Below are 230,686 nucleotides of genomic sequence, written 5' to 3'. Positions count from 1 at the left end.
CATGCTTCATATTATTAAAGGCACAAAACTGGGCGCAGAATATCAAAAAAATCCGTTTCCACTTTTAACACGTGATGAGTATGTGGATGTTGTTGTGAAGCAAATTGAACGTCTCCCCGAAGATATCGTGATCGCACGACTGACTGGAGATGGTATGGCGGATGATTTGCTTGCCCCAGTTTGGACGATACGTAAAATTGTAGTCACGAATGAAATCGATAAACTTATGGCAAAAAGGAATACCTGGCAAGGTAAATATCAAAAGGAGCGCTAAGCTCCTTTTTTTGGTAATCATTTTCGTTAAATACACAATCTTAACGCTAATTTTCGACCCTTTAAGAAACTCATTTTCGCGAATATGAAATTTTGTAAATTGTTTTGGACATGCCTGAAAAAGATGCTATAATGTCGATGAATGAAGCGCTTACATTTGAATCATCCATACATTACTTATATGAGAGGGGTATTTAAATTGAAGAAAATAAGTAACATTTTCGTCGTGCTTCTTACACTTGTATTGGGTATCAGTCTTTACCCAAGTTCTATCTTTGCTATGAATGATCTAAATCTTCACGATGTACACTTAAAGGGAGAAGGTGCTGATATTTCAGACCATTTATCACACATCAAAGAATTTAATCAAGGTTCCCTAACCTTACGTTTTCGCTCTGAGTCACTTTCCAGTGATCTTACTTCCCTGTTTTCAATATCAAACGCAAATTTGGAAAACAACTATTTCGCGCTTTACTATCAAAACAGTACTGGTAAGCTCGGCATTGAATTCAGAGATGAAACCGGTAAACATATTATCAACACTTCAGGCACAAGTACACAGCTTGCGAATGCAAACTGGCACACCGTTACCGTTTTAAATCATGGTAATCGTGTTGAAATATATGCAGATGGAATCTTACTTGCATCCCAAGATAATATCGATTTCACGAAAATCCAATCTTTACCTTGGAACCGTATGAAATTGGGAGGGGTTGCTCGTTTAAAAGGTGAAAACCTATGGCCATTTAGTGGCAAAATCGCATCCTTAAACTTAAGTCATGACATCCTCGATGTAGATACCATAAAAGCACTTCATGCAGATACAGCGTCTACGGTTGATACAACGACTTCAGAAGCGATCGAACTTTATGCGCCAGGACAAGATGGCAGTAAAAATTATCGTATTCCAAGTCTTCTCACAACCCAAGATGGCACAGTAATCGCTGCAATCGATAAGCGTATTACCCATCAATCGGACTGGGGAAATATCGATATCGCCTTGCGAAGAAGTCGAGACAGTGGTAAGACATGGTCTGACACTCAAGTTATTATTGATTTAAAATCAGATCCGAATGTTTCTCAAGAGAATGTGAATACTAACTATCAAAGTTCCGCATTCCTGATTGATGCGGCAATGGCACAAGATAAACGGAATGGACGTATTTATCTTTTAGTAGATATGTTCCCAGAATCACGTGGATTCTTTAGTGTTCAAAATGAAGATCAAGACTTTGGTCAACCTTATGTAACCAAAGAAGACAGTACTCATATTGTTTTGAAAGGTACTGATGGCAAAAAGTATTACGCAAAAGCTGATGGAACCGTATTTGATCTAAATACTGATATCATCACGAATTACCGTGTTGTCTTAGAATCTGAGAAAGGCATGCCTTTCAATGATCTTGGTGATCTTTATGAAGGCGATACGTATATAGGAAATATCTATCTTAAGAAAAGTCCATTACGCATTCGTCAAACCGCTTATTTATGGTTAACCCATTCGGATGATGACGGTCAAACATGGTCATCACCCCATGATATTACACCACAAGTTAAAGCAGATTGGATGCAATTCATCGGAACCGGTCCCGGTGTTGGGATTCAACTTGAAAACGGTGACCTTGCCTTCCCGATTTACCATACAAACCGTCATGGTGGTAATTCTCAATCTACATCCATGATTAAAAGTTCCGATGGTGTTACATGGCATAAAACGGAATCTCTTAATGATAACCGCAACTTTAATGGTCAAGTTTTAAATTCTGAAACATTAAATAACGGTGGTGCATTGGTAACTGAATCTCAGGTAGTGCAACTTAATAACGGTACACTGAAACAATTTGCGCGAAATGTATCCGGAAAAGTTCTGGTAGGTACTTCCTACGATAATGGAGAAACCTGGGAGAACGATCTTGAAACACTTCCAATCACCGATGTTTACTCACAAATGTCCGCCCTCCATTATAACCATGAGGGTAAAGAGTATATCTTACTTGCAAATCCAAATGGTCCTAAACGAACCAATGGGGCTGTGAAACTTCTTCAAGTTTTAGAAGGTGAACGTCTCGTACTTCTTTCCAATACACATATGCAAAGTGGAAATTATGAGTACAATGTGGTTCAACCACTTCCCGATGGTCACTTCGGTTTAATGTACGAACATAAAAAACCTGAAAACGGGGATAATATGTCGATGATGTTTAAACGCTTCTCTTTTGAAGATTTAGGTGTCAAAGATACCTCCAGTTTAAATCTTGATATTCAGGATAGCTATCTTGAAATTACATCTGATAAAGCCTTAATTCCAAGTTTAAACTTAACCTTAACGTATAATACAAATCAAAAAACAACACCGAAACGTGTTGATGCGAACACAATACGTTTTGACTTAGTAGAACCCATTACAATTCTAAATGGATTTACTGAAGGCTATCTTGAAACACTTGATGGAAAAGCGCTGAATATTGCGAATAAACAAGGTCTTGATGCCGCACTCGAAACACTTAAAGCACTTGATTTTGAAAACTTAGCACCAAGTGTGAAAGATGCAGCGGATCAATTGATTACCAAGGCAGAGCTTTTAAATGATAATCCCTTTACCTTCGGTGATTTCATCCAACAAATCCATGCTATGATTGACGCCATTGATCCAACCTACATTCCAAACTCAATGTTTGATGTAACGGCATCAAGTCAAGAAGATGAAAAAGGGAATACACACGTCGAAGGTCCCATCGGTTTAGCCTTTGATGGCGACCCAAGCACCTTCTGGCACTCCAAATGGGGTGATAAGAACCCACCATTTGATGTAACGGTTTCATTCCATCATGAGATGGTTGTGAATGCCTTGACCTACCTACCACGTCAAGATGGTACGCTTAATGGTGTCGTCACCGAATATCAAATCTTAGGAAAATTGGGCGATGAACCCCTTCACGTTCTCACAGAAGGTACCCTTGATACTAACCTTACAAAGAAAACGATCACATTTGAAGATGCTCATGTGGATACGCTGATCTTTAAAGTGGTGAAAGGGCTTGAAAACTATGGGAATGCTGCGGAAATTACTCTGCACGGGAAACCGTATCGTGCACCCCTTGATTTTTCAACCCTAAATCAAGTTCTCGAAACACTTGAAAGCTTGAATCAAAACCTTTACACCGAAGCAAGTTTTAAACCTTTACTTGGATTAAAAGAAAAAGCCTATGAGCTTCTCGATAACTCTGAAACAACACAAGATATGATTGATGCAATGGTTCAAAACCTTGATGAATCAATTCATAATCTCGAGATAACTCATTATACTTTAGATTCATTACGTCTAAAAATTCAAGAAGTTGAGGATTACATGAATACACTTGACCTGTCTCTTTATACTGAGACAAGTGTGCAGGCCGTTTATGACGCGTTAGAGTCTGCGAAAGCATTGCTTCAAACACCTCGCTTCAGTTTTAGAAGTTTCTTCCAAGCTTCTACACCAAACGAAGCTCAGATTAAACAAGCAATTGAATCATTAGACTCAGCGGTTAAAGGTCTCAGTAAGCGTGATGTCGAAATCATCGACCCTTCAAATCCAGATGAAGGCATCACGCCACCAATTGTAGATTCAAAACCGGATACCGATTCACAAAATCCTAATACAAATACAGAAGACGGTACTCAAACAACACCGGCAGAAAATCCACAAACAATACTCCCTAAAACAGGACAAGCAGTTTCTGGATTTATAGGACTCGGAATGCTCGTATCACTCTGTGGTCTTGTTATCTTAAAACGAAAACAATAAAATTCAAGATACGTTAGTTATAACGTATCTTTTTTTACACACAAAAACTGTAGCAAAGACCGATGTTGGCGTGCTACAGTTTTTGTTTATTTTTTTATAAAAGTCGTTCGTATTCCGTTTTATTGGCACGGTTTACTTTACGAGGACGACCTTTGATTGGCATCGTTTTAAGAGCATCAAGAACGAGATTACCTTTACCATTGAGAATTTCCACAAAAGTTGAAACATCCACAATACTAATAACCCCAATATCTTCTGCTGTCATGCCTTCAATTGAACATAACGCCCCAACAACATCAACGGGTCTCATTTTAGTTTTCTTACCAGCATTAATATGAATTTTGGTAATCTCTTGTTTAAAGTCATGTGCTTTATCTTTTTTGACTTTAGGTTTACGATCGCGTTTGGCTTCAAATGCATCACGACGTGCATCCACAAGACTTTGTCCTGGTTTCACAACTTTTTGAAGTTCATGATCGGTATCATTGATAATTAGATTCATAAATTTCATTTCATAAGGACTTGCGAAGGTTACGGCTTTACCGTATTTATCCACACGTGCGGTACGTCCAACACGATGCGTATAGCTTTCCGTGTTTTCAGGAACATCAAAGTTCACCACAAGTGAAACATCATCAATATCCAATCCACGTGCCGCAACATCTGTAGCAACTAGATAACGGAAAAGACCATGTTTGAAATCCGCAAGGACTTTGGTACGGAAACGTTGTTCCATCCCACCATGTAGGGTATCCACTTTACAACCTAAGTCTTCCATAAAATTTGTTACGGCTTCGACTTGTTCTTTTGTATTACAAAAGATGATTGAACTATCTGGATTTTCTGTAATGAGTACTGACTCAAGCAATGTCATTTTATCGGGATAATCCACAATATAATAACGTTCATCAATACGATCTTCAACGCGACTTTCTGTTTCAATATCAATCCATTGCGGATTTTTAATGTAAAGTGTACAAAGGTCTTTAACACGTTCTGGCATGGTTGCGGAAAAGAGCAGTTTTTGGCTCTTCTTCGGGATACGGTTAATGATACTTGTAATTTGATCAATAAACCCCATATTAAACATTTCATCGGCTTCATCAATGACAAGTGTTTCAATATGCGAAAGATCAACGGTTCCTCTCGCCATATGATCCAAGAGGCGACCTGGCGTTGCGACTATGATGTGAGTCATTTCTTTTAAACGCTGTGCTTGTTTCTCAAATGAACTGCGACCAAACAATGCTTCAACCTTTAAGCGTTTGAAACGACCAAGATTAAATAAATCTTCTTGAATCTGGATTGCGAGTTCACGCGTCGGTGCTAACACCAGAACTTGAGGTTTACGTTTTTCCCATTCAACCTGATGACAAATAGGAATTCCAAACGAAGCAGTTTTTCCACTACCCGTTTGCGATTGCACAACAATATTTTTTCCGCTCAATACAGCAGGAATCACTTCTTGTTGAACATCTGTTGGGGCTTCATAGCCCAAATATTGAATTGACTTTAGAATTGACGCATCAATTCCATAATTTTTAAATGTATGTTTCACGATATCATCTCTTTTCTATGCATGGTTATTCTAAACCGAATTCACCATACCGATTGGACATGTGTGAAAGTGCTTTTTCATTATACACTATCTCAGTACAAAGTGGTTAATGAGCAATCCAAAAACACACACATCTTTTAGATTATGTATTTTTTATAACGATTTTGATCCGATTCACGGATCACAGCACGAAATTGTGCTCCTTTTTCTGTATACTCCAAACCAATAATTTCATAATTGGATGCAATCGCATCTAAAATGCCAAGATCGGAAAAAGGGATTTCAAAATTTACTTTTTTGAAACTTGATTCCAATTCAACTTCAATGGCATCCACTAGACGATCAACATCATCCATATCATGAGCACTAATATACATGCGATTTCCAAATTCACTTTGGTAAAAAGCGATGTCTTGATCCATAGCTTGGTCCATTTTATTAAAAACTGTGATAATTTTTCGATCCAAGACATCCAAATCACGAAGCATTTTATACGTTGTATCCATTTGAATGTTTAAGTCAGGATTGGATGCATCCACGACATGAATGATAAGATCTGAATACTTAATTTCCTCAAGAGTCCCCTTAAATGCTTCTACAAGCGTATGCGGTAATTTTGATACAAATCCTACGGTATCTGTAAGAATGACATTCAGTCCATTATTAAGACGCGCTTTACGCATGGAGGGTTCTAAAGTCGCAAAGAGCATATCCTTCACAAACACATGTTTATCGTTTGCTTGAGGATCACCATTGGTTAATATTGCGTTCATTAAGGTCGATTTACCCGCATTGGTATACCCTACAAATGAAATAATTGGAAGATTTGAATTTAAGCGTTTACTGCGCGTGATTTCACGGTTTTCCTCTGATTTTGTTAAGGCATTTTGGACGCGAAGAATTTCGCGTTGAATATGACGACGGTCAAGTTCAAGTTTTTGTTCACCCGGACCACGTGTCCCAATACCACCACCGGTACGCGATAAATAGTCACTATACCCAATTAAGCGCGGTAAACGATACTTTAATTGCGCAAGTTTTACTTGAAGTTTCCCTTCGGCAGTAGTTGCACGCAAAGCAAAAATATCTAGGATTAAATTGGTTCGATCAACAATCTTACAACCAATTAAACTTTCCAGATTTCGAATCTGTGATCCACTGAGTTCATCGTTGAATACGACTGTATCCGCATCATAGGTTGCCACTGCAGACATCACTTCTTCAATTTTCCCAATCCCAATATAAGTTGCACTTTCAGGACGATCTCGGTTTTGCGTAATCTGATAGACAACCGTTCCCTCGGCCGCTTCAACCAAATCGCCTAATTCAATCATGGATGATTCTAAGTCAAAATCTTTTTTCCCAAAATCCACGCCGACTAAAACGACGCGTTCTTTAATTGTTTTTGTATCTAACATGCATTTCCTCAACCTTCTCCTATCAATATAACAAGTTTTATGAAAAAGATACACACTTATCCGTGTGTATCTTTTTTGTCTATTCTGTTTTGGTATCGTTTAAGTGCGCTTTGATGATGCGTTTATAATTTATAAATGCATCCGTCAACAGAAAGTCTTCATTTCGAGGCTTGGGCGTATCAATGATTAATTCATACGTAATTTTCCCCGGCTTTCCACTTAAGACATAAATGCGATCCGAAAGTAAAATCGCTTCATCGATGTCATGCGTTATAAAGAATGTGGATAAATTTAATTGACTCATAATATCCAGATACCATGTTTGCATTTGATGTTTGGTAATTGTATCCAATGCACTAAACGGTTCATCCAACAAGGCAACATCATCTGAGAATAGAAATGTTCTTAGAAAAGCGACACGTTGACGCATTCCGCCCGATAATTGGGCAGGATACAGATTTTGTGTTCCCTCTAAACCAAAGGTCGCGAAATATTTTAAAGCCGCTTCACGACTCTCTACTTTGCTCTTACCTTGAATTCGTAATGGTAACGATGCATTATCAATGACCGTCTTATAAGGCAACAATAAATCTTTCTGAAGCATATACGAAACATGACCGGTCGTCCCTGTAATATCCTGTTTATGTAAAGATACGGAACCCTTATCAGGGTGAAGTAGTCCTGCAATCACATTAAATAACGTTGTCTTACCAACACCACTTTCACCCAAGATGCATACAACTTCCCCTTGATTTAAAGTCACCGAAACATCGTCTAAAACGTGCTTAGATCCATAAGCTATTGAAACGTGTTCGAGCTCTAAAACAGGTTTAGTTGAGATAGTCATTGGTAAAACCTACATTCTCAGCAATGGGCATCTCAATTAATTGATTATCATAAAGCCATGCATAGAAGCGATTCCAACGCGCACCATCAAAGGTACCCCACTTCGTGACTTCAGCTTTATATTCTTTCGCAAGAAAATGTTGGCTTGCCTTAATCAAATCAAGATCGAGTTCTGGTACATGCTTTACAAGAATCTCCGCTGCTTCATCGGGATTTTCAATCGCAAACTCATATCCTTCTTCCAAGGCTTTTAAAACTTTCTTGGCTTCTTCGCCATTTTCTTCCAAATAACTGTTATTCGCAATTAAAACAGGACTGTAGAAATCAAGTTCTTGACCATAATCCGCAAAGTTTAAGAAATGTGTATCCAGACCTGCTTGTTGGATGGCCATACCATCCCATGCTTTAAAAATCCAGACTGCATCAATATCTGTTTGGAGTGCTGATACCACATCCGTAACTGTATTCGGAATCATCTTAATATCATCATAATTTCCACCATCATCCGTTACAATTTTACGAATAATAGCTTGTTCAATCGGTGAATCCCATGTTGCATAAGTATGTCCAGCCATCTTACGGGGTGCATCAATGCCTTTTTCTTTTAATGAAACAATACCTGAGGTATTGTGTTGAATTAAGGACGCTACCGCAGTGATTGGTAGTGGGTGTTCACTTGCTAGTGCCGGTGCCATGGTATCTTGGAAACTAATTCCAAATTCTGCACCACCTGCACCAATTAACGATGTTGTGGATCCTTCAGGCGGTTGCACAATCTCCACTTCAAGACCTTGTGCTTTAAAGAATCCCTTTTCTTGGGCTACATAAAGCCCGGTATGATTTGTATTGGGAGTCCAATCCAAAACGATACGTACAGGCTTGTTTGACTTTGCCCCACATCCCGTTAAAAGCAAACCCAAAACCATCATCCCCATTAATTTCTTTTTCATGAATTATCTGCTCCATCTCTTTGTAAGGTTTCCGCATCAAGCCATGGTTGAGTCCGTTTTTGTAACCACGAAACAAACCCCATTAATACCAAGCTTAAGAAAGATATAAAGAAAATTACGGCAAACATCTTATCAAACGAATACGATTTACGTACACGCGTCATATAAACACCCAATCCACTATAACCACCCAACCATTCCGCAACTACAGCACCGATTAAAGAATACGATACTGAAATTTTTAAACCGGAAAAAAAGTAAGGTAAAGCATGTGGAAATTTTATATGACGAAACGTTTGAAAGGTATTTGCACCCATTGATTTCATTAAATTTAAAGCGTCCTTATCACAGGACTGAAATCCATTCATACATCCCATCGTAATGGGAAAAAACGACGTTAAGATGATTAACGTAATTTTCGGAAGTAATCCATAACCCATCCAAAGCACCAAAAGGGGCGCTAATGCAACAGTAGGAATAGTCTGTGTCAAGATAATAAGTGGGTAAAACATTTTATGAAACCATGAAACATGATCCATAACCACCGCAAATATAAATCCTAACAAAACCCCAAATGTTAATCCTAAAAAGGCTTCTAAGAGCGTTGTTCTCGCATGATACATAAGTAAACTAAAATCATTATTAAATGCTTTAACGACATCACTGGGAGCGGGCAGCATAAACCGCGGAATCACTCCAAGTGATGAAAGACCTTGCCATAATACCAACAATCCAAGAATTGCGGATACTGACAACAATCTATTTTTGATGTTTTGTGATTTTTTCATCAATGGTGAGAATGTGTGCTGTAGGCGCATAAGCAATCTTTACATATGCTGATACTTTATCCGCACCTGCCTTAACAGCAATGAGTTGACAGTTCTTAACAATTTCCATCAATTCATCATAATCCCCTTCTATCGATGTTTCAAAGGGTCCAACTACATAGTTTAGACCAGTTTGCGCGATATACGCAATCACCTCATCCACGATACGAATTGTTTCTTCATTCGAAGTTGTATTCGGTAAAATTTGAATTGCTACACTTGCGTTCATATGAACCTCCTTATAATATAAAAAACCTCTTCTCGTACGAAAAGAGGTATACACGTTTACTCAAAAAAGTATGCGATTAATACATCCCTCCGCCAGTATTAGCTGGATCAGGTACAAAGCTTAAAGCTTAGAGTTTAAAACGTAACCGTTTATTCTCAGCCCGAAATACGAGCACCCCTTGTACGAATTCAATTTTCTTAGTCTCCATCAGAAACTAACCCCATTATACTAAACCCACATTAATATGCAATCGAAAGACAAAAAAAATATAACCTGGCACTGGTTATATTTTCACAAGCAATTACGATTATGTATAAAGCACTCAGATGTGGTTTGCATCACGAGCAAGAAACAGTAACACTGGAGATATGAATGCAAGAACGCTTGTTAACCCGAATAACAGCGAATCATAGGGTGTTAATGTTATCGCTTTATAGACATTGTTGTAATATAAGAAAGCTGTAAACGCATTTAACACAGCATTAAGATAGAGCAATCTCTCATCACTCACCTCATGCTTTAAATTAAATATTTGTGTTGTCGCAAATACTAGAATCACCAAGAATGTTACAGTACCCGTTACAGTTAAAAGTAAATCCGGATGAATCACAGTTCGTGTAAGAACAACGAGCGTAAATGCAATAAACACAGCATAATAGTTTTTCATAAAATCCCCCTAACCATATGCATGTTTAGCTCTCTACACAAATTATACACAAATTACACAAATATAGCAAGCGCTTACATTAAAGGCGGGTCAAAGGCCAATATTAAAAGACCGCCAAACTTGTTGATAGTCTTTATGCGTTCCATATTATTGGGCTTCACACTTAAAATTATTCGCTTGTAATTCATTCAATACTTTCTCTATAGATGCACCATCTTGATATGGTGACATCAGTAACATAGCATCACGATCTAGTTTCCCATCACTCAGTACCATATTGGTATAACCATAATTATCCGCAAAACGAGCAACATCATTTCCACGAATACGATCAAAACTATAAATAAACATCAAACTTCCTTTTGAGTAAGCATGCTTATCAAAGTAATCAACAGCATTCACATTATTTTGTGTATCCGCTGCATAACATGCATACTCTAGTTTGAAATTCGTATAAGTATCGGGATGTTTCGCATAATCTGCTTTGATTTTATTGAATGCAAGATTTTGTAATTCTTTGTATTCCTTAACATCATCCATACTTACATAAACATCACTAAGACCTTCAACCTTAACGGTAGTCTGTTCTTCAGATATTTTAACTTTATGTTGGTTCATAGCTGCCATTGCTTCTTTATTAAAGCTCGCCTTTACGGTAATTTCCTCACCATTCACTAGATTTTTATCTTTCGAGAATGTTAAGGTTGTTCCTTCCACAATTGTTTGAAGATATGACTCATCCACATCCAAATTCATATCATAGGAAACCGTACCATTTCCATCCATCCCTTCAAAATTGAATGAGAATTGTTCAAAGAGATTAAACTGTTCGGAATCATAGAGATCCTTAACTACGATTTCTTTTTCTAAACTTTCAAGACGGTATTTATGTGTTTTTAAGAGCTTATCTATAGACTCAGACTTCTCAGCAATCAGTTTAATACGATTACCATTTGCGAGACCTTCTTGTAGACTCAAGCTATACGTTAAGCTTTCATAGATTTCTTTTTGTTCAGGATTTTTAATTGCGTCCAGGTCCACATCTAATGTAGCCGTTCCTTTTGTATCGACCCCTTCAAAGTCAACCTGTACATATTTAAACGCATCCAAGGCTTGTCCACTAAACTTTAGTTTCCATACCGTAAAGACACCACCACACACTACAATTAAAACAAACAAGGCAATCAATGCATTGCGTTTGTTCTTCGATTTCTTGTGTTTAGACTTACTATGCTTATCAGAACGTTTTGGTTTTGACTTTTTAACGACGGTTTCTTCTACAGATTTTGGTGATTCTTCTACGACATAAACCTTTTCGATCACAGCTTCAGGTTTAGACTCAATCTCATCGAGAATGTCATCAAGATCTTCTTCCTTGTTTTCCAAGTCATCAAGTTCTTGATCTGTTTCTTCCAAGTCCTCTAATCGTTTTGCTTCCACATCATCTTGCGCATCAACTTCATCAAGAATGTCATCCAATTCATCTTTTTCTTCCATTTCTATGCCTCCTACTCTTGTACTTTCACAAGAACTAATTCATCTTGTTTAACTAATACCACAACAAACGCAATTACCGTTAAAAGGCAAACTACGGCTGTGATTTTTCCTAAGACTAATGAAAACATAAGTTTTAAAACTAAATTTAATGAGTTTGCACTCATCATTACAAAAATACCCATCAGTGCATTCATCAATCCAAGTCCACTCATCCATAAGACGAGTTTACGACTTAGATAATATTTCGCATGTGCATTTTCACTACGCTCGATCATACGAATCACCAACATTGATACAAAGAGCAAAATGCTCAATATAATCCAAAGCAGTGGTGTTCCTTGATCAAACATACTAACTAATTTCTCAAAACTACGATTACTCATCATCACAACACCCAAACTCGCTACAGACAATCCTGTAAGCAATGTCGCAAAGAATTGCGTACTAAAGCCAACAGTTGGTGCTACCACCGGTTCAGTTGGTACTACCACCGGTTCGATAGGTTCATCCGAGATTGGTACATTATCAGATTCAAGTATTTCGGGTTGTTCTTCATACACCTCTGCATAATGTGTTGCGACGGATGCAACAACTTTCGCATATTTTTGTGCAGACACCTTCGGCTTGATGTCACGTCGTAAACAATCCAATGCTTCATCCAAAGATTCCACATGTTCTAATTTTAAACGTTCTAATTGTTTTGAACTAAGCATGATAGGTTACCTCTCGTTCCATCACAATACGCGTATTTTGTTTATGAGCATGAATCAGTCCTAAAACAAGACCCAGAACCGCGATCACACCCCATGCAATAATACGATAGACTGATTGTGTCGGTTCAACAATTTCAATAAGATTCGTAAGCTTCGTAATTTTATTTACATTCACTAAGGTTAAGAAAAAAAATACGGTCCCAATCAAGCTATACAAGCGATTAACATCACCACGCTTTTCTTTAAACGCAATCATGTCCCAAATCATCAATAAACCTACAAAAATTGAGACAACCATTAGAATCGAAACCATCACCTTAGTCTTGATCACATTCCCCGCAAACCGTTCAACATGAGTCATGGCATTAAAAATATTTCCAAAAGTCATTTGCGTTAAGACCAGTAAAATAACAGCTCCTACTAAAAGGATTACTGGACCCCATTTATAAATTATATTTCCTAGATTTCCATTTGTTTTAAGTCGATATTCTTCAATCATATTTCGCATACAATACCTCCTTTTCGCTCTCTACACCTCTATCTTAGCACAAAGCACTCAAAGCCTATATTCATGTCTTCTGTTTTCATGGATAATTCATAAGAAAAAGGTGCATTTGGAGTGCACCTTTAAATGTGTTCGTGTCGATTTGAGAAATATTGAATTAAGTATACGATCGCAACCACAATACCGACTGCCCCAATCCCTACTAAGAACCATCGATAGGATTCAACGCTAGGCTCTTTCAATGCGAAATAAAGTAATAAGATACCCAAGACACCATACAAGCCACTATTGAGAAGCATGTTTGATGACGAGACCGTTTTATGTTTCACCTGTGCCAAAGAAACAGGATGACATTTTTTTAGAAAATCAAAACGATAACGAAGTTCCGCAACAACACCAAATCCCCCTGCTAATAACAGACTCAAACCAGTTGGAACGTTAAAACTGATCAGAAAGATTCCCAGCATAATTGCAATCACAATACGATTACGGTAAAAAACAAGCTGTTTTTCTTGGCCTTGATTCACTTTATATACTTTGCGTGTTAGAAAATCAGTAAATGTATTTTTTTGGTTTCCGCTCATAATTGACTCCTTTTCTTTATTGTACTGTATCACATTTCTATTTCACTTGTCTTTTTTAACGAGGTTTTTGTATCTTTAACCAATTTGGTTGAGGTCGTATCAATGCTTACCTATAATGACAGTGAACAATGAAAGATAGGAGACATATACACTATGTTTAACAACAACGAACAAACTTGGAAAGATCTCAAAGCGTTTGATACCGCAAATGAAATCCACCAACAACCGCAAACATGGGATAAAACATACCATATTGTTTTAGAACGTCGTCAAGAAATCCAAAACTTTATTAATCAAGTGATTAATGAAAAAGAATATGATGTAATCTTTACCGGAGCAGGTACTAGTGAATTTGTAGGAAATGCCCTTGCACCTGTACTTGTAAAAGAATTCAATTCAAATTTTAAATCAATTGCTACTATAGATATTGTGGCTACACCTGCTTTATTTATTGATCCTGTAAAACCTACATTACTTGTATCCTTTGGTCGTTCAGGTAACTCACCTGAATCCATTGCAGCCGTAGATGTTGTGAATGAAATCAATAAAAATGCGAAACACTTAGTGATTACATGTAATCACGAAGGAAAGCTTGCACTTCGTGATGATGAAAACATCTACTCAATCAAACTACCTAAAGAAACAAATGACCTCTCATTTGCAATGACAAGTAGTTTCTCAAACATGTTCCTTGCTGCATTCTTGGCTTTCAATACGGAAAACCTTGAAGCACTTTACCCTTCAATTAAAGACATTATCCGTGTGGGTTATGCATTTAATGAAGAAGGCTATAAAGTTGCGATGGAACTTGTAGAAAACTTTAAATTTGATCGTATTGTTTACCTTGGTGATGCAGACCAAAACGGATTTGCTCAAGAATCTGCATTAAAAATGCTTGAACTTACTGCAGGTGAAGTTGTGACAATGCATAACTCACCACTTGGTTTCCGTCACGGTCCTAAATCAATTGTAAATGGTACAACACTGACAGTTGTATATATGAAAGAAGATCCTTATACACGTCAATATCAAGTTGATATTATTAAGGAAATGAGTCCTCAACGTAATGGAAACCAAATCATGGTTGTGGATACTATGAATGATGATGTGATTCGTGAACTCGTTGATGTTTATGTTTCAATTAACTATAATGAAGATACAAATAAAGATTTAGTGGGACTTAATATGGTTATGTATGCACAAGTATTATCTCTTTACAAATCTCTTGATTTAGATAAGTCACCGGATAATCCATGGCCATCAGGACTTGTAAACCGTGTCGTACAAGGTGTTATTATTTATCCATATTCCTACGAGGAGGAAAAATAGATGATTGGTATTGTCGTAACAGGACACGGACGTTTTGCGGAAGGCTTAACGTCTGCTGTAGAATTAATCGCTGGGAAACAACCCTCATATGAATCCGTTCTCTTTTTAGAGGAAAAAGGACCTGAGGCGTTGTCTGAAGACTTAAAAGTTGCAATCAACAACGTTAACACTGGAGATGGTGTTCTTGTCTTTACAGACTTAAAAGGTGGAACACCGTTTAAAGAAGCAGTCATGATTGCGACACAACAAGAAAACGTGGAAGTTCTCACAGGAACCAATTTATCCATGTTACTTGAAGCCAGTCTCATGAGACTTGGTGAACCATTACTCCATGATTTTGCTTTATCACTCAGCGAAACAGGAGCATCGCAAGTCGATCTCTTCGACATCGCAGACTTACAACGCGATGATGAGATTGAAGATGGCGATGGCATCTAACAATTAAATCGAATTTGGTAATCGCTCAAAGCTTATCAAATCAAATAAAAATACCAGCTAATCATCGCTGGTATTTTTATTATATAAAGACTGCGCATACTCGGTAGGAGACAAGCCAAATTGTTTTTTAAACTTACGGGAGAAATAGTGAATGGAACTAAAACCTAAACGCATCGCTACCTCAGTAATGGGTAAGTTTTCTTCTAAAATCATGACTTGCGCTCGCATCATCTTAATATCATTAATATACTGCTTTGGAGGCATGTCCATGTTTTTCTTAAAAAGAACTTGTAAACTTGAACGACTGATCGCAAAATGATCACATAAATCCTCTACCGATATGGGTTCACAGATATTATTTAAGATATACTTATTAATCTCATTTACCAATTCATTTTCAAAATTAGCTTGAATAGGATTCGAGTTCAAATGTTGTGTGTGATTTGGGCTGTCATATTGAATGACTAAGATGATTAGCTCTTGTAAGTACGAAATCATGAGATCACGTGAATACGGTACGTTATACGTCTCCAAAATGGTTGAATGTTTAATAAAACTATTAAACAAATTATACATTTCTTGTGTACAGGTAAAGACTCTATTTTTAATATGATCGATATCATGCACATTAATATTCATGTCAAACATGATTGTTAAGTAAGAACAGGACTTATCCCCTTCAATGCGTTGTTTGTGAAATTGATTTGGGAAATAAAGCATCATGCTTTGACTTTCAAGTTTGAATTCTTTCCCATCAATTTCCGTAACCAACTCCCCTGTATCCACATACGTAATTTCCCAATAGAAATGCGATTCCCCAGAAAAATGATAATTTTTCCCTTTAACACTATAATAATATGAAAAAATATCGGTAACATAAAACTTCGGACGTATCGGAAGGTAACCTACCTCTTGTTCATTCTCATAGTGATGAACGGAGTAAACACCATCCGATTGAATGGATTCTTCAATCACAGCACTTTGTGTAAGGGGGATTACGGTATAAGGGATATCAGGATTTAATCGGGCAATCCGATGGATTACAAACTGTTCTGGATCACCTGATGGATCTAAAATCACAACCAATGCAATCCCTTCTAATACTTCAAGTGTAACGGGCACTGATACTGACTTTAAGTACTGAGGGACTTTTCCTTCCACAAAGAAACGATGAACTTTAAAGTTTGATGGGTGATCTTGTACTTTTCCATACTTCAAGAATTGTGGGCTTGTCGTTTTTAAATACATAGTTTCTCCTTTATTCATTACAAATATTCTAACTTAATCATAAGATATTCTTGTTCTTATTGTGTGATAAGCAAACGAGTAAACACAAAAGTGCAAAACAAGTATAAAATTGTGCAAATATTATTTGTGAATGTTAAGGTACACTTATACTATAAGAGCGCTTACATCTCTTATGGCAGAAGGAGGAGAGTTTAGATGCCTAATATTGTATTAACACGAATTGACAATCGATTAATTCATGGTCAAGTCGCAACTCAATGGTGTTCCGCTATTGGAGCTAATTTAATTCTTGTTGCGAATGACGAAGTAGCATCAAATAAAATGCGTCAAGGATTAATGGATATGGCTGCACCAAGTTATGCAACCACACGCTATTGGACCTTACAAAAGACAATCGAAACAATTCATAAGGCTTCAGACAAACAAAAGATTTTTATTGTTTGTGAGAGCCCTGCTGACGTATTAACACTTGTGGAGGGTGGTGTTCCCATTACGAAAGTAAATATTGGAAACATGCATATGTCAGAAGGAAAACGTCAAGTAGCCCAAGTTGTGGCTGTTGATGATCATGATGTGGAAGCATTTAGACGTTTAAAAGAACTGGGTGTAGAGCTTGAGATTCGAAAAGTTCCTACCGAAAGTGCTGATAACATCGAAAAGTTATTTCAATAATATATAGGAGGAAAGAATTATGAGTAGTTTTTCAATTATTCAATACTTGCTCGTATTTATCGTTACATTTATTGTTGCGATTGACCAATTCAGTTTCCTTGAATCACTCTACCAACCTATCGTTGTTGGTCCTGTAATCGGAGCGATTTTAGGAGATATGAAAACCGGGCTTGTTGTTGGGGGAACATATCAATTAATTCAAATTGGTAGTATGCCTGTTGGGGGAGCACAACCACCAAACGCAGTTATTGGTGGTATCATGGCAACAATCTTTGCAGTTTCCATGCCAAGTGTTGATCCAAGTGCCGCTGTGGGGATGGCGGTTCCATTTGCACTTTTAGGTCAATATGCTGTAACAACAGCCTTTACCTTAATGTCACCACTAATGAAGAAAGCGGATGAAGCTGCGAAAGCTGCAAATCCAAAAGGGATTGAACAAATCAACTATATCGGGATGGGTTTAATCGGACTACTCTTCGCTGTCATTATTATGGTTGGTATGAAACTTGGTGTATCGTTTAGTGGCGCAATCGTTGATTGGTCATCCAATAATAGTTGGTTTATGGCCGGTCTTGCAGCTGGTGGTAAGATGATGCGTTATGTCGGATTTGCAATTCTTATGAAGATTATGCTTTCCGGAGAACTCTGGGGATTCTTCTTCCTTGGATTTGCATTCGCAACCATTATCAGTAAAGTTCCAGGACTTGGTGGTTCCGCATTGCTTATTATCGCAATGATTGGTACTGCAATCGCTATCTACGATTTCCAAACAAATACAAAACTACGTGACTTAACATCAGGTGGAGGTGACGAAGATGGAATCTAATACATATAAAGATCTAAATCCAGCACAACAATTGGATAAGAAAACGTTAAATAAAATGGTTTGGCGTTCACTCTTCTTACAATCATCGTTTAACTACGAACGTATGCAAGCAGGTGGATGGCTCTATGGTATCTTGCCAGGACTTGAGAAAATCCATACAAACAAGGATGATCTCTCTGCATCCATGGAACATAACTTAGAGTTCTTTAATACGCACCCATTCCTTGTTACCTTTGTAATGGGGATTGTACTCTCACTTGAACAACAAAAAGCAGATATTCCTACCATTCGTGCCGTACGTGTTGCGGCAATGGGACCACTTGGTGGTATTGGGGATGCACTCTTCTGGTTAACACTCGTTCCAATTACTGCTGGGCTTACAGCGAATATGGCAATTAACGGAAGTTTAATGGGACCAATCTTATTCCTCTTAATCTTCAATATTGCGCAATTTGCAGTACGTTACTTCTTAATGCATAAGTCTTATGAGCTTGGTACAAATGCTGTATCACTCTTTACAGAAAATGCGAAAGAGTTTACCCGTGCAGCAAGTATTCTCGGTGTATTTATTGTTGGAGCACTTGTGTCAAACTACGGTGCTACTTCCCTTCGTATTTCAATTGATCAAGGTGGTGGAGCCTTCATTAACTTCCAAGAAGTCTTGGATGGTATCTTACCTCAATTGATTCCGTTAATTATTACACTGATGCTCTTTGTACTTGTTAAGAAACACAACTGGACACCTACAAAATGTATCGGGTTATTACTTGTAATGGGTCTTGTGGGTACTGCATTTGGTATCTGGGCTGAAGACTCGGGTGCACTTGATGCAAATGGTAATCCAATCCAAGGTGGTTATACACCTATTGTGGAATGGTATAAATTACCAACACCAAAAGAAACTGAATAATCAAACAATTAGGGATGCAAGCATCCCTTTTTTATTTGTCTGCTTTATGTGGTTTATGTAATTTATGTAGGTTTTGTAACATCAATGGTGTTTTTTATGACACATTACCCATTCTAAACTGACCGAAATTATACAATGGTCCTACCAAAGAATGGAGAACCAGTTATGAAAAAAACCTTACAAAAACTAAGTCTAGGACTTATAACCGCAGTTTTAGTATCGACAACATTTACCGCAATCTCAGCTGATACAACAACTGTTGTTGAGGATGTTGTGATTAACCAACGCTTCGCAAATGCATCGGGTCGTGTCGATTCCGACTTCTTCTATTATGAAGTTGTCCTTACGAATAATGGAAAAAATACTGAACGTTATGATGGCTATGATTTTAGTGCAAACTTCAGTTTGAAAAATGCACCTGAAGGGCGTCGATTAAAATACGTTACCAATGCAATTGATCATGTTTACTATAAAAAAGATTGGTATGGTGGTGATCGAAAGGCCGCAACAGCAATGGTTTGGGATAATGATGAAGGTCAATGGAAAGTTCCCAACCCTTGGGTTGATATTGATGGAAATCCCCTTTCAACCGTAACACCGGGTAACCCTAATGGAATTCGTTTACGTATGTTTGATACAGGAAAAGGTGCTTTGTCTTTACGTCCTAAATCAGAGACACCCCTACCTGAAACTGGTCTTTCTGGACCTTACCAATCTCTTTTAAATGGTGGTTGGAATCTTAATGCAATTTCTCACAACAGTAACGAGAACAATGTCCTTGCATTCGATTTATATGATGGCGAAACCAAAGCCATCAACAACGGTAAAATCTTTGAAATTAGCCAAGAGAAAGATGAATCTTTATGGCCACATGCACATGGTGCGTGGCATGCCTTTAGTTTTGGTAACTATGTTTATTACGAAGTAGAAAATGACGCATCAATCTCTTACGAACCACTTACGATTAATGACCGTTATGCACTTAACGATACAGTAACTCTAAGTACTCGTGCTTCTATCAATGCACCCGTATCTTTCGGTTTAAACTATCAATGGCAAATGAGCGCAGACAACGAGACCTTTACAGATCTCGAAAATGAAACTGAATCAAGTCTTTCTTTTGAAGCAACAAAAGAACAAGATGGCGCATACTATCGTCTTGTAATTGGTGTTGATCGTACAAGTACAGAGGTTATCACAAATGCTGTACAATTGAATGTAAATAAAAACATCTTATCGTATAACACACAATTAGCTGATATTGAAAGTCCTCTTTCAGAATTTAGATATGCTCAAGAAACCATTGGCACATTACCTACTTTATCTCATGATTCCCATGAGTTTATAGGTTGGACTTATGATCAAGAAGGATTACTACCGGTTAATGAAACAGATGTTATCAAACAAGATACCGTTCTTTACGCATCATGGAAACTTACACACCAACTTGAACTTGTTGTCGATCCAAGTATTGATTATAAGATTGGTTCAATCTGTAAGGACACAGACTTCCTTCGTGATATCAATGCCCACATTCGTCGTAGCGGAGCAAACCGCATGCTTGGACAAATCCAACTTGTTTCAAATTTTGAATCTCAAGTTGATCTAAGTCAATTAGGTGAATATGAAGTTACCGTACATGTTGCGGATACACTAACCTATGCTGCTCAAGATCAAATTGTAAAGGTAAGAATTGTTGATGGGGATGTGGAAAAACCAAGTCCTTCTCTACCTGAAACAGAAACTCCTATTACTCCGAGCCCTCAGCCCGAAGTAAAACCTGAAGTAAAACCAACATTGCCAGCGGGACCAACACATACTATCTCTGAAAACACTCAAGAAGAACGTGTTGAAAATGGTAATATCACAACATCTAAGAATACTGTATTTGTAATTAATCAAAATTCCGGTTTAATTGAGAGTAATGAAGCAACAGATCCAAGCACATTACCCAATACAGGAATCAGTATGAGTACAAAACCTTTTATAGGTCTTGGTATTATCGTAGTTGGTATCTTCATGGCCACACGTCGTCGTAAAGACTAAAAAGAAAACCCATTCCAATTGGAATGGGTTTTTATTGAACTAAGCTTCAAGCTCATCAACATGCGTTGCATATTGATAATCATCAAGATAAAGTTTAATGTAATCTTTAATAAGTGCTTCCGCATTATTCTCAACAATTCCCTCTTTAATACGACGGTATTGGTATGGCATGTATTGTGAGATCAATGTCATCGGAATTTCTACGGAATTTAAATTTGAAACAAGTTTTGTAATGGCTGCTTGTACAGTAGGTACTGGTAAATAGTAACGTGCACGGTCACTGTAGCTGTATTTACGTTTGATAAAGAGTTCTGCTTCAGTTCCATGGTAATGTTTTTGCCAGTTTCCAGGTTGGTCAAGCATTGCAGTTTCTAAAACATCTACAAAGTTTGATGGATCCGTACAGATTTGACTTTCGATATGTGCAAGCGCAAAGAGTGCTTCACGGTATGCGAAGGTTAATGCTGGTCCAACCTTCAAGATTGTGATACCATCTTCAACCATTTCACGTAAATGTGTTGGTGTTTGATAGTCTGTTGAATGACCTTCAAATACGAATGAATCAAATTCACGTTTTAAAGTATCTGTAAGTTCTTTCGCATTTTCACGATTGTATTGGAATAAATCAGCATCACCAAACTCAACCCCTGGTTGAACAACAATACCAATTACAGAATCGAATACTTTTTCCACGTCTGCTGCTTTAAATGTTTCTTGGAATACACGGTATGTTTCTTTAAATGCTTCTGGAGATGTTACTGCGAGAGTATCTTCTTCCTCTTGAGCACCACCTGGAATTGGCACTTCACTACCAATAATAAATGCAGGGAATACTGCTTCAGGATCGTCTTTAAGTAAATCATCATAAGCTTCTAAACAAACTTTTGCCATCATTGCTGAACGACGTGCAATGGTTTCATTTGATAACACTTCTTCAGTACTATCATCTGCAACACGCATTGATGTATCTAAGTGAATTTTTGTAAAGCCAGCACGAACATAAGCATAGACTAAGTCACATGCATTTTTCATTGCTTCATCTTCATTTAAATCAGTCCATGTTAAAGGACCTAAATGGTCACCACCAAGAATAATGCGTGATTTGTCATATCCAACTTTATCGGATAATTCGTAAACAAACGCTTTAAAATCAGCAGGTTGCATGCCTGTATAACCACCAAATTGGTTTACTTGGTTTGCAGTCGCTTCAATCACTACTGAAGAATTGTGTTCTTTTGCGAACTCTAATGTTGCTTCAAGTACGGGTCCGCTTGCCGTACATGCAGAATAAACACCCACTGGACGTTTATTGTTTAATAAAAATAATGGATTTTTTTTCATCTATGTCACCTCTCGAATATAGATTATCATGTTCATCGTAGCAGTGATTTAGTTTAATAAACAATTCAGTTGTACTTTTCGATTTTGGTTTGAAAAATGCAAATGAAACATATGGTATAAAAAAAACGGCCGAAGCCGATTGGTTAATAAGTCTCTTTAATTTCTTTGGGTTTATCAATAAAATTCAAGAAAAGGTTTAGGACAATTCCGACAATAGCCGCTAAACTCATACCTGTTAATGAAGTTTGAGATGTAATTTGAACACTTGCACCACCAAGTCCAATCACCAACATCGATGCAACCACAACTAAATTTTTCATATCCGATAAGTCGGTACGGTCTTTAATTAACACTTTAATACCATTTGAAGCGATTAGTCCATAGAGCACGATGGTCATACCACCAATAACTGCCCAAGGAATACTTGTGATAAAGGCTTGAACCCATCCTAAGAATCCAAGTAAGATTGCGAAGATTGCGGCTAATCCGGTCACATATACTGATCCTACACCCGTCATCGCGATAACACCTGTATTTTCACCATATGTTGTGTTTGCAGGGCCACCAATGGCAGCTGAAACAAAAGTAGCCAATCCATCACCTAAAATTGTACGGTTTAGTCCTGGACTTTCAAGATAATCTTCACCCGTAATTTCACCAAGAACAACGTGGTCACCAATGTGTTCCGCAATGGTTACAAGCGCTAACGGTGCGAATGCAGCAACGGCTGTGAAATCAAGACTGTAAGTTCCGATAAACTGGAATTTTGGAATTTGGAAGAAACTATATCCTTGGAATACAGTTCCAAGATCTACAAGTCCTAATGCAACAGAACTAAAGTATCCTACAAAAATTGCCACAAGGAACGGTACTACTTTAATAAAACCTTTTCCTTTAATTGAAACGAGTACAACACTCATAAATGTTACAAATGCTACTAAAGGAACTTTCCACGCAGCGCCTTGAACACCAACATACTTACCTTGCTCTAAAAGAACATCAATACCCATTAAACCTGCTTCTTTAACGGCTGTCGGAGCGAGGGATAAGCCGATGATCACAATCATCGGTCCTACGACTACTGGTGGTAATAACTTTTTGATCCAACCACTACCGGTAAAAGTAATCACGATGGAAACGATTAAATAAATCAGACCTACAACCATTAGACCGGTATAAGCACTTGCTGCGCCTCCCGTTGAAGTGATTGCGGCAGCAACACTTCCAATATATGCAAACGAACTTCCTAAGTAAATTGGGACCTTAGCGCCTGTGCATAGAATATAAATTAAGGTACCAATACCACTTGCGACAAGTGCGACACCAACATCAAGACCTGTTAAAAAAGGTACGAGAATGGTTGCCCCAAACATCGCAAAGACATGCTGCAAGCTTAGGATAACCCACTTGCTTGTTGAACTGGGTTTCTCTTGAACCCCTACTGTAAGATTATGACTCATGTGTAAAACCTCTTCTTTCTCCCGTATGGTCTTTTATACAAAAGGACACCCGAAGGTGTCCTTTAAGTTTAAATAAGGTAAAAAGCAGCTTTATGCATCATAATACAAAAGTTGACTGCGTACCTTGCTGTGCTCTCTGTCACAACTTAAAGGACTCATACTATCGAGATTATAGCATAGGTTCTCAGATAAATACAAGTTCAATTTAAAAGACCCTTGTATAAAATAAATGTGAAATACCATTTATTAGGAAATATCATCATATTTCAAAACAGAAACCTTCGACTATGTACAACTGATGGAAATCATTAGCGAATCACTTTTGAAACTACAAGATAGTTCTTTTAAAAATACCTAATATTTACTGATCCCTCTTTGAAAAGAAAAAAACCAAACTAAGTTTGGTGTTAATGTTTATCTCGATGTACTCATTTCATTATGTGAATATTAATCAAAATGAGTATCTAAAACTAATCCCCCATGAAAATTGAGTTCGTACACTAATTCGTCTTTATTGAAGATAAGTTCTCTGCCGACAAACCAAGAAAAATCACCATTTGCCTCCATTACATAGGTATAATCACCTTCAGAATAAAACGGTTTACCCCTAAATGGATAATCAATTGTTGGCTCCATCAAGGCCTTTTTCAAGAACTTGCTTGAAAATTTTTCTTCATTAATGACCCTTCCACTGTAATTCATTGCCCAAACAGGATTTAATTGATTCCAGATTGCTTCTTCACCAGTGAACAAATGAGTACCTAAATAACTATCAATGTATTTGTACTCTCCTGAATTAAACTCTAAATCATATGAATGCGGTCGACTACTATCTACTTTTCCAAAACCTGATGCATAAGTATTTTTTTTGGCTTCAATTAGGAAAACAATTAACGCTTCATAATTCATAACAATCTCCCTCTTTTAGTTATATTATGGTTTCTACACTTAGTTGACACAGACTTAGAGGATAAATATCATAGTGCTCAATTATGATTCACGAAGATAAATAATTTGTCCTAAAGCAAACGTTACCGTTACTACCATAATGACATTCATCACGACTAAAATAATATCAAAGATACTTGGAAGTGCTAAGGTAAGGATAAATAAAATGATGCACATGAGAATAATATAGCTCATAAATCCAGAGTTCTTATTTAATTGAATATTGTTTCGATTAAACAAAAACACAAGCATAATCGACCCACAAAAGGCAGATGACAATAACATATAAGGGACTTTAAAACTTGTATCGATAACACTTGGTCCAAATACCGAAAAGATATATGCAAAAACTGTCATGGTAAAGCAACCAAGAAATGTATTTGAATGAAACGTATCATCTAAACTTCGAAGCGCCCCTAACATCACGACAAATGCAAGTGTTGGTCGAAAGCAATGAAATACGATACCCATGAGAATGATAAAACCAAAAGTAAAAAGATTGGACATCACGACTTCTAAAGCAAAGCGCATGCGATCACAATCATCTTCATCAATATATCCGTACTTATAAAAATTATGACTTAATTTCAATGATATTTTTTTCATGTAACACCTCTTATTTGTATTATATGAAAAAAAGATACATGATAAATCGAAATGGTTTATATTGTATCTTTTTATGCATATTATGATGATTTTGAAAGAATCAACGTGAGTTTGAAATAATCATCTTCAATTTTGCTGTCCATTCTTCCCAAGTATTTTTCAGTTGTCTCTTTCATAGCAACCATTCCAAATCCGCGTTTATCTCCAAGTCGTTTTGAAGAAAGGTAAACACCATCTTTCATTCGTGGCATTTCATGAAATGTATTTAAAACTTGAATCTTACAAAACTGGCTGTTCTCTTCAAGATATAACTTCACCACACGATTACGTTCGCATTTTCCTGCAGCTTCAATCGCATTGTCTAAAGCGTTTCCCAATAATACCGTTAGATCATACGGTTCAATTTCAAATTCAGAAATACCGACACGGGTTACAAAATGGATGTGTGGATTTTGAGTGATCTTAGAGTTTACGATGGCATTAATAACGGGATTTGGTGTATTCACATACGTTTTCAAGGCCTCATGATGAATCAGTTCATGGATATAATTACGGGCTTCATCATCTTTCCCAGACTCGATCATATACGATAAAGATGCCATATGATTTTTGAGATCATGTTTAAGTTTTAATACTTCCACATCCGATTCTACACGTTCCACTTCACGTTTTTGGTATAGATTAAACGCATCAATCATCGTTTGATAGGTCTCGTTTTTGACCTTCATTTCAAAGTAGTTACTGATAATCATAAACATAATTGAAATTAAGATAGTCTGGATGATAATAAAGTAAAAGATAAGATTTTTAGAAATAATATAATCTTGAGTCAAAACAATATCAAAAAGTACAATGATTACGAGAAGATTCACGACAAGATAACCGAGTGTATAGTTGGATACGAAAATATCTTGGGTAAACTGCTTTGGCCCTAAAAACCGTCGTAATAACTCAATGAGAATGATTGTTATGGTCTTAATGCCAAACATCACAATCATTCGTAATTCGGTTGCACCCATCAAGACATCAACTTGAATATTGGTAATCTTTACAACTGCGGATATTACAAGAATTGTGATAATTCCTAACAGCAGATAATAAACAATTGCGGACATGACCTTCGCAAAAACACTTCCATCAAAAAGAACAAATACATAAACAACCAGCAACACCCCCATAATAATCGAAACAAAGGAGGAAAACGCTGTCGATACGGTTGCGCTAAAAATTAAAAAGGATGTTAGGAAGGTAACACCCCAGAATTTGAATTTATGATTATCTTTAGTTGTAAGAAAGACTTGCGCCGCTCTAAAAAGCAACAATACATCTAAAAGACAAAACAATGCTTCCCCAATAAGCATCATGCCTTCATTTGTCATCTACAATCGCTCACTTTCTACTAAGAAATCTAAGTAATTTTGATATAAATTTTTAAACTGACCGCGTGATACTTCAATCAAATCATCATACCCCTTCAGTTTGATAACCCCTTTTCGCATCTCTTGAATATACATCATATTCACAATATAACGACTATTGGGTTGAATAAACATCGATTCAGGTAAACTCTCATACACTTTTGTGAGACTGGTTGACTTCATGACATAGGATTCATCTTGAGTAAAAATCGTTATATTCCGATTTTCATACAAAGCAAAAACAATTTCCATAAGTTCTAAATTTAAAATCCCTGAATCAAACTTAAAAACAACACTGTCACGTTGTGTAAGACGCGTTGTAAGCTGAATTAACGCCTCTGGCAACTGCAAATCCAATTCTTGCTTCAAGATATAGTCATAGACATTAAGACCAAATGCGTCCTTAATATAGCCCTCATAAGAAGTGATAAACACAACGACGGTACTTGGACTATCCAAAGAAAGGCGTTTCGCTAACTCCACACCATTTCGAGAACCCAACTCGATATCCAATAAAACAATATCAATCTTGGTCTGTTTAACACATGACAATACATCATCGGGATTATCAAAGATTAAGATGCGATAATCAATATCTCTACTAAGCAGTGTTTGATTCACAACTTCCCGAAGACGATCATGCATTATCGTTTCATCATCAACAATTGCTATTTTAATCATAACCATACCATTCCTTTGCCTAAATTATAGCATAACCCCAATCAAAAATTGAAGCCATAAAAAAAACCTTGGTCCGTTACTAACCAAGGTTCTTTATTATTTTTTCTTTGGCAATTCTGGCTTATAGAAAGACCATAGTGATAATGTCGTAGCTTGATCCGAAATTTTCAACAAACCATGTACTACGTGATTAACTATTTTTTTCATTGGCCTCCTCCTTCCGCCCCAAATATCTGTATTGCTTCACATCCCCTTGATCAAAACAAAATTTGGTACGATGTGCTTTGTCTGCATGTATGATAGAATGCAAACAGATCGTTATGCGTAATAACTGAAGTAACAATGCTTGAGTATATGGTCAAGTATAACCAAGCGTACAAATCGATTATGTGCGATATAATGATTTATAGGAAGTCAATGTACTATTTAGAATATCCCACCATACCTAAATAAGAGCTCCGAAGTGTGTTCGTCTTCGTTTAAACATTCCTAACTGTTACTTAACTTCATCGAAAAGCAGTCGTCTCACCAAAGACGGTTGCACACGATTCATCAGACACTGATGAATCATTATTATGGTGTGTGCTGCATACATACAAAGAAGGTTATGATTTTTTTTTGTATTGTTATGCAAACCTATAATAACGGAAGAATGACATATTTTGATATTTTATGTATAATTTGTATGAAATTAAGGATATTTTGTATTTTTACACAAAAAAGAAACATGAGGTGCCACATGGACACGAAATATTTACCCGGTTTACGAATTCTAAAAACAACCCTTGCGGTTGCAATCTGTCTCGTCACTGCTTGGACGTTAAACTATCCTGCTCCTTTCTATGCAGCGATTACCGCCGTTTTAATGATGAAGTCATCCCCAGAACATGCAGTGCGTGCTTCACTTGATCGTATCTTAGGGACTCTATTTGGAGGAATCATTGGAATCTTATTTCTTCTCATTACAATCTATTTTAATATTCCCAGTGAATCCTTAACCTATACAGTACTAATTGTAGTTGTACTTTTAGTCGATCTAACACTCTGTAAAATTTTAAATCTACGCGAGTACGCTACATCCATGTCAGCCATTCTTGTTCTTGCTGTCTTACTCAATCATAATGGTACCCAAGGCGACGCAATACAATATATGATTCGACGCATTCTTGAAACACTCTTTGGTATCTTTATATCCGTGATTATTAATAAATACATCAACCATAAAGAAGAATTATCTTAAAAATTAAAAAGTCTCAACGGGATATGTCGTTGAGACTTTTTTTAATATGATACGATGCCATGAAGCAACATTTGCATTGTATTCTCAACCGCTTCTTCTTGCGTTACATTACCCACATATACTTGAACCCAAGCAATTGAAACATAATTATTAATCGTATTGATAATCCAACCTTCATTAACCTTCTGATTCAACATCTTCTTTTTATACATTTTAATCACAACAGTATAAAGAGGTTTTAAGATTGCATGACATTCTTGTCGTAGTTCATCCGAGTTTAAACCATCCGGATAATAATATAAAAAATACACACGATCACCCAGTTCAATGAGCACATCCACAATATCTTTTAACGATTCAAATAAATCCAGCTTGCGTTCGAGACCCTTAAGTGCGGTATCAATTTCTTCAATACATGCTCGAGCCATTACATCATAAAGCTCGTCACGTCCTGTAAATGTACGGTGAAACGTAGCACGACTGATACCTGCATTTTTTGCGATATCATTCACCGTAGCAGTAGGATTCATAATTATAAAGGGCACAGTTCTTCTAATAATTTCTTGTTGTTTCATCATAACCTCTTTGCGACATAAGTGTGTCATTCCACTAATAATACAACTGCCACATGGACAAGTCAAGGACATTCGCGGTCATTTTTCACACTTATTTCATAATAAAATTGATTGCGTATTAAAACAACAAAAAAAGCGCATTTAACTGCGCTTCTCATACTTCAAATAAACCAATTGACCTTTTGTAAAACTTTCCACCAAATTAAGATGTTCCATGTTTATCGATTCTTCAAATAGCGCTATCCCCTTGCCGAGTAAGACCGGCGCAACCGCAATCCAATACTCATCAATAATGGATGCATCCACAAGTGCTGAAACCAACCTTGCCCCACCTACAATCCAGAGATCTTTACCCTCTTGGTGTTTTATCGAATTGAGAACTGCGACGACATCTTCCGAGATGACAGTCATGTTATCTCGAGGCTTTAGGTCTTGTGATGAAACAACATAGGTATACGAATCCTCATACGGATATACATCTGGCGAAAGTTCTTCAGTCACCTGTTCGTATGTTTTCCGTCCCATGACGACAGTATCAACGGTTTTGTAAAACAAATCATAAGTGTCATCATCTATAGAGTTATAAGGCTCCAACCAATCAATTGCACCCTTTTCATCCGCAATATAGCCATCCAAACTCATGGCAATAAATAATTTAATTTTTCTCATCATAATACTTTCTAAGTTTCATAAACTAATCTTCACGCAGAACTTTACCCGTGATCGCATCAACCTTGATGTCGATCGAATTTTGATGCGCTCCAACGATTTCAACTTCATAAATAAACAAATCTTTTTCTTTTTTAAGTTCAACTTCCACAAAATGTCCGGGTTTAAACTTCATAGCTTGATGCATTGCTTCTGATACAGGTATTATCGTATCAAACTCATCACGCGTAAATCCATCCCGCTCGACTTCAACCAATTCTTCATGATCCAAATATTCATTTGTCTCTGACAGTATTGCATGATTATTATTAAATACAATTTCAATTTCACTGTCTTCGATCGCTGCCTTGACCTCATAGACACCTTCTTCATGAAGGGGACGATAAGCAATCTCTGTAATAATTGATTGTTCATCATGTAAAGAAAAATAGAATTCAAGGGCATCTTCAAATGAGACATCCGGAAGATGATTAGGATTTTCTGTATTCGGTTTAACAGGCGGAAGTTTATGAACCTCTTTATCGATGGGACGAGGTTTCACCGTAGTCGCAGTTTTACCACGATCTGCACACCCGGTAACGATTCCTAGCATCAAACAAATACAAATGATCTTTTTCATGTCGACAGTCCTTCCTCATTCTTTTCTATTTCTATTTTAGCACACACTTGCTTGAACAACTGTGTGTTGTATTGTGATTTTAATTAGAAAAAAGAAGCCGAAGCTTCTTTTAGAATAATAATGGTTTTACTACATAGAAGAATAAGAGTACGATAATTCCTAAAACAATTCGGTAAACACCAAATGCTTTAAAGTCATTCTTCTTAAGATAATTCAATAAGAATCGAATTGCGAATACTGAAACAATGAATGAAACAACCATCCCTACTACGAGCAAACCAAACTCTGAAAACATAAATCCATTTCCTTTAATGAAGAACTTCGCTAACTTCAAAATACTTGCTCCAAACATAACAGGAACAGCTAAGAAGAACGTAAATTCAGTTGCGACAATTCGTGATACACCAAATATTAATGCACCCACGATGGTTGCGCCAGAACGTGATGTTCCTGGAAATACTGCGGCAATCAATTGAAATAAACCGATAATTAATGCAGTTTGGTATGTAATTTCAGAAATTTTTGTGATTCTAGGTTTTGTATCTTTATTACGGTTTTCGACCACTATAAAAATAATACCGAATAAGATTAACATAATTGCAACGACTGTCGGATTATACAAATGTGCATCAATCCAATCATCAAATAGAATTCCAACAATTCCAGCTGGAATACATGCAACGACAATCTTTAACCACATATCGATAATGTTTTTTTCAACGGTAATTTTTCCATCTTTATTTTTCTTAAATGGAAAGAGTTTATGCCAATAAATAACGACAACGGCAAGAATCGCACCCAATTGTATTACAACAAAGAACATTGATTTAAATTCAGGTCGTGCATTCAGTTTAAGGAATTCATCAACAAGAATCATATGTCCTGTACTACTAATCGGTAACCATTCTGTAATTCCTTCAACAATACCGAGGATTATAACTTTTAATAACTCAATCAAACTAGAGTCCTCCTATTTATATTATGCCTTAACAGACTATGATTAGAATAACATATTGAACACTCATTGTGATGAATTTGATGTAAATTTCAGTTAAAAGATCATGGATAAATTATTTCATGCGATTCTTTTTATCATTGATAACACGAATTATAAGTCCCAATCCAAGGAGTGTATAACCATGATATTGCGGTGTTACTCCGGTTTGAGGTAACGATTCACTTGCGACACCAAAACGAATCATTGGCTTTTCTTGTTTAACACTTTCCACCTGTGGTGGCTGGACAACAGGATCTTTTGGCTTAACAATTGGTTTTTTCAGATCGTCAATCGGTTTTAAACCGCCATCAACAGGTTTTACAGGTTTGGTAGGGTCGGTCGGTTTTACCGGATCTACGGGATCAGTTGGTTTTACCGGGTCTACAGGATCAGTTGGCTTCACTGGATCTACGGGATCTGTTGGTTTTACCGGGTCTACAGGATCAGTTGGCTTCACTGGATCTACGGGATCCGTTGGTTTTACCGGGTCTACAGGATCAGTTGGTTTTACTGGATGCACGGGATCTGTTGGTTTTACCGGATCTACGGGATCTGTTGGTTTTACCGGGTCTACAGGATCAGTTGGTTTTACCGGATGCACGGGATCTGTTGGTTTTACCGGGTCTACAGGATCAGTTGGTTTTACTGGATGCACGGGATCAGTTGGCTTCACTGGATCTACAGGATCAGTTGGTACGACTGGATCGATTTCTACAGGTTTAGGTTTAGGTTTTACGGTAACGGCTACAGATTGTTCTTCGCCGTCTTTGGTGCGATAACGCACATCCGTTTGACCTTCTTTAAGACCTTTAAACATCATGTCCTGTTCGTTATTTTGAGGCGTTCCTTCAAGGTACTCTACATCCCAAACCCATTTTCCTTGTGCAGGTTTTGGACTTAATTTAAACGTGTTTCCGACCTCTACCGTCATCGTATTCGGCAGGTTTTTAATCACTTGAACAAGTTGATTGATTGCTTGTTCAAGTTTGTCTACCATAGAATCAATGTGGCTTTGATCGATACCTTTTTGTTTGCGAAGCGTTTTTGCTTCCTGAAGTGTTGTTGTAAGGGATGTGAAGGATGTTTTGGTGTAATCATCTGCATTAAGATTTGATGCCTGACTGATTAGGATATCAAGTTTTTTAGTATCCAATCCCCCTACTTTTACCTTCGCAACAGCACGTGTTCCGTTTTTGAGTTCCGCAATGACAGCTGCTTCACCCGCATGCTCTCCTGTAAATTTGAGCCCTGCAATACTTACGTGTTCTTCATTACTTGTGAGTAATCGCGTTACAACTTGTGGATTACTTGGATCATTGTTTTCAATGATGAATTTTGGTGAAACGACTTCACCCGAGTTAATTTCATATACACTTTTATCAAAACGTAATGTTGGCTTATATTGAGGTTGATCCACTACTTCCACCTCATACTCTAACTTTTCATAGGCATTTTGCACCGTAATTTTTGCTTTACCTTTTTGATGTGCTTCAATTTCTCCGGTATCACGCGCTGATACAATATGAGGTGCATCAGAATCGAAGGTACGTTTTCCTTCTAAATTATATGAAACAAGTTGGCGTTTTTCTCCAACCTTCATCTGAAGTTTCAACGATTCTTCTTCAAACACTTCAATCAACGCTACAAGATCAATACCGTTTTTATCTTTTATTTTAATAAAGGTTGCTCCTGGTTTTAAGCCCGTCACAAGTCCTTTATCATTCACATCCGCAATCTCAGGGTCTTCAGATTCAAATGTAGGTGTTTGCCATTTAAAATTACCCGGTTCAAGCTCTACTTGTACTCCTACCTTAATTTTGAATTCATCAACTTTTAGATGTGGTTTCGGTGTCCCGGGGACGACTGTTTTATAGTTCGTTTCAAGCATTCCTGCATCAACTGCGGAAATAACCACTTCATGCCCTTTTAAGTTTGTCACATCTACATCAAAAGCGTGACGTGAGACGAGATCATAAGGTGTATATTGTTTCTTTAAAGGACGATTTACTTGTACTTTACCATTATAAACGGGGTAGAGTGCTGTCTGTGTTAAGAATGTATTGTCATTACTTTCCACATGCATCATGACTGTGCCACTTTTTTCCGTAAACTTAATTTTATCTTGAGGAATGACAGGTTTGGTGTTATCAACGTGGATTGTATGAACAATCTCTTGGTCAATTCCCTTACGATACCCTAAATCTGCGCTGATTTTCATATCATATCGCCCTTCGGGTAGTGGGTTTTTCTGTTGATCAAGACCTGTGAAGGTTGAGAATGGCCAAAAGAGTAGATTAGGAACTTGTTTTCCATAGGAATTGTTGTAGAATGTTTTGCGAATATTTGGTCGTTCTTCTTTCATAATGACCTTTTTTGTTTGTTTGTTGGTAATTTCCATCGTCATGGATTCGACGTTTCTTAATTGACCTAAATTAATACCACTGAGTTTATCGTATAAGCCATCACCATTCGGTGAGATGACAAAACGACTTGGGTTTGTATAAATCATACGACGATCAAAAATATTACCACCCATCGGCATTTTATCGGATAAGTAACGGTGTGCATAATTGCTTGCACGAACTCCCATTTCATATTCCGCAGCATGATCGAAAATCGGTGCTTTTTCCCAATCTCCATAAAAAGCGAGAAATGGAATACTTATTTGCGGATGACTTGCGTGTGTGAGTTGCACAAACCCCTCTACATACGTACCATTTTCAAATTCTTGGTTAAGACGTGTTTTCTCAGCTTGTGTAAGCTGTACTGTAATCGAAACATCTTTTGTTTCTTTTGCTTTTACAGTTATGGAGGTTACACCTGAACGTGTTACATCCACACTGCGATTATCATCTGTCATAAACGCACGTTCTCGATGATCATCCATGATACTGCGTTTGATTGCGGGTACACTTACTTTTTCTTGAATCTGATACGTTTCGGTTTGCATTCCCATATTGGTAACTTTAAATTTTAACGTATAATTTCCCGTCTTGTTTTGATCATCCCCCAATTCGATTTTAGGACGATTGGATCCATCATGATTTTGTTTTGGATCAACGCTTAAATAGACTGGTGTCTTAATGGCTGCATTGATATCCATCATTCCTGCGCCTTGTTTTCGGACAGGTTGTGGTGCTCCATCTTTTTGGACGATTGGATGCGCGGTACTCATCAGTAAATTATTAGTGAGTTCCATTTTTTGAATGTTCGTTAAATTACCAAATTTATCGTTTAAGTACTGTTTCATTAATGCGGATGCACCTGCAACATGAGGTGTTGCCATGGATGTTCCTGACATCTCATCGTAGTTTTGACCGTTTAAACGAGGCATCGCGGAGCGTATCCATGCTCCTGGCGCTGAAATCTCAGGTTTAATACTGATATTAGGTGTTGTACCGATACTGGAGAAACCTGATAAGGTAACTTGAGTTGGATCGATCGTTTTACTACCAGGACGATATTTTGTATTGTTTACACTTGCAACAGAGATGGGTGATGCATAAGTTGAAGGACTCCCAACAATACCGTGATCGGGATCCGAGGCAAGCGTTAAGTCATTACCATATAAGTTTTTTTCAGAAGATGACATAGCATTTCCTGCCGCCACATCAAGCACAATACCGTTATCACGAATACGATTGTACATATCATTTGTTGGTTTGTAGGAATCATGCATATAACCTGCATCACTTCCTAAACTCATGTTTATAACATCAACGCCTAAATAAACACAATCTTCTAACGCTGATACTAAGCTGATATCACTGGCACCGCCACCTTTATCACTAAATACTTTAAAAATCATCAGTTGTGCTTCCGGTGCAACACCTCTAAAGTCTGCTTGATCTTTTCCTGCTACCGTTCCCGCAACGTGAGTACCATGCGCTAAACGTCCATAATTATGCGCACTTGGATCAACAATTGCATCTTTATCCGCATAATCATAAACAAACGGTACTTTGTCATTAATATAAACATGATCTACCGTAAGACCCGGTGTATTCGCTGTAGCTTTCAGTTTTTTATTATTAAGTACTGACTGAATTTTTTGTTTATTAATTCTGAATTGTGATGGTGCTACAGCAAATGCTGGATGGCCTGTATCGAGACCCGTATCCAATACCGCCACTACAGTATTCTCACCTTTGTAATGGGATTGTGTCCAAACCGTATCGGAACCAATAGTACGATTACTATCAACCATTTGCGGTTCTGGTATCTCGTAAGTTTGACTCACAAATGCACTCTTAACCCCTTCGATATCTTTAATTAAATTAAGATCATCCAATGAAGCCTTAAGCGAAAAACCATTCATAACTCGTGTAAAGTTACTATCTACCGCTACATCTTTTTGTATCACTTCCGCAATCTTATCCACTACAACTTCATGAGATTTGATTAAATTCGCTTCAAGGTCTTGAGCCTGTTTCGTTTCCGAAAACTCACCCAAACTCCCTACTTGTCTTATCTCATTTTCGTAATCTAAAATTGGACGTGCTTCAAGTTCCACAATAATATCGACGGGTACACTTGGATGCACAGAAACTTCTGGGTCTTCCTCTTGAGTATTTGTATCTTCTTCATCCAAGATTGTCTGAACGATAGATAAATCATCCATAGCTGTGAGTTCAGCTAATGTTCCCTCATCGTTTGCACGAATATTTGTACCGGTTGTTATCACTAAAAGGAGTGATAAGACCAATGGCATCATCGTTTTAAATCTTTTTCTCATAAAATCACCGCTATCCTTATATATAGTATTTATTATTTTCTTTTTTTATAATACATGAATTATTTTTACTATGGTTAAGATTTAAGAAAGTTCCAAAACTCATCAAGAATCGCGTGATTTTATATCAAATTTAGAGCATTACAAGGTGTGAAATGTTCTACAAAAACAAAAAAGTGCCCGTGAATTGGCACAAAAAAACTCTCGTTACCGAGAGTTAAATGATAATGTTTTAATTAAGCAACTTTAACGTTGATAGCTTTATCACCACGTGTATCACTTTCAATATCGAAAGTAACAACATCACCGTCATTTAAAGTTTTAAAACCATCGCTGATGATTCCTGAGTAGTGTACGAAAATTTCTTTTCCACTGTCAGTGATGATGAATCCAAAACCTTTATCTGCATTAAAGAATTTTACTTTTCCTGATTCCATAAGTATGCCTCCAGTTCTAGTTAATTAAGAAGGTCATGCTTACTTTGTTCACACAATTGCAATGAGTATCTTTTAACTTCTACAGTATATCACATCATTTTGCTAATTACTACTAAACATTTAAACTTATTCATTTCTCACCAAAATACCACATTCAAAACTTTCATTCATTTATCTTGTTGCTTTCAACAATCTAACGTAAAATTAATTTATAGAAATGAGGAAGCATATGAAGAATCTATTTAAATTATTGATTAAAGTGGTCTTATCATTCCTGCTTATTATTTTAATTGTACTGGGTGGTTTTATTACTTATGCTTTTATTACTGATTATAAACCCGAAGCTCGAATCCAACTTGAAATTGATCAAGGAACTTTGAAGTCTACAATTTCTACTGATAAAGCTTATTCGATTTTAACTTATAATATTGGTTATGGCGCATTAGGAAAAGATCAAGACTTCTTTATGGATGGTGGGAGTAAAGCAGGTGCTAACTCATACGATGAAGTGATTACCAACATGGAGGCCATCAATCAGTTTTTTATAACTCAAAATCCTGATTTTGCTTTCTTTCAAGAAGTGGATTTATCGGGGAATCGTAGTTTTGACGTCAATCAATACGAGCTCCTACGGAAAGATGAATATAATGGGGTTTATGCACCCAATTACAAGGTGAAATACGTTCCTGTTCCATTTACACATCCCATGGGTGGTGCTGAAAGTGGAATTGTAACCCTCTCTAAATCCGTTCCAAACCTTTCCGAACGTTATCGTTTTGAGGGTGAAGAACCGATGATTAAACAATTGTTTGATCTGAAGCGCGCTTTTAGTATTACACGCTATCCAACGGATAACGGTAAAGAACTGGTTCTTATCAACGCGCACTTCTCTGCTTTTGATGAAGGAGGTAAAGTTCGTGTCCAACAACTTGCACAGATGCGTAATGTTCTTGATGCTGAGTATGAACAGGGCAATTACGTTATTTTAGGTGGCGACTTTAATCATGAGTTACCTACAACGGATGCGCAAGACTTCACCTGGACTGATACCTATCCTGATTGGATTATGAAGCTTCCTGAGGACTTTGCGCCTCAAGGCTATCATTGGGGTGTTGACCCCACAAATCCTTCGGTACGAGCCGTAGATAAGGCCTACCGACCTCAAGAAACCTTTACCGCAGTTATAGATGGATTTCTTGTCTCAGATAATATTGAAGTAACACAAACAAAAGGACATGGAACCCTCAACTTTGAACATTCCGACCATAACCCGGTAACAATGACCTTCACATTTAAATAAAAAAATACGTTTTAAAAAAACGTATTTTTTTATTGCTCCTGTGGTAGATGATCGAGTAGTTGGCGAAACACAGCATGACCTAAGGGTCTACAGTTAATCACATCAGTTTTGAACGTACGAATATTTTCGAAATTTAACTTCATATCATGATTTTGTACCTTAATGCGATATTCCTTAAAGTCATAACTCTTTTTCATACCCATTAGTTGGTATGAAATAATGTGCGTATCATCCAAATCGAATCGTATAGCATCCTTAAGAATAATAAAGTAGATGCACAAAATTGAAATAACACCACCAAGTGATACATAGACACCTAAAACATTTGCCCAATCAAGCTGTGTTTGTCGGTCTAAGATAAATGTAAGAACGCTTAGGAAAACAATTAGAATTAGCGCACTTAAGAGATAACTTCTCAGAACACGTGTTAGGGGTCGTTTAAACGTTCTCATCATTACCCTCCTTTTTAAAGATTATACAAAGTTAACGCGAAATTTTAGTTAAGAACTCGTGATATTTCCATACAAAAAAAACACGTTTCAAAGTTTAACCATGAAACGTGTTTTCTGTATATACTATTGAATTGTCAAAAGATTTTCTGTTGAGGGATCAACATTTTCATCTTCTTTATGAAGTGTAATGGTTTGTCCTGATGTAAAGATAAAAGGACTTACTAGGGATTTGCCTTGTGCTTTCACAAAATCGAGGTCAACATGAGTCAATACATCCCCTTGTTTTACCTTATCACCTTGTTTCACCACCGCTTTAAATCCTTCACCTTTTAATTCTACCGTATCAATACCAATATGAATGAGAACTTCAAGCCCTGCATCCGTTTGAATACCGAATGCATGACCTGTAGGAAAGATCATCGTAACTTCCCCACTCACCGGCGCAACAATTTCACCATTTGTAAGTTCGATTGCGTAACCATCACCCATCATTTTTTGAGAAAAGACTTGATCTGGAACCGACGTTAATGACCGTGCGATTCCAGTTCCAAATGCTTTCATCGTTTCTTCTTTTTTCTTAAATCGTTCAAACATGGTGAACCTCCGTATATATTTTTATTAGATTGTGTTCAAACTAATGCTTGTGTTTGTAACGGGAACTACTCATCAATACCTAAGATATCAACAATATTATTTTTGTAGAGAATCGCTTTCGCGCCATAAATCGCTTGAATACCATCCCCAACTACAAGAACATCTGTAGCTCCGAGTGCTTTTAAACCTTCTTTGTTTACGCTATCTTGAGATTTTACCGCTACACGTAAACGTGTAATACATGCATCAACATCTTCAATATTTTCTTGACCTCCAAGATATTCAATAATCTTGATAGAGTTATCTTTTAACGAATCTTTTGTTGTGACTGCAACTTCTGGAGCTACTTCGTCTTCACCGCGACCCGGTGTTGGTACATTAAACTTCAAGATATATGTCTTGAATACAAAGTAATAGATTACAAACCAAAGTGCACCTACTGGTAAGACATAGAGCCAGTGTGTTTTAGCTTGTCCTTGTAAGATTCCAAAGAGTAAGAAATCAATAAATCCACCTGAGAATGTATTCCCAATTGAAATGCGAAGTACATCCGCAATTAAGAACGATACACCGTCTAAGAATGCGTGAATTACATAAAGTACAGGAGATACAAATAAGAACATAAATTCAATCGGTTCTGTGATCCCTGTAATAAATGATGTAAGTGCAACACCTAAGAATAAACCACCATATTGTTTAGCTTTATCTTTCGGTACACAGTGATACATTGCAAGACATGCTCCAGGTAATCCAAACATCATCGTTGCGAAACGACCTGCAAAGAAACGTGTTCCATGTGTATAAAGACCTACATGGTTTGGATCTGCAAGTTGCGCAAAGAATATTTTTTGAGCACCTGCTACAGAAACACCATTCACAACTTCAACACCACCAAGCTCTGTAAACCAGAACATTGGGTAGATCATATGGTGAAGACCTGCAGCACCACATAAACGCATCAAGAATCCATAGAGGAATGTTCCAATTGGACCTAAAGTAGCAATAAAGTCACCACAACTTACAAGAAGTTGTTGGAAGGGAGGCCAAACAATATAGAATGCGGCTCCGACAAAGATTGCTGCAAATGAAGTAATAATCGGTACAAAACGGGATCCACCAAAGAATCCAAGTACTTGTGGTAATTGGATATTGTGGTAACGGTTATGGAAATATACCGCAACACTACCGATTACAATACCACCAATAACTCCAGTATCAATAGCAGCTCCTTCAGGACTAAAAATCCCAAGAAGTGCTGTCATAGTTCCATTCATAACAAGATAACCTACAACACCCGCTAAAACAGCTGTTGCTTTATCTTTTTTCGCAAGACCTGCACAAAGACCAATTGTTAAGAGTAATGCAAGATTTCCAAATACAGTACTTCCGGCTGCAGACATAACTTGGAATACAGCCTGTAAGATTGGTTGATTTAAAAATGGATAAGCTGCTACAGTATTTGGGTTTGATAGTGCTCCACCAATCCCTAAGAGCAATCCAGCAGCTGGAAGGATTGCAATTGGTAACATAAATGACTTACCAATTTTTTGTAGTTGTTTAAACATTATTTCTCCTTAATCGCTTCTATAAAGCGTGTCGCAATTTCTTGAGGACGGGTAATGGCACCACCTACAACAGCACTATGAACTTTTAAATCCATAATACGTTTTAATTGCTCGGGATAATGAATTTTACCTTCCGCAATCACAGGAACCTTTACCGATTGAACCATCTTCTCTACCAGTTCAAAATCCGGTCCATCAACATTTTTAGAATACGATGTGTAACCTGCAAGTGTACATGAAACACAATCGAAACCAATACGTTCTGCCTCGATTACTTCTTCAAGCGTTGAACAGTCAGCCATAGCAAGACGTCCACCATCATGAATTTGTTTGACGAGGTCTTCCGTTTTCACGCCCATCGGACGAACACGGTTTGTTGCATCAAGTGCAATCATTTCACATTCTGTTCCAAGAAGTGCTTCAACTTCTTGATGTGTTGCAGTAATGAACACTTCACTGCCTTCATAGTTTTTCTTAATAATACCAATAACCGGTAAATCTACCGACTTTTTAATTTCATTGATATCATTAACCCCTTGAGCTCGAATCCCTACAGCACCTGCTGCCTTTGCAGCAATTGCCATACGGCCCATAATCATCGAGCTTTGTAACGGTTCCCCATCAAGTGCTTGACAGGAAACGATAAGTCCGCCTTTCACAGCTTCTAACATAATCTAACCTCCTCAACACTAAGAGTGTTGTAAATTGTAAATGTGTAGTGCAATATAACCAATTTCTGATTCAGGAAGTTGAATATTAAACTCTTGATCAAGCATTAATGCAAGATCTTCAGAGATTTCATAGGCTTCACAATACCGTTCACGTAGAATATCAATCAATGGATTTGTGAGGGTTACATTATCTTCTGAACGTTTAAATGCAAATTTGAGGTGTGTAATTAAACGTGCTTTCCCTACACTGTTTTGAGTGAATTCTTCTGGAATACGATTGTTGATAAAGTCGACGGATGCAGTGATCACCTGAGCATAAAAAGCACTGTTTGAAACCTTACCTTGATGCATGGCAGCATGTAAATGGAGAATTACCGAGCCAACTTCAGAGTGAGGGAGTTCTACATCCAATTCGTCATTAATCATTTCAACCATATGTTTGGAAATATCATAAAGCTCGGAATACATAAGATAGTATTCCTCGGTGAAGAAGTTGCTCATCTTAACGCGATTATGATAACGATAAATCGCAAAATTAATATGATCGAGTAATGAAATATGAATTGATTCATCAAATTTATAATTCAGAGTCTTTTCTGCATAAGCAATTGCCGCTTCTGTAACAAGCAGTACTTGATCATCTGTGTTCATAACGATCTTTTCATACTGGCTCATTTTATCTAAATCTTGAATACGGTAAAAACTCGTGACAGACTCTTCATCGATGACCGCTTTGCTCTTAGCGTCAAAGCCGATGCCTTTTCCAATCAAGATATAGTCATACTTATCAAGTTGGGCAAAGACAATATTATGGGTAAATGCTCGAACTACTTTGAACTGATTCTTCATACGTTCATCTCCTTCTTCCTGGATTACACTAGAGCTCATGCAACAAAAAAAACAACTATCCTCGCTGAAACAAGAGCTCACGAAAAAAATTTCGAGTCGCTAATGCCTATATGCGAAATATAGTTGCACGCATATGGATTATAGCCGAAATCCCTTACAAAATCAACGAGTTTGTAAAATATATTTGAAATTTCACATTGTTGAAAATTATTACCGGAATATATCGCATTTCTACCCTTATATTAAATTAATTATCATTTTATATCAAATTTATCACAAACATATCACACCACCCAGAATTGACATTCGGTTTAATTATTTCAAATTAAGCGTATAATAGACCTATAAGTAAAAAAGGAGTATCTATGATTACGATTAAATCAAAACGCGAAATTGACGGTATGTATCAATCCGGGCAATTACTCGCTTCCATCCATGAGTCTCTACGAGACTTTATAAAATCCGGAATATCAACACACGATATTGACCAATTTGTACAAAAAATGATTGAAGACAATGGTGGTGTTGCAGCCCAAATTGGTTATGAAGGCTATAAGTATGCTACGTGCTGTAGTGTGAATGACGAGATGTGTCATGGTTTTCCAACCCACACAAAACTTAAAGACGGTGATCTTGTTAAGGTAGACTTTTGTGTTGACCTCAATGGATTTCTTTCTGACTCTTGTTGGGCATACTGTGTTGGAAATAATCCAAGTCCTGAAGTAAAACAATTAATGGAAGTTACTGAAAAAGCTCTTTATATCGGGATTGAACAAGCCCAAGTTGGCAATCGTGTTGGTGATATTGGTGCCGCTATGGATGAGTACATCAAGCAATTCGGTTATAAAATGTCTCTTGATTTCTCTGGACATGGTCTAGGCCCCACAATTCATGAAGAACCGATGGTTCCATTTGTCGGTGTGTATGGAACTGGCGCGAAGCTAAAAGAAGGTATGGTTATTACGGTTGAACCGATCGTCAACGAAAGTTCACCGTATGCGAAGTTAGATGACAATGGCTGGACTGCTCGTACAAATAACGGATGTCTAAGCTGTCAATATGAACATACTTTCGCTATTACGAAAGATGGTCCCTTCATTACAACCAAACAAAAATAAAACGTTCAGGCATAGCCCGAACGTTTTTTTTACGAATCTGTGTATTTAAGTTTACGTCCACAATACTCACATGGAATGGTTTCATGTTGAATGACTTCATTTGAAGCACCACATCCTGGACATCGAATCATCTTCGACTGTACTTGAGCTTTGTATTTCGATATAAATAAACCTTCAATCATTTTCGAATCTCGATTAACACTCATATCTTGAAGATAACCTTTTCGTACAAGTTGATCTAAATCTTGGATCGTTTCTGGATATGTTTTATCCATTGACCGTGCTAAGGAATCAATTGAAAAAATTCCTCTCTTAAAAATAAGTTGGTTATAGGCATGGTACCGTTCTAGATTTAAGTTTGATTTGGTTGCCGAGTAAACCATCGCCAGACCACCAAACATGAACGCAATACCGATAATCATACCGCTGTAATCATATCGATACGAATCTTGAACTTCAGTCACTAGTCCAAAAAGACCAAAGAAGAACAAAACAACACCCCACACTAACCGACCTGTCTTACGTTGGTAAAGACGTGATTTTGGATTAGTTGATATTTTTTTTAACTGCATAAGTTATTTCATTTCCAAGCGATCCGCTTTGTTCTTAACGATTAAAAGGAACACCATAAGTAATGCATGAATTACAATTTGACCAATCAATAACGTTTGATCGGGTTGATGAATGAGAAACGATACAATCAGTGTATAACTTATTGATAATAACGCATAGAGCGCCATGATGGTCGCGACACTGCTTTTTAAAAATGTTGATTTCATTGTACCCACAAATCCCGTGATTAAAAAGAAAACAACTTCCGTTACGAGGATCCATATAAATGCAATTTCAACAATAACACCACTCAAATAACCAATCAATACCGTCGCAAGTACCGTTATCAGTCCGATAATATTATAATTTTTATTCATGATCATCGACCTTCTTTCCACAACTTCCACAGAATTTCGCATCACTTGTTAACTGTGCGTCACATGATGGACATTTTTTTTGTAACTGGGTTCCGCACTCATGGCAGAATTTTTGCGTAGCATCATTGAGCTCTACATGACATCCCGGACATTTTTTCACTTCGTGTTTAAGCACTTCGGAACATGTTCCACAAAACTTATCCGACTCCATGACTTTCGCACCACAATGAGGACATGACAGATCCGCATCAAGGCTTAAGGTTCCCATGGTTTCACTCATAGTTTTTCCAAAACCTGCTCCAAGACCTAATCCCATACCAGCACCCATAACACTGCCCATACTTCCTTCGTTTTTCGCAGCACCAACAAGAGTATCAAAGGAACGTTCTTGTTTGTAGTCATATCCAACAATATCCATCTCTGCACGTTTTGAAAGTGCTTCTTTAAGACGCATTACCGCACCATCTGTATCTGGGACACTAATATCCACAATATAGAAGTTCAAGAGATTAATACCATACTCCGAAAATGTTGGTTGCATTTGTTCTTTAACAGACTCTGATAGTTCTTTAAGATATGCACTCAGTTCAAGAACTGTTATGCGTTTTTCTACAAGATAGGTTGAAATTGCATCTTTCACATGGGTATTATAAAACCCTCTAAAATAGTTAATAATTTCATCACGACCAAAGCTTTTAAGTGTCCCCACCAACTTAATCAGAAATGCTTTTGGATCATGAACTGTAATTCCAAATTGACCAAAAGCACTGAGAGGTACATATATACCATACTTTGGATCTTGAATTTGGATGGGTGATGTTGTTCCCCACTTAATATCAAGGGTGTGTGCTTTATTTACAAACCATACTTCTGCTTTAAATGGTGATTTCTTTCCAAATGGAAGATTCACAATCTTATTAAGAAGTGGAATATTTGCGGTATCAAGGGTATGTCTTCCTGCTTCAAAGACATCATAAGCAACCCCTTCCTTATATAATACTGCCGCCTGTGATTCATTCACAATGAGTTGTGTAAATGTTGTAAGTTCATCACCAGGGTATTTCCAAGCGAAAACATCTTGATTTCCTTCATATTTTACGATGTCGATAAGTGCCATAATAATCCTCCTATTTTTCTAATGTAAACGTACCGGATAATAAGGTGCGATTACTGTCTGATACAACGGTAAATTCCAATTGATCGCCGAGATTCATTTTCATCACTGAATTGCTGTGTTCTTCTAATTCATAGAGCACTTCTTTCGGTTCATTTGGGTTAATGAAGCTTCGACTTGATGTTGGGTAATTCGAGCGCTTGCGTCCAGTATTGACGGATTCAAGTGATGTTTGTAAATCATTTACTTGAATGGGTCTGGTTCCATGGTTTTCAAAGCGTACGCGATACATCATCGATCGTTGTACTCCTTTTTCCGCATAACGTCTTCCTTCCAAATAAGAAGGTTTGTATTCGCCATTAATGAAGTCAATACGTTCAAGGGTCGCGGATAACATTCCATCATCTGATTTAAACGTAACGTCTGGCTTATATTGTTCCGTTACAATGCCTTGACCGTAAGCCGAGCGAAGCATATTTGTCGGCAAGGCCAACGAGGTGTCATAAATTTTCGCTACTTCTGTCTCCGCAATAGGAATATCCAGTTGACGATAACTTTCAAACAAACGATCATCCGTGAAGTCCCCTTCAAAATTAATTTCAGGTGACTCAAGTTTTAAACCACCATCCATAAATAGGTTTGCATAATGTGTTGGACTTAAAGCGATTAAAAGTTCACCTTCTTGTGATGCTTCGGGTTGAATTGTAATATGACCACCTGTTGCAGAGGCGCTTGCCCAATTTAAATTGGGATAACTTGCATCCGTTTTAATCGCATTAAGATAATCCCGTTCAAAATTAAAATTTTCAAAATTCTTCACAACAATAGCTTCCGACTGATGATTTTCAACTGTTATATGTGCAATCAGATACCGCTTCGTTGATGGGGTTCGTGATGATGACCCAATTTGGATGGCTTGTTCCAGTTCCACAAGTTCATACCCTTGAATTACTACATCAACGCTGTTGGCGTTGTAGGTGAAGGGTTTTTCCAGTTTGAAAAGTGATTTTGTTACAGGTGATCCTGAAGTTTCAAAATAGCTGTATGTATCTTTAAAATCATAAGAACCGTTGATGGTTTCATAGTTTTTTATATTGGTATAACGTGCCGAACGCATTTGTGCCGGGCGCATCTCCCAACCAAGCCAAGTAAGCGTCAAAATCCCCACAACCATCAGTACAAACAAAATCTTATAATCACTCACCCTCTGTTTTAAATGTTTTAACTTCAATGCATCCACCCCTTTTTTATATTAATTTTAGGAGTAATGGCGTGAACTCACGGTGTAATGTTATAAAACACTGTGAATATGTTATAAACGTCAAAAAAAGACAGCTTATGCTGTCTTTTCATGCTTTTCTATAATTTCTAAAATCGATTCAAGATAGTGCTCATCGTAATCTACTTGATAGTCTGCATAGGGTGCAAGCCGTTCATTAAAGTTAATCATAATTCCCGGATTTGCATGATCTAACATCTCTATATCATTGATATCATTTCCCATCGCAATATAATCTTCGATGCCAAGACGTTTTAAGGCATCATATTTCGATGTTTCAAATGCAAGGATATCTAAAGTCCCTGTCGATTCATGACGGTAAAATGAAACCGGTAGATCACTTAGACGATCGCGAACACGATTCATATCTTCAGCCTCTAAAACGATTAATTTCATAACCCCATCTAATGATTCAAACGGTACATTATCGCCAAGATTCCCTCGATTAACATACTGCATTAATTCATGTGAACCATCTCCGTTATAACTAAAGTTCCATTTGCCATCTGCTAAATAGATCACAGATTCATCTTCTAAAACGTCCATAATCGATTTTAAAAGATCCGATTCAAAAAGACATACGTATACAATTTGGTCATTTTGAGAAATGATTGAACCATTTCCGCCAATTAACGTATAGTTACGATATCGGTCTTTTAGAACCGGTAACATATCACGAATGGGTCTTGCGGAAGCAAACATTACGTGATGACCTGCTTCTTCAAGCGTTTCTAAAAGTTGAACCCCTTCTTCACTTAAATTCATATAATCAAAACAAATTGTTCCATCGATATCAAAAACACAATTCATAATCTTCCTCATAGTTTTCTATCTGTTTAAAAGTAATCTGAAAAATATACACGGTCGGACACTACAATACGTTTCAGATTTCGTAATGCACGTTGCGAACCCACTATGCGTCCAAGTCGTGATAAATACGATACGGATTTATATCCCATTAATAATGTAGTAAGGGCTCCAATATCCAATCGAATTTCAGGACCTACTGCTTCATTACTAATCACAATATTCTCTTCATCATCCCAGTTGATACCAAAAATTCGATGATTCCATGGCGCTGCCTGATCTTCGACGATAAAATGAAACGGTTCGCAGATGTCTGCGAAGGGATAGTTACGTAGAAACCCTTCCACATCCACAATCCGAGCCATGTAGTAGGGCTGAATCGTTTCGACAATATCGCTGTCCTCAAGATAAAATGCAATGGGTTCTCCAGAATAGTTTTTTCCACTCACCGATTCAATCATTGAAAAGTGAGCGGCAATAAAGTTCCAAATCCCTTTACGCGCATCTTGATTAATAAAGATCATCTCTTTGATATTGAAGACTTCATCGGAAATCCAATAAAAACAGAGACCAGTAGGTTCCTCATCTGCATTATAATAAACTGCGGCAAAACGATCTTCTTCATTTTCCCATCGCCAGTATTCTTCCCAAGCTAAACGATCACGAATCATCGCACCGTGATTATTACGAGCAAATTGATCATAAACACGATAGACATCCTCATCATCAATTTCTAATCGTTCAACATGTCCTTTTACAGGAACTGTTTTGGGTAATTGGCTGTCTTTAAGAGTAAATGTCATATGATCCGAAATAATCTCCCAGCCCTTATGCCGGTAAAACGGGATACTATAAGGATACAAATAGGAGATATATTGTTTGTTTTCACGCATGGATTCTAATGCTTTTTGAATTAACTCACGCACTAAGCCCATATTGGCATACTCAGGATACGTACCAACACCGGTAATGCCTCCCATTTGATACAAGGTACCGTGAACATTAACTTCACAGGGATAGATTGCGATTTGAGACACCAACTCATCTTGATTGTACCAACCAAAAACATCAGCTTGACTTAGAATTGGACGTTTAGCACGTACAATTTCTTCTTCGTCTTCATACCCTGAACTGATTATTTCTTCCCCAGTAACTTGAAATACATACCGCAACAATTCATTAAACTGATCAATGTCCTCAACGGTTACGGGTTTAAGTTTTAGTTTTCTGTGCGTAGAATGCTTACTCATTCTTTCACCTCTTTGTTTTTATTATAATTAAAAATAAGTCACTTTACAATTGGTTCAAAATTTGAGTATTATTTACAAACTCAAAAATCCGTGAATCTTCACTACACACGAGTTTTGAAACACTTAAGTTTTCAGGACTGCGATTTAACCAAACACCTTCTGCATATAATTTAAAAAGTTGCGCACACACTGCACCGTGACATACGAGCATGACGTTCTCATAACCTTGTTTACGTGCATCTTCTAATGCATCATCAAGACCTGCCACAATACGATTTTCAAACTCAGCGGATGATTCAGCACCACAGTTATCAAATTGATGGATCCAATCGAGTCGATCAATCATATTAACTTCTTTTTGTAAGTGTTCAAAGTTTTCATATCCGCGATGTTTTGCGATTTTATTCCACAACTCCACAACAGGAACACCTTCAAAATGTCCAAAAAAGAATTCGCGGAAACGGCGGTCTGCTTGCATCGGTAAAGCATGTCCATAACCTTCGACGATGCAGTCACGTGTTTGGTATACACGTCCACTATCACTTGAATAGAGTGCATCAAAATCTATTGTTTTTAAGTTTTTTCCTAATTGACGTGCAAGTACTTCACTTTCCTCAAGTAAAGGTGTATCACTCCACCCTTGCATGCGGTCATAATTATTAAAAATTGTTTTTCCATGTCTAATAACATATACATTAATTGGTTTACTCATATTTACCTCCAACAACCATACTGTGATAGTATAGCAGTTTCTAGACATTCCTGCTTTGAGAAACCTCAGTAAAAAAAGTGCCCAAGGCACTTTAAACCGTTACTGATAAGAAAGTTGCAGATCCAGATAAGTGGATGGCATCCGTATTTGCTTCAAGAAAGAGTGTTTCTCCTGCAAGAAGTTTTACGGTTTGATGATTATGGGTGACATCGATCGAACCCTCTAAAACAACCCACGTTTCAAAACTTTCAGGTCCTACTTTATGATCTCGTGAACCTGATAGATTAATTTTTGTAGTCTTGAAATATGGACAGGATACAAGCAATTGTTTTTGATAATCACTGTGTGTTTCAAGGGTTCCTTGTGGTTTAAACTGGGTATCCAAAGGTTTTAAGTTTGAAACATCTAAAGCTTGTTTTAAATGCAGTTGACGCAGATTCCCACAAGCATCTTTACGATTATAGTCATAGACACGATAGGTTGTATTGGAATTTTGTTGGATTTCGCAGATGACAATTCCTGCGCCAATTGCATGGATGGTTCCTGCTTCCACAAAAATAACATCGCCTTTTTTTACCGGAACACGATTTAAAACGTCGAGGACGGTATTCGATTCGATTGCTTGCGCAAAATCATCGCGACTGATTTTATTTTTGGTTCCATAGTAAATAGCGGAATCGGGTTCTGCTTCAACGATATACCACATTTCTGTTTTTCCGTATTCCCCCTCATGCTTGAGGCCATAGTCATCATTTGGATGTACTTGAATCGAAAGATCCTTTTTCGCATCGATAAATTTAACTAGAATCGGGAATAAATCAAAATCTTGAGCATGTGTACCCAAAATTTGGGTACCATAATATTTTATGTATTCAGTCAGTGTTTTGCCCTCATCCACGCCACCTACAACATAACTGGGACCATCAGGATGCGTCGATACTTCCCAACTTTCTGCCACAATTTCTAAATCTGTTTGTTTTTGATACATTTCTTTTAAGCGTGTCCCACCCCAAAGATAATCTTTAAATGCAGGACTTAGTTTAATTACAGCCATATTAACCTCCCTCAAGGTTGGTCACGTGTTGTGCCCAACCACAACACTTATGAAAGTGAATTAAACACGAGTAATGCGCCACCGATGATGCCATTGTCATCACCCAGTTTTGCTTTCTCGATTCGTACGTTTTCTTTTTGAACCTCATAAACTTTTTCTTTAACACGTTGTGACACATCTTCAACATATCCGTCGATTTTCAGTGCCACACCGCCTCCTAAAACAATAATATCTGGGTCAATCATGCCAATCATCCCCGCAAGTGCATTTGCAAGGTATTCTTTGCTTTCATCAAGAATGATTTTTGCTTCACGATTTCCCTTTTTCGCATAAGTCACCACATCGCCTGCATGATTTACATCTAGCCCCTCTGCTTGAGCACGAGCTAGTATTGCTGTGCCACTGCACATTGATTCTAAACTTCCAGGCATCAGTGGTTTTAATTGATGTCCTCCAGGAACAAGAATGATGTTCGCAATTTCTTGCGCAAAACCGTGAGCGCCTTGGAATATGTTCTGATTAATAATCAAACCCCCGCCAACTCCGGTACTTATCGTTAAAAATTGAACAACTTCACAGCCTTGCCCTGCACCTAAACATGCCTCAGCAAGGCCTGCAAGATTGGCATCGTTTTCCACAAACACTGGGCAATTGAAAAGTGATTCAGCATATTCTTTTAAGGGAAAACCGTGCCATCCCGTTAAATTAGGAGGGGTCAATACGATACCTTTTTTTAGATCTAAGGGTCCTGGACACGACATCCCAACTCCAAGGATGGGTGTGTCAAACGCCTTCACAATTTCATGAATTTTCATAAGATTTGCTTTAGGGTCATTTGAATCTGTTGAGAACATATTTCGTTTACTAATCGCTCCAGCTTCATCAACTAAAGCAACACGTGTATTGGTTCCTCCAATATCAACACTAATCGCATATTTCATGATTTTCACCTCCACATTGACTTAAATGCGATGCTACCGCGCCAATTAAGTTCGCATCATTATGGTACGAACAAGGTTTGAGATTGATTTTTAGTTCATCAAGTTGAGCCTCTTGTAATAAGCGATTAATGCGTTGATTTAGTTCGGGAATTAAATCAAGATGTTTTGATACCCCACCACCTAAGACAATACAATCTGGATCCAATGTGAACTGCAGATTGTACAGACCAAGTGCAAGCGCATCATAAAACTTATTAACTTCTTCTAAAGCAATCAGATCGTGCTGCGCACGTTGGAATACGGTTTCTCCCGATAATGCATCCATTTCAAGTCCTTTGCGTAGACAGTATCGTTCAGCCATGTGTACGGCCGTAGCAGCCATACTCCATGTATTTTCACCGTCAAAAATCATGCAGCCAAATTCACCCGCAAATCGCTGTGACCCCCGTTGCAACACGCCATCTACAATGACCGCACCACCAATGCCTGTGCCGATCACGACAAAGAGAAGATTTTTCATGTCTTTTGCGACACCGCGCCAAGACTCCGCAAGCGCTGCACAGTTTGCATCATTCTCGATGCTTACAGGAAGTCCAAACAGTGATTCCATTTCCTCTACAATTTTAAAATTATGGATATAGTCGATTGCACTTAGGCCCCCAATAATACCTTGTTTGATATCAACACTTCCGGGTGATGATATCGCAATACCTTTAACAGTATTTTGGTAAGGTTTAACGCGTTCTAACATCTCGTTTTTCAGCTGTTCCCAAGTGGAAGGGGTTTTAAAAGAACCTGGATCGCTTAAAGCATCGCCATCCCATAATGCATATTTCACAGAGGTTCCACCCCAATCAAATACAAAATATTTCATCGCTTATTCCCCCTTTTGATGGTGTTCAATCACCGCACGCATCCAAAAACTGCTCTGTTTTGGAAAACGTTTTTGAGTATTAAGATCAATACGATAAAAACCATAGCGATTGCGATAACCATTTAGCCACGACCAACAATCCACAAGTGTCCACAAGTGGTAACCAAAGCAATTTGCGCCATCCGCAATGGCTTGTTCTAAAACCTTCAAGTGATCATAAATAAATTCGATACGATAATCATCTTGAATTACGTCGTCTTCATCGACAAAACGCATCTCATCTGCTACACCCATACCATTTTCAGATAAGTACCAGGGTATGTTGTGATACTCATCCTTGATCAGCGTTGCGATATCACTTAATGCTTCTGGATAGATTTCCCATCCCCGATAGGGATTCATTCTTCGTTCGGTCCATATATACGGAATATAGAGATCTTCTGGATCTTGTGCAGGTGTTTTTGATGTCGTGGGTGCTTGAACACGACGCGGTTGATAATAATTCACTCCGATAAAATCCAGTTTAACGTCGGAAATAATTTCTAAATCTTCAGGATTTGTATCTGGCATTAAATCATGTTCAAGGAGTAGCGCCTTCAAGGGCTCGGAAAAGGTTCCAAGTACCATACCATCAAGAAAACTTTTGGTATTGAGTAAGTCAGCTGCTTCCTGCGCTTTCAAATCTTCTTCCTGAACACTTTTACCATAGACTGGCGTTAAATTTAGAATTGTACCGAGTTTGGCGTCGGGTTTCACAGCGCGCATCGCTTGAATCGCTTTCGCATGCGCTAAGATTGTTTGATAGCCCGCATGAATTGCCTTCTTAAAATCATGGATTGCAGGGTAGTGATATCCATAAAGATAACTGCACTCTACATGCACAATAGGCTCATTAAACGTTGTCCAATATGTGACCAAATCTCCAAAAGTCTCAACACAGACTGAAGCATAGTAAGCAAATGCATCGCTTATACCCTTATACTCCCAGCCACCTTTTTCCATGAGCCACCAAGGCATATCAAAATGAAAGAGATTAATCACCGGTTCAATACCCGCTTCTAACATGGCACTGAAATAATCTCTATAAAATGTGACAGCTTTCTGATTTAAGGTTTCACCATCAGGTAAAAGGCGCGTCCACGCAATGGATGTGCGAAATGAATTTAATTTCATCGCTTGCATGCGTTTCACATCTTCGCGGTAATGATGGTAAACATCACTTGTTTGATTTGGTCCTATTTCTTGATCGAATTGATTTGGTTCCAATTTATGCCACATATCCCATGTACTTGGACTTTTTCCATCGACATCCGCTGCACCTTCTGTTTGGGGAGCAGACGTTGCTGCCCCAAACCAGAAATGCTTTGGAAGACTGAAATCATTTGTAGGTTTCATCATTGTCCCTCCTTTTTAAAACGAAGGGTCACAATTTCTGCCGGCTTAATGATGCCATCAAAAACTCCGTTATCTCGTTCTAAAACATCTGATTTCATCACCGTATGATTTGGCAGACAAACCTCTAAAGCATCACTGCATTCCGATTCCATATTGAATAAACGTACAATAGGATCTTTCCCATGCTCTTTACGTTTTAAAGCAGTCATCCACATTCTTTGGCTCTTTAAGCTTAGATAAGTATGGGTTGGGGCAAGAATTCCTTGATGATGCTTGCATTGCTTCACTTGGAATCCAACTTGTTTTGCTTTCACAGTTTGATACATATTCACACGATCCGTATCGTTATGACATCCAAAATAGAGTGTTGTATGATGATCACCCAAACATTGTGCTTCAGGCGTAGGGAAGTATCCCCAGTCTCCCATTTCCCCAACACTTCGAAGTAATGTAACAGCGATTGTGTCGTTATTGACTATTTCATATTCATTCAAACCAATATTCCCAATAACCACGCCTTGTCCGTGTGTATAGAGACCACAGAAAGCTTGTTGGTGTTGGGGATTCGAAGGATTCTCCCAAGATTTGCTTACCGCATTAGGACGAGTAACCACTTCGAAGATACTTTCTGCTTGATGATGTGTTGTTTTAAATCCAACATCAAAACAAGCACGCAAACGATGATCTTTCATTTCATTTGTAAATCGGGTATCAATTTTTAGAATAGGACTGTTTTTTTCTAATGTGAATTCTGTAGTAATTGTGAGCGGTGCTGTTTCTAGACTTCGTTTAGCGTTCCGTTGGCGCATTTCTGTAACTGAAATTTGTTCGTACAATAAAGATTCATCGGCACTTACAGGAATATCAAGATTTTGAGTCATAGCGACACGTTTAACCAGTGGACTTCGTTCAAGTTCTTCAATTGTTGCTTGAACATTACGGCTTGTAAGTGTTTGCTCCCCATAAGGTTGTTTAAAAATGTATTCATTTCCAATATCACCCGCATTATCGTAATAAAAGACATCTAAGTATGACTTATTATTCGCTTTGTCATAAACATCAACCGCTCCATTTTCATGAATGGTCACTTTTAAAAATTGATTTTCGAGCACGTTCTTTTCGATAAGTTCTTCAGCGCAATCAATCGTATTTTCTCCCTCAACCAGTGCAAACGTTTTCCAACTTAAGGCCGGCAGTTCACAAGATAATCTCACCTTCACGCGTTTGGACATATGCGGAACGCGGAAACCATCTTTTGGTAGGTCATAATCAAACTGTACCCACGAATCTAATATTTCTGCTTCAACCCTATGTCCTTGTTCATCTTGAACACATAAGTTTGGAAGAACTTTGGCTTCAAGTTCCTTATATAACTGGTCTGGTTGTTCGCGGTTAAAGTCTAAGCGCTCCAATTCAAGAGTGATTGTTACTGTTTCATAGCGGTTGATTCCAAGTGTATTAAAAATTGTAAATGGACGACTGTTCTCTGGGAACATCGATGTATCCATTTGCTTCTCTAAATGATCCAACGCGAGATCTTTGACATAGACTCCAATTTCTTCAGCATTTTCAAAACGGGTCATCATTTGGCGATGAACTGCATCAACCGAACAACCACAAATACTGTCATGAGGATGATTTTGCATTAATGTTTTCCACGCATAACGAAGCATGTCATGTGGATAGTCATTTTCCATTGCCATTGTAGCGAGAGGTTCCGCAACAAGTTCAAGAAGATTTTGTACTTCTGTATTCTTTTGTTTTAAATAAACACGTGACGACGACGTATTCGCAAGAGTATACCACCCGTCCGTTTCTTGACTTGTAAGCTCACCCTTTACCCTTCCCAAATCATTGGGTAATTCAGCCATCACAGCTTTAAGATAATCATCAAAATTACTGTGAATGAATTCATAGTCTGGATATAGCTCGTTCGCAAGGCGGATGGCCTCCGTAACATTTTTTTGAACAGGTTGATGATCAACACCATTCATCATGAGGAGATGACGTGTAGATGCATACTTCTCAACATCCGCAAGTTTTTGATTCCAAAACTCTTGGGCTGCATCTTTTTCAACGGGTATTTCATTACCATTGCTATACCAGTTCGCAAAAAGAATACTGAAAATTTCAGTTTGATCCGCACCTTCCCAAATAAGTTCGGAGTAATTGGACACATAAGTCTCATCCACAACAACATTATTAAATCCAGTCGTTTTTACTCCACGTCCATACGCAACCGCATGAATATCAGCTTGTTTCATCAATTGTGGCGCTTGTCCCATGTTTCCAAATGTATCCGGGAAATAACCCAACATTACTGGTTCTCCCCATTGTTTACTTTCATCAAGTCCTACCAACATATTTCGTGTATTCGCCTCAGCACTGATTAAAAAATCATCTTGAAGAATATAGAATGGTCCCACTTTTAGTTTCCCAGATTGCGTTGCCTCAAGAACTTCTTGACGTCGATGAGGACGAACCGCTAAATAATCATCAAGTGGAATGGTTTGTCCATCCAGATGAAAACTTTTAAATTCTGGGTCTATTTTAAATAAATCCAAAAGATCATCAATAAGTTCAACTAAACGCATATGGTGTTGCTCGTAAGGTAAATACCACTCTCGATCCCAATGACTGTGGGATATGATATGTACAATTTTTTTCATCTTTATTGTTCCTTTCCAACACGAATTCCGAAGTAGTCCATAACCAGTTCACAGAACATCATGTTTGCCCAAGAAAACCACTCACGTGTATATTGTGTTGGATCTTCTACATTAAAACTTTCATGCATCATTTTCGTACCACCATCCGTTTTAACAAGCGTATCGATAATATTCTTTTTCTCTTCGAGAACAGGTGTAGTCAGTCCTTCAATAGCCAGTGCAATTGGCCAAATATAACCTTTAGGTGTGTGTGAACTTCCACATCCTGATGCAAAAGTACCCGATTCGAAATATCGGTTTGATGGACTTAGAATATGATTGCGCGTACGAAGATACATTGGATCATCCCATGCACAGTACCCAAGATAGGGTGCTGCTAATAGTGAAGGAACATTTGGATCATCAATCAGACTCGAATTGCCAAGACCATCCACTTCATAGGCATAAACCGATCCATAATCTGTATCCACAACGCCAAACGATTCAATTCCTTCTTTAATCTCATTACGAAGTTTTTGTGCCCGCTCTACAATTTCCGAGTCATTTAGAATATCAGAGTATATTTCTTCTATATATTTCAGAACAACCACCGCAAACATATTTGAGGGCACGAGATAGTGATACTCACACGCATCATCACTTGGTCTAAAACCAGACCATGTCATTCCTGTATAAGCAACAGGTGTTCCGCGACCTTCATTAACTAGAGTGTCCTCAGGGCGATCTGTTGGACGCGTAAACGTATATGGAGATGTTTCATGATTTTGTTCTGTTTCCCATACATCTAAAATTGAACGTACTGCTTGCGTATAAGCTTCACTAAATACCCGAGCATCTTGAGTAATTTGGTAATAGTGATAGGACAATTGAATCGGGTAACATAAAGAATCGATCTCATATTTACGTTCCCAAATAAACGGTGTCATGTAAGTGTTATCCGTTTGGTGACCTGCTCCATTTTCCGTCTCATTAAATGCATTCGCATACGGTTCATGGTTAATACAGAAAATTTGACGATTGATCAACCCTAGAATCATTTCTTTAATGGATTCATCTTCATTCGCGAGAACTAAATAAGGGCGAATTTGTGCTGTAGAATCGCGAAGCCACATCGCAGGTATATCACCCGTTAAAACAAACGTATCATCCTCTGCAATCCGTTTAACCGTTGTGAGTAATGTATTGGAAAAGACGTTTTCAAATATCTCTCCCCAAGCTTTATGTTCTTCACCACATTGCGTTTGAATTTCACGAATCAGCTTCTCTACTGATTGCGGTACCGTATTGTAAGTTGTCATAAACCCTCCTAGTTGATATATCATTTTATGATTACTATTTACACAATCATTGTATGATATACCAACATTTAAAATAATGGACAAATTATAGGTTTTTAGGTACGTTTTATTGGATTGATTTAAGCCTCAAACATGCTATAATTTCGATATGATATATCAACTAGATAGAGGTGCGAATCATGACAAAACCCTTATATGAAAAAATAAAAAACGATATCCAACGAGATATCATGAACGGAACCTTATCGGTACACAGTCAATTACCGACAGAACTCGAACTTTCCACCACTTATGGCGTAAGCCGTATTACATCAAAACGAGCCCTAAACGAACTTGAACAAGATGGTTTAATTTATCGCGTTCAAGGAAAGGGGAGTTTTGTAGCAGAATCCAATACAAAAAAAACATCCGAAGATGTCTATGATTTATTATTTATGATGCCTTTCCCCGATGCTTCGAATTTTGGTGATTACACGTCCGGAATGCTTCAAGCTCTGCAGGGAACGCCTTACCGCTTACAGATTCAACGCTACGATTTAGAAAAGCAATACGATGATTACGCTGGCGTTATCTTTTATCCCATCGACAATCACGATGCACTGGAAGCCGTTTTTACTCTCTATGCACGAAACATCCCGGTAGTAATCTTGGATAAGGAAGTTTCCGGTATGCCAATCACAACCGTGGTTTCAAATAACGATCAAGGTGGTTACGAAGCAACTAAACATTTGATAGAACAAGGTGTAGATGAAGTCTTGTTTGTGACTTCGGAAGATATTGAGAATGTGTCCTCGATTCGTACACGTTACTTCGGTTATTTAAGAGCACTGTCAGAATCATCTGATTACACACATCAAAATCCAATTTTATGGTCCCCATCTGATCGAACCTTAGATCCAGACTTCTTAGAAAGACTACAATCCAAGCATTGCGGACTTGTGTGTGGCAATGATATTTTAGCTCTAACTTTAATGGCTGAACTCAAACACCTCGGCTTTCTCATTCCTCAAAACTTAAAGATTGTTGGATTCGATAATACACAAGCAAGCGCATATGTTGATCCCCCTCTTACAACCATCGCTCAAAATTTTGAGGAGATAGGACGTGTCGCAATGAATGAGTTACTTTCACGAATTAAAAATCCAAGTCATCCGGTATCCCGTCAAGTCCTTGACGTAAATCTTATAAAGCGAAATTCTACGAATTAAAGGAGACTCTATGAAATCACTTAATATCGATACACGCATTGGTACCAATAATCAACACAGCTTTTCAAGAGGTAATGCTCTACCCTATACAGGTGTACCCTATGGAATGAATTACTTCGCTCCACAAACTGATGGATCCAAAGGAAGTTGGTGGTTCCACCCTGAAACAGAGACCTTTCAAGGTTTTCGGGTAACGCATCAACCCAGTCCTTGGATGGGGGATTTTTCGTCCATGTTGATCAGTCCCTTCTCTGGAGACCAACGTATCCATTCACTTTATGACATTCAATCCACATATCGCAAACAGGAAGCAATTTTCGAACCACATTATCTAAAACTCTACAGTCCGAGATATCAACTCACAAGTGAATTAACACCTTCAATGTATGGGGCTACTATACGACTACAAGGCTCACAAGCCATTTCTGTAGCATTCAGCGCCATCAATGAGATTGATATTTCTCAAGACGGTCAAAACCTAGTCGGTTGGGTATCCAATCCTTCTGGATGTGAAGACCCAAATCTTAAGATGTATTTTGTATTCACAATGACTCAGCCTGGGACCTTGATTCAAGAAAAGGATTTTTATGTTTTCAAATCTGACTCCAACAACTTACAGATTCACGCTGCTTTTTCCCATCAATCACTCAATCAAGCACACTTGAACCAAACTCGGGAAATTGATAATTTCGACGCCATGTGTGATCACGCCCAAATACTTTGGACACAAAATCTTGATCGAATTACGTTTAATCATCACAACCCTTCGCAAAGTCAAATGTTTCGACACTGTCTCTATCGCGCACACTTATTTCCAATGACTTTTTACGAATACGATGAAAATATGAAACCTTGTCATTATAATACAATGGCAAAACAAACCGAACCGGGGTATATGGTTACCAACAATGGCTTTTGGGACACATATAAAACAGTCTTCCCTCTTATGAGTCTTGTGAATCATGATCAATATGCATTAAGTCTAAAAGGATTTCTAAACCACGCCAACAATACCGGCTATTTACCTAAATGGCTTTCTCCCGATGAACGTGGACTTATGCCAGGAACGCTCATAGATGCAGTAATATGCGATGCCATCTTAAAAGGCATTGGAACTGAAGATGCGGATCAACTCCTTGCATTTATGATTCATGCAACTTCTGAAGAATCATCCAATGCGAATTATGGACGTCGGGCCGTTCGCGACTATCTTAAGTACGGATACGTACCGAATCACTATGACGAAAGTGTCAATCAAACGCTCGATAATGCGTACTCTGACTTTTGTATAGCGCAAGTTGCAACGTATTGCGGAAAACCCGAACAGGCAGAGACCTATCTCAAACGTTCTTACAATTACCAAAACCTTTTTGATCCACAGACCGGGTTCATGCGACCACGCGATACATCCGGAAACCTCGAAGAACCCTTCAACAGCCATCGATGGGGAGGTGCTTATACAGAAGGTTCAGCTTGGCAAAACAGTTTTGGCGTTTACCACGACATCCAAGGACTGATCAACCTTTATGGCGGACCAGTCCCATTTACACAAAAGTTAAATGAACTCGTAAATCAAAAACCAACATTCGATGTAGGAAGTTATGGTTTTGAAATACATGAGATGAGTGAAATGGGCGCAATTGATTTTGGGCAAATGGCAATCTCAAACCAACCATCCTTCCATATCCCTTATCTCTACACCTACGCAAATCAAGCAAGTTCAAGTCAGGTTTTATTAAAACAATTAATGACTCACTGTTTTACAGATCGTTTTCCAGGTGATGAAGATAATGGCAGTATGAGTGCTTGGTATATCTTTAGTGCTCTCGGATTCTATCCCGTATGCCCTGGTAGTTTAGAGTATGTGATTGGAATACCGCTTCTAGATTCTGCACAAATCCACCTAAGTAATGGTAATACCTTCAATATCACTACCCACAACAATCATCCGCAATGTAATTTTATAAGCGAGATTCTGTTCAACGGAATTCCTTATCATGATTGTATCCTGGAGCACAATACAATCATGCGCGGTGGACATCTCGAAATAACACTTGGTATTGTTCCGAATGATGATTGGTTCAATAAGATAAAACCATTCTCAAACACAAAAAAGCACATCTAAATGTGCTTTTTCTTTCGCTTATTTGTAGTTAGATATGGTATAGTAAATCCTAGACAAAGGAGCATTAATGATGACATTCACTTCAATCATTAAAAAAATTGCGCCCCTACCCGACTTAGATGTTTTTTTTCAACGTTCGAATCGATAGGAGGACTATTTTTTGAGAAAAAACATCGTAAATTCAGAACCAACATTTTTATTAATAATTATACTATTGGGATTTCCCCAACTTCATGAGGCATTATTTGCGCCATCCTTACAACATGTCATGCAAACATTTTCTGTAAGTGCAAACAGTGCCCAAAATACCATTAGCATTTATTTTCTAGTATTTGCTTGCGGTGTTCTCTTTTGGGGAACCTATTCTGATTCCCACGGACGAAGACCGGCAATGATGTATGGATTGTCCATATATTTAATCGGTGCTTCTTTAGTATTTATAGCATCTAATTTCACTTTATTTGTTATGGGTCGTGCAATTTTAGCCTTTGGAATTGCTACTACTTCAGTTACAACACAAACAATTTTACGTGAAGCATTTTCACCGAATGTGCGCAATCAATTATTTTCAAAAGTATCTGTTGGCTTAGCTTTTGTTCCAGGTTTAGGACCCATACTCGGTGGATTTATTGTGGAACGCTACACCCTATATTCTTTACTCGCACTATTAGTTGTATTAGGTCTGAGCATACTTGTTCTCGCTTACAACAAATTACCCGAAACACGTATTCAAGAAGACTTACCGAAAAACAGTGTTCTCAAAGTCTTTTTAAGGTTAGTTAGAACCCCAACAGTTTGGATCTACGGATTCTTTATTGCGGTTATGAACGCGGTAATGTCCTGTTACTATGCGGAATCACCTATAATCCTGCAAGCATTTTTCAACCGTTCGCTCACAGAAATTGGAAGTTACAGTGTGTTTTTCGCAATATCTACAATTCTGGGAGCGCTCTTAACTCAAATGCTTTTAAAACACTATAAACCCGAACGCATCATGCTCATTGGTAATATTATTTTCGGACTCGGTAGTTTAACCATGGTTTTTGCTTCACACAATCCATCTCTTGTGTTTTATATTGCAGGAATGATTGTTGTTAGATTTGGTACAGCCATTTCGCTATCCAATGCAATCAGTTTAGCTCTAAATGGCTTCGAAGATGTTTACGGAACCGCAGGTTCCCTATTCAGTCTGGGTTACTACCTATGTATTAGCCTGTTAGTTCGTATTATGGCAAAACTTCATACGGGTAGTATGCTTTTGATGCCACGATACTTTTTAGTACTAGCAAGTACACTAATCGTGCTTTCCATTTATACACTTAAGTCCAAAAAATTATAACGTTACAAAAGTAAGGCCTCAACACATTGATGTTGAGGCTTTTTTATCGTATACGATCTGGTTGTTTCAAATAACGTTCCCGATATTCCTTCGGTGAAATACCGCATTCCTTTTTAAAGTTTTTATAGAAGTATCCGGAACTTGTATAACCCACAAGTTCCGCAATCTCATTAATATTATGATTCGACTTTAAGAGGAGATTTTGGGCCTCTTTAATTCGAAAATGATTTAAGTATTGCGAGAAACTCTTGTTCGTTTCTTTCTTAAACAATTGTCCAAGGTACATCGCATTCATATGCAATGTGTCCGCAATTGAGCTGATCGTAATATCTTTTGCGTAGTCTTTCAAAACGATCTGAAGTACTTTCTGTATATTCGGATTGTGTTGCTTTAAGACCTGATCATTACGGGTTGCTTCAAGTGCATGATGCAGTACTTCCCGAATTTCCGCGATACTATCACATTTATTTAACTCATGAAGCAAGTCATGATACATCTGTGAACCAACACTTTCATGTTGACGATAAATATCTGAGAAAATTACAAAACCAATATAGCGAACATATTCTGGATCCGCTTCGTATTCAAATAACAACTTAAACATCGACCCAATCTCAGATTTAATCAGATGGATATCCCCAATTGATAAAGCATGATGGAATTTTTTAAACGAAATCTCATACATAGAATCGTTTTGTTCCATTTTGTTTTTAAGCATCATCCGTTCTGTAATGGGATGATCGCCATAAAACCGAGACACACTCACCAGTGTTTCTGCTTGTTGATAACTGTTTGGAACTTCTTCAAGTGGAACTAAAAGTTCTCCGACTGCTAGCATCTGATTTTGATGATTGATATGACTTGAAAGATCTTTTCGAAGAGCATCAAACTCTACGCGATCAGCCTCCAAAATCATTACTAGATCTTGATCATCATAAAAGGCATAATATTGATTATGATGAATGAGTCGTTGAATCCATGTTGTCTGTGCTGATTCAGGAATTTGAGTAATAATCATGCACGTATAAAGTGCATGTGCCTGCAAGGGTTTCCCCACCTGTTTTAATATCCGCCGTAAATCAACATTATCGATATCATCATTCACCCAACGTTCAAGTGTATTTTCAAAAAGTAATGTATCCGTATGAGCATGGCGCTTCTCACTATCAAGTTTAGCTACTGTCTTTCGTAAGGTTTCGTTTAACTCGTTCTTATTAATGGGTTTGAGTAAAAAGTTCTCCGCCCCAAGGCGAATTCCTTCTTTCACATACTCAAACTCTTGATATCCCGATAAAACCACAAAGTTAAAGTTGATATCTTCTTCCTGTGCGGCCTGTACAAATTCAATTCCTGACTGTTCAGGCATACTTACATCTGTCACCACAATATCTACTGGGTTATTACGCACAAATTCTAGGGCTTCTTGACCGTTGGATGCAGTCCCTATACATTGAAGTCCTAAATCATCCCAATTAATAATTTTCTGTAATCCACTTAAGATCATATACTCATCATCCACAAGTAAAACATTATACATATTTATCCCCCTCCTCATCAAAACGCATTGTGACCGTAAAACCTTTAAGATTATTGATGCTGATTGTCATACTGTAGTGGGAATCACTGAAGTATGTTTTGAGTCGTTCATGGACATTTAATAGACCCACTGAATTGTGGTCGTTGATGTTAAAGACTGACTCATCGATGAGTTTCTGAATATGGACTAAGCGCGTATGATCCATGCCTTTACCATTATCGGAAACTTCTAAAACAATTTGTCCTTTCTCACGATAGGCTGTAACCTTAATTGCATTATCAACCCGCCCAAAATCAATACCATGAACAAAATAGTTTTCGATTAGTGGTTGCATGGTGAATTTAGGCATAATGATTTGTTCTAAGCCTGGTTCTATATCAAATTTATACGCCACGCGATTTGGATAACGCATTTGATGCAAGTAAACATACTTCTCACAAAACTCGAGTTCCTTAGCCAAGGTCGTAGTTTTTTCTAACGAAATATTATTTCGAAGCAAACTGGCAAAGGTATAAACGACATCCGCCAATTCATCGACACCTTCGCTCACCGCATACATTCGAATAAATTCTAGAGTATTATAGAGGAAATGTGGATTGATTTGCGATTGAAGAGCACGTAGATTAATATCTTGTTGGCGAATCTCAAGTTGGTAAATTTCCTCTACGTATTGACTGATACTATCGAGTGTTTCATTAATACCGATTGAAATATCACGTAATTCATCTTCTTTATCTTCCGTTGGAATACGATAATCAATGGCCCCGTCTTTTACGCGACCCATGGATTGCAAGATATCATCAACTTGATGACTGTATCGACCAAAAGTTCTAAAGAGAAGCCACAATAAAAGCACATCTAAAACAATACTTCCCAAAATAACTGAAGCATATGTTTTAAATGATTTCGCGACAACATCTGCCCGATTCACCGCTACCACAACACGGTTCCCATTTTGAAGGGGTACTTCATGTTTAAGATAATGTTGATCAATCAAGGCACTGTAATCGCGTCCTGTCTCATAACTTTGACGCAGCATCACACCCAAGCCTTCGTCTTCACGATCGGTATAAGCATACTTAATTTTCCCATTATCCGTTAAGATGTAGATTGACCGCGGAACCGAATGATTGATTGAATCAATTTGTGTATTAATGCTTTGTGAATCCGCAATAAGATGAATAATCCCTACGGGATCATACGAATCATAATTCGTCAAAACCCGATGAAACATGAGCTGTTCACCTATATTGGGAACACGTTTTGGTTTATAACCCATTTTTTGTAATGTATGAGAATAATACAAATCATTTGAATTATTTAAAGTAATCATAAACCCTTCAATCCCATCATAACGATCGTAGAGTTTCTGAATATCCTTAGGAAAGAAAATAAAAGGATCTTGTGACAATTGTTGCGTATAATACGTAGGAAGATCCATATAAAAGTAATCTTTCATACTTTGTACATGATCAGCATCCGTAAACAAATCAAAAACAATTTTGCGTAAATCCTGTTCGTAACTCTCAATAATTTCCGTCATTTTTTGACTGATCGCTTTATTCTGAAGGACTGCCTCATCGTAGTCTCGTTTTGATGTGACATACCCTACCGTAATTGCGAAAATTGTAATAATGATGATTAAGATAACCGAATAGGATCGAATCAATTTTTTCATTAAACTTGTGTTTTCTGTATTAGCGCTAAAGGATTTCAATCTTTTCATCAACTTCATGAATCCAACCGTTTAAACTCCAATGCATCAGCGCAATATAGATTCCAATACTACCAAAAAGAATTAATCCCTTATATCGATATGTTAGTGCGAGTACACACATCATTAACATAAGGATACGAAAGATTTTGAAGAAATTAACAAATACAGAAATAACACTCAGTTTAATAAGGTTATAGAATTCAATCTCAAATGCGGCATTTAAAACCAAAGCGTAAATATATGCAATCGATAGGAAAATAAACATTGCAATCAAGACAAAATCTAAAACAAAAAACAATGGATGTTTAACTTGCGTGGCAAGGTACACATTATATCCAATTAAAATTTGTGGAACTAAAACGGTATACAGTAAAGCATTACCTCGTTTGAAGTGAGTTTTAAATAGTGATACAAGATTACGCCATGCATAACCACGATACTCCCAACCATGTTCATGATATAAATCCATCAAAACAAGAAAAGCTGGACCAACACCTAAAACAACACCACCCATTAAAGTTAGTACCCAGAACATTAAACTCATCTTCATAACGGTATAGACCCGCTCAAAGACATTTGTTATTGTTGTTGCAACCATAATAATAGACCCCCTGACATCATAATCATAGCAAAAATCGGGATATCAAACGATACCCCAATTTGTGCTCTTTGTTCAATTTATTTATTATTTATTAGCACGGAATGCATCGTATTGTGATTGCATTTCGTCCAAGACTTTATCCCAACCTGCTGCTTTAAGTTTTTCCACAAATTCTGGAACTTTAACTTCTGGATCAACAGTTCCTGTATTGATAACTGCTGAGTATTCTTCCATAACGTTCATTAAAGCACTGATTTCTGTTTTAACTTCATCTGTCTTAAAGTTAAAGCCTAAGATTGGTGAAACAGGTGCATTCTTTGTATCTTCTGCACGTTTCGCAATCATTTCATCCGTGATCTTAGCTTGTTGGAGTAGAAGGGCACTGTTCCCTGTATTCCATGCAGCCATGTGATTGTCTTCTTTATAACCATCAAGTAATTCTAAGTGGTTATCATCAATTTTTTTCCATGCTTCGCCTTCAATACCATAGATTAATGTATTCATCATTTGTGCATTGGTATTTAATAAGTTTAACCATTTTACTGCTTCAACTTTATGTTTTGAATTGATTGCAACAATAAAGTTACCCATTTGTGCTTGAGCTGTAGATTTTAAAGGTTTATTAAGTGGACGTGAAATAATTTCTTTACCTGCTACTTGTGATAGTAGAGAATCACCGTAGTCTGCAGGTCCTTGAGTTTCTTGTCGCATAAACCATACTGGACTTTCAAGTGCATATCCTGTTGTGGATGTTGCTGCATCTTGTGGAATTAATCCTTTTTGGTAAAGTCCGTGAATTTGTTTTAATGTTTCCATACCTTGTGATGTTTCATAAGCATTCACAATTTTTGTTGTGTCGCCATCAAGGTTGATTGCAAATGGTAACTTATCACCTAAAATATAGTCAAAGTTTCCAAGTGTTGCTTTGTAGCCACTACCGATTGCAAATGGTGCCACTTCAGGTTCATTATCTTTTACGGTTTGAAGTGCTGCTTCCGCATCAGCGTAACTGTTGATGTTTGATACATCAATGTTGTATTTGTTTAGGTAATCGGAGTTAAATGTAAGCATTTGTTGTGCAAACACGTTACCGTTGATTGGGAAACCGTATAGTTTACCATCAATTACGTTACCATCGTAGTAAATTGGATCTACAGAATCAAAGAACTCTTTTGCGTGTTCTTTCACTAAATCTGTTAAGTCTGCATAAGCACCTTTTTGTGCGTTAATAGTATAGTTATTCGCAAATGCTAAGTCAAACTCATCACCTGCTGTAACCATTACAGACATTTTTTGTTCATAGTCTCCCCAACCAATATAGTTAAATTTAACTTTAACCCCAATTTCTTCTTCAGAAATTTTATTGATTGCATCTGTTAATTCATCAAGGTTTTTGGGTGCATCCCCTACTTGATAAAGTTGTAATGTCACAACTTCTCCCTCTGGTTTATCAGTTTTCTTGCCACAACCTGTTAATACAAGTAATGCAGCCATTAAAACTGTAAACGTTTTAAAAACGCCTTTTTTCATGATGTTCCTCCTCTATAAAATATCATAATTAGGCAAAGCTGTTTATATCGCTCTTATTCCTTTACGCCCCCAATGGTTAAACCACTGACAAAGTATTTCTGGAAGAATGGATAGGATACTGCAATGGGCAATGTGGACAGAACAACCATCGCCATACGTGCAGATTCTTTCGGTAAACCGATGCCACTATTAATTCCAGATAACCCTACATTTTGTGAGATATAATCAAGATTTGATTGGATCTTCATCAATAAGTATTGGAGCGGGTATAGGTTTTCAGAGTTGATATACAAGAGTGCATTAAACCAGTCATTCCAGAAAGCAAGTGCCGCAAATAAACTAATGGTTGCGATACCTGGAACCGCAAGTGGTAATACAATTTGAATAAAGATACGGAACTCACTTGCGCCATCAATTCGGGCTGATTCAATGATTGCGTCCGGAACGGTTCGTTTGAAGAATGTTCTCATGACGATGATATTAAACGGACTTAATGCCATTGGCAGAATTAATGCCCAGACTGTATCCTTAAGTCCTAATAATTTTGTCATCACAATATAGTTGGGAATCATCCCAGCACTGAATAACATTGTGAGTAACGCAAATTTGGTAAAGAAACGACGATATTTAAAGTTAGGACGTGAAATTGCATACGCATACGTTGACGTAAATGTTGTATTAATAAGCGTCCCAACAACCGTAATAAATACCGTAACACCAAATGAATTTAAAAGTTGTCCCTTAAAGTCATATAAGAATTTGTATCCATCCAAACTCACTTCCTTTGGAAAGAGAGAGTAACCATTTACCATCAACGCTGTTTCTGTAGTAAATGAGACCACAATTACAAAGATAAATGGAAAGATACACGATAATGCGAACAACCCAATAATAACATTAAATACGCGGTCTGTATTTTTACTGAAGCTTCGTACTTCTACTTTTTCAATTTTTTTCTTCTTCATACATCCTCCTAGAATAATCCTGATTCAGGATCAACACGGCGAATGATGGCATTAGCAGAAACTAACATCACAAACCCTACAACGGATTGGTATAAACCCGCGGCGGATGACATCCCTAAATCCCCTGATGCCGATAAGCCTTTATATACATATGTATCAATAACCATCGTAACTTGGTTCAGTGGTCCTGAGTTACGGGTTACGTTATAGAATAATCCAAAGTCAGATCGAATAATATTTCCAATCGCTAATATCAACATAATACTAATTAGTGGAATGATTTGCGGAATCGTAACGTGACGAATTTGTTGCCATCGGTTGGCACCATCCACAATTGCCGCTTCATAATATGTTGGATCAATCCCCATAATCGAAGCAAAATAAATAATACTGTTATATCCGATATTCTTCCATATTCCGATGATAACGATAAATACCGGCCAATATTTCGGCTCATTATACCAGTTAACAGGTTCTTTACCCATCATGGCTAAGATACTGTTTAACGCACCTTTATCAGGACTTAAAAACGAATAGACAAAGAATCCAATAATAACCCATGATAAGAAGTATGGAAACAACATTGTTGTTTGAAATACTTTTATTTTTTTCTTTGAACGTAACATACTCATAATAACAGCCAAGACAACTGCGAGAAACGTTCCGACTATAATAAAGACTAAGTTATACAATACGGTATTGCGTGTCATGATATAAGCATTGTCGGTAGCAAATAGAAACTTAAAGTTCTGGAAACCTACCCACTTACTGTTATAAAGACTTGCGAAAAATCCATCCGGAGAAAATCTAAACTCCTTAAATGCAACTACGTTTCCAAGGACTGGAATATAGAAAAAGAAGATCATCCAAATTGCCCCAGGCAATGCCATTAAAAGAAACGGTGCATTTTTCTTAATATTGCGTAATACTTTTTTCAATTGATTCACCCCAAACATCTATTAATTCTAACGTCTTGCTGTTGTTTTACATATTAAGTGTACCGCTTTCATTTCAGAGATATAAGAGACAAAATATACTAATAAATCAACAAATTATAGTTATCTTTATCTAAAAAACCTATAAAAAAGACATCCTTTTCGCATTGATCCTATCAATACCACAACCGAGAAGGAAGCAGGTATCTCAATGCGTAAGCATGTCTTTAAAGGTCTTAAACAGGAGACACCGTTACAAGACCTTGTGTACTCGATTATCAAGAATTATAGGCTCTTGATACATAAAGTTTACGAAAATTTTAAGAAGCTCACAAGAAACGGATTATAGGTATTCACATATTAATCTTAGTTTTCATGCCAGCATTTTAAGGCAAATGCATGCAGTGGATCCTGAATTTTGAATGCTACTTCTTCTGCCGTTAATGCTTCTGGTTTATCACACCAAATCGAAAACATTGCACCCAGTGTTTTTGAACGTTGTGCTAAATTACCTTCACAGGTCTCATGACGGTTTGGAAAACGATCGGGTTCAAAGGATGTCATGATGGATGTTTTTGTTGGATATGTATACCCTGCATTTTCTCCTAAAACAAAATACAGTAAACTATCCATATAATTCACCACATTATGGCCTCGATCCACAAAGGTTTGAACCGGTGCCATCTTTGGATTCCAACTGGTCCAATAGGTAATGATGATGTCTTTGTTAAGGATTATTGTAGGTTCTTGATCGATACGATATAAACCGTCATTCCAAGCTCGAACAGTCTTACCCCTACCTTGGATGTGGGACGCAATATCATTGACATAATCTACGAATGTATCAAACCCTTTCGCATTTGGACCGAAGTGTTCCTTCGCATACGCCTCAAGTTTAGGGAACTCATTGTATTTTCCAAAATCAATAAATTCATCTGCTCCCATGTGAAAACTTGTGGATGTGTGGAATAAATCATCCATCTCATCGTAAATTTCTTTAATAAATGAACGTGCTTTTGGATTGGTAATATCAAGGCCCATCGTTGTGTTTTCCATGAGATATTCTGGATAAGCTTCTAATACAACTTGAAGATGACCGGGTGAATCAAATGATGGAATAACATCGATATAATAATCATTAGCATGCTTGATGATTCGTCTTACAGCGTCTTGACTTAGATGTTCTTGAGATACAATTTGTGGAAAACGTTTCGATTCAATACGAAAGCCTAAATGTTCTGAAAAATGCATCTGCAAGGTATTCAGCTTAAGGCGTGCCATCAATTCAATCGTGTCCATAAACCACGCTTCACTGAAAAATTTACGTCCCATATCCACATGTAAGCCACGCTCTTCTACCTTTGCCTTATTAAGTGTTGTGGAAGGATTGCCTGAAAAAACATCCAAGAGACCATAGAAATGGCCACGTTCAGTATTTGATGCAATAATGATTAAATCATCATCATAATGAATTTGATATCCATCAAACCCATAATTTTCAAGTACATGTTGGTTAAGTTGTATCTTCGTTATATCCAAATCTGTATTCGGATAAAGTGCTTGTGCTTTTTTAATTAATCTCTGTGCGTCCATGGTATTTGCTCCTTTTGGTTTAATGTTTTATAAGTCATTTTGCTTTCTTTTCGCCATGCTTTCGCGCCCATCGCACAAAGTGGCATGTGTATTTGTTTTATAATTTCATCCTCTGTTTGAAGTTCTGGCTCATCACACCAAAGCGAGTAGTAGGCACCACACACATTTTCTGAGAATTGATCCGAAGGAAAATGATTGGGTGTCCAAGTTTCAAACCACCCTTGTGGATCAATGCATTTGACCCCTACTTCAGGATGTAAGACGTAATAAAAATTCTCAGCATGGAAGTTAATCAATGTAATATCCCGTTCTTCAAACGCCTCTAAGGGTGCCATATAACGGTTATACTTCGTCCAATAACAAACTTGTATCGACGTCTTTAAGTCGATGACAGGATTTTGATTAAGACGATACAAGCCGTCATTCCATAACCGTACCGTAAATCCTTTCGCCTCCAGTCGTGATGCGATGGTATTGAGGTAATGAATATACGTATCGTAACCTGATTTCCCACCAAGATGCTCTTGGGCGTAAGTCTTAAGTTCTGGGAAAGCATCAAACTGTTCAAAGTCTATAAATTCATCACCACCAATATTAAAGTACCGTGATTTTTGAAATACTTCCGCATAGTAATCGTACAGTTCATAAATCATGTTTAACGCTTCTGGATTGGTAATATCCCATGCTTCACCATCCGATCCTGGTAGTGCAAACTCCGGATAGGATTTTAAAACATGTCTAAGGTGACCTGGGCTATCAAATGAAGGAACAATTTCGATACAGTATTCATCCGCAAGTTCCATAATTTCTTTTAATTCTTTTAAACTTAATGCATCTTGGCTTGTGATTTCAGGATACTGTTTACACTCTAAGCGAAATCCTTTATTTTCACTAAAGTGTAATTGAAGCATGTTTAAGTTATGCCAAGCTAATATATCAAGAAGTTGATGAATCCATTTAGGCGTGAAATATTTACGTCCACAATCTAAATGAAAGCCACGTTCTTCAACACTGGGTTCATCCGTAATAATCCCCTTTTGAAGATCACCATACGTACGTTCGTATTTGAGAAGCGTTTGAATTGCATAAAGTGTCCCCTCTTCATCATTGGTGTTGATCGTAATCTCATCATCAATTGTGATGGTATAACTCCCACGAGGGTTTTCATGTTTTAGAGGTAAGATACGAATGGTCGTCACATCATCTCCACCCACATTGACAAGGGTTCTATGATTTTGTTGAATGCGCTTGTAGATTGCTTTTGAAATAAGACGCTCAGTTTTAATAAAGATTTTAGATTTAAGTTGAACGACACCTTCACTCAGTTGATACTGTTTTACTTCTGGAATGATGGTGCGCTTTGAGTAAGATTCCATAAGCCCCTCCTTATATAACTAAGTAATACCATGCTTTCCACACTGCGTCATCATCAAAACAAGATGTTCAATAATATGTATCGAAATGTCTAAAATAAATACTTAGATAAAAAAACACATCGAGCTGATGTGCTTTATTTTTTATTTAGATATTGATCAATTTTGGTCTTGATATTTGTGACTTTGGGTCCATAGATAACCTGTACGGTATTTCCACTGATTAATGATCCAGCAGCACCCGTTTGACTCAATTGGTTTTTGTTGACACGGCTTGCATCGGTCACTTCAATACGAAGTCGTGTCGCACAGTTATCAACAGTTACAATATTCCCTTGACCTCCTAAGGCTTCCACAATCAATGCAGAGACATCTTCTTTATCTTTTAAATCTTTTTTAGTGTAAAGTTGTACATTCCCATTTTTCTCCCGTCCAGGGGTTTTAAGATCAAACTTTTTAATTGCGAATGTAAAGACAAAATAATAGATTAAGCCATAGATAAGCCCAACTGCGACAATAGGAATCCAATGGGTCATCTGATTTCCGGGTAAGATACCATACAAGATGAGATCAAGAAGACCTCCTGAAAAGGTAAGACCAACTCCAACAGAAAGGATATGCATCAGCATAAATGAAAATGCTGCCAGAACTACATGTACACCAAAGTAGAGGAATGGGGATGCAAACAAGAATGAAAACTCAATAGGCTCTGTAATTCCCGTCACGATTGAAGTGATGGATGCAGATACCAATAAGCCCTTAACCTTAGATTTATTTTCAGGATAAGCCGTTTTATACATTGCAAGGGCTGCAGCTGGAAATCCGAAAATCATGAAAGGGAAAAGTCCAGAGAAAAAACGAGCATAGGAAGGATCGACAGGGATTCCTGCTGCAAGTTGCGCAAACACAATATTTTGAGCACCTTCCACAACCGTCCCCGCAACCACTGTACTGCCACCAAGTGCAGTTTGCCAGAATGGAAGATAGAAAACATGATGCAGTCCTAATGGAATGAGTGCACGATATATAAAACCATAAATAAAGGTTCCAAGGTAGCCCATTTTTGAAATCGCAACACCCAGAGAAGCAATTCCAAAGGCAATGCTTGGCCAAATCCAAACAAAAAGAATACCTAATCCAATTGCGAATAAGGATGAAATAATGGGAATAAAACGAGTCCCACTAAAGAACGAAAAAGCATCACTAAATTCAATTTGATAGAATTTATTATGGAGAACTGATACCATAATCCCCACGATAATCCCACCAAAAACACCTGTATTTAACGTATTCTCAATCCCCAATACATGTGTTATCAAACCCGAAGTTTGCATTAAATGTTCGAGATTACCGAATTGTTCAATTGTTGCGGCCATGGCGACATTCATCATCAAATATGCAATAGCTGCCGCAAGTGAAGCAACCTCTTTTGACTCACGAGCCATTCCAAAAGCAACACCAATCGCAAATAAAAGTGGTAAGTTCGCAAACACAACTTCACCACATGACTTCATAATCACAAGAATTTTATACAGTACGCCTGTTTGTGCCAAAACCCCTTCGAGATGATACATTTCAATTAATGAAGGATTGGTAAAGGTTGCCCCCAACCCCAATAAAAGCCCCGCAAAGGGTAATAAAGCAATCGGTAACATAAAGGTACGACCCAATTGCTGTAGAAAATCAAAAACCTTCTTTTCCATACTTTACCTCCTCAAGTGTTTATACTTTACCGAAAAAAGTAAGGGATTTCAAGATGGTTTTGATAAAAAATGATAAATTAAGATAACACAAATAGGTGTTTGATTAATAGCGAAATATACACTTACAAAAAAAGACTGTTGATTAATCAACAGTCTTTCGGCTTCCTAAAAATTAAACTATTCGTTTTCTTTTGATTCTTTATTCAACTTCACCATCACATAACCGATACATGTAAGTGATAACGCAACCACAATTGCGAAACTTGATGTATATTGACCCGTATTCGGTAGAGTCGTTTCTGTCGATGTAACGTCCTTGTCTTTTTTCTCACCAAGAACTTCCGCGGGCTTGTTCTCTTCTTTAGGTACTTCTGGAATTTCTCGAAGTGATACATGCACAGAATGTTCGTCATTATTGACACCATAGAGAACGGTAAACATTCCAGCTTCCTTCACAACAAGTTCTGGATTCTTCCATGTCCATCCTTGTGGTAAAGTAAGTGTCGATAGCATATTACCTTCTGTTATTTCAAGTTCAAACGATTGAGGAAAGGCTTGCTTTGAAACAACAAGTGTTGTTGCTTGACGTGCAACCGGTGTTTTAATATCCTGTGTTAAATCAACACCCTTTGGCGTTGCACTATAGTGAAGATTATACGTTCCTACTGGAAGATTTGAAATTAGATCCATCTCATCCAAACCCTTTACAAGAAGTTCCACATTTGAATTACCACCACGTGGATTAAACATCGGTGTATCTTCTATTGAGAAATCTAAATCATAACCTTCAATTGTATTAATCCCTTCAAGTGGATTGATTGTTCCACCTTGCATGATTGTTAGAGGTTTAACCCCTACTAATTTTGGTGCATTGTCATAATAAGCCTGAGCAGCTTTCGCTTGCGCAGCAGTTTGTTGATACGATACTGAATCAATCACAAATTCAGTACCTGCAAGATTTTCCCCAACAGGTCCAGGCCATGCACCACCCATCGCTAAGTTAAGTTGAATGTATTGAGGTTTATTAAAAATATCTTTAGCCATTGGATCTTGTCCATACGGTACAGTACGAACTTTTTGATCATCTACATACCATTCAAGGGCATCTTCGGTCCAATTTAGTGCAAAAGTATGAAACTCATCATTAAAGTTTCCTTGAGGAATCGTATGCGCAGTTCCGTTTCCTGAAAAACGTCCTACATTATCCTCAGCAGGGCCATAATGAACCGTTTGATAAACAGTACGGTTACCATGTGAACCATCACGATCTTCACCAATTAATTCCATAATATCGATTTCACCAGTACTTGGCCATCCACGTCCTTGTTCTGACTTAATCTTACCATCAAGCGTAAAGTCAGCACCTAGAGTCCAAAATGCTGGGAAAGCGCCTCTTCCTTTCGGAAGCTTTGCACGAATTTCCAATTTACCGTATAAAAATTCACGTTGACCATGTGTACGAATACTTCCCGAGTTGTAAATTACATTACGGGAAGCATCTCGTGGATGTAAATATTGATCCGCAACATCACGATCTGTTGCTCGTAATACAAGTTTACCATCACGTAAGAATACATTTTCTGGATTGTTTACATAATGTTGTTGTTCAATACCACGAATCGAACCCAGTTCATAACCCCAATCTTCCATATTTAGGGATTCTTGATCAAAATCATCACGCCATACTTCTGTAAAGACGTCATCATCTTTCTCTTCTGAAACATTTGATTCTTTCGTTACCACAACGTTATCAATATAAGCATTGGATTGCTTTGTTTCTTCTTTTTCAGACCACTTAACAAGTTGAATTAACGCACCTTGTTGGGTGCCTGAATTAAAGGTATAACTTACTTTTTGCCAATCGGTGGATGATACAAGTTGATCAACGGTTTGACCGTTTTCTCCCTTAATAACATCACCTTGTTGTCCATTCCAAAAGCGTGCTGTAAAGATGGCATCCGCCCCTTTAACATCTACTTTCGCATAAGCACTTACGTGATACGTTGTATTCGGTTCAAGTCGAATAACTTGACCAATAAACCCGTTTGCAAAGTTACCTGAGATTGCTGTATTCGGTACAACACCAGCATACTTTCCATCGTAAGATACCTTATCCTGAACCTCACCCTTATTACGTTGAGTCCATAAGGACCCACCTTGTTCAAAATCACCATCTTGAATTACATTCTTAGCATCACCCTCAAAAGCTGAGATTGACGTCATTGATAAAGCTAAAACCATAAATACTGTAACGATATTTTTTAAACCTTTACGCATTTCATGCTCCTTTATAAATGTTTAGCGATTTACAGAGCGGGCACATGATGACAGTGTGTGTCGAATACCACGGATTGCTTGACCGATTGCGAAAATATTTTCAACCGGAGCTAATCCTGCATATCCAGCGTCACCAATATGATGAATATCCACGCCGCAAATCTTATTTTGAATTGACATCTGTGCAATTATTTCAGGTGTTGAACCTTCTTGGCTCGTACCAATTGCACTCATAACCAACGTATCACGGGCATGTGCAAATTGCACAATTTCCTTAAGTTCGTTCGCATCAAATCCGGGAACCGTTCCAACTGCTGGTACTAAAATAACATCCGCACCTGCGTCAATAAACGCTTCTACTGTTTTTAAATCAATAATTGGACCAACAACACCGGCTCCATGCATTTTACCTGCAATAATAAGACCAGAGAACTTCTCTTTTGCGATTTTAATTGTAGAGATAATCGCTTCGTTTGTTACACCTGTACCAGGATTTCCCGTAAAACAAACAAAATCAAAGTTACGACGTTCAATCTCTTCAATTGTCTCTACAGTTGCCTGTCTTCCTAAAGCAATCTCAAAGCGTGATTCCGTCATCTCTGCATTTTGATCAATAGGTTCTAAATTAACACCAATGGGAGCTCCAACTAAACGATGAAGCTCATCCACAAAATTCTTTTCAATACATTCAATTGCAAATAAATCCGGATTAAATACATCGACGCCATTTAGTAATATCAAGTCTGCACCACATGCACGTGCAATCTCAGAGTTACTAATATCACCCACAAAGCTTTCGCGAGCAGCGAAGTTTTCCGATAAAACTACGCGTCCCTCACTCGCTTTTATACTTTGTTTAAGTTCTTCAGCTGTCATGTTTAAAATATCACTCGTATTTGCACTAATTAATCGTTTCATCATTTCACACTTTCTATATATAAATTACTGTTCTGCTGTTTCTTCTGCCTTAAATCCTTTTTCAACCATTGCGAAGAATGGTAAGTATAAGAGAATATCAAGGGCAATTAAGATAACTTGTAAGATTGATCCTCGGATACTACCTGTTGTTAAGAATCCACTAATTACTGGTGGCATTGTCCAAGTTGCTACACTACGTGTTAATGGAACTAATCCTGATGCCATTGCGAAATAAGTAATTAAAGCATTAAGCATTGGAGCTAAGATAAATGGAACAATTAATAATAAGTTAAGTACTACTGGAAGTCCAAACATTGTAGGCTCATTAATATTAAAGAGTCCAGGAACAACTGTAATTGGAGCAAGCGCTTTTGTACGCAAACTTGTGTTTTTCTTACGTGCATAGAATGCAATTGCGAGTACAAGACCGATTGTGGCTCCACCACCACCGATATATACAAAGTTATCCATAAATGGTTCTGTAATAATGTGTTTTAATGCATCACCAGCTTGATAAGCAAGACGGTTTGCATCTAAGTTTGCAATCCAAATTGGTTTCATAATTGAGTTAACAACATGACCCCCATGAATTCCTAAGAACCAGAAAATACTGTTAAATGCAACAACAATCATTGTACCGAAAATGTTATTTCCAAGTAATCCGAAAGGTTTTCCTAAAACAACTGCTGCAATATCATGCAAGTTTGGTAAACCAAATTTATCAAGTAAACCAAAGATTGTTAACCACATTGTAATGATTACTGCACCTGGAATAATTGCACTAAAGCTTTTTGCTACAGCAGGTGGCACGGTATCCGGCATTTTAATTTCAATCTTATTATTAATAAACCATTGATAGATTAGACCACTAATATTTCCTAAGATGATCGCTACAAAGAGTCCACGAGCACCAACAAGTCCAACTGTAATACCAGCACCTGCTTCCCCCTTAACAAACGGAGTTACAACGATAAATGCTGATAAGGCAATAATACCTGCTGAAATCCCATCTGTTTTGTGCTGATCTGCAATACTGTAAGCAATCCCAAATGCTGAGATTAATCCAACTAATCCAAAACTACTGTCTACACCCTTCCAAAGGTAGCCCGCAACACCAATATCTCCCAACCATGCTTCCCAACCTGGTACTGGAAAACTTGCTATAACCATAAAAATAGAACCGATAATGATTAATGGCATTGAAAGTGTAATACCATCACGAATTGCAATTAAAAATTTATTACTTGAAAGCTTCGCTGCTACAGGCAAAACTTTTTCTTCTAAAAAATCTCCTACTTTATTCATAATATCCTCCTCTTTTGGTTATAATATAGAACAATTAGAATGAAAATGTGCGCAATATATCAGTAATTAATTATTTTATATTACCAACTACCTACACTATAGAACACTTCATAAAAAATGTAAAGCCTTACATTTGATAATTGTGTTGGTTTTGTTAAATTTCACCCATTAATGATTACAAATAATAATTAATAGGTTACAATGTTCTTAATGGAGGTGAAATATGCAACTCAGTAAAGCAAAAACAAAGCAAACAGCTTTAATTCTTGACTTATTATACTCAAAAGGCCCGCTTTCACGCATCGATATTTCAAAGACGCTTCACATTACCCCAGCAACCGTAAGTGATCTAACACAGCACTTAATCAACGACAAAATAATTTGCGAAATCGGAGAAGATACCGACAATACACGAGTAGGTAGACGTAAAATACTCTTAGGACTTCTCCCCAATCATTCTTATTATCTCGGTGTTGAGTTGTTTGAGCACTCCTTTACATTGGCTTTATCCGATAATCTTAACCACATTCTCTTTGAAGAGGCATTTACGCTCTCTAAATCCGATCATGTGCGTCATGACTTATTAGTGAAAGCAATGAAAGATTTTATGAATAAACATAGCGATACCCCCGTTACAAGTATTGGTATTGCAATCCCCGGACACTATGATGGATCATCAGCCCATATTCTGACCAATAACCACTCATGGTCTAGCTTCTCTCTCGATTATTTAAAGCGACATCTCGATTTGCCAGTCTATTTTGAGAATAATGTTAACGCAATGGCAATACGCGAGCGTTTATTTGGGCATGACAAAACAGATGCGAATTTTTTATTCCTTCATTTTAGACGTGGAATCTTTTGTTCATATGTTTATCAAGGCGATCTCTATGCACGTAGTAATTACTTTGTTGGAGAAATCGGACACTTGGTTGTTAATCCATTCGGAGAACAATGTGAGTGTGGCAAGGTTGGGTGTCTGCAAACCTATGCAAGTCAAACCTGGTTACTTCATAAAGCAAGTCTACTATTCAATAGTTCCGCAAACACATATCTCAAACAGCTGGTAAACGAAGAACATGAGTTATCGATGGATATTTTACTACAAGCCTATCATCTTGGTGATTCTGCAGTGATTCAATTATTAGAAAATGCGATTAATTTTCTAGCGATTGCCCTCAATAACATCATTGTTACCCTTGATACAGATATCATTTATTTACACGGTCAATTGTTTGATGATGAACAATTGTCTACATTGTTACTCAATAAAATCCGAGAACATGATTCCGAATTCATATCAAGACAAACAATTCAGAAAAAAATCAAACCGTATTCAAAAGCAAATGGAGCACGTGCAGCTTGTGCACTGGCTATTAGTGAAACATTACTTTGTCAATAAAAAGAGCCAACCTCAAGAAGCTGACTCTTTTTTTGTGCACAAAAATGTATTTCACATTCTATTTTGGGATATTGTTTGATGATTCCGCTCGTGATTTGATTTCTCTTTGCGCTGAAACAAACGCTTCTAAATCAGTCTGATGATTTACGGCCTGCCTTTTTATTGAGAACTTCAGCCACTTCCCCCATTTCCTCTACCAGTTTCATAAACAGACTTTGATCAACACCATCATTTTGGTAATGATTCTTTAAGTATTCTTGTAGTTCCGTTATCGTAATTTCCATTGCCTACTCATTATCATTCTGCTTAATTTATTGAATCCATTCGTATATCATTATCAACCGCTCTCTCAGGATTACGATCTTTTACCTTCTCCACAATATTTATACAGTGATCCCCTAAACGTTCTAAAGACGCAAGGATGTCAACATATAAACTGCTGGCAATTGGATCATCACAAATACCATCTGAAATACGATGGAAATGACGTTCACGGTATTTCTCATCGATTAAATCGAGGTAATCCTCATCCTGTACAAGCTTCTCATAACCCTGTAAAGAATCTGATTTAAGCATTTTGAAGCTTCTTTGAATCATATCCAACACCAACTTGTACATAGTTTCAAGATCGTACAATGCTTCTTCGGAAAACGATCCTCTATTTTCAAATATTCGTTCATAAAACTCCGCAATATTTGTGGTTATATCGCCCATTCTTTCAATGTTTTTAACGATATCAACACTGGTTGAGTATTGTTCCGCCATGCGACCATCCAGTTGTGTATCCTTCGCAATCGCAAGAAGGTATCGTGTTAAATTGTAATCCAATTCGTTAACCATCTCTTCCAACTGACCAATAACATCAAAGTCTTCCTCATCACGAGTTGTAAGATAGTCATGTGTTGTTTCAAATGACTCTACAACTAAATCAGCCATCTATAGTGTTTGTTTCTGCGCTAATTGAAAAGCACCATCGGGGAATGTCTTGATTAGCTCATAATCCAGTGCTTCAATTTTTTCGCGTTCCTTAATTCGATCTTCTCCAGGTATTAGTATTTTAAGAAGTCGAATACAGGCTGGAATAAATGGAATGATACCTACAACCCAAATTAAATTAAAGACGAAGTGGTTAATCCCAACAGCCATTTCGGGTGAACCACCCATTTTCCCATTAATATATAAAATAAAGTTTGAATATGGATAGATAAATAACATAGTAATTAGAGCACCAATCACATTATAAAGTGCATGGAACCAACCAGCGCGTTTTGTGGATACAGATCCTCCAACTGAAGCAAGGATTGCGGTTAGAGTTGTTCCTACATTTGATCCATATACAAATGCAGAGGCTGCAACCATCGACATCCCTCCACCTGCATATATTTTTTGGACAAGCGCAATCACAGCCATTGATGAATTAATCACTGCTGTTCCAATGGTCCCAGCCAAAAGGGCTAGCCACGGATTATCTGACATTTTAACTAAATATGCTTCAAACTGAGGAACATCTTGCAAGATAATTAACTGATCACTCATTAATTCAAGCCCTACAAATGTTATTCCGAGCCCAAAGAATATCTGACCCACACTTTTGTATCGTTTCTTTGTGAGAAGAATTAGAGCACCAATAAAGACAAAGTAATAACCCATCGCCTCAATATTCAGCCCGATCATTAAAGCTGTAACCGTCGTCCCTAAATTCGCCCCCACAGAGATTCCAATCGCCGCTTCAAGACTCATCAAACCTGCACGAACAAGACTAATAGAAATTACAGTAGCGGCTGTACTCGATTGCATCAGCGCAGTGATTACTGTCCCAACTAGAATTGCGGAGAGCAAATTACCCGTATAACGTTCGATATAATCTCTGATTTTGGATCCTGCCGCATCTTTGAAGCCATCCCCAAGCAACTTAATGCCCAACAAGAACATACCAAAACCACCAAGTATTACATTAAATGCGATATCTGAAAACTGTGCAACTTCTCCAATTAATATCATCCTGCACCTCCTGCCATTGGTTTCTTTAACTCATCGTATCACTCAGAGCCAAATCTAGTGTGATATTTTGTTAATAAATGAGGGTGAGAATGAAAATTTAATTGTGATGAAACCATGATATTCTTGCGAAATCACCTCGGTTTTATGTATTATATAAAGATTTCCCCTATAATATTCATGCAAGCTAAATCTTGGGAGGTTTTTATATGTGCACAAATATCACGTTAAAAAGTACTCAGAATCATTTTTTAATGGCTCGAACGATGGATTTTTCATTTGAACTTGATCCTGAAATGGTTTTAATTCCACGCAATGCTCCACTTCATTTTACTTATCTAGACCATGAAGTTTCAAGTCATTTTGCTTATTTAGGGCTCGCAAAAAATATTGGTGCCTACGCCTTAGCGGATGGGATTAATGAACACGGGCTTGCGGCAGCGGCCTTATATTTTGAAGGTTACGCGAGCTATGGTCGAGAAGACATACCTAATCAATCACTAGCACCGCATGAAGTGGTCATGTGGGCTCTTGCACATTGCAAGACAATTAAAGATGTACGCCTTATGTTTGAGAAACATCCAATTACACATCATGTTATTGAGTTCTTAGGAATAGTTCCTCCGCTTCATTGGGTATTCCAGGATGCAGATGGTGCATCCATTATTGTGGAACCCACTGAAGACGGAATTCAAATTCATAATAATCAAATTGGGGTGCTTACAAATAGTCCCGACTATACTTGGCATTTGACTAATATTCGAAATTATATTGGTCTTGATCCAGGTCAAGTTGAACCAAGAACACTCTACGGAAAAGAGTTTAAACCGTTTGGACAGGGAAGTGGAACCTTTGGGATTCCAGGAGACCTAACACCTCCTTCACGTTTTATAAAAGCACTTTACTCAAAACTGAGTGCACAAAAACCAAATACGGATAAAGAACTTATTATAGCCGCAAATCACATTCTTAACGGCGTTGATATTGCTAAAGGAAGTGTCGTAACACAAAGAAGAACCATCGACTATACTCAATATATGTCGTTTATGGTTAATTCAACGCAGACCTATGCTTATAGAACCTATGATAGCTATAACACTCATAGCCACTGCATCCATGATTTCGATCTCGATCAGTCTGAGTTGATTAAAATATAACAGGGGGAATAGAAGATGAGTACATTTTTTAAATTGAACTGGTTAGTTTTTGTAGTGACCTTCGCAATTTTATTTGCAGGGTATTTTGCTGAAAAGAAAAAACATATCATCAGCCACCAATTCGGTATTGCTATGAAAAGTTTTTATGGATTAATCGCTTTATTAGGTATTATTATCGCAATTATTAATTATGTCGCGATTGTCATCTTTGGTTCATGGCAAACCATGATCTTCGCTACTATTATAACGGTCGCACTTGGATCAATCATGTTTTACTTTTTAAAACATCGAAATAAAAAATAGAAAAGAGGATTTATATGAAATCATCATATTTTGACGGATCAATTTGGTCCTATATTGGATTACAATTAGTTAATATTATCATCGCAATTGTTACTTTAGGTTTAGGGACACCTTGGATTCTCGTTCGAACCTACCGTTGGGAGTCGGAACATACAGTTATCAATGGACAGCGTTTTCGCTTCAACGGTGATTCTTTGGGTTTATTCGGTCATTGGGTCATCTGGTGGATTTTGACTCTCATTACATTCGGATTATATGGAATTATTGTACGTGTAAAACTTATCTCGTGGCGTGTTGAGAATACTGAAATGCTTGGCAACTACGATTATTAATCAATAAAAAAACAGCGAGATATTTCCGCTGTTTTTTATTGACTGGTTGGCAACTCAACGCGCGTCTTAAAGATATTTTTATCTCGTGAAGTTGAAAAGTGTCCTTTATGAGTATCAACAATTTTACGACACGATAGTAATCCAAAACCAGATGCTTCTTCTGTAACTTGGTCAACTCTTATTGCATTTACAATCTCAAGGGTACACCATGAATTTTCAATTGTAACTTCAATTTGTATCGTTGACTTCGGTTCCGCATACTTTAATACATTTGAAATAATATTTTCGAAAAGACGATCCATGTAGTATAGATTTAGACTTACATAATGGTTTTCTTCATTAACAGTCTGATGAATCACTACCTCAAATTCTTTTAGATTTAAATCCGATTTGATACGATCAGCCGCACCTTCCATAAAATCTTGAACATATACGCGTTCAAGGGGTAACTCACTATCTTCATTTAAAGAGAGCGTCGAGAAAAGTGAGAATAACTCATCGGAAATTGTCTTCATTTGGAGTGCTTTTTGTTCACAACGGTTCGCAAGATCCTCGATATCTTCTGATTGAGCCTCAAGCTTTATAAGGGTAATATACCCAATTAAAGAAGTCAGTGGCGTTCTTAAGTCGTGAGCCAAACTTGTTACGAGCTCTTTGAGTGCATTTTCAGAAATAACAAGTTCTTGATTTTTTTGAGATAATTCTGTAATAAGCGCATTAATCTCAAAACTTAATCGTCCCAGCTCATCATTCCCTTTATCACTTATATAACTATTTGGTGTTCCTGCTCCAATAATTTCAATTTCATTAGTAAGTTGCTTAACTCTTTTGGTAATATTTCGAATACCATAATAGAAAATAAGTAAAAAGGTCATTGATGAAAGGACTAAACCAAGATAGGTTGCGTAATTTTCTACTTCTGCTCGCACAGAATACAACATATCTATATAGAAGTACTTACCACCGATATAAAGCATCGTCGATTCGAGTGACGTATTCCCGGCGATCTCCAGTTCTTTACTTACAAAAAGATCATCGTTTGTATACACAATGTTATTGTTATCCACATCCACGATATAGATAATCATATACTTATGATTTTCTAACCAGGGACTCAAATCTTCAATATTCATTGGTGTAATATCGTTATCAATGATGTAGTGTTGTAGATCCTGTTTATCACGCAGCATTCTTGAATGAATCCGTTCCTCACCTTTCACATACGTAGCAATTGGATCAATGGATAACGTTATCGTGATTACAAACACAAGTAGCGATGCCAAAATTGACCCAACTGTTATGAGGAATATTTTAAGACCCAATGTGAGTGACTGCTTGCGATGCTTAATCAATTTTATAACCTCTACCCCAAATATTCTTTATTATCTTCGGATTTTCTGGACAAATTTCAATTTTTTTCCTTAAATTACGGATATGCACCATGACTGTATTTGCGGATGAGTATAAGTACTCATCTTGCCAAACGTTCTCATAGATACTTTGGATTGAAAAAATTTTCCCGCGATTTGTAGCTAATAATTTAAGAATGCGAAATTCGCGCTCCGTTAAATCTAGAGGCAACCCATCTTTAAACGTAATGCCTTTTTCAAGATCAATTGTAATTGAATCAATCGTATTAACTTTATTCTGTTCTAAAACATTCTCAGTTGCTCGATCATATTGAATATAGCGTCTTAAGAGTGATTTAACACGAAGGCTCAGCTCAGAAAAAGAAAATGGTTTGCTTAGATAGTCATCCCCTCCAACAGAAAACCCGACAAATTTATCCTGTTCTGTTGCTTTAGCAGAAACAAATAATATAGGAACGTTATATCGTTTTCGAATCGCCTCACTAACCTCAAATCCAGTTACTTCAGGCATCATCACGTCCAAAATTACGAGCTTAATGCTTTCATCGAGATAACGCATTGCGTCATTTCCATCCGAAGCTACTACAACCTCATATCCATCGATTTCTAAATAACGTTTCATTAAATCTCTGATTTCCTGATCATCATCAACGATAAGTATCTTTTTCATAAGCACCTCCTTTACTCTATTATATGTCTCTTTAACTATACTTTGTGTGTTATTTAAGAAATTTTAAGATTTAGTGTATCGTTTATTCACTTTGGTTAAGGATTAATTTGTTGAATAAATTCGTCAAAATCTTTTTTCCATAAGTCATGTTCCGCTTCAGTGTATTCGCTCTTAAATCTATAATTTTGAGCAACATATTCAATAAGTCGTTTCGTTACTTTCTCAGCACCCTTTATATTCAAATGGTCTCCTTTATCGTACGTATCTTCTTGCCAATTAATGCCCATAGAATCAGCCTCTAAGTTTAAATCTAAAAACGGAATCTGATTTTCTTTTGCATAGTTGCTCACTCCGTTGTGTTTTTCGTAACTCCAATTTCTTGGAGATGGGACACTAACAAGAAGTAATTGAATATTATGTTCTTTACATAAAGAAACAATTTCATCAAGGTAATGGCGATTTAGAGTCGGAATTTCGCGTTCTTCTAGCGTTTGGTGCATATACGGTCCACCTTCATAAGCATTTTCTTTACGATTAATGCGCCAACCCTTCAGAGGATTTCGCTTAATCTCAACACTTTGTGCTTTTTGAAGCGATAAAATCTGCTTCCAATTATCATGGTAATTCAAAATTGGAAAGAGATTCGACAACGTATTTGTCATCGATTTGTCCACAAGATTCGCAAGCCCTCCAATATTGGTATAAACTTGATTTGTTTCTAAAACAATTAATTTCGGATTTTGTTTTTGAATAATATGACTAATCGTCTTATGTCCATCCGCTAAATTTTGAGATGCGACTGCAATATTGTACGATTTAATACCGAGTTTTTCCCAAAATCGCATTGGCATGAAGGATGTAAATGATTCACTATCACCCGTGAAAAGCATATCAAGACGATTGGTATCTTCCGCAAAAATGCCGTTAAATGCTGTACTGTTTCCTTTTGCAAATTGGTCGATTTCATAGGGAGCAAAAAGAGGTGTTATTGTAAATAATATAGCAATAAAACCAAGGGTAAACAAAATTGATCTAATTATTTTCATAAGACCTCCTAAAAGTTTGCATAAATGAGTTCTACGATGGCATAACCATAACCATAGGCCCCAAAGATGACTAAGAACAACATCGCAGCATAATAAAACGGAATACGAATGTAACTTTTCCACTGCGCAATTCGACTTCTTATTTGGATATCATTTTCTTTAAGAAAACCGACAACGACCATGATGGTGAAGCCAATTAGGATAATTCCAAAATCGTGAATGTCCATACCTTTATTTAAGAGCGATCCATCCACAATTTGATTCACATTAAAATCTTGAATCATCTTTATAAACATCGACAATGCCTTTGATAATCCGTGAGAACGAAATAGCATCATTCCAACATTAACAATTACCATAGTTCTTACCCATCTAAATCCATCTAGTATTCTACTTTCTCGATTAAGTTTTGTTTTACGAAAGAACTCTGAGAATAAAGGTTCTAGAAGCATGCCAGATGCAATAATCACAAAGTAATACATCCCATATGCTAAGTATTGCCATTGAGCTCCATGCCAAAGTCCATTGCATATCCACACTAATAATAGGGCACCTAATGTTGGTACCAAGCGACTATATCTTTTACCAATTTTTGCTTTAAGTGATTTTGTAAGTTTGCGGTTAAACTTTGATAATGATATTGGATAAAAAATATAATCTTTGAAGAAACCACCCAGCGTCATATGCCAGCGTCTCCAGAACTCAGACGCACTTCTTGAAAAGAACGGCTGGTTAAAGTTTTCCGGAAGTTTCACTCCAAATATTTCAGCACTTCCTAAAACAATATCCATCGTACCAGAGAACTCTGAATAAAGTTGAAGCGTATATGCAAGAACTGCAATTAAAATCACGACACCACCATTTGTGTCAACATTCTTAAAAACAGATCCCACGAAAGGATCGAGACGATCGGCTATTACGATTTTTTTAATAAGACCCCAGAGTATTCTTTGTAATCCAAACGTTAGCGAAGAATATGTAATTGCCTCACCAGCACTAAGCTGTGGAATAACCTGATCATATCGTGCTATCGGGCCTTCAATAATCGTTGGAAAAAATGATAGATATAGAAATATTTTAAGCGGATTTTGTTCTGCTTTTGTTTTTCCCATTTTCACATCCACAAGATAACTTATTGCTTGTAATGAAAAAAATGAAATACCGATTGGTTGAATAAATTTTCGATATGGAATGGTTAATTCGAATCCCTTTAAGACAGAATTAAGATTTTCTCCGATAAAGTTGTAATATTTGAAGACCGTCAAAATCCCTAATGGAATGAGAATACCAAGAAACAGTAGGAGTCTTTTATACTTTTGTTTCGATTGAGATAATCCTAGCCCAATGACATAAGTTGATAGACTAATAAGTAGCAAATACACAATTAATTTTGAACTCATTAAGAGATAAAAAGTAATGCTTCCAAGAAGCATTACTAAGTACCGATATTTTTTATTGCACAATTGATACGCAATCATTACAATCGGTAAAAACAGGAAGAGATAAATATAATTATGATATGCCATTAGTTTTCACCGCTAAGACGACTTACCATTTCCCACATATTCTTGAGCGTATTAAAATTATTCGGTTTGATTTCATCATACGGAATTTCAATGTCAAAGGAATCTTCCAATTCCGCAACCAATGTGAGGATTGAAAACGAATCAAGAATTCGTTTATCTACAAGCTCATTTTCTTTTTCATAATCGATGTTCGGTTTAATATCCTCTAAAATTTCTAGTAATTTATTCATGTTTATTTCTCCTTAACTGAATTCAGTCTATCTATTTCAATTGTATCTCTAATGATCTCAATACCTGTTTGTTTACGGTATAGGTTTACTTGTGGAAGATCTCTACTTAGGAATAAGCTAATTCCTTCAGTAATGCTGTAGGCTCCTACATTTTTAAATGCCACAACATCATTTAGTGCGAGTGGTGTTTCGTAATCTTTTACCAAAACATCTGCTACGGTACATAAAGAACCACACAAATTCCACTGACCATGTAATTCTGGCGATTTATTCATAGCTATACGCTCAATATTTGGACACTTCATTCCTAAAAACTGGCCGTAATAACTTACATGATGAATGCCGCCATCTAAAATCGCATAATGCTTCATGTCGTTTGTTTTTATATCTACAACACGCGTCAAGTATGTACCACACGCCGCAACAATTATTCGTCCCATTTCTAAAACAATTGTTCCTTCATAATTGAGATTTTTCAGAACGGAACTAAATTCAGAAACAGAAAGTGTTGGTTTATCTGATTCGAAATACTGAACGCCCAATCCTGGCCCAAACTCTAAACATGCTAGACTTATTTGATAACGACTTCTCAATGTTTCAATATATGATTTTAGCAATTCAAGTTCGCTCTGTACCTTCTTTAGCTTATGCTTTTGTGTTCCTGAATAAAGCTGAACTCCATGCCACTTTAAAAAGCGGTACTCATTTGTTTGATTCAATACCCGTTCAATTTCGGAAGCATCCATACCAAACTGGTTCCCACTCGTGAGTCGTAAGATTACGTTTATCTGTTTTTGATACTCAGCTGATAAATCGTTGAGTAATTCCAGTTGTTTCATTGACTCGACTGTATAGATGGGTTGCTCTTCCATCTGTATAATCTCCCTGATATCTTCAGAATTTTTATAAACCCCAGAAAGAATTATTTTTCGATTGGAAATATTATTCCTTTTACAAATTCGGTATTCTCCGGGAGAGCATACTTCAAATGAATCCACCATTTTGTCGAGAATACCAACTAAAAACGGATTGGCTTTCATTGCATAACATAACTTTGTATTATCCGGTAATGATGCCTTGATTTCTTTGACATGTTCTTCTAAAAAATCAACATCGAAGATATAACATGGTGTTTTGAGTTCATTGTTAAATGTACACAGTTCTTTCAGATTCATACTTGTATCCCTACTTCCGATTTTAAGAGTTGACGATCGATTTTCCCATTTTTTGTTAAGGGCATTTGATGCACCTGTATAAATGTATTTGGAATCATATAATGTGGTAGCTTTGTTTCAAGATATGAAATAAGTGCCTTCACATCGAGATTCCCGTGGTAGATGCCATAGATTTTATATTTTTTTTCATGATATATACAACAGGCTCTTGAAACATTTGGGTGCTCCTCGATTTTACGTTCGATTTCTTCCAACTCAATTCGATGACCCATATGCTTTATTTGAAAATCTTTACGACCTCTAATACATAATTCGCCATTTTTGTTATAGTATCCTAAATCCCCAGTACGATAAATGATGTCTCGATAATATGGATTCAATGGGTTTTGAACAAATACTCGATCAGTTTGTTCTTGGTTATTAAAATATCCTAGCGCTAAACTCAAACCTCCAACACAAATTTCGCCAAGCATCTCTGAATCTTTGACAAGCTCATCTTTTTCATTTAGAAGAAATACTTCATCATCATAAAACGGATTGCCAATTGGAAGTTCCTCTTCATAAACTCGTTCAGATTCTAAAACATAATAAGTACAATTACATGTAATTTCAGTTGGTCCATATAGATTTACAAACTCAGTGTTTGGACAGGCTTCACGCCATTTTTCTAAATGTTTAATGGGCATACGTTCTCCACTGAACATAATCTGTCTCAACTGATTTGGTTTCCGATAGGATAGACCCTTTAATTGACTCACTAGACATAACGCTGATACAGCCCACGTTAGTACAGTTGCTTTCGATTCACAAATAAAGTCCAATAAGGTTACAGGATTTGTAAAATAAGATTTAGGTATTAACACTAAGGTAGAACCTTTCATGATCGAACTATAAATATCCTTAACCGAAACATCAAAATCAAAGGGCGCCTGATTCGCAATAACATCGTGTGAAGAAAAACGAAACTTATCTGTAAAATCGCGAATAAATCGGATTACAGATTGATGTGAAACAACGACACCCTTCGGATCACCTGTGGATCCTGATGTAAAAAGAATGTAGAGTGGATTTGTCGATATATGCGCTGACAATCGATTCTCTATCAACGAATCCTCTGATTTTCCACAAAGCACTGTTTTAAAATTTACAAATTTAAAGTTTGGACCAAATTCTTCGATACGATATTTTTGATCATCATCGCCAATAATACAATTCGTTTCTAATGTTTTGAGAATAGAATTAACCCGATTATCGGGCTGTGAGGGATCAACAATCACATAAGGACAACATGCGTACGCTGCACCAAACATTAGTGAAAGTGTGTCAATTCCCTTCTCCTTAAAAATAACAATCGGTTTATTCATTTCAAATTGATTTATAAACCATGTTGCCGCGATACGAGCTTTATTATTCAGATTTTTATAAGTTATTGTCTGGTTTGGTTCAATGACTGCAACTTTATCTGGATAACGTTCTGCACTTAGTTCGAGATGCTTTAATATATGATTCATCATAAAACTCCTTTTATTTCGTGCCAATTATAACATTCGCTTTCTTAACACAATCTTAAGAACGACTTATAGATTCTTAAGTGTACAAAAAATACACAACAATAGTGCTATGCTTGCATTAATAAGGAGGACTCTATGGAAAATCACGTCATTATTTATCAAACAAAAGAGCCCAAACTTCATACCCTTGATGCTTGTATTCAAGATTTTACGAAACGATACAAACTCGATAACACTTGGTATCTTTATAAAACTGCAAATGGAAAACCCATTATCTTAAACAATGATTTTTACTATAGTAAAACTATTACTGCGGCATTTTCCACTTACGCATTTAGTCTGAATCCAATCAGTATTGACATACAAAAATTCGAAGAGAATATAGACTACTTGAAAATCGCAAATCGGTTTTACCATCACAAAGAAGCTGAGTATGTAAAACATCACGGCATCCAAAGTTTCTACGAAATCTGGTGTCTTAAAGAGTGTTATATAAAATATTTTGATCTTCGTATCGAAAAAGATTTTCAACATTTTTCTGTACTGGAACTTTTAGAAAATAGAGTGAAGAATCTTTTCTATACACCACTACCAATAAATAGTGAGTACTATGGTTCCTTATTAACAGAGACACCCACTACTTTTGAATTTGTTTCCATCAAAACAAATGACTAAACAAAGACCTCCCGAAACAAAATCCTTATAAACCGGTTCACTTGATGAAATATATGTTAAGATACTTATATAAATTAGGAAAGGAATTATTATGAAAAAATTAAAATTAGCGTTAATTGGGCCAGGATTTCTAAACGATATCGTAGCTCAAGCTTGGGTAGATGGTTATCTTCCTGAATATGAACTTGTTGGAGTATTAGGTCGAAACCCACTTCGTACCGCTGCATTCGCAAACTACTATGGTTGTAAAGCATGTTCTACAATTGAAGAACTAATGGCACTTGAGCCAGATTATACATCGGAAGCAGCTTCTGTAAAATCAGTTGTTGACTACACTGAAACAGTACTACGTTCCGGTTCAAATCTAGTTGTCTTATCAATTGGGGCATTTGCTGATGCGACATTCTATAATCACGTACAAGATGTTGCGCGTGAGACAGGTAAAAAAGTTCATATCGCAAGTGGAGCAGTAGGAGGATTTGATATTTTACGTACTGCTACTCTCATGAGTCCTGTAAACGTAAAGATGACAGGCATGAAATCCCCTCGTGCATTAGTACATACATCACTAAATCGCGAAGGATTAATCGATACGCAAGAACCTGTTGAAGTATTCTCAGGAACAACTAAAGAAGCAATTGCTGCATTACCAACACACGTTAACGTTTCTGTAGCCATTGCACTTGCAAGTGCTGGACCAGAAAACACAACCCTTAAGATCAATGCAATTCCAGGTTACGTTGGTGATGAGCACCGTATTATGCTTGAAGGCGAAGAAATTAAAACAGATTTAAAAATCTATAGCCGCACAAGTCGCGTTGCAGGCTGGAGTATCGTAGCCGTGCTTCAAAACATCGTTGCACCGATCGTATTCTAAATTATACAAATATCTTAGAAATTACAAAGCAAAAAAAATAACTCGTGAGAGTTATTTTTTTGCTTTTAAGATATCTTTGATTTTTAATTTATTTCCATAATTTAAAGATCCGAATCGGTAAATATAAACCGAAATCTTCGCAATTGCTAATGTTGATAAAATCATAATCGCCATTGATATAACAATTTCGATCCAATTTACCGAAGTTAACATAAAACGAATTGGCATTGTAAATAATGATACAAACGGTATATAAGAACTAATAATTGTTAATTGACTATCCGGAGCACTTAAACTACTTGAAGCGATAAAGAACGCGATAACAAACAACAATGTAATTGGTGTTGTCGCAGAACTTACATCTTCCACTTTAGAAATCAAGGATCCCAATGCTGCAAAAATATAGAGATATAAAATATACCCTGCAATTGAGAACACCAAGTATACAAGTGCAGTAGATACGGTTAGTGAACCTTGTACCATCATTAAAATATCTGGATCATAGTTTACTTTGTTTAGCATAAAACCGATAAATACTGATAATAAAATCATACCTACTTGTAGTATACCAACAGCACCCATCGCAAACACTTTACCTAAAATAAGCACTTTCGGATCCGTACTTGTAATGAGTAACTCCATAGTTCTACTATCTTTTTCACGCGCAACAGAAGTTGCTACAGATTGACCAAAGAAAAGAATCAACATATACATCGCAAATAGAATAACATAAGCAATAAAGAAACCTTGAGATGAGTCTTTTCCGATTGCCTCAATCTCAGATGTAATTGAAACATTCATTGCATTACGTGCATCTGCTACATCGATATTACTTCCTTTAAAATTCTCATCGACTGCCATTGTTTTTAAAGTATCCTCGATAATACTGTCCTCAAAGCCAAACATATCCTTATCGATCGTTAAAACCTTATATGAGGTACGATTGTAAACAATATATCCCTTTTTGATTTCCTTATTAAGAAGAGCCGTCTTCATAGCATCTTCGGAATCAAATTGTTTAAGATGATCAAGTCCGAGTAGTACAGTAAATTTTTCTTTATCGACTGAACTATCTTCAAAAATAAAACCCCATTCATTTCGTTCTTCTGGGACAACTTCATTTGTTTGAGTATCTTCTGACTTCTCATCCGTAAACACAGATTGAATTGTTGGAATTGATGTTATCAACAATACTGCTAGACAGATAATTAAAGTCGTAACTTTAACACTCCGCTTCCGCAACATTTCTAATAATTCAAATTTAAATACCGTTTTGAGTTTATTCATGATGATCTCCTACCTTTGCTACAAAAATATCTTGAAGACTTGGTTCATAATCGGACAAGAGTTTCAAATCAATATCGGATTCAATGATAGATGTCATCCACGATTTCTTTGATAATTCTTTTGATAAGGAAACAATAACCGATTTTTCATCCGATTCAACTGAAACCAAATCAGTACGTAATTTCTCCATTAATTCCTTCGTATCATAATTACGTGCTTGTATACGGATTTTATCTTTACCAAGTTCCTTTTTAATTGAATTAAGGGATCCATTTAGAACTATTGATCCTTCATTAATAATCGCAATGTCATCACAAAACGTTTCAACATAGCTCATTTGGTGACTTGAGAAGATGATGATCTTATCATCTGCAATATAATCTGTTAATGCATCTTGAAATACTTGAGAATTAACAGGATCCAATCCACTAAAAGGTTCATCTAAAATTAAGATATCTGGATCATTTAAAAATGCTTGAGTGATTTGTACTTTTTGTTGATTCCCTTTTGACAAGGTTTCTAATTTTCGATCAAGATACTCTTCAATCTTAAATTGTTTCGCCCAATAGCTTACAGAAGTCAATGCCTCATCACGTGTGGCACCTCGAAGCATTGCAAAGTAAACAAGTTGATCATTAACGCGTGTTTTGGAATACATACCCCGTTCTTCAGGCAGATAGCCTATACGGTAATCTTCAGGATTGAATGGTTTTCCATCCATCGTAATAGAACCTGAATTTGACTTGAAAACATCCATCAAAATTCGAATTGATGTTGTTTTCCCAGCACCATTACGTCCAAGATAACCAAAAATTTGGCCACTATTAACTTCAAAAGAAATATCTTTAAGAACATGATGTTCATCAAAAAACTTGTTAATTTGATTAAATTCTAATTTCATAATTTTCTCCTTCTCACTTTAAAAATATTCTATCACATGAAAAAGCAATGAGTGTGATGCTGTTCTGAATAGACAGATTTCATACCCAAACGACAGATTCGCAGTTAGACTTTAAAAAAAGCTTAGCATCTTAAATGCTAAGCTTCTAATAAATCAAGGCTAATTAAGCTTCTTCTTGTTTACGTTTTTTAACAAGTACCAAGCCTAATCCAACTAAAGTAAGACTTGCAACCATTGCAGCATTACTATCAGATACCCCTGTTTGAGGTAAATCTGTTGGATCAACAGGTTTCGTTGGATCAACGGGTTTCGTTGGATCAATTGGTTTTATTGGATCAACGGGTTTTGCAGTTTTATTCCATTGTGCAAATAAACTAACATTACCAGCTACTTCAATTGAATCACCAGGACCATAATTTTTACCTTTTCCATCAGCCTGAGTATTCCAACCAATGAAATCAAATCCTTCTTTAACTAAGTTATATGAACCCATAACAATGATATTCTCACCTTTTTCATAAGGATGTGAATCAATCGGTGCATTTCCGGAAGTATTGCCGTTTCCATCATATACAACAGTGTATGTATCTACAACAACAATTGTTTTTTTCCATTGTGCATAAAGTGTAACATCTTCGTTAACAGTCATTGTGCCACTTACTGTGTCACCTTTTCCATCAGCTTGGGTGTTCCATCCAATAAATTCGTAACCATCTTTAATAAGATCTCCAGCTCCAAGAATTGTTGCTGTTTTTCCTTTTTCATATTCTTTAGTATCAACAGGTGCTGTTCCAGATGTGTTTTCATTGCCGTTATAGGCAACTGTGAATTTTTCTGTAACCGGAGGAACATCCTCTTCCCATTGCGCATAAAGATCTACGTTTTGAGTCATTGTAATATTCGCATCTTTAGCATAGTCAGTTCCTGTACCATCTGCGAATGTATTCCACCCTACGAAAGTCCAATCTTCTTTAACTAATGATTCTTGATCGAGAACAATTGCGTGTTCATTTGTATCATAGGTATTGGTATCTGTTGGCTCAACACCATTCGTATTTCCATTACCATGATATGTTACTGTGAACGCATCGCCTACACGCCATACAGCGTATAAACGTAGACTGTCATCTTCAACTTTTACAGGTTTCCGTGTGTTAAAGTCTGGATCAGGAATTGTTGCATCCTTCTCTTTTGCCCAACCCATAAACTTGTATCCTGTACGTTTTGGATGAATGCTATCTTCTGTTTGTTCTTCTTTAATAGAATCAGCAGAAGTTATATCATAATATGAAACAACTTTTGAAGATGCATCTTTTTCATAGTATGTTTCACCTTCGTAATCATTCATCTCTTCTAAGTCGAAGTCGCCACCATTAGCATCATAGTTAATCCATAGGATTTCTACAGCGCCAATATCAGCTAAACGTTTCTTACCACGTTGATCGTATCCATCAGTATTTCCTCCGCGGAATGCATCATCTGCTGGACCTTCTGGACGAATTGCGATAGTAGGAATAATTTCACTTTCAATACCAGCAACCAATTCGGATTGATCACGACTTAGACCAACATTTTTATAACCAAAGATATCTTTCTTTGCTTGAGCGGCAAGTTCGACTATAGTTTGCTCAACATTTAGGATATTACCATTTCTCATTACCGTAGATGAGCTATTAGAAATGTCTTTAAATTTAGACGTTGGGTCAATAACTCCATTTACATATACTTTATTTCCTAAGAAAAGCGATCCTTTGTAAGCTAATGATGCAGTCGCAAATACCCCTGCACCACTTAAAGAAATTGCACCACCTTTATAATCGATGGTTGAATCTGCATTCCCTGCAATATTATCCACAAGTGTAGTTCCCAAAACACTATTTGTCATCTTCGAAGAACCACCGTTTTTAAAGTACATGATAGCACCACCTGGTAAATTCGCACCATCGGTTCCACCTGCTTTATTTGCATAAAATGTACTGTTGTGGATATTGGTTGTTAATCCAGGGTTACCAGTACCTTGGAATAAGATTGCCCCACCATCATCTTTTGCTTCGTTATAAGCAAAGGTTGTTTGGTCAATATCTACGGTTGCACCGTCACGTCCGTCAAAGATATAAATTGCACCACCATCATAGGTTTCAGAGTGGCCATCGCCACCCGCTTTATTGCCTTTGAAATAACTTTGTTTAATAGTCATATTTCCTCGGAAGTAATGGAATGCAATGGCTCCACCACCACCACCAAATACTCCGGTATTAATTGAGTCATTATGGTTACCACTAAAGATAGTGTTTTCGATATTTATATTACCGTAGAAGTTTTTACTTCCGATTGCTCCTGAAGTAAAACCACCCGTTTTCCCTGTATTATTTGAAATAGTACTATTTGTAATATTCATCGTACCACGGCTGTTTTCAGAAAGTTGGATCGCAGATCCACCTACTCTACCGATATTATTAGTAATTAATACTCCATCGACGTTCATCTCTGTTCCTGCCATTAAATTTGCAGTAATTGGAGTACCATCATTATTCGTAAAGGTACTATTAAACAAGTTAACAGTTCCTACTTGGTTATTAACGCGTAATAAATTCCCGGTATGACCAGATCCATCCATGATTAGATTTTTAATCGTGATTGTTTTATTGTTTTCCGAAACAATCTCAAGGGTTGAATTTTTCCAAGTCACATTATTTGCATCAAAAATGATATTTGCATTTGGTGCTTTAAGTGTCATATCCTCAGCAACAAATTCTGCAGCTAAAGTAATAACGTCACCTTCAAGAGCACCTGTGAATGCAGCTTCTAATTCTGCTTTATTTTTAATTGCTCCAAGATCGTATTTTACTGCTTTAACTCTTTTAACATCTTTTTTTGTATCTACTTGAGTTGCTTCTTTTACAGTTGTCTCAGTAACTTCGATTTTTTCAACTTCTGTAGGAGCTTCTATAGTTTCTTCTAATTTAGTTTCTTCAGCGTCTACTTCCTCAACTACTTCAACAGTTTCTTCTTCTTTTTCTTCCTCTACAACAGGTTTCGTTTCTTTAGATTCTTCACCTTCTATAGTTTCGTTTTCTTCCACAACTTCTGTTGTTTCTTCTTGTTTTTGATCTGCTGCCTCTATTGCTACAACGGAATCTTCTGAAATAAATTCAGTGTCTTCATTTGCGAATGCAACTTGAGCGGTTCCCACGCCGAGCATAAGACATAACATGATTACCAATGATTTTTTAGCATAAGTACTTTGTTTTTTCATACCCTTACCTCCATGCATTCATTATATTTTCATCTGGTTTAAAAGTAGTTGATATGTCACTAATCAACAAATTAATGTTATAAAGATAATTTAGTTTGTGAATCAAATTACATTATTAAACATCCGATTTTTTGTATTCATTACTAAAAAAAGACGAACACTCCTGGTTTAGTGTGGTCATCTTTTTATTTGCATTTAATTAATTCTCGTTCTTTTTTCTTAATACCATCAATACTGTACCTGCTAACGCAATTCCTAATCCTAATGAAGGAAGGAATTTCGATGTACTTACTCCTGTATTGGGTAATTGAGATTGAACATTGCTTTCGATTCCTGAAACTTGTGATTTCTGAGGTGTTGTATTTTCTTCAAATCCTGGAATATTTGGTTGTGTTACTTCTGGTTTTGTTACTTCGGGTTTCGTCACTTCAGGTTTTGTCACTTCAGGTTTTGTCACTTCAGGTTTCGTTACTTCAGGCTCTGTTACTTCAGGTTCTATAGGAATTGGCTTTTGTTCTAATTCCCATTGTGCGTAAAGTACTTTATCTGATGTAATTGTCAATGTATCTTTCGCATCATAATGTTTACCTGATCCGTCAGCCTTATCATTCCAACCCACAAATTCATGGTTATCGAATGATAGGTTGTTTATATTTCCAAGAATCTCATAAACTGTATTTTCTTCGACAGTTGATCCACTTGGAACAGATCCTTGTGTTGCACCATTCGCGTCATATGATACAGAGTACTTCACTGCTGGAACAATGTCTTTTTTCCATTGTGCATAGAATACTGTATCTCCAGTAACTGTAAATGAATCATTTGGTTGAACAGCTTTTCCACTTCCGTCTTGTGATGTATTCCAACCATCAAATGTAAATCCTGGATTAACTAAATTTGGAAGTGTATCAAGAACTGTATACGCTGTGTTTTCTTCAACACGTGTTCCACTTGGTACATCACCACTTACTGCTCCATTCGCATCATATGATACTGCATAATCCACAATAACTGGCTCAGCAGACCATACTGCAAATAAATCTTCATGCCAATCTACCAATTGGTGATCTAAATCCCACATATAACCGCTACCCGCGTAATCCATTTCCCATCCGACAAATGTGAATCCCGGACGAGTTGGCTCTTTATAACCTGGATCATACGTTAATAGTTGATTCAAGAAGCTTGGCATTGAGTAAGTGTTTGAACCATCCTCAAATGACCCACCCTCTGCATAAAAATCTGCATAGAATCGATTTGACGAGTCAAACGTACTCTTAGCTGTAACACCCACTTGTTTATTCACCATTAAAATGTGCGATTGAACCAAGTCCATATTAACGTTATCAACTAATTTAAATGTAACTTTCTCCATTACATCAACTTCGTCTTCGCAAATTACCGTGTCTATGAGTTCAAAAGTCCCTGTTCCATATTCAAAATAAAGTTCATATACTATTGGATACGACAAAGAAGTTGGATCGGTGACTTCAGGGAAAAAACCTACCTGGTATGATGGTGATAAAATATCCGAACTATGATTTCCCAAAAGATCGACTGGATTATAATCCGCTTTCACACTATCGCTGATATTCACGACATTTACCATCAACATCGCTACTAAGATAAAACTTGAAATATGTTTTCTTAAATTTTTCATCTTAATTCTCCTTTATTAGATGTGTTTAAAATGTAACATCGATGTAGAAAATTAAGATTCATATGACATGATACTGTCCGAATTTGTAATAAACTTCCATTTATAAGATTGAAATATTAAAACATTATTACTCATTTTACACCTATTTGGGTTAATTTTTACGATAAAAGCGAATCCATTACCATTTTGAGGTTTTTATACCTGTTGGTTAATTTTTAAAAATTAAATCTATAGATTAGCAGTAATCTACACAAACTAAATATAGTCCATATTAAACATATATCAAAACAGCAAAGAATTCTTCGAAAATTATAAGAATCGCTCGCAAAGACTCGATTAGATACGAATACACAATACAAGCTCCAAATTTTGGTTGGTCACATTTATATTTTTTTTCAAAAATGAGTATTGTGAAGATATATGTATCACTTAGGTTCTCAATCTAATGACATTTCAAATTGTATCGATCATCCAAACGAGTATAAAAAAAACAAACAATAAAAATTGTTTGCTTGATTATCATATTGGCTCGATATAGGTAAGTTACACGAACTTAAATCGAATCAGAAATGATTTAATCTGTTAATATTATCTAATTATGACCTTAGTCGGTCAAGGTATATTTGATTACACATTGTGTAAAGAACATTTCAAATTTTGGACCAAACCTCTTACTATATCGATTTCAAGAAGTAGTTAATAATATATGTTGACCAAAGAGCGGGTTTACCTTTTTTATCAAAAGCTGTGAATCCCTTTGCAGTGTAATTGTACTCAGTTATAAAAAAACCATCAACCTTCTTTTTTTCAAGCAAACAAATTAGTGAATCAGCTATTTCAGTGTTTATGAGCTTAGCTAGAAATGCCGTTTCAAGTATATCAATAGGACTCAGCACATAGGACTGAGGAAACGAAATCTGAACCATGTATTTATTAATTGGGTCTTTGGTAGATAGTCGTTGATACAAATTATGTTTTGTAAAGTAAGATATTCCTTCTTCAATTCTCTTATTCAAAAGTGAATCTTGTGACTTACTTGCGTTTCTATATAAAAGCAATGTTTTCAAAGTCTTACAAACGCCAATAAAACAAGGAGTCTTCTTTAGACATCCTCCGTACTTTTCCACACCCGAGCCAGACCACTTAGAAGTCGTTCCTCTTTCAAATAATTGATATTTCAAAATCCATTCAATTGATACCTTGACACATTCATCCTCCCATAATCCAAGTTTTATAAACGCCTCAGCTATCATAGCATTATAGCATGGTACGATTTCTTCGAAGGATCCCAATACTGACATCCCTTCCTCCGTGAACATTTTCTTTTTAATTGTAACAATTAAATCTTTTGTTTCGATTAATGAAGAGGAAAATGGAATCTCTGAGAGCGCTAGAATTTTCCAAACATAATCGTAATTATTTGTTATCGATTTTTTAAGTATTGACTTGACGAGCTTAGATTCAGCTAGGTATAGTTCATAATCTACTTCAACATTATTATCTCGTGCAATTCTTAACTCAAGCGCTTTATCCATGATTCACCTCCGGCAATATCACGTATATTATAACAAATTTTCCCACTTATTTGACACGACCTTGATTACAGATTGCGAAGAAAGGAAATGCTCACTTCATTAAACCATTTGTTTTGTAAACGAAGCCTTTCATATCACTTTTTGGATCTTCAATTTCTCCTGTCTTCACATAACCCAGATTTTCATAGAATTTATGAAGTCCAAAACTTTCTGAAGGCGTGTCAAGTTTCCATTTTTTAACTTTAGGGTACATTCGTTCTATTTCAAGCATAGCTTGTCTTCCGAATCCTTGTCCCTGATAATCTGGTGCAAGAATGATTGCACCAATTTCTCCTTATTTTCGGAATCCGACTATTAATGCTCCATCAATAATGGTTTCCTCATTTCTGATTGTTTTTCCAAAGATTCTCGGAGGAAAAAATCGTAAATTTAGGTATATTCGTTATTCAGTGTTTTTCTTCAACAACAACTAAATTCACAAAAAATATAAAAAAAAGTAAACGAAGTACATCGTTTACGTTTATAGTCATATTGGCTGGGCCACCTGGGATCGAACCAGGGAATGTCACAGTCAAAGTGTGATGCCTTACCGCTTGGCTATGGCCCAATATCTTTCGTGTTTGCTTGTTTATTATAGCATAACACGTAGGCAATGCAAGGGGTAAAACGCATTTTTTTGCATAATTACCAATCTTTCAAAAATTCGATTATAAATGTGATTTTCGTTCACGAATCGCAACTCAAACCGTTTGTTTTAGCGAGTAACATAATTATACACAATAAGAATCAACATCGGTAATACAATAAAAAACATATCCGTAGAAACACTGACCAACTCCGAGCGTTGTTTCTTATGATTGCTTTTAGGATGTTTTTTCTCTTTACGACCTAAAATCACATTTCCAAGTCCAACCAACACAATTCCCAATAAAACTAAAGATGCTAAAAACTCTAACATCGAATAAAAGTTAAGAGGTAAAATAAAGCTTAATCCATAAGTAATTGCAGAAAGAACCAAACCTAATGCGATATAGATAATATTTTTATACTCTTTCATAGTTTCTCCTTATTTATATGGGAAAAAGGAGACTGTGTCTCCTTTAATAAAACCTACTTAATAATATTTTCTGAATCGATATCGAAGAAGTGACCTTTACTTAAGTTCATTGAAAGTTCGACTTCTTGACCTGAGCTGTATGCTTCATTAACTCCAAGACGAGAAATAAAGTCTTGTCCATCGATTGAAGCATGAACCATCGTTTCAGCCCCCAATAACTCTGATACAGAAATCAATGCCTTCACAATTGATTCTGGTTGTGAATCCAGAACAAGTGGTTCATCGTGAATATCTTCTGGACGAATTCCGAAGATAACTTCTTTTCCTTCGTATCCATTATCTTGGAGCACTTTATATTTCCCTTCTGGAATTGGAACATTTAGATTTTCACTTGCGATAAAGCGGCCATTTTCAACACGACCATTAAAGAAGTTCATGGCTGGTGATCCGATAAAGCCAGCTACGAATACATTATTTGGTGAATTATAAACCTCTTTAGGTGTTCCAATTTGTTGGACAATACCTTTTTTCATAATTACAATTCGGTCAGCCATTGTCATCGCTTCCGTTTGGTCATGGGTAACATAGATTGTTGTTGTTTTAAGACGTTGATGAAGTTTTGTGATTTCTGCACGCATTGCAACACGGAGTTTCGCATCCAAGTTACTTAAAGGCTCATCCATTAAGAATACTTCTGCATCACGTACAATCGCACGTCCAAGTGCAACACGCTGACGTTCACCACCAGATAGAGCCGCTGGTTTACGATCTAAATATGTGTCTAAACCTAAAATCTCTGCTGCATTCTTTACAGCCTTATCAATCTCATCTTTCGGCATCTTACGAATCTTAAGACCAAATGCCATATTATCATATACTGTCATATGAGGATATAAAGCGTAGTTTTGGAAAACCATCGCAATATCACGATCTTTTGGTTCGACATCATTTACCAAACGATCACCAATCCACAATTCACCAGAAGTAATATCTTCTAAACCTGCGATCATTCTTAATGTTGTAGATTTACCACATCCCGATGGACCAACAAACACAATAAATTCTTGATCTTGAATTTCTAGATTAAAATCCACTACCGTATCATGATCATTTTTATCATAACGTTTATAAATACTCTTTAAGCTAATATTTGCCATACTATTATCCCCTTTTACTTTCTTAATCCCATTATAATAAAGCGGTTACAAATATGATATAGTATTGTTGAACAAAGAAATTGTGCAAGGAGACCATATGACATTTAACGACTTACAAAAACTCTACCCTAGTGCTCGTATGAGCCAAATTAATAATGCGTCCGAATCAGAATTTGTCCTTTATGATGGACATCAATATTTGATGATTAGCCTTTCTGTTCTCAACCAAACAGAGAAAGATTTACTATCCTTAATGTTTAAAGAAAAAGATCAAAATTCAATGTGGTATCAACACCTTATTAATGGAGAAGCTTTAAATATCACGTCTAATAAGCTCTACCATTTCGTTCATTTCCATGTGAAATATTTAAACCAGAATCATGACTTGTGGCTAAAAACATTCAAACACTTCTTTACAACACCTCTTGATGCTTTCTATATTAATAATCATTCGGGTATTATTGTCTTAGATTCTAGAAATTATGACATCGAATCTCTTGAAGGTTTTATCGCTGCACTTGATGATGATTTTTCCACAAACACTTCCTTATATATAGGAGCGGATCGAATGCTTCATGATGACCTTATTGCCCTCTTTAAAGAAGAGACGTTATTATTTCATAAATCTGGATATCCAACACGTATCAACACCTTTGCGAATACCTATTTGAAAGCATATGTGACGCCAAAAATCAGATCAAGTTCAATTGGATCGTCAATTCGACAACTCATTTTATCTCAAGATGAAATGGTTGAAACGATCATATGTATGTGGAATCATGAAGGCAATGTAACTTCATCTGCACAAGCACTCTTTATCCATCGAAACACACTCAATTATCGTATTGATAAGTTTAATGAGTTAACTGGTTTATCCCTACGTCATTTAGATGATCTTCTTTTAGCCTATCTCCTGATTGTATAAATTGTTCTTTTTGGTTTCTTTTTAAGCCATTTTCTTTTACTCGTGAACATTTGGTGTATAATAAGTAAATGTATATAGGAGGTAAACTTACAAATGGATTTATTTGAAGGTTTAAAAGAAAAGATTTCCGGGAAAGACATTAAAGTCGTTTTTCCAGAAGGTATTGATGCACGTATTATCGGTGCTGCAGTACGTTTAGCAGCTGATGGACTATGTCATCCAATTATCTTAGGTAATAAAGAAGTAATTTTATCGTCAGCACAAGATTTAGGTTTCTTGATGGATAAAGTAGAGATTATCGATCCAGAAACTTACCCTGAAGACAAAAAAGAAGCAATGGTTGATGCCCTTGTGGAACGTCGTAAAGGTAAATTAGCTAAAGAAGATGCTTACGAGTGGATTAAAAACGTTAACTATTTTGGAACAATGTTAACATATATGGGTGATGCGGATGCTATGGTGAGTGGTGCAATTCACTCAACAGGTGATACTGTTCGTCCAGCATTACAAATTATTAAAACAAAACCTGGTGTAAGCCGTACAAGTGGCGCATTTATTATTTTCAAACGTCATGAGTCATACTTATTCTCAGACTGCGCAATTAACATCAACCCTAATTCACAAGAATTAGCAGAAATTGCTGTCGAAAGCGCAAAAACAGCTGAACTCTTTGATATCGATCCAATTATTTCGTTATTAAGTTTCTCAACTAAAGGTTCTGCAAAGAGCGACGAAGTTGATAAAGTTGTTGAAGCAACACGTATCGCTCAAGAACTTGCTCCTGAATATCAAATTGATGGTGAACTACAATTTGATGCTTCATTTGTACCGACAGTAGCTCAATTAAAAGCTCCTGAGTCAAATGTTGCAGGTAATGCACGTGTCTTTATTTTCCCAGATTTACAATCAGGTAACATTGGTTATAAGATTGCTCAACGTCTTGGTGGATATGAAGCGATTGGACCAATTCTTCAAGGACTTAACAAACCTGTGTCAGATTTATCACGTGGTTGTGTTGAAGAAGATGTTTATAAACTTGCAATTATTACAGCTGCACAAACTTTAATTAAATAATATTAGACACTCTTCGGAGTGTTCTTTTATTTTTTGAGAAGGATTGAATAAAAATATTAGATAAAATTAGCTTAATAATGCATTAAAACGGGCTTATTGTACCTTTTAAAGAACCTTTTATCGTTTCGCTAAAACTTTATCGAAATAATTGAAATAAATCGACTTTTAGTGTTGACTATATCAAGAAGCGTATGGTATATTATTAAGGCGTTAAGGAATACAAGCAAACGCAACAGACCTGGAGGTTTAGCTCAGTTGGGAGAGCATCTGCCTTACAAGCAGAGGGTCAGCGGTTCGAGCCCGTTAACCTCCACCATATATATGCCGACTTAGCTCAATTGGTAGAGCAACTGATTTGTAATCAGTAGGTTGGGGGTTCAAGTCCTCTAGTCGGCACCATTTTGAATAAGAATGGGGAGATAGCGAAGTGGCTAAACGCGGGTGACTGTAAATCATCTCCTTAGGGTTCGGCGGTTCGAATCCGCCTCTCCCCACCATTCTTTTGTCTCGTTAGCTCAGGTGGTAGAGCAACTGACTTTTAATCAGTGGGTCGTAGGTTCGAGTCCTACACGAGACACCATTCAAAATGCGGGTGTAGTTTAATGGTAAAACTCCAGCCTTCCAAGCTGGCTACGGGAGTTCGATTCTCCTCACCCGCTCCAATTAAATATAAACTGAAGATCGTATATTACGATCTTTTTATTTTATTCTTTGTTGATTGCATTGGTTTTCGATACAAGTCACAGCCAATGAATACCGAAAAAAAGTATTTTTTTATTATTCTCATATTTACAATCTCCAGAAGATTTGTTAAAATAATTAAGCAAGCAAACCTTGCGGGTGTAGTTTAATGGTAAAACTCCAGCCTTCCAAGCTGGCTACGGGAGTTCGATTCTCCTCACCCGCTCCAATTAATTTAAACCAACCGAGAAATCGGTTTTTTTTTGCTGTTTTTCAAGATTTTTTGAACTGTTTTGTATTATTATCCTCAAAGAATTGCTCTGATTCTATAACCGATTGACTTCGTATATCACACTCGTTATTATAAAAGTGCTCAAGATATGTGATCGAAAGCAAAAGCAGAATTTTTATTCTGCTTTTTTTGCCTTTATATTCAGTCACTTCCAAGTTATAATAGTCGAAAGGAGATTTATATGATACGTACATGTGATGCCATGGATTTAGAAGAAGCAATGGATTATGCTTGGTCTCATCAATCAAATCCTTTAACTCAATCATTTCCAAGGTATAAAACGAAATCCGAGTTTTCAAAAACAATAAAAAAATCACTTTGTCTCGCCAAGTACAATGACAATAACGAAATTATAGGCTTTGGTGCGTTTATGATTGCTGAAGATGATTGCATCATGCAGACCGTTGCAGGTATTTACGCTTCAGATGACTTTCAAGAAGTTCTACGTTCATTTGTAGAATATTTAAAACGTGCTTTCCCTAACTATCAATTACTTTGTGGTTTTCCCATTTCAAATCAAACTGCTCTTGAAACTTACGATGGCTTCGATGCAGTATTAATTGATGATTGTACTGTTATGCTCTTGGATGTAGAGCGTATTCCAAAACTAAAGCGTGCTACACTCCACATGGAACCACTCCTTGAATCGAATGAACAACGCTTTAAACATCATCATGACCAAGTAAATCCCGATATTTTTTGGTCTGCTGATAAAATATTCAGAAATAGAAAACCATGGTTGGTTTTTCTCGAGATGAGTAATCAATCCGTGGTCGGGTCGATCACGCTCAAAAAATATAATCGTGTTTATGCTGAAGTATTTTCTTTCTATTCAAGTATGGAATCAGCTTATGAGTTTTTAAATCGAACCGTACGTTATTGTGCCGATCAAGGAATTGAGGAAATTCTATTCTTTGTAGATACAGAAAATGCTATCGCCCTCGCTGCCGCAACCGCGAATGGATTTAGAGAACAAGATCATTACTTTAGTTTTAAAATTATGTTATAAAATATTTCCTGGGTGATTAACAAGAACCCTAAAAAAACACACGTAGATCCACTGTGTGTTTTTTTGTGTTAATGTTTTTTCTATTGCGCGATGCCACTCCGATAATTTTTTAAATCGCTCATCATTGCTAATTTTCGAATCCCATGATGTGTTTTTGGTACGGACATCAATGAGTGTTTCTTTATTCTTAAAAAATCCAGTTTGTAAACCCGCTAAGAAGCATGCGCCCAACGATGTAGACTCTGGGGTAAAGGACCGTTGAACATTCACATCTAGAAGGTCAGCTTGAAATTGCATCAAGAAATTATTGCTTGATGCGCCACCATCTACTTTTAAAGATTTGATTTTAATTTTAGAATCTTCCTCCATGGCTTTCATGATATCGTAGCTTTGGAATGCTATGGATTCTAAGGCTGCTCGAATGATATGATTTTTGTTTGTTCCTCGTGTTAATCCAAATATTGTGCCAGTCGCATCCATATCCCAATAGGGCGCACCTAACCCCGTAAGTGCTGGAACGAAATAGACACCTCCGCAATCACGAACTTTCTGTGCGAAATACTCTACATCAGAAGCATCATCAATGATCCCCAGTTCATCCCGTAACCACTGTATAACAGCTCCTGCTATAAATACCGACCCTTCTAATGCATATTCAATCTTTCCATCTAAACCAATCGCAATCGTAGTGAGAAGACCATTTTCACTCTCAACAAATTGTTCCTTAGTATTCATGAGCAGAAAGCATCCAGTACCATACGTATTCTTTACATCACCCGAATTGAAACATGTTTGACCAAATAAAGCAGCTTGTTGATCTCCGACAACACTAGAGATTGGAATTTGATATCCTTGAATGTTGGTATAGCCATACAAATGGCTACTATCGAACACCTTCGGCAACATGTTCATCGGAATATCCAATGCTTTTAAGATGGTCTGATCCCACTCTAAACGCTTGATATTGTATAACAGGGTTCTTGAGGCATTGGTATAGTCTGTTGCATGAACTTTACCGCCTGTTAGATTGTAAAGTAACCATGAATCTACAGTCCCAAACATCAACTCGCCCCGATCTGCTTGATCTCGAGCACCATCAACATGATCTAGAATCCACTTCACTTTTGTTCCTGAAAAATAGGCATCAATAATTAATCCTGTATTCTTCTTGATATAGTCTGATAATCCTTGTTGCTTTAGATCTTCACAAATGGATGCCGTACGACGACATTGCCAGACAATCGCATTATAAATTGGACGTCCTGTATTTTTATTCCATACGACAGTGGTTTCACGTTGGTTTGTAATGCCAATCGTCTCAATTTCCTCTGGGCCAATCCCTGCCCGAGCTAAGACTTCATTAAGAACACCACTTTGAGTTGCCCAGATTTCCATAGGGTCTTGTTCTACCCATCCTTGTTTTGGATAAATTTGGGTTGTCTCCGTCTGTGCTTTCGCAATGATGTTGGATTCTTTATCGAAAATAATAGCGCGTGAACTTGTAGTTCCTTGATCAAGTGTAATAATATAGTTCTTCATGATTATCTCCTTATTTGATTTTATTATACCATTCTGTTCTGAATCTTAGGTGATGATTTGTCTGTTTAAGTTGTTTATTGAGCTATTATGTGGAGAATAAATCACGTTTTGAATAATTAATCATATTATTTCGTTTTTTGCCTTTATTTGCTTTACATTGTTCAATTTGTTTGTTAATATAGTAAAGCATTAAGGAAGTAATTCGGAGGTTTAGCTCAGTTGGGAGAGCATCTGCCTTACAAGCAGAGGGTCAGCGGTTCGAGCCCGTTAACCTCCACCATTTTTTTTTGCTCAAATTTTTGCTCAAACTGCCGACTTAGCTCAATTGGTAGAGCAACTGATTTGTAATCAGTAGGTTGGGGGTTCAAGTCCTCTAGTCGGCACCATAATGTCTCGTTAGCTCAGGTGGTAGAGCAACTGACTTTTAATCAGTGGGTCGTAGGTTCGAGTCCTACACGAGACACCATTTAATATAAATTATAAGCATCATCTTGATGCTTTTTTTTTATGTCTCAACCATTAATATTAAATAAATATAATGAGAAAGCGATAACATCAAGGATATTTTACACATTCGTCGTAAAAAGTGATAAAATGAATGCAGTTTTGTTAAGGAGATTTCTTATGAACATACTAAGTCAATTATTTTTAATCCTCGCATTTTCTTATGCAGGTGAAACGATCACAACACTACTCCACTTACCTGTACCCGGAAGTATTGTTGGACTTTTTCTTTTATTCGGCGCATTACAGTTGAAGCTTATTAAAGTAAAACAAGTTGAAGAATCAGGGTCGTGGCTTAAGAATAATATGGCGTTTCTTTTTGTTCCAGCAACCGTAGGTATTATGCCTTATTTCGACATTATCCAAAAATCCTGGTTAAATATTACAATCATTTTAATCGTTTCAACCTTGATTACGTATATTGTTACAGGAGTTGTTGCTGAGTTTTTAAATAAGAGAGGTGTACATTAATTATGATTTCACTTTATAATAGTCCTCTTTTTGGACTTGTGCTTACTTTTGGTGTCTATCTTGGATCTCAACAATTACAAAGAAAATTCAAGTCACCACTTTTGAATCCACTCCTCATTACATCCTTAACAATTATTGTTCTTCTCACTGTGTTTGGTATCGATTATGAAAGTTATAACCAAGGCGGTAAGTTTTTAACCGCACTGATTGGCCCTGCCACAGTTGCACTTGCGATTCCTCTTTATAATAATCTCGATCTACTTAAAAAGTATAAAAAACTTGTGCTTATTAGTACACTGACAGGTGTTATCGTACATGCACTTTGTATTTTAGTTCTATCTTTAGTTTTAAATCTCGATTCGAAGATGATCGCAACAGTAATTCCTAAATCGGTTACGACCGCTATTGCGGCCGATGTTGCATTTAGTTTAGGCGGAATTAAAACACTTACGATTTGTATTGTAATTGTAACAGGAATTCTTGGAGCAGCACTTGCACCGATTATCAATAAGTGTTTCCATATTAATAACCCCTTAGCTCAAGGTCTTGCATTAGGAACCGCTGCGCATGCAGTTGGAACTTCTAAGGCAATCGAAATGGGTGAGTTACAAGGCACGATGGCTACGCTATCATTAATTTTAACTGGACTGGTTACCGTAGCACTAAGCCCGATAACATTGAAAATTATTACTGCTATAATGTAGATGAGGTGAATTATGAAACATATTTTATTTGTATGTCTAGGGAATATTTGTCGTTCTCCTATGGCTGAAGGTATATTTAAAAATTTATACGGAGATCAATATGTTGTTGGGTCTGCCGCTACAAGTTCTTGGGAACATGGGAATCCTGTACATCCTGGAACAGCATCTATTTTAGAAGAGATGGGGATTTCCACCCACGGAATGTTCTCATCACAACTAACAATCGACGATTTTTATCGATATGATTATATAATCGGAATGGATAAAAGCAATGTTGAAAACATCTTAAAGATTGCACCTAAAGGAACCGAACACAAAGTTTACCTATTCCTAGATCTTGTAGATGATTTAAAGGGACAAGAAGTTCCAGATCCCTATTATACTGGTGATTTCGAAGAGACTAAAAATCTTATTTTACAAGGCTCTCATGCATGGAATCAATTCCTAACTAAAAAAGAATAAACTTAAAGTTTATTCTTTTTTTATGTTTGTAATTAATTCACCTACTAAAGCCACGATTGGGAAGATAATCCATCCCGGGTGCCATAAGTTCATGGTAAATCCAAGTATGAGATACACCATGGCTGCAAGTCCCATAAGAATACCTGTGATATTTTCAATACGTTCCTCACGTTTTAAAGTTTCATTTAAACGAGCAGATCCAGCTTTACTTTTAGCCCATTCATGGCGTGTTGTGAGTGTTGCAATGTGAGTTTGATTTACACCCGCATTAATAAACAATACCACCGCAAGAGCGGTAATGACCATAAATAATAATGAAGAGTATTGTTTAATATGCATAAATTCTTCTAAATATACAACTGAGAATACTGCGATGATGCATAACGCCACACCAAGAACGATCGAACGAATAAAGAATGGTTGATAATTCTTTTGAATTTGATTAAGTCGTTGATACTGAACTGAGTCCACGATACCTTTATCTGTAATATCATCGTAGGTTGCGTAGAGCATACCATAGTATACAAAGAGCGTCACACCTACGATGAGAGAAAGAAAGAAAATAATCAGATTATCAAAAAACTCTGTTGAACCAATTCCAATCATAATTACTGCAACCCCTATTGAAATCATCATTGCGAATCTTCTAATAAATCTAAGATACTCATCAACGCGCGCAGTTTCAAGATAAACGATGTCTTCATCATCGACCATATTTAATCCAAGGGCCTCTTTGAGCTCTTCAATACTTCCAAACTCTCCAATTACTAGACCAATTGCCTCTGACTCTCGTTTTCCTTCTTCAATATACTGATTAAATTTCAACTCCATCGAGTCCGTCATGTTCATTTTGAGTTTTTCAACTTCATCTGTTTGTGGCAGTGATTTAAACATCACTTCGATATAATCTAAAATTTGATTCATAATGTCTCCTCCTGATTTTGTGTAAAAATATCTATAATTTCCTTCACAAGATTCCACTCAACACATTTCTCAAGATAGTATTGGTTCCCTGAATCTGTAATATGATAGTAAGTTCGTTGACGACCTTTTGTTTCTTCTCCACCACTATATGATTTGATATACCCGTTTTTTTCGAGACGGGCGAATGTGGAATAGAGCGTTGTTTCTTTTATAGTATACTTTCGATTTGAAAGTTCTTGGATCTTTTGGCCAATCTCATATCCATATGAATCATTCGAGCGCAAAATATAAAGAACAATCGTATCATTGTATCCTCTCATTACATCACTACTAAGCATTGAACCACCTCTACTTCATCTGTCGTAGTAAATATAACACATCTACTACGACAGGTAAAGTACTTTTGATTTTTATTATTAATTTCTCACATAAAAAAAACCAATCGCACATTCGCAATTGGTTGGTAATTAAAAATCAATAACAACAATTTCCGGTCGGGCAAAAATTCGAATCGGTATAAGATTAACGGTGCCACCTACACCAGAAGTAATGTAGATACTATGATTTTTGTCATGGACTAAACCATAACGATAGCGTTGTCCGTACTCGCTATGATTCGCAGCAGGTGCATAAAGACCAAAGAATGTTAATTGTCCACCATGAAGGTGGCCTGCTAAGGCAAAATCGATATCTGCATCACTATCTAATTTAGGTGCATAATCTGGATTATGAGTGACAAGTAAATTTAGGCTATTGTCATACTTAGGGAGTTTTATTTTTCCACGTTTATAGTCATCCACACCAATTATATTCATACCATGGAAGCGAACAACTTCGTTTTTAATAACTTGTACGTTCGCATATTTCAAACCTTCTAGCGAGGTTTCGAGATCACGGTAATCATGATTTCCCAATACACCCACTTTAGGTGCTTCAATTTCTTTTAAGTAATCAAAAATGCGATTGTTTCTGCGATGCTTTTGGTGAATATAATCTCCCCCTAAGATTACTAAGTCAGGTTCAAGACTATTCGTTTTATTGACAACATTTTGTGCAGCATGGTCTAGAAAATTACGACCTCGATGATCAAATTGAAAGTCAGAAATGAACACAATTCTTTTCCCTCTCAATTGTTCAGGAATATCTTTTTTTACTTTAAAATCCTTTATATTTATTTGTTTTGTTTTGAGCCAATAGTATTCCAGTAATCCGTAGAGCACTAAAACTACTATAAGAATAAAAATGAATAATACAATTTTAAATACCATAGGTCACTCCGTTCATAAACTTATAAAAAGTTTGGAAACAAACTATATCACGTTCAATATTCGTTGTCATCGATAACACATGTTGATTTAAGATAATCATTTTGATAAAGGATTCGTAATCCATCGTTGAGAAGATCGGGCTTATGAACAAAGTTGGAAAGTTCATCATGAATCAGTTCCGCATAACCACCGGTAATCAACTTAGTGCACTTCATTCCTAATTCTTTTTCCATCATTGTTGCAAGACCTTGAATTTGCGCAACCAAGCCGTAGGTAAGTCCCGACTGAATGCAACTATGTGTGTTAGTCCCAATGACATTTGGAGGAACTTCAAGTGATACTGTGGGAAGATGCGGTATATAGTGGACAAGAGCATCCAGAGATGTTTGTATCCCTGGAATAATTACACCTCCAGAAAATGCACCCTCACTATCAATGACACTTATTTTTGATGCACTTCCAATGTCAGCGATAATTATAGGCGTTTTATACTGTGAGAAAGCACCAACTGCGGTCGCAATAAAGTCCGCTCCAATTTCATTAAGATTATCTAATTTCACCTCAAAATTTTGAATATTATCAATCGACACATTATAGATACCGCAAGTAAATTGTTGTGTTAAAACATCAACAATCATATTTGTGATGTTTGGAACAACACTTGATAAGACCACAGCCTCAATATTGAATTCCAGCGATTCAAGATGGGACGTGTAATACGAAACAACATTATTTTTTTCAGTAATGATTCTCTTTTTATAAACTATTTGATGATTTTCATAACCAACTATTACCGTATTTGAGTTACCAACATCGATTGTTAAGATCATAATCTTACCTCTTTTCATAATTACCATACACCATTTCATCATAATATTCTATAATTCATGATACAGATTTCTACGTCTGTATCATGTATGTAAGACCTGAATCTTCAAGTTTTAGTGGTAAATCAATTGAAAATAGTGAAATACTTTTTATCAACTTTACCCGATAACGACCCGCCTCCCGTTTAGTTTGAATTGAAGTGCCATTACACATCTCTAAATCCGCTGTCTGAATTTCCGAGCTATGATAGTGATTCATTCTGGTAATCACATGTTCCTTACATAAAGCCAAGTTGTTTTGTTTATGATTTAGGTCAATAATACAAAATAATACACAAATGGAAACCATCATAAGTATTATTTGTAAGTATCCTTCAATTGCTTGTTTCATTAATTACGTGTTGTCATTGTTTGCCACTGATTAAGGAGTGTTGTTTTCAACACATCTTTAAATTCATTCGAAAAAACAATCATACCCGTCGCAATTACGGTTACCACAAGAACAAGTCCATATTCCTCAAAAAAAGCTTTTATACAACTCACCCCCCTTCCATGAGTGATACAACCACAAGTCCCATTAAAAGTAAAAATAAAATACCTACACCCACGAGCGGAACTAAACCCATTGCACTAATTTGCGTAATTTTCATTTCTTTCTTCTGATTTCTGGAGAACATAAGCCAATGATGTGATTCCGCAATCATCGCATTAAGACGTGTAGATGCATCATCAGTACCTGCTGTACCCACTCGATGAAGTACCTTCATGACTCTTCTTACCTCCAAACTATCGTAGTCTTTTAGGAAAGCATGATAAGGATCGATTGACGATGGATGCATTTCAATCCCCTTCACAAGTTCGTTAATAGAATAGCGTAGTGACTTTGGTGCAATCTCACCACTTGTCTTGATAGCTTGATAAACCGTATTATAGGCTAATAAGCATTGCAGTTCTCTTAGCCATATCGGAAATTCATATAAAAGCATCGAGAGTTCTTTTCTATACTGACGGTATGCTCTCAAAAAAACTAAACCTTCTATAAGAAAAAGCATGATAGATCCGAATAAAACAGCTCTCCTACCACTTAAAATGCAAGGAACCAAAATATACAATAAGTTTTTATGAAGTTTCATATTACACGATGGAGTTACGCGCGTTATTCGCTGATATCTACGATATAGTTTCAGAAATAATAAATCTAACAACGGTTCCCCAAATATATGGACTATAAAAATATAGAGAACACTGATACAGAGCCTAATCAATACATTCTTCCTCGCCAAACCATGATGCTTTCATTCCTTTCATTGTTTCCATAAGAACAATTAAAATCACAATCAAAAATCCAGTTACTGCATACTGATAAAGCCATGAATGGACAATTTCCACAGTTTCACTTAACATTCCAATCGAAAGATAAGCAATTCCAATACTCATTATAGTGAGTAGTAATACCTTTAATCGCATCCCTAATAGTTCTTGATTTAGTTTTTCTGTATATGCCTTCCACTGATCGAGATCTTCTTCATAACTAAGAAGTGCGTGATCGAGTCCGGCATTTCCATATGTTTCTGCCATTTCCATAATTACAGCGAGCGTTACAACAAGATAATGTGTCGAGATTTTTCTATATGCACTAATTATGGATTCTCCACATTCGATTGCACTCAATATGATGTCTGTATACGATTTGAAAGAGGGTTCAGTAGATACAATATGTTCTAAACATGGCAATACTTTTTCCCAGTTTCTAAAAAACGATGCATTTGAACTTAGAAAAAGATACAAAGATTGAAAGTTGTTTTTTTGATTTTGATAACAACAAATAATATGAAGTTGCATAACACCACAACAAATCGAGAATACACTCAGTAAGGCGATAAATGAAGTCTTAAGTCTAAATAAAATTCCGACAGAGACGATGGAAATAAGTAGGATAAGCGCGACCAAATAGAGTTGATAAGCCTTGAACATACCCATATGGAGATTCGGTTTAGTAATACACTTCAATGCTTGTACAAAATCGTGACGATTACGATAAATATATATATATGCAATTAATAAAACAACTACCATTTTACACCATACAATTCAGCTTTTTCCTTAATCAATTCTGGAATTTTAGACTGTAGACGTTTACCTTTAAATGTATACAATCGATAGTGACCTTCACGTGTATAGACAACAATTTCTCGAACATAACGTTGAATCCCTGCAGAAGAAATTTTTAAATCAATGTGGATACCAATATTAATTGCGTCAAAGATTTTCTGCTCATTTATATATTCAGTCGCATTGATTGGCGTCATCTGTTGAATTCGATCCGGAATTTCCATCGCACTTCGTGCATGGACCGTACTCATAACACTCGCACCAGTGGAAATGCATCTTAATAAATCAACGATTTCCGCGCCTCTCACTTCACTCAGTAATAACCAGTTTGGTCTTTGACGCAAACTCGCTTTAATCGCTTGCGAATAGTTGAAACGATCATCAACTTTAATTTCTACTGTGTCTAAAGGCGGATAAATCTGTTTGAGGTGTAATTCATAGGAATCTTCAATTGTAATGATTCGCTCATCACGACTGATATAACCCGCCAAAAACTTAATCAATTCAGTCTTACCTGCTCCCGGGAGTCCACTTACCAAGATATTACACTTAGAACGTACCGCATACTTTAAAAATTTTAGAGCAGAAATACTCATATAGGACGAAGATTCAATATACGATTCACTCAGACGCAACTTAAACGTTGTCTTTCGAATTGAGACACTCAAGAAGCGTGTAACACTTGGATGAATGACACTGATACGCAAGTCATTCAAATCAGTTTCGAGCACAGGATGTTGTTGGTTAAATGGTAGATTAACAATATTTGATAGACGTGAGCACATTCTCCAAATGATTTCATGGCTCGAAAAATTACGATGTACGAGCCTTCCTCTTACTAAATCATCTATCCATAAATCCACACCATTAAAATTAATATCTGTAATATTTTCATCCTCTACAAAAGGTGTAAGCGGACCAAAATCAAATGCTGGTGTTAAAATGTTCTACCACCTCTTTTTGTAAATCATTTATTACACTTGGAATACCACTACAAATCACTACCGATAAATCTCCCATTTCTAAAGCTCTATGAATGATACCTTCCACTTTTCGGGGAATCGCGAAACTTAGGACACTTGGTTGCTTTCCCACATCAATTTCATGTCCATCACGATCTCGTACGTTTACAACTCGAACACCTTTCAGTAAGGGAATTATCCTACTCCCACCATCAAATTCGCGAATTTTTACACTTAAATTTACGTAATCACCAGCCCTCAACAGATTCCCTCCTGTATTAATCATCGAGGCTTCTGCACTCATTAGTACTTCTTCAGGCTCGAGTAACAGTAGCGGTTTTCCGTGTGCGTCATCAAAATGCTCAAAGTCACGTCGATCAACAATTTGCCCCTTATACACCGTATGTCCAAGTCGTACATACCTACCAATGATATTCTCTTTATTACGAATCATAAATTCATTGATTCCTTTTTCTGGCAACGATATTTCCTCCAAATGATGATCTTCAATTTTTTCACGTTGTGTTAAATCGGTATTAAGGCGATAAACTTTTTCAAACCGACATCGAATCCGCGTCATTATTTCAATAAAACTTACGATCATAATCACACACAATACGGATAGTACAACTTTTCTTTTAATTAAAACCCCTCCTCAATCATCAATTCCCCAAATACAATATCCAATCCCCTTACTTTCGTTTTATATATAACCTGCAGCAACTTTGGATAAAAATGATACGAAAGATCGACTATTTCACCATATTGATCATTCATTAGTTCCGCAAATGCAGTTTTAAGATTATCATCAGGATGCATTTCTTGGATTAGAATTTCCAAAGCATTTCGATATTGAAATCGTTTTTGTTGATATTCACGTTTAAAAACAGAAAACGACAACATCGAAAGAAACAACATCATGACCAAAATGACATATCCATAGGCCAAAACAATACTTTTCATATATCACCCACTTTTAATTAAAGTTCAAAACAAATATTTCCTATCAAGAAAATAAAAAAAAGCAGACTTTCGTCTGCTTTAGTTCGGTTTAACAACCAAGTTAACAATTTTATTTTTAATTACAATTTCTTTGATTACGGTCATGCCTTCAAGATTCTTTTGAACTTGAGCTTGATCATATACAAGAGCTTTTAATTCATCTTCTGGTAAATTATTTGGTGCAACGAATTTAGCGCGTACCTTACCATTAATTTGAACAACAATCTCTAATTCATCAAGTACTAATTTACTTGGATCAAATGTAGGCCATGGTTCGTAACTAATATCCCCATTTCCAGATACAATTTCGTAAAGTTCTTCACCCAAATGAGGTGCGAAACAAGCAAGCATTTTAATAAAACCAAGCGCATATTCTTTATAGAGTGTCTCTGCTTTATATGCTTCATTCACAAAGATCATTAACTGTGAAATTGCTGTATTCATACCAAATGTTTCAATATCATGTGTAACTTTTTGAACCGTTTGGTTATAAACAAAATCAAGGCTACCATCATTGGTTTCGGTAATTTTATCTGACTCAACCATTAAACGGTAAACGCGGTCAAGCCATTTACGAATTCCATCAAGGCCACGTGTACTCCATGCAATAGCACCATCCAATGGTCCCATAAACATTTCGTAAACACGAAGTGCATCCGCACCGTGACTTTCAACGATATCATCAGGGTTCACAACATTCCCGCGTGATTTACTCATTTTCTCATTATTAGCACCAAGAATCATGCCTTGGTGGTATAGTTTTCCAAATGGTTCTTTGGTATCGACAACACCTAAATCAAAGAGTACTTTATGCCAGAATCGTGCATAAAGTAGGTGGAGTACAGCGTGCTCCGAACCACCCATATAAAGATCTACGGGCATCCAATGTTTTAGAAGTTCTGGATCACCAATCGATTCATTGTTTTCTGGGTCAATGTAGCGTAAGTAGTACCAGCAAGATCCTGCCCATTGTGGCATTGTATTTGTTTCGCGACGTCCTTTAGTACCATCCGCAAAGGTAACATCCAACCAGTCACCTGCATTCGCAAGCGGGGACTGACCATCACTTGCCGGTTTATAATGCTCAACCTCTGGAAGTTCCAAAGGAAGTTCATCGATCTCAACAGTTCTCATGGTTCCATCTTCTAAATGAACAATTGGAATTGGTTCTCCCCAATAACGTTGTCTTGAAAATAACCAGTCACGAAGTTTATATGTAGTCTTCGCTTCACCATAACCATTCTCAAGCAACCATGATTGCATTGTTTCAATCGCTTCATCTTTACCCATACCATCTAAAAATCCAGAATTGATATGAATTCCATCACCGGTGTACGCTTCAACAGCAATATCGCCACCCTCAATCACTGGAATAATTTCAAGGTTGTATTTCTTAGCAAACTCAAAGTCACGTGTATCGTGTGCAGGTACTGCCATAATCGCACCTGTACCGTATGCTGCAAGAACATAGTCTGCGATGTAAATTGGCACTTTTTTTCCATTAACTGGATTAATTGCATAAGCACCTGTAAATACACCAGATTTCTCTTTATTCAGTTCAGTTCGTTCTAAATCAGACTTGTGTAACACTTTTTCAACATAAGCATTGACTTCGTCAATATTTTCCGCTGTTGTAATTTCTTTAACAAAAGGATGTTCTGGCGCAAGAACACAGTATGTATTTCCAAATAACGTATCCGCACGTGTTGTAAATACTGTAAATTCCTTATCATGATCTGCAATTTTAAAGATAACATTGGAGCCTTCGGAGCGACCAATCCAGTTAATTTGCATTTCTTTAGTTGAATCTGGCCATTCAACCAAATCCAAATCTTCAAGCAAACGATCTGCATATTCCGTAATTTTTAAAACCCATTGACGCATTGGCATACGAATAACATCAAAACCACCAACTTCACTCTTACCATCAATAACCTCTTCATTTGCAAGAACGGTACCCAATTCTGGACAGAAGTTTACAGGCTTTTCATCAACATAAGCCAGCCCCATGTCATAAAGCTTTGTAAAGATCCACTGAGTCCATTTGTAGTAACCTGGGTCTGTTGTAGAAATCTCACGACTCCAATCATAGGAAAGTCCTAGACTTTTAATTTGATCGGTAAAGTGAGCGATGTTTTGCTTTGTAAATTCATTGGGGTGGTTACCGGTCTTCAAAGCAAATTGCTCTGCTGGTAAACCAAAAGCATCCCATCCCATAGGGTGTAATACATTAAAACCATTCATACGTTTATAACGTGCAATTACATCCGTAGCTGTATAGCCTCGTGGATGACCTACATGAAGTCCATTTCCCGATGGATATGGGAACATATCTAAAACATAGTATTTCGGTAAATCAAAGTTATGAACATCTGTTTTAAACGTTTCATGTTCATCCCAATAATTTTGCCATTTTTTCTCAATTTTTAAATGGTTATACATTTTTTATCCTCCTATAACATAAAAAAAAGTACCTATAAAGGACGAATTGCTCGCGGTACCACCTTAATTCCTATCGATATTCGATAGACTCTCAATCCTTTAACGCAGGGGACGTAATTTCCTACTGATTCAGAAATTATGCTCAAAGATGAGTTCAAAAATCTTAATACACTGATTCGCACCAACCATCAGTTCTCTTAGCTATTTTAATTTTCTACTATTTCTTATCATCGCTTTCTTAAATAATAGTTGAAACATCACTAAAAGTCAACAAACCAAGTCATTAAAAAGAGGCGTCTTACGCCTCTTCATTTTTAGAGCCTTCTTTAACAATTGCCATAAGAACAATATTGGTTACGATTAATCCCGCCGCCAAAAACATTGATGGTTTACGATTCGCCTTTTTCACAGCTTTATTCACTAATTTCTTCATCAAAGCCTCCTATAAATTTAATCTTGTTTCTAACTTATCCAAGTGATAAACATCCCAGAGATTGATGCGTTTAATGTTTGAGTATTGCTCTGCTTTTTCAATGAACGCACCGTTTGTAACAACTATACCAATTTTTGCTTTATGGAACACTAATGCAGCCGCGAGTTCTGAAATCGGCTCTGTCCCTACTTCTTTAGGATTAAATACGATTTTAAATGCACAACGCATCCCATCTTTTTTTGCAACAACATTGACGCCATGCGCATATTTTGATTCGGGAACTTGAATCGAATCATAACCTAACAACGGCAATAGATCTAAGAAATAATTTATAAATTCTTTTTGATTGCGAACCTCTAAAACATGTTTAGGTGTTCTTGTTTTAAAAAGCGAAGATATAAAACTCATATTTAATACCACCTTTCGTTAATCAATAATAAGACCCAGATAACCAATCAACGCACTCGCTTGATCTGCACGAATGCGCATTCCTTTAATGAGTGATGGTGAATATACAATCGTATCAAATGTACAAGAGGTTAAATCTAAAGCGTTGCAGCGTGTATCGGATAGATTTAAACCCGTTAGCTCGCAATTCTTAAACTTCATATTCTTATACTTTGCCATCATCAACGACGACTCATTAAGTCGACATCCATCAAACAAAACATTCTCAAAACTTGATTGTGATAAATTCATAAAATTCATTAGCGTATCTTTAAAAACGACATCTTTAACTTTGCTGTCATAAATTTCACTGGCCATTAACTTACATGAAAGAAATTCACATCGATAAAGATAACTTTTTTGTAGAGAATGATTGCTTAAGTCACAACGGTCAAACACGACATCTAAAAACTCTGCACGATCACAAGCATCCATCTCAAATTCACATTTACTAAAACAAACTTGTTCACATTTTACTAATGCGTGATCTTGATAAATCAAACATGATTCATACCGTGTATTACGTTTTAATTCCGAAAATAGCACTCGAGCATTGCTCACTACAAACTCTTCGATAAATTGAGGTCTTTTCATAATGTCTCTTTTCTATAAATTGCAAGACCAAACTCTAAGCCCACATTTAGGTGTGAATACTGCGTCAGTCTTTCAATATTTTCTTTAGGTGTACGATGTGCATACGGTGTCATCGCAAAAACATTTAAAATATCCTCTGTCGATGTAATCTCGATAGGTCCTTTAATTTGCATCACATCGAGCAATTGAAATCCCTCATACATTTTCACATCAACATCGTTTGCATAAGGTTTGTCATAAACAATTTCTTTGAGTTCCATCAAATGATTTGCAAGTGGAAATACCTGAATAAAAATGCCATCTTCTTTTAATACCCTTAAGATTTCTTCAATTTTAAATGGCGCAAAAACAGATAAACACCCATCAAAGGTATCGCTCATGATCGGTAAATCAAAGGTACTGCCAACAGCGAGCGTTAAATCGCAATTTCGTCTTGATCCTAAATCAACGGCATTCTTAGAAATATCAACACCATAAATCGTTCGTCTAGGCTTAAGTAACGATTCGGTATACCAACATTCACCACAACCAGCATCCAAGATATGATTGCACGAAAACTGATCAAAGACATATTGAATTTGCTCCAACAACATCGCATAATAACCTTTATCTAAAAAATTTCTTCGTGCCCGAACCATTTGCTTATCATCGCCATGCTGTTTCGTCTTATCTTGCTGTGACATGAGCAAATTTACATAACCACTCTTGGCCCGATCAAACTGATGACCCTTAGAACAAACGTATGAACGACCTTGTTCTTCCAATGCTTGTCCACAATTCGGACATTTAAAATATGTCATATAAATCCCTGCCTTACTTAAATACAATTATACCACACCTAAATCCCTTTTCTAACAACATACTTAACATATACATACGCTATGTTTATCTTGCAATTTTTGAAAATAGTTCTATAATTTAAGAGACTAAGGAGGTCATTATGAAAAAAACATTACTTGTCCTACTCGTTTCAATTTTCGTATTAACCGGTTGCACCTCAAATAATCTCATGAAAGATTATAAAGGTTTCACCAAGAAAGATCACCATTATGTAACAGCTGATTCGGAAACGATTATTAAGAATTTGGAAGATTCTAAAGAAGGCATCTACTACATTGGTTATGCTGACTGTCCATGGTGTGTTGCATTGGTACCTGAAATGGAAACCGTAATAACAGACTTAGAAACAAGCTATAAAGAACAAGGCATTGAAATCAAACCTGAAATCATGATGTTAGATGTTCAAAATTCTGAATATAGTAATAGCGATGACTTGAAAAAACGACTATCTGATTGGGATAAGAAACTTCCAGAGGCACTACGTTCAAATGGATATGTACCCTTTGTTGTTGCGATTGATAAAGATGGAAAAATTCAAACACATCTAGGTACTGTTGATGGTCACAAACCTCCAGTAGCACTAACAGAAACTCAAGTTAAATTCCTGCATTTACGTCTTAAAAATATGTTTGACGGAATCGATGCACACAGAAATTAATAAAATTATTAATATTTAAAAAGTAAAAAACGAATTCCTCTTCTTTAATTAAGAATGGGAATTCGTTTCTTTTATTATAATGACTTATTTAATTGGTTTATGAACAAACCACCAGTCAAGGTATTCTGTATCGCCTTCGTTTGCTTGTGCTTTTCGTTTTTCCGCATCTGCGATTGTTGATGCAGGTGGAACAATACCGTGATCACCGATAAACTCATTATTTGGCCAGTTTTCAGGGATTGCAACACTATATTTATCTGCAGTTTGAAGTGCTTTTGTAGCACGAAGTATCTCATCAATACTACGTCCGACTTCTTGTGGATAATACATTGTTAATCTTAGCACACCTTTATCATCTACAATAAAGACTGCACGAACTGTGTTTGTACCCATTGCAGAGTGAAGCATACCAAGTTGTGATGCTGCACGTCCTAATTCATCCGCAATAATTGGGAATGGAATCTTAACATTTGCATGTTCGTCAATCCATTCGATCCATTTCATATGAGCATGAACACCATCAATTGATAAACCAATTAATTCTGCTCCAATTGCATTAAACTCATCGGCAGCTTTCGCAAATCCAATAAACTCTGTTGTACACACAGGTGTAAAGTCACTTGGGTGACTAAATAGAACGAACCATTTTCCTTCATATGCATCCGGTAAAGTCATTTGACCTTGAGTGGTTTTCACATTTAATGTAGGAAATTTTTCTCCCAACAATGGGAATGTACTGTTGTTTTCCATATATATCCTCCTAGTATAGGGCACTTGCCTTATATATCCATTATAGTGATAATGATTATCATTGTCAATGAAATCTAATGATATTCTAAGCTCATTTATGGTATGCTTGTGTTATATTTACAAGGATTGAGGGAACTTATGCCAAAGATAATACATAATATTGAAGAAGAAATATTTGCGAGTGCAGAACATCTTTTTTATTTACACGACTATGAAGATGTAAGTATGAAGATGATTGCTAAGGAAACAAACATAGCCGTCGGTACGCTTTATAATTATTATCGCGATAAAGCGTCACTATATGCCGCTGTAGTGCATAAAAGTTGGGCTGATACATTTGCTCGTTTAAAAAATTGCATTACGACAGAGGTCGACTTTAACGCAAAATTTCGTAAACGTCTAGAGGTTTTATACTACGACTCCGAAAAAAGACATGGACTTGGAGTTCATTTTAAACGAGTTCGAGGAATGAATGCTGAGAGCTTAGAAGATCTACAAGGTTTTGTTCTTACGAATATTAAAGAAGTCTTTAAAGATATGCCCATTGCGAATCCTTGGGTATTTGATACTGAAATCATCACAAAGTTAATTTATTCATTATTATCTAATCTTTCATTTTTGATTGAAAATTATCCGTTATCAAAACAAGATAACATTGATTTTCTATATCATTCATTAATCGCATTCTTCCAGTAATTTCTAAAAAGACCACATCAGCTGAATGTGGTCTTTTTTAGAAATTGGTAATGTGGTTGTATAAAGATTGATCAATATGTTCCTGTTCTTCAAGTTTCACAAGCATCGCTTGCATATTTTCTGTGAAGTGTGGCATCGGTACACATTGACGTTTTCCTTCTTGATAAACCTCATAACATATATACATTAAATCATCGATGTTATTATGTCTCTTCATTGACTCCCGTGCAATACGACTTGTTTTAAACTTTACTTTCATTCCCCATCCAGAAATTCCTGCAGGAAATTTATACGGTAAAATTTCTTGTTTAAAATGATTCATATTAATCCCTCTTCCACGAGCGATTAACAGTGTTTCTCGTATTGTACGTATACAATGAGCTAATGCCTTACTATTTGTCATGACATACTCAACAGAGGGTCCTGGGAAACTAAGATTTCCATAAAGTGCCACGGTAGAAACAATCGCTGCACTTACGGACATCCTCACCCACATCCATTCCAACATATCATGTGGAATCTCAAATGTTATATCACAACTTTTAAATAGGGACATCATAAGGTTATAGTTTTGAATGCGAGCATGTGATTTCGACTCAATCATAACATATTCATTAACAACTGCTTTAAGAACTCCGTCCTCATCCATTGAGCCACCACCTACAGGATATCCTAAAATATAATTGTAGAAACCCATAATTTCATCCAGGCGCTTATGGTCTTTCCATACTCCAGTGAATAGTAATACGGTTCCATGAATTTTCGCATTTCTTAAACAATCCATTGCTTCCTTTAGATTACCCGATGAGACACTGACAAAAATAAAATCATACTCTTTTTTTGTTGATGGATTAATTTTATAGTCGTAGGAGAGTTCTTTTCCTTTTGGATTAAGTCTTCCATCAAGTAACTTCACATGAACACAATCGACATGTTCTTTTCCTTCACGAAGGAAATGTTCAACATTATGACCGGCACGAGAAAACAAGGAACCATAAAGCGTTCCGATCGTCCCCAGACCAAGAATTAAAATATCCATGAGCTCACGCCTCACTTCCTTTAACTCTATTTTAAACGATTTCTAAATTATTTTCATCTTTCTTATTGTTTTCTTAATCGATTATAGTTTCGATAGAACCGTTGATAGCGTCTCCTTGATATTGGTAAACGCGTACCATCGTTTAAAAAAAGCAAACTCGAAGACACAGCTCTTACATATTTTAAATTGACCATGATACCTCGATAACAGTGTTCAAATGCGAATCGTGATAAAAGTTTTTCCCAAATCGAAAAGATACGATTACTATAAAATCTCCCATTTTTAGTTACTACTGCAATTTTCCTACCTTCTGTTTCTACATAATAAATATCCTCTGCACAGACACGTTGTGATGGTTTTCCATCTATCACAATACAATCTGACCAAGGACGGTGCTCCTGAATTATCGTCAACAAGCATTGATAAAGTTTATTCGGACAAAACGGAATATGGTAAGTATGTTTAAGGACATCATCCACCCTAGGAACATCAAGATACACTACATGTTGATCTAATCCTAAATGTTTCGATTGCGCGAAACAATGATCTGTTATCACAATTTGATAATGTTGATCAACTTTCCGAACAGAATCAGCAACAATTGGTAACAACAAAATCTCACTACATTGCGTCACCACTTTTTTCACAAGTTCTCGATTTTTTTCTGTTTTAATACACATGGCAATAAATATCACTTCGATCACCTCATATCTTTCTCCACAAATTTATCGAATGTATAAACGCTTGTAAATGCAGTTTGCTTAAGTGGTATTTATATGCATAAGTGGTAATTTTAATTAAACTTTTTTTCATACAAAGCCTAATCATTTACCTTGACTTATATCGACTACAAATGTAATCTAATTGTAGAGGTGATTCGATGAAACACACGAAATTGGTATCAGATTCAGAATGGGAAGTATTACGCGTATTGTGGACATTAGATCATGCCACAAGCCGTGAGGTTGCCGACCATTTTAAACACGTTAAAAATTGGGAACCTGCAACAACTAAAACATTGATTAGCCGTTTGGTGAAAAAAGGTTATGTTAAAGCGGATACTGAAGGTAAAGCTTATGTCTACCGTCCTACAATGACTGAGAAACAAGGAACGCAGAGTCGAATCATGGAAGCATTTGATTCAATTTGTGCTCAAGAAGTTGGGAATACGTTGCGAAATATTATAGATCACTATGATCTCTCCCACCAAGATAAGAAAATGTTGTTGGATGTGTTGAGCGATAAAAAATCTGTTGATTCCGTTGACTGTAACTGCGTTGTTTCATGTGGTTGTGATCAAGATAACTGTACTTGCAAGAAAGCGTAACGCGCTTTCTTTTTTTCTTAAGAGAGTCTTAATAGGTTTTAGTAGCAATCTCTCATATAATAGAAGCGAAAGGGGATTTTTATGAAAACATTTAAAATAATTGAGACACTTAAGAAAAGTTTTATTCAAATCAAAGATGACACATTCCGTTATGTACTTATTATTATCCTCGCGGAATCAATGTCGCTACTATTAATTAAGCAGATTGCAGATCGTGTGTTTAAAATTGCACTTTTTAGAGCAAACATCATCGGGATTACAAACGAGAATTTTTGGGAACTATTAGGAAGTCCTACATCACTTGTATTCTTAATTATGAGTGTCCTACTCATCGCGATTTTTATTTTATTTCAACTCACTGTAATTATAAAATTTGCGAATCGTCCCTATGAAAATCGGAAATTGGGAAAAAACGATTTTATTAAACCGCTACGAAAAATTTTTTCGTCGCAAATTTTACTCATATTAGTTTATATATTTTTAATCATGCCTAACGCTAATATCGGCCTCACAACAAATATAACATCCAATGTACACTTACCTCGATTTGTTGTCGATGCTGTTTTAGAAAACCCTGCAGGTTTAATTGCATATACTTCAGCTATTGTGTTAGCCTTTATTTTAAATATTAGGCTTTTCTTCACACCTGTAATCTTCATCACTCGAGATGAACTTAGCTTTATAGAGTCTGCAAAAGAGAGTTGGAACCTTACCAAAAAAAGAAGTTTCAAAATATTTCAACTCGTTACGGTAATTACCTTATTAACGTCTGCGATTACGATTGCGGGAGTTTTCCTTCTTTCGATCCCCATGGCTTTAGTACCCGACACAAAGATTCAGGTTGCGAAAATTACTGGAGCACTTTCTGTATCCATGATTTTCTTTTTTCTAGCATTCACGATTTCGTACTCAAGCATCTTTACCTTACAGGCTATAGTCGTTGCATATCATGAGATTCTGGGCGAAAAACCCTATTTACGGGAGAAAAACTTTGCACCTAAAAAACATCATCTCCTTGTCAATATTGTTATGGTTGTTGTCTTTATTGTATTTGGTGTTAACGTTTACTTGAATACACCCAGCGACGCTTTGACTTCCTCGACCAAAGTCGTATCACACCGTGGTGAATCTGTAAAAGCAATTGAGAACACACTTGAATCGTTACAAATTGCAAGTACATACAAGCCCGACTACGTTGAAATGGATATTCAAATGACACAAGATGGACATCTCATTGTGTTTCACGATAATACGTTAAAACGCCTCAGCAAACAATCTGACAACATTCATCTTCTTACACTTGAGGAAATTCAGAAAGTAACCTTAGTCCACAATGGATACGAAAGTCGAATTCCAACTTTTGATGAATATGTTGCGGAAGCAAAAAAACTTAACCAACCGCTTATGGTTGAACTTAAAACCTCAAAGTATGATCAAGATGACTTTATCGAGAAAATGATCGCCACGCTCGACAGATATGAAATGCGTCCTGTGACCGCGTTTCAATCACTTGATAAAACCGCAATTCTTAAACTTAAAGAATTGTATCCCGATACGTATACTGGTTATATACTTGGCTTAAATATTGGTGGATTAGAACGATTGGATGTCGATTTTTATTCTATCGAAGATTCCTCTATTTCTTCTCGTACATTAAATGATATCGAACGTTACAATAAAGACCTTTTCGTTTGGACTGTAAACGAAGAAGATCGTATGGATTTATACCTAACCATGGAAGTTACTGGAATTATAACTGATCATGTAGAAGCTGCACAAAAAGTTATTGAAGACCTAAAAGCAGCAACACCCTTTGATCGAATTTATAAGGATGTATTATCTTCATTAAAATAAAATTGTGAAAGTCATGCTCCAATCAGCGTTTTCTTAACAAACTCTTTGTTTCTATTCTAAAATCCCTGTTTTTCGTAGAAACTGCTGCTTCAAACCTTTTCAATTTAAGTGAAAATCTATAAACTTATGCCGAGAGGATGTTGTAAGCATGAAAAAAAACTATTTAATTGTATTTCTAATTATTACTAATTTATGTTCTTTAAGCTACATTGGTTGGAAGCAATCACAACCTGTTCCCTACAAATCTGAGTTAAGAGTCTTTGTAGAAGAGATTTCACGGATTACCGGAGAAAGCCTAGATGTGATCAAAGATGAAATACGAACACTTGCGAAAGACAATAATTTAAATAAAATGGAAGCTGCACAAATTCGGCTTCGAGATGCAATTTTGTCGCAAAACGAACATAATCTATTTCAAGAATAAGGACCGCATTTAGCGGTCCTTATTTATTTCATCCATCGTTAATTTTATGGCACCTGCGATCGTCGCAGGATTATTTCGGGGTTGTCCAAAATGGTGGGATACATTCTTCATTTGTTCTTGAAAACATTCTTGAAACAACTTCGAATCGACTAATGTTCGATCCATGATTTCGTTATAAATATATGCGTACTCGCGAAGCCCTTGCTCAAACCAATACACGTGTTCTGAGCTTACGGCATATGCCTTCAGCCAATCCCAAATGATTTGAGGATTACTGATATTGGGATTATCTATATGACAATGCTTGCAAAGCAATACAAAATTCGATGGCGTATCCAATCCGCCTAAAGACTCCGCAAGAATATGACATCGGTCTAAACGTTTTTTTACACCACATCGCCAACAGTGTGTACCCGCTTGTTTCGAAGATACCGTCAAGTTCAGCGCATCGATTTGGGAAGCCCAATAATCCGCAATCTCTTGTTTTGTTGTTTTAATTCGCTTTGTCATTATAACCTCCTACAAAAATAACACAGATATCTGTGTTATTTTTTCATTGCTTCAATCGCATCTTCTAATTTCTTGTGAGGGTCTTCCCAACCCTTAGGTTTAATGGTCTTACCATCTTCATTGTAATGTGGTTTACCATCTTCCCAAAGCTTACTCATATTTGCATGTTGAACAATTTCAAAGAGTGGTTCTGGTTCAATTCCCATCTCTACAAGCGTTCCTAAAGCAAAATAGATTGTATCGATCATCGCATCTGCCTGTTCAACAATATCTTCCGCTTCGATAAATTCATTAATTTCTTCAAGCATCCATGCATAACGTTTCGCTGCGCGATCTGCATCCATCATTACAGGCTCATCTTTTACTGGATGTCCAAATTTCTCGTGAAATTCCTTAACGGCATTAAATTCTTTATTCATTCCCATAATAAACTCCTTTTATATCTGATATTAAGATATGTTGTCTTAATCATATCAAATAAAGTGAGGAAATTCATGTCATAGGCTAACCTTTATCCTCTACGACGATTTATTGTGATAAATACCATTCCTAAGCCAACAAGTAAAATTGATTCGAATTTTGACGGTACACCAGTAAGCGGTAAATAATTTTCCGTTGTAGTATAATTTGATTCTTTGTTTTCGGGTGTATCCGTTGGTTTATCTGTCGGCTTAACCGTTGGCTTATCCGCTGGTTTATCCGTTGGTTTATCCGTTGGTTTGTCCACTTTATGCACTTCAAGATTTTTGAATGCGGCCATTAAGTTAAGATATCCTTCATCGACATCCTCTTGTGTTATGTCCTTTTGATTCAATAATGCCTGTACATTCACTAAGACAACCTCCAGTGCATTCCAACTTTCAGAAGTATAATCACTCTTTACTAATGTCTCTATCAATTCAATCAAACCATTAATTTGATTCAGCTCTAAACTTGCTGGAATATTTATCGCTTCAAATTCTTTATAGACTACCGTGCGATGATCTTCGAATGTAACCTTCATAATTACATCTTGCGAAGGAGTCATTTTACGATTTAGATTTTCGCGGGGAACATTATAAAATGTTGTAGTGATGATCGAATCTCCTGCACTTACCTTTAAATCATTAAGTTGATATTTATGTTTAAAATCAATTTTTTTCGTATCGAGTTGAATTAATTCTTCTCCTAATTCAATTTTCTCTATATTTTTTGTAATTGGAGCATTGCGAAGTATATGTATGACATGCGTATCGATTGTAATCCCATCTTCTGCCAGTGCTTTAACATGATAGCTGGTTACACCGTTAAAAATGTCTAAATGTACGCTTCCCACTTCATCAACAGTTTTAATTATTCCGTGGTCTTCATTCACAACAGTAATATTCTCATTTGGTACATTGGCTTTGATTTTAAGTTCGAGCGTATTCTCACGATCACTATAAATAAACGAGTCATGATGGTTTAAATCAACAGTTCCAAAGGATGCTTCGATATCTTGAAGTTCAACTTCATTCGAATTAACTTTATTGAGATAAACGTGCTTGTTATCAAGTATAATTGAATCACGATTTTCGATCGATACCGCCTGCAATTTCCCGTCCAAATCAATGTAAGATAATTCAAGAAGATCTTCAGGAATTGTGAGAATCATCTGATCTTCAAGTTTTTGATTATGAATTGACGCATACTTTTCGCCGTCTTGAGTTGTATAAGTTTGGTGGATACGATTTGAGAATTTACCACTTGATGCCTCATGGATTACATCAATATCATATGTTTTCCCATCATGTAAGTGAATGATATCTTTATCCACATATTTTATTTGCTCTTGATTTCTTACGAATACATGCGTTTTTCCTTCATAATTCGTTTTAACGCGATACAAGTTTGCCTCTGTATTCAAAATCTCGACGGATTCAAGTTCATACGAATTCGAATCTGGAATTTGTATCTTAAGGGGTTCTACATCGCCACTATCCAAAAGCGACCCGTTATATATTTTAAGATCACTCACTTCAAACCTGCGATTATTTTGTGTATTACCCCATCCTGCAAAGGCTAGTACTGGACTCTCACCGAGATGTTCAATATTTTCAAATGTATGAATGAGTTTAAATGCTCCATCTTTCAAAATATAGGCGTTGATTTTGTTATTGAGGTGCTCCAGTGCAAAAGTTTGTTTGACTGTAAAATTATCCTCAATCGTGTTGGTTGCGGCTTCTTTTCCTTGTCCATGAATCTCTTGTACAAACCCAATTCCATCTGCATGAGCGCGTTTTCCAACTGAAACATAATTATCACGGTCTAAGGACCCATCTTGATTTTGTTTCATAAGCAACATATAACTCGAATCCCAACTGTTTGAAGCACGTAAGGGTAATCCATCCAATGTCGCAACAATCACCCGCTTCCCGTCATTAACGGTGTTTAAATCAATGCCTACAAGATTGGATAAGCGGTTATCTTTCCCCCATAAATCTTGACCATTCTCACGATCGATGGAAAATGATGTCGAATTAAGACTTAGTCCTTTATTTTGATCTTCAACAGAGATTTGTGGATTTAAAACAAGTTGATCTTCAGGATTATCCACAACGAAGTACACAAGTCCTTCTTTCCCTTCATGGCTTATGGATGCTTTCGCAATACCACTTTTCTTAATGTTTGCGATTCCATTTTCAAATGTGATGATCGATTCATCTAAACTTTCAATGTGTAAGTCCTATAGACGAATCGATACGCCATCAATAATAAGGAATTGCGGTTCACTGGAAGGGTTAATCTGTATAATGGGATTCTTCACACTTAGATTATGAGTCTTTGATTCATCAACAGTTATTGACTTAATGTTTGATTTAATGATCGTATCGTTCCAAACGGTATAAGCATAAATATCGGTTTTTCCTGTTTGATGTGCACGAATGATACCATCACCATCCACACTCACAATGTCAGGATGGGTCGATACATAATAGATATCACCCACAGGTTCTGTTGGCTTCTTATTTTCACGTTTCGTTAAGATATTTAAATCTTTATCTTTAATTTCATAATGATGATCTTGCATGCCCTCTATGAGAACATTTTTTTTGAGTCCATCATCATAGGTATTACCTTCTACATGCACATTTTTGCTGTTCTTAAATTCTAATACATTCGCTACAGATCCAGAATTATTCTCTGGACCATTTGGTAATATCCCTAAACCCTCTACTTGATTTCCATTTGCTTCAAGACGAAGTGGATGTTCACTCCCAAGAGCAATTGTTTCATCTCCATCAAGATGGAGTTTAATCTCTGGGTTAAGTCGAAGTACTTTATTATTTATAAATGTTAGGTTCTCAACACTTTCTGCTCGGAGTACCCCATCACTTTCTAAGTAGAATGTATTGTCTTCAATAAGAATGTTTTTATGGATTGGATTCTCCGCGGATGGAAAGTTCCCTCCTTTTGTAACAGGATGGAAGTAAATCGCGGGTGCGTACTTCCACCACGTTCTTCCAAGTGATCGAATTTTAAAGGTATTATTTCGTATTTCCAAATCACGAATAGGACCAGATTCATACCATTCATCCGAGTCATTAGAGAAAAACAAGGTTGGCATGGTCGGTGCATCAAATCGATTGTCTTCAATAATAACTTTCTTTCGCGACGTAACAAGAATCATCCGCGTAAATACATTTTTAAAATCATTATTTTTAATAAGAATTTCCGGTGTGTATGTTATGTTTTCCGCAACATATTTCGGTTGATTTCCAATTTTATCATCCACATAACTTGGAATCGCTTCTTCAAATTCCACAACCATCTTGCGCGGATCATTCGTATTGGGCCCTTGAACACGTTTGACGGTATACTCTTTTTCTGAGTCTTTGGATTCGAGGGTATCACGAGAGTAAAAGACTACCTTATCTCCAGGATAGAATTGTGGAAAACCACCCTGCTGTTTATGAATATAATTTAGTTGTAAGGTTGTGTCGGATATTCTTTTTTCCACACGAGTAAACGTTCCATGAATATTAATAGGATCATCATGGGTATTATTGAAAAATGAATTGGTGATTTCAATTTTTCCTTTTGAACCTGATACATGAATGCCATCGGCATAACTTGAAGTGTTTTTTCCAGTCTCAATATCTGTTTCCATTCTTAAACGATTAAAATAAACATTCTCAGACATCTGGACAAGAAGCCCAAATCCATGCATATATGAAATCTTAACATCCTCAAATGTTACGTCCTTACTCTCCCACACGAGCGCACCGGCTGTACTGCGTTCAGTATTGGATAGCAATTGGTAGTTCATACCCAATACCGGATCGATTTGCGGCTTTGTGTTGTAGGTAAAGCGTAAAAGTCCACTGGGTAAGGTTTCGATGTTTGAGACACCATGAAAAGGGTCTTGGTTCGCATAATAGCTACGTCCCATCATTTCTGTAGGATATTTAACTTGAATTCCATAATTGCGGTGACCATTACGTTCCGTCCAATACGGATTTCCGCTTGAATCCATTTCTGATTTCCATTGGATCGAATTTCCTTGAATTTCATAATTAAAATAGGACGGAATAAAAAAATCGACGGTTTTATTTTCAGTATCGAAATCAAAAACAGTCATTTCGGATGTTGTTGGAACTAAAAAGTCCCATGATAAATTATGTATTTTGATATTTGAAGATTTCACAACACCCAAAGCCATCATATTCCCTTCGAAAAGTATTTGTGACCCTTGACCATTGAGTGTTAGATTATGGTTATCTTCGATTAAAAGTCCAATATGTTTGGTTGGAAAATCAACACTGTCTGTATTGGATGTGTGGATTTCCCGCGTTTGCGCAAACTCTTTGGTTATACGATATGTTCCTGGATCAAACTGAACTTCGACCGGTCCTTCATATTCCTTTGCCTCCTCAAGTGCTTTAGTTACAGCCGGGCCACTTTCTTTCATTCCTGATGCATCCGCACCATAATCATTTACTGAGATGATTTTCATAGAGTTGTCCCCACTAATTTTTGTGATTGGTAACAATGGAATCGCTAGGCTAACTGATAAAAGTGTCATAACCATGCGATATTTACTTTTTTTCATATTCCCCTCCTGTATACGCTTTCATTAATCATTATAGTTAAATCTATGATGACTATCAACTTTAAACAGGTAAACATTAGACGTTAAGGATACTGAAATTTACTAAATACATATCTTTCGTTTAAGTTGTTTTATTTATGTGCGCAAATGATTGGAATTTTTTGTGGAGAATTTGTTATATTTAATATACAAAGTGATTGAAAAGAACCGGGTTTGTTTTCTTGAAACTGGTTCTTCATAAAGAAAGTAGGTCCCCATGAAAAAAGTAAAGAATGTTATTGTTGGTTTTGGAAAAGGCGGTAAAACGCTCGCAAAAAAACTTGCTTCTGAGAAGGAAGAAGTTTTAGTAATTGAAAAATCACCCGAGATGTATGGTGGCACATGCATTAATATTGGATGTATTCCTTCAAAAGCATTAATTCGCGGTAGTGAAACTCACATCCCTTTTACGGATGCAGTCAGTACAAAAGACCAAACAGTTTCCCTTCTTCGAAATAAAAATTATTACATGCTTAACGATAACCCACTCATCACCGTTGTAGATGGAACAGCTCGTTTTGTTTCAAATACAATTCTTGAAGTTGCAAGCGATGCGATGGAAACGTATCATATCGAAGCTGAACGGATTTTTATTAATACAGGATCTGTTCCCGTTCCCCCTCCATCACAAATGCTTCAAAACAGTTCGTATCTCATCGATTCAACGCAAGCGATGAGCCTAAATGCGCTTCCTTCAGATTTGGTTATTATTGGAGCTGGATATATTGGTTTAGAATTTGCTTCAATGTTTAAAGCTTATGGGGCAAATGTGACCATTCTCGATGAAAAAGAGGTTTTCCTTCCACGTGAAGATCGCGATATCGCAAATACGATTTATGATACGCTTACAGATATGGGAATTTCGATTAATATGGGCGTAACGATTAGCGCTGTGGATGATTACCAAGACCATGCTTTGGTAACTTATATTACACAAGATGAACTACACAGTATCAGAGCCTCTAAAATCCTTGGTGCAATCGGGCGTAAGCCAAACACTGATGATTTAGGTCTCGAACATACGGATATCAAACGTGATCAACGTGGGGCAATTATCGTTGATGCACACCTTAAAACAACTGCACCCAATATTTGGGCCTTAGGTGATGTGAAAGGTGGACAACAGTTTACTTATATTTCACTTGATGATTTCCGCATTGTGGAAGATGATCTCTTTGGCGATCATCAGCGCACAACTGAAAATCGAACGACTGTACCCTATACCCTGTTTATCACACCACCACTTTCAAGAGTTGGGCTTACTGAACAACAAGCTCTCGAACAAAACATCGATTACCAGGTGTTTAAACAACCTCTAAGCGCCATCCCGAAAGCACATGTGAGTGGTAATACAAAAGGGCTCTTTAAAATCCTAATTGACCGTTCCACAAATCAAATCATTGGTGCTTCTCTCTTTGGGATTGAATCCCATGAAATGATTAACTTAATAACACTTGCCATGGATTTAAAACTCGATTACCGTGTCTTGCGTGATCGTATTTATACACATCCTACAATCACTGAGTCCTTAAATGATATCTTGAAATAAAAAAAAGAGTGAGACGCTCGAATTTGCGTCTCACTCTTTTTCTTCGCTACTATTTGATGAGCAATACAATTGTTTCCACATGTGTCGTTTGAGGGAACATGTCTACAGGTTGTACCTTTTCAACACGATAACCACCATCTATGAACGATCTTAAATCTTTCGCAAGAGATATTGGATTACAACTTACATAGACAATGCGACGAGGTTTTGAAGCAATTGCGGCATCAATAAATAAAGGATCAAGACCTTTACGCGGTGGGTCCACCACCAATACATCAATTTCAATGCCTTCTTTAACCCACGTTGGCATAATTTTTTCAGCTTCACCCACTTCAAATTGCACGTTTTCAATGTGATTTAATTTCGCATTTTCCTCCGCCATAATAATTGCGTCTTCCACAATCTCAACACCATAAACAAACTTCGCTTTGTCTGCTAGGTTTAAGGTAATCGAACCAATCCCACAATATGCATCAACAACAACATCATCGCTTGTAACCTCTGCCATTTCAATAGCTTGTTGGTAAAGGACTTCCGTTTGTTTTGTATTAATTTGGAAGAAAGACTTCGAAGAAATCTTAAATGTTTTCCCTAAAAGTTGATCATGATATAGATCTTCTCCAAAAAGAACTTTTTGTTTGCTTCCCAAAATTACATTTGTTTGTTTGGTATTAATATTTTGAACGATACTTACCGTTTTGGGTAAAGCTTCTACGATCGAATTCACAATGTCTTTTTCAAAAGGAAGTTCCGTACCATTTGTAACCAAAACAACCATTAATTCTTCAGTGTAGTGTCCTTGTCGGACCATAATATTTCGAATTAACCCTGTGTGATTTGCTTCCTGATAAGCCTCAATCTTAAAATGACGAAGTAAATCACGAATAACCAAGATTGCTTTATCCAATGCTTCTTCTTGAATATAGAAATTTTCAACCGGAATCAGTTCATGCGTTCCCCGTTTAAAAAATCCCGTTTCTACTACGCCCTTAACGGATTGTACCGGTATGGTTGCTTTATTACGGTAGTGCCATGGATTTTCCATTCCAAGTGTTGGTAGGACTGGAACACCTTCAAGATCAATCACACGTCCTAAGGTTGCTTTAACTTGATTCTGTTTATACTCACATTGAAGATCATATGCCATGTGTTGAAGCGGCATGGTACCAATGCGTGTTCCAACTTTATCAACCAATGCTACACGTTTGGGTGATGGATTTTCAATGCTTATAATACGACCATAAGCATAGCGTTTGGTCACTTTTGTGACAGAGATTGTTACGGTTTCACCCGGTATTGAATTTTCCACAAAGATTGGAAAACCATCTTTCTTAACCACACCAAACCCTTCAAATGTAAGGTCCAGTACCTCAAGTGTTAATTGTTCATTTTTTATTACGGGTATTTTCTTCATATCCATCACCTTTTTCTTCCTTTAAGAATAGCATAAATTAGGACCATTGGCACAACTTTAAGCATACAAGATGCAAGCAACACGCTTTAATTCTATAATAGATATAAGGAGCGTGATTGATATGGAAATTACAAAAAAAGGAGTTCCAACTTCTTTAGCAGGGTCTCTTCCTGTTATTGGACAAAAAGCACCGGCATTTAAACTTAAGAATTTAGAGGATGTTTATGTAGGTACGGAAACACTTGCAGGAAAAGTTGTCTTACTTAGTGTCTTCCCCGACATCAACACGCGTATCTGTGATTTACAGACGCGTCATTTCTTCCAAGTTGCAAGTGAGCTTGAAGATGTAACAATTGTGAATATTTCTAATAATACTAAAGAAGAGTTTGCATCATGGTGTGCAACCAATGGCATTGATAGTGAAATGCTACGAGATGAAGATCATTCATTTGCAGACGCTTATGGTATTTGGATTCCTGAATTTGAAGTACTTGCACGATCGATATTTGTGATCGACCAAGCCGGTGTTCTTGTTTACTCAGAAATAGTTCCCGAAATGGCACAAGAACCGAATTACGAAGCAGCACTCGCTGCCGCAAAAAACATCTAATTTTTAAAAGAAAAACGAACATGTTGATTCATGTTCGTTTTTTTTACTTTATTTTTTCTTTTTTGAGAACCAGTAGAAGACACCTCCAATGAGGACGACTCCAATTCCCACATAAATTGCAGTTTGAGTTGGTGTAACACCCGTTCCAGGTAATTTACCACCAGGTTTTTCTGCTTCTTTTTCTAAGATTGTTATTGGTAGTTCTGTTTTCTCACCTTTTTTATTTGTATACGTGATGGTTGTGGTACCTGCTTTTAATGCGGTAAAGGTTGCAGGACTATTGAAGGTTGCGGAGAAGAATACATCATCATATACCCATCCTTCACCTTTTTCTTGGTCATCACTACTTGGTGTTAAAACGAAAACATCGCCGACACGAACTTTATCCGGTAATCCTGTAAGTTTTAAAGTAACCTTAGGATCAGGTTTTGGTTCTGGTTTTGGTTCTGGTTTTGGTTCTGGCTCCGGTGCTTTAACATCAATGTTCATCGTATCGCCTAAATATTTTGTGAATATTCCATTGGTCACATAGCGATAATCATCTTTTTGATGTGCTTTGTTTGTAATCGAGTTTGCGAAGATTAAAAGGTCATGTGTATCATTTTTTAGTTCAATGGCCTGAATTGAATTTTTATATGTATCAATGTGTTCTTGCGACATAAAGCCTTCAATTGGTTCTTCATCGGTTGTTTTAATGAGTACTTTTGATCCTTCTGGTGCTTTAACGATGCTGTTTCCACCGTGACCATACATAATATAATCGTTATCTTGAGCATATTTCGATGTTATGTAACTGGATTCTGGATACGTAACTGTTGTGAGTGCATCATAACTCATGTCGTAATTTGCTTCGATATCCAAGCCCATTTTCTCAAGTGAATCGAGCGCATATCCCCCATATCCAATGTAGGATTTTCCGGAATTTACGGCATTACGTTCATCCTCACGTAATGAACGATTCCCAATCACAATATCTGCTTCATCAAGATCTCGTGTTAAGTCAAAACCAAGTTCTTGTCCCCAAACATAATAATCCCAGTTGAGGTTTGTATTAAGACGATTGGTGTAATTTGTATGACCGTAAGGCTCACCCGTATCTTTTTTCACTGCATATGTTGGTGCAGCACCTGGTACATAAAGTTTTGCGGATTTTGTGATAACTTGAGCCTTAGGCATAGCATTGGTTCGTGTTGCTTGAAGTACATAAGAATCTTCTATCAGATTAAATGTTGCATCAGACATTACAAAGTCTCCATTATGATCACCTGATGTTATAAATCCAACTGCTTCTTCAGACTTGAGCAGCTCATTGATTGCTTGTATCGAAGCGACGCTGTTATTAGAGAGAATCACAATTTCACCCTTACCATCAACATGCGTTGTGGTTTCAGGTGCTGCATCAAGCCATGAAAACTCTGCGCTTTCAAATGCACCAACTTGGGTGATCACATCCATATCAAAACCACGTAATTCCGAAAACGCAGTAAGTGGTTCTGAATAAAGGTCAGTCCAATTTTTAATGACAATGTTATTGTAGAGGGCAGCATTGGCCATGTTTCGTTTTGCTTGATGCAAATCAACAAGCATGGTTCCTTTAGGATACTTGGTTCCCTTAACTTCTACTTCATTGCCTAGCACTTTTACCTTAACATCATTACGTAATAAATATTCCATCATTTCAGTTGCAGCATGCAAGTTTTTTTGCATGGATGGTTCCATTGGAATTACATAATACTCTGGGAAGAAATTATTATTTTCTTCATAACGTGCACGGAAGATATCTGCTTCTGCGCCTTTTTCATCTTGTTGGTTTACGTAGTATGGACGAATTTCGTCCGCATCAATATTTTTATGACCACGATCCCAACCTTTAAGTTGATTTGTATAGAATTCTTTCTTATGCATTCCCACATAACGACCGTTGTTTAATAACGCATACTTAACAGCTTGGGTTGCATCTTCATTTCCATACGGTACTTCAACGGTATAAGCTACCACACCATGTAACATTGAATATTGTGGAGTATAACTTGAAGACATATCGTCAAACGGTTCCCATTCATAACCACCTTTATCGCTTGCTTTTAAATAATCACGCATCGGCATTTGGAAACTGTTAATTGATTTATTATTTGTTATGGCAACACCGCCAAATTCCTCTCCTTGAGCCAGTGCATTTTCAATAAAAAGATCATACTCCACATTCGGCTCATGTGTTGGTGAGCAAGGCTCAATTTGGAATTGGTTATAGAAACCATGAATTTCATAAAGATTCACAGGGTTCCACGTCGAAATAAGACGCGCCATTGCTTGGGTTTCAGGTTGTGTTTGATATGTATTATCACGGTTTAGGTCAAACCCATTACCATTGGTACGGACATTTGTTGCGGCCGCATCCGCATTCTCAGCAGGTACGACGATGAAGAAGACATCCTCAAGCATCGTTTTAATGTTTAAGTCTACTTGCTCCATTTCATAGAATTTCGCAAGTTGTTCTTCACTTAAATTTGCGGCTGCATCAGTACTGTCTGGGTGTTCTTCACTTTGAACGCCATCCCGGATATAACCCACACCGGTGACATCATTCTCAATGAGTTCAGACCACTTAATACCTCTGCTCGCTTTTTCCGCTTCGACTTGTGCTTTCCCTTCAGAAGTTAATCCATTAATACGACGGTATTCAACACTTCCATCAGCATTTTCAATCATTACCGATAAAAACTCCATAATTGCATCGATTCCCGGATTTTCATCGGAGTGAATGTTATTGTAGAGAATCGGAACTTTATAATCAATGGCTCCGGATTCAATATCTTGAATCACTGATTGTGGATCTGCTTCGGCGCGTTCATTTAACGCAATATGATTTGAAAGCGTCTCAGCCGTATCCGCAATAAAGATTGCATTCATAGGTCTTCCCATTGCAGTTTGGCCAAATTCACGTACTTCCGCGTGAATTCCTTTTGATAAAGCTAAGGCCGCAAGGTCTGCCAGTCGTTGATCGATTTCACTATAAAGTGTGTAACTGTTATACGGTTTAAATAAAACAGGAGTGGTCGCTAAGACTTGGTCGCCCTCTACCAGTTTTAAGTCATAAGTCCCTGTGTAATCTAGGAGTGCATTTCGGATTAATGGTCGTTCACGTCCATCTATTCCATTCACACCAAACATTAACACATTCTTAAACGTTAACTGTAGTCCTCCTGGAATTACCTCTGTTTTAATATCCTTGAATAAAGGATCTCCCGTAGTGGTAAATTTAGTTGTAAAGACTGTCCATTCATCTAAGGGAGCTCCCAAATATTGATATGGAAAATCTTCTTCATTTTGGCCCCCTTCTTCCCGTGTCAAAGTCCATGACGCAGTTTCAGCCAATGTTTTAAGCTCCTCTGGTGTTTTCCCCTCAAACATTACTGTAGCTTTATATTCCTTTGACTCGGTCATCGAAATAACTTCAGACTCACCTGTAGTATTTACAAAATCAATTACGGGTTGAGTATCACTATAAATTGGTCGTGCATGACTAAATACAAGTCCAATCGACAGTACAAATATGGTTAAGCATTTTAGGATTCTATGTTCATTTCTTTTGTCCATTTTTTTCTCCTCATTGTTTTTATAAAAAAATATACGAACATCCAACACTTAAACCTCTGCAATCCCCCTTTCTTTTTCTATTAAATTTGTGAGCCTATTAACTCACGCTAAGCATATTGTAATCAATTATATTTACGGTTGTAGGACATTTACAAAGACTTTTTATGTATAAACTGATGCAGTTTTAAATGTGCTTTCTTCCTAAAAAGCAAGATACCAAAGCCTTCACACCTAAATACTCACACTTTCTTGAATTTCGTGCAATTTTGTCATAAAAAACAAAAAAAATGATCGTTGCCAATCATTTTTTAATTTTAATATTGTTTAAGCCCCATTCGATATATTCACAAACTTCTTCGGTAAAAGCCGATACAAGAATACATCCCATAAATATAAAAACCATTCCTGGAACATCATTCCAAAAAAAGATCGCAATCATCATTAAGATTTGAGTTCCTATCAACAACACTTCTTCGAAACGAGCCTTATCAATAACCAATGCCTTTGCATACTCCCTATCCGACTTTAGTAAATCATCAACAGGTACACCATAAAACTCTGATATCTGTATCAACATAATCGCATCGGGATACCGTTTGCCTTGTTCCCAATTTGAAACGGCTTGTCGTGATACGTTTAAAGACTGTGCGACCATTTCCTGAGTAAGAGATTTCTCCTCTCGTAATCGTTTTAAATTATCACTAAGTTTCATAAAGCCTCCTAATAGTCAAAGCCTATCAAACGGCTCCTCAAACGTAAAGACACATCTTGTTGCATCATAGTTTTTCAAGAAGCATCACACCAATTCCTAGAATCCCTGTTAAAATAATTATCTTCGTCGGATCCAGCTTAAATTTTTGTAAACCGATGATTGCAATCACGAACAAAAAACCATTTGAAACATCAAATTGACTAAAGGCAATCGCACCTTCACCAAAAAACGCTGTAATAAGGATTGTAAGCCCCGCTGAAGCAATTAAAGCTACCACCGTAGGTCTTAGTCCATCCAGGACATTTTGAATGATGGTGACGTCACTAAATTTGTAATAAATCGTTGCAAGAAACAGTACAATCACAATCGATGGAAAAATATTACCCAATGTTGCGGCAACAGCACCCGGAATACCCGCAACCCTTAGCCCCACAAATGTAGCTGCATTCAAAGCAATCGGTCCAGGGGTCATTTGCGAAATTGTAATTAAATCAGTAAACTCAGTCATCGTAAGCCAACCATGACCTACAACGACTTGACTTTGAATTGGCGCAAGGGCAGCATAACCACCACCAAAACTTACAAGTCCAATTTGCATAAAAGAAATAAAAAGTTCCCAAAGAATCATTGCGATACCTCCGAAGTACTACCTTGATGCAAGGCTCCTATAAAACCTGCAGCAATAATAATATAAAGCACGTTAATTTTTAAGAAATACGCTGCAATAAAAGACGTAACCATTATAACAACGGGCAATGTACGCTTAAGTTTAAATACTTGACGCGCCATCGACATCACAACATCCACAATGACTGCTGCAACACCCGCTTGCATACCGTGTAACGCAGCATTCACAAACACATTCGCTTTAAACTCTGCATAAAACTGAGAAATTATTGTAAGTAAAATTAACGGCGGTAAGATTGTACCGAGAATGGAAAACATAGCACCTATGATTCCGTCGATTTTATATCCCACTAAGATTGATGCATTCACCGCTAAAGACCCCGGTGACGATTGTGCAATCGCCATCAGGTCCATCATCTCTTCTTCCTCAATCCATTCTAATTCTTCCACAAACTTAGTCCGCATCAACGGAATGATGACATATCCGCCACCAAACGTAAATGCACTTAAATGAAACGATGATTTAAACAACTTCCAATAAACCTCTGATTTTTTCATAATCCACGACCTTCCACTGTTTACTATTTTATCGTGTATCTTTTCAAGATTGCAAATGCGACAAAAAAAGAGCGTATGTCACACTCTTATTTCTTAACTAAATTTAGATAAATCTGTTCTAGTTTTTTTACGTTTATTTTTTCATCAAATCCTTTTTCAATCAATTGTTCCCGGGTACTTCGACGCTCATAGTCTAAATGCCCAACAATGTAATCCGACCACTCATGGGGATTATCGATTGGTAGAAAGTGAAAGTTATCGGTCAAAGCACTTTGACGATCGATCGTATCGGATGCAAAGCATAAAAGTCCTGCAGCTTGCGCCTCTACTAATACATAAGGTAAGCCTTCGAAAACAGAAGGTAGCATAAAGACATCGAGAACCTGCAATACATCCGGAATGTCATCCCTTAACCCAAGAAACTTAACGTGATCTTCGATTCCAAGATTTTTAACTTGATTCTTCACATCATCAAGCAACTCTCCTTCACCTGCTAGCGCTAAAATCGCATTGGGTTTTGTTTTTAAAATTTCCGCAAAAACTTCGATTAGGAACTTATGATTTTTTTGAAAATTAAACCGTCCGATATGACCAAATACCAATTGATCATCCAACTTTAATTCTTTACGCAATCGTTTGCGTGTTACTTCATTATATTCGTATTGTTCAAGATCAATACCGTTATTCATGATTGTATAATCATGGTCTGGATAAAGAAAATCTCCTGCTTCTTTTGAACACGCTAAAAGCACATCCGCATAATCAGGAATTTTCTTCATTAATTGATCTTTATATTTAATCAGCAAGACATTGTCAACAAAATGACGACTCCCATGAGAATGAGAAATCATATATGGAATCCCTATTTTTCGAGCAGATCGAAACAACAATGGATTCAATGCATTCATATGACTGTGAATAATATCATATTGCTCTTTTTCGAGCATTTTTAGAATTGTTTTACGTGAAGGATAATTACCAAAAAATTCTTGTGGTGTTAAAGGAATTCTAAAAATCTTTCCACCCTTTGTTATGACTTCTTTATCATAATGGCCTTCCTTGCATCCAAAAACAAGAAAATCAATATGTACCTTGTTTGGATTAACATTTCTAAACACACTCATCATATACGCTTCAGTACCTGCTTTTTCAAGCGTACCACCATGGGCAAATAATACTTTAATTGGTTTCATAGACACCTCGAAAATAATCGTATCATTTAAAAATTACGATTGCAATGACCATAAAATACCACTCAACCGTTATTATTTTACTTGATTATAATATTCTATAAATTGATTCATGACACCATCAATAAACGTTACAGTACCCTCATCAATTAACATCCCTGATTCATCGAATTTCGTATGAACTGCACCAATAAGAATATCATTCCCCGGTAAGAGCCACATTGGCATTGTATCAAGTACTGTATAAAGGTTTAAGTACCCACGCGCTCCGGCCGTTTGTCCCATTGAACAGGACGCAATTAAACCTGGTTTATTTTTAAGTCCTGGTTGGGTACGGCTTGCCCAATCAATAGCATTCTTCAAAACACCTGATAATCCATGATTATACTCTGGAGTAATCATAAATACTGCATCAGCATCATGAATTTTTTGATTCATAACCTTTACCTTTTCCGGTGTATCTGTTGGATTATCCAAATCTCCGTTGTAGTTTGGAACATCAATATCTAAAATTTCAATTTCTAACTGATCGGCATACCGTTTTTGGATATGTTTTCCCAGCATCATATTGTAAGAACCTTTACGTAAACTTCCAACCATCATCACAATTTTAATCATCGTATTCGCTCCTTTTTATTTATAGTATACGTGATTTTAAGGCTGCGTATTTGAAAACTGTATTAAATGTTAAATTAATGTGATGAAATAGTGTTTTTTAATTGATATTATCTTGCTCTTTCTATATGATAGTCTTAGCGTTTTTAGAAGGAGGTCGAATCGATGAATCTAAAGCGATTTGTAGGCGATAAAGACTTTTACAAAAAGGCTTTATTTATTGCAATTCCGTTAATGCTACAACAACTTATCAGTACGTCTGTAAACTTATTAGACAACTTGATGATTGGTCAGCTCGGGGACCATGCATTATCGGGTGTTGCCACCGTAAATCGTTACTTTATTATCGCTGTTTTTGGAACCAATGGCGTGATTGCTGCATCAGCTGTATTTATGGCTCAATTCTTCGGGGCAAGAGACGAAGAACATATGAAGCAAACTTTCCGGTTTTCAATTCTAACATCTATGTTGATAATGAGTACATTCGTCATCCTCGCATTACTTTTTCCAGGAAATATTATCCGGTTCTTTGTAAAAGATCCAAAAGTAATAGAGCAAGGTATGAGATATATTTACGTATGTGCGTTGGCGTTTATTCCCAACCTATTTACATTGGCCATTGCAGGTTCAATGAGAGCAACAGGAGATTCAAAAACTCCTCTTGTCGCAAGTGTTATTTCAATGATTACAAACTTCTGTTTTAATTATTGTTTGATTTATGGTAACTTCGGTGCGCCACGTCTTGGTGTACTTGGTGGTGCTATTGGTACTTTTATTGCACGATGTGTTGAGTTAACGTTTATTAGTTATTTCCTCGTTACTGGAAATTATGCGTTTAAAACACGAATTCGTGATATGTTTGATATTTCTAGAACTCTTGTGAAGCGAATTACCGCAAAAGCATTCCCACTTGCTTTAAATGAAGTTCTTTGGGCTTCAGGGATGGCATTATTACTTCGATTCTACGCAACTCGTGGTGCTGAAGTTATCTCCGGTTATTCAATTGCGACTACGGTATCAGATATGTTCTTTACCATGAATGCTGGAATGTCCGTCGCGATTACCATTCTCGTTTCACAACCTCTTGGGGCAAACAAACTTGATGAAGCACGCGAAAATGGATATCGACTCCTTGGTTTTGGTGTAATTCTGAGTGCTGTATTTGGAACTTTACTTTTAGGATCGACCTTTATGATTCCAAAAATATATTCCGTATCTGCTGAAGCAATGTGGACCGCTCAAACATTCTTACGAATTCAAGCACCACTGTTTAGTATTTATGTAATTAATACAACCTGTTATTTCATCCTGCGTGCTGGTGGTGATACACGTTCTACTCTAATGCTGGACTCAGGATATATGTGGTGTGTTAACCTCGTAGCTGTTGGTGTTGCCACATACACAACAGACTTAAGCATTCTATGGCTCTATATTATTGGTCAATCCACAGATGTTTTAAAAATGATGCTTGCATTACGATTTGTGAATAAAGAAAAATGGATCGTTAACCTTGCTGAAGAGGAGAAACAAGAAGAAGCCTTGATATTAGAATTTGAATCTTAGTTTAGATTACACATTAACGAATACAAAAACACCATCATGTGGAACTGACCTAGTTCCGTGGGACTAAAGAAAAAACCAAGTTAGGACGAAGTCAACCGATAATTTACGGGAGATTGATATCCTAGCTTTTCTTGTATTCGATTTTCATTGTAATATTTTAAATAGTTTATCACAGTTTGTGATACAATTTCAGTAGAACCCTTTAGGTCTGGGTTTAATTCGAATGTTTCACACTTTAGCGAGGCATGAAACGATTCGATAGGAGCATTATCAGCGGGTGTACCCTTACGGGACATACTCATGGTAATGCTTTTATTTTTTACTCTAAGTTGATACTCTTTTGATGTATAGACACTTCCTTGATAAGAATGAAGAATACATGGCTGAACGATATCCGGAAGTTGATTTAATGTATCAACCACACATTCTAGGTTTTGTCTGTCACTCAATGCAGACGCAATAATCTCACCATTATATAAATCCATGATTGTTGATAAATAGAGCATCTTATGGCCATAAGGGATGTAAGTGATATCTGTCACCAATTTCTCTAGAGGACGTAGTGATTTAAAGTCGCGATTGATGATATTGGGCATAATGATCTTCGGATTTTTGTTTTTTCGATACCGTTTGACCTTAACACGGCATTGACATTGGTGTTTCTGCATTATCTTTTGAACAGTGTTCTTATTGATAATTCTTTCTTTTCGAATTAATGCAGTTATTTTTCGATATCCATAACGAAATTTATTTTCTTTACAAAGTTCAATTACTAATGCTACATTGACAGAATAATTATTAGACTCTAGTTGCTCTTTTTAAGTCCAACGGTAATACGTTGACTTAGGTACCCCAAAAAGATTCAAGATATCTTTAATAGATACAGTGTTGCGATACTCTTCAACGAGCTCGATGATTATTTCAGGAACCACATCCTTTCTCTTTCCAAATACTTTTTTAATAGTTCAATTTGTTGCTCCAAAGATTTAATTCTAAGTCTTTGTGTTTCTTCGACCGTGTCTCCTTCAGGCCCTTTTCCAAAAGTATATTGCTTGCCTACAGGTTGAGAAAATCGATAGTGTTCACCATTTCGATACCATCTCCACCATGTTTTGACTTGAGTTACATTTTTTATTCCGAGTTCAGTCTGAATAAACCTGCTTGATTATCCTGCCAATTTCATTTCTATAACTTTCATCTTTGTCTCATAGCTATGCATAGTTCGTGTTCCCATATAAAAACCTCCTATATTGAACTATTTTACAATAATTCTCATACAAGAGGTTTTTTTCTTTAGTCCCACGGAACTAGGTCAGTTCCTGTTTAATGATGGTGTTTTGTTTTAATTATTTACTTTCTCTTTCACAATTTCAAAGGATACGATCTTAGAACCGTTGGTGGTAATCATTACCTTGTCACCTTTAGTTAAGAATGCAAGTTCATCACTAAGAATTAAATTTGCTTGGTATATGGCTTCTTCACCTTCAAGACGTATGAAATAGTGTGTATTTCCATCAATAATAACTTGCTTTACATCTGAAACAACACCTGTTTTTTCCACAATCTCTTCAGGAACGATACCCACTTGATTTCCCATAACGTTGAGATAGTTTTTCTCAGAAAGTTGATAGGTATCACCGACTGCAGACTTTGTATAATCTTGGTAATTAACCATTGAGAATCCGCGTACAACACTGGAGGTATCTTTTAGAGACATCACATATGTTGGGAATCCCCCTACATTTTGAAGAATTGGGGTTGTAGGTGTATATCCCTTTTCTTGAATCGAACCCACTGAAGTCATCTCTGCTGCAGTAATGGATACACCTGGTAAATCCATTTGAAGTGTCTCTCCGGTTCGCTTATTCATAAATAAGAGACCCGTTGTAGAACTTGAATCCAGTTTAATTGGCCGAATTCCTGTAAAGATATAAATTTCATCATCAATACTTACATAGTTATATGAACCCTCTTGTTGGTCAACAGCCATCACACCTTGTTGTTGCATAAAGGAGTTAAAATACCCGCCCTTTAGTGTGAAATGATCTTTCGCATGAGATAACATCATATCAGTTGGGTAAACAGAATCTACCCACTCAGGAATCTCATTAAGCTCATATCGAGCAGTTTCTCCCGATACCGCATCCACAACAATTACAGAATCCATATCTTTAGCGCCCCAAATACCGACACGCTTTGTAATCGATTGTACAATCCAGTAAGGATGACCTGTATCATCAATCTCAAAATTCCAATCATCGAGATAACTAAATTTATGATGCAACGCAACATGACGTCTTAAATCGTATTGTAACGGTGCTCCCGGATAATACTTAATCGGGGAAGGTAACGTTACAATCTCCGACTTCGCATTCATATTCCCATCTCCTGTTGTTACGAGAACATAATATGGAACACCACTTGAGAAGTTCGTATATTTTTTAAAGGTATCTGCATAAACGAAAGGCGCAACACGAGCCATCTTGCCTTGATAGTTAATCTGAGTAAATTCATTCGTATTAATATCAAAACGAGAGGATACCTCACTCAACTCTCCCATTTTTTTCTCTGCAGAAAGGAGTGCCGAATCTTTATCAACATAAGAAACTTCAATGTTGTGATCTTCACCGTATAAGTCTTTAAATTCCACAGGTCTTACCTGACCTAAAACATTTGCATAACGTTTCGCATTAATCATTCGTGATGATGTAACACTCCCGACTAAGAAAACAACCGCAAAAATCCCAACAATGACTCCAAAGGTATTAAAGAATTTTTTATAGTTTTCTCGGTCAATAAATAAAATACCTGCAATCACTAAAATAAATGTACTGAGATATAACATGGATCCAATATCCATATAGTGATAAGTATTTCCAAACCAGATATCAAGTATGATAAAAACAAGAATAACGATACCGATTTGTATAGATTTACGTTTATTCATAGAAGAACCTCCATCCACTTATATCTTAACGATTTCTGGTACTCAGTGCAAATAAAAAGCTAGATTAACTAGCTTTCTTAATCAATGGTACAAACACCGTCCGTACACATCATTGAGTCATTTTTTTGAGCATTAAGTGTTTCCACATGTTGTAATGCAGACTTAAAGGTTTCAATCGGTTGAGCACCGGATAATGATACTTGATCATCAATCACAAAATGCGGAACACCACGTGCCCCAATCATTTGAGCCCATTGTTCATCTTGACGCACACTTAATCCATATTCGTCGGATTCAAAGGCATGTTTAATACCCTCCGCATCAAGCCCTATTGAAGCACCCATTTCAATTAATGCATCCAAATCATTCAAATAGACACCTTTTGAAAAATATGCGTCCATTAACATTTCACTGTACTCATTCCCTAAACCTTTTAACTTCGCATACTGAAATACTTTATGCGCTTTAAATGTATTCGTATATTTCATTGCATCAAAATCATAATTTAAACCAACACTTTGAGCCATTGAACCAACACGCTCATTATTCATACGTGCCTCATCAACGGATATGTTATATTTTTGGGCCAACATTTCATGAATATTTAAATCTGGATTATCAACGTAATTTTGATCTAATTCAAAACTCATGAATTCAACTTCTATATCTTTATCTAATTGCTTTATTGCTTCTTCCAAATGTCTTTTTCCCACATAGCAAAACGGGCAGACAAAATCGGACCATACTTGTACTTTCATCACATTTCACCTCTTAGATTCTTATTGTATCTATTAAGCGATTGGAGCGCCAACAATATGCCCCCCATGGTATAATAATCTCAAGGAGGAATTATGAATAACACAATTAAACAACAACTTAACCATCGTACCATACGACAATTTACAGATGAGCCAATATCACAAGAAATTATTGATACCTTGGTTTCCGTCGCACAAGCGACATCCACAAGTAACTACATGCAATCTTATTCGATTATCAGTATTACAGACAAAGTGAAGAAAAAAGCAATCGCATCAATTGGTGCACAACCTTATATTGAAAATGTTGGACACTTATTTATTTTCGTTATTGATCAACATCGTAATGCAACCATTGCGAAGGAAGGAAACATTGAAGATATCGAAGTGCTTCAGACTTTTGATCGCATGATGATTGGTTATACGGATGCAATCCTTGCAGCTCAAAATACGATGGTAGCCATCGAAAGCATGGGAATGGGCGGTGTTTTTCTTGGGAGTATCCTCAATGATGCGCAAGCAATTATTGACGTGCTAGAGCTACCAGAATACGTTTTTCCAGTTCTCGGACTCGGGTTTGGTTATCCAAATCAAGAACCACAACTCAAGCCGCGCATGCCACAACATCTCATGCATTTTGAGAATACATACCCCAAGTCTACCTCAATCACTGACGCCATGGGTGATTATGATGAGACTGTAACTGAGTATTATGACTTGCGTGATGCAAATAAGCGCATTGACTCTTTCACAAATCAAATCAAACAAAGCATGAGTCGAAGACATCCTGGGCGCATGCAATTAAAAGAAACAATGAACAAGCAAAAACTTGGTATTAAGTAAAAAAAAGTCTATCACTTTAATGTGATAGGCTTTTTTATTGTTTCAAATATTCATCCAGTGTAAGACCACTGTTGTATATTTCAGTTGCTGCTTTAGTACCAACATATCGCAAATGCCATGCTTCAGGTTGATACCCAGTTATATGTTCTTTACCAGCTTGATAACGTACGATAAAACCAAAACGATGCGCATTACGATTTACCCATAAAGATTGATGGGTCTCCGAGAATGCAAACATATTCCCACCTGGTGTCACTACGTCAATAACTAAACCTGTTTGATGTTCGGAATGGCCAGGTCGTGCAGACATTAGATGCGCTTGTGCTTGCCCATGTGACGCAACGTAATTCGTATACAATTCTTCTTGGAAATCATAGCCACGATAGGATGACGTCGCTAACAACCATAATCCCGTTTCCTCATAAAGTGCATCGACCATCTTCACGAATGATGATACGGTATTTGGTGTTGCTTCATAACCCTCACTAACGGCGTATTCCGCTGGAATATAACTTAAGTTTGGATAAAAATCTCGTGATAAAGAACGATGCTTATTTACTAAGACAAGTTCAGAATGTGAATCTACCACTGAGGATGTACCACTATCATAATCATTTGGTATTTCTGTTTTCTCATCCTCAGTCGGTTTTTCTGTTTCTGTCGCGATCTCAACATCTTCCTCTAGTACCTTGACCTTGATACTTCGCTCTACTTGATTTGTTTTATCATCAGCACTATAGATTAATTCATAAGTTCCTGCTTCATCATAAACAATGGAACCTTTCACATTTACTTTCAATGACTCTGTGAGTGATCCAAATGCATAATCCTTTGCCACCGCAGTAATTTTTGATGAACCTACCTGAATCGATAATTCATCTTCTTTTACTGTATTTCCTTCATAAGAAACAATCACTTTAGGAGCAATCGTATCTTCTACTTTAACCTTCAAATAAACATCACGTTTTGGATTTTCTTTTAAGAAAACACGTAATTTGATATCATTCTCAACTAAGATTCCTTTCGGTTTAAGATCGAGTTTACGCTTCTGAATCACCATATCATTATGATCTTGTACAGATAATTCTCCATTATCACTTACAACAACGACATCATACTCAGATGTTTCTGGATCTACCGCGATTTTGTCATGTAGAACTGATAACGCCACATCACTATCTTTCTCCACCAAAATAACTTCATCGTCAACTGCACGAATTGTTGCTCCTGACATCATGTAAGCCATCATCGCTAAACCTAATAAGGTGACTGCAAGTGCAACACCCATAACACCATATTTATGTTCTTGCATATATTTTATCATCCAACATCCCCTTATCACATATTGTGTTTATTATCTCATGTTATTTCAACCATATCCACTTTTAACTAAACTTTATCTATAGGATTTCCTAAATTTTTTTTGAAAATATCATTTTCACTTTTCAACCAAACACTTATAGAATTCAATGGAGCGATTGACCAATATCATGGGAAAATGTAGAATTCATCTGTAAGCGTATTCAAAAGGGAGGATACCATGAAACACACCAAGACAATACTTTGTACCGGGCTTGCGCTCGTACTGAGTTCTAATGCAATGTTAATTCATGCAGATGAACCGACAACAATCACTGAGAAACAACCACTTTTTTTTAATGCCGAAAGTAAACCGGTAAACCCAAAAGACTTGGCTCTCACCATACAAAAAGGCCATCGAAAATTTATTACTTCGTACCTCAATGATCCACAGAGCCACTATCTCTATGAATCTACCGAACCAGCGATTGCAAGCATTTCTGAAAACGGACTTATTTCTGGACTTAAAGAAGGAAAATCCACAATCATTATCAAATCGAAAGATACTTCAGAAACCGTACAAACTGTTACAATCGATATCAAAGACGATAATCTTGACCCACACTTTATCACGATGGAATCCCGATGGCAAAAACGTGCAGTCGGTGACGAAGGTATCAATCTAAACGATAAACACATCCAAGATTATATTCGCGTTGTGGATGGGAAAGCAGATGAAGCTTTTAACACACTCGACAAAAATCCGAACCCAGAATTTCCATGGGGTAATGAAGACAACAAAACTATAGCTGCTCACAATACACGTCAGTTTACAAATCTAAAATCCATAGCAATTGCCTTTGGTACCTATGGCAGTCAATACTACCAAGATGAAGCGACACTAAACTTCATCACAACACAATTAGATTTTTTAATTAACGATCAAATGTATGGAAGTCCATTCACCGTTAAAACTCATGGAAACTGGTGGGACTGGCAAATTGGGATTCCAATGCGCCTTCTTGATATCTTATCCATCATAAATGACTATATCGAACAAGATGATGTCACACGTTACTTAAAAGGAATTGAAGTATATAACACAAACCTTACAACCTTACTCAACGGTGCACCTGCTACCGGAGCAAATAAAACGGATGTAGGCTTAATCACTTTAGGCGTAGGTATTATGAAGCAAGATGCTTCCCTACTTGATTATGTAAATCAAGAAATGCCGGAAGTTGTTCAATATGTATCATCGGGTGATGGTCTTTATAAAGATGGATCACTTGTACAACATAAAGATATTGCATACCTTGGAACCTATGGAAACGACCTCGTAAAGGGCATTGGAAAAATTGCCTCAATCGTTGCGGATACACCATGGGCGATGGATCCTGCTACCATGCAAAATATTTACACACTTATTGATGAAGGATATATCCCATTAATGTATAAAGGGAAAATGATGTCCATGGTAAATGGACGTAGTGTTTCGCGAGCACCGTACATGAGTCCAACTGCACAAGAATTTGATACAGGTAAAGAAAGTATCGCAAATATTATTTTGATTGCTGATGCAGCACCAGAACCACTTAAATCTACTTACAAACAACACCTCAAAGAATGGATTATCGCATCGGATCGTTACCACGATTACTTTAGTCGTACTCGTGATTTCGAATCCTTAGTTAAAGCCAAACAAATTTTTGAAGATGAATCCATCCAAACACTTGAGGCAACGCAACATGTGAAAATATATGGATCCATGGATCGCGTTGTAAATCGTAACCACGACTATACCGCAGCACTCAGCATGTTCTCAAAACGAATTTCAAACTATGAATCCATAAACAACGAAAACATGCAAGGATGGCATACGGGAAGTGGTATGCTCTATCTGTACACAGACAACGACATTGATCAATATGATGGTACCTATTGGGCAGCAGTTGATAAATATCGCCTTCCAGGAACAACTGTTGATACACGTCCATTAGCAAACAAAGCTCTCCACCGAAAACTATCCAAACAAGCATGGGTTGGTGGTTCATCAACTGGTAAAATTGGAAGTGCAGGAATGTACTACAACACAAATACATTTAATAATGGTATGGACCTTCGTGCTCAAAAATCATGGTTCTTCTTAGATGATGCGATTGTAGCGCTGGGAACAAACATCACAGGAACATCGCCAACATCTATTGAAACAACCATCGAAAACCGTAAAGTTGATGAAACTGCACAAATTAAACATAACAATTCAGCAATCACCAATACCAAACACTTAACAGTCAATACTGGTGATACCGTTACACTTGATAATGGGGAAAAAGGAACCTTTGGATACTACTTCCCTTCAAAAACCAATGTAGACATAAGTAAAACCGTAGACAGTGGAAAATTTGTAGATCAAAACTTAATGTTTGATGACAAAATTGAATACAGCTCTAACTTCTTTAAACTGGGTATTAACCATGGTCAATCTGTTGATAATGATACCTATGAATACGTAATGTTACCAAACAGCAGTGAAACTCAAATTCAAGACTACGCAAAAAACAACACACTTGAAATCCTTGAGAATTCAAATTTAATCCAAGCAATCAAAACAGATAATGCCTTCGCAATGAATGTTTGGGGTGTTGATGGTGCAGATTTAGAAGGAATCGGTGTTGATCGTTCCGCATCCGTTACCGCACATACTACAAACAATCGTACATTAACTATTGCGATAAGTGATCCTAAACATGTAGAGGAAGAAATTCAGGTAACCATTACCCGTCCCTACAAATCTGTAATTAAAATGGATGAAAACATCACTCAAAATGGAAATCAGTTCACCATCAATACGAAAGATCTAGAAGGTGCATCAAGTGTTATTGAATTAAGACTTGATACTGAGGCACTTGAAAATGAAGTAATTTCAGAAATCAAGTCCCTCTTTAAAACAATCGATACCCTTGATTTAAATAAATATACCGAGGAGTCAAGCAATAACCTAACCGAAACAAGAACTCGTGTACAAAAAACAATCGATGATACAGAACGCACCTTAGAAAATCTTGAAGAAGGCTTAGAACAACTTCAGATTGCCTACGATCATCTTGAACTCAAAGAAATCAAAGAAGAACCCGAGACAAAGCCAGAGACAAAGCCAGAAACAAAACCGGAAACAAAACCAGAAACAAATCCGGATGTCGAAGTAACACCAAACATCGACCCTTCAAAACCGATTATAAAACCTGAAATCGATAATGTCGAATTGGAAACACTGCCAAAAACAGGTATCCAATCCGAGACTCGATCCTTTGCGGCATTTATGATTATTGGACTTGGATTACTCTTTAAACGAAAAGATTCTTAATCACTAAACGCTCCACAATAAACAAAAACATCTCAATCTGACATTAAGTCAAACTGAGATGTTTTTTTATGCTTTAATTCGAAGCCAAATTTCAGTTACTAAGGTCTCACTATTGGGATCTTCTTGAGAATAGACTTCTAAATCCATTGAACCATCAATCTCTTCGCTACACGTTGGTAAATATAGAGAAACAATATCACGCCAGGTGTTTTGCACGGATTGCGGTAATGGCCCTACTGCATCAAACACAAGCCATCTACTTTTAGGTAATTCCACATTCACCAGTCCCTCTTGAAAATCACAAGAAGTTCCAATTAAATAGGTCATAAAACCATCGGAAGCTTGTTGACACAAACCAACGATACCCTCTATTTTATGATTATTCATTTTAAACAAATCAAGATCTTTGGCACTTTGATTAATTTTATCCCAGAACATTGGAATTTCTTTTAAATTCGCGCCGTTTTCATAACTAAATGTTTTTTGATACCCCGCTATATTTACAGATTCTTTTTCTTCAATACGCATCTTCATCTTAACCGCTCCTTTTTGATTGTGTGTGATTTTAATTGGAAACGTCGTTTGTAACGAACCTTTTCGTTTTTTAATTTCACTTGGAGTGTAATGATGTTGTTTCTTAAATGCCTTACTAAATGATTCTGCGCTTTCATAATCATAAAGCACCGCTAAATCAATAACCTTAGCCTTCTGACTTATAAAAAGCATCCCTGCATCACTCAAGCGTCTTCGCCTTACATAATCCATAACCCCCATACCCGTTAAGGCAGAGAATAAATTATGAAAATGGTAAGGTGAATAATTTGAATGTATCGCAATATCTTCTAATTTTAATGACGAATCAAGATGTGTTTCGATATAATCAATTGCATTTTGTAAGTGTTCAAGTGTGTTCATATTACGTCCTCCAACCATAGTATAGACGACAGACAAAGATGAAATCGGTCATTTCTTGGGGTACCGAATTACTTGCTTAACTGAAGGAACATCCACTCAACCATTGTATCCAAAATTTCGGGATACATCGTTTCATTAAGAATTTCGTGATAAAGTCCTGGATAAGCGATGAATCGTTTGTTTTTGGAACTAATGTTTTCATAAAGCCATTCACCAACTTCAATAGGAACAACCTTATCCGATTCACCATGACATATTAAAACAGGATAGCGATAACGTGATACATTCTTGGAAACAAATTCTGGTGCTTTAATTAAAAATTCACGCATAAAACCTGCAGTTGCCTTATGGAGAACATCGGGATCATTTTTATAATCACTCACAACTTCAGGAACAGAACAGATATCATCTTCCACAACATTGCGTATGTTTATCTTCTTAAATGATTTTCCAACGACATTTAATACTTTACCCATATGTCCTTCAACAGGTGGAAGTGGTGCTACTGCTGGACCTGATAAAATTTGACCTTTTAATTCATAGGGATGTGCAATACCATACATTGTCGTAACGAGACCACCCATACTATGACCTAACATAAATACAGGGACACCGATATTCTCATCTTTAACAAATTTAACCATTTCATTGCAATCTGAGATAAATGATAAATATGAATCAATATGACCCTTTGGTGAGTCTGTACGACCATGACCTCTTAAATCATAACGATATACACTAAGTCCTGCCTTATTAAAATGCTCCGTGACGTGATCATATCGACCAATATGCTCCGCGAAACCATGGTTAATTAAAACTATTGCTTTTGGATTATCAACACAATCAGCTGCATAACGCAGCGAAACCTCATCATTAATTTTTAAATAAGATTCCATACTCTTATCTCCTATCTTTTAATTCCTGAATCACAGTGGGATTTACAGCACACATAAATTCAAAATTCTTGTCTTCAAATATAATCTTATTATCGCATGTATCGTAGGTGAATGCACCACCAACTGCCTCAAGAATGATCGTTGCAGCGGCAATATCCCACACCTTCAAACGACGTGAAAGATACACTTGATGACGTCCAGCCGCAACACCACATATTTCAAGTGAAGCCGCACCCATATAACGAACTGACATAAACTCATCATGTGCTTTTACTGCATCACCAAACATAAGTTCTAAAGTCTTCGTATCTGAATAAACAACAGAATCCATTAACGTAATCGTTTGCGATAACATTGGCAGTTTTCGATCATTAAGGTAAGCACCATCCCCGGTTACGCCTACATACATCTCATCACGACTTACGTCATAAACAATGCCAAATACAGGTTGTTGATGTTCGTAATATCCAACAGAAATCGCAAAATTACGCTTCTCAAATATAAAGTTTGAGGTACCATCAATTGGATCGATAATCCATAAATTATCTAAGCCCGTAGACGCAACCATTTTTTCTTCAGTAATAAAATTTTGATTCTCATACTTCGCATTAATACGTTCAGCTAAAAATTGTTCGGTTCCTTTATCCACATTTGTGACAAAATCATTCCGAGCTGTTTTGGTATCAATATTTAATTCTTTTTTCATATGTTCGCGAACATAGTCTCCTGCTTCATAAACTAACTGCTTCGCAAATACTAATTTTGATTGCATACGATTCTCCTTATAATAATGCTTTTAAGCTTTCTTTTATATTTTGATTGGATGCCGCAATAAAGACACGTGCTTCATTATCAAAATAAAGGGCATCTTCCAAATCCCCAAAATGATACGTTCCACCCACACACTGTAAGATAATAACAGCCGCTGCAAAATCCCAAACCTTTAGACTTGGAAAGACATAAGACTGCCATCTTCCTGCCGCAATATGACAAACCTCTAAAGCTCCAGACCCTAAAAATCGATGGGTAATAAATAAGGGTTTGAGCTCTTCAGGTCTTAAGCTAAATAAACCAGGACGGTATACATCACCTGAAACAATAGAATCTTTTAAGAGTATCGATTGATCAAGCATGGGTAGTTTTATGTTATTTAGATATGCTCCCTCTCCAACAATACCTACAAACATTTCATCTGCCATCACATCGTAAACAATTCCAAAAACCGGTTCCCCTTTGTGGTAGTAACCAACAGAAATACTGAAATTCTGTTTTTGGTAAATAAAGTTTGTGGTTCCATCGATAGGATCGATAATCCAGAGATGATCTTGTCCCATCGTTTCTACGGTTTTTTCTTCAGTTAAGAAATTTTGATTTGAATATGCTTCTTTAATACCTGAGACTAGAAACACCTCAGTTTGTTTGTCGACATTAGTTACAAAATCAGATCTTGAAGATTTTAAACTAATATTAATGTCTTCTTTCATCATGTCTTTAATCCGTTCGCCGGCTTCGCGTACAAGATTAATCGTAAATTCTGCTTTTTTATTCATAGTAACGCCTCCATCTTATCATTATAAACCTTTCTTATGAAATATCTATATAAAAAAAGCTCCTCCATTCGTATTATTGAATGGAGGAGCTTAATCCTAGAAATGCATTGATTTTAAAGTCCTATTATCCGCGAATAATTTCGCTGATAACTGAATCTTCTTCTTCAATTGTATTTCGGTCAATACGTTCTTGGCGTTTAATTTCTGCCAATTCTTTAACCATTTCGGTTGATTCACGGTATAATTCAGAACCTGTTCCCGCTGGAATTTTCTTACCAATGATAACATTTTCTTTAAGACCCATGAGTGGATCGATCTTAGACTTGATTGCAGCATCCGTAAGAACTTTTGTAGTTTCTTGGAATGAAGCAGCAGATAAGAATGATTCAGTTTCAACAGAAGCTTTAGAAATACCAAGTAACACTGGACGATAACGTGCAGGGTTCTTACCTTCCATGAGGATATCTTCATTGATTTGAGTCATGTTATCAACGTGCATTTGAACTCCAGGAGAAATTCCTGTGTCTTGTCCGTCAATTACGATAACTTTACGCATCATTTGATTAATCATAACTTCAATGTGCTTATCAGAGATTTCGATACCACCACTTTGGTAAACTTTTTTAACTTCTTTTAGAATGTATTTTTGAACATCGAGACGCCCTGCATATTCCATAAGTTTCTTAGGATCTACAGAACCTTCTGTTAGTTTTTCACCGGCTGAAACCTCAGAACCAACTTTTAACCAGCCACGAGCAGGTTGATGTGGTAATGTATGGTGTTCAACAGATGTTTTATCGTTAGCAACTGTAATGATATAACCGAAACCATCTTCAGCATTACGGATGTCCGTAATACGTCCGGAAATTTCAGAAATCGCAGCACCTAGTTTTGGTGAACGTGCTTCAAAGAGTTCCTCAACACGTGGAAGACCTTGAGTGATATCTTCTCCACCAGCAACAGCAACCCCACCAGTATGGAAAGTACGCATGGTTAGCTGTGTACCTGGTTCCCCGATTGATTGAGCCGCAACAATACCGACTGCTTCTCCAACCTCAACAATTTCACCTGTGGCCATGTTACGTCCGTAACATTTTTTACAGATACCATGTTTTGATTCACATGAGAATACAGAACGAATTCGAACTTGTTTAATTCCTGAATTTACAATACGTTTCGCAGCAAATTCATCGATATATTCGTCTTCTTCGATAATAACTTCTTTAGTTTTTGGATCAACAATTGTTTCTTTAATGTATCGTCCAACAAGACGGTCATGTAATGATTCTACAACTGTATTTGATTTACGATCTAGAATTTCCTCTACAAGGAAACCGTTATCGCTATAGCAATCATCTTCAACGATTGTGACATCTTGTGCAACGTCAACAAGACGACGTGTAAGATATCCAGATTCCGCAGTTTTAAGAGCAGTATCCGTTAGTCCCTTACGCACACCGTGAGTAGAAACGAAGAATTCACTAACGTTTAGACCTTCACGGAATGATGAGTAGATTGGAACTTCAATAATTGATGATTGATAGCCTGATTTTGATTTTGATTGAGTAGGTTTACCCATTAAACCACGCATACCGGATAATTGAGTAAAGTTAGAAACGTTACCACGAGCACCGGATGTCGCCATCATATTGATCGGGTTTTTACGAGCAAGTTCGTCCATTAATTCCGCACCAACGCGTCCTTTAATACCATCCCAAAGAGTCATCAGTTTACCTTCCCACTCTTGAGCTGTTAATCGTCCACGTTTGTATTGTTTCATTAATTTAGCAGCTTGTTCTTTACCTTCTTCAACATATTTTTCTTTGTTGGGTGCAACATTGATGTCACTTAACGCAACAGTCATACCCGCAACTGTTGAATAACGGAAACCTAAGTCTTTAATGTTATCTAAGATTTCTGCTGTTTTATCAATTGAGTAACGATCAAAGATTTCTTTGATAATTTTTTCCAGATCTTTTTTCTTGAAATCATTATTCAGTGGCATTGCACTGATAATTTCACGAACATCTTGTCCCATCGCAACAAAGAATTTATCTGGTATTGCTTTGAAGTTATCAGGTGTAACTTCGTTTAAGTATGGGAAGTCACTTGGGAACATATCGTTAAAGATTAATTTACCAAGTGTAGTAACAAGATACATCTCATTTTGTTTTGCACTTAATGTTGATTTTTTAAGTGATGATGCACGAACACAAATACGAGTATGTAAGTGAATCAAATCATGTTCATAAGCAAGTTGTGCCTCATTGATGTCACGGAATGCTTTACCTTGGTTTTCACCAAAGCGACGCCATTTAGCACCTTCTTCCACATCACCACGAGCTTCACATTGTAATGCTTTTTCTTCAAATTCTTCTGGAGTTTCTTCCATGTTTAAGTAGAAGTTTCCAAGAACCATATCTTGGGATGGTGTAACAATAGGTTTACCATCTTTAGGTCCAAGAATATTACGTGAACCAAGCATGAGCAATTCTGCTTCTGCTTGAGCCATTTCTGATAATGGAACGTGAACCGCCATTTGGTCACCATCAAAGTCCGCGTTAAACGCAGGCGTTACAAGAGGGTGAAGACGAATTGCACGACCTTCAATCATTTTAGGTTTAAAGGCTTGAATACCAAGACGGTGAAGTGTAGGGGCACGGTTTAAGAGCACAGGGTGATCTTGAATTACTTCTTCAACAATATCCCAAACACGTGGATCTTGACGTTCAATAAGTTTTTCAGCAGCTTTAGCATTATTACTAATACCACGTACTTTCATTTCATTAACTACAAATGGTTTAAAGAGTTGAATTGCCATCTCTTTAGGAATACCACATTCATACATCTTAAGATCCGGTCCAACAGCGATTACTGAACGACCGGAGAAGTCTACACGTTTACCAAGTAAGTTGGCACGGAAACGACCTTGTTTCCCTTTAAGACTGTGTGAAAGTGATTTTAGCGGACGTCCACCGGCACCTGTAACAGGTTTTGAGCGACGACCATTATCGATTAATGCATCAACAGCTTCTTGAAGCATACGCTTTTCGTTTTGAACGATAACTTGTGGTGTTCCCATTTCAAGTAAACGTTTTAGACGGTTATTACGTGTAATAACACGACGGTATAAATCATTTGCATCTGAAGCAGCAAAACGTCCACCATCAAGTTGTAACATCGGACGTAAATCTGGTGGAATAACTGGAAGTTCAGTCAGTACCATCCATTCTGGCATGTTATCAGAATTAATAAATGCTTCAACAGTTTCAAGACGACGAATTAACTTCTTACGTTTATCACCTTTAGCATTTTCCAATAAATCAAGAATTTCATTACGTTCTTTTTCTAAATCCATATTTTCAAGCAAGGATTTGATACCTTCTCCACCTGCTTGAGCTACGAAACCATTTGGTCCGTATTGATTGATGTATTCACGATATTCGCGGTCATCAATAATTTGTTTGTATTGTAATCCTGATTTCTTAGGATCGACAATTACCCATTTTACGAAGTAAACAACTTCTTCTAAAATTTTAGGGGTAATGTTTAGTAATAAACTCATTCGTGATGGAATACCACGTAGATACCAAATGTGTGCAACAGGTGCAGCTAAAGTAATATGTCCCATACGTTCACGACGTACAGCTGATTTCGTTACTTCAACACCACAACGGTCACAAATAACACCACGGTAGCGTACTTTCTTGTACTTACCACAGTAACATTCCCAATCCTTTGTAGGACCAAAAATCTTTTCACAGAACAATCCATCTCGTTCAGGTTTTTGTGAACGATAGTTGATTGTTTCTGGTTTCTTTACTTCGCCATGAGACCATTCTAGAATGCGCTCAGGGGATGCTAAAGCGAGTTGAATTGCGTCAAAATTATTAATACTCATGAGATTACCGCCTCCTTCTACGCTTGCTCATCAAGGTTAAGTGACTCAACCTCATTAGTTTCTTCGATTTCCACAACGATTTCTGGTTGAGGAATATCTTGGGATGGTACTGAAGCAACTTCTTCATCACCATCTACAAGACTTTCTTTGATTTCTTCTCTATTTTCATCCAAGAATTTTACATCAAGTGCAAGTGCTTGGAGTTCATGTTTAAGTACTCGGAATGATTCTGGAATTCCTGGTTCAGGAATATCTTCACCATTTTGAATAGCGGCGTAGGTCTTCGTACGTCCATTAACGTCATCCGACTTAATTGTAAGGATTTCTTGAAGTGTGTTTGCAGCACCATATGCATAGAGTGCCCAAACTTCCATTTCTCCAAATCTTTGTCCACCATTTTGTGCTTTACCACCAAGTGGTTGTTGTGTAACAAGAGAGTATGGACCCGTTGCACGAGCATGAAGTTTATCGTCAATCATATGAGATAACTTAAGCATGTACATAACACCAACAGAAATACGTTCATCATAACGTTCTCCTGTTTGTCCATCGAAGAGTACCATCTTACCATCTGGAGAGACATTACCTTCTTTCATGATATTGAATAGTTCATCTGTTTCAATACCATCGAAAACACTTGTAGCAAATTTAATATTTAAGTTCTTCGCTGCAATACCAAGGTGTAATTCTAAGATTTGTCCAATGTTCATACGACTTGGAACCCCAAGAGGGTTAAGCATAATATCAACAGGTGTACCATCTTCCATGTATGGCATATCTTCTACAGGAAGAATCTTAGAGATAACCCCTTTATTACCGTGACGTCCAGCCATCTTGTCACCTTCATGGATTTTACGTTTTTGAACGATGTAAACCTTAACAGATTCACTTACTCCAGGTGGCAAGTCATGCCCTTCTGCGCGGCTAAAGATTTTGATATCTTGAACGATACCTGATGCACCATGTGGAACTTTGAGTGAGTTATCACGTACTTCACGTGATTTTTCACCGAAGATTGCAAGTAATAATTTTTCTTCCGGAGAAATTTCGCTTTGTCCTTTAGGTGTAACTTTACCAACAAGGATATCGCCTTCTTTTACTTCGGCACCAATCATAACGATTCCGCGCGCGTCAAGATGACGACATGCGACTTCACTCACGTTTGGTATATCACGTGTAATTTCTTCAGGTCCAAGTTTTGTCTCACGAACTTCAAGTGTGTATTCTTCAATATGAATTGATGTATAAACATCTTCTTTTACAAGACGTTCACTCATGATGATCGCATCTTCATAGTTATAACCGTTCCAAGTCATAAATGCGACTGTAACGTTTTGACCAAGAGCGAGCTCACCATTTTGCATGGATGGACCATCAGCAAGGATGTCTCCATTTGAAACTTTTTCACCAAGTGCCACTAATGGTTTTTGGTTAATACATGTTCCTTGGTTTGATCGTCTAAATTTTTGTAGTAAATAAGTACGTTCTTTTCCTGATACTCCGTTTACAATAACGCGGTTTGCATCAACATAAGAAACGATTCCGTCTTCATGACAAATTACCGCACTCCCTGAATCCTTCGCAATACGGTGTTCAATACCCGTACCAACGAATGGTGAGTTAGGTTTTAAAAGCGGAACAGCTTGACGTTGCATGTTGGCACCCATGAGGGCACGAGAAGCATCATCATTTTCCAAGAATGGAATCGCTGCAGTCGCAACAGAAACGATTTGTTTTGGACTCACGTCAATAAGTTCTACCGTATCGCGGTGTGCAAGAATATTTTCACCACGGTAACGAACAACAACTTCTTCATTCACAAGTTTGTGATCTTGAACTTCGTTCGCTTGCGCAATAACATATTCAAATTCATCATCTGCAGATAGGTAGATAATATCTTCAGTAACTTTTCCATCTGGAGTAACGATTCGGTATGGTGTTTGAATAAATCCATACTTATCAATTTTTCCATATGAAGTTAAGTTCGAAATCAACCCGATATTTGGTCCTTCAGGTGTTTCGATTGGACAAATACGACCGTAGTGTGATGTATGAACATCTCGAACTTCGAAACCAGCACGGTCACGAGTAAGTCCACCCGGTCCTAAAGCTGAAATACGACGTTTGTTTGTAAGTTCTGCAAGTGGGTTCAATTGGTCCATAAATTGTGACAATTGGGATGAAGAGAAGAACTCTTTAACCATTGCCGTTAATGGACGAACGTTTGTAAGATTTTTCGGTGTTAAGTTTGATGAATCTGAAGAGATTGACATACGTTCCTTAACAACACGTTCCATACGGCTTAAACCAATACGGAATTGATTTTGGATTAATTCTCCAACAGTACGAATACGACGGTTACCTAATTGGTCAATATCGTCTTCATTACCAACACCATCAATGAAGTTTAAGAAATATGAATATGTAGCATAGATATCTGAAGCTACGATTGTTGTTTTTTCAAGTAATGGATCAATACCAACAATCTTAACAATTTCTGTTTCATCATCTTCTTGTGCAACAAATAATTCTTGCATTGCTGCTCCAACTAACCACATTGTTACAGGTCCGTCTTCTAAAGAATCAACAATTAATTTTTCATTTGTTTTATTGATTTTTGGTACATTGTAATTTGGTGTAAAACGATCCGCAACTAAATTACCTTTTGCAGACATCATATCTGCTCCAGAAGCATCAAGCATACGTCCAACAGTATATAAGCGTTGTGAGTAGTTTAGAACTGCCCATACGTTATCTTTTGTTACTACGACTTCTTTAGCCATAATACCTGTATAAATTTGAATATCTTCACCTTTTAAGGTTTCAATGTCGCTTGCTGTAAGAACTGTTCCGCGTTCAAACTCAAAATCATCACCATCGATATCTTTTGATAGAATACGTCCAACTAAATGAAGCGTACCATCAACTGTAATATCACGAACATCAGGTGCTGAGAAGATATTCTTAAGTGGGAATACGTTCATATGTCCGCCTTCGCGTAATACTTCACGTAATTTTAAGACATCATCACGGCGTGTAATGTGAGTTCCTTTTTCAAAAACAACATTACCGTTAATATCTTTAATATCACTTGTAAGAACTGTTCCATTTACACGGTTGTAAACTTCGAGTTTTTTATGAATTTTATAACGACCCGCTTTATTAAGGTCATAACGGCGTGGATCTAAGAACTTCGCGTTCATCAAGTTGATAGCACCGTCAGTTGTAGGAATTTCATCAGCACGTTGGTTTTCATACATTACACGTAATGAATCTTCGAACGTAACAGTTTTATCTAATACTAATGAGTTAACAATCTCAGGATAGTTTCCAAAGAATGCTGTATAGAGTAACGCATATAAAGTTAAGAATTCACGTTTTTCACTATCAATTTCTTCCCATTCATCATAAACAGGTAAATTCATAGCGTTTAAGAACGTTTTAAATGAGTGTGTATCAAACGCATCTTCACCTTCTTGTAAATCAAGACTTAAACCAAAAGACTTGAAAAGAATTGTGGAAACGATTGTACGTTTACGGTCAACTTTCATGTTGATAACTCGACCATTAGCCGCTTTACGATCATCACTCATAAATTCTAACCAAGTACCACGACTTGGAATTAATTCGGACATGAACGTATCACGACCTGTTTTATCATCATTTTCAGACTTAAAATACGCTCCAGGAGAACGCACAATTTGCGAAACAATAACTCGTTCCGCTCCATTAATAATAAAGGTTCCTGTTTCTGTCATTAAAGGAAGATCACCGAGGAACACCTCTTCTTCTTTTTCAATAACTTCACCAGTTTGTTTATTAATTACTTCTAGACGCATTGTAGCTCGAAGTGGCGCAGCATAGTTTGCTTCGCGTGATCGGCATTCGTCTACGTTATATTTAGGTTCACCAAAAGAATAATCAATGAACTTTAGTTTTACATTTTCATTATAGCTTTGAATAGGATAGATTTCGTTAAAAACTTCAAAGAGTCCCTCGTTTTTAAACCATTCATACGCATCCGTTTGAATTTCTACCAAATTAGGCAATTCTAAGGTTCCACTAACTTGAGAATAATCACGACGGGTAGCCTTATTACCAAATTTCTTTACACTATATACTTGGTTTTTCTCCATTTATGCCATCCTTTCCTGTACTTTTTATAACAACCAAAAAAACGCGCATAAATCCACTATTATGCAATTATATATATTATCACTAATGTGGGTTACAGTCAACGCTTTGAGGCACAATAGATGTAATATCCCTTTTCTTTTTTCAATAACTCGCAATTACCAAATAATGCTTCACATTTCGCTTGCGCAGACTTTGCTCCATGTGACTTACGAATCACAAAGATAAACATCCCATCTTTGTTCAAAACATCGTAAGCATTATCAAATAAAGAATACATTTTTTCTTTTCCAACACGAATCGGCGGATTGCTGATTACAAAGTCATACAAGCCATCCAATCCATCTTGAATTTTATTAATTCCATTCACATTATATTTTTCATAGTTTATATTGGCGAGTTCAACCGAACGCGGATTAATATCTACGCCCGTCAATTCAATGTCACTAAAGAAATGCGAAAGTATAACGCCAACAACCCCGATACCACATCCAAGATCGGCAACCTTCCCTTTTAAGGGCTGATCCACACAAACCTTGAGTAGTGCTTCGGTACCGCGATCGAGACCATCTTTCGAGAAAACCCCATCATCCGAGATAACTGAAAAACTAATGTCTAAAAACCGGAAAGGGATATCTCTCCGGTTTTTATTCAAATTAGAATTGTCTGTAAAGTAATGACTCACAGAATATCCTTCTTAACGTGTTAATTATTTAACTTCTACAACTGCGCCAGCTTCAACAAGTTTAGCTTTGATTTCTTCTGCTTCTGCTGGTTTGATGTTTTCTTTAATTGCTGTTGGTGCTCCGTCAACTAATGCTTTAGCTTCCATCATACCTAAACCTGTGATGTCGCGTAATGCTTTGATAACTCCAACTTTTGAACCTGAGATTTCTTTCAAGATTACTGAAACTTCACTTGGTCCTTCTTCTTCGCCAGCGTCTGCTGCTGCTGCAACTGCAACTGGTGCTGCTGCTGAAACTCCGAATTCTTCTTCGATTGCTTTTACTAATTCATTTAATTCTAAGATTGTCATTTCCTTTAGGGAAGCGATTAGTTCTTCTGATGTTAATTTTGCCATCTTAATATTTCCTCCTATTTAATTAAGCTTCTGTAGCTTCTTCTTTTACTTCTTCTACAACAGGTGCTTCTTCAGCAACTGCTGCCTCTTCAACAACTTCTCCGCCTTCTGCACGTTGTTCAGCAACTTGTGATACAGCGTAAGCAAAGCTTCGGATTGGTGATTGGAGCATTCCAGCCAACATAGCAACCATGCCATCGTGGTTTGGTAATGCTGAGAGTTCTTTGATTTCTTCTTGGTCTACTAAGTTACCGTCAACGATACCAGCTTTAAGGATTAACTTTTTGTTCTTCTTAGCGAAGTTAGCTAATACTCGAGCAGGCGCAACAGCATCTTCTCCAAACGCAACACCGTTAGGTCCTGTTAATTCGGATTTTAAACCTTCAAAGTCTGTGCCTTCGACAGCGCGTTGGAACATTGAGTTTTTATAAACTTTAAATTCAACGTTTTCTGCACGAAGTTGACGACGTAGTTCAGTCATTTGATCTACGGTTAGTCCACGGTACTCAACAATAACTGTTGATCCGGCATTCATTACTTTATCTTGAATCTCTGCAACAACAGCTTTTTTATTTTCTAAAATTTCTGTACGCAAATGATTCACCTCCATTCGATCTCGGAAATCAAATTAAACCAAAAAAAATAAACCTATCCAAAAGACAGGTTCAAAAGTTTTATACTTTCACCTCGGTAACGTTATTAAGGTTGCCCCGTTACTGTCTTTGGTTAATTGATAACATAGTTATTTTACCAACTTTAATCGAAAAGTCAAGATTTTTATGATATAAGTGTCAGTTATTTCAAACAAATTGAAATAATATTTATAATCTTCATTGTTATATAAAATAAGCGAATGTCCGATGCATCCGCTTATTTACATTCGTCTGTGATTAAATGTGCTTTTTTTCGTAAGAACATCACCAGGTCATTAATAAGTCTAATTTTATTTTCCTCATCAAGTTCGCGAATATTTAAACCTATTTCTTGATGTGTTGCGCATAAGTTTAATACATGATAAAACGCTAAATGTAAGCTCCACTCATCAAACTCTTGCATATGCTTTGGTTTTTGACACAATAGGCACTCAACAGAAATATTCAATTCCTCACATATCTTTACGAGATTTGAAATATCGGGATTTGAAATACCTACTTCCCACTTTGCGACTGCTTGTTGGGAGTAATTTACACGTTTCGCGAGCTCACGCTGCGTTAATTTTCTTTTTAATCGTATTTTCTTTAGATTAGCGTCTAACATTGTGCTCACCCCTCGAATTGATTATAATCGACAAGAAATGAAAAAAATATATCATTCTTTTATTATATTCTTAAGTAATCTTAATGTTTAACCGTAAATTTAGATCCGGTACTATGGGTGGCATTTATAATTTGTTATGATGATGACATGAGGTATATTATGAAGACAATTAAATTTAAAGATAAAACACTGCATTTTGTATCCACTGCTCACGTATCTAAACAATCTGTTCTTGATGTTCAACAGGCAATTGAAACAATACAACCACAGGCCGTTTGCATTGAATTGGATGATAATCGTGCTCGAAATCTCATGGAATCTGATAAGTATAAAGAAATCGATATTAAACAAATTATAAAAACCAAACGGGTTGGCGCCTTTATCGCCACCTTGGTTCTTTCTTCTTATCAGAAAAAACTTGCTGATGATCTCGATACGTCCGTTGGACAAGAAATGAGACAGGCGATTGAGAGTGCTAAAGATGTTGATGCTTCAATCCATTATATTGATCGAGATGTTCAAGTAACGTTTAAGCGTATTTGGAGTAATCTCACATTTTTTAAGAAAATCTCACTTCTTTCCACACTTCTTTTTAGTGTCTTTGAAGATGATGATGTTTCCGAGGCTGATGTAGAAAATTTAAAACAGGGTGATTTGTTGTTTGAAGCAGTTCGGGAGATGGATGAAAAACTACCTGCAATCTCCAAAAGCCTTTTACATGAACGTAATGCCTATATGTCCGAAAAAATTAAGGCCCTTCCCGAGCAAGAAATCGTAATCGTTGTGGGTGCTGCACATACCGAAGGTCTTATTGAGTCCCTTAATCACGAACATTCACTATACGATTTGAATCAAATCCCCGCTAAAAAACGGTTTAATATTTCAGGATGGATTGTGCCCGGCGTTATCATCGCCTTACTTTTTGCCCTCACGCTTAAAAACCCACACATGGCGCTTAATGACCTTATCGTTTGGTTTGCACTAAGTGGTGGCCTTGCAACCTTAGGTGCCCTCTTGTGCCTAGCACACCCCCTTACAATCCTCACGACCGCACTTACCGCTTGGATTGGAACCCTTTCACCTGTTTTAGGTGTTGGCATGTTTGCAGGTCTCATGGAAGCATATCAAAGACCGCCAACCTTTGAAGACTTTGATTCCTTATCCGAACACGCAACACATCCAAAAATGTGGTATAAAAATAAAGTTTTACGAATTTTACTAATTTTTGTAATCACATCCCTGTTTAGTTCTATCGGTACATTTATCGCTGGTGGGAACATAATCGGTTCATTATTCAAATAAAAAGAGTTCAGTGCATTCGCACTGGACTCTTTTTACTCTATAACGTCTTTTATTTGCTGGATATTCATATCCTTAAGACCTAAATCTTCCATGCTTGGGCCCATTGCCCAGCAATCCTTCTCCAAAATAGAAGAACCCAAAGTCACTAAACTATCCATAATTGGTGTTTCTATATGAAGATGTGATGCTAATTTAGCCCAAGTAGCTAACCCAAAGGGAATATCTTCAGAATAATATCTTCCCTTCACATCGGCAGGTCCTTTAATCGATGCAAAACTCTCGTTTTCTGAAATTACTTTATGAAGATCATCCGATGCATTTGGACCTCCAACTCCTTTATTAACCGTTTCAGAATTATATCCGAAAGCTTCTAGAAGATGGATGCGTTCTTGATCCAAAGTTTCTGTTGTACGCACAACACACGAAGTAAATCCTTCTGTATAAAAGTAGAATTCACCTTGTGCCTTTTCAATGCGTCCAGCGTTTAGTATACATCCTGGAACATGAATAACTGGATTCAAACTGTTTAATCCACAGGCAACAACACTTTCCACAGGTTGAATGCCATCATAAAGTTCAGACAATAAATGACATACTCGCATTGTTTCTTTTGCCGGTAATACACCTACTTTAAGTGGGTTAAAGCGACTCATAATCATGACATGTCCCGGTTTGATAATTCGGGTCGCATAAGGAAGCGTATGAGCTTCTGTAAAGGCAACATTCGCCTGATTACCAACATCTTCCATGGCTTTCTTAAAGATTAAACTTCCAAATGTACCAGGAACAATGAAGACTGTTTGACCTTCCTTCAAGCATGGTGCTAGCCGATAAGCGTAATCTTTGTGAGCAAAGGCTGGTACCGCAACAATTATAATCTCCGCATCTTCGATACCTTTTTGTAAATCTGTTGTTACAGATTTAAGATTCGCAATACCATCCAAAACCCCTGTAACGTGAATTTGAAACGAATCAAAAACCGTTTGCATATGATGTTTAAATCGTGCATCTTCAATTAAGTTTACTGAAAATCCTTTAAGCGTTAAATCTGCGGCTGCAGCATGAGCGCCGTTTCCGCCACCAATTATCGCAATATTTTTCATATTCATTCCTCCTATTACCTATAATTATAGAACCCATTAATCAATGTGTTCTTAAAATGTAATAAGAGGCATCGTATGTGTAACGATGCCTCTTATTATTTTATTTTTTTTCTGGTTTTAATAGAATTATAAATGACAGGATAAAGATAACGCCTGCAAACATAAAGGTTGATGAGGGTGAAATCGTATAAATTAAACTTGTTAGTAATGCACCGAAAATTTTCCCAAGCATTAAAAGTGAGTTATAAAGACCGGCAAGTTGATTTCCTTCCTCAACACTGTGTTTATTTGAGATAACTGAATTTTGAAGAATTGGAATCATTACTGTATACATTCCAAACCATGCAAGTGCAAAACCAACAAAAGGTTTTGATGTCTGGCTAAAACTTACAATGATCGCAAGCGAACCCATCGCAATAAACACTGTTTTTAAAAGCCCAAGCTCAACCCCTTGTTTTTTACGATTACGACGACGAATCAGAATCACATTCAACACAACCGCAAACAATCCCGTAATGGCTTTAATAATCCCATTTTGACTGGGTACGAAGTTAAAAATATCTTTAATATAATAATTAAAACTTTGATCAAATAATGTCGTACCAACGGAAGACGTGAAGGTCACAATCAATAAGATTAAGACAACATCTTTCATTAAATGACGTGATGACTGAAGAACTTTTAACGGATTCGAGTTGCGAATCATGGACCATTCCATTTTTTCTTCAATTTTCTCATGACTTCCTAAGATTAAATAAAACATAATTCCTAAAACAATTTGGAATACCGCTTGAATTACAAACGTTAAGCGTACGGATACATCACCCAGATAACCGCCAATAAAGAAACCAAGGGCAGCACCAACACTCACAATAATCGAAGATATCGTAATGTAATGAGATTGACGATCCTCAGGTGCTTCATTCACAACATAACTCATCAGTCCAACTTGGAATCCCCCCGCAAAGATACCACTGAGTAATCTCGCAAAATAGATACTGTATCGATTTAATGCATAACCAAATAACAGTTGCGCAATAGCATATCCAATCGATGAAATCATTAAAATACGCGTTTTCTTCATTCCATTTGCGACATTTGACCAAACAAGCGCAAATATAAAATTCGTTAAACACATCGCCGCAAAGGATAAACCAAAAACATGCGGAGGTAAATCCAATGATTTTAATAAGGTTGGTGTTACAGGGTGTCCTAAATTCATCCCTATCGTTAAGAGTAAATTCAACACCACAAATATACTCATCTTATTTTTTTCAATCAATAACTTCACAACATTCCTCCACTAAATCTTCTTTGGTCATTATATCATAAGGCCTCCCGAATTCTTACCAACTCGCCTTTCACTATGTCGTTACCTAACCGACTTACATCATTATGCATGTCTGTTGACAAAGGACAAACACGAACTGCACACTATATAGAATAAAGTAAACTATGAATGAGAGGTGATGTTGATGGAATTAACACAAAGACAAAATAGTATTCTTTTGTTGATAATCAATGCTCATGATGCGATTACCAGCGATGATATTGCAACTGAACTGAATATATCGAGCAAAACGGTTCAACGGGAAGTTCAAGCAATCGATAGCATCCTAAAAAAACGCAGCATGGCAATCACCTCCTTACGCGGTAAAGGCTATCTTATTGACGACTCATTTAAAAACGAAATGTGGAAAACGTATTTCTATAACGATGAGTTTGATAATAGCGTATTACCGAATGTAAGACAATCTCGGGTTGAATGGATTATTCGTAAAATTGCGAATGGAACTTTGAATGGTACTTATTTTACATTAGAGGCCCTTGCCGACAATTTATTTATAAGTTTATCAACACTTAAAAGAGATCTGGTCAGCGTAAGACGAATTCTAAGGGAATATCATATCTTCCTTGAAAACGATTATAAACGTGGTTTAGTCCTAACAGGTGATGAAAACAGCATTCGTCGCCTCATTAACGATTACCTTGTGTTGGAAAAATCGACCATTGATATCAACCGAATCATCGGTCAAAACACACCGCGTATGGATATTATTGAACGCATTATTGTAACATGCATTCAAAAGTATCAACTGCATCTTACAGACATTGGGTTTAAGAATCTTTCGATTCACATTGAAATTGCTTTAACACGTATTGAACAAGGTAAGCTCGGTCTAAGTAACACAACCACATCAATTAATAGCGATTCAAATGCTTATTTATGTGCTGAAGCCTTAGCGGGAATGCTGGAAGAGGCATTAACCCTTAAAATTCCAAAAAGTGAAATCATAAATATTTATATCCATTTAAGTTCTCAGAAAAAACTCCATACAGATGTTGATAACATTAACTCTGAGTCTCATCGCAATTTACAAATCCTCAATGAAGCCCTCGATGACATTTATAGAATTTACGGTAGTGATTTCCGTCATGATGAAATTCTTAAACAAGGATTGATGACCCATTTAGAAAGTGCTCTAAAACGTATTGAACTTGGACTTTCAATTCGCAATGAATTGTTGGATGAGATCGAGAAGAATTATCCATTCGAAATACAAATTGCGAAGGTTCTTGCGTTTCACTTTTTAAAAACAAACGCTATAGCATTCAATTTAGATGAAGTTGGTTTCCTCGCACTTCATTTCTGCGGTGCTCGCGAGCGAGCCCGACAAGACGAAAAGAGTGAGACAACACGCGCAATTGTTGTATGCACTACAGGAGTCGGTACCGCTATGTTGCTTAAAGCAAAATTGGAGTCACAGTTTGGCGATGCACTTGAAATTAAAAAAGTCAGTGCTCTTTATCAACTTGATAAGCACGATATGGACGATGTGGATTTACTCATTTCCACAGTTCACATCGATCGTAATTTAGGGGTTCCTACAGTTGTCGTTTCCGCAATTGTTACAGATCGAGATATCGCGCATATTAAGCGATATATTAAAGGCAATCCTTCAAATTCGCATTCGGTCGCTGATTTATTCGACGAAAAACTTTTTATCGCAAATCCTGATACGCAAACACCTCAAGAACTTCTTGAATTGATGAGCCAGAAAGCCCTCAATCTTGGCTATATCGATAAAGCGTGTCAAGAATCAATTATAGAACGCGAAGTGCTTGGTTCTACTGAAGTCGGTAACCTCGTTTGTATCCCTCACAATATCGAAGGTTCTGTATATCGACCCTCCATCGTGGTATGTGTTCTCGATAAACCCATCCCGTGGAAATATGATCGCGTTCAACTTATTCTCATGATTCTCATTGATCAAGACCATCGCACACATTATTCCGATTTATTCGCGGAACTCTATGCAGAAATTGACCATCAATATAAAGTGTCAAACATTATTAAAAATAAGAATATTGCTTATATGAAATCGCTCTTTATTGAGTAGGAAAGGTATTTTATGAAAACTATTATTGTAGCATGTGGATCAGGTATCGCAACAAGCACTGTTGCCACATCAAAACTTAAAGCAGGACTTGAAGCAAAAGGCCTCCTTGATCAAGTTAAATTTATTCAAACTTCTCTAGCTGAATTACCGTCCATCGCATCCGATCAAGATGTGATCGTAACTATAGCTCAAGGTGGAGAAGGTTATGGTATTCCCGTTGTATCAGGTCTATCCCTCTTAACAGGCATGGGCGCTCAAGCAACAATCGATAACGTAATTGAAATCCTTGGCTTATAGAAAACGTGGTGATTGCAGTGTTTAATGAAGATTTAGTATTTTTAGATTTAGAAGTATCATCTCAAGATGAGTTGTTTGATGTAATGAATCAACACCTCAAATATCTTGGATATGTTAATGAAGCGTATTTAAATGCTCTTAAGGAACGTGAAGCAACTTATCCTACTGGACTCGCAGCACCTGTATGCAGCGTCGCAATTCCCCATGTAGATTCAAGTTACATTCATAAACCAGGTATTGCATTTGTACGTGTATCACAACCGATTTCATATAAAGAAATGGTCACCGATAATGATCTTGAAGTAAAACTATTCTTTTTCTTACTTGTGAAAAACAAAGAGGAACAAGTTCAAATTTTAAGTAAACTTATGGGTACATTCTCGGATGATGATTTTTTAAATCAATTATTACAAGGAAAATCGAAAACGGAAATTTTAGATATTTTAACTAAAGGAGTAGCATAGTCATGTCAATTTTAAATTTTATTGTTGATCTTGGTCCTGCCGTAATGATGCCAATTATCTTTACCATCTTTGCGTTAGCACTTGGGGTTAAATTTAGTAAAGCATTCAAATCAGGATTAATGGTTGGAATTGGTTTTATTGGATTAAATATCGTAATTGAGTTATTAACAAAAAACTTGGAACCTGCTGCAAAGCAAATGGTTGCGAATTTCGGTCTTAACTTAACAGTTCTTGATGTTGGTTGGCCGGCTGCAAGTGCTATTGCATTTGGTTCAGCTGTTGGAGTATTAATTATTCCTGTTGGTATTTTAGTTAACATTCTTATGTTATCAACCAAAACAACAAAAACAGTTAATGTTGATATTTGGAACTTCTGGCATTTTGCCTTTACTGGTTCTCTTGTATTTATGATTACCAATGATTTAATTGTCAGTCTTTTAATGGCAGCATTTAATATGGTGATTATTATGGTTATTGGAGACCGTACTGCACCGCTTGTTGAAAAACAACTTGGTTTACCCGGCATTTCAATTCCACATGCATTTACCGCATCTTTTGCACCAATCGCATATGTTTTAAATGCAATTATCGATAAGATTCCTGGTATTAATAAAATTAAGCTTGATGAAAAAGCATTCCAGAAAAAATTTGGTATGTTTGGTGATCCAGCAATTCTTGGTACATTTGTTGGGATTTTATTAGGTCTTGTTGCTGGTTATGATTTCAAAGGCATTACAAACCTGGCAATTGTTATGGCCGCAGTTCTTGTCTTAACACCTAAAATGTCCGCAATTCTTATGGAAGGTTTAATGCCTATTAGTGAAGCAGTTCAAGCTAAAATTCAAAAGAAATATGGCGAAAACTCAAATCTTCTTATTGGACTTGATTCAGCTGTTGGTGTTGGTAATCCCGTTACCCTTACGATTTCACTTGTAATGGTTCCAATTACAATCATTCTTGCCTTTATTATTCCTGGTAACCAATTCTTGCCTTTCGCAAGTCTTGCAGGTTTACCATTTATGTTTGTTTTAATTGCACCGCTTTGTGGTGGAGACTTCTTCCGTACTCTAATCGTTGGAATCTTTACCGTATCCATTGGTCTTTTAATCGGTACAAACATTGCGCCAATCTTTACTGAAGCTGCGAAAGCAGCCAACTTTGCAATCCCTGGTGGTTCCGCATTGATTTCAAGTATTGATTATGGTAGTTCATGGTTACCATTTATGATGGTAAAACTTGTTGAGTATAAATGGGTCGGTGTTGCTATTGCCGGTGCGATCTCAGCAGTTCTTATGGTTTGGAACCGTAAGTTAATTCTTAAAGAACAAGCAATCAAAGATCAAGCATAGTCTTAGAAAAAAGGATTGAAATCGGTATTTATGCCGACTCAATCCTTTTTTATTTGTGTACGTTACACTTCCAACCTTCGTAATATCCGTTATATTGATTGGTTAGCGTTACGATGTGTTGTGATATGCCATTCATTATGGGTAATGTCGGCACAATCGAGGCAATCATACGTGTTTGGATCATGCCATCTTCCCGTGGTTCAAAGGTGATGCTATCGGTAAATCCTTCGAAATGTTGTCTAAACTGTTGTGCATCTTCAAGTCGTTCAAAAACTGTTAATACCTCTACATCCCGTTCTACTTCAAATCGTTCACCTTCGTTTGCAAGATTCATACAAAGATTTTGATTATAGATGATAGCCATTTGAAATTCATTTGGGTACAGTACACTTTTGTAGATTTCAAAATCATCATGTTCACGAACAATGACTCCGATGACTTCTTGAGGGAAATGTTCTTTGAGGGTGGATTCAAAGGCTATACAATCTCTGGATACAAAGAAATAGTCACAAACATCATTACCTGTGATAGCACCTATAAAATGAATATCCATAGGACTTAAGAGATCGGTTATAGCGACCTCAAATGTATTCAAGGTATCAAAAGCCACTTCTGTTGGAAATCCGTTGTCTCGCCCCTTATATGGCTTTCTCACGACATAGAGATGGGGATAATCTACCTCGAAAACAAGTGCATTAAGATCCACACGAACACTGTGTGGTTTTTCATCCATTGTTAGGGGATAAAATTGAAAATTTGATTCATACATAACATTAACCTACCTTTATGATTCTATAATACGACAGCTTTACAATTAATTCCACCGTGTACCTTTCAAGCAATAAAAAAGCTACGATAATTCGTAGCCTTTCGTAAATTATTTATCCCAAAGTTTTTCTGGGTAAGTACCATCTTCTTGGAACTTCGCAAACTGCGCAAGAACCATTGGTTTATCTTCTTGATATGTAACACCAAACCAACGATCGGGTGTATCTAAAATTTTAACCGATAATTTACCGTCATTGATTAAAGATCCTACATCGTTGGGTAGAAGTGCTTCTGATTTCATAGGGTTCTTCGCAACATCTTCTTTTAAGAATGTTTCAAATTTTGATTCCATTAAATCAAAGATTGCAGGTGTAAAGCCCCAGAAGTTCATTGAAACTTGTGTTCCATCAGGAATTAAGGTTTCATCAGGTCCACCGACAACACCTTTATCTGTACGTTTAATGCCATCTGTTTCCACAATATCTGTTAAGAAACCATCAACATTCTTACATACACCACGTGTTACCGTACCGTTATCTGTGATTGTATTGTCCACAATGTATCCCATCATTGCAGCCTGTTGATCTGTAACATCTTCATTTAAGAAACGTGCCATTTCCACAAAAGCAGCTTTTCCGTAATAGTCATCTGCATTGATAATCATAAAAGGTCCCGATACATGGTTACGTGCAGCAAGCAGCGCATGTGTTGTTCCCCAAGGTTTTTCACGGCCTTCAACCCCTTCAAACCACGTTGGAACATCACTTGTACTTTGGAAAGCATATTCCACATTAATAAACGGTCTAATCTTACCAACAAGTTCTGCTTCAAAAATTGCTTCATGTTCCTCACGAATAATTAATACAAGTTTATTAAATCCTGCTTGAATTGCATCATAGATTGAAAAGTCGATGATTGCCTCGCCATTTTTTCCGAATTTGTCAATTTGTTTTAATCCACCGTAACGGCTTCCCATTCCGGCAGCTAATATTACTAAAGTTAAATCCTTCATACTTGCCTCCTATTTTTTAACATTGTACCACAGTTATACCGCTTTCATCAGTAAAAGTTACTTCTAAAAATTAGTAAAGCATTACTAAATAATGGTTATTCTTAACTAAACAATTATTCCACCAAGATTATTTAAAATAGTATTTGATTTTTTGAATTACATTGAGTATTATAGTAATGCAATGCCGCCATAGTTCAATGGTAAAATAGAGCAATGGTAATGCTCAGTTCCGAGTTCGATTCTCGGTGGCGGCACCATTAAAATTAAAACAAAGCACGTATTGGTTAATCTTTGACCACTACGTGCTTTTTATTTTTTTATTGTGATTATGATGATGGTCGTTCAAGAATCAAGGCTGAATTAAGTTTTAGATACTCCCCGTCCTTAACATAAATCGTAACTGTATCCGTAAAATTATTATTCTCAAGAATATCGTTGACATTATGATCAGACGATGTTGTGATTTCATAATAACCACTTAATTCAGTTTTTAATTTATACGTTCCAGCTTCTAAATGTTCCCCAATCTTATACATGCCATCTGCTTGAGGCTTGAGTTCTGGCGACGCTATATAAGGATATATAAGTGCTCTTGAAACCTCAATTACTTCATTCTCATTTAAAGTGATAATTGAATTCCCTTTAAAATTATCGTTGCTCTTAATCTGTGATGAATTTTGATTTCTTATTTCAAAATAGCCTTCTTGATCCGTAAGAAGCATATATTCTCCTGGATCTAAATCTGTTCCCACAATATAGTTTCCACTCTCATATGGAAATTCTTGAGGACTCTCACCCGCATCAAATGTAACTAAGTAATATAGACATGCGCATGCAACAATTAATACGAAAATACTAAGAATAATTCTTCTTTTAATTTTTTTAGTTTCTTTCATGGACATCTCCTCCCAAACAGTACTAAGCATACTTCTTTTATCCTTTAAATACTGCCCTTTTCTTGTCCATATTGGATAAAAACCTATAAAGATGCTACGATTCGTGATACCTTTAACAGTTTCCTACTTACAGCTGCTTGCAGTTTTCTTTATTTGAGAAATAGAATCGAATCAAACACATATTTATTAAGTTAAAATTTTATTATTTCATAAAAAAAACAGATCTTAAAGACCTGTTTTTCATTGTTTAATGGGACCCTCTTAAGGTAAAACCATCAAGATACCATTCTGCATAGACTGTATTGCGGTCATTCATTTTGAAAAGTGCATAGGGTTGATGACCCACTTCGAGTAAGCGTTCTTTTGAATAGAGATATTCTGCTTCATTGTCACAGAATAAGTACTCGTACTCCACATTACGATCAATAATCTCAAAAACTTTAGTCATTAATTGAGTTGCTGATTCTAAATGTTCTACACTCTTTTCAGGTAGCAGATGTTCTTCCACAATATCAAATTTTACGACCAATGCATCCGTTTCATTGGTGATACTCATGCGTGTTTCCACATCCTTGTTTCCAATCTTAAATTCGATATCAGCGTAAGATGTTCGGTAAGCAAGTTTTTCGATTGTTGTATAGATATTTCCATCCACAGTTTCGGTAATCCAATCGTGATAGTCACCGTCTTTAGGATGTGTAATTTCCATTTTAGTTTTATAACTGTCCACAAGATCCAGGAAATTTTCAATTTGTCCAATTGTTTTATCTGAGGCTTCAAGTACAATACCAAGTCCTATAATTGTATTCATCGTATCCTCCTTTAAAGTACAACAAATATACAATACCTGCTCCTTTATGTAAAGACACACGCGCATTTGAATTTTCCATAAACATTCACCAAGTGCCTGCCTAGCACATGTTAGACTGTTTTAAAGGAGGGGTAAATATGAATACAAAAAATCAACCTGCTTTTATACACTTATCAGAAACTTTACATCTTGTGAAATTTGATGTCTTATCGGATGAAGCGCGATCATGGATGGAAAATGAGGATTTGATGTTTGCTCTACGCGGAGATCGGATGATCTTTTCTGATCAAGAAGTTGCGTCTTATTATACAAATCTCGCTGAGAATGGCGAACTTTATTATATTGAAATTCTAAACGGAGATACCTTTCATCAATGCGGAAGTGTCGCACTGATAGGAAATCAAATAAAAATTATTGTTGATCCGAGATATCAAAACCAACATATTGGAACTGCCGCGGTGGAAGGTTTGTTATTTCGCGCTACGGTATTAGGAATCCCACAAATTTATGCGCAAGTAAGAAACCACAACACCTTTTCATTAAAGTTGTTTCAAAACCTTGGTTTCAAGATTATTGATGAAGCCGATCACGTCATCACAATGTGTTGTGATACCAAGCCATTTTAATGGCTTTTTTATTTACACTTGACTTAATGACATCTGTGTCATAAAATAAATTTAGAAAAATGACACAAGTGTCATTAAGTGAGGTGTTTCAATGACTCGTGTTTCAAATGAAGCCATGCGTAAAGCTAAATATGAACTTATTCTCGAAAAAGCACGTCTTGTCTTCTGTCGTAAGGGGTATGCAGGTGTTACGATGAAAGATATTATCGAGGAATGTGAAATTAGTCGTGGGGGAATATACCTATATTTCAGCTCAATAGAAGAAATTTTTAAAGACGTCGTCTTGTCACGAGAGCGTCGTAAATTTGAAGGCATACGTGATTCAGTCCATCAGAATGTTGATTTTTTGGAATTGTTGGATGCTTATTTCTTAACACAGAAGAAGCGACTGCTTAATATGAGCGAGAGTTTGTTGCGAGCAATGTACGAGTATCATTTTACTCATAAATCGGAAGCAGATTTTGCTTTTAGAGAAGCTCAGGTTGATAATATTCGAAATACACTTGAAGAGATGTTATCTCTAGGTGTTAAACAGAACTATGTCGTGAACCCTAATATTGATGCACTCCGTGATCATATGATGTTTATGATCGAGGGTTTAAGTGTCTATTCACTTTTAGGGGGACTTACTGAAGCCAATGTAGATGAGCAGTTTAAACAACTGCGCGCAATGATTCTAGCAAAGGATGTCTCTTATGAAAACAAATTATAACGTTTGTATCACATCGGGAGGAACTTCTGAACCCATAGATACAGTTCGACGCATCACCAATACTTCTACAGGTCGTCTAGGAAGTAAAATTGCAGATGCTTTTATTGAAGCCGGTGCGAATGTTTATTATGTTTATGCCAAAGGCAGTGCTCTTCCGAGTTTAGCCTGTAGACAGTATGAGGTCGATACGGTAGATTCCGTTTCGAGAGTTCTTACACTACTTTTTGATTCTGTTTCTTTTGATGTCATGATTCACGCAATGGCAATCAGTGATTATGAGGTTGACACAATCTCTTCACTTGAGGCCATGTCCGCAAGCATTCATACGCTATTAGCGAAAACATCTAAACCGTCTAAAGAGGAAATTAAACAAGCGTTACTGGATTCAAAAGAACCAACACGTTCGAAGATTTCGTCTGCGAATAAAGATCTTGTTTTGACCTTGAAACAAACCCCTAAGGTCATCAATCAACTTAAAACAAAACAACCAAATGTCTTTCTAGTCGGATTTAAATTATTATCCAATACAAATTTAGAATCACTGAAGAACGCAGCCTTTTCTCAAATTAGCCAAGCCGGAAGTGATCTTGTCGTGGCGAATCGTTTAGAAGATATTCACCACAGTGAACACATTGCTTACTTTATTGATCAAACAGGTTTGATTCACCAAGCGCATACCAAGGAAGAGATTGCTTCTTCACTTGTACAAATACTCTATAAAAAGAGTCAGGAGTCGATATGAAAACAATTCTATTAGGTGTTAGTGGTAGTATTTCAGCTTATAAATCTGCTGATTTAGCCAATGAACTCACAAAAAGAGGTTATACGGTTCATGTGATTATGACCCATTCTGCACAAGCATTTATTACCCCACTTACATTGCAATCACTGACTAAAAATCCTGTTCATTATAATGTCTTAAATGAGGATGATCCAAATAAAATCATGCACATTGATTTAGTTAAGTCTGCAGACTTGCTTCTGATAGCACCTGCAACTGCGAACATCATTGCGAAGATTGCACATGGCATTGCGGATGATATGTTGTCGACAACTACATTGGCGGTCCATGGTATTCCTAGACTTATTGCTCCCGCAATGAATACTTATATGTATGAAAATGAAGCAACAACCGATAATTTAGACATCCTACGGAAACGAGGGTGGATTGAGGTTGAGCCACGAAGTTCCTTATTAGCATGTGGAGATTATGGTAAAGGCGCACTAGCAGAAATTGAAACAATACTCGCGTATGTTGATTCGGCTTTAGAAGGAGTTACAGCATGATTTGTGTAATTAATATCGGTAATACCAATACTGCATTTGGATTTGGGGATAACGATTTGATTGATCAGTTTACAATCCCAACTCATGCGTACCAAACCCAAAATGATTTTTTAAAGTATTTCGAAGTTCAAAATCGACACGAACACATCGATGCTTGTGTTATCGCATCCGTTAGGCCTGATAAGACACAATTAATTAAATGTTCGATGGATTCTTATTTCAAGCTAAATGCGAAAGTATTAGATCACGGTGATGATTTTGAGATAGACTTTTCTCTTTACCCTTACGGCAAGCTGGGAATGGACCGTATTATCGCTCTGTACGCCGCAAAAGAACTTTACGGAGGAAACATTGCAGTTTTTGATTTAGGGACTGCCACAACGGTTAATGTGCTCTCTGACAATCAATTTAAAGGTGGCGCCATTATGCCTGGTGTTCGTCTTGGCTTAAGTGTCCTTGGAGAAAAAACAGGTCTTCTACCAACCATTAATCTTAATGATACGCCCCATTATCTCGGATTAAATACCGAACAAAATATATTATCTGGAGCTATATTTGGCACTGCATCCGTTTTAAAAAACTATCGCGAACTTATATCCCAAGACTATCCGAATACCACGTTTGTTGTTACGGGTGGAAATTCGAAAGCAATTTTACCCTTATGTAATGCTCCATGGAATTTTCAACCCGACTTATTACTACAAGGTCTACTAACATGGTGGACACAAAAAGGACGTACTTATGAAAGCTAAAAAGAAAACTTTAAACTACACACTCTTTACCCTCTTTGCCGCAATTATTATCTTACTCTCAATAACGCCCCTTGGTTTTATACATCTTGGTTTTATCAAGGCTACAATTGTTCACATTCCAGTTATTATCGGATCAATTATCTTAGGACCAACAGCAGGCGCTGGATTAGGATTAATTTTTGGTATAAACTCAATCATCAATAATACCATCAGCCCATCCATACTATCCTTTGCATTCTCGCCACTGGTTCCCGTTATCGGAACGACTTCAGGAAGTCCGTTTGCATTAATAATTGCACTCCTTCCTCGAATATTGGTAGGGATCGTTCCTTACTATATTGTAGAAAGTCAATTCATTAAAAAAAACTCAATTCGCCTTGGTCTAGCTGGTTTTATCGGTTCAATGACGAATACAATTTTAGTTATGAGCCTCATCTATTTACTCTTTAAAGATGCTTATGGATCCGCACGCGGTATAGAAGGTTTAGCTGTCACTAAAGCAATTCTTAGTGTAATCATTTTTAACGGGATTCCAGAAGCGATTGTATCCACTCTAATTACCATTCCCATTACAAAAGCACTCTATAAAGTACGCAGGAAATAAAAAGAATCTCGAGCTGATCGAGATTCTTTTTTTATTCGATGTATAATTTTGTGTACTTTTCTAATAATGATTTTGGTAAGGTAAATCCATACATTTCTTTAATTTTGAATCCAACATCTACATTTTCAACGTCTTTACCAATTGGAAGATATAATAAATTATAGATAACACCATAGGCTTCCCAAGTATATTCAGTGATTATAGAGTCATTTTGTTCGTAAAAACCAATACGTTTTGTGCGAGTGATGCGATCTTCTTCTGTCTCAGCCTTATCCGGTCTTTCACTCTCAATCAATAATCCATCAACATCAAGGGTTCCTCGTATTTTTTGTAAGAACAGTGTCCCAATCCCTTGACCACGTCTGGCTTGCGTCACAGCATAGTAATCAAGGAGCGCAACGCGTCCTTCTTCATCAGTTATAAAGTTTGCGTAAGCAAGAAGTACATCATCTTCAACCATAACTAAAACAGAGTAACGTCCATCCCTAAACATTCTTTTTATACTGTGTAATGATCTTAATTCATCATCTGGGAAATCATTGACCATAAAATTGTTGTAGATGGGAATGAACGCCTCATAATTTAATTCCTTTATTTCGTAATCCACAATAACACCTTCTACTTTCATTCTCTATCTATATCATGACATATTGAGACAAATAAGCAAATGCGAAAAAAAATAACGTTTTATACGCTATTTTATCTAAAATAAAAGATGCCCCACGCACCTTTTATTCCTTCATTTGAAAGGCATGATAGTTTTGCTACCAATAGTTATTACTCCCTTACAATACCTTAAGATATTGAAATTTAGGTTAAATATGGAACAAAACTTATAATTTTTGATATAAAATGCATAAAAAAAACGAATTGCTTCGTTTTTTTACCACTCGTTGTGGATTAATTCTTGATTTACTCGAGAAATTGGTAGACCCATTACAGAATAGAAGTCACCAACAATTTCTTTCACAAATACAGAGCCAAACCCTTGTATACTGTAACTACCAGCTTTATCTAACGGTTCTTTGGTTGCAACATAAGCATCGATTTCTGCTTCTGTTAGTTCAAAGAATTCAACTTCAGTTTTAACTGAGAATACACGTTTGCATTCTGATGATACAAGACATACACCTGTAATGACGTCATGTTTTGATCCAGATAATTTCATTAAAGTATCTTTTGCGTCTTCTTCATTTTTAGGTTTCCCTAGAACTTCTCCGTTGAACACAACTACGGTATCTGATCCTAGGACAACACAATCTTGATAGTTCTCAAAAACACTCAATGCTTTTTCTTCAGATATTCTTTCTATTTGTTCTTCCACAGTAAGCGATGAATCAAGGGTCTCATCACTTGTCGGTGATACAACATTAAAAGCCACCCCAAGTTTCGTTACTAATTCTCGTCTTCTTGGTGATTGACTCGCTAAAACTAATTTCTTATGCATACAAATCCTCTTTTCACTTACATTATAAACTATTTGTTTCGGATGTACACATGTTTAACATTACTATTTGGAATCCGTCTTTCATCGATGTCGAATTGTCCTAATGCTTTGATCAGCGGTGTTAATTGATAATATCCATAGTTTCGCGGATCAAAATCCGGTTGTTTTTTCATAATTAAATTTCCTAAATCACCCATAAATACATAACCATTATCATCTGCGAGGTCATTAACTGAGGATGCAATGAGTTGGTGCAACTTATTCTTTTTGTCTACAGAGAGTTTTGTTTTGGAGTCGACATTTTCAGTTTCGACAAGATCGATAATTTCAATATAAATAAACTTGTCACAGGATGCGATAAAAGCGCTTGGAGTCTTCTGTTCGCCAATTCCGATGACATACTTCCCTGCTTCCCTTAAACGCACTGCAAGGCGCGTAAAATCACTGTCTGAAGAGACAATACAGAATGATTCAACATTTCCTTCATACAGAATATCCATCGCATCAATAATCATTGCGGAATCTGATGAGTTTTTTCCAGTTGTATAAGAGTATTGTTGGATGGGAGTGATTGCATGTTCCAGCAAATGACTTTTCCATCCTGAAGCAGTTTGTTTTGTCCAATCACCGTAGATTCTTTTTACTGTAGGTGTACCATAACGAGCAACTTCTCGTAATACGCCCCCAATATTAGCATATGGAACGTTTTCTGCATCAATTAATACTGCAATTCGTGAATCAATTTTTTGTTTCATTTAAATTCCTGCCTTTCTAATTTCAAATATAACGCCTTCGTCAACGTTTGAAGCACTTACTGAATAACCATAATTCGTTGCGACTTTATTAACGATTGAGAGTCCCAGTCCAAATTGACCACCCTCACCTTTTTCATAAGCATTAAAAATCTGTTCTGTTCTATTTTCATTGATTATCGATCCATCATTATATACCGATAGGTAATTATCTTTTAATGTGATAATAATCTTTGTCTTAGCGTATCGTAAAGAATTATCGAGAAGATTCTCAACAACAACCCGCCACGGCTCCTCTGTACCAAAAAATACATTGTGTTCTTCGGCATTTAGAATTAGTTCGATTTCTGGTCTTATTTGACTTGAAGAAACTATTACCGACTCTATCGTTTCTTTCAACTCTATATTACTATTCTGATCGATTTGTTCATGAGTCATGTAATCCATTCGATTCAACATCAATAGATTATAAACTTTCTTCTCTAAACGATCTGCATGTTGAATAATGACATCAACTGACTTCTCAAGCGTCTCGTAAGGATAAACACCATCTTTGATCGCTTCACTGTACGATTTAATCGTCGCTATCGGTGTTTTAAGATCATGTGATATGTTTTGAATCATTTCTTCTTTAACACGCTCTTGGCGCTTCAATTCCTCGTTCATCTCAACTAACACATCTGCCAGCTCACCAATTTCATCATGACGTTCAATATTTAATTCTGCATCTTCGTTTCGCTTTATTTTCTCAATATACGCACGGATTTGGTTTAATGGATGAATAATATAACTAACCCAAACAAGTAATAATAAGAAAACAACACCAATAATTATCAAAATCATATTAATAACATTGTTTAATAATAACGATTTAAATTCGTTCTGATAATTTCTAGAAATTAAAGTTGCAATACTCGCTTGTTTATCCGGGATATTTGTAATGGTATAAAGACTGCTATCTTTAAATCGGTAGTTAATGCTTTGTTCGAGCTCCACTGCATCCATTTGAATCTTAACTTGTTTTAGTAAATCCACATTGATGAGACTTAAACCATTTGATTTTATACTACCGTCTTTATTTCGAATAACATGGATAATATTCGGATCATTTGCTCCATATAAATCGACATCATCCAACCCACGTTTATAGTTATAAATAACATTCTGTTGTGTTCGATGGATTAAGTCGTACATTTGCTTATCAACAAACTTATCGATATTTAAAGATAATGCTCCAAAAAAGAATACTAAAAAGAAAGCAAAGGTAAAAACAACAATTGCAATTAATTGCTGTGTTAACGATAGCTTTCTTATAAACTCACGAATATTTCTCATCATCCAAGACGATATCCGAATCCGTATATTGTTTGTATATTAAGACCAGGCATTTTTTTTCGAAGACGTCTTAAGGTATCATCTACAACTCGATCCGACCCAAAATAATTGGTTTCCCAAACATGAACTAAAATCTGTTCACGCGTAAAGGCAACACCTCTATTTTTGACGAAAAGCATTAAGAGATCAAACTCTTTTGTTGTAAGTTCAAGTTCATAGCCATCTTTGCTCGCTTTACGCTGTTTCTCATCAATGACATAACCATCAACTTCCGTTTGAAGGTCTTGATTATAAGAACGCTTAATAATGTTATTAACCCGCAGCACTAATTCTTTTGGTGAGAAAGGTTTCGTAATATAATCATCACTACCCTTTTCCAAACCAATAATTCGATCAAATTCTTTATCTCGTGCAGACATAAAGATTACCGGAGTTGCAGGCGAATGCATTTTAATGCGTTCAATCAAGTCAAAACCACTCTTATCATCAAGCATAATATCCAAAATCCAAAGATGAACATCGTCATCCTGAACATGGGCATTCGCTTCATCATATGTGTAATAAGAGCGGACTTCATAACCAGCGTTTTCTAAATAACTCTTTACAAGTTCATTTAAATCTTTTTCATCTTCTACAATACTGATCACATATTTCATATTATCACCCTTACTCAATGTTATTGATTACATTAATCATATCATTGACATAGTGTTCACACAAATCATCTGTTTGTGCTTCTACCATGACGCGGACAAGCGGTTCTGTACCTGACGGTCTAAGAAGTAATCGCCCTTCATCACCCAATTCGCGATGAATGCGATTCTCAGCTTCTTTTACAGCGTCATGATTCATAACTGCTTGTTTATCATTAACAGGAACATTTTGAAGTAGTTGCGGGAATCGAATACATTCCGAACCGAGTTCTGCTAGTGTTTTTCCAGCTTTTGATGCTATTTCTGCAATAACAAGTGCAGTCAACACGCCATCACCTGTCGTCGCATAATCCTTCAGTATAATATGTCCAGATTGTTCTCCACCAAGTTTGTAATCATTCTCATTCATTGATGCGTAAACATGTTTATCACCAACATCTGTTGTAATTACATTCAAACCTGATTTTTGACAGGATTTCAAGAATCCTAAATTAGCCATGACGGTTGATACAATCGTATCTTCTTTAAGTTGCTTTTCCGATTTGAAGAAACGACCAAGAATAAACAAGATTTCGTCACCATCAACCATCTCGCCTTTATGATTTACTGCAAGACAGCGATCTGCGTCACCATCAAATGCAAATCCCATATCTGCACCCATTTCAACTACTTTTGCTTGAAGTGACTCCGGATGTGTTGAACCACACTCAGTATTAATATTGCGTCCATCAGGATTGTTATTCATAACTGTCACACAAGCACCTAAATCTTTAAAGAGACGTTCAGCGGAAGAAACAGCCGAGCCATTTGCCGTATCGAGGACGACGTTTAAACCATCAAAACGCACATCGATTAGAGATTCAAGATATTGAATGTATGTTTCCAATCCTTCCGGAAATTCCACAACACGTCCAATTTCATTACTGTGCGCAACATCGATGGATATTTCACCATCAATGTACGCTTCAATTTTCTCTTCTAGATCTGCAGATATTTTCATACCTGTCGAAGCAAAGCATTTTAAGCCATTATCGTAGTAAGGATTATGACTCGCGGAAATCATTACACCACCTGCGAACCCTTCGTTTTTAACTGCGTATGCAAGTGCTGGAGTAGCACAAACACCAAGTAGATATACATCAGCACCCATAGATGTTGCTCCTGCAGCAATTGCACTTGCAAACATACCTGAAGAAAGTCGTGTGTCTTGTCCAACTACAATCTTCTCACCTCTAAACGAGTAACCTAAGTATTGTCCCACTTTAATTGCAATATCCAAACTTAGAGCATCATTCGCTTTACCGCGAAGTCCGTCCGTTCCAAAATACTTACCCATAAATACTTACCTCTTATTTTCTAAAACTAAATACAGCTGTTTCTTTTGTTGATTTTACTGTGTAGAGAGACGATGTTGGATCGTTGTATTCTACATAGAGTTTAACCTCTTGATTATCACCTGGTTCAATGTCACGCATATCAATATATACTTTAACGTTTTCAGGTTTGAATTTTTCAATATTTTCTTTGGTTCCAAATACTTCTAATGATGTCGTTGTTGCTGTTTTTTGATCGCCAGATGTGCCTGGTGAAATCTTCAACTGATTAACATTGTGTACAAATAGAATTGGAATATCGTCAAATTTCTTAGTTTCACCCTCGCCGAGCTTGATATCAAAGTTTACTTTTGAAACTGTACCATGACGAACTCCGGATGGAAGGCTAATGTTATGAACGAGTTTCGTATCTTTTGTGAGACCACTCGCTTGAATTGGAACTTTAATTTCTTCAATACTATCAAGAACCGATTGTTGGGCGTAAATTGTCATCGCTTCGTTATCCATTGATAACGATGCAATCGCCTTACCTTCTGGAATATCTCCTTGGAAAACTGGCTTAATCGGAACTGTTTTATTAGGTGATGTTACATCTACCTTCGCTTTAACTGTTTTCGGCAATACATCCACCGTCGTTAAACGTTCACCTTGTTGGTTATAAGCTACGATTTCTGCGTCAGTAGTAAACTGTTCAGTTTGGCCACTAACATCAATTAATGCTTTTACGAATGCTACTTGTGACATTGTTTCTTTCGACGCTTTAATCGTTACATCTTGTGTCTCTAACTCTGGCGTACCCAATACATATTGGCTTCCAAGTTTGTTTTGGTTAACGAATTCAGTACTTAACGTCATACGTTTTGCTTCTTTGATTCGAATCGTTACATTAGCAGAAGCCGGTGTAATTGTTGTTCGAATACGAGCTGACGTTATATTTGTTTTGTAGTTAACTTGATGTGTTCCTTCTGCAAGGCCACTCAAATCTAATTCGACTTTAAGATCATTTTGAGGGTTTACCATTGAAATATCACTATAATCCCCAAATACGATGACATCAACTTTCTCATCAAAATCTACAACTTCATACATCTCAGAGTTATACTTTACAACAACTGGGACATCTGGAATTTGACGAGCTTGATTTACTGGAGATGGCGTGGATGCAGATACATTGAATGCAAAATAAATAAGTAATGCAACTGCGAATGCCACGAGTTTAGCGTGACGTGGATTAAAGAGAATTCGGTCAAACCATGCACTTAACCAACGAAGTACTCGAAGGAATGCATCTCCAATCGATTCGGTTAAATTCGTAATTTTTTCGGATCTTTCTGCGATAATCTGTGCAAGCTCAAGTTTATCCTCAGAATCAAATTTCTTATTTTTCTTATCTTTCTTCGGACTCATTTGGCTCACCTCCTTCATCGTTTAGTTTCTCTGATGAATTCGTATCATCTACGATCGTTACTGGTTCCTCAACATCGGATGTTTTTGAATCTTCATCCTGTGACGAATGATCTTGATTGCTTGTTAAGTCTTGTACGTTCTCTGTTGACTTATCTTTTGTATCAGCATCCTTAGGTGTCTTCTTGAAGATACCCATTAATTTTGAAAAGTCTCGCTTTTCCACATTTGTTTCTGTAGGTTCCGTCGATTTAAGGTTTAAATCCGAACTATCAACCTTCTCAATTTTAATTGGATCAACGTTTAATTTTGATAAATTAAATTTACGTTGTTTACGATGAGCACCTAAACTCTGACTTACTTCTTTTTCGCTATTTTGGATTAGAAGATTGAGGTATTCTCGTAAGCTTGCAGCATCCATTTCTCGAAGTTTTCCACCTTCAGCAATCGAAATTGTTCCCGTTTCTTCGGATACAATAATTGTTACTGAGTCTGTAACTTCACTTAACCCAATCGCAGCACGGTGACGCGCACCATAGCGAGTTGGTAAATCTTGAGCAGTCGGAGGGAAATAAGCTGACGCGCATGCAATGCGATCCCCTTGTATTATTACTGCACCATCATGGAGCGGTGTCGACGTAACAAAAATAGAACATAAGAGTTCCGAGGTAACGGATGAATTAATTGGTGTACCCGTTTTAATATAATCTGCTAAAGAGTGACCTTGTTCGAGTGTAATAAGTGCACCTGTTTTTCGTTCTGCAAGCACGGTTGCTGCATCAACGAGTTCATCCACAAGTTTTTCTTTCTCATTACCGGATAAAGAATGGAGTGCTGAAAAAACGGATGTTTTTCCGAGTCTTTCCAACATAGCTCGGATTTCCGGCACAAAAATAATGACTACGACTAAGAATCCATATTGAATCAATAGATCGAGTAGAGCTTTTAATGTAGTGAGGCTTAGTTTATGAGCAACAAAGCGCATCGCAATGATTAATACGATTCCTTTGAAAATCTGAACAGTTCGAGAATTATTTCTAACAATTCTCAAAATGTAATAAACCAAAACCCAAATAATTGAAAAGTCTACGATAGCCTTTAAACTATTGATGATTGATTGAAATGTTATTAAGGCAAATGGCATAAGAACCTCCTTATTCTCACTAATTATATCACGCTATCGGTGAATATTCATGACTGTCTATAAGAATACCATATTTTGTGTTTTTATTAAATATATTCATTAGATTGTCACATAACTTCACATCAGTATTGACTCATGTAAAGTTCATGGTAAAACCCTTTAAGTTCCATAAGTTCCTGATGGGTACCTTGTTCTACGAGTCTTCCAGATTTCATTACTAGAATCATATCCGAATCCGTAACAGTTGAGAGTCTATGAGCTACAAAAAACGTTGTGTGCGATTTCATAATTTGAGTGAACACGTTTTGAATATGTCGTTCTGTAACGACATCGACACTACTGGTCGCTTCATCCAGGATAATTATCGGAACATCGACTAACAGAGCTCGAGCAATCGTGATGAGTTGCTTTTGACCCAATGACATATTTTTGGATCCAGAGGTGACGCGAGTGTCATATCCATCATCGAGTGAAATAATATATTCATGACATCCTGCTTGTTTTGCAGCACGCACAATTTCTTCTTCTGTCGCCATTGCATTTCCATAGGAAATGTTGTCACGAATGGTTCCTTCAAATAACCATGGATCCTGTAAAACGATTGACATTGTATGACGAATGCTTGCACGAGAAACTTCATCCACTTTTAAGTTGTCAATTAAGATTGATCCTGAATCCACATCGTAATAACGCATCAATAGATTTAACATCGTAGATTTACCAGCTCCTATAGGACCGACAATTGCGACCTTACTTAAAGGCTTGATATTCAAACTTAAGTTTTCAATAATTGTATTCTTTCCATCATATGAGAAGTTTACATTTTCAAAAGCAACAGTTTTACCTTCTAATTTTTCTTCATGTTCACAATCAATTTGATTTTCTTCATCAAGAATTTTTTGTAAACGCCCATAACTCGCCTTAGCAGCAATTATTTGCGAAATAATCGCACTAAACTCATTGAATGGTTTAGAGAACATCATTGAATAACTTAGGAAACTTGTCATAAGTCCAATTGTTAATGTATTATTCAATACACCAAAAGCACCTGTTAATCCTAATAATACATAAGATAAATTATTCATTAATCGTGTTGTAGGATTTGTGAGGGCCGACATAAACTGTGCTTTTTCACCTACTTTATTTAGTGATTCATTGATGAACGAAAATTCGCGGATTGCCTGGTCTTGATAATTACTTGTAAGAATTAACTGGTAATTGTCAACAAATTCAGATGTTCTACCACTAAGCTTTCCCGAAAGTTCCTGTTGTTGTTGAAAGTATCCATACGATTTTCGCGAAATCACTTTAGAAGTAAAGTAGACAATCGGAACCATCACAAACACGACGAGACTCATCACAATATTTATGCGAATCATATAAAACGCCGCTACTAAAACAACAAAAACCCCTCCTAGAAACTGAGTTAACAAGAGATAAAGCCCATCAATAATAAGTTCGCTGTCCATTACAAACAAATTTTGAATATCACCCTGTGCGTGCTGATCGATAAAAGAGATTGGTAAGCTCGTGACTTTATGCATGAGTTTTGACCTTAAATCCGAAACAAATCGAACAGAAAAACGATTTGCCATGCGATTGGTTGCCCAACTTAGTATGAAGTGAATCATATAAGCAATCGCTGTATAACTTAACATTTCAATCGCATATTTTAGATCAACATTTTGGTATCCCACCATGCCATCAATTGCTTTACCAAGAAAATAGGGTGTGATCACTAAAGCAATGCTTGAGATGATACTTGCTAGAATGCAAGATAGGAGTAGTTTTCTATTTTTCTTCATGTGTATCCTCCTCTTGCAATGCGTAGATGCGTTGATATAAATCGCAACTTTCCAGAAGCGATTCATGGCTTCCTTGTGCAATAATTGTTCCATTATCAATAACAATAATACTTTCTGCGTTCATAACCGAACTTGTTCTCTGGCTGATAATGATTTTAGTGCTTTGTGCATAATAACGTTCTAAATTCTCACGAAGTCGTTTATCCGTGAGATAATCGAGAGCACTGAATGAGTCATCAAAAATCAACAGACTCGGTTTTTTGGCAAGTGCTCGCGCAATACTCAGTCGTTGACGTTGACCACCCGAGAAGTTTGTCCCTCTCTCTTGAACTTTTACATCTAATCCCTTTTCCAGTAACTCTTTCCCCTCGGCATGTTCTAATGCCTTCACAGCATCACTCTCTTGACCCATTTGGATATTATCTTCCATCGTCACACTCAAAAATGAAGCACTTTGGGATACATAACCTATCCGATTACGTAGTGAGGCAACAGAATAAGATGTTATATCTTTATCATTAATTTTAAGGGTTCCTTCACTTACATCGTATAATCGAGGTAGTAATTTTACCAAACTACTTTTTCCACTCCCAGTAAGACCAATTATTCCTAAAGTCTCATTTGGATTGATTTTCAAATTAATATTCTTTAATATTTTGCGATTTGTATGGGGATACGCAAACGAAACATTTTGAAATTCAATTTTTATCGGTCCCTCCGAAAGAATCGTTTCTCCAGATACATCCATTGTTGGCTCTAGATGGAGAATCTCATTAACTCTTTTCTTTGAAGTATACCCTCTCGCAAAAATCATAACCAAATTCATAAAAACGATGAGGGTCATGACAAGTTGAGTACAATAGTTTATAACTGCCACCATTTGCCCTTGCGTCATCATTCCCTCATTGATTTGTAGGGCGCCCGAATAGACGAGAACAACAAGTACCAAATTCATCATAAAAGAAGTCAAGGGACTCGAAAGTGTTGATACAAATCCTACCTTTAATTGCTTCTGTTCTAACAGATTATTACGGTTTTTAAAATTTTCAATTTCACGATCAGTTTGGGAAAACGCACGAACAATTCTAACACCACTTAAGTATTCTTTAACCTTATGACCAACTTGATCAAGTGTTGTCTGTGCATCGAGATGATAAACCATTGAGAACCTCATAAATAGGCCTACAACAAGAAGGAAAAGAGGAAGAGCGATCATTAACTGTTTGCCTAACATTGGGCTAAGTTGGTAGAGCGCGTACAAGCTCCCTAACATGATCATCGGAGCTCGAACTGCTAGACGAATTGTCTTAGCAATCATTTCCTGAATTTGATTAACATCAGTTGTAACACGAGTTGTCAACATTGAACTTGAAAATAAATTTGTGTCTCCAAGAGACAGAGTGTTAATTTTTTCAAACAACGAAAGACGAATACGACCCCCAACTTGCTGTGAAATTTGAGATGCCAAATATTGACAGACAATTGAAGACATATAACCTAATATCGTGAATAGAAACATGTATCCGCTTATTTTATAAATGTATTTCAAGTCATTTCCTGCGATACCGACATCAATTAATTTTACCATTAGTAATGGTAAAAACAATTCAAAAACGGCTTCAATAAATTTAAAAAAAATTGCAATTATCGTTTTGAATTTGTAACCTTTAAAAAAATCCATCGTAACCCCCTATGTTCAATACTAATATTATACCTTATATTTCAATTTCCTGAATATAAAGAAAAAAGCATCTCTTTTGAGATGCCTTTACCAGCTTCCGCCACCAGTTCCACCAAATCCACCACCGGAGAATCCGCCGCCACCGCCGCCGGACCCAAATGAGCCACCTCCGCCCGATGAAGCGGTAGGAGCTGGGATTGAAACCATTGATGATTGTAAGGTATTCATCGAACGGCTCAATGAATGCCACATATAGTAGGATGTGAAATTAGGTTGAGACGAAATATACCAGTCAGGTTGTTGAATGGCAATTGACTCAAATTTCTTTGACCAAACATCTGTGACCCCAAGTACATATGCATAAGGGAGAATGTCATAGAATATTTCGGGAGTCTCTTCAACTAACGCTTCAATTCTACTTTGTTCAGCGACTTCAATAAACCGCTTGAGTCCTAAAATTTGTCCGTACCACTCAGAACCAATCTGAGTTCTTCGCCCCATATTTGCAACACTCACAACACTTACTAAATAAAATATGTAAGCTAAGAGCATTGGAATCGGATTTTTAAAACCCCATCCAGTCGCAAAGGTTAAAGCAACTGTCGCGATTGCACTAATAACAATAAACAAGATCGACATGCTTTTGGGTTTACGAGTACCTGCAACACCGTCAAAAGATGTAGCATAATATCCGAAAATACCTAAAACCATAAAAAGACCGTAGCCCATAATTCCAAAGATATAAGCATCATCTTCAATTCCCATACGTGCATATCCGACAGATGCTAATACAATTGAAATACCAATTGGCGCTAAAAACATTCCAATAGATTTCAAGACTATAGATTTTCTTGAAAAAACACGTTCCTCTTTGTTTTGTCTAAATCTTAAAGATAAAGACGCTGTGGCATTGCTAATCACATTACCAAATTTCGTATTGAGTTCTTTTGTAGTTACTTCTTCTCTATTTTTAAAGAGCGCATTAAATACACGCAACTCTTCGCGATTTCGTACATCTGATAACTCAGCAATCTTAGTTAACTTAATGTTAGTTCCTTTTTCATCCAACTCTTCAATCGTTAGGTAACCTTTTGAAGCCCAATAAATAATTAAAGAAACAATATCGTTAGATTTTGAATAGCCACGATAAACATACCCTATTTCAGCACTTGATAAACCATAAGGTGCACTGAATTCTACCGTCTCCACAACAGGATACTCACGTCCATATTTTAGGAAAAGAACAGAAATAATGAGAGCGAGAATTCCTGAAATTGTCACCGTGATTGGTGTTTTATCAAAAACAGGAAATTCAAAATAATTGTGTGGTAAATCTAACCAAACCGTTAAAGCCTGCTTATAAAGAGGTTGGTCAAATGATCCAGTAATTGTCGTTCCATCTACTCTATAGTTCACAGGCAAATTATCACTTGTTGCGTAAAATTTTGGGTTCGATTCAAATTCCTTCGGCATTTGGATTTTGAATGATGTTTTCATCATTGGGAAATCCCAATTTTTTGTAATTAAATTCTGATATAACAGATCGCCTCGAGATAATTCCAAGTCTCTTGTATTAACGACATATGAAAATTCAAATTGTTGAGAACCTTCTAGATATTTCCCAGGTGTCCCAATTTTTAATACAGCTCCATCACTATTATGATCAATATCAACCTCACGATTCTTCACTCGGATGTCGGATGTTGGGAAAACATAATCTTTTTTTCCTTCGCCAAAGTCATAATCATTATAACGGTCGGAAATTGTTACAAAAATCCCTTGTCTTGGCTCGTGGAAATATGCATCCAAGACAATATTGATATTTATGCGACCATCTTCTTTAACATCCATAGTAATATCAAATGATTCCCCAACTACTGGAAATCCATAATCCTTATAATGATTCTGAATATCTGAAGAAGTTGGGTCGGGTAAACTCACTGCATTGCTCTTTGTCTCATTTGCCGATAAAGGAGTTATGAAAAGTGTTAAAGCTAACACCATAATAAATAACAACTGTTTTATGCGTTTCATAAAATAATCCTCCTTATAAAAAAAGGGAGTAACCTCCCTCAATTAAAACTGAACTTTAACGTTTTGACGTTCTGACTCATTATCAACTTCATAAAGAGGTTTGCGTCCAAATCCAAACATATTCGCAAAAATATTTGTAGGGAATGTTTCACGCTTTGTATTATACTGACGTGTTACACCGTTATAGTATTTACGGGATTGCGCAATTTCTGTCTCAATTGTTTTAAGTTGACCTTGTAAATCCATAAAGTTTGTATTTGCTTTAAGATCAGGGTAACTTTCGGTAAGTGCAAATAAGCGTCCCATTGTCTTGCTTAAATCACCTTCTGCAGCTAATTGTTCTTCCATGCCTTGAGCATTTACAGCCTTATTACGAGCCGCAATAACATTTTCGAGTGTATCTTTCTCATGTCCTGCATAACCCTTTACCGTTTCTACAAGGTTCGGAATTAAATCGTAACGTTTTTTCAAATATACATCCATTGTTGAGAAAGCTTCCTCAACCATATTACGAAGTTTTACTAATCCGTTGTAAGCTGAAATTGCAAACAATGCAATTACAACCACAATTGCTAAGATTATCATCCAAAGTTTCATAATCAACACCTCCATGTGTTATCTAGATAGTACAACTTAATCCCAAATAAGTCAATTATTCATATTTTTCGTTATTGCATTTATAAGTTTGTTGAGAAAGATACTTCACCTAAAAAAAGAAGCATAAATGCTTCTTATCGTTTCATAGCTTTTTCGATATCTCTTTTTATACTTCGTTCCTTTTCAACTTGACGTTTGTCGAAGAGGTGCTTTCCTCTCGCAGTTGCAATTTCAAGTTTTGCACGACCACGTGATAAGTGAAGATCTAGAGGAACGATTGTATATCCTTGAAGTTGTTGCGCTTTAACAAGTTTCTCTATTTCATGCTGATGCAGAAGTAACTTGCGTTCGCGCGTTTCATCATGATTGAACCGATTTCCTTGTTCAAACTGCGCGATGTGCATTCCTTTAATAAATGCCTCACCGTTCACGATCGAAATAAAGGCATCTTTTAACTGGACTTTGCCTTGACGAACAGATTTTATTTCTGTACCCGTCAAAACAAGTCCAGCCTCATAACGATCTTCAATAAAGTATTCATGAAATGCTTTACGATTTTTTGCGACGACGGTCATTAATTCTTCGCCCCTTTCGCTTATCGGTATTTCTTGACTCACTCGGACGGTCTTTTGATTTGAACCCATCCTTTCTTGAATCTGGTTTTCGACGACTCATTTTCTTCTGACCAATAATCTCAAAATTCACAACATGCTCAAGATCATCGACCGAAACAAGTTTAACTTTAAGTTTTTGACCAATCGAATACGTTCTACCCGTACGTTCGCCAATCATTTTTTGTGAAGGTCCATCAAATGTATAGAAATCATCATTTAGATTTCGCACATGAATAAGTCCTTCGACAGTATTTGGTAATTCCACAAAAATTCCAAAATTACTAATTCCACTAATAAAGCCAACATATTCTTCACCAATTTTGTTAGACATAAATTGAGCTTTCTTAATTTTTTCAACTTGACGCTCAGCATCTAAAATCGAGCGTTCTTTTTTAGATACATGTAATCCTGCTTCAATCGTAAATTGCTCATCTTTTTCTAATTTCGAAAAATCATGTTTCACTGCATATTGTTTAATGCGTTGGTGGAGTAATAGATCCGGATAACGACGAATCGGTGACGTAAAGTGTGTATAGTCTTCTAATGCGAGTCCAAAATGGCCGAGCGGTTCTTGACTGTACTTAGCTTTGGTCATTGATCGCAACATTAAACGGGATACAACAGGATATTCAGGCTTCCCTTCAAAGAATTTTAATGCTTTTTGAATTTCTTTTGGTCGAATTTCTTCAAGATTTCCTTTCAGTCGGTACCCTAAAATACGAAGTGTATGACTTAATTCCTGCATCTTTTCACGGTCTGGTGCTTCGTGAACTCGATATAGTACAGGTATTGATTGGTAACGACAGTGTTGTGCCACAACCTCATTCGCAATAACCATAAAGGATTCAATCATTTCTTCAGCTTCGCCACGTTCTCTTAAGAAAATATCTAATACATTTCCTTCATGATCGATTACAAATTGACTTTCGGCACTATCAAAACCAATTTGACCTGCTTGGTTTCGCTTATACTGAAGACGTCGTGCGCAATCGAGCATCATACTGACCATTTCTTGAACTTCACCAAGATCTGGTGACGTATTTACTTCTTTATAACTCATACGACGTTTAGAACAAATAACGGATTCATAGATGTTATAGTCAATAACTTCACCCGCATAGCTAATATCTATTTGGCATGTCATTGTTAATCGATCCACATTTGGATGTAATGAACAAATACCGTTTGAGAGTTCTTTCGGTAGCATTGGTACCACGCGGTCAACCATATAAACTGAAGAACTTCGTTCGTATGCACTTTGATCTAAAGCGGTTTGCGGTTGAACATAATGTCCTACATCCGCAATATGAACATACAGACGGTATCCCCCATTTAAAGCTTCCATATAAATTGCGTCATCTAAATCTTTTGCATCCTCACCATCAATCGTAATAACGTACTGATCGCGGTGATCCATACGGTGCTTTGTCTCATTTTGATCAATTTCGGTAGGTACATTTTTAATCTCGTCTAAAACTTCTTGTTTAAAATCGTTATCAATACCGTAAACAAAGAGAACACTTAAAACATCCATCCCTGGTTCATCAGCTTGCCCTAATACTGAAATAATGTCTACATGAATGCGTTCCCCAACGGAAGTTATTCGACCAATACAACGATCATTCTCTTTTAAATCAAGATTTAACGCATCATATTCAACTTTAAATGTAATCTTATTATCATAAGGAATGAAGAATAGTTTCTTCCCGTCTTTCTTCATCGTTCCTAAAATAACATCGCGATTACGTTTTACTGATTTAATCACAACACCAAATCGTTTTTCATTACTCTTGATTTCAAAAAGCACATCATCCATATCGAGTGCACCGTTAAAATCGTCTTTACCAATATAAAACGAATCACTTATCGTTTCCGCAAAAGCGAACGTTTCTCGGACAACACGAAAAGAACCAATACCATACTTCACATTATCGATATAGTAAAGATCTTCCCCATCGATGACAATCTCTTTACTTAAAGACATTTCTTCAAGCACTTCATCAATTTCACCAACATTTATTTTTTTGCTTTCAACTACGCTCTCTATAAACGCACTTAATAACACTTTTTCTTTTAATGACTCTAATTGAGTCTTCACTGCTTCATAATTTTTATATTTACTCATAAAATAAAAACCGCTTTTTAGCGGTTTCTCCTATACTTGTGTTTTAAGGATAAACAAAACAAGAGCGAAGAATACAATTCCTGCACCCATCGTTAAATTAGATATAACCTTTTCTGCCCCACGTTCTTTTGTGTTCGAGAATAAGTCTAATCCTTTTCCGCCTGAAAAGGCTCCTGTAAATCCTTCTGATTTTCCACTTTGTAATAGAGATAAAACAATTATAACCGCAGATATGATTAGTAATAATACTTTTGCCATAATATCCAACCTTTTCTATCTTTTCTAGTCTAATTTTAACAAATATTCATTCAAAATACAATTTATTCTTATATATACCAAAAACAACGCATGATATACCAACTTTTATTCCCACGAATCTAACCGGCACACAAATAATATTATCGGAAAAATCAGACTATCCTTATATAATAAAACCAAGAGATACTTCTCTTGGTTCTAAATAAGTATCACGAATCGATAACCCCTCACCCATTCACCACTAGATATCATATACAAACTCTAGGATATCCCGTGGTTGACACTTCAACTCTGTGCAAATTGCGTTCAATGTTGAAAATCGAATCGCCTTGACACGAGAGTTTTTTAATTTCGAAAGGTTCACTTCAGAAAGTCCTGTTCGTTCAGACAATTCTTTGAGCGTCATTTTACGATCTGCCATGACCCGATCTAGTCTTACAATTATCACTTCGTCACCCCTATCTTTCTAATTTGATTATATCACACAATGATAATCATCATATATTTGCATAATCTTCGTTTTTAAACTGCATAACGCATTATAACCTAAAAAAAACTAAAAAAACATGAATGTTTCTTGAATTGCTAATGATAAACGTTAAATAATATACGTTTTTACTTGTGAAGTAGTGTACTAATCGTTTGTAGGCCCTTTTCATCTTGGCAAGATTTCCATCTAAATGTATGATAGATATACAAGATAATCATGGATAAAAGTCCGTGATTGATACACTGCAGGAGGAAAAAAATGGAAGGATTAGAACACTTAGAAAAAATCACGATACTAAAGCGTGATAACCAGAAAATGAAATTTAATGGTGAAAAAATTGCAATCGCAATCAAAAAAGGATTTGATTCCCTTGAATCAAATAAATATTCCAATGATGATGCAAATCATGTCTACATGGAGGTTTTGAAGCAAATTGAAGAAATCGCGACACATGAAGACTATATTTCCATTGAACATATTCAGGATTTAATTGAACGTGAACTTCTCCGTCAAAATTATACCGATGTATATGAGTCTTTTTCTCAGTACCGTAATCGACGCAATGAATCACGAAAAATTTTCATCTCAAAACAACATAAATTTCTTAAAGCGATTGAGAAGTTAAATCAAAAAGAAGCTGTTGATGAAGATTCAAAACGTGAGAATGCGAACGTTGATGGTAACAGTCCGATGGGTATGATGCTGCAGTTTGGATCAACCGTCTCTAAAGAATTCGCAAAAGCATATCAAATGAGCGAGGACTATTACGAAGCACATGATGCAGGACAAATTCATATACATGATATGGATTTTTTACCAATGGGAACTACAACATGTAATCAAATTAATCTCGAACAATTATTTGAGAATGGATTTTCTACAGGACACGGTCATTTACGTAAGCCGAAAGATATCATTTCTTACGCTGCACTTGCAGCAATCGCAATTCAGTCAAACCAAAATGATCAACACGGTGGACAAAGTATCCCTGCATTTGATTATTATATGGCTCCCGGTGTACTTGCAACATTTAAGAAACAATTTAAACAAAAATTATATGATTTTTTAGAAGTTACAGAGCACCTCGAGGAAGTAGACTTTAATAAAATTATTAAACATATTGATCAACTCCCATCAATTACCGTTGATATTCAATCATTTGAACCTTTGATGAAGAAAGACGCTACATTAATGGGCTTGCTTGATAAAGCTTATGATAAAGCACTACGAACAACCGATCGTATTACATTTCAAGCTATGGAAGCATTTATCCACAATTTAAACACGATGCATTCTCGTGCTGGTGCACAAGTACCTTTTAGTTCAATTAACTTCGGAACTGATATAAGTCCAGAAGGAAGAATGGTAATGGAGAACTACCTCAAAGCACTCGATAAAGGGCTAGGTAAAGGTGAAACCCCTATTTTTCCTATTTCAATTTTTAAGATTAAAGAAGGTGTTAATTACTACCCTGAAGATCCTAACTACGACCTTTTTAAACTTGCAATCAAAACATCCGCTAAACGACTCTTCCCGAACTTCTCATTTATCGATTCACCATTTAATAAACAATATTACAAAGATGGTCGCTACGAAACAGAAATTACTTACATGGGTTGTCGTACACGTGTGATGGGCGATGTTACAGACCCAGAACATGAAGAAGTTACGGGACGTGGTAACCTAAGTTTTACTTCTATAAACCTTGTAAGACTTGGAATCAAGCACGGTATTCTTAATCATGAAGAACCGGACTTTGATGGGTTCTATAAAGAACTTGAGCATCTCATGGATCTTGTTAAAGATCAATTGCTTGAACGATTCGAAATTCAATGCAATAAATCGGTATCGAATTTCAAATTTCTCCTCGGTCAGGGTGTTTGGAAAAATTCAAAGGATCTTAAACCAAAAGACAACTTACGCAAAGTATTGAAACACGGTTCACTTGCTTTCGGATTTATTGGTCTTGCAGAGTGTCTAAAAGCGCTCACAGGCTCACACCATGGTGAGAGTGAAGAATCACAACGTATTGGACTTGAGATTGTTGGATTTATGCGAGATCCAGCCGATAAGTATACTGAAGAAGAACAGTTAAACTTCTCGCTAATCGCAACTCCTGCTGAAGGTTTATCAGGTCGTTTTGTTGGCATTGACCGATCCATTTTCGGATCAATTCCAGAAGTGACTGACCGAACATACTATACTAATTCATTCCATGTTCCTGTTTATTATGATATTTCAATCAAAGATAAATTGGCTATTGAGGCACCGTACCATGCCCTTACAAACGGTGGTCATATCACCTACGTAGAACTTGATGGCGATACTACTCAAAACCTTGAAGCCTTTGAGGAAGTTGTACGTATGATGCACGATAACGAAATTGGTTATGGTGCAATTAACCACCCTGTCGATCGTGATCCACTTTGTGGATTCACCGGAATTATCAATGAAGAATGCCCTAGTTGCGGGCGTTTAGAAACTGATGGTGATTATGGGTTTGAACGTATTCGACGTATTACTGGGTACCTTGTTGGAACCTTGGATCGATTTAATGATGCGAAACGATCTGAAGAACATGATCGTGTAAAACATCGTTATGAAGATTAGACTCGCTTCCTTTATTTCTGACTCCATAGTTGATGGTGAGGGGATACGCTCTGTGGTTTTTACACAGGGCTGTCCTCACAACTGTCCTGGATGTCATAATCAACGCTCAATTCCCTTTGACGGTGGAGAGCTTATTGAGGTTGATGAAGTTATTAATCAAATTCTAGAAGCTGATTTAAAACGAGTCACATTTTCTGGTGGTGAACCTTTTGTACAGGCTGAGCAACTCTATTTGATTGCGAAAAGATTAAAAAAAGAAGGATATAATCTATGGTCTTATAGTGGTTACACCTTTGAAGCCCTCTTACGACATCGTGATCCTTATGTTCAGAAATTTTTATCACAACTTGATATTCTCATTGATGGTCGCTTTCTAATCAAGAAAAAAAATCTTGCCGCTCTATTTAGAGGTTCAACAAACCAACGCATAATTGATGTACAAGCATCGATTCAAAAAGGCGAAGCGATCATTGCCGAAAAATATCGTGATGAATTCTCAGAAGAAACAGAACGCGTTCATGATATCTTTATATAAAAAAAACACCTTAGCGAACTAGGGTGCTTTTTTTATATTAAGGGGAAAGAATTCTGTATGAATATTATTGTTGTTGTTATTCATAAGGGGATATGAATATTTTGGAGAAGAGGTTCATACAGGTAAGATTTCTTCTTACACCTAGAGTATACAAAATAATTGTGTTATTGATACTCCAAAACTATGTTAGATTATGTTATCGTTCAGTATAGCGTTCGCGCAATGCTTCCAACTTTTCTGAATCCAGTCCATACTCCGCTTCGAAATAAGTTTCATACGATCCATATTTTTCAATAATAGCTGTAAGTGCACTTTTTAGATATCCCGGCTTAATAATGAGCCCTGGAACTTTATAGAGTAATGTTTCTACTGTGCGTCCTTCTTTAAGACGACGTACTTCATTCTCAAAAATTGCGTCATACGCTTCCATAGAAAGCATGTAATCATAAACAATCGCATCTTCATGCATACCTAGAGCTAATTGGATTAACGCTGTCGCAACGCCTGTTCGGTCTTTACCAGCAGTACAATTATGTAGATAAGGTACTGCATCATCTTCTTGTAAAACTTTGAACACATTTTGATAAGCGGGGTTTGAAAACGGTAATTTTTGGTAAAACTCAATCATACTCTCCGAAGATAACACTGTATAAGGTACACTTGGATCTTCTTCAAACCCTCCGAGATGTAACGATGCGGATATATCATGAACATTCTTTGCAAGACCTTCCTTGCGTTCATCCTTATCCAACTCAGTTGGTTCTCTAAAATCATGTAAATTTTGAATGTTTAATGTTTTAACGTAAGCACGGTCTTCTTCAGTCAAATCACGATAAGAACCGGAACGATAAAAGATACCTGTTTTAATTTTTCGACCATCTTTAGTGGGATATCCACCAAAATCTCTAAAGTTTATTAATTCACTCATAGCAATTCCTCCATTTAAGCATTGTATCATAAATCACGTTTTAACGTAAAATTAACAATCCCTTCATCATATTATAACGATTATACACTATATTATTAAATAGAGCACATGCTCATAGAATAATATCGACTCCATGATAGTATTCTATCCCAGCTTAGACCACTGGGCTAAGGCACGTAAAGTGCCTTTTACTTTAGATATACACCTTAATTATGGTATCGTTTAAACATAGGAGGTACTACAATGAGAAATCCATACACACGAGAACTACGTACAATATTTGTTGCTGGAGGGTGTTTCTGGGGTGTCCAAGAATACTATAAGCGATTAAAAGGTATCGAGAATACGGCAGTTGGTTATGCAAACAGTAATCAAGAGAACATTTCATATCAAGAAGTTTGTTCGGGAAAGACAGGTGCTGTAGAAGCTGTAATGATTCAATACAATCATGCAGTGATCTCACTTGATGAAATCGTCAGTCACTTATTTCGAATTATAGACCCTACCAGCCTCAACAAACAAGGTAATGATATTGGGACACAATATCGTACTGGGATCTATTATGAACAGGAAAGTGATCAAGAACATCTTGAATCGCTGTTAACAACATATCAAGAGCACTATTCAAAACCCTTAGCGGTTGAAGTGCTACCACTATTAAACTTTACAAGAGCTGAAGAAGAGCACCAAGATTATCTTGAAGTCCATCCTGGAGGCTACTGCCATATTGATTTTTCACTCGCAAAAAGTTCCGAGTTGAAGCAACAACAATAATCTTAAGGACGAGCTATGTCATGAAATTTGTGGAAGTTTAATAATATTTTCACATATTCACTCTTTAAGTGTTTAACACGATACAAATAGAAGTCGATTGTGTGTGAATTCAACCTTTTGTTGATTCACATAATAAATCCTACTATATAATATTTATGTGAATTAGATTTTGATTTAATTCAGTATGATATCATCTTTGGTAGGATGATTGATTCTAATACTCAAATCGTTTAATCTCATCTAAGTTATCGATTAAACACAACTCCCTTTTTCAACAAAAGGTTTAATTAAGGCAATTGTGCCTGTCCTTAATTAAAATATTCCCTTCAAGTGTAATTCGAATGGAATCATAAATAATAAAAAACCACCAAATCTGGTGGTTTTTTATTATTTACCTAAAAGCTTAAACATATTTTTCTTATAAACTTCAACACCGGGTTGATCAAATGGATTCACATCCAACATATACACCGACATTGCAAGTGCTTTAAAGAAGAAGTACATCGTATAACCTAAGTTCTCTTCATTTGCTTCATCAATATGAATAAGAACATTGGGCACACCACCCGTTACTTCATGTGCTTCTAAAGTTCCTTCAAATGCTTTTTCATTAATCCAATGCAAACTCTTCCCTGCCAAATAATTCATTTGGTCTAAGTCATCCGATTCAGTCGGAACGACCATATCGGCAATAGGTTTATCCACAAGAACTACAGTCTCAAATAAAATTTTATTCCCATCTTGAACAAATTGTCCCATTGAATGAAGGTCTGTTGAGAAATTTACGCTTGCAGGTAACAAGCCTTTCCCATCTTTCCCTTCAGATTCACCAAAGAGTTGTTTCCACCATTCTGCGAGAAACACAAGATGTGATTCATAACTTACGAACATTTCCACCGTTTTACCTTTTTTCTCAAGCATACGACGCACGACTGCGTATACATATGCAGGATTAGAAGATAAATCAGAATTATTTAACTCAAATGTTGCTTTCTTGACACCCGCCATAAACTTATCGATATCTAAGCCTGCTGCTGCCATTGGTAACAAGCCCACAGGAGTAATCACTGAGAAACGACCACCAATATCATCTGGAATTACAAACGATTCATATCCCTTGGCATCTGCCTGCGGTTTTAATAATCCTCGTTCTTTATCCGTCGTAGCATAAATTCGTTTAGAAGCTTCATCGCCATATTTTTCTTCCATAAACTGACGAATCATTCTAAATGCTAATGCTGTTTCGGTTGTAGTACCGGATTTGGAAATTACATTACATGCAACTTCTTTATCTTTAATATAGTCTAGAATACGAACTACAGAAGTTGATGAGAATGTATTCCCAACATAAATAATCTCTAAATCATTTTTGGGGAAAGGGCCTTGAATCATTTCAATCGCAGCACGACTTCCCAAATAAGAACCGCCAATTCCACAAACAAGTAAAACTTCAGCTCGATCTTGAATTCGTTTTGCACATTCTTTAATACGTGCAAATTCTTCAACATCATAGCGTTCTGCCCAATCAAGCCAACCCAGGTAATCATTACCTTTACCGCTTCGTGAATGAATCATATCATGAATACGACTCACTTCGTCTTGATAACTTAATACATCTTCTTCTAATAAAGCATGTTTTAAATCTACTCTAATCATTGGATTCTCCTTTTCCGATAACCACTGAGGCATCATATCCGCAAGCGTTTCAAAGCCAATGGTATCACTTGGAACTAAAGGTCTCTTGTGATCTTTTGACTGACGATCTTTACGTGAAGAGTAATTCAATGCTTTCAACGAGAGTCGTAATTGATGTGGTCCTTCGCTCACATCAATAATTTTCGCAATGATACGTTCACCTTGGCTCACAAATTGGCGAATATCACGCACAAAATCATCTGAAATCTCAGATATGTGAATTAATCCAGTTGTATTTTCATCGATTGAGACAAAGGCTCCATAAGGTTGAATTCCTGTAATGGTCCCCTCAACAATCTGTCCGTTCATATACATTCTTTTCATAAATCTCTACCTCAATAACATTGTTATTATAACACAGTATCTAATGTATGATATAATAACTTCCGAAGAGGTGACCACATGAGCGATAATTTTTACCCCATTATTTCTGCACTTGTTGCAAATATTTTAGCTCAAGTTCTTAAACCATTTTTCCACTATTTAAAAACAGGCGAAAAGAACTTAAGTATGATTTTTGAAAGTGGTGGCTTTCCAAGTTCCCATACCGCTCTTGTTATTGGTTTAACACTTGCGCTTGGCTACCAGTCTGGATTTTCTTCGCAATATTTCTTCATTTCACTTGTCTTTTCATTAACGGTGATCTATGATGCTGCGAATGTACGTTACTATGCCGGACAGAATATTAAAATAACAAAACAATTAATTCAAGATATTGAAGTCTTAACTCAAACAACATTAGAGAATCCAATTTATAGACAAAAGATAAAAGAAGTCCTCGGCCATAAATGGGTTGAGGTCGTTGGGGGATTTTTACTCGGATTTATAACTGCATCATTACTATACTTTATGAGGATACCATCATGACCCTAGAAGAACGCATTATTGAATCCCTCGATAAAATTCGTCCCTACATCCAACGTGATGGTGGTGACATGGAGTTTGTTAGTGTTGATGAAAACGGTGTTGTGACCGTTAAACTCCTTGGAGCTTGCATTGGTTGTGGATTAATCGACTATACTTTAAAAGGTGGCGTAGAGGCTTTACTAATGGATGAAATTCCAGAAGTAACAGGTGTTATTGCCCAAGATTACTTTGAATGAGAACTCCGGTTCTCATTTTTTTATCCATTCGCCTCGATTATAAAAAAAGACTAGGGATTTTCCCTAGTCTTCTTCTGAAAATTGACTGTTATAAAGTGTTGCATAGAAACCATTTTGAGCAAGGAGCTCATCATGACTTCCCTTTTCAACAATATCACCTTTATCCATAACAAGGATTAAATCGGCATTCTTAATTGTTGATAGACGGTGCGCAATAATAAAACTTGTGCGTCCTTCCATTAAAACATCCAACGCTTTTTGAATAAGTACTTCTGTTCGTGTATCAACGGAACTAGTGGCCTCATCGAGGATAAGTATTTTCGGATCGGCGAGAATTGCTCGAGCAATCGTTAATAATTGCTTTTGACCCTGAGAAATATTCGTTGTTTCTTCATTAAGAACTGTTTGATATCCCTCTGGTAGAGTTCGTACGAAGTAATCAACTTGAGCTTTCATTGCAGCTTCATGTACTTCTTCATCCGTAGCATCCAGTTTACCATAACGAATATTTTCATTAATTGTATCACTATACAACCAAGTATCTTGAAGAACCATACCGATTAGGTTACGAAGATCCTCTCGTTTAATATCACGAATGTCATGATCATCAATCTTAATGGCTCCAGACGTTACATCATAGAATCTCATCAAGAGTTTAACAATAGTCGTCTTACCAGCACCCGTTGGACCTACAATCGCAATTTTTTGACCTGGTTTAACATCAGCACTGAAGTCATTGATAATTGTAACATCTGTATCGTATCCAAAATTCACATTTTTAAAGGATACATGACCTTCTACCTTACTTACATCAATAACTGTTTCTGCATCTTCAACTTCTTCCGGTTCTTCTAAATAGTTAAAGACACGTTCCGCAGCAGCAAGAGATTGTTGGAACGTAGAGGATAAGTTACCCAATTGCGCAATCGGGTTCATGAAACTTCTCATATATTGAATGAAAGATTGAATATCCCCAACACTGATAATTCCTCCTGATGCAAAATATCCTCCAAGAATACTTACTACCACGTAACCGAAGTTACCCACGAAGTTCATAATTGGGTGAATCATCCCGGAAAAGAAACTACTCTTCCAAGCTGCATCATATAAATTATTGTTGTGATCATCAAATTCCGCAATCGATCGTGCTTCACCATTGTATGCTTTCACAACAACATGGCTACCATACATCTCTTCAATATGCCCATTGAGTGATCCCAGATATTTTTGTTGATTTCTAAAGAATACTTGTGATTTCGACATAATAAAGAAAATGAGTCCAAAAGATAGTGGCAGTACCAATAATGCTGCTAAGGTCATTTGCCAGTTAATCGAGAACATCATGTAGAGAATCCCTACGATGGTCGTGATGGAGGTAATAACTTGAGTAATACTACTTGTTAAGTTTTGATCGATTACATCGATGTCATTTGTAACAAGTGACAGAACTTCTCCTGTTGTCGTTCCATCAAAATACTTCAAGGGTAATTTTTCGATTTTTTCATGCATACGTTTACGAAGATCGTATGTTAAGTCACGTGAAATACGTGCCATAATCCATCCTTGAATATAGCTAAAGAGTAAACTAGCAAGATAGATTCCAAGAAGCCATAATACGATCCCTTTGATTTTTTCAAAATCAACCGAACCAACTCCTTGTACTTTAGCCATTAATCCCTCAAATAAAACGGTCGTTGCTTGTCCCATAACTTTTGGACCAACAATTGTAAAGATGGTTGATAATAATGCAAAGATTATAACTATAATCATTTTTACTTTAAAGGGCTTAATCAGTGCAATCATTTTTTTAAGAACTGCTTTAGAATTTTCTGGTTTCGAAGGTTTTACTGAAGCGTTATTTTGATTCATAATTTAATTCCTCCTCCGATAATTGTGATGATGCGATTTCATAGTATGTTGGACAAGATTTCAATAACTCATTATGAGTCCCTTTACCTACGATCCGTCCTTCATCTAAAACGATAATTTGGTCTGCATCCATAATTGTGTTTACACGTTGTGCAACGATTAACAGTGTTGCATGGTTTAAGTTCTCATGAATTGATTTACGTAAGAGTTGATCTGTTTTAAAGTCTAAAGCAGAAAAACTATCATCAAAAATAAAGATTGAAGCATCTTTGACAAGTGCTCTTGCGATGCTTAGACGTTGTTTTTGTCCACCTGATACGTTTGTACCACCTTGAGCAATTTCATAATCAAGCCCATCTTTTTTATCTAGAATAAAATTTGCCTGTGCGATTTCAAGTGCCTTTGTGACTTCTTCATCCGTTGCATCTTCTTTACCGTAAACGAGGTTTGATTTTGCAGTTCCAGTAAGGAGTACACCTTTTTGCGGTACATAACCGATTTCTTCACGTAAATCATGAGTCGATACATCTTTAACATCAACACCATTTACCTTAACCGTACCTGAAGTTACATCATAGAAGCGTGGCACTAAGTTAATTAGGGTGGATTTTCCAGAACCAGTAGATCCGATAAATGCGGTCGTCTCACCAGGTTTTGCGACAAAGTTAATATCGTGAAGAACATATTCGTCTGCGTCACCATATTTAAAGTCTACATTTTCAAATTCAACAAGACCACGGTCTGAAGCATTAAATGCTTTTGCTTCATTTGGTTCATGAATTGTATTTTCAGTATCGAGTAATTCATTAATTCGATTCAATGATACTACTGCACGTGGTACAAAAATAAACATCATCGCGATCATTAAGAATGACATAATAATTTGCATTGAATATTGCATAAACGCCATCATATCACCAATTTGAAGAATTCCTTCGGCGATTTGATGTGAACCAAACCAGATGATCGCAAGCATTGTCGCATTCATGAGGAAGTTCATCAGTGGCATCATTAACGACATTACACGGTTAATAAAGAGTGCGAGATCAGCACGCTCTGAGTTTGCTTTATCAAAACGTTTATTCTCAAAATCTTTATTACCAAATGCGCGGATAACCATAACACCGCTTAGATTTTCTCTAAACACTAAGTTCAATCGGTCCACGAATTTTTGCATAACCTTAAATTTAGGTACCGCAACAAAGTAAATAACAACTAAAAATGAGAGTAATGCTGCGCATGTTACGACAATAATCCATGTCATCGATGTATCACGTTGAGAGATCATAATAATTCCCCCAATTGCCATGATTGGTGCATAGAAGAACATGCGAATTCCCATAGTAATCATTTGTTGAACTTGGTTTACATCGTTAACGGTTCGAACTACCATTGACGAAGATGAAAATTTATCAAATTCCTCAGCTGAAAAACTCTGAACTTTTTCAAAAATTTCCTTACGAAGATTCTTTGAAAAACCTGATCCAATTTTAGCGGATACAAATGCAACTGCAATTGTAGCGATCATACCAATAATCGTAATACCGATCATTCCGCCACCTTTTTTTAGAATATATTGATTTTGCATTGTTGGAATATCTTTTCCGAGTTCTTCATAGAACATTTTTGCGAAAACGACACCTGTTTGTTGTTTCAAACTGTCTTCCATGCCTGCAGCTTTTGTGTATGCTGCTTCCTTAACCGCTGGATCCATGTACTTAAACATAGGCGTTAGAGCATACATTTGTTTGATATCAAAATCATCGGTAATTTTGCCACTTAATGCCGGCATCTCCGATTCTGAACCTTCACCAAGATTCATTAAGGTCCAAACACTTTCTCCTACGAGAATATCTGTTGCTTCGCGATCAATATTTTGTTTAATAACATATCGATCTCCGCTCATTTCATACGATGATGAGAATGCTTGACCTTGTTCTTGTGGCAATATCGCTACAATTAAGTCATGACCATCTTTGCTTATTTCATCGGGACTTGCATGTTCAACACCGTTTTGTTGAATACCAACATTAACAATATGAGACATGTAGTTGGGTAACTTCAAATCCGCGAAAGCTTGGACAAACAAGAACGCAATTGAAATGAGTATTGCACCTAAGAATGGTTTTAAATTTTTTAGGACTCGTTTCATATACTAACCTCTTTCTTATCTATGCATATCTTAGCACATCAAAGTTTAGGTTATTTTTTTTAACCCTCACATTAAAGATGTTTCAAAAATATTACATATAATTGTACATTATCGATATAATGAACAATGTTCATTTATTAGTATATTCCTATTTATTTTAATGTGCAATACATTTACTTAAAAAATGTATAAATATATATACAAATGATAATTTCATAAATTCATAAAAAAACAGACGGGATATCCCGTCTATTTTAAACTTCCATCGTTCTTAAATGTATACTTTTTACCATCAATAGATTTCGAACCTGTAACCATCATTCCTGATTTATCAAGGAAGTACCATTTGTTTGCTATTTTTTTCCACCCTGTTGCCATTGCGCCTGAGGTTTCAAGGTAGTACCACTTGTTCGATACTTTCTTCCATCCTGTTGCCATCGCACCTGAGGTTTCAAGGTAGTACCATTTGTTTGATACCTTTTTCCATCCTGTAGCCATTGCGCCTGAATTATCAAGGTAGTACCACTTGTTTGATACTTTCTTCCATCCTGTTGCCATCGCACCTGAGTTTTCAAGGTAGTACCACTTGTTTGATACTTTCTTCCATCCTGTTGCCATCGCACCTGAGTTTTCAAGATAGTACCATTTGTTCGCTACCTTCTTCCAACCCGTAACCATAGCACCCGTATTATCGAGGTAGTACCATTTGTCTGCTACCTTCTTCCAACCTGTTGCCATTTCACCTGATTTCTCAATATAGAACCACTTATTATCTCTCTTAATCCACCCTTCTTTTGAATTCGATTCGGGTTTTGATTGATCGACTGGCTTCTTTTGATCTTTAGGTTTTTCTTTATCAACTGGTTTTTCTACTTTAACGGGACTTTCCGGCTCTACTTTAGAATCACTTTCTTCTTTTTGGAATGATCTAGCAAGTGATTCTAAATCTGCACGAATCGTCTTAATTTCCGAAATCGATTGAGCTCTGTAAATCATAGATAAGTATGCATCTCTATTGATGAGTGTAATTTCTTTATTTCTTATTTTCTCGCCATCCACACTATATGAATCAAAAATATCTGATTCTAAGTAATCTTGAAGTTTATTTTTTTCGTCGTCAACTACTGATCGATATTTTCCAATAAATCGTTGGAGCACATCTGGTTTTCGAACATCTCCACTTCTTTGGATATAGATTTCAAGAAGTTCCTATAGTTTCTTCTCTCTTTGTTTTGTATCTTCAATTGTCTTCAAGGATTCAACAATCGCGTTCGCACGTTCCAAGTTTGGATATACATCTCTTACAACTTGAATTTGGCGATTTCTACGCATAGCATAAAGTTCAAGATACAGTGGATGAATTTCTTTTTCCATCATATTTTCGAGTCGGGAGTAGTCAATAAATTCGCTAACCCCTAGACTTACAGCAAAGTTGATGTTCTCTAGCTTTTCATTATACTCGGTTGAATCTGAAACTAAGAAATCCTCATGCGCTTCAGGTAAATAATTTACTTCTGCAGCAATTTCATTCATACTACGAATTCTATCTCTTAGAGGAACTATAAATGCTTCTAATGGAGCTCTTCCTTTAACTTTATCTTCATATTTTACTAAGATACGGTGTTTCACCTCGTAATTCACGAGTAAATCAACATATGCTTCATCAAGTTCAGGAATCGTTAATCTTTCAAAATTTTCAAGATACATAGCATCCTGAATAAAACTTCTGTAGCCGATTCTAATTGCTAGGTTTTGGATGCTTTGTTTAAACATATGGTGAATGTTTTGAAGACTCATTCCTTCATTTTTAAGTTCAGTTACAATCGAGTTAATCTCTTCATTCACTGCTTCGAGACTTTGGTACCCCTTTGGTTCATTAATAAGAAACGGCTTTACTTTTTGATTAATTAGAGATACCAATTTTTCACTATAAGCATCAGTCATTTTGTTGTATTCCTGAGCATGTACCCCTGTCCCAGGTAAAACTGGGAGCAATCCAACTTGTTCACCGATTAGTGGAATCACAGAAATATCTGTCGAATCAGCAAAGGCTGTTTGTAGTGGCATTGCTGTTAAAAGTAAGCACGACATAAGACTTACTTTCGGAAATAGGTGTTTTTTCTTTTTCATAATTTATCCCCCTCTTGATTTCCACTTGAAGAATAATATATGTTGGTATAATTTGTAAACAATTTCTTCAATATACTCTTTTTAGTAGTAAATAAAGAAACGTATACATTACTTTTAAAAGAAAAAACCACCTAAGATAGATGGTTTTAAAATTATAAATTTTTAATTTTATTCATTAAAGTTTGTTCGGTTTCTGTAAGGTGCAATTGCAACTGACTCTCGCGATACGAAGTGCCAAATGCGCAATTGGACACCATAACAATGGGTGGCATTTGCACGCGTTTATAAACCGCAGTATTCATCGTCTTAAGTACCCACTGAATATCTTCGACAAACGCTTCCCCTTTATCTAAACCATAAGAGGCTAAGTATTTCCCTAGATTAGATTCATAAATAGATCCATCAAGGTATGAATTGAGAACAATTCCCAAACGACCATGCATTAATTCGTCAATCAATAAATCGTGATAACCCCACTTCATTGGATCAAATTGATCTTGAGCAAGTTCAGCACTTGGCGCAAATTCCCAATCAACGCGATTTTCTAATTCAACGGGAATTAAATTCTCCGGGACAATTTCTTGACCTTCAATTCGATTTAAAGTCCGACCAATCATTCCAACTTCCATCTTTGTAAGATCACCTAAGATAGCAAGTGCACCAATTGCATCACCATAAAGTGTTGCATAACCGAGAGCAACCTCAATTTTATTTCCATTATTCATGACAACACCATTTTCAAGACTTGAAACGGTCATTAACGTATGCCCTCTCAGTCTTGCTTGAACATTTTCAAAAGCAAGACCAGTAACATCTGAGTAAGCACCAAATTTCATGCTTTCAACCGTTGCATCAGTCATTGCAGCAATCGGGATTTCTAAAAATTTAAAACCCAGAACTTTACTTAGATGATATGCATTGTTTTTGGTAATATTGCGGTTGAATTGACTTGGCATTGTGACACCAACAACTCGGTCTTTTCCTAATGCCTTCACAAGCAAGGCGATGGATACACTGCTATCCAATCCTCCCGAAACACCAACAATCCATTTTGGTCCATAAGATAGTGCTTCTTCATCAAAATAACGAATTGCTGAAATTAGAGCATGATACATCTTATCTTCGTAGTTAGGTTTATTTGTTACTTGGTCTTTTAAATCGACGATATCGAAAGTTTGTTTAAAATTAGCGTCCAAATACGTTACAGATTCAGAAGACACAACCATGCTGCCACCATCAAATAACACAACATTCTTACCATTATTTTGCATCCCTGTCGCATTCACATAAATAAATGGAATGTCTAAGTTCTGTCTTCTAATTTCCTCAAGACGCATAGATTCTTTATGTTTATGCCATGGAGAACAGGATATATTGATCATTAGGTCTGGGCTGTGTTGCATCATTAACTGCGTCGGTTTTAGATCACTTGATTTATCCCACAGGTCCTCACAGACTTGAATACTAATTCGATCACCCTTAAAGATAAACGGCTCAAAATTGTGGTCACCTGGTTCAAAATATCTTTTATCATCAAAAATACCGTAGTTCGGAAGCAAATGCTTCATATAAACACCTGCAGACTCGTGGTTCGCTCTCTCTACCCATTCACCCTTATAGGCGAAAAAAGCAGCATTGTAGAGTCTATCGTTTTTATGATAAATATTTCCCCAGACAATCCCAATCTCATCAGACAACAATCGAATACGATCATTATAAGCCATCAGTTCATCGATATTTGATTGGTTATTCATACGATCACCAACAAGGTAGCCTCCGACTGCAAGTTCAGGAAACACAATCAGATCAGCTTTACCCTTAGATTTTTCTACGATTTCTTGAATCATTTCAAAATTTGCTTGTGGATTATTTGCTTTAACTCTTAATTGTGCAATTGCAATTTTCATTTTTTCTCCTCCAATTGACGATAACGTTCATAGGCAAACACACTGCATGCCCCAACACTACTCAAGGATACACGCGCATCGTAATCAATTCGTACGTTGACATCACTTATATCTAATACACTTTTTGAGAGTCCACGTAAAGCACCACCCAAACAAATACATACACGATCTGGCAATTTATAAGTTAAAAGAGATTCACTCTCATCACCACGATGCGCAGCAGCCATTACTACTTTTTTAGCTTTGATAGCTTTTAGATCACTACTTAAATCATCACTTTGCATCCACCATAACGATTCACTTGCACCCGCACTGGCACGAATTAACTTGGCTTCATGTTCATAAAAATCATAACTTGGAGTGATGATACCATCAAATCCGAGTGAAGCCACCGTTCGACAAATTTCTCCAAGATTAAATGGATCTGTCACGCCTTCAATACACATTAAAGAAAGTGTTTGCTTTGGTAAATAATTGAGGGGATCACTGATTCGCTTACCACATGATACGAGATAACCGCCATGCGTTTTATTTGTGGCTAACGCGTCCATTTCTTCACGGGACATTCGTTTGATCTTGAGTCCTTCCGCAATGCGCTCTACATAACGTGACTCCTTGTCATTGTGCTTATCTAAAATTGCTACAAACTCAATGTCACGTTTACGTTCTTTAAGAATTGCCTTAACACTAATTTTTCCTGATACAATCATAATTTCTCCTTGATGAGTCCTTATCTTCACGATTTCGACTTCTTACTTAATTATACAACAATCTCAATTAGATATACGAATTCTTGGCTTTGTTGGATAAAAAAACAATAAAGATTGTTTCTTTATTGTTTTCTTTATTTCTATTAAACCTGAAAAAATGCCCATCCACAATATATGAGGAGTATATCTAAAAACGTTCCGGTAATGCCGACTGCATTGAGTAAGGTTGTAAATTCAGGAATCGATAAAAGATTCAATCGATATCCAAAAATACAAATAATCACAAAAGATAGGACTACTTTTCCCACCCAACGATTGTTTTTCTTTTGTAACGGTGCTAAGAAGTATCCAATTACCAACATCAACACCATCCAAACAGTAGTCGCAATTCCTACTAAAGAAGTTGGTAAAACAGAAATTAGAAATTTATAAACAATTGCACTTGCAAGAATTACCAATAAAGCTGACCATGTGCGTTTCATTCTACAACCCCTTCCTGTTTAAGACGGATATACATTCCAATAAGCAAACCAAATGATGGAACCGCTGTAGAAACTATCCACAAAATCGAAGACCAGTGAATTCGCATTAGTTTTTCAGTAAAAGTCCCCATTAATGGATTCACAAAACTATAAATCATCCATACAACGCGACTTGACTCAAAAAACGATAGAATGTATAGAACGCTAAAGGTTATAAAGAGAATCATAAATAAAACGATAAGCGCAAAATCTACACTCTTTAAAATTCGACTTTTATTTTTAATTGCTATTACGATCAAGTAACCTGGAATTGCATATGCTACAAGACCATATAGTGAGACAAAAACTATTTGAAAAATCATGGGAAGATTTACTAAAAGTTTTGAAAGTGGGTGAAGCGAGTTATAGGCAAAAAGATGAATCGTTCCTAAGAGAACGTGAACCATGATGATAATCCCTAAAAACTTATAGTCCCCCTGCTTAAAAAATAATTTAAACCGCGTAAAACTACTCTGCTTTGTATTCATTGTTTGTTCCATAAATATCTCCTACTTAATATTACGTGCCTTCAAGAACATACTGTCTCCAAATGAGAAGAATCGGTATTTTGAATCGACAGCATGTTTATAGGCATGATCAATTTCTTCTTTACCCATAAATGCACTTACTAGCATAATTAATGTTGATTTCGGTAAGTGGAAATTTGTAATAATTGCATCAACCGCTTTCCATTCATAACCCGGATAAATAAAGATTTCACTATTACCTTGGCATTCTTTGAATGTACCATATTTAGACATAACAGTTTCTAATGTACGAACAGAAGTAGTTCCTACCGCAATAATTCGACGTCCTTCTCGCTTAGCAGTGTTAAGAATATCTGCTGTATCCTGAGTCATTGTATACGCTTCGCTGTGCATTTTATGTTCTAAAACATTATCAACTTTAACAGGTCTAAATGTACCCAGCCCTACGTGGAGTGTAACAGGCGCAATGGTAATACCCTTGGCTTGGATTGCATCCAGTAATTCCGGTGTGAAATGAAGTCCTGCAGTTGGTGCTGCCGCACTTCCCTCTACACGAGAATATACTGTTTGATAACGTTCCTTATCTTCCAAACGTTCATGAATATATGGAGGTAGAGGCATTTGTCCAAGTTCATCTAAGATTTCAAGAAAAATCCCGTCAAATATCAGATCAAAATTTCTAAGTCCTTCATCACCAACGTGTGTGCAAATCGCTTTTAATTGTCCATCTCCAAAACTTAATTCGGTACCTAGCTTAACAACCTTCGCATTTCCTACCAAACATTCGGCAGTTTTTCCTTCAAATTTTAGAATTAATAATTCAACATGTGCGCCTGTTTCCGGTTTCTCACCAAATAAACGTGCTGCGATAACACGGGTATCATTTAAAACTAAAACATCACCCTCATTTAAATAATCAATAATATTGTAGAAGCGTTTATCTTCTAAGTTCATTCCATCAACAACAAGTAATCGCGATTCACTTCGCTTTTCAGCAGGAGTTTGTGCAATCAGTTCCTCTGGCAAATCAAAATCAAAATCATTTACATTCATAATTTACTCCTTGGTTTATATCGTATTACATCTTCACTATTTTACCATAAAGCCAGTGCTCTGACACGATTTTGTGTAATTCACAAAATTGCATAAAAAAACTTGGTTCATACGAACCAAGTTTAATGTTTGATTACCATCCTGGATGGTCATCTCCTGTAATGCCATAACTCTCATAAACTTCATCACGAAGTTCAAGTAAACGATCTTCTTTAATTGCCTCACGGATATCTTCCATGAGTTTCAATAAGAATCGAAGGTTATGAATAGATAGAAGACGCATACCAAATCCTTCATTACAACGTATTAAGTGTCGTAAATAAGATTTTGTATAGTTTTGACAGCATTCGCAATCACAGTTTTCATCAAGTGGCGAAAAATCATACTCCCACTTTTTATTTTTAATATTAACACGACCGGTTGAGGTCATTGCTGTACCATGTCGAGCAATTCGAGTAGGTAATACGCAGTCAAACATATCAACACCACGTAGTACGCCTTCAAAAATTGCATCAACACTACCTACACCCATTAAATAACGAGGTTTATCTTCAGGTAAGAAATCAATCGTATGATCGATCATTTGCCACATGACATCTTTAGGTTCACCAACACTAGTTCCTCCGATTGAGTAACCAGGGAAATCCATGGCTACTAATTCCTTAGCACAGTGTTCACGAAGGTCAGCATACTTACCTCCTTGGACAATACCAAATAATGCTTGTGTCTCAGGATTTTGATGTGCTGCTTTACCACGAGCTGCCCAACGAATTGTGCGCTCTACTGAATTTTTCATATATTCATAAGTTGCAGGATAAGGAGGACATTCATCGAAACTCATCATGATGTCTGGTCCTAATGCATTTTGAACCTGGATAGCTTTTTCTGGCGTTAAAAATAGTTTCTCACCACTAAGATGACTTCTAAACTCAACACCTTCTTCAGAAATTGTGCGAATTTTTCCAAGTGAGAACACTTGAAATCCGCCACTGTCTGTTAAAATTGGTCCATTATAATTCATAAATTTGTGGAGTCCACCTGCTTGACGAACCACATCTTCCCCAGGTCTTAACCATAGGTGATACGTATTACTTAAAATAACTTGGGAACCTATTTTACGTAAATCTTCTGGTGACAGAAATTTAACACTTGCAAGGGTTCCTACTGGCATAAACATTGGCGTTTCTACCGTTCCATGATGCGTCTCGATTGTTGTGAGACGCGCCTTAGATTCATTTGATTTTTTAATTAAAGTCAACTTCAATGGTTTATTACCTAAACTCATATTATCGATCTCCTTGATTAATCAATATCTGAACGACCTGCTCGTTTACGATCAATTGCTTTTAAATAACGTTTACGTAATCTTAGGAAGTTCGGTGTTACTTCAACAAGTTCATCATCACGAATAAACTCGAGTGCATATTCAAGTGTCAATGGAATCGGTGGTGTTAGCTTCATCGCTTCATCACGTCCTGAACTACGAACAGCAGTTGCTTTTTTATTTTTAGTTGGATTGACATCCATATCAGTATCACGTGCTGCAATACCTAAAATCATTCCTTCATAAACATCTGTTTGTGCACCAATAAAGAATTGGCCACGTTCTTGAAGGTTGAAGATTGAGTATGTCATTGATTTTCCAGTTTCAGTTGAAACCATTGAACCATTTGAACGTTGTGAAATTGCACCCTTCATTGGTTCATAACCATGGAATTGACGGATCATTGTTCCCTCACCATGAGTCATATTAATGAAGTCTCCACGGAAACCAATAAGTCCACGTGTTGGAACATTCCAGTATTGTTTAACCATTCCGCGATCTTCTTCCATATTTGTAAGTTCACCTTGTCGTAAACTAATTTGGCTGATCATTGTTCCTGAATATTTTTCTGGCACTTCAACAATTACTTCTTCAATCGGTTCACATTTACGTCCATCAATCTCTTGTGTAATAACACGAGGTTTACTGATTGCGAGCTCATAGCCCTCACGACGCATGTTTTCAATTAAGATTGATAAGTGAAGTTCTCCACGACCTGAAACTTTAAATGAGTCTGCAGATTCGGTTGCTTCAACACGTAATCCAACATTAACTTCAAGTTCTTTTTCAAGACGTTCTTTAATATTACGTGATGTAACATATTTACCATCTTTTCCAGCAAATGGAGAAGCATTAACCATGAAGTTCATGGATAGTGTTGGTTCTTCAATTACGATTGGAGGAAGTGGCTCAACATGATTTACGTCACAGAGCGTATTTCCAATAGAAATATCATCAATACCTGAAACAAGAACGATATCACCTGCATAGGCTACATCAGTTTCAATACGTTTCAATCCATCATATGTAAAGATTTTAGAAACGTTCTGGCGTTTTGTATTTCCATTATTGTCAGCAACAACAACTGCTTGTCCACGTTTAACTTGACCCTTAGTAATACGACCAATACCTAAACGTCCAACATATTCATCATAAGCAAGTGAGGAAATTTGGAATTGTAACGGATCGTTGTCATAATCTGGGTAAAGTGGTGTGTGTTCCACAATCGTATCAAACAACGGTTTAATGTTTGTTCCTTCTTCTTCAAGTGTTTTTTGAACAATATATTTCTTCGCAATACCATAAAGAATTGGGAATTCTAATTGTTCATCAGTAGCATCTAGATCCATGAATAATTCATAAACTTCTTCGATTACTTCTTCAACACGGCGATCAGGTTTATCAATTTTATTAATCAACAAGATTGGTTTTAGACCGGCTTCGAGTGATTTTTTAAGTACAAAGCGTGTTTGTGGCATAGGACCTTCTGCACTATCCACAAGGAGAATAACTGTATCTACGGTTTTAATTATACGCTCTACTTCACTTGAGAAGTCGGCGTGGCCTGGTGTATCAACAATATTAATTTTGATGTCACCATAATTTACACTACAGTTTTTGGAATAGATTGTGATACCACGTTCACGTTCAATATCATCGCTGTCCATAACTTGATCTAGAACAACTTGATTTTCATGGAAAACACCGGCTGATTTAAGCATTGCATCAACCAATGTAGATTTTCCCGCATCAACGTGCGCGATAACTGCTATATTAATAATTTTTTTCATATACATCGTCTCTTTTCCTATAACTGTATCATTATACATGAATTGAACATGAATTGACAGAAAATGCACTCTTCATGCTTATTTTTTGCGTATAAGTTCACTTAAACGCTTACAAAGAAACACCATGTTAACGATTAACATGGTGTTCATTATTATAAATTAGATTGTGAAACAATATCTCTTAACATCTCTGCAGATTCTTGAAGTGCTTCAACCTCGTTTGAACTGTACGGAACTTCAATAACATGTTTAACACCGGTTCTTCCCACTACTGTAGGAACTGAAATATAAACATCTTCGATACCGTATGCTCCATCTTGAAGACTTGAGACCGTTAAAATTGAATTTTCATCTCTTAAAATCGCATTCACAATACGCGTAATTGCGAGTGCGACAGCATAGTTTGTATACCCTTTTCTGTCAATAATTTCATAAGCTGCAGTCTTTACGTCATGCGTAACTTTTTGACGTGTTTCTTCTGTAAACTCAATACCAACATTCTCACAGTATTGGTCGATAGTAAGTCCTGCAACGGTCGTTAAAGACCATGTAGCAATTTCACTATCGCCGTGTTCTCCAATAATATTCGCATGAATGTTTCGAGCGTCAACTTCAAATTTATTCGCTAACATCGATTGGAAACGTGCAGTATCTAAGACCGTTCCTGAACCAATAACACGTTCTGCTGGAAATCCAGACAGTTTATAAGTAATATGTGTCAAAATATCGACTGGGTTTGACACCACAAGTAAAATAGCATCGGGATTGTATTTTACGATATTTGGTACTAATTCTTCATAAATCTTAATATTACGATTTACAAGATCTATACGTGTTTCACCGGGTTTCTGAGCTAAACCCGCTGTAATAATTACAATATCTGAACCCTGAGTTTCTGGATAATCTCCAGCAATTATCTTAACTGGAGAAACAAACACTCGACCTTGGTCTAAGTCCATTGCCTCACCTTGTGCTTTTTCTTTGTTAATATCAACGATTACGATTTCAGATGCAATATTACTATTCATTAACGCAAAAGCTGTTGTTGAACCGACGAATCCTGCACCGATAATTGAAACTTTATTTGTTTTCATCATATCACTCCTTTTTTAATATAATACCACACCTCTCAATTCTACTTGGCATATATAATCAAATTCGGTATGATATTTATAAAAGGAGTGTTCACTATGTACAATAAATTTTATAAAAAAACGATAACAGAACGCCGTAATGTATTAAATGATCAAAGTCTCTACGATTTCGATCTTGATATTCCTCTGGGACCGGAGATTTATGAACATATGATAGAAAATGCGGTTACTACATATGAAATCCCAATGGGTTGTGCTCCAAATTTCTTGATAAACAATCAAGACTATGTCATTCCTATGGTAACTGAGGAACCTTCTGTAATCGCTGCCGCAAGTAATGCCGCGAAAATCATGAAGCATAATGGAGGCATCCACGCTCGTATTTATAAGCGCAATATGATCGGACAAATTGCCTTTGCGAATCCTCATAATCAAATAGCAATGATTCAGTACTTAGATGATAACCGCGATTTATTATTTAAAATCGCACATGACGCATACCCTTCTATTGTTAAGCGTGGTGGTGGTCTACGTCAAATTCATACTGCGTTTATCAACAAGCCCCATAAAACACCTTTTTTGATTGTTTATTGTACTATTGATACCCAAGAAGCAATGGGTGCAAACATGATGAATACAATCTTAGAAGCAATTGGAAATCATCTTGAATCAGTCTTCGATGAACATCCACTCATGGCCATATTATCGAACCTAGCAACTGAATGTTTGGCAGAAGCACGTGTTATAATCGATCCCCAAACACTTCGTTTCCCTGATGATATCGCCTTACGAATCCAACAAGCAAGTCATCTTGCGGAAGTAGACCCTTACCGTGCTGCAACACATAATAAGGGAATCATGAATGGTATCGATGCCGTTGTTATCGCGACAGGAAATGATTGGCGAGCAATCGAGGCTTCAGTACATAGCTATGCATCGCTCACAGGAAGCTATCAACCGCTTGCCACGTGGTGTATAAATTCCGACAACATGATTGAAGGCACGATCAAACTACCCCTCCCAATTGGTACTATAGGTGGTTCCATTGCAATCCACCCTAAGGCACAGTTGAGTCATAAAATTTTAGGATATCAGAATGCTGAAGAACTGATGATGATTCTAGCATCTGTTGGGCTCGCACAAAACTTCGCAGCTCTTTACGCACTTACAACTGTTGGAATTCAAAATGGTCATATGAAACTTCAAGCAAAATCTCTAGCCTTAGCTGTGGGATGTCCTTCTGAAGATGTTGATCGTCTTGTAGCGAAATTACTCAAAGAACCTAAGTTAAATCAAGATATTGCTAAAAAAATACTTCAAGAATTATAAAAAGAAGCTCACAGTCGAGCTTCTTTTTATTCAGGTCGTTTTAATGTAAAAACTGGTTTGATTTCTGCGAATTGATTTCCTGCAAGACGAGCGATAGGACCGAATTTATTTACATCGATGTAACGGTTCTCTTGGATAAAAATTGAATCATCAATATCCAAATGAAGTACTTTAAGTAGAAACAGATCTGTACATACTCCATCCTCATTTTCAATTTCTTGATGACTAAACAGTACAGTTTCCAGTGTTATCTTTACATCTTTAAGACTCAAAGTGTCAATCATCGTACTTGATTGTGTTTCGAGATTCAGTTTAGATACTTCACTTTCTCCATAAGGAAGTGTCATCGAACTTGCATTCATGGCTTCAACAAACTCATGATTCGCAATATGAATCACGCATTCACGAGTTTGTAATAGATTTTTACTTGTGTCTTTTAATTTTCCTTTATTTCGGTTAATTGCAACCGAAACAATAGGGACTTCCGTAGCAACGAGACTAAAATAACTGAAAGGTGCCAGATTTATGGATTCATCTGAGTTCCGTGTTGTTATCCAGGCAATTGGACGGGGTACTACACTTCCTGTCAAAAATTTGTATCGATCCTTAGCACTTAAATCTTGAATTTTAAATTTCATAAAAGTCACGTGCTTGTTTAATTTCTTCAGGAATCAATTGATGACCATGCTGCGTATGAAAGTGTGTTACAAAAATCTTAGATTCTCGTAATTCTTCAACCATTACTTCAATATCTTGGACATCCGTATAGGGATCGCCCGTACCACTTGTTATGAAAAGTCGAGTTTGTAGATGCTTTGGAAATGGAATATTGGGCTGTACATGCATTGGATGAAATAAGACAACTTGTTTAAAGAGACCTACATCCATTTTTAATAAATTCAATGTAATATTTGCACCGTTTGAATATCCTACAACAGATACTTCTTCCATAGAACGATCATATGTTTTAAGTAATGTAAGAATTTCATTTTTTAAGATTATAGACTCATGATTCAAACTTTCTAAATCAAATGTTTTCATGTCGATACGTTTGAAATATCGGTTCATTCCGGATTCTACGATATTACCCCGAATCCCAATATATGTAGCGTCTGGATCAATATAATGTGCAATCTGAATCATGTCTTCTTCCGTGCCACCAGTTCCATGTAAACCAATGATTGTGCGTTCAGATTTCCCTGGAATCATTTTATGGATCATACTATCCTTCCTTTCCTATTTTCTTTAAAAGATTTTGAAGTGTTACTTCTTCTTTTGACGTAAGTTTATCGAATCGCTTACGCATCACTTCATAATGCTTATTGTAGATGATTTCGATATTCCTTAAACCTTTAGGACTAAGCATAACATAGTTTATTCTGCGATCATTCTCGTCTTTCAATCGAACAACAAGACCTTTTTTCTCTAACTGATCTACGACATACGTCATACTGCTTCCTGGTACAAGAACTGTATCACAAAGAGCTTGTGTTGTAAGTTTTCCTTTATGATAAAGTGCTTCAAGTGCTTGAAATTCATTAACATTAATATCAAAATCTTTAATGCTTTCTTTAACTTGTTCTAGAATATTTTGATGTGTGCGAAACAGGATCGTAAGCGTCTTAAGGTCTGTCATTAAAATTCTTCTTTCTTAAATTCACGAGTACTACGAACTGTATCGAAATTTTTGATTTGTGACTCAATATAGTCACGCTTTGGACGAAGATGTGGTGGTAATGTCAACATCTCACCAAGAACTTCATAAGTCTCTTCATCATCTATAAACCCTGGTCCATCAGTTGCAAGTTCGAAAAGAATATTAGGAAGGATTCGGATATAGAGTGAGCCAAAATAGAAACGCTCTACATAACCTGAACTTGGGATACCCATTTCAGATAACTCTCGATACCACTTCATAAGATCTTCTTTTTCATCGACTCTAAAAGCAACGTGGTGTACACCCCCAGAGCCTTGAATTGCATTTGACTGTTCTTGATTCTCGCGTACGATAACCGATCCACCATTACCACCATCGCCCATTTCATAAAGCGTTAACTTACCCTCTGTCATCGATTTTCGCATTCCAAATACGGTTGAAAGTACTTGGTGTGTTAACTCAACATTCGATACATCCATAAACATCGGACCTAAGCCGGTAATCGCGTAAGCATCTGGAATAGGACCCT

General features: G+C 36.7%; 208 protein-coding genes, 11 tRNA genes, 3 pseudogenes, 1 riboswitch and 2 other annotated features (2 of these 225 only partly in view). Of the genes and pseudogenes, 63 read left to right on the top strand and 159 right to left on the bottom strand.

The features are described 5' to 3' along the window. Positions 1 to 274, top strand: partial view of a TIGR01212 family radical SAM protein gene (locus LLS04_RS04840; RefSeq protein WP_323610555.1) — the final stretch only. The gene continues 668 nt to the left of window position 1, outside the view; 274 of the gene's 942 nt are visible here — the last part of the coding sequence; the start codon falls outside the window, past its left edge; it ends in the stop codon at positions 272 to 274. A gap of 198 nt (positions 275 to 472) precedes the next feature. Then, positions 473 to 4,060 (top strand): exo-alpha-sialidase, encoded by a 3,588-nt coding sequence (locus LLS04_RS04835; protein ID WP_323610554.1) that lies wholly within the window; start codon positions 473 to 475, stop codon positions 4,058 to 4,060. Between the two features lie 94 nt (positions 4,061 to 4,154). On the opposite strand, the gene LLS04_RS04830 is transcribed toward LLS04_RS04835, so the two are convergent. The 11 genes from LLS04_RS04830 to LLS04_RS04780 all read right to left on the bottom strand — a co-directional run bounded on the left by LLS04_RS04830 (position 4,155) and on the right by LLS04_RS04780 (position 13,854). Next, the gene (locus LLS04_RS04830; protein WP_323610553.1) at positions 4,155 to 5,618 is read right to left on the bottom strand and encodes a DEAD/DEAH box helicase; all 1,464 of its coding nucleotides are present in this window, start codon (positions 5,616 to 5,618) and stop codon (positions 4,155 to 4,157) included. A gap of 137 nt (positions 5,619 to 5,755) precedes the next feature. Next, on the bottom strand, positions 5,756 to 7,036 hold the full coding sequence (gene hflX, locus LLS04_RS04825; protein ID WP_323610552.1) for a GTPase HflX: 1,281 nt from the start codon (positions 7,034 to 7,036) through the stop codon (positions 5,756 to 5,758). Positions 7,037 to 7,115: 79 nt separating this feature from the next. Further along, positions 7,116 to 7,883 (bottom strand): ABC transporter ATP-binding protein, encoded by a 768-nt coding sequence (locus LLS04_RS04820; protein WP_323610551.1) that lies wholly within the window; start codon positions 7,881 to 7,883, stop codon positions 7,116 to 7,118. Further along, complete coding sequence (locus LLS04_RS04815; RefSeq protein ID WP_323610550.1) at positions 7,867 to 8,832, bottom strand: ABC transporter substrate-binding protein; 966 nt, start codon at positions 8,830 to 8,832, stop codon at positions 7,867 to 7,869. The genes LLS04_RS04820 and LLS04_RS04815 overlap by 17 nt, the downstream gene beginning before the upstream one ends. Then, entirely contained in the window at positions 8,829 to 9,620 is a 792-nt protein-coding gene (locus LLS04_RS04810) for an ABC transporter permease (protein WP_003775633.1), read from the bottom strand. Before LLS04_RS04810 ends, LLS04_RS04815 begins: the two co-directional genes overlap by 4 nt. Further along, positions 9,592 to 9,888, bottom strand: coding sequence for a thiamine-binding protein (locus tag LLS04_RS04805; RefSeq protein ID WP_013852597.1), 297 nt, complete (start codon positions 9,886 to 9,888; stop codon positions 9,592 to 9,594). Before LLS04_RS04805 ends, LLS04_RS04810 begins: the two co-directional genes overlap by 29 nt. Positions 9,889 to 9,955: 67 nt before the next feature. Next, positions 9,956 to 10,077, bottom strand: a riboswitch (TPP riboswitch). A gap of 133 nt (positions 10,078 to 10,210) precedes the next feature. After that, a complete protein-coding gene (locus tag LLS04_RS04800; protein ID WP_323610549.1) occupies positions 10,211 to 10,555 on the bottom strand; it encodes a hypothetical protein in 345 nt (114 codons plus the stop codon). 147 nt (positions 10,556 to 10,702) lie between these two features. After that, positions 10,703 to 12,052: a hypothetical protein gene (locus LLS04_RS04795; RefSeq protein ID WP_323610548.1), complete on the bottom strand. Its 1,350-nt coding sequence runs from the start codon at positions 12,050 to 12,052 to the stop codon at positions 10,703 to 10,705. An 11-nt stretch (positions 12,053 to 12,063) separates the two neighbouring features. Then, the gene (locus LLS04_RS04790; RefSeq protein WP_323610547.1) at positions 12,064 to 12,765 is read right to left on the bottom strand and encodes a hypothetical protein; all 702 of its coding nucleotides are present in this window, start codon (positions 12,763 to 12,765) and stop codon (positions 12,064 to 12,066) included. Next, positions 12,758 to 13,273 carry a hypothetical protein gene (locus LLS04_RS04785; protein ID WP_323610546.1) on the bottom strand — a complete coding sequence of 172 codons (516 nt, stop codon included), beginning with the start codon at positions 13,271 to 13,273 and terminating at the stop codon, positions 12,758 to 12,760. The genes LLS04_RS04790 and LLS04_RS04785 overlap by 8 nt, the downstream gene beginning before the upstream one ends. Positions 13,274 to 13,392: 119 nt before the next feature. Next, positions 13,393 to 13,854, bottom strand: coding sequence for a hypothetical protein (locus tag LLS04_RS04780; protein ID WP_323610545.1), 462 nt, complete (start codon positions 13,852 to 13,854; stop codon positions 13,393 to 13,395). Positions 13,855 to 14,007: 153 nt separating this feature from the next. Between LLS04_RS04780 and LLS04_RS04775 the strand changes: the two genes are divergently transcribed. Further along, the gene (locus LLS04_RS04775) at positions 14,008 to 15,183 is read left to right on the top strand and encodes an SIS domain-containing protein (protein WP_323610544.1); all 1,176 of its coding nucleotides are present in this window, start codon (positions 14,008 to 14,010) and stop codon (positions 15,181 to 15,183) included. Next, positions 15,184 to 15,621 (top strand): PTS galactosamine/N-acetylgalactosamine transporter subunit IIA, encoded by a 438-nt coding sequence (gene agaF, locus LLS04_RS04770; protein ID WP_003775648.1) that lies wholly within the window; start codon positions 15,184 to 15,186, stop codon positions 15,619 to 15,621. 57 nt (positions 15,622 to 15,678) lie between these two features. Here agaF and LLS04_RS04765 read toward each other — a convergent pair whose 3' ends face one another. Next, positions 15,679 to 16,869, bottom strand: coding sequence for an AraC family transcriptional regulator (locus LLS04_RS04765; protein ID WP_323610543.1), 1,191 nt, complete (start codon positions 16,867 to 16,869; stop codon positions 15,679 to 15,681). A gap of 195 nt (positions 16,870 to 17,064) precedes the next feature. Between LLS04_RS04765 and agaV the strand changes: the two genes are divergently transcribed. The 4 genes from agaV (at position 17,065) to LLS04_RS04745 (ending at position 21,323) form a co-directional block, all read left to right on the top strand. Then, entirely contained in the window at positions 17,065 to 17,541 is a 477-nt protein-coding gene (gene agaV / locus LLS04_RS04760) for a PTS N-acetylgalactosamine transporter subunit IIB (RefSeq protein ID WP_003775652.1), read from the top strand. Between the two features lie 19 nt (positions 17,542 to 17,560). Further along, on the top strand, positions 17,561 to 18,367 hold the full coding sequence (locus LLS04_RS04755) for a PTS mannose/fructose/sorbose/N-acetylgalactosamine transporter subunit IIC (RefSeq protein WP_003775654.1): 807 nt from the start codon (positions 17,561 to 17,563) through the stop codon (positions 18,365 to 18,367). Then, a complete protein-coding gene (locus tag LLS04_RS04750) occupies positions 18,357 to 19,277 on the top strand; it encodes a PTS system mannose/fructose/sorbose family transporter subunit IID (protein WP_323610542.1) in 921 nt (306 codons plus the stop codon). Before LLS04_RS04755 ends, LLS04_RS04750 begins: the two co-directional genes overlap by 11 nt. Positions 19,278 to 19,442: 165 nt before the next feature. Continuing rightward, positions 19,443 to 21,323, top strand: a complete 1,881-nt coding sequence (locus LLS04_RS04745; protein ID WP_323610541.1) for an LPXTG cell wall anchor domain-containing protein — start codon at positions 19,443 to 19,445, stop codon at positions 21,321 to 21,323. A gap of 39 nt (positions 21,324 to 21,362) precedes the next feature. On the opposite strand, the gene LLS04_RS04740 is transcribed toward LLS04_RS04745, so the two are convergent. The 7 genes from LLS04_RS04740 to LLS04_RS04710 form a co-directional block, all read right to left on the bottom strand. Beyond that, positions 21,363 to 22,664 carry a class II D-tagatose-bisphosphate aldolase, non-catalytic subunit gene (locus LLS04_RS04740; protein ID WP_323610540.1) on the bottom strand — a complete coding sequence of 434 codons (1,302 nt, stop codon included), beginning with the start codon at positions 22,662 to 22,664 and terminating at the stop codon, positions 21,363 to 21,365. A 143-nt stretch (positions 22,665 to 22,807) separates the two neighbouring features. Continuing rightward, positions 22,808 to 24,124: a uracil-xanthine permease family protein gene (locus tag LLS04_RS04735; RefSeq protein ID WP_323610539.1), complete on the bottom strand. Its 1,317-nt coding sequence runs from the start codon at positions 24,122 to 24,124 to the stop codon at positions 22,808 to 22,810. 447 nt (positions 24,125 to 24,571) lie between these two features. Next, positions 24,572 to 25,033, bottom strand: a complete 462-nt coding sequence (locus LLS04_RS04730) for a DUF5680 domain-containing protein (protein ID WP_123171873.1) — start codon at positions 25,031 to 25,033, stop codon at positions 24,572 to 24,574. An 81-nt stretch (positions 25,034 to 25,114) separates the two neighbouring features. Next, positions 25,115 to 25,678, bottom strand: coding sequence for an accessory gene regulator B family protein (locus tag LLS04_RS04725; protein ID WP_323610538.1), 564 nt, complete (start codon positions 25,676 to 25,678; stop codon positions 25,115 to 25,117). An 80-nt stretch (positions 25,679 to 25,758) separates the two neighbouring features. Then, positions 25,759 to 27,057, bottom strand: coding sequence for a sensor histidine kinase (locus LLS04_RS04720; protein WP_323610537.1), 1,299 nt, complete (start codon positions 27,055 to 27,057; stop codon positions 25,759 to 25,761). Beyond that, positions 27,058 to 27,777, bottom strand: coding sequence for a LytR/AlgR family response regulator transcription factor (locus LLS04_RS04715; protein ID WP_254007240.1), 720 nt, complete (start codon positions 27,775 to 27,777; stop codon positions 27,058 to 27,060). Between the two features lie 96 nt (positions 27,778 to 27,873). Further along, positions 27,874 to 27,984, bottom strand: a complete 111-nt coding sequence (locus LLS04_RS04710) for an AgrD family cyclic lactone autoinducer peptide (RefSeq protein WP_254007239.1) — start codon at positions 27,982 to 27,984, stop codon at positions 27,874 to 27,876. Between the two features lie 532 nt (positions 27,985 to 28,516). Here LLS04_RS04710 and LLS04_RS04705 point away from each other — a divergent pair. Then, on the top strand, positions 28,517 to 29,017 hold the full coding sequence (locus LLS04_RS04705) for an FUSC family protein (protein WP_254007238.1): 501 nt from the start codon (positions 28,517 to 28,519) through the stop codon (positions 29,015 to 29,017). Between the two features lie 41 nt (positions 29,018 to 29,058). Here LLS04_RS04705 and LLS04_RS04700 read toward each other — a convergent pair whose 3' ends face one another. The 6 genes from LLS04_RS04700 to LLS04_RS04675 all read right to left on the bottom strand — a co-directional run bounded on the left by LLS04_RS04700 (position 29,059) and on the right by LLS04_RS04675 (position 37,046). Continuing rightward, positions 29,059 to 29,592: a TetR/AcrR family transcriptional regulator gene (locus LLS04_RS04700; RefSeq protein ID WP_254007237.1), complete on the bottom strand. Its 534-nt coding sequence runs from the start codon at positions 29,590 to 29,592 to the stop codon at positions 29,059 to 29,061. 141 nt (positions 29,593 to 29,733) lie between these two features. Continuing rightward, on the bottom strand, positions 29,734 to 30,264 hold the full coding sequence (locus LLS04_RS04695; protein ID WP_323610536.1) for a dihydrofolate reductase family protein: 531 nt from the start codon (positions 30,262 to 30,264) through the stop codon (positions 29,734 to 29,736). Positions 30,265 to 30,286: 22 nt separating this feature from the next. After that, positions 30,287 to 30,880: a PepSY domain-containing protein gene (locus LLS04_RS04690; RefSeq protein WP_323610535.1), complete on the bottom strand. Its 594-nt coding sequence runs from the start codon at positions 30,878 to 30,880 to the stop codon at positions 30,287 to 30,289. A 109-nt stretch (positions 30,881 to 30,989) separates the two neighbouring features. Then, positions 30,990 to 31,838 (bottom strand): undecaprenyl-diphosphate phosphatase, encoded by an 849-nt coding sequence (locus LLS04_RS04685; RefSeq protein ID WP_323610534.1) that lies wholly within the window; start codon positions 31,836 to 31,838, stop codon positions 30,990 to 30,992. Positions 31,839 to 31,950: 112 nt separating this feature from the next. Next, positions 31,951 to 36,612 carry a S8 family serine peptidase gene (locus LLS04_RS04680; protein ID WP_323610532.1) on the bottom strand — a complete coding sequence of 1,554 codons (4,662 nt, stop codon included), beginning with the start codon at positions 36,610 to 36,612 and terminating at the stop codon, positions 31,951 to 31,953. A gap of 233 nt (positions 36,613 to 36,845) precedes the next feature. Then, positions 36,846 to 37,046 (bottom strand): cold-shock protein, encoded by a 201-nt coding sequence (locus LLS04_RS04675; protein ID WP_003775691.1) that lies wholly within the window; start codon positions 37,044 to 37,046, stop codon positions 36,846 to 36,848. 229 nt (positions 37,047 to 37,275) lie between these two features. Here LLS04_RS04675 and LLS04_RS04670 point away from each other — a divergent pair, with 229 nt between their 5' ends. After that, the gene (locus LLS04_RS04670; protein WP_323610531.1) at positions 37,276 to 38,346 is read left to right on the top strand and encodes an endonuclease/exonuclease/phosphatase family protein; all 1,071 of its coding nucleotides are present in this window, start codon (positions 37,276 to 37,278) and stop codon (positions 38,344 to 38,346) included. A gap of 29 nt (positions 38,347 to 38,375) precedes the next feature. On the opposite strand, the gene LLS04_RS04665 is transcribed toward LLS04_RS04670, so the two are convergent. From LLS04_RS04665 to LLS04_RS04645, 5 genes are all read right to left on the bottom strand, one after another. After that, positions 38,376 to 38,798: a hypothetical protein gene (locus LLS04_RS04665; RefSeq protein WP_323610530.1), complete on the bottom strand. Its 423-nt coding sequence runs from the start codon at positions 38,796 to 38,798 to the stop codon at positions 38,376 to 38,378. Positions 38,799 to 38,921: 123 nt separating this feature from the next. Then, the gene (locus LLS04_RS04660) at positions 38,922 to 39,392 is read right to left on the bottom strand and encodes a PTS sugar transporter subunit IIA (protein ID WP_256478988.1); all 471 of its coding nucleotides are present in this window, start codon (positions 39,390 to 39,392) and stop codon (positions 38,922 to 38,924) included. 65 nt (positions 39,393 to 39,457) lie between these two features. Then, positions 39,458 to 40,957, bottom strand: coding sequence for a PTS transporter subunit EIIC (locus tag LLS04_RS04655; RefSeq protein WP_323610529.1), 1,500 nt, complete (start codon positions 40,955 to 40,957; stop codon positions 39,458 to 39,460). Then, on the bottom strand, positions 40,957 to 41,628 hold the full coding sequence (locus tag LLS04_RS04650) for an N-acetylmannosamine-6-phosphate 2-epimerase (protein ID WP_323610528.1): 672 nt from the start codon (positions 41,626 to 41,628) through the stop codon (positions 40,957 to 40,959). The genes LLS04_RS04655 and LLS04_RS04650 overlap by 1 nt, the downstream gene beginning before the upstream one ends. Before the next feature lie 18 nt (positions 41,629 to 41,646). After that, positions 41,647 to 42,477 carry a PRD domain-containing protein gene (locus LLS04_RS04645; RefSeq protein ID WP_275164514.1) on the bottom strand — a complete coding sequence of 277 codons (831 nt, stop codon included), beginning with the start codon at positions 42,475 to 42,477 and terminating at the stop codon, positions 41,647 to 41,649. Between the two features lie 365 nt (positions 42,478 to 42,842). Between LLS04_RS04645 and map the strand changes: the two genes are divergently transcribed. Further along, complete coding sequence (gene map, locus LLS04_RS04640) at positions 42,843 to 43,595, top strand: type I methionyl aminopeptidase (RefSeq protein ID WP_323610527.1); 753 nt, start codon at positions 42,843 to 42,845, stop codon at positions 43,593 to 43,595. 29 nt (positions 43,596 to 43,624) lie between these two features. On the opposite strand, the gene LLS04_RS04635 is transcribed toward map, so the two are convergent. From LLS04_RS04635 to LLS04_RS04575, 13 genes are all read right to left on the bottom strand, one after another. After that, positions 43,625 to 44,167: a hypothetical protein gene (locus LLS04_RS04635; protein ID WP_323610526.1), complete on the bottom strand. Its 543-nt coding sequence runs from the start codon at positions 44,165 to 44,167 to the stop codon at positions 43,625 to 43,627. Between the two features lie 3 nt (positions 44,168 to 44,170). Continuing rightward, positions 44,171 to 44,524 (bottom strand): hypothetical protein, encoded by a 354-nt coding sequence (locus LLS04_RS04630; protein ID WP_254007226.1) that lies wholly within the window; start codon positions 44,522 to 44,524, stop codon positions 44,171 to 44,173. Then, a complete protein-coding gene (locus tag LLS04_RS04625) occupies positions 44,517 to 45,641 on the bottom strand; it encodes an SPFH domain-containing protein (protein WP_323610525.1) in 1,125 nt (374 codons plus the stop codon). The genes LLS04_RS04630 and LLS04_RS04625 overlap by 8 nt, the downstream gene beginning before the upstream one ends. Positions 45,642 to 45,651: 10 nt before the next feature. Further along, positions 45,652 to 46,878 carry a hypothetical protein gene (locus tag LLS04_RS04620; RefSeq protein WP_323610524.1) on the bottom strand — a complete coding sequence of 409 codons (1,227 nt, stop codon included), beginning with the start codon at positions 46,876 to 46,878 and terminating at the stop codon, positions 45,652 to 45,654. A gap of 96 nt (positions 46,879 to 46,974) precedes the next feature. Beyond that, positions 46,975 to 47,727: an HAD-IIB family hydrolase gene (locus LLS04_RS04615; protein WP_323610523.1), complete on the bottom strand. Its 753-nt coding sequence runs from the start codon at positions 47,725 to 47,727 to the stop codon at positions 46,975 to 46,977. A gap of 26 nt (positions 47,728 to 47,753) precedes the next feature. Further along, complete coding sequence (locus LLS04_RS04610; protein WP_323610522.1) at positions 47,754 to 48,974, bottom strand: GNAT family N-acetyltransferase; 1,221 nt, start codon at positions 48,972 to 48,974, stop codon at positions 47,754 to 47,756. Between the two features lie 43 nt (positions 48,975 to 49,017). Continuing rightward, the gene (locus LLS04_RS04605; RefSeq protein ID WP_323610521.1) at positions 49,018 to 49,686 is read right to left on the bottom strand and encodes a histidine phosphatase family protein; all 669 of its coding nucleotides are present in this window, start codon (positions 49,684 to 49,686) and stop codon (positions 49,018 to 49,020) included. Positions 49,687 to 49,777: 91 nt separating this feature from the next. Then, the gene (locus tag LLS04_RS04600; protein ID WP_323610519.1) at positions 49,778 to 50,740 is read right to left on the bottom strand and encodes a type I phosphomannose isomerase catalytic subunit; all 963 of its coding nucleotides are present in this window, start codon (positions 50,738 to 50,740) and stop codon (positions 49,778 to 49,780) included. Between the two features lie 47 nt (positions 50,741 to 50,787). After that, positions 50,788 to 51,681, bottom strand: a complete 894-nt coding sequence (locus tag LLS04_RS04595) for an ROK family protein (RefSeq protein ID WP_323610516.1) — start codon at positions 51,679 to 51,681, stop codon at positions 50,788 to 50,790. Then, positions 51,665 to 52,555, bottom strand: a complete 891-nt coding sequence (locus LLS04_RS04590) for an ROK family protein (RefSeq protein ID WP_323610515.1) — start codon at positions 52,553 to 52,555, stop codon at positions 51,665 to 51,667. Before LLS04_RS04590 ends, LLS04_RS04595 begins: the two co-directional genes overlap by 17 nt. A 3-nt stretch (positions 52,556 to 52,558) precedes the next feature. Continuing rightward, positions 52,559 to 53,953, bottom strand: coding sequence for a glycoside hydrolase family 1 protein (locus tag LLS04_RS04585; protein ID WP_456237506.1), 1,395 nt, complete (start codon positions 53,951 to 53,953; stop codon positions 52,559 to 52,561). Beyond that, entirely contained in the window at positions 53,950 to 56,619 is a 2,670-nt protein-coding gene (locus LLS04_RS04580; protein ID WP_323610514.1) for an alpha-mannosidase, read from the bottom strand. The genes LLS04_RS04585 and LLS04_RS04580 overlap by 4 nt, the downstream gene beginning before the upstream one ends. A 2-nt stretch (positions 56,620 to 56,621) precedes the next feature. Then, positions 56,622 to 57,917 (bottom strand): glycoside hydrolase family 125 protein, encoded by a 1,296-nt coding sequence (locus LLS04_RS04575; protein WP_323610512.1) that lies wholly within the window; start codon positions 57,915 to 57,917, stop codon positions 56,622 to 56,624. Between the two features lie 179 nt (positions 57,918 to 58,096). Here LLS04_RS04575 and LLS04_RS04570 point away from each other — a divergent pair, with 179 nt between their 5' ends. The 3 genes from LLS04_RS04570 to LLS04_RS04560 all read left to right on the top strand — a co-directional run bounded on the left by LLS04_RS04570 (position 58,097) and on the right by LLS04_RS04560 (position 62,589). Continuing rightward, positions 58,097 to 59,125 carry a GntR family transcriptional regulator gene (locus LLS04_RS04570; RefSeq protein WP_323610511.1) on the top strand — a complete coding sequence of 343 codons (1,029 nt, stop codon included), beginning with the start codon at positions 58,097 to 58,099 and terminating at the stop codon, positions 59,123 to 59,125. Between the two features lie 10 nt (positions 59,126 to 59,135). After that, positions 59,136 to 61,250, top strand: coding sequence for a GH92 family glycosyl hydrolase (locus LLS04_RS04565; protein ID WP_323610510.1), 2,115 nt, complete (start codon positions 59,136 to 59,138; stop codon positions 61,248 to 61,250). A 160-nt stretch (positions 61,251 to 61,410) separates the two neighbouring features. Next, positions 61,411 to 62,589, top strand: a complete 1,179-nt coding sequence (locus tag LLS04_RS04560) for an MFS transporter (RefSeq protein ID WP_323610508.1) — start codon at positions 61,411 to 61,413, stop codon at positions 62,587 to 62,589. A gap of 43 nt (positions 62,590 to 62,632) precedes the next feature. Here LLS04_RS04560 and LLS04_RS04555 read toward each other — a convergent pair whose 3' ends face one another. The 12 genes from LLS04_RS04555 to LLS04_RS04500 form a co-directional block, all read right to left on the bottom strand. Continuing rightward, complete coding sequence (locus tag LLS04_RS04555; protein WP_323610507.1) at positions 62,633 to 64,126, bottom strand: response regulator transcription factor; 1,494 nt, start codon at positions 64,124 to 64,126, stop codon at positions 62,633 to 62,635. Beyond that, positions 64,119 to 65,804: a sensor histidine kinase gene (locus tag LLS04_RS04550; protein WP_323610506.1), complete on the bottom strand. Its 1,686-nt coding sequence runs from the start codon at positions 65,802 to 65,804 to the stop codon at positions 64,119 to 64,121. Before LLS04_RS04550 ends, LLS04_RS04555 begins: the two co-directional genes overlap by 8 nt. Positions 65,805 to 65,829: 25 nt before the next feature. Further along, a complete protein-coding gene (locus LLS04_RS04545; protein ID WP_254007211.1) occupies positions 65,830 to 66,441 on the bottom strand; it encodes a YesL family protein in 612 nt (203 codons plus the stop codon). 87 nt (positions 66,442 to 66,528) lie between these two features. Beyond that, the gene (locus LLS04_RS04540) at positions 66,529 to 67,974 is read right to left on the bottom strand and encodes an ABC transporter substrate-binding protein (RefSeq protein WP_254007210.1); all 1,446 of its coding nucleotides are present in this window, start codon (positions 67,972 to 67,974) and stop codon (positions 66,529 to 66,531) included. Between the two features lie 53 nt (positions 67,975 to 68,027). Then, on the bottom strand, positions 68,028 to 68,939 hold the full coding sequence (locus tag LLS04_RS04535) for a carbohydrate ABC transporter permease (RefSeq protein ID WP_323610505.1): 912 nt from the start codon (positions 68,937 to 68,939) through the stop codon (positions 68,028 to 68,030). 8 nt (positions 68,940 to 68,947) lie between these two features. After that, a complete protein-coding gene (locus LLS04_RS04530; RefSeq protein ID WP_254007208.1) occupies positions 68,948 to 69,886 on the bottom strand; it encodes an ABC transporter permease in 939 nt (312 codons plus the stop codon). Positions 69,887 to 70,240: 354 nt separating this feature from the next. Beyond that, entirely contained in the window at positions 70,241 to 71,467 is a 1,227-nt protein-coding gene (locus LLS04_RS04525) for a family 20 glycosylhydrolase (protein ID WP_323610504.1), read from the bottom strand. Beyond that, on the bottom strand, positions 71,449 to 72,843 hold the full coding sequence (locus LLS04_RS04520) for a family 20 glycosylhydrolase (protein ID WP_323610503.1): 1,395 nt from the start codon (positions 72,841 to 72,843) through the stop codon (positions 71,449 to 71,451). The genes LLS04_RS04525 and LLS04_RS04520 overlap by 19 nt, the downstream gene beginning before the upstream one ends. 134 nt (positions 72,844 to 72,977) lie before the next feature. Beyond that, the gene (locus LLS04_RS04515; protein WP_323610502.1) at positions 72,978 to 74,543 is read right to left on the bottom strand and encodes a PTS transporter subunit EIIC; all 1,566 of its coding nucleotides are present in this window, start codon (positions 74,541 to 74,543) and stop codon (positions 72,978 to 72,980) included. Positions 74,544 to 74,720: 177 nt separating this feature from the next. Next, on the bottom strand, positions 74,721 to 76,820 hold the full coding sequence (locus LLS04_RS04510) for a family 16 glycosylhydrolase (protein ID WP_323610501.1): 2,100 nt from the start codon (positions 76,818 to 76,820) through the stop codon (positions 74,721 to 74,723). Positions 76,821 to 76,841: 21 nt separating this feature from the next. Continuing rightward, positions 76,842 to 77,741: a DUF7916 family protein gene (locus tag LLS04_RS04505; RefSeq protein WP_323610500.1), complete on the bottom strand. Its 900-nt coding sequence runs from the start codon at positions 77,739 to 77,741 to the stop codon at positions 76,842 to 76,844. Positions 77,742 to 77,762: 21 nt separating this feature from the next. Continuing rightward, on the bottom strand, positions 77,763 to 79,043 hold the full coding sequence (locus tag LLS04_RS04500; protein ID WP_323610499.1) for a PTS sugar transporter subunit IIC: 1,281 nt from the start codon (positions 79,041 to 79,043) through the stop codon (positions 77,763 to 77,765). Between the two features lie 223 nt (positions 79,044 to 79,266). Between LLS04_RS04500 and LLS04_RS04495 the strand changes: the two genes are divergently transcribed. Next, positions 79,267 to 80,445 carry an ROK family protein gene (locus LLS04_RS04495; RefSeq protein WP_323610498.1) on the top strand — a complete coding sequence of 393 codons (1,179 nt, stop codon included), beginning with the start codon at positions 79,267 to 79,269 and terminating at the stop codon, positions 80,443 to 80,445. A gap of 131 nt (positions 80,446 to 80,576) precedes the next feature. On the opposite strand, the gene LLS04_RS04490 is transcribed toward LLS04_RS04495, so the two are convergent. From LLS04_RS04490 to LLS04_RS04480, 3 genes are read right to left on the bottom strand one after another with little or no spacing between them, the layout of a single operon-like run. Continuing rightward, positions 80,577 to 80,729 (bottom strand): nucleoside triphosphate pyrophosphohydrolase family protein, encoded by a 153-nt coding sequence (locus LLS04_RS04490; RefSeq protein WP_323610497.1) that lies wholly within the window; start codon positions 80,727 to 80,729, stop codon positions 80,577 to 80,579. Between the two features lie 22 nt (positions 80,730 to 80,751). Continuing rightward, complete coding sequence (locus LLS04_RS04485) at positions 80,752 to 81,381, bottom strand: PhoU domain-containing protein (protein WP_323610496.1); 630 nt, start codon at positions 81,379 to 81,381, stop codon at positions 80,752 to 80,754. Then, positions 81,382 to 82,446 carry a Na/Pi cotransporter family protein gene (locus LLS04_RS04480; protein ID WP_323610495.1) on the bottom strand — a complete coding sequence of 355 codons (1,065 nt, stop codon included), beginning with the start codon at positions 82,444 to 82,446 and terminating at the stop codon, positions 81,382 to 81,384. Between the two features lie 206 nt (positions 82,447 to 82,652). Between LLS04_RS04480 and LLS04_RS04475 the strand changes: the two genes are divergently transcribed. From LLS04_RS04475 to LLS04_RS04465, 3 genes are read left to right on the top strand one after another with little or no spacing between them, the layout of a single operon-like run. Continuing rightward, complete coding sequence (locus LLS04_RS04475) at positions 82,653 to 83,600, top strand: choloylglycine hydrolase family protein (RefSeq protein WP_323610494.1); 948 nt, start codon at positions 82,653 to 82,655, stop codon at positions 83,598 to 83,600. Positions 83,601 to 83,615: 15 nt separating this feature from the next. Continuing rightward, positions 83,616 to 83,903, top strand: a complete 288-nt coding sequence (locus LLS04_RS04470; protein ID WP_323610493.1) for an MFS transporter — start codon at positions 83,616 to 83,618, stop codon at positions 83,901 to 83,903. A 14-nt stretch (positions 83,904 to 83,917) separates the two neighbouring features. Further along, positions 83,918 to 84,235, top strand: coding sequence for a DUF898 family protein (locus LLS04_RS04465; RefSeq protein ID WP_323610492.1), 318 nt, complete (start codon positions 83,918 to 83,920; stop codon positions 84,233 to 84,235). A gap of 35 nt (positions 84,236 to 84,270) precedes the next feature. Here LLS04_RS04465 and LLS04_RS04460 read toward each other — a convergent pair whose 3' ends face one another. The 7 genes from LLS04_RS04460 to LLS04_RS04430 form a co-directional block, all read right to left on the bottom strand. Continuing rightward, complete coding sequence (locus LLS04_RS04460; RefSeq protein WP_323610490.1) at positions 84,271 to 85,587, bottom strand: HAMP domain-containing sensor histidine kinase; 1,317 nt, start codon at positions 85,585 to 85,587, stop codon at positions 84,271 to 84,273. Further along, positions 85,580 to 86,275, bottom strand: coding sequence for a response regulator transcription factor (locus tag LLS04_RS04455; protein WP_323610489.1), 696 nt, complete (start codon positions 86,273 to 86,275; stop codon positions 85,580 to 85,582). The genes LLS04_RS04460 and LLS04_RS04455 overlap by 8 nt, the downstream gene beginning before the upstream one ends. 95 nt (positions 86,276 to 86,370) lie before the next feature. Further along, positions 86,371 to 87,321, bottom strand: a complete 951-nt coding sequence (locus LLS04_RS04450) for an SGNH/GDSL hydrolase family protein (RefSeq protein WP_323610488.1) — start codon at positions 87,319 to 87,321, stop codon at positions 86,371 to 86,373. A gap of 8 nt (positions 87,322 to 87,329) precedes the next feature. Beyond that, positions 87,330 to 88,847, bottom strand: coding sequence for an MBOAT family O-acyltransferase (locus LLS04_RS04445; RefSeq protein WP_323610486.1), 1,518 nt, complete (start codon positions 88,845 to 88,847; stop codon positions 87,330 to 87,332). Beyond that, complete coding sequence (locus LLS04_RS04440; RefSeq protein ID WP_003775773.1) at positions 88,847 to 89,077, bottom strand: acyl carrier protein; 231 nt, start codon at positions 89,075 to 89,077, stop codon at positions 88,847 to 88,849. Before LLS04_RS04440 ends, LLS04_RS04445 begins: the two co-directional genes overlap by 1 nt. Positions 89,078 to 89,079: 2 nt before the next feature. Continuing rightward, positions 89,080 to 90,252, bottom strand: a complete 1,173-nt coding sequence (locus LLS04_RS04435; RefSeq protein ID WP_323610483.1) for an alanine racemase — start codon at positions 90,250 to 90,252, stop codon at positions 89,080 to 89,082. Then, positions 90,249 to 91,763: an amino acid adenylation domain-containing protein gene (locus tag LLS04_RS04430; RefSeq protein ID WP_323610482.1), complete on the bottom strand. Its 1,515-nt coding sequence runs from the start codon at positions 91,761 to 91,763 to the stop codon at positions 90,249 to 90,251. The genes LLS04_RS04435 and LLS04_RS04430 overlap by 4 nt, the downstream gene beginning before the upstream one ends. 135 nt (positions 91,764 to 91,898) lie before the next feature. On the opposite strand from LLS04_RS04430, the gene LLS04_RS04425 reads away from it, so the two are divergent. After that, a complete protein-coding gene (locus LLS04_RS04425; protein WP_323610481.1) occupies positions 91,899 to 92,438 on the top strand; it encodes a 4'-phosphopantetheinyl transferase family protein in 540 nt (179 codons plus the stop codon). Between the two features lie 91 nt (positions 92,439 to 92,529). Continuing rightward, entirely contained in the window at positions 92,530 to 93,315 is a 786-nt protein-coding gene (locus tag LLS04_RS04420; protein WP_323610479.1) for an aspartate dehydrogenase domain-containing protein, read from the top strand. A 51-nt stretch (positions 93,316 to 93,366) separates the two neighbouring features. Here the strand turns inward: LLS04_RS04420 and LLS04_RS04415 are convergent, their stop codons facing one another. The 9 genes from LLS04_RS04415 to LLS04_RS04375 all read right to left on the bottom strand — a co-directional run bounded on the left by LLS04_RS04415 (position 93,367) and on the right by LLS04_RS04375 (position 104,168). Continuing rightward, positions 93,367 to 94,602, bottom strand: coding sequence for an ABC transporter permease (locus tag LLS04_RS04415; protein WP_323610478.1), 1,236 nt, complete (start codon positions 94,600 to 94,602; stop codon positions 93,367 to 93,369). Continuing rightward, positions 94,595 to 95,503, bottom strand: a complete 909-nt coding sequence (locus tag LLS04_RS04410; RefSeq protein WP_323610477.1) for an ABC transporter ATP-binding protein — start codon at positions 95,501 to 95,503, stop codon at positions 94,595 to 94,597. The genes LLS04_RS04415 and LLS04_RS04410 overlap by 8 nt, the downstream gene beginning before the upstream one ends. Before the next feature lie 163 nt (positions 95,504 to 95,666). Further along, positions 95,667 to 98,759, bottom strand: coding sequence for an InlB B-repeat-containing protein (locus tag LLS04_RS04405; RefSeq protein ID WP_323610474.1), 3,093 nt, complete (start codon positions 98,757 to 98,759; stop codon positions 95,667 to 95,669). A gap of 199 nt (positions 98,760 to 98,958) precedes the next feature. After that, positions 98,959 to 100,419 (bottom strand): InlB B-repeat-containing protein, encoded by a 1,461-nt coding sequence (locus LLS04_RS04400; protein WP_323610472.1) that lies wholly within the window; start codon positions 100,417 to 100,419, stop codon positions 98,959 to 98,961. A 674-nt stretch (positions 100,420 to 101,093) separates the two neighbouring features. Further along, a complete protein-coding gene (locus tag LLS04_RS04395; protein ID WP_323610471.1) occupies positions 101,094 to 101,954 on the bottom strand; it encodes a hypothetical protein in 861 nt (286 codons plus the stop codon). Positions 101,955 to 102,045: 91 nt separating this feature from the next. Continuing rightward, a complete protein-coding gene (locus LLS04_RS04390) occupies positions 102,046 to 102,270 on the bottom strand; it encodes a GNAT family N-acetyltransferase (protein WP_323612135.1) in 225 nt (74 codons plus the stop codon). Between the two features lie 216 nt (positions 102,271 to 102,486). Beyond that, a tRNA-Gln gene (locus tag LLS04_RS04385) sits at positions 102,487 to 102,561 on the bottom strand. A gap of 147 nt (positions 102,562 to 102,708) precedes the next feature. After that, complete coding sequence (locus tag LLS04_RS04380) at positions 102,709 to 103,011, bottom strand: hypothetical protein (RefSeq protein WP_323610470.1); 303 nt, start codon at positions 103,009 to 103,011, stop codon at positions 102,709 to 102,711. Positions 103,012 to 103,064: 53 nt separating this feature from the next. Beyond that, the gene (locus tag LLS04_RS04375) at positions 103,065 to 104,168 is read right to left on the bottom strand and encodes an ABC transporter ATP-binding protein (protein ID WP_323610469.1); all 1,104 of its coding nucleotides are present in this window, start codon (positions 104,166 to 104,168) and stop codon (positions 103,065 to 103,067) included. Positions 104,169 to 104,265: 97 nt separating this feature from the next. Between LLS04_RS04375 and LLS04_RS04370 the strand changes: the two genes are divergently transcribed. The 9 genes from LLS04_RS04370 (at position 104,266) to LLS04_RS04330 (ending at position 108,149) form a co-directional block, all read left to right on the top strand. Then, positions 104,266 to 105,093, top strand: coding sequence for a helix-turn-helix domain-containing protein (locus tag LLS04_RS04370; RefSeq protein ID WP_323610468.1), 828 nt, complete (start codon positions 104,266 to 104,268; stop codon positions 105,091 to 105,093). Between the two features lie 93 nt (positions 105,094 to 105,186). After that, a complete protein-coding gene (gene pta, locus LLS04_RS04365; RefSeq protein WP_323610467.1) occupies positions 105,187 to 106,167 on the top strand; it encodes a phosphate acetyltransferase in 981 nt (326 codons plus the stop codon). A gap of 240 nt (positions 106,168 to 106,407) precedes the next feature. Then, a tRNA-Val gene (locus LLS04_RS04360) sits at positions 106,408 to 106,483 on the top strand. A gap of 7 nt (positions 106,484 to 106,490) precedes the next feature. Continuing rightward, positions 106,491 to 106,566, top strand: a tRNA-Thr gene (locus LLS04_RS04355). 14 nt (positions 106,567 to 106,580) lie between these two features. After that, positions 106,581 to 106,664 (top strand) — tRNA-Tyr (locus LLS04_RS04350). 7 nt (positions 106,665 to 106,671) lie between these two features. Continuing rightward, a tRNA-Lys gene (locus tag LLS04_RS04345) sits at positions 106,672 to 106,747 on the top strand. An 8-nt stretch (positions 106,748 to 106,755) separates the two neighbouring features. Next, a tRNA-Gly gene (locus tag LLS04_RS04340) sits at positions 106,756 to 106,829 on the top strand. Positions 106,830 to 107,003: 174 nt separating this feature from the next. Beyond that, a tRNA-Gly gene (locus LLS04_RS04335) sits at positions 107,004 to 107,077 on the top strand. 244 nt (positions 107,078 to 107,321) lie between these two features. After that, positions 107,322 to 108,149, top strand: a complete 828-nt coding sequence (locus LLS04_RS04330; protein ID WP_323610466.1) for an acyl-CoA acyltransferase — start codon at positions 107,322 to 107,324, stop codon at positions 108,147 to 108,149. Here LLS04_RS04330 and glpK read toward each other — a convergent pair. Beyond that, entirely contained in the window at positions 108,144 to 109,688 is a 1,545-nt protein-coding gene (glpK, locus tag LLS04_RS04325; protein ID WP_323610465.1) for a glycerol kinase GlpK, read from the bottom strand. The two genes, LLS04_RS04330 and glpK, sit on opposite strands and share 6 nt — an antisense overlap. Before the next feature lie 204 nt (positions 109,689 to 109,892). Between glpK and LLS04_RS04320 the strand changes: the two genes are divergently transcribed. The 6 genes from LLS04_RS04320 (at position 109,893) to LLS04_RS04295 (ending at position 111,829) form a co-directional block, all read left to right on the top strand. Then, a tRNA-Val gene (locus LLS04_RS04320) sits at positions 109,893 to 109,968 on the top strand. 30 nt (positions 109,969 to 109,998) lie between these two features. Next, positions 109,999 to 110,074 (top strand) — tRNA-Thr (locus LLS04_RS04315). 4 nt (positions 110,075 to 110,078) lie between these two features. After that, a tRNA-Lys gene (locus tag LLS04_RS04310) sits at positions 110,079 to 110,154 on the top strand. A 158-nt stretch (positions 110,155 to 110,312) separates the two neighbouring features. Then, positions 110,313 to 110,663, top strand: a complete 351-nt coding sequence (locus LLS04_RS04305; protein ID WP_034886866.1) for a CidA/LrgA family protein — start codon at positions 110,313 to 110,315, stop codon at positions 110,661 to 110,663. 2 nt (positions 110,664 to 110,665) lie between these two features. After that, the gene (locus LLS04_RS04300) at positions 110,666 to 111,367 is read left to right on the top strand and encodes an LrgB family protein (RefSeq protein ID WP_323610463.1); all 702 of its coding nucleotides are present in this window, start codon (positions 110,666 to 110,668) and stop codon (positions 111,365 to 111,367) included. Between the two features lie 12 nt (positions 111,368 to 111,379). Beyond that, positions 111,380 to 111,829 (top strand): low molecular weight protein-tyrosine-phosphatase, encoded by a 450-nt coding sequence (locus tag LLS04_RS04295; protein WP_323612126.1) that lies wholly within the window; start codon positions 111,380 to 111,382, stop codon positions 111,827 to 111,829. A 9-nt stretch (positions 111,830 to 111,838) separates the two neighbouring features. Here the strand turns inward: LLS04_RS04295 and LLS04_RS04290 are convergent, their stop codons facing one another. From LLS04_RS04290 to LLS04_RS04215, 16 genes are all read right to left on the bottom strand, one after another. Beyond that, complete coding sequence (locus LLS04_RS04290) at positions 111,839 to 112,753, bottom strand: permease prefix domain 1-containing protein (protein WP_323612125.1); 915 nt, start codon at positions 112,751 to 112,753, stop codon at positions 111,839 to 111,841. Continuing rightward, positions 112,750 to 113,091 carry a PadR family transcriptional regulator gene (locus LLS04_RS04285; RefSeq protein WP_275159601.1) on the bottom strand — a complete coding sequence of 114 codons (342 nt, stop codon included), beginning with the start codon at positions 113,089 to 113,091 and terminating at the stop codon, positions 112,750 to 112,752. The genes LLS04_RS04290 and LLS04_RS04285 overlap by 4 nt, the downstream gene beginning before the upstream one ends. A gap of 129 nt (positions 113,092 to 113,220) precedes the next feature. Next, positions 113,221 to 114,021 (bottom strand): metallophosphoesterase, encoded by an 801-nt coding sequence (locus LLS04_RS04280; RefSeq protein ID WP_275164160.1) that lies wholly within the window; start codon positions 114,019 to 114,021, stop codon positions 113,221 to 113,223. A gap of 53 nt (positions 114,022 to 114,074) precedes the next feature. Next, the gene (locus LLS04_RS04275) at positions 114,075 to 114,851 is read right to left on the bottom strand and encodes a type III pantothenate kinase (protein WP_323612124.1); all 777 of its coding nucleotides are present in this window, start codon (positions 114,849 to 114,851) and stop codon (positions 114,075 to 114,077) included. A gap of 70 nt (positions 114,852 to 114,921) precedes the next feature. Beyond that, entirely contained in the window at positions 114,922 to 115,107 is a 186-nt protein-coding gene (locus tag LLS04_RS04270) for a hypothetical protein (protein WP_223271082.1), read from the bottom strand. A 131-nt stretch (positions 115,108 to 115,238) separates the two neighbouring features. Beyond that, the gene (locus LLS04_RS04265; protein WP_003775800.1) at positions 115,239 to 115,391 is read right to left on the bottom strand and encodes a hypothetical protein; all 153 of its coding nucleotides are present in this window, start codon (positions 115,389 to 115,391) and stop codon (positions 115,239 to 115,241) included. After that, complete coding sequence (locus LLS04_RS04260) at positions 115,388 to 115,870, bottom strand: hypothetical protein (protein WP_323612122.1); 483 nt, start codon at positions 115,868 to 115,870, stop codon at positions 115,388 to 115,390. Before LLS04_RS04260 ends, LLS04_RS04265 begins: the two co-directional genes overlap by 4 nt. A 235-nt stretch (positions 115,871 to 116,105) precedes the next feature. Continuing rightward, entirely contained in the window at positions 116,106 to 116,924 is an 819-nt protein-coding gene (locus LLS04_RS04255; protein WP_323612121.1) for a beta-carotene 15,15'-monooxygenase, read from the bottom strand. After that, entirely contained in the window at positions 116,918 to 117,745 is an 828-nt protein-coding gene (locus LLS04_RS04250) for a CpaF/VirB11 family protein (protein ID WP_437124118.1), read from the bottom strand. The genes LLS04_RS04255 and LLS04_RS04250 overlap by 7 nt, the downstream gene beginning before the upstream one ends. 139 nt (positions 117,746 to 117,884) lie before the next feature. Beyond that, on the bottom strand, positions 117,885 to 118,526 hold the full coding sequence (locus tag LLS04_RS04245; protein ID WP_323612119.1) for a CpaB family protein: 642 nt from the start codon (positions 118,524 to 118,526) through the stop codon (positions 117,885 to 117,887). Positions 118,527 to 118,564: 38 nt separating this feature from the next. Further along, positions 118,565 to 118,885: a hypothetical protein gene (locus LLS04_RS04240; RefSeq protein ID WP_323612118.1), complete on the bottom strand. Its 321-nt coding sequence runs from the start codon at positions 118,883 to 118,885 to the stop codon at positions 118,565 to 118,567. Between the two features lie 78 nt (positions 118,886 to 118,963). Next, positions 118,964 to 121,366 carry a leucine--tRNA ligase gene (leuS, locus tag LLS04_RS04235; RefSeq protein WP_323612117.1) on the bottom strand — a complete coding sequence of 801 codons (2,403 nt, stop codon included), beginning with the start codon at positions 121,364 to 121,366 and terminating at the stop codon, positions 118,964 to 118,966. Between the two features lie 34 nt (positions 121,367 to 121,400). Next, positions 121,401 to 121,606, bottom strand: a binding site (T-box leader). Positions 121,607 to 121,664: 58 nt separating this feature from the next. Continuing rightward, entirely contained in the window at positions 121,665 to 121,799 is a 135-nt protein-coding gene (locus LLS04_RS04230; RefSeq protein ID WP_003775807.1) for a hypothetical protein, read from the bottom strand. Positions 121,800 to 121,808: 9 nt separating this feature from the next. After that, positions 121,809 to 122,207 carry a restriction endonuclease gene (locus tag LLS04_RS04225; RefSeq protein ID WP_323612115.1) on the bottom strand — a complete coding sequence of 133 codons (399 nt, stop codon included), beginning with the start codon at positions 122,205 to 122,207 and terminating at the stop codon, positions 121,809 to 121,811. 18 nt (positions 122,208 to 122,225) lie between these two features. After that, positions 122,226 to 122,840: a pentapeptide repeat-containing protein gene (locus LLS04_RS04220; RefSeq protein WP_003775809.1), complete on the bottom strand. Its 615-nt coding sequence runs from the start codon at positions 122,838 to 122,840 to the stop codon at positions 122,226 to 122,228. Continuing rightward, a complete protein-coding gene (locus LLS04_RS04215) occupies positions 122,837 to 123,640 on the bottom strand; it encodes a putative RNA methyltransferase (RefSeq protein ID WP_323612114.1) in 804 nt (267 codons plus the stop codon). Before LLS04_RS04215 ends, LLS04_RS04220 begins: the two co-directional genes overlap by 4 nt. 140 nt (positions 123,641 to 123,780) lie before the next feature. Between LLS04_RS04215 and LLS04_RS04210 the strand changes: the two genes are divergently transcribed. After that, positions 123,781 to 124,338, top strand: a complete 558-nt coding sequence (locus LLS04_RS04210; RefSeq protein WP_323612113.1) for a thioredoxin — start codon at positions 123,781 to 123,783, stop codon at positions 124,336 to 124,338. A gap of 84 nt (positions 124,339 to 124,422) precedes the next feature. Here the strand turns inward: LLS04_RS04210 and LLS04_RS04205 are convergent, their stop codons facing one another. Continuing rightward, on the bottom strand, positions 124,423 to 125,088 hold the full coding sequence (locus tag LLS04_RS04205) for a peroxiredoxin (RefSeq protein ID WP_003775812.1): 666 nt from the start codon (positions 125,086 to 125,088) through the stop codon (positions 124,423 to 124,425). A 138-nt stretch (positions 125,089 to 125,226) separates the two neighbouring features. Here LLS04_RS04205 and LLS04_RS04200 point away from each other — a divergent pair, with 138 nt between their 5' ends. Further along, entirely contained in the window at positions 125,227 to 125,784 is a 558-nt protein-coding gene (locus LLS04_RS04200; protein ID WP_013852509.1) for a TetR/AcrR family transcriptional regulator, read from the top strand. A gap of 37 nt (positions 125,785 to 125,821) precedes the next feature. Here the strand turns inward: LLS04_RS04200 and LLS04_RS04195 are convergent, their stop codons facing one another. Next, positions 125,822 to 126,823, bottom strand: a complete 1,002-nt coding sequence (locus tag LLS04_RS04195; RefSeq protein WP_323612112.1) for a ketopantoate reductase family protein — start codon at positions 126,821 to 126,823, stop codon at positions 125,822 to 125,824. 62 nt (positions 126,824 to 126,885) lie between these two features. Then, positions 126,886 to 127,527, bottom strand: coding sequence for a LytR/AlgR family response regulator transcription factor (locus LLS04_RS04190; RefSeq protein ID WP_323612111.1), 642 nt, complete (start codon positions 127,525 to 127,527; stop codon positions 126,886 to 126,888). Between the two features lie 176 nt (positions 127,528 to 127,703). Between LLS04_RS04190 and LLS04_RS04185 the strand changes: the two genes are divergently transcribed. The 3 genes from LLS04_RS04185 (at position 127,704) to LLS04_RS04175 (ending at position 130,428) form a co-directional block, all read left to right on the top strand. Beyond that, positions 127,704 to 128,150: a CopY/TcrY family copper transport repressor gene (locus tag LLS04_RS04185; protein WP_323612109.1), complete on the top strand. Its 447-nt coding sequence runs from the start codon at positions 127,704 to 127,706 to the stop codon at positions 128,148 to 128,150. A gap of 81 nt (positions 128,151 to 128,231) precedes the next feature. Next, the gene (locus tag LLS04_RS04180) at positions 128,232 to 130,004 is read left to right on the top strand and encodes a glycerophosphodiester phosphodiesterase (RefSeq protein ID WP_323612107.1); all 1,773 of its coding nucleotides are present in this window, start codon (positions 128,232 to 128,234) and stop codon (positions 130,002 to 130,004) included. Between the two features lie 148 nt (positions 130,005 to 130,152). Next, positions 130,153 to 130,428, top strand: coding sequence for a hypothetical protein (locus tag LLS04_RS04175; protein ID WP_323612106.1), 276 nt, complete (start codon positions 130,153 to 130,155; stop codon positions 130,426 to 130,428). Between the two features lie 9 nt (positions 130,429 to 130,437). Here LLS04_RS04175 and LLS04_RS04170 read toward each other — a convergent pair whose 3' ends face one another. The 4 genes from LLS04_RS04170 to LLS04_RS04155 form a co-directional block, all read right to left on the bottom strand. Then, the gene (locus LLS04_RS04170) at positions 130,438 to 130,938 is read right to left on the bottom strand and encodes an HNH endonuclease (RefSeq protein WP_323612105.1); all 501 of its coding nucleotides are present in this window, start codon (positions 130,936 to 130,938) and stop codon (positions 130,438 to 130,440) included. 35 nt (positions 130,939 to 130,973) lie between these two features. Then, positions 130,974 to 131,363 (bottom strand): pyrophosphohydrolase domain-containing protein, encoded by a 390-nt coding sequence (locus LLS04_RS04165; protein WP_323612104.1) that lies wholly within the window; start codon positions 131,361 to 131,363, stop codon positions 130,974 to 130,976. Positions 131,364 to 131,449: 86 nt separating this feature from the next. After that, positions 131,450 to 133,525: a PT domain-containing protein gene (locus LLS04_RS04160; RefSeq protein ID WP_323612103.1), complete on the bottom strand. Its 2,076-nt coding sequence runs from the start codon at positions 133,523 to 133,525 to the stop codon at positions 131,450 to 131,452. Positions 133,526 to 133,642: 117 nt separating this feature from the next. Further along, positions 133,643 to 136,009: an alpha-1,3-galactosidase-related protein gene (locus tag LLS04_RS04155; protein WP_323612102.1), complete on the bottom strand. Its 2,367-nt coding sequence runs from the start codon at positions 136,007 to 136,009 to the stop codon at positions 133,643 to 133,645. Between the two features lie 256 nt (positions 136,010 to 136,265). On the opposite strand from LLS04_RS04155, the gene LLS04_RS04150 reads away from it, so the two are divergent. Beyond that, on the top strand, positions 136,266 to 137,597 hold the full coding sequence (locus tag LLS04_RS04150; RefSeq protein ID WP_323612101.1) for an FAD-dependent oxidoreductase: 1,332 nt from the start codon (positions 136,266 to 136,268) through the stop codon (positions 137,595 to 137,597). A 49-nt stretch (positions 137,598 to 137,646) separates the two neighbouring features. Here LLS04_RS04150 and rlmD read toward each other — a convergent pair whose 3' ends face one another. Further along, positions 137,647 to 139,011 (bottom strand): 23S rRNA (uracil(1939)-C(5))-methyltransferase RlmD, encoded by a 1,365-nt coding sequence (rlmD, locus tag LLS04_RS04145; protein WP_323612100.1) that lies wholly within the window; start codon positions 139,009 to 139,011, stop codon positions 137,647 to 137,649. 121 nt (positions 139,012 to 139,132) lie between these two features. Between rlmD and tpx the strand changes: the two genes are divergently transcribed. Continuing rightward, positions 139,133 to 139,621 carry a thiol peroxidase gene (gene tpx / locus LLS04_RS04140; protein WP_323612098.1) on the top strand — a complete coding sequence of 163 codons (489 nt, stop codon included), beginning with the start codon at positions 139,133 to 139,135 and terminating at the stop codon, positions 139,619 to 139,621. Between the two features lie 48 nt (positions 139,622 to 139,669). On the opposite strand, the gene LLS04_RS04135 is transcribed toward tpx, so the two are convergent. The 6 genes from LLS04_RS04135 to LLS04_RS04110 form a co-directional block, all read right to left on the bottom strand. Beyond that, on the bottom strand, positions 139,670 to 143,218 hold the full coding sequence (locus LLS04_RS04135) for an LPXTG cell wall anchor domain-containing protein (RefSeq protein WP_323612096.1): 3,549 nt from the start codon (positions 143,216 to 143,218) through the stop codon (positions 139,670 to 139,672). A gap of 301 nt (positions 143,219 to 143,519) precedes the next feature. Beyond that, entirely contained in the window at positions 143,520 to 143,930 is a 411-nt protein-coding gene (locus tag LLS04_RS04130) for a helix-turn-helix domain-containing protein (protein WP_323612094.1), read from the bottom strand. 64 nt (positions 143,931 to 143,994) lie between these two features. Further along, positions 143,995 to 144,558, bottom strand: coding sequence for a chromate transporter (locus LLS04_RS04125; protein ID WP_323612092.1), 564 nt, complete (start codon positions 144,556 to 144,558; stop codon positions 143,995 to 143,997). Beyond that, on the bottom strand, positions 144,555 to 145,115 hold the full coding sequence (locus LLS04_RS04120) for a chromate transporter (protein WP_003775838.1): 561 nt from the start codon (positions 145,113 to 145,115) through the stop codon (positions 144,555 to 144,557). The genes LLS04_RS04125 and LLS04_RS04120 overlap by 4 nt, the downstream gene beginning before the upstream one ends. An 86-nt stretch (positions 145,116 to 145,201) precedes the next feature. Further along, positions 145,202 to 146,308 (bottom strand): glycosyltransferase family 1 protein, encoded by a 1,107-nt coding sequence (locus tag LLS04_RS04115; protein ID WP_323612091.1) that lies wholly within the window; start codon positions 146,306 to 146,308, stop codon positions 145,202 to 145,204. Positions 146,309 to 146,380: 72 nt separating this feature from the next. Beyond that, positions 146,381 to 146,923 (bottom strand): NADPH-dependent FMN reductase, encoded by a 543-nt coding sequence (locus LLS04_RS04110; protein ID WP_003775841.1) that lies wholly within the window; start codon positions 146,921 to 146,923, stop codon positions 146,381 to 146,383. 162 nt (positions 146,924 to 147,085) lie between these two features. Between LLS04_RS04110 and LLS04_RS04105 the strand changes: the two genes are divergently transcribed. Continuing rightward, positions 147,086 to 148,483 carry an MATE family efflux transporter gene (locus LLS04_RS04105; RefSeq protein WP_323612090.1) on the top strand — a complete coding sequence of 466 codons (1,398 nt, stop codon included), beginning with the start codon at positions 147,086 to 147,088 and terminating at the stop codon, positions 148,481 to 148,483. 80 nt (positions 148,484 to 148,563) lie between these two features. Here the strand turns inward: LLS04_RS04105 and LLS04_RS04100 are convergent. The 3 genes and pseudogenes from LLS04_RS04100 to LLS04_RS04090 all read right to left on the bottom strand — a co-directional run bounded on the left by LLS04_RS04100 (position 148,564) and on the right by LLS04_RS04090 (position 152,188). After that, positions 148,564 to 149,717 (bottom strand): annotated as a pseudogene (locus LLS04_RS04100) (IS3 family transposase). A gap of 108 nt (positions 149,718 to 149,825) precedes the next feature. Beyond that, complete coding sequence (locus LLS04_RS04095; RefSeq protein ID WP_323612089.1) at positions 149,826 to 151,430, bottom strand: hypothetical protein; 1,605 nt, start codon at positions 151,428 to 151,430, stop codon at positions 149,826 to 149,828. Between the two features lie 77 nt (positions 151,431 to 151,507). Then, complete coding sequence (locus LLS04_RS04090) at positions 151,508 to 152,188, bottom strand: DsbA family oxidoreductase (RefSeq protein ID WP_323612134.1); 681 nt, start codon at positions 152,186 to 152,188, stop codon at positions 151,508 to 151,510. 93 nt (positions 152,189 to 152,281) lie between these two features. Here LLS04_RS04090 and LLS04_RS04085 point away from each other — a divergent pair, with 93 nt between their 5' ends. Beyond that, positions 152,282 to 153,031 (top strand): NADPH-dependent oxidoreductase, encoded by a 750-nt coding sequence (locus LLS04_RS04085; protein WP_323612087.1) that lies wholly within the window; start codon positions 152,282 to 152,284, stop codon positions 153,029 to 153,031. Between the two features lie 34 nt (positions 153,032 to 153,065). Here the strand turns inward: LLS04_RS04085 and LLS04_RS04080 are convergent, their stop codons facing one another. Then, complete coding sequence (locus LLS04_RS04080) at positions 153,066 to 154,355, bottom strand: M15 family metallopeptidase (protein ID WP_323612085.1); 1,290 nt, start codon at positions 154,353 to 154,355, stop codon at positions 153,066 to 153,068. A gap of 216 nt (positions 154,356 to 154,571) precedes the next feature. On the opposite strand from LLS04_RS04080, the gene LLS04_RS04075 reads away from it, so the two are divergent. Continuing rightward, positions 154,572 to 157,697: a polysaccharide lyase family 8 super-sandwich domain-containing protein gene (locus LLS04_RS04075; RefSeq protein WP_323612084.1), complete on the top strand. Its 3,126-nt coding sequence runs from the start codon at positions 154,572 to 154,574 to the stop codon at positions 157,695 to 157,697. Between the two features lie 66 nt (positions 157,698 to 157,763). On the opposite strand, the gene LLS04_RS04070 is transcribed toward LLS04_RS04075, so the two are convergent. The 10 genes from LLS04_RS04070 to LLS04_RS04025 all read right to left on the bottom strand — a co-directional run bounded on the left by LLS04_RS04070 (position 157,764) and on the right by LLS04_RS04025 (position 171,431). Next, complete coding sequence (locus LLS04_RS04070; protein ID WP_323612083.1) at positions 157,764 to 158,612, bottom strand: AraC family transcriptional regulator; 849 nt, start codon at positions 158,610 to 158,612, stop codon at positions 157,764 to 157,766. A gap of 68 nt (positions 158,613 to 158,680) precedes the next feature. After that, complete coding sequence (locus LLS04_RS04065; RefSeq protein WP_323612082.1) at positions 158,681 to 159,508, bottom strand: alpha/beta hydrolase; 828 nt, start codon at positions 159,506 to 159,508, stop codon at positions 158,681 to 158,683. A 4-nt stretch (positions 159,509 to 159,512) separates the two neighbouring features. After that, the gene (locus tag LLS04_RS04060) at positions 159,513 to 160,280 is read right to left on the bottom strand and encodes an inositol monophosphatase family protein (protein ID WP_323612080.1); all 768 of its coding nucleotides are present in this window, start codon (positions 160,278 to 160,280) and stop codon (positions 159,513 to 159,515) included. Positions 160,281 to 160,290: 10 nt separating this feature from the next. Then, positions 160,291 to 161,058: an inositol monophosphatase family protein gene (locus tag LLS04_RS04055; protein ID WP_323612079.1), complete on the bottom strand. Its 768-nt coding sequence runs from the start codon at positions 161,056 to 161,058 to the stop codon at positions 160,291 to 160,293. A 124-nt stretch (positions 161,059 to 161,182) separates the two neighbouring features. Beyond that, positions 161,183 to 164,959, bottom strand: coding sequence for a DNA-directed RNA polymerase subunit beta' (gene rpoC / locus LLS04_RS04050; RefSeq protein WP_323612075.1), 3,777 nt, complete (start codon positions 164,957 to 164,959; stop codon positions 161,183 to 161,185). A 17-nt stretch (positions 164,960 to 164,976) separates the two neighbouring features. Then, positions 164,977 to 169,095, bottom strand: coding sequence for a DNA-directed RNA polymerase subunit beta (gene rpoB / locus LLS04_RS04045; protein ID WP_323612073.1), 4,119 nt, complete (start codon positions 169,093 to 169,095; stop codon positions 164,977 to 164,979). Positions 169,096 to 169,193: 98 nt separating this feature from the next. Then, complete coding sequence (locus LLS04_RS04040) at positions 169,194 to 169,778, bottom strand: class I SAM-dependent methyltransferase (RefSeq protein WP_323612071.1); 585 nt, start codon at positions 169,776 to 169,778, stop codon at positions 169,194 to 169,196. A gap of 24 nt (positions 169,779 to 169,802) precedes the next feature. Then, the gene (gene rplL / locus LLS04_RS04035; RefSeq protein ID WP_003775867.1) at positions 169,803 to 170,174 is read right to left on the bottom strand and encodes a 50S ribosomal protein L7/L12; all 372 of its coding nucleotides are present in this window, start codon (positions 170,172 to 170,174) and stop codon (positions 169,803 to 169,805) included. 22 nt (positions 170,175 to 170,196) lie between these two features. Further along, positions 170,197 to 170,769 carry a 50S ribosomal protein L10 gene (gene rplJ, locus LLS04_RS04030; protein WP_123171976.1) on the bottom strand — a complete coding sequence of 191 codons (573 nt, stop codon included), beginning with the start codon at positions 170,767 to 170,769 and terminating at the stop codon, positions 170,197 to 170,199. Positions 170,770 to 170,804: 35 nt separating this feature from the next. Next, positions 170,805 to 170,918: a sequence feature (ribosomal protein L10 leader region), on the bottom strand. Between the two features lie 126 nt (positions 170,919 to 171,044). Further along, entirely contained in the window at positions 171,045 to 171,431 is a 387-nt protein-coding gene (locus LLS04_RS04025; protein ID WP_323612070.1) for a helix-turn-helix domain-containing protein, read from the bottom strand. Between the two features lie 159 nt (positions 171,432 to 171,590). Between LLS04_RS04025 and LLS04_RS04020 the strand changes: the two genes are divergently transcribed. Then, positions 171,591 to 172,733: a TraB/GumN family protein gene (locus LLS04_RS04020; protein WP_323612069.1), complete on the top strand. Its 1,143-nt coding sequence runs from the start codon at positions 171,591 to 171,593 to the stop codon at positions 172,731 to 172,733. A 32-nt stretch (positions 172,734 to 172,765) separates the two neighbouring features. On the opposite strand, the gene LLS04_RS04015 is transcribed toward LLS04_RS04020, so the two are convergent. Together LLS04_RS04015 and LLS04_RS04010 are read right to left on the bottom strand one after the other, a co-directional pair. Continuing rightward, positions 172,766 to 173,836: an NAD/NADP octopine/nopaline dehydrogenase family protein gene (locus LLS04_RS04015; RefSeq protein WP_323612067.1), complete on the bottom strand. Its 1,071-nt coding sequence runs from the start codon at positions 173,834 to 173,836 to the stop codon at positions 172,766 to 172,768. A 100-nt stretch (positions 173,837 to 173,936) separates the two neighbouring features. Then, on the bottom strand, positions 173,937 to 175,127 hold the full coding sequence (locus LLS04_RS04010; protein WP_323612065.1) for an MFS transporter: 1,191 nt from the start codon (positions 175,125 to 175,127) through the stop codon (positions 173,937 to 173,939). 184 nt (positions 175,128 to 175,311) lie between these two features. Between LLS04_RS04010 and LLS04_RS04005 the strand changes: the two genes are divergently transcribed. The 4 genes from LLS04_RS04005 to LLS04_RS03990 are packed head-to-tail and all read left to right on the top strand — an operon-like array spanning position 175,312 to position 179,347. Continuing rightward, on the top strand, positions 175,312 to 177,237 hold the full coding sequence (locus LLS04_RS04005) for a BglG family transcription antiterminator (RefSeq protein WP_323612064.1): 1,926 nt from the start codon (positions 175,312 to 175,314) through the stop codon (positions 177,235 to 177,237). A gap of 12 nt (positions 177,238 to 177,249) precedes the next feature. Further along, positions 177,250 to 177,534, top strand: coding sequence for a PTS sugar transporter subunit IIB (locus LLS04_RS04000; protein WP_323612063.1), 285 nt, complete (start codon positions 177,250 to 177,252; stop codon positions 177,532 to 177,534). A 17-nt stretch (positions 177,535 to 177,551) separates the two neighbouring features. Continuing rightward, positions 177,552 to 177,998: a PTS sugar transporter subunit IIA gene (locus LLS04_RS03995; RefSeq protein ID WP_323612062.1), complete on the top strand. Its 447-nt coding sequence runs from the start codon at positions 177,552 to 177,554 to the stop codon at positions 177,996 to 177,998. A gap of 2 nt (positions 177,999 to 178,000) precedes the next feature. Continuing rightward, positions 178,001 to 179,347 carry a PTS galactitol transporter subunit IIC gene (locus LLS04_RS03990; protein ID WP_123171982.1) on the top strand — a complete coding sequence of 449 codons (1,347 nt, stop codon included), beginning with the start codon at positions 178,001 to 178,003 and terminating at the stop codon, positions 179,345 to 179,347. 49 nt (positions 179,348 to 179,396) lie between these two features. Here the strand turns inward: LLS04_RS03990 and LLS04_RS03985 are convergent, their stop codons facing one another. Both LLS04_RS03985 and LLS04_RS03980 read right to left on the bottom strand, forming a co-directional pair. Beyond that, positions 179,397 to 180,116: a DUF695 domain-containing protein gene (locus LLS04_RS03985; protein ID WP_323612059.1), complete on the bottom strand. Its 720-nt coding sequence runs from the start codon at positions 180,114 to 180,116 to the stop codon at positions 179,397 to 179,399. 108 nt (positions 180,117 to 180,224) lie between these two features. Next, the gene (locus LLS04_RS03980) at positions 180,225 to 181,127 is read right to left on the bottom strand and encodes a nucleotidyltransferase family protein (protein ID WP_323612057.1); all 903 of its coding nucleotides are present in this window, start codon (positions 181,125 to 181,127) and stop codon (positions 180,225 to 180,227) included. Between the two features lie 183 nt (positions 181,128 to 181,310). Between LLS04_RS03980 and LLS04_RS03975 the strand changes: the two genes are divergently transcribed. Further along, positions 181,311 to 181,384, top strand: a tRNA-Thr gene (locus tag LLS04_RS03975). 69 nt (positions 181,385 to 181,453) lie between these two features. Here LLS04_RS03975 and LLS04_RS03970 read toward each other — a convergent pair. Next, positions 181,454 to 182,023, bottom strand: a complete 570-nt coding sequence (locus LLS04_RS03970; protein WP_323612053.1) for a hypothetical protein — start codon at positions 182,021 to 182,023, stop codon at positions 181,454 to 181,456. Positions 182,024 to 182,270: 247 nt separating this feature from the next. Continuing rightward, positions 182,271 to 182,834 (bottom strand): Imm64 family immunity protein, encoded by a 564-nt coding sequence (locus LLS04_RS03965; RefSeq protein WP_323612051.1) that lies wholly within the window; start codon positions 182,832 to 182,834, stop codon positions 182,271 to 182,273. Between the two features lie 137 nt (positions 182,835 to 182,971). On the opposite strand from LLS04_RS03965, the gene LLS04_RS03960 reads away from it, so the two are divergent. The 6 genes from LLS04_RS03960 (at position 182,972) to LLS04_RS03935 (ending at position 186,815) form a co-directional block, all read left to right on the top strand. After that, positions 182,972 to 183,460: a GNAT family N-acetyltransferase gene (locus tag LLS04_RS03960; protein WP_323612050.1), complete on the top strand. Its 489-nt coding sequence runs from the start codon at positions 182,972 to 182,974 to the stop codon at positions 183,458 to 183,460. 91 nt (positions 183,461 to 183,551) lie between these two features. After that, entirely contained in the window at positions 183,552 to 184,172 is a 621-nt protein-coding gene (locus LLS04_RS03955; RefSeq protein ID WP_013852469.1) for a TetR/AcrR family transcriptional regulator, read from the top strand. Further along, a complete protein-coding gene (locus LLS04_RS03950) occupies positions 184,156 to 184,914 on the top strand; it encodes a phosphopantothenoylcysteine decarboxylase domain-containing protein (RefSeq protein WP_323612049.1) in 759 nt (252 codons plus the stop codon). Before LLS04_RS03955 ends, LLS04_RS03950 begins: the two co-directional genes overlap by 17 nt. After that, positions 184,911 to 185,459: a phosphopantothenoylcysteine decarboxylase gene (locus tag LLS04_RS03945; RefSeq protein WP_254007133.1), complete on the top strand. Its 549-nt coding sequence runs from the start codon at positions 184,911 to 184,913 to the stop codon at positions 185,457 to 185,459. The genes LLS04_RS03950 and LLS04_RS03945 overlap by 4 nt, the downstream gene beginning before the upstream one ends. Continuing rightward, positions 185,456 to 186,211 (top strand): type III pantothenate kinase, encoded by a 756-nt coding sequence (locus LLS04_RS03940; RefSeq protein WP_323612048.1) that lies wholly within the window; start codon positions 185,456 to 185,458, stop codon positions 186,209 to 186,211. The genes LLS04_RS03945 and LLS04_RS03940 overlap by 4 nt, the downstream gene beginning before the upstream one ends. Next, complete coding sequence (locus tag LLS04_RS03935; RefSeq protein WP_323612046.1) at positions 186,201 to 186,815, top strand: ECF transporter S component; 615 nt, start codon at positions 186,201 to 186,203, stop codon at positions 186,813 to 186,815. Before LLS04_RS03940 ends, LLS04_RS03935 begins: the two co-directional genes overlap by 11 nt. A 31-nt stretch (positions 186,816 to 186,846) precedes the next feature. Here the strand turns inward: LLS04_RS03935 and LLS04_RS03930 are convergent, their stop codons facing one another. The 16 genes from LLS04_RS03930 to LLS04_RS03855 form a co-directional block, all read right to left on the bottom strand. Beyond that, positions 186,847 to 187,422 carry a GNAT family N-acetyltransferase gene (locus LLS04_RS03930; RefSeq protein ID WP_323612045.1) on the bottom strand — a complete coding sequence of 192 codons (576 nt, stop codon included), beginning with the start codon at positions 187,420 to 187,422 and terminating at the stop codon, positions 186,847 to 186,849. Between the two features lie 276 nt (positions 187,423 to 187,698). Next, positions 187,699 to 188,262 (bottom strand): Maf family protein, encoded by a 564-nt coding sequence (locus LLS04_RS03925; protein WP_254007129.1) that lies wholly within the window; start codon positions 188,260 to 188,262, stop codon positions 187,699 to 187,701. 29 nt (positions 188,263 to 188,291) lie between these two features. Further along, positions 188,292 to 189,017: an NYN domain-containing protein gene (locus LLS04_RS03920; RefSeq protein ID WP_254007128.1), complete on the bottom strand. Its 726-nt coding sequence runs from the start codon at positions 189,015 to 189,017 to the stop codon at positions 188,292 to 188,294. Continuing rightward, positions 189,018 to 190,352 (bottom strand): sensor histidine kinase, encoded by a 1,335-nt coding sequence (locus LLS04_RS03915; RefSeq protein WP_323612039.1) that lies wholly within the window; start codon positions 190,350 to 190,352, stop codon positions 189,018 to 189,020. It abuts the gene before it with no gap. Then, a complete protein-coding gene (locus tag LLS04_RS03910) occupies positions 190,349 to 191,005 on the bottom strand; it encodes a response regulator transcription factor (protein ID WP_003775921.1) in 657 nt (218 codons plus the stop codon). Before LLS04_RS03910 ends, LLS04_RS03915 begins: the two co-directional genes overlap by 4 nt. Positions 191,006 to 191,015: 10 nt before the next feature. Further along, positions 191,016 to 192,338, bottom strand: coding sequence for a phosphoglucosamine mutase (glmM, locus tag LLS04_RS03905; protein ID WP_323612038.1), 1,323 nt, complete (start codon positions 192,336 to 192,338; stop codon positions 191,016 to 191,018). A 13-nt stretch (positions 192,339 to 192,351) separates the two neighbouring features. Continuing rightward, the gene (locus tag LLS04_RS03900; protein ID WP_003775925.1) at positions 192,352 to 193,743 is read right to left on the bottom strand and encodes a CdaR family protein; all 1,392 of its coding nucleotides are present in this window, start codon (positions 193,741 to 193,743) and stop codon (positions 192,352 to 192,354) included. After that, positions 193,724 to 194,884 (bottom strand): diadenylate cyclase CdaA, encoded by a 1,161-nt coding sequence (gene cdaA / locus LLS04_RS03895; RefSeq protein ID WP_323612036.1) that lies wholly within the window; start codon positions 194,882 to 194,884, stop codon positions 193,724 to 193,726. Before cdaA ends, LLS04_RS03900 begins: the two co-directional genes overlap by 20 nt. A gap of 122 nt (positions 194,885 to 195,006) precedes the next feature. After that, positions 195,007 to 196,689 carry an ABC transporter ATP-binding protein gene (locus tag LLS04_RS03890; protein WP_323612034.1) on the bottom strand — a complete coding sequence of 561 codons (1,683 nt, stop codon included), beginning with the start codon at positions 196,687 to 196,689 and terminating at the stop codon, positions 195,007 to 195,009. Further along, positions 196,676 to 198,370, bottom strand: coding sequence for an ABC transporter ATP-binding protein (locus LLS04_RS03885; RefSeq protein ID WP_323612031.1), 1,695 nt, complete (start codon positions 198,368 to 198,370; stop codon positions 196,676 to 196,678). Before LLS04_RS03885 ends, LLS04_RS03890 begins: the two co-directional genes overlap by 14 nt. An 87-nt stretch (positions 198,371 to 198,457) precedes the next feature. Continuing rightward, a complete protein-coding gene (locus tag LLS04_RS03880) occupies positions 198,458 to 200,404 on the bottom strand; it encodes a DUF2207 domain-containing protein (protein ID WP_323612029.1) in 1,947 nt (648 codons plus the stop codon). A gap of 42 nt (positions 200,405 to 200,446) precedes the next feature. Beyond that, a complete protein-coding gene (locus tag LLS04_RS03875; protein WP_013852455.1) occupies positions 200,447 to 201,001 on the bottom strand; it encodes a LemA family protein in 555 nt (184 codons plus the stop codon). A 134-nt stretch (positions 201,002 to 201,135) separates the two neighbouring features. Next, positions 201,136 to 201,576: an SsrA-binding protein SmpB gene (gene smpB / locus LLS04_RS03870; RefSeq protein ID WP_323612026.1), complete on the bottom strand. Its 441-nt coding sequence runs from the start codon at positions 201,574 to 201,576 to the stop codon at positions 201,136 to 201,138. Then, positions 201,551 to 203,740: a ribonuclease R gene (gene rnr, locus LLS04_RS03865; protein ID WP_323612024.1), complete on the bottom strand. Its 2,190-nt coding sequence runs from the start codon at positions 203,738 to 203,740 to the stop codon at positions 201,551 to 201,553. The genes smpB and rnr overlap by 26 nt, the downstream gene beginning before the upstream one ends. Before the next feature lie 30 nt (positions 203,741 to 203,770). Beyond that, a complete protein-coding gene (secG, locus tag LLS04_RS03860; RefSeq protein WP_003775940.1) occupies positions 203,771 to 203,998 on the bottom strand; it encodes a preprotein translocase subunit SecG in 228 nt (75 codons plus the stop codon). A gap of 241 nt (positions 203,999 to 204,239) precedes the next feature. After that, a complete protein-coding gene (locus LLS04_RS03855; RefSeq protein ID WP_013852454.1) occupies positions 204,240 to 204,446 on the bottom strand; it encodes a helix-turn-helix domain-containing protein in 207 nt (68 codons plus the stop codon). 300 nt (positions 204,447 to 204,746) lie between these two features. Here LLS04_RS03855 and LLS04_RS03850 point away from each other — a divergent pair, with 300 nt between their 5' ends. Together LLS04_RS03850 and nrdG are read left to right on the top strand one after the other, a co-directional pair. Continuing rightward, positions 204,747 to 207,098 carry an anaerobic ribonucleoside triphosphate reductase gene (locus LLS04_RS03850; RefSeq protein WP_323612022.1) on the top strand — a complete coding sequence of 784 codons (2,352 nt, stop codon included), beginning with the start codon at positions 204,747 to 204,749 and terminating at the stop codon, positions 207,096 to 207,098. Further along, positions 207,088 to 207,633 carry an anaerobic ribonucleoside-triphosphate reductase activating protein gene (gene nrdG / locus LLS04_RS03845; protein ID WP_323612021.1) on the top strand — a complete coding sequence of 182 codons (546 nt, stop codon included), beginning with the start codon at positions 207,088 to 207,090 and terminating at the stop codon, positions 207,631 to 207,633. The genes LLS04_RS03850 and nrdG overlap by 11 nt, the downstream gene beginning before the upstream one ends. A gap of 196 nt (positions 207,634 to 207,829) precedes the next feature. Here the strand turns inward: nrdG and LLS04_RS03840 are convergent, their stop codons facing one another. Beyond that, positions 207,830 to 208,561, bottom strand: coding sequence for a tyrosine-protein phosphatase (locus tag LLS04_RS03840; RefSeq protein ID WP_323612020.1), 732 nt, complete (start codon positions 208,559 to 208,561; stop codon positions 207,830 to 207,832). 243 nt (positions 208,562 to 208,804) lie between these two features. On the opposite strand from LLS04_RS03840, the gene msrA reads away from it, so the two are divergent. Continuing rightward, a complete protein-coding gene (gene msrA, locus LLS04_RS03835; protein WP_323612019.1) occupies positions 208,805 to 209,335 on the top strand; it encodes a peptide-methionine (S)-S-oxide reductase MsrA in 531 nt (176 codons plus the stop codon). A 387-nt stretch (positions 209,336 to 209,722) separates the two neighbouring features. Here the strand turns inward: msrA and LLS04_RS03830 are convergent, their stop codons facing one another. Both LLS04_RS03830 and LLS04_RS03825 read right to left on the bottom strand, forming a co-directional pair. Next, positions 209,723 to 210,991 carry a glucose-6-phosphate isomerase gene (locus LLS04_RS03830; RefSeq protein WP_323612133.1) on the bottom strand — a complete coding sequence of 423 codons (1,269 nt, stop codon included), beginning with the start codon at positions 210,989 to 210,991 and terminating at the stop codon, positions 209,723 to 209,725. A 72-nt stretch (positions 210,992 to 211,063) separates the two neighbouring features. Next, positions 211,064 to 211,339: pseudogene (locus LLS04_RS03825) on the bottom strand (S1 RNA-binding domain-containing protein); the annotation flags it as partial. Between the two features lie 93 nt (positions 211,340 to 211,432). On the opposite strand from LLS04_RS03825, the gene LLS04_RS03820 reads away from it, so the two are divergent. Both LLS04_RS03820 and LLS04_RS03815 read left to right on the top strand, forming a co-directional pair. After that, positions 211,433 to 211,897, top strand: coding sequence for a divergent PAP2 family protein (locus LLS04_RS03820; protein ID WP_003775955.1), 465 nt, complete (start codon positions 211,433 to 211,435; stop codon positions 211,895 to 211,897). Further along, entirely contained in the window at positions 211,894 to 212,133 is a 240-nt protein-coding gene (locus tag LLS04_RS03815; protein ID WP_003775957.1) for a NifU family protein, read from the top strand. Before LLS04_RS03820 ends, LLS04_RS03815 begins: the two co-directional genes overlap by 4 nt. Positions 212,134 to 212,196: 63 nt before the next feature. Here LLS04_RS03815 and LLS04_RS03810 read toward each other — a convergent pair whose 3' ends face one another. From LLS04_RS03810 to LLS04_RS03760, 11 genes and pseudogenes are all read right to left on the bottom strand, one after another. Then, positions 212,197 to 214,002 (bottom strand): ABC transporter ATP-binding protein, encoded by a 1,806-nt coding sequence (locus LLS04_RS03810; protein WP_323612018.1) that lies wholly within the window; start codon positions 214,000 to 214,002, stop codon positions 212,197 to 212,199. Further along, positions 213,989 to 216,154, bottom strand: a complete 2,166-nt coding sequence (locus LLS04_RS03805; RefSeq protein WP_323612017.1) for an ABC transporter ATP-binding protein — start codon at positions 216,152 to 216,154, stop codon at positions 213,989 to 213,991. The genes LLS04_RS03810 and LLS04_RS03805 overlap by 14 nt, the downstream gene beginning before the upstream one ends. 249 nt (positions 216,155 to 216,403) lie before the next feature. Next, positions 216,404 to 218,284, bottom strand: a pseudogene (gene spaA, locus LLS04_RS03800) (surface protective antigen adhesin SpaA). 152 nt (positions 218,285 to 218,436) lie between these two features. Next, positions 218,437 to 220,191 (bottom strand): NAD(+) synthase, encoded by a 1,755-nt coding sequence (nadE, locus tag LLS04_RS03795; protein ID WP_323612016.1) that lies wholly within the window; start codon positions 220,189 to 220,191, stop codon positions 218,437 to 218,439. Further along, positions 220,188 to 220,901: a TrmH family RNA methyltransferase gene (locus LLS04_RS03790; RefSeq protein WP_013852444.1), complete on the bottom strand. Its 714-nt coding sequence runs from the start codon at positions 220,899 to 220,901 to the stop codon at positions 220,188 to 220,190. The genes nadE and LLS04_RS03790 overlap by 4 nt, the downstream gene beginning before the upstream one ends. Positions 220,902 to 221,044: 143 nt before the next feature. Further along, positions 221,045 to 221,383 (bottom strand): hypothetical protein, encoded by a 339-nt coding sequence (locus tag LLS04_RS03785; RefSeq protein WP_013852443.1) that lies wholly within the window; start codon positions 221,381 to 221,383, stop codon positions 221,045 to 221,047. Next, positions 221,380 to 221,922: a hypothetical protein gene (locus LLS04_RS03780; RefSeq protein WP_323612013.1), complete on the bottom strand. Its 543-nt coding sequence runs from the start codon at positions 221,920 to 221,922 to the stop codon at positions 221,380 to 221,382. The genes LLS04_RS03785 and LLS04_RS03780 overlap by 4 nt, the downstream gene beginning before the upstream one ends. Before the next feature lie 9 nt (positions 221,923 to 221,931). Next, positions 221,932 to 222,963, bottom strand: a complete 1,032-nt coding sequence (gene queA, locus LLS04_RS03775; RefSeq protein ID WP_003775974.1) for a tRNA preQ1(34) S-adenosylmethionine ribosyltransferase-isomerase QueA — start codon at positions 222,961 to 222,963, stop codon at positions 221,932 to 221,934. 133 nt (positions 222,964 to 223,096) lie between these two features. Next, on the bottom strand, positions 223,097 to 224,248 hold the full coding sequence (tgt, locus tag LLS04_RS03770) for a tRNA guanosine(34) transglycosylase Tgt (protein WP_323612010.1): 1,152 nt from the start codon (positions 224,246 to 224,248) through the stop codon (positions 223,097 to 223,099). Positions 224,249 to 224,265: 17 nt separating this feature from the next. After that, a complete protein-coding gene (gene typA / locus LLS04_RS03765) occupies positions 224,266 to 226,077 on the bottom strand; it encodes a translational GTPase TypA (RefSeq protein ID WP_323612009.1) in 1,812 nt (603 codons plus the stop codon). A gap of 152 nt (positions 226,078 to 226,229) precedes the next feature. After that, entirely contained in the window at positions 226,230 to 227,171 is a 942-nt protein-coding gene (locus LLS04_RS03760) for an L-lactate dehydrogenase (protein ID WP_013852439.1), read from the bottom strand. 96 nt (positions 227,172 to 227,267) lie between these two features. On the opposite strand from LLS04_RS03760, the gene LLS04_RS03755 reads away from it, so the two are divergent. Next, entirely contained in the window at positions 227,268 to 228,500 is a 1,233-nt protein-coding gene (locus LLS04_RS03755; protein WP_323612008.1) for a hydroxymethylglutaryl-CoA reductase, degradative, read from the top strand. A 26-nt stretch (positions 228,501 to 228,526) separates the two neighbouring features. Here the strand turns inward: LLS04_RS03755 and LLS04_RS03750 are convergent, their stop codons facing one another. The 4 genes in view from LLS04_RS03750 to LLS04_RS03735 are tightly spaced (at most 1 nt apart) and all read right to left on the bottom strand, a layout consistent with a single transcriptional unit that may run on beyond the window. Continuing rightward, positions 228,527 to 229,138, bottom strand: a complete 612-nt coding sequence (locus tag LLS04_RS03750) for a flavin reductase family protein (RefSeq protein ID WP_323612006.1) — start codon at positions 229,136 to 229,138, stop codon at positions 228,527 to 228,529. Further along, positions 229,128 to 229,721, bottom strand: coding sequence for an alpha/beta hydrolase (locus LLS04_RS03745; protein WP_323612004.1), 594 nt, complete (start codon positions 229,719 to 229,721; stop codon positions 229,128 to 229,130). The genes LLS04_RS03750 and LLS04_RS03745 overlap by 11 nt, the downstream gene beginning before the upstream one ends. A 1-nt stretch (position 229,722) precedes the next feature. Next, a complete protein-coding gene (locus LLS04_RS03740; RefSeq protein WP_323612002.1) occupies positions 229,723 to 230,136 on the bottom strand; it encodes a MarR family winged helix-turn-helix transcriptional regulator in 414 nt (137 codons plus the stop codon). Further along, positions 230,136 to 230,686, bottom strand: the 3' portion of a protein-coding gene (locus LLS04_RS03735; protein WP_323612001.1) for a VOC family protein. Its footprint extends 436 nt past the window's final position; only the last 551 of its 987 coding nucleotides appear in the window; its start codon lies off the right edge, out of view; the stop codon is at positions 230,136 to 230,138. The genes LLS04_RS03740 and LLS04_RS03735 overlap by 1 nt, the downstream gene beginning before the upstream one ends.

The sequence above is a fragment of the Erysipelothrix enhydrae genome, assembly GCF_035066605.1.
GTDB classification, from domain to species: domain Bacteria; phylum Bacillota_I; class Bacilli_A; order Erysipelotrichales; family Erysipelotrichaceae; genus Erysipelothrix; species Erysipelothrix amsterdamensis.
The sequence above is the reverse complement of the archived record's forward strand: the minus strand, read 5'-3'. Positions and strand labels throughout refer to the sequence as shown.

Bases quoted from the DNA above. Each gene is read 5' to 3' on its own strand.
- hflX (WP_323610552.1), bottom strand. From the start codon at position 7,036: ATGTTAGATACAAAAACAATTAAAGAACGCGTCGTTTTAGTCGGCGTG.
- LLS04_RS04820 (WP_323610551.1), bottom strand. From the start codon at position 7,883: ATGACTATCTCAACTAAACCTGTTTTAGAGCTCGAACACGTTTCAATA.
- LLS04_RS04815 (WP_323610550.1), bottom strand. From the start codon at position 8,832: ATGAAAAAGAAATTAATGGGGATGATGGTTTTGGGTTTGCTTTTAACG.
- LLS04_RS04810 (WP_003775633.1), bottom strand. From the start codon at position 9,620: ATGAAAAAATCACAAAACATCAAAAATAGATTGTTGTCAGTATCCGCA.
- LLS04_RS04805 (WP_013852597.1), bottom strand. From the start codon at position 9,888: ATGAACGCAAGTGTAGCAATTCAAATTTTACCGAATACAACTTCGAAT.
- LLS04_RS04800 (WP_323610549.1), bottom strand. From the start codon at position 10,555: ATGAAAAACTATTATGCTGTGTTTATTGCATTTACGCTCGTTGTTCTT.
- LLS04_RS04795 (WP_323610548.1), bottom strand. From the start codon at position 12,052: ATGGAAGAAAAAGATGAATTGGATGACATTCTTGATGAAGTTGATGCG.
- LLS04_RS04790 (WP_323610547.1), bottom strand. From the start codon at position 12,765: ATGCTTAGTTCAAAACAATTAGAACGTTTAAAATTAGAACATGTGGAA.
- LLS04_RS04785 (WP_323610546.1), bottom strand. From the start codon at position 13,273: ATGCGAAATATGATTGAAGAATATCGACTTAAAACAAATGGAAATCTA.
- LLS04_RS04780 (WP_323610545.1), bottom strand. From the start codon at position 13,854: ATGAGCGGAAACCAAAAAAATACATTTACTGATTTTCTAACACGCAAA.
- LLS04_RS04775 (WP_323610544.1), top strand. From the start codon at position 14,008: ATGTTTAACAACAACGAACAAACTTGGAAAGATCTCAAAGCGTTTGAT.
- agaF (WP_003775648.1), top strand. From the start codon at position 15,184: ATGATTGGTATTGTCGTAACAGGACACGGACGTTTTGCGGAAGGCTTA.
- LLS04_RS04765 (WP_323610543.1), bottom strand. From the start codon at position 16,869: ATGTATTTAAAAACGACAAGCCCACAATTCTTGAAGTATGGAAAAGTA.
- agaV (WP_003775652.1), top strand. From the start codon at position 17,065: ATGCCTAATATTGTATTAACACGAATTGACAATCGATTAATTCATGGT.
- LLS04_RS04755 (WP_003775654.1), top strand. From the start codon at position 17,561: ATGAGTAGTTTTTCAATTATTCAATACTTGCTCGTATTTATCGTTACA.
- LLS04_RS04750 (WP_323610542.1), top strand. From the start codon at position 18,357: ATGGAATCTAATACATATAAAGATCTAAATCCAGCACAACAATTGGAT.
- LLS04_RS04745 (WP_323610541.1), top strand. From the start codon at position 19,443: ATGAAAAAAACCTTACAAAAACTAAGTCTAGGACTTATAACCGCAGTT.
- LLS04_RS04740 (WP_323610540.1), bottom strand. From the start codon at position 22,664: ATGAAAAAAAATCCATTATTTTTATTAAACAATAAACGTCCAGTGGGT.
- LLS04_RS04735 (WP_323610539.1), bottom strand. From the start codon at position 24,124: ATGAGTCATAATCTTACAGTAGGGGTTCAAGAGAAACCCAGTTCAACA.
- LLS04_RS04730 (WP_123171873.1), bottom strand. From the start codon at position 25,033: ATGAATTATGAAGCGTTAATTGTTTTCCTAATTGAAGCCAAAAAAAAT.
- LLS04_RS04725 (WP_323610538.1), bottom strand. From the start codon at position 25,678: ATGAAAAAAATATCATTGAAATTAAGTCATAATTTTTATAAGTACGGA.
- LLS04_RS04720 (WP_323610537.1), bottom strand. From the start codon at position 27,057: ATGACAAATGAAGGCATGATGCTTATTGGGGAAGCATTGTTTTGTCTT.
- LLS04_RS04715 (WP_254007240.1), bottom strand. From the start codon at position 27,777: ATGATTAAAATAGCAATTGTTGATGATGAAACGATAATGCATGATCGT.
- LLS04_RS04710 (WP_254007239.1), bottom strand. From the start codon at position 27,984: ATGAAAAAAATAGTTAATCACGTAGTACATGGTTTGTTGAAAATTTCG.
- LLS04_RS04705 (WP_254007238.1), top strand. From the start codon at position 28,517: ATGGACACGAAATATTTACCCGGTTTACGAATTCTAAAAACAACCCTT.
- LLS04_RS04700 (WP_254007237.1), bottom strand. From the start codon at position 29,592: ATGAAACAACAAGAAATTATTAGAAGAACTGTGCCCTTTATAATTATG.
- LLS04_RS04695 (WP_323610536.1), bottom strand. From the start codon at position 30,264: ATGATGAGAAAAATTAAATTATTTATTGCCATGAGTTTGGATGGCTAT.
- LLS04_RS04690 (WP_323610535.1), bottom strand. From the start codon at position 30,880: ATGAAAAAGATCATTTGTATTTGTTTGATGCTAGGAATCGTTACCGGG.
- LLS04_RS04680 (WP_323610532.1), bottom strand. From the start codon at position 36,612: ATGAGAAAAAGATTTAAAACGATGATGCCATTGGTCTTATCACTCCTT.
- LLS04_RS04675 (WP_003775691.1), bottom strand. From the start codon at position 37,046: ATGGAATCAGGAAAAGTAAAATTCTTTAATGCAGATAAAGGTTTTGGA.
- LLS04_RS04670 (WP_323610531.1), top strand. From the start codon at position 37,276: ATGAAGAATCTATTTAAATTATTGATTAAAGTGGTCTTATCATTCCTG.
- LLS04_RS04665 (WP_323610530.1), bottom strand. From the start codon at position 38,798: ATGAGAACGTTTAAACGACCCCTAACACGTGTTCTGAGAAGTTATCTC.
- LLS04_RS04660 (WP_256478988.1), bottom strand. From the start codon at position 39,392: ATGTTTGAACGATTTAAGAAAAAAGAAGAAACGATGAAAGCATTTGGA.
- LLS04_RS04655 (WP_323610529.1), bottom strand. From the start codon at position 40,957: ATGTTTAAACAACTACAAAAAATTGGTAAGTCATTTATGTTACCAATT.
- LLS04_RS04650 (WP_323610528.1), bottom strand. From the start codon at position 41,628: ATGTTAGAAGCTGTGAAAGGCGGACTTATCGTTTCCTGTCAAGCACTT.
- LLS04_RS04645 (WP_275164514.1), bottom strand. From the start codon at position 42,477: ATGAAGAATCAGTTCAAAGTAGTTCGAGCATTTACCCATAATATTGTC.
- map (WP_323610527.1), top strand. From the start codon at position 42,843: ATGATTACGATTAAATCAAAACGCGAAATTGACGGTATGTATCAATCC.
- LLS04_RS04635 (WP_323610526.1), bottom strand. From the start codon at position 44,167: ATGCAGTTAAAAAAAATATCAACTAATCCAAAATCACGTCTTTACCAA.
- LLS04_RS04630 (WP_254007226.1), bottom strand. From the start codon at position 44,524: ATGAATAAAAATTATAATATTATCGGACTGATAACGGTACTTGCGACG.
- LLS04_RS04625 (WP_323610525.1), bottom strand. From the start codon at position 45,641: ATGGCACTTATCGACATCGTAAAATATGAAGGAAATCAAGATGTTTTC.
- LLS04_RS04615 (WP_323610523.1), bottom strand. From the start codon at position 47,727: ATGAATTGTGTTTTTGATATCGATGGAACAATTTGTTTTGATTATATG.
- LLS04_RS04610 (WP_323610522.1), bottom strand. From the start codon at position 48,974: ATGAGTAAGCATTCTACGCACAGAAAACTAAAACTTAAACCCGTAACC.
- LLS04_RS04605 (WP_323610521.1), bottom strand. From the start codon at position 49,686: ATGAGTAAACCAATTAATGTATATGTTATTAGACATGGAAAAACAATT.
- LLS04_RS04600 (WP_323610519.1), bottom strand. From the start codon at position 50,740: ATGGCTGTAATTAAACTAAGTCCTGCATTTAAAGATTATCTTTGGGGT.
- LLS04_RS04595 (WP_323610516.1), bottom strand. From the start codon at position 51,681: ATGAAATATGCGATTAGTGTTGATATTGGAGGAACCAATACACGTGTT.
- LLS04_RS04590 (WP_323610515.1), bottom strand. From the start codon at position 52,555: ATGAAATATTTTGTATTTGATTGGGGTGGAACCTCTGTGAAATATGCA.
- LLS04_RS04585 (WP_456237506.1), bottom strand. From the start codon at position 53,953: ATGATGAAACCTACAAATGATTTCAGTCTTCCAAAGCATTTCTGGTTT.
- LLS04_RS04580 (WP_323610514.1), bottom strand. From the start codon at position 56,619: ATGAAAAAAATTGTACATATCATATCCCACAGTCATTGGGATCGAGAG.
- LLS04_RS04575 (WP_323610512.1), bottom strand. From the start codon at position 57,917: ATGACAACTTACAATACGGTACCGCAATCAGTAGAGAAGCTGATTCGT.
- LLS04_RS04570 (WP_323610511.1), top strand. From the start codon at position 58,097: ATGACAAAACCCTTATATGAAAAAATAAAAAACGATATCCAACGAGAT.
- LLS04_RS04565 (WP_323610510.1), top strand. From the start codon at position 59,136: ATGAAATCACTTAATATCGATACACGCATTGGTACCAATAATCAACAC.
- LLS04_RS04555 (WP_323610507.1), bottom strand. From the start codon at position 64,126: ATGTATAATGTTTTACTTGTGGATGATGAGTATATGATCTTAAGTGGA.
- LLS04_RS04550 (WP_323610506.1), bottom strand. From the start codon at position 65,804: ATGAAAAAATTGATTCGATCCTATTCGGTTATCTTAATCATCATTATT.
- LLS04_RS04545 (WP_254007211.1), bottom strand. From the start codon at position 66,441: ATGGTTGCAACAACAATAACAAATGTCTTTGAGCGGGTCTATACCGTT.
- LLS04_RS04540 (WP_254007210.1), bottom strand. From the start codon at position 67,974: ATGAAAAAAGGCGTTTTTAAAACGTTTACAGTTTTAATGGCTGCATTA.
- LLS04_RS04535 (WP_323610505.1), bottom strand. From the start codon at position 68,939: ATGAAGAAGAAAAAAATTGAAAAAGTAGAAGTACGAAGCTTCAGTAAA.
- LLS04_RS04525 (WP_323610504.1), bottom strand. From the start codon at position 71,467: ATGGACGCACAGAGATTAATTAAAAAAGCACAAGCACTTTATCCGAAT.
- LLS04_RS04520 (WP_323610503.1), bottom strand. From the start codon at position 72,843: ATGGAATCTTACTCAAAGCGCACCATCATTCCAGAAGTAAAACAGTAT.
- LLS04_RS04515 (WP_323610502.1), bottom strand. From the start codon at position 74,543: ATGGAAAAGAAGGTTTTTGATTTTCTACAGCAATTGGGTCGTACCTTT.
- LLS04_RS04510 (WP_323610501.1), bottom strand. From the start codon at position 76,820: ATGCGTAAAGGTTTAAAAAATATCGTTACAGTATTTATGGTTTTAGCT.
- LLS04_RS04505 (WP_323610500.1), bottom strand. From the start codon at position 77,741: ATGATGAAACGATTAATTAGTGCAAATACGAGTGATATTTTAAACATG.
- LLS04_RS04500 (WP_323610499.1), bottom strand. From the start codon at position 79,043: ATGAATAAAGTAGGAGATTTTTTAGAAGAAAAAGTTTTGCCTGTAGCA.
- LLS04_RS04495 (WP_323610498.1), top strand. From the start codon at position 79,267: ATGCAACTCAGTAAAGCAAAAACAAAGCAAACAGCTTTAATTCTTGAC.
- LLS04_RS04490 (WP_323610497.1), bottom strand. From the start codon at position 80,729: ATGGAAATTACGATAACGGAACTACAAGAATACTTAAAGAATCATTAC.
- LLS04_RS04485 (WP_323610496.1), bottom strand. From the start codon at position 81,381: ATGGCTGATTTAGTTGTAGAGTCATTTGAAACAACACATGACTATCTT.
- LLS04_RS04480 (WP_323610495.1), bottom strand. From the start codon at position 82,446: ATGATATTAATTGGAGAAGTTGCACAGTTTTCAGATATCGCATTTAAT.
- LLS04_RS04475 (WP_323610494.1), top strand. From the start codon at position 82,653: ATGTGCACAAATATCACGTTAAAAAGTACTCAGAATCATTTTTTAATG.
- LLS04_RS04470 (WP_323610493.1), top strand. From the start codon at position 83,616: ATGAGTACATTTTTTAAATTGAACTGGTTAGTTTTTGTAGTGACCTTC.
- LLS04_RS04465 (WP_323610492.1), top strand. From the start codon at position 83,918: ATGAAATCATCATATTTTGACGGATCAATTTGGTCCTATATTGGATTA.
- LLS04_RS04455 (WP_323610489.1), bottom strand. From the start codon at position 86,275: ATGAAAAAGATACTTATCGTTGATGATGATCAGGAAATCAGAGATTTA.
- LLS04_RS04450 (WP_323610488.1), bottom strand. From the start codon at position 87,321: ATGAAAATAATTAGATCAATTTTGTTTACCCTTGGTTTTATTGCTATA.
- LLS04_RS04445 (WP_323610486.1), bottom strand. From the start codon at position 88,847: ATGGCATATCATAATTATATTTATCTCTTCCTGTTTTTACCGATTGTA.
- LLS04_RS04440 (WP_003775773.1), bottom strand. From the start codon at position 89,077: ATGAATAAATTACTAGAAATTTTAGAGGATATTAAACCGAACATCGAT.
- LLS04_RS04435 (WP_323610483.1), bottom strand. From the start codon at position 90,252: ATGAATCTGAAAGAACTGTGTACATTTAACAATGAACTCAAAACACCA.
- LLS04_RS04430 (WP_323610482.1), bottom strand. From the start codon at position 91,763: ATGAATCATATATTAAAGCATCTCGAACTAAGTGCAGAACGTTATCCA.
- LLS04_RS04425 (WP_323610481.1), top strand. From the start codon at position 91,899: ATGGAAAATCACGTCATTATTTATCAAACAAAAGAGCCCAAACTTCAT.
- LLS04_RS04420 (WP_323610479.1), top strand. From the start codon at position 92,530: ATGAAAAAATTAAAATTAGCGTTAATTGGGCCAGGATTTCTAAACGAT.
- LLS04_RS04415 (WP_323610478.1), bottom strand. From the start codon at position 94,602: ATGAATAAACTCAAAACGGTATTTAAATTTGAATTATTAGAAATGTTG.
- LLS04_RS04410 (WP_323610477.1), bottom strand. From the start codon at position 95,503: ATGAAATTAGAATTTAATCAAATTAACAAGTTTTTTGATGAACATCAT.
- LLS04_RS04405 (WP_323610474.1), bottom strand. From the start codon at position 98,759: ATGAAAAAACAAAGTACTTATGCTAAAAAATCATTGGTAATCATGTTA.
- LLS04_RS04400 (WP_323610472.1), bottom strand. From the start codon at position 100,419: ATGAAAAATTTAAGAAAACATATTTCAAGTTTTATCTTAGTAGCGATG.
- LLS04_RS04395 (WP_323610471.1), bottom strand. From the start codon at position 101,954: ATGGATAAAGCGCTTGAGTTAAGAATTGCACGAGATAATAATGTTGAA.
- LLS04_RS04380 (WP_323610470.1), bottom strand. From the start codon at position 103,011: ATGAAAGAGTATAAAAATATTATCTATATCGCATTAGGTTTGGTTCTT.
- LLS04_RS04375 (WP_323610469.1), bottom strand. From the start codon at position 104,168: ATGGCAAATATTAGCTTAAAGAGTATTTATAAACGTTATGATAAAAAT.
- LLS04_RS04370 (WP_323610468.1), top strand. From the start codon at position 104,266: ATGACATTTAACGACTTACAAAAACTCTACCCTAGTGCTCGTATGAGC.
- pta (WP_323610467.1), top strand. From the start codon at position 105,187: ATGGATTTATTTGAAGGTTTAAAAGAAAAGATTTCCGGGAAAGACATT.
- LLS04_RS04330 (WP_323610466.1), top strand. From the start codon at position 107,322: ATGATACGTACATGTGATGCCATGGATTTAGAAGAAGCAATGGATTAT.
- glpK (WP_323610465.1), bottom strand. From the start codon at position 109,688: ATGAAGAACTATATTATTACACTTGATCAAGGAACTACAAGTTCACGC.
- LLS04_RS04305 (WP_034886866.1), top strand. From the start codon at position 110,313: ATGAACATACTAAGTCAATTATTTTTAATCCTCGCATTTTCTTATGCA.
- LLS04_RS04300 (WP_323610463.1), top strand. From the start codon at position 110,666: ATGATTTCACTTTATAATAGTCCTCTTTTTGGACTTGTGCTTACTTTT.
- LLS04_RS04295 (WP_323612126.1), top strand. From the start codon at position 111,380: ATGAAACATATTTTATTTGTATGTCTAGGGAATATTTGTCGTTCTCCT.
- LLS04_RS04290 (WP_323612125.1), bottom strand. From the start codon at position 112,753: ATGAATCAAATTTTAGATTATATCGAAGTGATGTTTAAATCACTGCCA.
- LLS04_RS04285 (WP_275159601.1), bottom strand. From the start codon at position 113,091: ATGCTTAGTAGTGATGTAATGAGAGGATACAATGATACGATTGTTCTT.
- LLS04_RS04280 (WP_275164160.1), bottom strand. From the start codon at position 114,021: ATGGTATTTAAAATTGTATTATTCATTTTTATTCTTATAGTAGTTTTA.
- LLS04_RS04275 (WP_323612124.1), bottom strand. From the start codon at position 114,851: ATGATCTTAACAATCGATGTTGGTAACTCAAATACGGTAATAGTTGGT.
- LLS04_RS04270 (WP_223271082.1), bottom strand. From the start codon at position 115,107: ATGAATCACTATCATAGCTCGGAAATTCAGACAGCGGATTTAGAGATG.
- LLS04_RS04255 (WP_323612121.1), bottom strand. From the start codon at position 116,924: ATGGTAGTTGTTTTATTAATTGCATATATATATATTTATCGTAATCGT.
- LLS04_RS04250 (WP_437124118.1), bottom strand. From the start codon at position 117,745: ATGTGCTCACGTCTATCAAATATTGTTAATCTACCATTTAACCAACAA.
- LLS04_RS04245 (WP_323612119.1), bottom strand. From the start codon at position 118,526: ATGATCGTAAGTTTTATTGAAATAATGACGCGGATTCGATGTCGGTTT.
- LLS04_RS04240 (WP_323612118.1), bottom strand. From the start codon at position 118,885: ATGAAAAGTATTGTTTTGGCCTATGGATATGTCATTTTGGTCATGATG.
- leuS (WP_323612117.1), bottom strand. From the start codon at position 121,366: ATGTATAACCATTTAAAAATTGAGAAAAAATGGCAAAATTATTGGGAT.
- LLS04_RS04230 (WP_003775807.1), bottom strand. From the start codon at position 121,799: ATGAAGAAATTAGTGAATAAAGCTGTGAAAAAGGCGAATCGTAAACCA.
- LLS04_RS04225 (WP_323612115.1), bottom strand. From the start codon at position 122,207: ATGAGTTTTATATCTTCGCTTTTTAAAACAAGAACACCTAAACATGTT.
- LLS04_RS04220 (WP_003775809.1), bottom strand. From the start codon at position 122,840: ATGAAAAGACCTCAATTTATCGAAGAGTTTGTAGTGAGCAATGCTCGA.
- LLS04_RS04215 (WP_323612114.1), bottom strand. From the start codon at position 123,640: ATGACATATTTTAAATGTCCGAATTGTGGACAAGCATTGGAAGAACAA.
- LLS04_RS04210 (WP_323612113.1), top strand. From the start codon at position 123,781: ATGAAAAAAACATTACTTGTCCTACTCGTTTCAATTTTCGTATTAACC.
- LLS04_RS04205 (WP_003775812.1), bottom strand. From the start codon at position 125,088: ATGGAAAACAACAGTACATTCCCATTGTTGGGAGAAAAATTTCCTACA.
- LLS04_RS04200 (WP_013852509.1), top strand. From the start codon at position 125,227: ATGCCAAAGATAATACATAATATTGAAGAAGAAATATTTGCGAGTGCA.
- LLS04_RS04195 (WP_323612112.1), bottom strand. From the start codon at position 126,823: ATGGATATTTTAATTCTTGGTCTGGGGACGATCGGAACGCTTTATGGT.
- LLS04_RS04185 (WP_323612109.1), top strand. From the start codon at position 127,704: ATGAAACACACGAAATTGGTATCAGATTCAGAATGGGAAGTATTACGC.
- LLS04_RS04180 (WP_323612107.1), top strand. From the start codon at position 128,232: ATGAAAACATTTAAAATAATTGAGACACTTAAGAAAAGTTTTATTCAA.
- LLS04_RS04175 (WP_323612106.1), top strand. From the start codon at position 130,153: ATGAAAAAAAACTATTTAATTGTATTTCTAATTATTACTAATTTATGT.
- LLS04_RS04170 (WP_323612105.1), bottom strand. From the start codon at position 130,938: ATGACAAAGCGAATTAAAACAACAAAACAAGAGATTGCGGATTATTGG.
- LLS04_RS04165 (WP_323612104.1), bottom strand. From the start codon at position 131,363: ATGGGAATGAATAAAGAATTTAATGCCGTTAAGGAATTTCACGAGAAA.
- LLS04_RS04155 (WP_323612102.1), bottom strand. From the start codon at position 136,009: ATGAAAAAAAGTAAATATCGCATGGTTATGACACTTTTATCAGTTAGC.
- LLS04_RS04150 (WP_323612101.1), top strand. From the start codon at position 136,266: ATGAAAAAAGTAAAGAATGTTATTGTTGGTTTTGGAAAAGGCGGTAAA.
- rlmD (WP_323612100.1), bottom strand. From the start codon at position 139,011: ATGAAGAAAATACCCGTAATAAAAAATGAACAATTAACACTTGAGGTA.
- tpx (WP_323612098.1), top strand. From the start codon at position 139,133: ATGGAAATTACAAAAAAAGGAGTTCCAACTTCTTTAGCAGGGTCTCTT.
- LLS04_RS04135 (WP_323612096.1), bottom strand. From the start codon at position 143,218: ATGGACAAAAGAAATGAACATAGAATCCTAAAATGCTTAACCATATTT.
- LLS04_RS04130 (WP_323612094.1), bottom strand. From the start codon at position 143,930: ATGAAACTTAGTGATAATTTAAAACGATTACGAGAGGAGAAATCTCTT.
- LLS04_RS04125 (WP_323612092.1), bottom strand. From the start codon at position 144,558: ATGATTCTTTGGGAACTTTTTATTTCTTTTATGCAAATTGGACTTGTA.
- LLS04_RS04120 (WP_003775838.1), bottom strand. From the start codon at position 145,115: ATGAAAAAATCAGAGGTTTATTGGAAGTTGTTTAAATCATCGTTTCAT.
- LLS04_RS04115 (WP_323612091.1), bottom strand. From the start codon at position 146,308: ATGAAACCAATTAAAGTATTATTTGCCCATGGTGGTACGCTTGAAAAA.
- LLS04_RS04110 (WP_003775841.1), bottom strand. From the start codon at position 146,923: ATGATTAAAATTGTGATGATGGTTGGAAGTTTACGTAAAGGTTCTTAC.
- LLS04_RS04105 (WP_323612090.1), top strand. From the start codon at position 147,086: ATGAATCTAAAGCGATTTGTAGGCGATAAAGACTTTTACAAAAAGGCT.
- LLS04_RS04095 (WP_323612089.1), bottom strand. From the start codon at position 151,430: ATGAATAAACGTAAATCTATACAAATCGGTATCGTTATTCTTGTTTTT.
- LLS04_RS04090 (WP_323612134.1), bottom strand. From the start codon at position 152,188: ATGAAAGTACAAGTATGGTCCGATTTTGTCTGCCCGTTTTGCTATGTG.
- LLS04_RS04085 (WP_323612087.1), top strand. From the start codon at position 152,282: ATGAATAACACAATTAAACAACAACTTAACCATCGTACCATACGACAA.
- LLS04_RS04080 (WP_323612085.1), bottom strand. From the start codon at position 154,355: ATGATAAAATATATGCAAGAACATAAATATGGTGTTATGGGTGTTGCA.
- LLS04_RS04075 (WP_323612084.1), top strand. From the start codon at position 154,572: ATGAAACACACCAAGACAATACTTTGTACCGGGCTTGCGCTCGTACTG.
- LLS04_RS04070 (WP_323612083.1), bottom strand. From the start codon at position 158,612: ATGAACACACTTGAACACTTACAAAATGCAATTGATTATATCGAAACA.
- LLS04_RS04065 (WP_323612082.1), bottom strand. From the start codon at position 159,508: ATGGAATCTTATTTAAAAATTAATGATGAGGTTTCGCTGCGTTATGCA.
- LLS04_RS04060 (WP_323612080.1), bottom strand. From the start codon at position 160,280: ATGCAATCAAAATTAGTATTTGCGAAGCAGTTAGTTTATGAAGCAGGA.
- LLS04_RS04055 (WP_323612079.1), bottom strand. From the start codon at position 161,058: ATGAATAAAAAAGCAGAATTTACGATTAATCTTGTACGCGAAGCCGGC.
- rpoC (WP_323612075.1), bottom strand. From the start codon at position 164,959: ATGAGTATTAATAATTTTGACGCAATTCAACTCGCTTTAGCATCCCCT.
- rpoB (WP_323612073.1), bottom strand. From the start codon at position 169,095: ATGGAGAAAAACCAAGTATATAGTGTAAAGAAATTTGGTAATAAGGCT.
- rplL (WP_003775867.1), bottom strand. From the start codon at position 170,174: ATGGCAAAATTAACATCAGAAGAACTAATCGCTTCCCTAAAGGAAATG.
- LLS04_RS04025 (WP_323612070.1), bottom strand. From the start codon at position 171,431: ATGTTAGACGCTAATCTAAAGAAAATACGATTAAAAAGAAAATTAACG.
- LLS04_RS04020 (WP_323612069.1), top strand. From the start codon at position 171,591: ATGAAGACAATTAAATTTAAAGATAAAACACTGCATTTTGTATCCACT.
- LLS04_RS04015 (WP_323612067.1), bottom strand. From the start codon at position 173,836: ATGAAAAATATTGCGATAATTGGTGGCGGAAACGGCGCTCATGCTGCA.
- LLS04_RS04005 (WP_323612064.1), top strand. From the start codon at position 175,312: ATGGAATTAACACAAAGACAAAATAGTATTCTTTTGTTGATAATCAAT.
- LLS04_RS04000 (WP_323612063.1), top strand. From the start codon at position 177,250: ATGAAAACTATTATTGTAGCATGTGGATCAGGTATCGCAACAAGCACT.
- LLS04_RS03990 (WP_123171982.1), top strand. From the start codon at position 178,001: ATGTCAATTTTAAATTTTATTGTTGATCTTGGTCCTGCCGTAATGATG.
- LLS04_RS03985 (WP_323612059.1), bottom strand. From the start codon at position 180,116: ATGTATGAATCAAATTTTCAATTTTATCCCCTAACAATGGATGAAAAA.
- LLS04_RS03980 (WP_323612057.1), bottom strand. From the start codon at position 181,127: ATGAAGGATTTAACTTTAGTAATATTAGCTGCCGGAATGGGAAGCCGT.
- LLS04_RS03970 (WP_323612053.1), bottom strand. From the start codon at position 182,023: ATGAAAGAAACTAAAAAAATTAAAAGAAGAATTATTCTTAGTATTTTC.
- LLS04_RS03965 (WP_323612051.1), bottom strand. From the start codon at position 182,834: ATGAATACAATTATAGGACTTGGTATTGTACTTGAAGCCTCAGATAAA.
- LLS04_RS03960 (WP_323612050.1), top strand. From the start codon at position 182,972: ATGAATACAAAAAATCAACCTGCTTTTATACACTTATCAGAAACTTTA.
- LLS04_RS03955 (WP_013852469.1), top strand. From the start codon at position 183,552: ATGACTCGTGTTTCAAATGAAGCCATGCGTAAAGCTAAATATGAACTT.
- LLS04_RS03950 (WP_323612049.1), top strand. From the start codon at position 184,156: ATGAAAACAAATTATAACGTTTGTATCACATCGGGAGGAACTTCTGAA.
- LLS04_RS03945 (WP_254007133.1), top strand. From the start codon at position 184,911: ATGAAAACAATTCTATTAGGTGTTAGTGGTAGTATTTCAGCTTATAAA.
- LLS04_RS03940 (WP_323612048.1), top strand. From the start codon at position 185,456: ATGATTTGTGTAATTAATATCGGTAATACCAATACTGCATTTGGATTT.
- LLS04_RS03935 (WP_323612046.1), top strand. From the start codon at position 186,201: ATGAAAGCTAAAAAGAAAACTTTAAACTACACACTCTTTACCCTCTTT.
- LLS04_RS03925 (WP_254007129.1), bottom strand. From the start codon at position 188,262: ATGCATAAGAAATTAGTTTTAGCGAGTCAATCACCAAGAAGACGAGAA.
- LLS04_RS03920 (WP_254007128.1), bottom strand. From the start codon at position 189,017: ATGAAACAAAAAATTGATTCACGAATTGCAGTATTAATTGATGCAGAA.
- LLS04_RS03915 (WP_323612039.1), bottom strand. From the start codon at position 190,352: ATGATGAGAAATATTCGTGAGTTTATAAGAAAGCTATCGTTAACACAG.
- LLS04_RS03910 (WP_003775921.1), bottom strand. From the start codon at position 191,005: ATGAAATATGTGATCAGTATTGTAGAAGATGAAAAAGATTTAAATGAA.
- glmM (WP_323612038.1), bottom strand. From the start codon at position 192,338: ATGGGTAAGTATTTTGGAACGGACGGACTTCGCGGTAAAGCGAATGAT.
- LLS04_RS03900 (WP_003775925.1), bottom strand. From the start codon at position 193,743: ATGAGTCCGAAGAAAGATAAGAAAAATAAGAAATTTGATTCTGAGGAT.
- cdaA (WP_323612036.1), bottom strand. From the start codon at position 194,884: ATGCCATTTGCCTTAATAACATTTCAATCAATCATCAATAGTTTAAAG.
- LLS04_RS03890 (WP_323612034.1), bottom strand. From the start codon at position 196,689: ATGAAGAAAAATAGAAAACTACTCCTATCTTGCATTCTAGCAAGTATC.
- LLS04_RS03885 (WP_323612031.1), bottom strand. From the start codon at position 198,370: ATGGATTTTTTTAAAGGTTACAAATTCAAAACGATAATTGCAATTTTT.
- LLS04_RS03880 (WP_323612029.1), bottom strand. From the start codon at position 200,404: ATGAAACGCATAAAACAGTTGTTATTTATTATGGTGTTAGCTTTAACA.
- LLS04_RS03875 (WP_013852455.1), bottom strand. From the start codon at position 201,001: ATGAAACTTTGGATGATAATCTTAGCAATTGTGGTTGTAATTGCATTG.
- smpB (WP_323612026.1), bottom strand. From the start codon at position 201,576: ATGACCGTCGTCGCAAAAAATCGTAAAGCATTTCATGAATACTTTATT.
- rnr (WP_323612024.1), bottom strand. From the start codon at position 203,740: ATGAGTAAATATAAAAATTATGAAGCAGTGAAGACTCAATTAGAGTCA.
- secG (WP_003775940.1), bottom strand. From the start codon at position 203,998: ATGGCAAAAGTATTATTACTAATCATATCTGCGGTTATAATTGTTTTA.
- LLS04_RS03850 (WP_323612022.1), top strand. From the start codon at position 204,747: ATGGAAGGATTAGAACACTTAGAAAAAATCACGATACTAAAGCGTGAT.
- nrdG (WP_323612021.1), top strand. From the start codon at position 207,088: ATGAAGATTAGACTCGCTTCCTTTATTTCTGACTCCATAGTTGATGGT.
- LLS04_RS03840 (WP_323612020.1), bottom strand. From the start codon at position 208,561: ATGAGTGAATTAATAAACTTTAGAGATTTTGGTGGATATCCCACTAAA.
- msrA (WP_323612019.1), top strand. From the start codon at position 208,805: ATGAGAAATCCATACACACGAGAACTACGTACAATATTTGTTGCTGGA.
- LLS04_RS03830 (WP_323612133.1), bottom strand. From the start codon at position 210,991: ATGATTAGAGTAGATTTAAAACATGCTTTATTAGAAGAAGATGTATTA.
- LLS04_RS03820 (WP_003775955.1), top strand. From the start codon at position 211,433: ATGAGCGATAATTTTTACCCCATTATTTCTGCACTTGTTGCAAATATT.
- LLS04_RS03815 (WP_003775957.1), top strand. From the start codon at position 211,894: ATGACCCTAGAAGAACGCATTATTGAATCCCTCGATAAAATTCGTCCC.
- LLS04_RS03810 (WP_323612018.1), bottom strand. From the start codon at position 214,002: ATGAATCAAAATAACGCTTCAGTAAAACCTTCGAAACCAGAAAATTCT.
- LLS04_RS03805 (WP_323612017.1), bottom strand. From the start codon at position 216,154: ATGAAACGAGTCCTAAAAAATTTAAAACCATTCTTAGGTGCAATACTC.
- nadE (WP_323612016.1), bottom strand. From the start codon at position 220,191: ATGAAAATTGCAATTGCACAATTAAGAGTTAAAGCAAATAATCCACAA.
- LLS04_RS03790 (WP_013852444.1), bottom strand. From the start codon at position 220,901: ATGATTGTATCAGGAAAAATTAGTGTTAAGGCAATTCTTAAAGAACGT.
- LLS04_RS03785 (WP_013852443.1), bottom strand. From the start codon at position 221,383: ATGAAACGCACATGGTCAGCTTTATTGGTAATTCTTGCAAGTGCAATT.
- LLS04_RS03780 (WP_323612013.1), bottom strand. From the start codon at position 221,922: ATGGAACAAACAATGAATACAAAGCAGAGTAGTTTTACGCGGTTTAAA.
- queA (WP_003775974.1), bottom strand. From the start codon at position 222,963: ATGAATGTAAATGATTTTGATTTTGATTTGCCAGAGGAACTGATTGCA.
- tgt (WP_323612010.1), bottom strand. From the start codon at position 224,248: ATGAGTTTAGGTAATAAACCATTGAAGTTGACTTTAATTAAAAAATCA.
- typA (WP_323612009.1), bottom strand. From the start codon at position 226,077: ATGAAAAAAATTATTAATATAGCAGTTATCGCGCACGTTGATGCGGGA.
- LLS04_RS03760 (WP_013852439.1), bottom strand. From the start codon at position 227,171: ATGAAAACAAATAAAGTTTCAATTATCGGTGCAGGATTCGTCGGTTCA.
- LLS04_RS03755 (WP_323612008.1), top strand. From the start codon at position 227,268: ATGTACAATAAATTTTATAAAAAAACGATAACAGAACGCCGTAATGTA.
- LLS04_RS03750 (WP_323612006.1), bottom strand. From the start codon at position 229,138: ATGAAATTTAAAATTCAAGATTTAAGTGCTAAGGATCGATACAAATTT.
- LLS04_RS03745 (WP_323612004.1), bottom strand. From the start codon at position 229,721: ATGATCCATAAAATGATTCCAGGGAAATCTGAACGCACAATCATTGGT.
- LLS04_RS03740 (WP_323612002.1), bottom strand. From the start codon at position 230,136: ATGACAGACCTTAAGACGCTTACGATCCTGTTTCGCACACATCAAAAT.